The organism is Lysinibacillus parviboronicapiens (assembly GCF_003049605.2).
Lineage (GTDB): Bacteria > Bacillota > Bacilli > Bacillales_A > Planococcaceae > Lysinibacillus > Lysinibacillus parviboronicapiens.
The window spans coordinates 2,414,184-2,644,869 of the sequence record NZ_CP073713.1 but is presented as its reverse complement, the minus strand read 5'-3'; the positions used below and the strand labels follow the sequence as shown (position 1 = coordinate 2,644,869).

The window sequence follows — 230,686 nt, the reverse complement described above, 5'->3', positions numbered from 1 at the left end:
TGTATATATCAATTCCTTCGCTCGAGATAAAAAAAATTCCTCAATTCTATAAATATATAAGAACTACTGGGAATTTGAGATATTTTAAGTATCGCTGTTACGACTATGAAACAAATAATATGTGTAGATGAACAGGGCTTAGTTATAAACTATCCGAAAGTATTTAGCCGAATAAAATAATCTCAACATGAGAGAATGGAAACAGCTTTAAAATTCAGATATGGAAAATTTTGGTATAATAATCAAAAAGTCATCCCTTAAATATATTGATTGAAGTAGGTGCTGCGCCTAAGTTACCGCGTAGTGATATACAGTGTATGACAAGTGACAAATAAACAAACTAATACCCCCCAATATTATCCAATATGAGGTATTATTAAAACTAACGGTATAGGTTAGTGTAGGAATAAGGATAAAAAAAGGAGGGCACAGAATGAAATTCAAGTTTGGGGATGTTGCTATTGTTCTACCTCCTTTACACATTACGATTATCGCAATAATAATTATTTTCTTTTTAGTAAGGTGGAGCAAGCAATTAGAAACAAGACGTTTTACAATTTTCTTTTACTTTCTAATTAGCACTTCCATTACTCCAATTTTTATTCGCGGTACAAAAGAAGGTGTCTTTAAACTCTGGATACCCTTGGGATTTATAGTAGTTTTCTTTTACTTGTTTCGTAGTGAAAGAAATCATCCAGCTAAAATGAAGGCGAGTATTTTAGGTCTTTTCATAGGATTGTATTTGTTAATTTTTCAATATGTCAGGTAGATTAACTGTTGTTACACAACTCCCATAAAGAAAGTGTCTATTTCAAATAATAGTGTTAAAATACAGGGACGTTTACTTGGTGGATGTATTGATACTATTAGACATTTAATCGGTACAAGATTCGGTGAAGTTCAAAACTTTAAAGAAAATTATATTAAAGGTTTCGCCACTAATGACATTAATAATCGGAGCATATGCAGAAGTGGAATTGTATAGCGGTAAAGGGGCAATTTTACAATATTTTAAATAAGCAATTTATGTAACTATTCTCTACGAATAACAGACATACTAAGTCATATCCAAAAGGGTATGGCTTTTTGTTAATTTGTACATGTATTATATAACTGAATTATTAATTAATTACATATATTTCTACTATAATAATACAGAAAAGGAAAGTGATAATTATGGGGAATCCATTAAAACAATTAGCTAGTGATACTGTAATATAGAATCTACCGATAATTCTTCAAATATTGTTAACATCAGAATACTATGTTGAATAGAGCAATCAAATTGTTAAAGAGAGTGTAAAAATATCTTTTAAGACATAAATTATTTGGAAGTGCAGTCCCTCATTTACGACTAGTAAATTGTTAATTTATTGATGCAATAAAGTATATAATTAGATAAAGGGGGCCAAATTTTGTTACATATATCTAAAAAAATTGGAATAGTAAGTTGGGTTGTTACGATTTTATATTTTGTGATTGAACCGATTTTTATTATGACTTCAATTGCCCCATATAATATTATGCACCAAGCTATGAGTGATCTTGGTGTGACATCATGTGGGAAATACACGTATTCAATTGCTCCTCATGAAATTTGTTCTCCTTATCATTTTTGGATGAACGTATTGTTTATAGTAAATGGTATAACATTATCAGTTGGTGTGTTGTATCTTTCCCAGTACCTAAAGAAGAACTGGTTAACCAAATTGGCAACTGTATGTATTCTTATTTTTGCTTTCGGGAATATTGTATCCGGCTTTATACCAGCTGATATAAATTTATTTTGGCATTCTATAGTAGCACAAATAGGCATGATTACAGTTTTATTTGGACTGTGGATTTATGCAAAATTATTAGCTAAAGGTAAACGATGGACCTATTTTAATTTATTTGTACTTATAGCATTTCTTATCCTTATCATTCTTTTGTTTTTCTTTCCATTGCCAGCAGGTTTATTACAAAGACTTTTTTATGGCGTGATTTTCTTGTGGGGAACTGTGTTAACTATTCTCTTAAATGATTAAATCCTTAGAAATGTACTTATCAATAATGCCATGAAGAATTATTTATAAGCTATATTAACAATTTCCCGGCGCTCAAAGGGTGGGGAATTTAGAGAAAGAAATTGCATCAAAAAGAGCATCAAAATTTGATGCTCAAAAATCAGTATCCTTAGTCTTCATCGGGTTGGAGAAGAAGGGTAAACGTACGGTTAGATAGGTTTACTTTAAATGCTGAATCATACCTATTTTTTAGAACTTCGAATGAATCCTCCTCTGTTGTAAGGGTCAATGTTTGGTCATCATCCCAATCGTGTAAACAAAATTTATTTGGATTATCAATGCTAACGTATACAGAAAAAGTTTCGTGTGCTACTAGAGTCCAACCATTTGATAAAGCAGTTTTCTTTGTTTTCAAAATTAATCACCTCATTATTTAAGCTATGGCTAGTATGGGCGATTATCTAATTAAAGGCAATGGTGTAATTAACGGAATAACAACTGTCTGAAGATTATCCAATAAAAAATGTGCAGTAAGGGAGACATTGGATAAGGCTAAAAAAGACTACCCATAGACAGCCGTTAATAAATTTATCTAGTTTTTACATTACTTTTATTAGATGCTTTAGCAAATGGGATTAATATAATTCCGACTAAAAACAAAATGTTACCTGTCCAACTTATCCATAGATAAGATTGCTGATCTTTTAAAAAGTACAGTGAAGTAAAGATGATAATAATACCAATACCAATCATCAACTTTAAAGAAATCGGAATTTTTGACACTCTTATGTCCCCTTTCTATGTATTCTTAAAGTAGCTGTAGCCTTGAAGTAGCGATAACACTTTAACACACATAAAAAGGGTCACTCGGACGAAAGTGACCCTTAAAATTAAAACAGGAATGTCCGTAAGGTTAAATTAACATTACCCTATTTTAAAAAATGATGTGATAGCTGATTTTGTAAAGGAGCCCTTCAGTTAAAAGAAGAGTCCCTATATATTAGTCTGCTTCTATTCGAATGGCTTGAATATCTTGACAGTCTACAATGATCGTCGAGCCGGGTTCGGTAGTTGGATCATTAAAGAAGGCACAACAATCTTTTGGGTCAAAATTAATAAAAACAACGTCTTCTATAATCTGACCTCCACGTAAGAAGAGATCAACTTCAGTCTGAGTTTGCAAACGTCTTAATTGATTACAAACACAACCTTTACAACGATTAATAGTTTTTGTTTCCTGTTGACCACAGTGTTTACAATTACTTCTTGTATTCCTTGCATTGTTCATATTGTTTGTATTATGCATTTTAAGACCTCCTTCCTAAGTTCATGAGGTAATGTTAGCCTTACTCTAATAATTTATGATTTGAAAATGTAATTGGAATGGCACTTTAACTATTACGTAATAGTAAATTTTTGAATAGTGAATAGTTGAAAATAAAAATATCCAAATCGGACACATCAATCAAGAACGTAAAGGTAGATGCTGCACATGCCTATGTTTTCGCGTAGTGAAATACAGACAATCGAAAGACATTGGATTGAGCTGGAGTAATTTAGGAAGAAATTAAAATACTATGAATGGAAGTAGTTGCATCCACATAATGAGAAGCGAACGTAGTACGATACTACAGACAAGAAGCGATGATGCTTAATACCAGAATTTATACCCGATCATAAAAACTGTGGAAGGCCTGTACAACGAACTAGATGATGAAATGTGAACAATCGTAGAACATGTGTTATTGGGACAAGGATGGCCGCTACGAATGGGAGGATATTGCAAAATAGATTGTATATATTACGCCATAAAGTATTAAAGGACACGTAACATTCTTATTGATAAAACAGCGGAAAGAATTGACACCTTACTTAAGTGTCGGCTTTTTATGGTGCCTTGAGCGGTGGTATTAAAATCGATAACGAAACTTTTCACCTCCAATTCCGTAGAAATAATTGGAAACATATTAGGAGTTGTAGGGGAATAGAGAATGAGAGATTTTTTTTAGGAAATTATTAAAGAAGTTAAAAGGCAACTAACAAACGAACAACCATCAATTGAGAACATTTTAAATGGAACAATAATAGATTGGTTCATACCTATTTTCGATTTTATACTGTTCCCAGAAGTCTATCTTTTCTTAGCTTCTTCATTAATGTGGAAAATGATTTCTTCATTACTACTGGCAGGTATGATTATTATCATTGCTTTGTTTATAGAAAAAGTTATAGAGAAAAAGACTAGTAAAGAAAAGGTTGAAGAATTGGATGAAAAATTAGCATGGTTCATACTCGCTCCAATTCTATATTATGGGGTAAAGGGATTAGCCTATGGTTATCTTTTAGTCAAACCGATATTGTAGCTATAAGCTATCTCAAATCGAGATGGCTTTTTATTGTGCATTTTAACTACGAATTTCAGAGGGATGAACAATTGCCGGAAGCAAAAGGTATTACAGTATCGCATGATATGGAGACAGACAAGAGGCATTAAAGTTATAAGCAATCGCAAAACATGCAGGCATATTGGCTGACGAGGTGGATACCATTGATTCAATGAATGATGAAGAAGAACCAACACCTTCAAGAGCTTCAGAATAAAGACTATATAAGGTGGCGATGATTAAAAAAGCAAGTGATTTACCTGTGAATTAGAAGGGAGCGAGTAAATTTGAAATTAGCAATAGATCTATTACAAGAATCGAAAAAAACAAAATTATTTGATTTAGAAACCATTCATAGTGAAACGGATAAATGTAATAATCAGCTTACAAAATTGAACAAGAAGAAAGAAAAGCTTGAAAATGAAATATCCGAAATAGATAAAGCTATATCTAAACTCCAAGGAAATGAATAAGATGGTGTGGTTTTGAAATAAATTCACGACATTTCTATCAAAGAATTCTAGGTAAGCTTTAATCAACCTTTTTATAAAACGGAATGTTCATTCAAGAAGAAAAGAAGCCATTTTGATTATTCTTTTTTCAAAATGGCTTCTTTTTATTTGTTTGAATCCACGAGCCCCAAGGACTAATGGATGATGAAATCAACTCGTTTAAAAAGTTTATCTTTTACCGGCAAATTGTCCCAGTCTTTATACCGGTAGGACCATTAAATCCTGGGATTGTATCCACTACCATATTTGTTGCTATATCTATGACAGAAACAGTATTGTCAGCTTGATTTGTAACATATGCAAAAGTTCCATCTGGCAAGATGGTTACTTGGTCAGGCGATAATCCTACTGGGATCGTAGCAATCACGGTATTTGTGGCTGTATTTATGACAGAAACAGTATTATTACCTTTATTGACAATGTAAACAAGTGTTCCGTCAGGTGTAATGGCTGTTCCCACAGGCCCTGTTCCCACAGGGATTGTATCAACTACAGTATTGGTTGCAGTATTGATAACAGATACTGTGTTACTATTTTCGTTTGTCACGTAAGCAAATTGTCCGCTCGGTGTGAAAACAATCGATCTTGGGCGAACCCCCACAGGGATTGTAGCAACCACGGCATTTGTAGCTGTATTTATAACTGATACAGAATTTGAATTTTCGTTTGCAACATAAGCAAACGCACCATTTGGAGTAAAAGCTATTCCCTGAGGTTGGAGTCCTACTGTAATAGTAGCGGTTACCATATTTGTAGCTGTATCTATGACAGAAACGGTGTTAGTACCGTGATTTGATACATAAGCAAGTGTTCCGTTTGGTGAAATCGCTACACCAAGAGGATCAGGTCCTATCCCTACTGAAATGGTAGTAACTACAGCATTGTTTGCAGTATTAAAAACTGTTACATCATCCGAGAAGAGTGCTGGAACATAACCAAATGCTCCATTGGGTGTAATCGCTACTTCTAGAGGAGCAGTTCCTACTGGAATGGTAGCGACGATAGTATTTGTCGCTGTATCAATCACTGATACTCTATTATCAGGAGTAGCTAACTGGCCAGCGTCTGTAACATACACTAAATAATGACAAACTGGAGTTGGCGGTTCAGGTATAAATGGCTGGTTACAACGACAAGGACAACAAAAACCACAACAATGACAATGACAATTTGGGTTTGATTTAAACTTGAACTTTTTAAAAGATTTATGTTCTTTCCCCATACTGCACTCCCTTTCTATCATATTTTGATTATATGCAAACAGAATTATGTTTCTTGTACGTTTTACCTAATACTATTAAAAGGCATGAGTCCGATACAATATCGAATCAATGCCCAAATCGCTGCCTGAAATAAGCGTGTCTAACTTTTATGGGTCATCGATTGTCGGTATTAAATTCCTCTTTATCTTTAGGTTGTTAAATCTCTGGTGTTTTACTTCATGAAGGAGTAAAGTCTTTTTCTGTTGTTCCACTAAAGGGGGAGCATTTCCTGAAATATTTTAAGATTGTCATGAATCTGTTGAGAAGGATTAATTTATCGAAACTTTTATGATGGTGCTTAAGTTCAGTAATTCATTGGAAAAAGTTATCTAAATTTATACAATATGAAGTATTATTAACCTAACGGAGTAGTTTCGATTAACAAGAGGAAAAATTCCAATTATGCTAAAGTTGCAAAGCAGAGTGAGACTATTTCAATAAAATATAAAAGGGGTAAGCGGATTAATAATGAAAATTCGTATTTTAAATGAGGCTGATGCTCAGTTGTACCAAAAAGTACGATTGAGCGCATTAAAAATCAATCCAGAAGCATTTGGTTCAACATATGAGAGAGAAGTGAAATTCTCACTAGAAGCTGTTGCTGAGCGATTAGAACCAGCTAAGGATAGATTCGTTCTAGGTGCTTTTAATTATGATGGTTCGTTAGTTGGTATCGTTACTTTTATGCGGGAAAACAGCCTCAAAACCAGTCATAAAGGGAATGTTTTCGGGATGTATGTAGCACCAGAAGGTCGAGGGCAGGGTTTCGGAAAATCACTAATGATGGAACTAATAAGCAAGGCAAAAAATTGTGATGGTTTGGAACAAATTAACTTAACAGTTATATCTGAAAATAGCTCAGCAAAGAGGCTATATAAGTCCTTGGGATTCGAGGTCTATGGCGTAGAACGGAATGCTCTAAAATTTAACGGACAGTATTTTGACGAGGATTTGATGGTTTTAAATATTAAATGATAGAACTTCTTTAGACACAGCTTCTTCTTCACCACACGCAGCTAGCAATAGTGCTGACATGGCTGCTAGATAAAATAATTTCTTCAATCGTAAAACCTCCCTTGTTAATATCTTTTTAGGGAAACGAAAGGGAAAAGTACATAAAAAAAAGCCATTCAGCTGAATGACTTAAAAAATGACAAAGATTAGCAAAAAGCTAAATATAGTTAAGATGGCCATTTTGTTGAGTTATTGCGTTGTACTTTTTCTAACAAAATAAAGAAAAATCAGTTGAATTAGTACAACAATGATAAATATAATGCCCAAAATAACGAATGATACCATTCTGATTTCAGGGGTTTGAACTGCCCCTGCACCATCGACTTTTCTTACCCCAATAAATATTGCTCCAACAGCAAAAATTAATAGCCACACAATATTTATAAGCCACCATATTCCCATTTTCAACATATCCATCTTCTTTCTGTTCATAATTGTATGTGGTTCATCACTATAACTTGGGGTTGATTTCTGTTCCAGCTGGGCGCTTTCCAGGGGTGTCCAAGTGCCATTTTGGGAAACAGGATGTGAGTCACGAAGGTGGCACGCAGCAGGAACGAAGAGAAACTAGTATTTTAAAATAATTAAGCGCTAAAATCAAATATCAACCCAGACTGTTGATGATAACCTTAATAACCCAATTGATGGTTATATTTCCTTTAGTGTTTTTATTGTAGTGCTTTTTCTTTTTATTGGCAACAAACTTTAGGCGGTGCTACCTTTCAGCCTTAAGACTGATTGACTTATATTTTAAAAAATAAATGACTAATTAATTGAACAAAAAACAGACAACCGATATTAGTTATTTGTTTTAAAATAAGGCAGTAGAGCGTTCTAGCGAGAATCCTAGTAAAATTTATTTTATATAGAAGAAACAGCAAATAGTGAACGTCCTGTGCCTTTCTACAATTGGTTGAAAGAACTTGATAGCCTTCCTCAATTAATAAGTAGTAGACCTAGTTTGATAAATTGGCTGGAATGGTAGATGGGTGAAATTATGTTATGGAAAATACAATACTTTTGATAAGTTTTTTACATTCATAATTTATATTAATAAAATATTAATATTAGTATATAAATCAAAGAAATTATGTTTTCAAAAATAAAGCTGAATAGGAGGAGAATAATGAAAAAATTTTTTATTGTGCTACTAGCAGCATTTGTATTAGCAGTAATAAACCCCACAAAATCAGAAGCGACAGTGGTGTATGACGGGGCAGAAGTTGTAAAAGGGCAAACAGGAAAAATGACCTTTAATAAAGATATCTAGGTATACAAGAGAAATCCAGATGGAACGTTTGATTCGTTAGTGGTCAAGCGAAATCACTTCTTTAGAACGTATGATATTGAAAAATATGACGGTAAAACATTCTACCGATTGGACTCCTGACAACTTCCGATGTGAACTGGATGGAGTGGGTGACAGTTCTGCTTGCTTATAACTTCATTATGGTGCTGCCACCACTAATCCTTTACGTACTCTATCTACTGTTCCGAAGTTGGATGCAGAAGCCGCTTGAAAAGCTTCGTGTTAAAATTGCAAACAGTACCGGATTTGCTTTTTCGTGGGTGATGTGCATCGTTGGCCTACTATTAATCTTCAATAGCCTTGATTATTTATAATTGTCACTAATTTTAAAAAATCAGCAATCAAAATAGACAATCATCTCTAACATACATGACGGTTATTGTTGATGTAAAAACAGATTGTGTAAAAGTTCAAGGAAGCATTGATGAATTAGGAGATTTAAATATAGATCGAGAATCTTCTATTGATATGTTTAAGACCAAGCAAAGTTCTTTATCGATCACAATATCGCAAATACGGAATTGTATTTTGATGAAATAATAAAAAATCAATCTTAAACTAACAAGACGCAATATGATTGCTTTGTTGAAAGAAATTGATTCTCCTTATTTTAAGATCGTGGTTTCGTTTTATTCAATTGTTTTTGTCTATAGGCATTGAGAGAAGTTTTCAAAGATGCAAAACTCCCAATAGCTGAGTATCCATAAAACCAACCCATAAAGATTCCAGCGAGTAAATCATGTCTATGACTAATAAAAATTGACATAATAAAACCAATAATTAATGCTATCATAGGCACAAAAATAGGTTTAATATGAAAGAACTTCTTTAGGAGTTGTGTTATGAGCATAATAACAGGGATAGCAATTACTGCATCCCAAAAATTTGTATGGATCGTTGGAAAGTGTTCCATAATTACACCTCAAATTTGACATTATTAATATTAATTGTTTGCTTTATTCACTTTTTTATACGACTCAAATTAGAAAAAGAAAGTGGACCTTGTTGAGATGTCTAAGGGCACTAAGTTAGCAGGACAGTTAAATTTGAAAGATTTACAAAGCTGAGTACAGAATATAAAATTGTTATAATCTATTTGGAAGTAGGGGAAAAAATGTTTCCTATTTTAAATACTGAGCGTTTAGTGTTAAGAGAACTCACAGTTAAAGACGCCCAAGCTATTTTAGATTGCTTTTCTAATCCTGATGTATTACGTCATTATGGGCAGAAACCTTTGACAAGTTTCGCCCAAGTTAAGCAAATAATTGATAATTTTTCACAGAACTATGATGAAAAACGTGGTATTAAATGGGGAATAGAATTAAAAGGACAAGAAGGCATAATTGGTACTATTGGTTTTCAAGAGTGGTCAACTGAGCATAAAAGAGCTGACATTAGCTATGCACTTTTTCCAGAGAGTTGGGGAAAAGGGTATGCATTAGAAGCCGTTAATAGAGTCATCTCATTTGGCTTTCAAGAGATGGAATTAGTGCGGATAGGCGCAATTGTTTTTACTGAAAATGATGCTTCAAATAAGCTATTAATAAAAGCGGGCTTTGAAAAAGAAGGAATATTAAAAAATTATATGCACCAAAATAATGTTCCAAATGACACTTATATTTATTCACTAATAAAGATAAAGTCATCATAAAAGACATAGGCCAAGATAGCATAATTGCCGTCTTGGTCATATCTTTATTTACTCAATTGTTCAATTCGTATTAGCTTACTATTTTTCTTACTTTCTTTTTCTTCTCATGTAAAGCATAAAAGCAATTGGAATAATAATGAATTTAATGAAGAAACCTGTACAACCAAAATCTCCTTTCTTTTGTTTCTTGTTCATATATACAGCCCCATTCTCTTATATTATTTATAATTTATTATTAATCTATTCTTCAAATTTGAAGATTTATATCAGATACACCTAAATTAACAATTATTAATTAGAAGTCTAAACAGGGGAAGCCAACTGATTGATACGATACTTGTTTGAAAGTTGTCGAGAAACGATGCAGTCATCTATCGCTATCACAGGGCAGAACACAATGGTTCTTGTGCAATGTAAACTGAAATAGAAAAATATATATAACAGGCTGTTATGGTTCAATTTGGGGTTGTTTATTACCATAATGACGTAGTAAAAAAACGTTGACCGCAATGCTAATTGGCCAAGCCAATTGTGTCAGTAAGATTGGAATAGGTGGAAGATATGCAGAAAACTTAATGATATAACAACTCGAAAAATTTGGCGATTAACCAGAGAGGAATTCCTACAATTAGTACGCCTGCAAAGAAATAACAAAGCAATTTAATTATTATTTTAAATACATCATAAATGGCACCAGCTAAATCATCTATAAATCTCAACATTTATTATCCCTCCTATCAAATTGTAAAGAATATGGTTTACTCGTATTTTTTCATGCTTGGATATGTCTTTTGTAAGTATTACTCTGAATGAAGAATAATAAGCAATAACACTATTTACCTAATTTTAAAAATAAGTATACTACAACTGTTTGCCAAGTATGTATTTTTTCTCCCCCTTTTCAAAGTATATCTATTTAGTTCTTTATTTCCAAGTATTTGCAATAGGAATTATCAACAGTGTAACTAAACAGAGCCTTTGAATAACATGAGTTCATTGAATATGATGTGATCTAGGAAGAAAGGTAATCGCTATTTTTGTTGCGGAATTATTGTCCTAACAAAGCAGTTTAGTCGTATAATAATAATGTTAAGATTTTAAGTTCCTATCATGATTTATACTACTTTTATGTGATTGTAAGGATCGAAGTAGTTTCTTCATCATGCAACCTAATAGTTGCTTATACTTGACGAGCAACTATTAGGTTGCATATAATCAACATATGAATTGGGATAAAGACGCTATATTTAAAGCACTTGGCGACTCGACTAGGCGGCTTATATTAGATGAACTTTCCGAACGCAACGAGCTGACGCTATATGAACTTACGGCACGTCTCGTTATGAAACACAACCTGTCGATTTCGCGACAGGCAATCGCTAAGCATCTTAATACATTGGAAGATGCAGGGCTCGTAATATCAAAACGAAAGGGAAAATATCGAGTACTTCTGTTTAACAATGAACCACTTAAAAATTTGCTGAAAGGATGGGTAGATTAACTTAAGAACGAACTCATGGTGAATGTATGAGTTTTTCTCTTTGTAGCCAGGTTAGTAAAGAACCCTACATCGCAATATCAAGGAGGACAAAACATGATGAAAATTATTATTACTAGTATATTCGTTCAAGATCAAGACAAAGCATTAGAATTTTATACAAAAACGTTGGGCTTTGTAAAAAGCATGACGTACCCAGTGGAGCATATAGATGGATAACACTTGTTTCTCCTGATGAACAAGACGGTACCGAGCTGTTACTGGAACCAAATGACCACCCTGCTGCCAAAGAGTATCAACAGAAACTAATTGCTGATGGCATTCCAGTAACAATGTTTGGGGTTGCAGATATTCGCAAAGAGTACAAACGCTTAGTAGAAAAAGGCGTAAAGTTTACTATGGAGCCTACAAAAATGGGCGAAGTCACAATAGCTGTCTTCGACGATACATGCGGAAATCTGATTCAGATGATAGAGCAGTAGTCACGTTATGACGGCAGAACCTAGTTTTAACGACACTATTGGGTAGTTTAATACCGATCAATTTGGATTCAAAAATTAAACAACTTTATATTAACCCTGTCCTAATGGTAGGTCAGGGTTTTACATTTTTGAAGAATAGATTTGTGGTTTTTCTGTGGCGTAGCAGTGCAATTTCCATGTACTTACCCCATCAAAACCTAAAAAAGTGCGTCTCTATAAAAAAGAAACGCACTTACAAGATAATTTATTTACTCGTCTTTAATAACTATAAAAACACCACTAAAAATTAAAATGGTACCTAACCAAAAAGAAATCCCTATGGTCTCTCCCAACAATAGCCAGCCCAAAAAGGTCCCAACAATTGGTTGGAAGAAAAAGAACAATCCACCACTGGAAGCATTCATTAATTGTAGGCCTTTGTTCCATAATAGAAAACCACAAGCTGTTGAAATAACTCCTAAATAAAGTAATCCTCCAGAAATTGTCGGCTGCAAAATGCTGGACAAATCTAAATCATTTAACTTAGTTAGAACAAAGGGCGTCAACAATATTACAGCAATCATGGCTGAATAAGTAGTAAAAACAATTTGCGAATAATGACTAGGGACTTTTTTGACAAATACAGACATCAATGCCCATGTTAATGCTGCAATTAATAAGGAGAAACCACCTAGTTGTTGTGTTCCATCAATTTGTCCATTCCCAACAATAATGATAACGCCGGCTGTAGCTAACAGGATAGACATACATTTTTTTAACGTTATTTTTTCTTTTAAAATAAAGCGTGCAAATACTACCATAAAAGCAGGGGTTGTTGCTGTAATAATGGCACCCATTTGAGCAGTTGATAGCATCGTGCCAATTTCTTGTGTGACAATCGATATTGTGTTTCCAATGAGGCCTACAAGAAAAATAAGCAACCAGTCTTTTTTAGCTATTCTCCATGATTGCTTCATACATAGACCAATAATGGCAAGTACAATGACTGCAATTACATAACGAATCCATACGAGTTCCAATGGTGGCACAACATCAACAACTACTTTTACAACAACATACATTGCGCCCCAAATACTTGCAGCAAGTGATAAAAATAAGGCGCCTATTACTTTGTTTCTCATGTTTTCTCCTCCGTTTTTCATAGATATCTATGGCCTTAACGGAGAAAAACTCTTCTACCGTTAAGGGAGAAGAATTGCTGGTACGTCTTGTTCAAATAATGGAGAAAACATCATGAAAATCACTCCATTCTACTGTTATTTTATTTAGTATAAATGATATTTAATAGTTTGAATAGGGATAGCTCTGAAGGTTGATTGTTGAACTATATGAGGTAATTAAGCTCTACAAGAAAAAAGAAGTGTGGGCCTAGTAATTTTTTTATCTAAAGTTACTGCTTTCTTTTCAAAAAGTATTTATTTATTTATTAAAAATTCAAAAAGGAACGGCAATTTGATTTTAAAACGTAATGGGTTTAGCCTACTTTAAATCCTAAATGTCAGTTGTAGTCAAATGAGGCATGCAGAACCTATACGTTTTTTTAGCTTTATCAAAATCATATACTGTAACTTTTTCATTTTAATGTCAAACACCTAGTAGTAACGAATGTCAAACGCATAGTGTAGTAGCATATCCTATTCTTGGAAAAGCATTATTCACCTCCAATAGAAAAACACCCCCTGGTTATAATGGTCACTTCCAATTTGGGAATGACTCTTTTTATTTCTTTCACTGGAAAGGAGGGGAATTTTTATGGGAAATCAAGGCTATAGTTATGGCTGTAACAGCGGCTATGGTAATGATTCAACATTCGTTTTAATCGTTGTCCTCTTCATTCTTCTAATTATCGTTGGCGCAAGTTTCATGTATTAATGTAAATTTCTTTATCAAAGTTCATAGTCATTTTATGTGTGCTAGTCACTTTTACAACTAACGTGGCTAGCACATTATGTTGCTTCATACCTGATTACTGTCAAATAGGAGAGTATCTAACCTTGTACATGTCAAAAATAATTCGTGTTCATAAGTAATGCTGAAATTAAATCGCAAATAAGGTGCATATTTACGAAGAGAATTTTCAACAAACCAAGAAACGCTATAGCAGGTAAATAAATTGAAATCCAATCCAAGTATTGCATAAAAATAGCAATAGAAAAGAGTGATTGCTCAATTTTTTTATGTACAGAGCGTTGCTAGTTTGTAAAAGGAGCGACCAACAGATTGCCTGTAAAAGTGGTATTTTATTCACATAAACACAAGAGCACATACTAGGGGAAGTTTATAAAATTCGGTAGAAAATAATTTTAAATAGGTAAAAAATAGAGCAATCAAAAATGTTTTCCTTAAAAAGTCGGTGTCATTGTCCAGCACTTGTCCATTTGCATTATGCAAAAGACTCATAAAGGATAATTATTTCTCATATGCTCACTCGATATAGTATTATTAACTAGCATGAAGGAGAGTGAGACTATGAAATTTATTAAATTTCTACTTATATTGTTCGTTTTCATCGGTGTTATTGGTTATGGTGTGTATCATTATGGTACAAAGTTTGCATCTGATAAATTAGTGGAGACGATTTCGACAGAATTAGAGAACAACGGACAAATGGAAGAAATCAAGAACACGATTGAACGTGATCCACAATTAAAATCCTTTCTGGAAGAAGCGAAAACAGTAGATAGTAGTACATTGCCGTTTACGACAAAAGAAGAAGCCACAAAGGTAATTATTCAGAAAGTGGGAATCTCAGAGCTTAATGATATTCGAGTACAATTAGAAAATGGCTCCATAACAAAAGAGGAGGCTCTTCAAAAATTCCAAGGGAAATTGACAGAAGAGGAAATTGCAGCGTTAAAAGTCATTGTTTATAAAGAGTTATATCAATAAAACGTTGTGTGCGCCGTACAAAAAGAATATAGAACAATATTGCCAAGGACATGCTATAGCAGCATGTCCTATTTTTATTTTCTAAAGGTAAAATACATCGTAAATCCTTAATGTCAAAAAGCTTGCTGCAAAAAAAGTTCATAAATCCAGGACGAATCCTGTGCCATAAGTGGAACAGAAGACGATGTAAAGGACAGTATACATTGTTAAATATAAATTATATAGAGAAAATAAAGGGATTTATTTATGGTAATAACAATAATTTAACTTGCAAAATATATACAAATTGTATATATTGTATATGTTATTTATATACAATGTTCAGAGGGAGGTATTTACATGCAAAGTATCATTTCAAACAGTTCCAAACGCCGATTTATGAGCAAATTAAATCAATCGAATTGAGATTACGAGAGGATGCGACCGACCATAAGTCAAAAAATTATTATAAAAAATTTAAACAAACGGTTGTCGAGCTTTATTGCCTTCGAAGGTACTTTTTTGGGAACCGAACATGAACGATACTACAACATAGCAGGCCGTATTTAAGATTTCGTGCTTTTTACACCCTACTTATAATTTTGCATTTTTAAAATGCTTACACCGATTTTTATTATTTATATCTTCGCACAAGCAGTAAAAGACATCTTTTTAGCACTTTTTCTATAAATCAAATAACAAGAATGATAAACCTAGGGCACTGCCTAGTTTTCAACGAATAAAAGGTTTATAGCAAGGCTTAAAGCAAAGTAAATAAATCAATTCAAATACTCATGGGAGGAAATTAAAATATGAAATGGATACTTTTTGTACTCGCCGGATGGCTCACATTAGCAGGGGGTCTGTTCTTAGGTTCACTTTCTGGTGATGTTGCTGCACAATTGTTCGGCTTATCAAGAAATGCTCAATTATTGGTTCAGGGTCTTGTGATGAGTGGGCTAGTTGTTCCTATTATTTTATATTTGTATCAGCGTGTCTATCGAATGACGGGTATTAAACCTAAAACGCCAGTATATTCCTGGAAAAGGCTTTATCACTTTATTACTGGGGTTCTCTTGGCAATTGCACTGGCTTCATTGGGTTTCATTATCGCCAGTTTGCAAGGGTGGATAGTCATTGAAAAATGGCATACCCCCGATCAGTGGTTTGCTGCGCTACTCATAAATATAATAATTGCTTTTTTCTATGAAGCTTTGCCAGAGGAATTAGCATTGCGAGGATTGCTATATGATGTGTTACGTCATCGATTTATCGCTTGGCTCGCAGTATTACTTCAAACCATGCTATTTTTATCTGTCCCTATAGCAGTTTCCCAGATTCAAGCACTCGTTGGACTTGCTCATGGCAACGTTATTACCATGCCTTATATCATACTCATTCTATGCTTTGGCATATGTTTGCAGTTGCTCCGTCTATTGACTGGGAGTCTCTGGACGTCGATTGGTTTTCACCTTGCATACTTAGAAATTGCCAGGTTTGCCATCTGGTCATATGGAAATGGCGCTCCAAGAATTATAACCTACCACGATACAGTGCTCGGATTAGGCGGAGTATTTATCTCTATCGGTATGATTGTTATTGGGGGCATTTTTGTATCACTTGTTACACTCGGTGCGAAGCGTTTCATAGTGAAAAGTGTATAATCAGAACCAATCCACTTTCCTACATGTATTGAATCATTGTTCAACAATGGACTCGATTGTTACTTAAAAACATAAAAAGAGTCGATTCCTTACCGGGAATCAACTTTTTTATGTAAAGGTCAGCTTAGCTTATGTCTTTCACGTTACCACCTAAAGTTCTTGAAGTGCTGAACAAGCTATGTCAAAAAGTCCTGGCAAAATTAAGAAAGGTGCGTGAGAGTTGCAGGTGACAATTCTAATGGGGCCATTAAAGTGCTTTATACCATAATGGTTGATCCAAACTAAAATAGTCATGATCCGCTAAAATAAGATGATTCTTTCCAATGCATCATCAAAAGATTGTTCATCATATCTTTTCGTCCACACAATCGTAGAGACAATATTCATCAAAATTACATAGCCATCAGCAAGGAGCGTGGAAGAATGGGGTTATTATTTATTGTTATGATGGCATTAATGGTTTTAGTAGTAGTGATTATTGACTTGAATAAGAAATTGCATCAGCATGATAATTCATCTGGTCGTCGTATGAACCAATCGACGACGACTACAACAGATTTTATGTCGACAGGTGTAATTGTTTCATTACAAGATACAGATATGCAATCTTGCTCGGACACTTCAACAAATCACAGTGATACATCTTGTGCTTCATCGTTCGATTAAGCTTATACAGTCGTTTCCATTTGGAAATGACTTTTGAGTTGTTGGTAATGTATCTTGTTTATGAGCATTATGGAGCAATGGCATTTGAATAGACAATCCATACAAACGAGCTCAAAGAATTTGTACAAATGTTACTAGATGAAATGATTCATGATTCGTTCTGGAAATGGATTGCAATTAGTTTCTTAAAAATGAGGATGCCCAATGTCATCAACTGAAGATTATCAAAGTTAAGTTTAGGCAAATGCGTATGCTGCCAATCTTTACATGGCATAACCTATATGGAAATCAAAAGGGGGAAAAATTATGCAATATAATTATGGTCAATATGACCGATACGATGATGACTATGAATATGATTATGACAGTTATGGAAGACGTCGTAGAAGGAGACGACCGCGTTATCAATACCCGTATTACCCATTCTACCCATTCTATCCATTTTTCCCATTCTACCCACCATTCTATCGCCGACCATATAATCGACCATACGGCTACTAATCTAAATAAGGTACCTACTCAAAAAAAACTGGATTAATTTTTCGGTTTTTTTTCATAAACTCTGTCACAGTCAAAAGTCTCAGATCATAATATAAAGCAGCGATGAGCTGGGTGGTTTTAAATACTTGAAAAATCAGTGTGTTTTCATTGTTTCATTGGCAAGTTAATTCACTTGATAGTTAATATTAAAACTTAAATTGATATTTTTGTGAATTATAGAGGGATTCGTCTGTGTATGTCGAACTAAACGAGAGTACAAATTGAGAGCAAACCATGTGCTCTTTATAATTGTACAGTTTAACGTTGACAATTCATTTTACGAGGAGTGATGTGATATGTATATAACAACATGTTTTGTCAGTAGGTGCTTACTAATTTAGTAGAGAGTTCGTGACATTAGATTTCTCTACTACTAGAGGAGAATCTGAAATTTGATTAGTTTAAGATCGATTGATCAAAATAATTGGGAAGCTTGTATTAAACTGAAGCCTAAGCAAGAGCAGCTAGGGTTTGTTGCCTCAAATGTGTATTCAATTGCTGAAAGTAAAATTTTCCCCCACTTGATGATAAAGGCAATCTATTGTGGAGAAAAGCTTATCGGTTTTGCGATGTACGGGGTAGATATGGATGACGGAAACTATTGGATATACAGGTTGATGATTGATGAGCGATTTCAAGCACGTGGACATGGCAAGGATGCAATGAAGTTAATTATTCAAGATATCGAAAGCAGAGATGATCGCACTGATGTCATATGGCTTGGGTATCAGCAGGACAACGAGCAAGGAAGAAAATTATATGCAAGTTTGGGCTTTGAAGAAGCAGGAATGGCCCCCTGGGGAGAAATGTTAGCAAAGTATAGTTTTCGTTAACGTAACTTAATTTCGTGGGGATGTCCTAAAAGTCTGAAAATGGCTTTTAGGACATCCCATTTTTTATATAAGTTTTTGCGTTTCCACTTCAGTAATTTAAATTATTGTCAGGGGCGAAGCTAATCGACGCCAATTTTTTAATTATCTAAACAAGATAACCTTCAGTATCTTTTTATGGCTAAACAAGTTATTCGAAAAGTATCGGGACCCACACTGATCTGTCAAATGGTGGGAACTTAAGGTTTGAGTTCTACCTGCCAATTTATTCGTATGATAATTGCAAGAGTGATGAAAGCGGTAAAAAAGTGTCATCCTGCAACCTACAATAGAATATTTATAATATAGATTGTAGGTAGGGGGATCAAAGAATTTGAGGGCATTCAAGAAAAACATCGCTTCATTTGTTCGAAAACTTTATGGGAAACGAAATTGTATAGAGCCATTGTCACCAGGTTGGAAAGGTGCAGCGAGCGCATTAAGTACCGTAGCCTTTCTATTGATTTTGATTCAAGGGAGGTATTTATTAGAGCAGCGTAGTTTTTTTGAATACGCCATGGCCCTAGTCATATTTATTTTATCGGTTACACTCATAAGTGGATTTCTTACGCTGCTCTGGCATGGGTTGAAGAAAATTCCTAGTCGTTATATCTGGGTACTGCTCAGTTCGCTTGTATTTCTCTTGTTTTGCTTTATTGCCCCTTTGGACGTTGCGATCCCATTTATACTACTAATAGCGGTGGTCGTTTCTTTGTGGGGAGCTCTACTTTCTAAATGGATAAAGGGCAGCTATAAATATGCATCAAAATCTAGAAAAATTAACGTTTTCATATTTCTATTAATAATGACACTTGGCATCGGGGCAGGGAGTTATTGGCTGATTCAACCCGGGGAAGCCAACACCCCGACGGTTGTATTAAAACACCTTAAAACTTCACCACGTTATGATAATGCTTGGCTTACTAATCCAGGAGAATCGGGCAGCTATCCAGTAAAAAAGCTCACTTACGGCAGCCCAGATACTTATCGACAAGAGTTTAACACACAAAATTCTTTGACAACAAAAACAGTGGACGCGACAGATTTTGTCGAAAAGTGGTCTTCTGTTCGCACAAGAACACTCGGATTTGGGCCTGAGGCGATGCCGTTAAACGGTCAAGTGTGGTACCCAGAAGGGAAAGGAGACTTTCCGCTAGTATTGATAGTTCATGGAAATCATTTAATGACTGATTACTCGGATTCAGGTTACGATTATTTAGGGAACCTTCTTGCGAGTAGAGGCTATATCGTTGTATCTGTAGATGAAAACTTCCTTAACGTTTCGCCCTATAATGATTTATTTTTAGTCAGTTCGCTAGAGAATGAAAATCGAGCGAGAGGTTTACTGCTGCTGGAACATCTACAGACATGGAAAGAATGGAACGGTCATACAAACAATCCATTCTATCAAAAAGTGGATATGCGACAAATTGCGCTGATTGGGCATTCCAGAGGTGGAGAAGCTATTGCGATTGCAGCCGCTTATAACGAAATGGCACATCCCCCTGATAATGGAAACATTCAGTTTGACTATAACTTTTCTATCCGCTCACTCATTTCTATTGCTGGAACAGATGGACAATATTTGCCATCAGGGAAACCGCTTCCGTTAAAAAACATTAATTATTTGGCACTACATGGAGCACATGATATGGATGTGAGCACCTTCGATAGTGCTAATCAGCAATCTCGGTTATCTTACACAGATAAGGAAGATTATATGAATGCGTCCGTCTATATCTATGGAGCGAATCATGGTCAATTTAATGAAAGTTGGGGACGTGGAGATGGAGCTGGCACAGCAAATCAACTCTTTAATCTCAAACAAATTATGCCTCGTGATCAGCAAGAAACTATCGCTAAAGTATTAATCTCTGCTTTTTTGGATAGTACCTTGAAAGATAAAAAACCATACAAAGTGATATTTAAAGATTTAGGATATGCTAAAGATTGGCTTCCTGACACCATGTATATCAATAATTATAATGATTCGCAAACAACTTTTATCGCTACATTTAATGAAGATATTAATGTTAACACGACCACTGTCCCAGGCGGCAAACTGGTCGGTAAAAATTTGGAGGAATGGAAGGAAGAAAAAGTAAAATTAAAATATGACGAGGCAGATTTTAATGCTGTTCGATTAGGGTGGCATGCAAAAGACCCCTCTTCCCCAGCATTTTACACATTGACGCTTCCTGATAAAGGACTGGAGCTAGGGCAGAACACTGCTATCGTATTTTCACTTGCAGATGATAGAAAGGAAGAAAAGGAACTCAGTCAAGAAGAGCTGATCGATTTTACCGTATCTGTAGAAGACCGCAATGGCAACCAGGCCAGCTTGCCACTTCGATATATTGCCAAATTGACACCTGCCATTAGAGGGAAAGTACTGAAAAAACCGTTTTCCAATGCAGGCAATACAACAGAACCAGTGTTTCAACATTATGGATTTTCATTAAATGATTTTAAAGACGTGAATCCACAGTTTGATCCATTGAAACTAGATAAAATCCATTTCCAATTTAATTTAACCAAACAGGGAATGATACTCATGAACAATATTGGTATTAGAAATGAGAATAGTTGATGGTTGCGATGTACGATGTATAAGTGCATTTTTAAAAGCAAGTTATCAAAGGAAAAGCATATAAACATTCTTGGGGGCAACTGTGACTTTAATTTTTGTTGTACATGATACTTTGCCATCTAAAAACTGCACCTCCAATTGTTGGATGTGTCCAATAGTATTTAGAGTAATTTTTATGCTGCAAAAAACCGATTGGCATGTTGTTTTTAAGGCAAGCAAAGTGCAGGGGTTGTAGAACGAAAAAATTAAAAATCTCCCATTCTATATTTTGTAGAATGGGAGATTTTAACGTTAAGGTGTATCAAAGAACAAACCAATACCTATTAGACCAAAAATAATAATAACGAAAAGCACTAAGAATAAGATAAACATAATAACACTCGGAATAAATACTGTGAAGAATGCTTTCCAATTTGAAATTTGATGTGCCTCAGCTACTACAGCTATTGTAATAACAAACGACCAAATACCTGTTACAATTGTTATTAAAATCGTTACCCAGAAAATAATTGGCATTGTACCTGTAAATTCAGAAATCAACAATGATTCGGGTGACGTGAATAACCAGATTAAATAAAATGGTAATAGTGCAATCGAAGGAATTAATGTCAAGCTTAAAGATTTAAACATTCCTTGATATGTCGCAGTTCCTTGGAATAACTTACCGAAAAGTAATAAGACTCCTGCATATATAGCTGTAATAATAATGCCTAATAAAGGTGACACCACGATACCGAGCAATGCGATGAGCCAGATGGCCATTCCTGGATAGATATCACTATCTATTAAGCCAGAAAACATTGCCCCGATATAACCTAGTGACACTAATAAAAAAGCAAAGCCTAGGGATTTGTATTCCATCATAAAAGCAGCTGTTTGCTTAGGATGTAACCAAACAGATACGAATGGATTTAACCTAGGCGTCTGCTGTTCATGTTCATGATAATTGTTCATTTAAACTCCTCCAAAAAATAATAAGTATTTCTTATAGTGAATATACGGTTACACACAAAAAAAGTTTCATAGAAATGAAACTTTTTATGGATTTTATTGGTAGGGCCGTTCTAAACAACATGTTTTTGAGTGGCTCTGATATTTCTTTAGCAATTAAAGATTAATTTAACTAGTAACTACGGATGATTCTATAAAAATTAGATAAAGTAGAAGAAAGTTGATTCATGCATGATGGATGGTTAATTTTATAAAATTTGGAGTTTAATTTTAATTCAACCGTATGAAGAGAAAAAGCAAAATAAGTAAGGGGAGTTTTATATGCGTAAGAAAAATTTATTCGAATGATTTTGGCATTTATAGTAGAAGTTATTATTACGTATGTTGTTGCCTCATTCTTCTCCGTAAGATTTATCGAAGTAATGTTTTTCACTGGTTTAGCTTTTGCAGGGGGAATATTTTACTTTTTAAGCAGTGGTGGCGCAATGACTAGGTTCTATAATTCTCAAGCTAGTGCGCAAACAGGCATTATTCAGAAAAGAGAAAGCTTTATCTTTAAATCAGGACCGATATTTACTGCTTCAGTTATATTCTTTTTAATTGGATTAACATTCTTTATTTTACTTGTTACTGGAATAATCCCACCCAACCAAAATTGAATTTTAAATAACGCACAACCCCAAAAGTAAACATAGTTATGAAGTCAGGACTTGGCTAAATAAGTAAAAAACATCGGCAAGTCCTTTTTGCCTCAATGAAATACTATTGGAAAGACGAGACTATATCAAAATGGTAGTGATTGCTCAAAAAGCGATTCACTTACACATTTTTGCATAGTTACATCTGTATTTACTTTTTACGACTCAGACTATAATCTTTATTTAAGAATGGGGGAATCTTAATGAAAATTTTTGACACGCATTTACATATTATTAATCCAAAGTTTCCATTGTATGAAAATCAGGGCTATTTGCCGGATGCTTTTACTTGTGAAGATTATTTACATGCGGTCTCTGATTTAAATGTAGTAGGTGGGGCTATAGTTTCTGGTTCTTTTCAACAGTTTGACCAATGCTATTTAATAGATGCACTACAAAATCTTGGTGAAAATTTTTTCGGGGTAACGCAGTTACCTTATGATACGAAAGATGATGAAATTATCAAACTGAATAAACTGGGAGTAAAAGCTCTTCGTTTTAATGTAAATCGCGGAGGTTCAGAGGATATATCACGTCTGGACTATTTTGCAAGAAGAGTTCATGAATTAGTTAATTGGCACACTGAGCTCTACATTAATGGGACCGATTTACCCGCTATCATAAAAGTAGTAGAAAAACTACCGGCAGTTTCAATTGATCATCTTGGTTTATCAAAAGCTGGACTTCCAAACTTATTTAATTTAGTGGACAAAGGTGTTAGGGTAAAAGCGACGGGCTTTGGACGAATTGATTTTAACGCTGATGAAGCTATTAGGGCAATCTATGCTATTAACCCTGATGCCTTAATGTTTGGAACAGATTTACCGTCGACAAGAGCGAAAAGACCCTTCCAATATTCTGATATAGAACGAATAAAAAGTTGTTTGGGAGAAGAAGCAGCTCAAAAGGTTCTTTATAAAAATGCGCTTGATTGGTATTCGAATTCCTAAGTTACTGGACAATAGGTGCGCATCAATCTACTTGGTCAAACCCAATTCAGAATGATGTATATTAATATGGGCTCAAGAATCGTTTTAAAATTTGCACCATTAAATAAACGCTAGAAAGATGGTGTCTAACCATTTTTTTCTAGCTTTATTTTTGCTACGAAAAGGAAAACTAGCATTGACTTCATAAATTTCAGGAGGAAGAAGGTTTTTCAATGGACAAGGATATGAACTATGGTCGTGATTTTAAATATATTCCAGCTACTTCAATCGGTAGCGGTGATGGCATTGAAGTGCTCCCGGATTTGTACCAACATACTATTCAAATAGTGAATATTGTACTGTATGGTACCCCAAATACTAGCGAATTTGTGTTAGTTGATGCAGGGATGCCAAAAAGTGCTCGTGAAATAATCGCAGTCGTAGAAAAACGATTTGGAGCTAGTGGTCGCCCTAGCGCGATAATATTAACGCATGGTCATTTTGATCATATTGGGGCAATTATTGAGTTAATTGAATATTGGAAAGTCCCTGTTTACGCACATCCTTTAGAATTACCTTATTTAACAGGCAGAAAAAACTATCCAGAGCCAGATTCAATTGTAAATGGCGGATTAATAGCGAAAATCTCACCATTCTTCCCCAATGAAGCTATTAATTTAGGCAGCAACATCAAAGCACTTCCTCCGGATGGCCATGTTCCGCATATGCCTGGTTTCCGATGGATTCATACTCCTGGGCATACACTTGGACATATATCTTTGTTTAGAGACGAGGATCGGGCTTTAATTGTTGGAGATGCTTTTGTGACTGTCAAACAGGAGTCCCTTTATAAAGTATTGACACAGAAAAAGGAAATCAGTGGGCCACCACGGTATTTTACGACTGATTGGTTGGCTGCATGGGATTCCGTTAAAAAATTACAAGCACTTAAACCCACAGTAGCCATAACTGGCCATGGATTACCGATGACTGGAGAAGAACTCACAACTAACTTACAGAAATTGTCGAATAATTTCGAACAGATTGCTCTCCCTAACCATAGTAAATATATGAATTAACGTTTTAACAAAATAAATCCCTAGCAATTTACGTGGGACACCTTGATAATCACTCTGGATAATTTATACAAAATGTCGAACTAGCCAATCATTATTTACCAACAGAAATAACTGTTCATTAAAACTTGCATCAGTAAGTAAAAAATATAAAAAGGGCCACAGTTGTGGCCCAAAGTAACAATTCAGGAGGTGTAAGGCTAAATTAGCTTTACACTACTATTATTATGATATAAAAGCTGTTCTGTCTAGTTGATGGTCTCTACTTAAGTTTTAAAAATAAAATACAGCATTAACCTTTTTCGTGCAATTATTCCTTTGAACTTGAGAAATACATGTAAGTGCTGTGAATTTTAGATAAGTTTCTTATAGATATGTTACTATAACAGGTATCTATAGTTAATTTAATGCAATAGAGGGGGATGAATTTGAATACATTTACCGAGTTTCCAACATTGTCTACGCAACGTTTTATCTTACGAAAAGCCACAACAAAGGATGCTAGTGACCTTCTTGAGCTTTATTCAAATGAAGAAGTAGTGAAATATTTGCCGTTTACGCCATTTCAATCTGAAGAGGATGCTATAAATGAATTGAATTGGTATGATAAAATTTTCAAGGAACAGACAGGTTTAAGATGGGTAATCGAAGAACTTGATTCTAAGAAAGTAATTGGAACATGTGGGTTTTTAAATTTTGAAAAAGCTCATAATCGTATTGAAATCGGCTATGATTTAACGCCAAAATATTGGGGAAAGGGTGTTATGAAAGAGGCATTAACTTGTATTATCCATTTTGCTTTTAAGACGATGAACATAAATAAAATTGAAGCGAAAGTTGAACCACAAAACATATCATCTATTAAATTATTAGAAAAATTAGATTTTTATAAAGAAGGTGTATTAAGACAACATGAATTTGAGAAAGGACAATATGTTGATCTTGCTATGTTTTCTCAATTGAAAAGTGAATATCAATAAATATTAATAGTATAATTTTAAAAAATTTCCAGTTATCCTATTATTGATATTACATTGAAACTCATGAAACCTCGCAATACAAGCATTGATTTTACTAATTATTAAGTATCAGAAGAATAAACAATTTCTTGTCCATGACCAAGCTGTTTAGTTTGGCTGCACTAATTGAATATACACAGGACTTGTTTTTATGATTAGAACTCATATTAACAAGTCTTTTTTTACATAAATAAAGAAGGATTAAAAATCCTGAAGAAGTTGAGGAAAGGAAATCCAGAAAAAGGATATAAACTTTGTTGCGCCGAATAGAGTAGTTGAGTATAAATTTTTTCAATTTTTAACAACAGGGGGAATAAACTGATGGTAAATAACCGAGCAGAGAAAATGTACGATTACCATGTTTGGGCTAACCAACAATTGATTCAACACTTAAAGCAACTACCTGATAAGGTCTACACGGCGCATATAGAAAGCGTTTTCTCGTCGATTTCAGAAGTGCTAATTCACCTTTATGCAACTGACATTGTGTGGTTGGAGACGATGAAAGGGAATAGCTTTCATGACACGGTTAGAGAGGTAGAACGTCGAAAATCTGAATTAACAGCAGTCTCGATAGATAAACTTGAAATGCGTTATGACGAGCTTTCACAAGAATTTCAGCACTTTTTTACGGAGCAAAAGGATTTAGAACAAATCCTTATTACGGAACATCCACATTATGGACGTATGGAGTTCATACTTGCAGACCTTGTACACCATATTGTCAATCATGGAACCTATCATCGAGGGAATGTGACAGCGATGCTTCGTCAACAAGGTGAAGTAGGTGTACCAACAGACTATGTATTCTTCCTTATACGGAAATGAGGGGAAAATTAGTACAATGTTTCTCAACGAACGAAATTGGATATCTGTCAGAGCTAGTAAAGGTTGAATTTGAACGAATGCCAAGTCATTTTGGATATAATCGACAGTTAACCTGACAGGCTGCCGCTTGTAGCCGAGCGGTAGTGACTCAAAGCTGAGCGATACTCCGGCCCAACCGAGCGATAGTTGCTCAAAGCCGTTTTATATCTGTAGGTATCTTTTGGTGTTACAAAAAAGACTTTCAGGCCATACAAGGCTTTTATGAAAATATGTTATTGGCTGAAGATGCTGGTTTTGCTAAACGATTAAAAGAATGGGGAAAGAAAAAATGTAAAAATATGGCACAATCAAAAATGGGATGGTCATGTCGTGCAGAAGATTCGATAAACATGGGGATTGGGTATTACTTAAACGACCAAATTTTAGCCTACCTGAAAGGGAATGACCGAAAATCAGCAGATGAAGCTTATTATGAAGATCAAGGTAGATAATATCAATTAGGCGTAATATACAAATAATAGCGATAAGTAACTAATCGTTTCAGGCATTTGTCATAAAATTCACTAGTTCTATTAATGAGACCAGGTAGTCACTTAAATTGAGCCTGATCTCATTCATACCATTGAAGAAACTTCATTGCGCTAATTGTAGTGTTGACAATAATTTATCAAATTTAGCTGGACTCATCATTTCGTGTGTAATAAATTTACCGTTATAAAACAATCCAAACGTTGTCCACAGCGTCGGTGCATTTTGCGCTTGTTCTTTTGTTGTAATCTTATGGGTCTTGAAAGGGACTTTATGCAATTCTGCTACTTTTTTTAGCTCGTCTAAAATACCAATGGCAAAGGGGCATTGGGCTGTATAATAAATAACAATACCGTCTGCCATATCAGGATTCTTCATGTGCTTTTTAAATGAAGGTTCAGCTGCTGTATCATTCCACTTTAAGGACATTAATTGAAAATATGGTTCAGCTTGCTCTACTACCTTAAATCCTAGATGCTCAAAGAAACGATAATCACTTAAGTACGGTAGTTTTTTCTTCCCAGTAATGTGTACAATTCCATCCATGCCACGAGATAGAGCATCATTTTTACAATAATCTAATAATTGTTTTGCATGGCCATTATTTTTATACTTACCAGAAACCCATAAGCAATTGATATACATATAATTAGGTGCTTGGATAGGAACCCATGCTAGTTCAGCTGGTAAATATTCAATAAATACTTTTGCGCGCTCATTCAAACGGTAGAACACTAACCCCTCATCCATTCGATCCATCAACCATTGTTTCTTCTCGGCAACAGCCTCCTCATATTGTTTGGTCCCTAGAGCACAACAAATATGTTCACGTTCCATATTGTTTTTTGTGATTTGTATGTATGACATTTTCTAATCACACCTTTCACATCCATCGTAACAGAATTCCTAGTAAAACTCCTGCTAATTTCTAACTTAAGGAGCTATAGAGAGAGTATGTCCTCAAAAGTAGTTACTTGTATTTTTTACTTGTATTAGCTAATTTTTTACATTCCATGGTAAAATAAATTTAAATAATAAAGAAGTGATTTTTCAAATAATAATAAAAAATAAAAGCGTAGAGGAGATAGATATATTGAAACAAGCATTATTAGTAATCGATGCACAACAACAACTGATGGATGGCCATCAAGAAGAACCGGAAGTGTTTCAGAAAAAAAGATTAATTGACAATATAAATAGCGTGATCGATCAAGCGTTAGAAGCACGTGCAGCTGTCATTTTTGTTAGAGATAAGGATGTAGCAAATGGACAAGGCGCTGGTTTTCAAGTTCACAATGATATCAATATTCCAACTGCTACTGCAATTTTCATAGATAAAAAGGCCACTAATTCTTTTTACAAAACAGATTTGCTACAAATTTTAAAAGATAAACAAGTTACTCATATAGTTATCATGGGCTGTAAGACAGAACACTGTATCGATACAGCCGTTAGAGCAGCTACGATTTACGGTTTTGATGTAACTCTTATAGGGGATGGACATTCGACGACAGATTCTAAGATTTTGTCTGCCGAAAAAATAATCGCTCACCATAATGAAGTGCTACATGGACATTACAACGTAGACAATTTTTCGGTTGTTAGAAATGCGCAAGAACATGTATTTGAACCGAATCATCATCAATATCGTTAGTCCCTATTAAGTGGGGTTTAATGGAATAAGATTCTCCTATTTTATTGTGCGATAAACGATGGAAATTGGCATTAGCAATTATATGGAACAGCTTAATGGGCATGCTTCTGGAGAAACCAGATACATGTCTTTTTACTTGCAAATTACTTCAGGCCAAAAGAATTTTCATTATAATTTAACGTGGAGGTGGGATTGTGGGGATTGCAGAAGTATTAACGTTAATATTTATTATCTTAAAGTTAACAGAGGTAATAGCTTGGTCATGGTGGTACGTATTATTGCCTTCAATTATCTCCTTTAGTTTCTATGTTTTGTTTTTTGTAATAAAGCTAGTGATGGTGTTCGTTGCAGTGATCGCAGTTAGAAAACGTAAGATATTAGTAGATAGAGATGCCTACATGGCTGAAGAAATGTAAAGGAAAGGGTACTGATAAAGCACTGTTGTCTACATATAATTTTAATCAGAGATTTTTACTATAAGAATAGCTTTCCTATGCATCAGAATCGGAGTAGTTAAAGTACAAATAACAGAGAGGGTGTAGATATGATGAACAAACGATATGCCGTTATTTCCGATGTTCATGGCAATAACTTTGCATTAGAAGCCGTTCTATCAGATATTTCGAAACGAAAAATAAACCGTATTTTTAATTTGGGTGACAGTTTATATGGACCATTAAATCCTTCTATAACCGCTGACATATTAATGGATCACAACATTACACATATTCAAGGAAATTGTGATCGCATGTTATATGAGCGTACAGGTAACCCTTCATCAGCTATTTTAAGTGTGAAAAATAAATTATCGACAGCACATATAAATTGGTTGTCTCTGCTCCCTAAAACTTTAATCGTTGATGACCTTTTATTGTGTCATGGCACACCTGACTCTGATGAAATCTATCTTTTAGAGGACATGTCGATAGAAGGTGGCATTCTTAAGGACAGCGCTAGCATAATGGGCACTCTACAAAACAATGTACAGAACGTAATTGTCTGTGGACATAGTCACATTCCTAGAGTGGTATATTTACCAAATGATAAATTGGTAGTCAATCCTGGCAGCGTAGGTTTACCGGCATATCTAGATGAGTTACCTATCCCTCATAAAATGGTATCTGGTTCACCTCACGCAAAATACACTATTTTAGAGAAAATGGACAATGAATGGCTGGTAGAACAAATTTCTGTACCGTATGATTGGACAAGTGCAGCGAATCTTGCATTGCAAAATAATAGACAAGATTGGTTTAGGGCATTAACAAGCGGCATGTTATAAAACCACGTTTGACATCGTTCACAATTGGTGTAAAACTCAATTTTCCAAGCGATAAGCTTGTAAATCGTCTGCTTTTGTTAACATTTGCCCAAGATGATGGATTAAATGATAATGGAGTCACGTTTTAGAGCGTGGCTTTTTATTGTATAAAATTTTCTCATTTGGAATGACGTAATAAGAAAATATAAAATTAGTACCAACTAATGATATCAAGTGATAAAATACAATGGAAAGTTAAAGGAGGTTTACTATGTTAGATACTCAAAACATGAAAGATGTTATATTGCATCGCTATCCGTTTCTGTTAGTTGATAGAATTTTAGAATTAGAAGTAGGAAAGAGAGCTATTGGTATTAAAAATGTCACGATGAATGAAGAATTTTTCCAAGGTCATTTTCCTAATTATCCAATTATGCCAGGCGTGTTGATTGTAGAAGCATTGGCGCAAGTAAGTGCGATTATCATGTCAACAAAAGAAGGAAATCAAGGAAGGTTAGGTTTACTCGCAGGTATTGATAATTGCCGTTTTAAAAAACAAGTAATACCAGGGGACCAGTTGCGACTTGAAGTGGAGCTAACACGATTGAAAGGACCTATTGGAAAAGGCAAAGGGATTGCCACTGTAGATGGAGAACTAGTATGTGAGACAGAACTGATATTTGCATTTGGAAATTAATCTCCACGTATATTAAGGAAGGATCAGCAGTGCTAAATTAGCCTACTGATCCTTTTTGTATACAGATAATTTAACCTAGACTTTCATGCACATTTATTTTTTTGCAAGCTAAATCAATAGTAGATAGTAGTTCCTATCTTGTTTTACAACTGCTTAAATATTAAAATACAAAAAAAGGTATAACTAAGTACTTGTATAGAAGAAAGGGGAGGTGATATTGCATGGGTGATGTTCAAATGGTAGAGATGACTAATGAAATGCTTGAGGGCTTAGGAAGTTATTGTTTAAGAAGTAAAAAGAAATCAGCAGGCTATATTCAAAAAAATAGGTGGCTAAACGATAGATTCGAGGAAGGATTAAAATATTTCCAATTGCTAGAAAATCAAAAACAAGTAGGATTTATTGAATATACCGATGAGGAATTTTCTTCTAGGGTTGTACATGCAGATGGATATTTGGTCATCCATTGTTTGTGGGTAAGTGAAGTTGGTAAAGGGTATGGGACTCAATTAATTAATAAATGTCTAGAAGATGCAAGAAAGCTAGTAAAAAAAGGTGTTGTAGTTATTACTAATTCAACAACATCTTGGGTACCCAGTAAGGATATCTTTTTAAATAATCAGTTCGAAGTGGTTGATACGGCTCCATATGATTTTGAATTACTTGCTTATAAGTTTGATAATGGAACAGAGAACCCTTATTTCCCTCATGATTGGCAGGACAGGACTAAAAAATACTCTAACTTAACGATTCTTCGTTCTTTTCAATGCCCATATGTGGATGTCGCAACAGAAAATATAGTAGCAGGTGCATATAAATTGGGTATTGATATTGACATCATTGACATTAAAAATAGACAAGAACTAATGGCATTATCACCGACGCCATACGGTATCTTTTCGGTTATTTTTAAGGGACAACTCATTAGCTTTCACAGATTGACCGTTCATTCGGTCGTTAAAAAGATAAAAGAACTAATTTAATTACTTTGCGAGAAAAGTGAAAATAAATAATGGCACCTATGTTTACTAATATTAAAAAGAATGATAAATCATGTTAGTTAAGACGGAGGGTTCGTATGCAATCACCTGTATTGACAGGAATGGAAGGTGTATTTATACCAATTAAAGATCCACAAGTATTAGCAACGTGGTATGAAGAACAGCTTGGCTTTACACTCCTTAATATTGAAGCAGAGGCTGCGGTTATGAAGATCGCAGATGTATCCCAAACAGTAGTTTGTCTTGTGCGAAGCAAGGAACAACAGGTAATGAAATTTCCAAAGAATAACTTCGGGGTAGATAAATAGTATAACTTTCGCTCGCACAATATTGAAGAAACTTACAGGCATCTAGTTGAAAAAAATGTCAAGGTGACCGCTATTGACGGGGATGGAACCACTAAATATTTTACTTTTTATGATCCAGATGGAATTCATTTAGGTGTTTGTCAATTAGTATAAGTTTTGCTAAAGCTAGATGCTCGAAAGACGTTCTAGCAGTAGTATTACTAGAATTTCGTATGTAGAGCACTGAACAATCGGAAAAGCAATGGTTTAAATTCGGCCCATTTTTTAGATGTCGATAGTGTCCGTTGTTTTTTCTTTAAGAGTCATGCTTATAAAAACACAGCATCAGTTATTAGTGATGCATAGTATAGTAATAGCAACATTTAAGTTAGTTGGAAATACTTACGGCAAGTGACGAGATTGTTAGCGGTAAGTGAAATAGAATTGCTCGTTACAAGGCCGATTACAGTTTATTGTAATCGGTTTTATAATGAGCAATTCTACTATAGTGCATGACTTTATGACTAGAGAGGAGGAGCAAATATGGTAACGATTCGGCAAAAATTAGTGTCAGCTACTCAGGCAGCTAAAATAACGAACGGTAAAAACAATGCCAAAAAATATATTGTTGTACATGAAACTGATAATACCAGTGTAGGGGCTGATGCAGATGCCCACGCAAGACTTCAAGCAAATGGAAACAGTCGAGATGCCAGTTGGCATTGGCAAGTGGATGATAAGGAAGCGGTACAATCATTTGAGCATTATTGGGAATGCTGGGGGGCTGGAACATATATAGGTAATAATCAAGGAATTCAGATTGAAATTTGTGTGAATAGCGATGGCAATTTCAATCAGGCTGTGGAAAATGCAGCGAGTCTTATCGCAAAAATAATGAAAGATGAGAACATCTCAATCCACAACATTGTCCAGCATAATTATTTTAGTGGAAAAAACTGCCCAAGAAATATTCGAGCTGGAAAAATTTCGTGGTCCAATTTTTTGAAAATGATTACAAATGCCAGTACACAACCGCCAGAGAATCCCCCAGGTGATACGTTAAAATACCGCATTTTAACTGGCACATACAGTACACGGAAAGCTGCAGAAAGCGTCTTGGATGTAATGAAAAAACGCTTTGGTTGGGTAGCTTATATTGAGCAGGATGGTGCTAAATACCGAGTGAAAACAGGTACGTTTACAGGAATGCACGCTGCACAGAATGCAGAAATTAAAATAAAAACTACGAAATTGGCGCAAGTTACGTATATTGTTTCTGCATAATGATCACTCTTGGAAAATATTATTTGACTGCTTTAAAGAATTGAGTACAATAGTAAAGCAGTATCATTTTACTCTAAACTTAACAGTGGTGAGAGGGACCCTGTAGATTTTTAAGGGGTACTTCTTTCGTTGGCGAATTAAAATACGATAACTTTTGCAACATTTCTTAAGGAAGAACAGTCTATTAATAGGTCCTTTACTTTTTAGACAGCGTGTGAAAGGTTATTTATTTTATGAACCCGAATTTACGAAGATAGTTTGAAAGGGGGGCTGTCATGAAATTTTGGCAGTCTTTTTCTTTTCGTCTACCCTATAACCTGTTAAGATGGTAATAGTGTGACAACAAGTTAGTGTATATGAGAGTGGTGACAATCAAGATGGATGAACAGAAAAAAGATGGTTTAGAACAGCAGGAACAAACACCGCAAGTAGAAGTAAAACCAGCGGGACAATTTATTCAGATGAAGCCGTTTAAATTTATTATGCTGATGTTCTTTACAATCTTAATTACCGCAGGCTTAACGATTTTTGCGTTAACTTTCGGTGAAAAGAAAGTAGTGGAAGTAAAGGTTCCGATAGAGCGTGCGGAATTTACAAAACTATATGAAGCATTTGATATGCTAAAAAGCAAATATTACAAAGATATCGATGATGAAAAAGTGGTCGATGGTGCAATCAATGGCATGTTCGACGCGTTAGACGATCCGTATTCTGATTTTATGGTAAAAGATGAGGCTGAAAAATTCAACACAGGCCTTTCATCAAGTTTTCAAGGAATTGGAGCGGAAATTCAAGAACGTAACGGCTTTATAACGGTTGTGTCACCAATTAAAAATTCACCTGCTGAAAAGGCTGGACTATTACCGAAAGATATCATTTTAACGGTCGATGGGAAAAGCATTCAAGGATTTAGCGCTTCTGAGGCTGTAGCACTAATCCGAGGTGAAAAAGGAACTCCCGTGAAAATAACTGTAAAACGCGGTGAAAATGCAGAACCAATCCAAATGACGATTGTGCGTGATGATATTCCTGTTGAAACTGTTTACGGTGAAATGCTTGATGGGGATATTGCTCATATTCAAATAACTTCATTTAGTGAACAAACTGCAGATGAATTAGAAAAAATACTTGCTGAGTACGAAGGGAAAGGCATGAAAGGTATTGTGCTTGACTTACGACAAAACCCAGGTGGCTACTTAGATGCTGCGCTTGAAATTTCCAATTTATTCGTGGCAGAAGGAAAACCGATTGTTCAAGTGCAGGAAAAAGATGAGGAACCAGCTATTAAAAATGCCATCGGTGGCAAAAAATACAATTTACCAGTGACTGTTCTTGTTGACAGTGGTAGTGCATCGGCCTCTGAAATTTTAGCTGCAGCGTTAAGTGAATCAGTTGGAGCAAAAATTGTTGGAGAAACATCTTTCGGTAAAGGTACAGTGCAAAATGTTACACCATTAAAAGATGGCTCTAATTTAAAATTCACAACAGGCAAATGGTTAACACCAAATGGCAACTGGATTAATGAAAAAGGAATTGAACCAGATGTCAAAGTACCATACCCATCGTATGCATCACTACCATTTTTGGATGCTTCGTTTGAAATGAAAGAGGGCTTACAATCAGATTCTGTGAAAGTAGCAGAGGAAATGTTAGAAATTCTCGGCTATGATCCAGGGAAAGTTGATGGCGTATTTGATCAATATACAGAACGTGCGGTCAAGAAACTACAAGCTGCAAGCAAGCTTGAAGAAACAGGTATCTTAACTGGTGAAACAACATATGCATTAATGGATGCATTACGTACAAAAATGAAATCAGATGATCCACAACTGTTAAAAGCAAAAGAACTGCTTACTGCTGCAAAAGAGTAAACGAAAGAATTAACAAACTAACACAGTAGCTGTCGCAGAAGTCGTCTCGTACGGCCTATGTGACAGCTTTTTTTATAGGAGGTCTCAATTGTGAAAGACGTATACTTATTTAGTGGATTTTTAGGTAGCGGTAAAACATCAATGCTGACAGATGTTATTCGTCAATTAAAAGAAAAGGGCTTAAAACCTGCTGTCATTATGAATGAACTTGGCAAGTTACCATTCGACTCACAAGCTGTTGAGGATGATGTACCGCTTAAAGAAATGCTAGATGGCTGTATTTGTTGTTCTGGTGCTGAAAAAACAGAGGCCCAAATTCAATCTCTTCTATTAGATAGTGAGTTTGATGTGCTTATAATTGAAACAACTGGAGCGGCACATCCCGTAGAAGCATTAGATGCGGTCTATTCACCATTATTTGCAGAGCAGTTGAATGTGAAAGGCATTGTCACTGTTGCTGACTCGAAGTTATGGCTCGATCGGGAGACATTAACACCACAAATCCGTTCATTATTTATGGAACAAATCCGTCATGCTCATTTATTGCTTGCAAATAAAATAGACTTACTTACCGAAACACAGCAAGCACAGGTAATATATGAGTTACAAGGCTTTAATCCGCACGCTTTTATTTTACAAACAACTCATGGGCGTGTGCCATTCCAGTTACTAGAAAGTTTGACAGCAACATCACAGGTGGATAAACGCGATATTGTGAGTGCACCAATTTCATCTATCCATTTAGGCTCACGTTTAGTAGAGTTTACGGAATGTGCTTTTACACAGCAACAATTTGAAGAGTGGGTACGTCAATTGCCTGATTCCGTGTACCGTATGAAAGGCTACGTACCAGTAGAAGGGATAAAAAATCCAATGTTATTCCAATATGCCTATGGGATGGTGCAATGGCTTCCAGAATACGTTAAAATGCCGGCAAAACTTGTGATTATTGGAGAAAATGTCGGAGCTGTAAATGTAATTGGCCTAGATTATTAAATTAAGTTGTCAATATTAATTAAATTTCAGGTCCTATTTCGCCTTTATTGTTGTAAGGGATTAATAACATGTTTTGCCTAAGGAGGCGTCTTAGTTTTTTCTGAGACACCTCTTTTTTAGGCGAATCTAAAGGACAGACTTGGCACTTAAAGTGAACAAATGCAATGAAGTGACTAATTTTGCATGATAGGAGGGGGGGAGTAATTGAAGAAAGCATGCTACATATCATTATTCCTGATGCTTATATTGATGGGGCTATTAGGCTATCGTTATTACTGGGATGCAGCAATCGAACAAGATATATTGGCTGCAAATGGTTATAGAACAACGATTGGTGAAGAGTATAGAACTGTGAATTTTTTTGTAAAACCTGAGTGGGTCAAGATTCGCTCTAAAAAGCCTCAGAGTATGCATGACGTGGTCACAAGTATCGGCAACTCCAACATCGTTTTATCAGAAGTAAGGCTGCGAGAAGAGGTTCAAGATATTTATTTCACCTTTACCCTCGACAATAAACTACCTAGATTGAAAGGCTATTTCTTGACGCAAAATTTAGGGAATGCATCAAATGATATAAAAATGCCGGTACTTGAACTTCGTGGTGACCATGAACAGGTTATCGAACTTGGCCAATTTGCACAAGGGCCAGCACAATCTTTTAGTTTTGGTATAAATTTAGAAGAAATAGAGGCACTTAACAACGGATTTTCTGTAGAGCTACGTATATATTATGGCGTTCAATATGAAAAATATTAGCAAATAATTCGCTAGTTTTTGAGGTATGTCAACCCTCTTTAAAACGTAAGTATTTCATAGATTGGCGAAACTTGCTAAAATATATTTAAAAAAAACTCCTGTTTAACTGGAATCTACTCTTTTGTTGGCGAAGCTAGCAGATGTTGGTAAGAATTTTTATAGATTCATCCTTTACGATAGGTTGCAGAGAGGAGAGATTGCAAAATGAAAAAAACACTCACTGCAATTTGTGTCACATTTCTATTAGCAGCTCCAATTCAGTTGGCTTCTGCTGCATCCAATACTACAGAGGGGAATACAGTCAAACAAACAACAAACTGTACAACTTATTACTATAAATGGTCAAGTAACAATTGGCAGGTGAAAAAACCGGCACAGGCTACAACACCATCAAAACCAACACAAACAACTACTAATAATACACAAACTAATACACAAACAACACAGAAAAATAACACAACAACGGCACCATCTACTACAACACCGACAACAACAACGTCTGATGTCAATGCATTTGAACAAGAGGTAGTAAAATTAACGAATGCAGAACGTACTAAAGCTGGTTTATCCGCACTACAAACGGATACAAAATTAATGGCTGCAGCTCGTGAGAAATCACAAGATATGCAATCAAAAAACTATTTTTCACATACAAGCCCAACATTCGGTTCACCATTTGATCGCATGAAAGCATTAGGTATTACCTATAAAGGAGCAGGTGAAAACATCGCCAAAGGTCAACGTACACCACAAGAAGTTGTACAAGCTTGGATGGATTCACCAGGTCACCGTGCTAATATTTTAAATGCTAAATTTACTCATATTGGTGTAGGTTATGTGAAATCAGGTAACTATTGGACGCAACAATTTATTCAAAAATAATGATTAATAACTGCTTAGAAGTAACTTAATTTCATAAATTCACTAGTAATTGGATGTCCAATAAGTCTTGGTGGCTTATCTGGGCGTCTTTTTATGTTGACATAGATGAATTTTCGATATCTGAAATCATATTTGAGTTAGTACATATAACGTTTGAAAAAAGCCGTTTTTGCCTATACTTCCACGTATAGGAGGCGTTTTATGGATAAAGTGGAATTAATGATGAAAAGTATGCAAAAAGCCTTTTATCATTCATCTGATTTTACAATAAGACAGATAGATTGGCGAAATAGATCTTCTGCGATTTTATGCTTTTATGCCTCGCTAGTAGATGCGAAAGAAGTGCAAAAAATTCTTGATACTATTTATGCACGTTTAGATACCGACAAACCCTTTTGGAGTGAAACCTTAGTATCAACGATTGAACATTTCTCACTGCCACAAGCAGTTGAACGTATTTGTAAAGGAGAAACACTGATTGTCTTGCCTGATACAGGTGAAATGCTGTCTCTTACTATATTGAATAAGGTAAATCGAAATCCAGACGAACCAAACAATGAACATATTCTACGAGGATCACATGAAGGGTTGATTGAAAACCTTGATACAAATTTAGCTTTGTTACGGAAACGAATTAATAATCCTGCGCTCGTGGTGAAATCTTTCCGTCTCGGGAAAGAGACAAATACAAGGGCTTATTATTTATATATGGATGGAGTTATAAAACCAGAGACTTTACAGGAGTTAGAAAAACGCCTTCATGCCATTAATATTGACTATTTTTATAGTATTGGCCAATTAAACGATGTGCTAGAAGATTCGGTATTGTCGCCTTTTCCTCAAGTACTAAATACGGAGCGGCCAGATCGCGTGGTAGCCAATTTAGTAGAAGGTAAAGTTGTTGTTATGACCGATACTACGCCGACAGCTTTAATAGCACCTGTGACGTTTTTCTCCTATTACCAATCACCAGATGATTATAACGCGCGTGTATTAGTAGGTTCCTTTTACCGAATGGTCCGCTTACTGTCCTTTATTTCAGCAGTTTTTTTGCCTGCTTTTTATATTGCTGTAATTAGCTTTCACTTTGAGATATTGCCATTAGAATTGAGCAATCAAGTCAAAGGGGACGTCAATCAAATTCCGTATCGGCCCTTAATAGAAGCACTTATCTTAGAAATTATTATGGAATTAATTCGAGAGTCAAGTATTCGCCTACCGCAATCTGTCGGACAAACAATAGGAATTGTTGGGGGACTAGTCATTGGGGATGCAATTGTTAGTGCGGGACTAGTTTCAAATTTAATGGTCATTGTTGTTGCTTTAACCGCAATTTCTAGCTATGTTGTTCCTTCTATGGAGTTAAATACAACGATTCGCTTACTTCGTTTTCCATTTATGGTGTTAGCCTCTTTATTTGGTTTTTTTGGCATTGTTATTGGTGTCGTTATTTTATTAATCCACCTGATTAATTTGAGTTCATTAAAGCAGCCTTATTTTGCACCGATTATTCCTTTTCAGCCAAAAGAAGCGTATAAAGTATTTATACGTAGTCCCTATATTAAACCTACTGTTCAAGTAACATCGTTTAGTCCTCCAAAGGATGATCGAGTAAAGAATGGTGATACACCTTGAATTTTTCGCTTTCTAAAGCACAATTCTTTTTACTATTGTTTATTATTGAGACAGGTATTGTTTATATTTCTTTTCAAACACCACTGATTAGCGTAAGTCGAAATTTAGCTTGGGTATTATTTATCATTGCGGGCGTTATACATTATTTATTAATCATTTTTTATGAACGATATTATGCATATTTTTATTTAAATACATTTTTTCAATGGGTTTATAAAATTTATTGGTTTAGTATATCTGTAGTATTTATTGCGTATATGGAATACGTACTAGCATCGTGGGTTTTACCCCAAACACCTGAATGGGTAGTTGTTTTGATGATAGTTCTACTCTCCTTATATGCAAACTTAAGTCGACCTGAAACTGTTATTAATATAGGTGTTATGCTCTTGCCTATAATTTTTCTTTTTATAGTGTTCTTGATGCTAGCTGTGCCAGATCTTAAATGGGCGAATCTTTTGCCACTTGAATTTGATCATCCGCTACAAATTATCAAAGGGCTTAATCATAGCATTTATGCGTTTTTGGGCGTAGAAATGTACCTTATCTATCGACCTTTTTTACAACGAGAATTGATTTTAAAAGGGAAGCCATTATTTTTTTACCAACAGATTATTTTTGTTTTTTATATGTTATCGGTTCTTTTTACGCAACTGTTTTTCACGATTGACGAGGTAAAATTAGTGCCAGAGCCAATCATTTATATTTTAAAATCGCAAGAAGTAACTTTTGTCAAACGACTGGATATTTTTTTCGTTTATATTTGGTTATCATGGTCCATCGTGACAATCATGATTTTTGGTTTATCATTTAGGGTGGTGCATTTTGTGAAAGAAAGAAAGCGCCCTAAATTGAACATCCTTATATATCATATCTTACTAGCCATTTTCCCGCTTTTCTTTATTCACTTTAATCGAATCGAAGTTATTAAAAATTCTTTGCATTACCTTTTTTTAATCTTCACCTTTTTTTTACCGACTGTTATTATTTTTTGGAATAAATGGAGGGGGAAAAAGTGTATCGAAAAGGAATCCTAGTACTTGTAGTTGTTCTCCTTGCTGGCTGCTGGGATGAACGATTATATAAAAATTCTTCAGTTGTCACACTAGTTGGCGTAAATGGCACTATTGGCGATTATACGGGCTATTATGCATACCCAAAAACAACAGCAAATCAAAATGAAATCATGATTATTGAATCCACTGGTCTATCACCACGGGATGTACGTAACAAAACAAATTTGAAAATAGAACAGACGCTTGATTTATCAGAATTGTCGGCAATCTTAGTTTCAAATGATACAGTTAAAGCTCCACTTTATGATATATTGGATATTTATTTTCGTGATCCTCAAAATCCAATTACCATCAAGATTGCTATTACGGAAGGTGAAGTTAAACCATATATGGAGATTACAAAGAATCTAGCGGATAGTGCAGGCGGCTATTATCAACGATTTATTGAGAGCTCAGAGGAAAATACAATCTATCCAAAACTCGATTTGCAGACAGTAGGCTCGATGTTGTTTGATAATGCCATCGATATCGCTTTACCTTATATAAAGATGAATGAGGAAGAAAATAGAGCAGAAGCGGCGGGGGTTGCACTTTTTTCAGGGCAAACATTTACTGGCAAAGTATTAGACCCAAAACAGTCATTGATTATGTTGCTATTAATGAAACAAGCCAGTAAACAGGCACGGCTAACCTATATGTTTCATTTAGATGGCAACGAAATACCTGTAACTTCTGAAGTCATCCATGTGAAACGAAAATGGACAGTTAACGAACAATTAAAAACAATAAAGATGGATTATACGATTGAAATTGAAGTCGATGAATTTTCCCATGATAAACTTTATAAAGATTATATTTTGGAGGATGTCCAAACCATGATACAAAATAAAGTACAAGCTGATTTTGAAGAAGTCCTAAAGATATTACAGGAACAAAAGTCGGATACTTTAGGTATTGGGCGACATATTCGCTCCTATCATCCAAAAATGTTTAAGGAAGACTGGCACGAGCAATTTGCCACACTTTCTTTAGAACCGAAAGTCAAAGTGAAGGTAATTCGTACAGGTGTTTTACGTTAAAAAAGGAGACGCCATCGCATCTCCTCCTTTTTTATGCCGTAAATTTTCGTTGAACGAGTAGTAAACGAATTAATAACGTAATAGCGCCTGCGGACAGTCCTGCTACAAGCCCTATCCAGTAGCCGAATGGCCCAAAATCTGTATAGGTTGCAAGTGCATATCCGACAGGAAGGCCAATTACCCAATAGGATATAATGGCCATAAAAAAAGTTATTGTAACATCCTTATAACCACGCAATGCTCCCTGTACGGGTGCCTGAATAGCATCTGAGAGCTGGAAAATTGCTGCATATACTAAAAAGTGTACGGCATATTCCAAAACTTTTGCATCTGTTGTGTACATACTCGCAACTGGTTGACGTAACATGAATAGGATACACGCAGAAATAAAGCTAAATAGAATCGCAGTACCCACACAAATAAAACTATAAATTTTTGCGCTATGCATTCGCCCTGCGCCAATCTCAAATCCAACTAAAATCGTTACGCCCATTGAAATACTGAGAGGTACCATATAGAGCAAGCTCCTATAGTTTAAATGTTGTAGCTACTTAAAATCCTATTTTATTTACAAAAGCCACCTTGTATCAAAATCACATTTTTACTATTTCTCATATTTCTATGAATGTAAGAGTGATATTAACCACATACTGTATAAAATCAGAAAAGGTGAATTTTATGAATTGGCTATTAATAAAAGTTGCATTAATTGTTGCTATATCACAAATTCCATTAGAAACTAAAGCACTTGAAGAAAATTATGAATCAAATTTTATCCAAAATGAGTCAGAAGAAATTGTTGGGAATTTACCAGAAGCTAATGTTATTTTATATGCTACCCAAAAAGATGGATATTTAAAAAATTTCAACTTAAAAACAAATGAAAATGTTCAACATTTTCCAGATTGGACAAATGTATCCAATGAAGCTTATAGTCCTAAAATTTTCTATAAGGATATTAACTCTGATGGCAATAAAGACTTAATTATTGTCTTAACAACTGATTATGGGACAGGTATTTAGGAACAAAATGTACATGTACTCCATAATAATAGAGTCAATGGTGGTGAAATTTATAAAGAAATCCTTGTAGATAATCCAATAGCTATTGTTCTAAAAAATGTAAAAACTTCATTAACAAAGTCAGAGGCTACTATCAATATAAGGAAGGAAAAAACTGTTATCGAAATTGGTGAATTTGGAATTCAAAACAATCAATTATTTCCAGAAATATATGTCGGGAATATAATTGAATTTGATGTTTTAGACAATGAATTAACTGCGATTGTTGGAGCTCAAATCGCTCCAGTTGGTGGAGAAATTGGTAGTTTTCATATTAAATATATCTATAAAGATAAGATGTACCAATTAAAAAAGATTGAATTTATTTCGAATACAAACTAAAAACCATCTACACGGAAGAAAGTATGATTTCCAATAACATATTCTTCTACTACTTTAATATAAGATTGTCCACCGTTGAAGGAATAACCTTTATATCCGTTTTTACTAAAATCCTTAATTTCTACAAAATACTAAAAACCCTCTAAAAACCCTAAATTTAGAAAATGTATTTTAACTGTACTTACTTTATCATCTCAAATCATTGGCATGGATTAACGTGACCATAGTAACCTTGTAGATAGCATGACGGTGAGTATAATCTCAATGTATATCATTTAAAAATAGTATGTAGTTAAGAGAGGGGATAAAATGAATCCCGAGAGAAATTCACTGGAACAAAAACAGGCCAACCACAATTCTATATTAGAGATAGGCGATAAGCTCGTTGTAACCAAATCCCGACCCTGATTTTCTTGCAAATAACCTTTGCGAAATTGGGGTCTTTTTATATGGAACATAATTGGGAAATATCCATTTCAGCATATAGGATTAGTACACGGATTAATCCATCCGCTTTCTTTTCTAGGAAAGGAAAGGATTTGCTTGTATTGGTTTTATATCATGAAGTCTATGCTTATCGCCGGTAATCAAGTGGTTATTTATAGAGGCGTTTTCCAGAAGTTTCGCGACTTTTTGGAGGCTTTTATTTCATAGCTATTACAAGGGAATTCAGAGAATAAATAATCATTTTACCTCATGGCAAAATATGTTGTCAATAATAAATTTGTAAATTTATTAAAAAAATGTTACAATAGTTTTACAATTATTTTTTTAAAATCGTATTTCGAATTCCGCTGTCCTTTTTTGCAGATAGAATTTGGGTACGTTTTTTTAATATCCTTTTTTAAGCCGAAAAAAAATCAAAACAGTTATGTGAGCTTTAAAGGAAGTTAGTTGAATAAAATTATTAATTTACCATCTAATAGTAACCGAGTTTTTATTCCTTAAGGAGGACTAGAATAATGAATTTAATCAATAAGAAAGTTACACACAAGCGTTTTGGCATGGGTAGTATAGTTAAACATAATGATTCTAGTATTGAAATACATTTCGCATCGGAAAATAAAATGTTTGTTTTCCCTGATGTATTTGGAAAGCACCTAAAACTACATGATAAAAGTGATGCTAAGTCACTTGAAGGAATTATACAAAAAAAGGAAATTGAACGAAAAGAGGAAGAATGGAAGAAGGAAGAGGAAAAAAAACTACAACGAAAAAAACTGATACTTCGCTTGGAACACGAAAAACTTATGAAAAACCATAAACTTCATCCCGAATCACAAATGGTTTTTTGGTGTGACACAGAAGAACAGAATAGTTCTTTTTCAGAGTGGAAGGTTTTTTCAGGCGCAATAAAAAGTGGTAATAACAAGGGGAGGCCAAACAAACCAACCCGCTTGCACCCAAATAGCGCTGTCCTGTTAACAGCAGTAGATTCCGGGATGCATGAAAAAGACAGACGTATCTTAGGTGTCTATATGGTGAATGAAGATTTTATCGGTAAGCTTTGTGAAGATGGAAATATTCCTGCTCATTCAAAATACAGACTCCAACTTACGGAACAGGAATCGGATCAGCTACTTTTATGGGAATATTATGTAAATGAAAAATCCCCCGACAAAATGACATGGAATACAGGTAAATACCGTTATTTTGATAATTTATGGATGGCTCAAATTTTACTTGATATAGTTTCGTTGAAAAGTGACCCAAATGAACGAGAGCTGGCACAACAATTTTTAAAACATTTTTGTAAAATGAATCAGATAACAGCTCAAGAGTTACCAAAGCCTAATGGCGCATTAATGCGATTAAGACGTTAGCCAAAGCGAGTAAAATGGGTTTGGGTTTATGTCCACTTGAGGTAGGACGTTCCCAAAGATTAAAATACCTAGATCAACCAGAAGGTAATACGGGAACAGTCATCCTTTAACTTTAGATGTTGTGATAATTTACATTTAAACTATTATGTACTTAGTTCAAGGAGCAACAGTTGAAGACGAAAAAATAGGATCGACCTCACTGAAATAGGAATCGAGTATATATAATTAAACACAGCTGCACCACATGTGTTGCCACATACAGTCCACACATGTGGGTTGCTTAATAATGATGGTCCATAATGACTGAGATGTTGCACTATTAAATCATGCAGAATAGATTAATCCATTGACTAACAAGCCACGGAATTTCAGTAAGTATGTGAAACGACTAATTGAAGAGGATATGAAACAAGGTCCACGTAGTGAAATATGGATAGACAGAAATGAACCGGTAATACACGAGGATAAAGCATACTCCATCGAAACAAAAGATGCCGTGAGCAGCTTTATAAAAAAAGAAAACCACTTTAATCGAGTGGTTTTCGTCGTTTTAAATACCTAGTAAAATGCTTTTTCTTCGCATCAAATTCTTCTTGAGTTAAGATACCAGCATCCATGAACTCTTTTAACTTCATTAACTTTCGTACATGATGTATCTTCCTTGTATTTTATTCCCTTGACATGGTGCAGTCAGATAGGATAAAAATAAAAAACTGCTCGCTGTCTACGGCCAAGTAGTAAGTCTTATATGACTGTGCATGCTACAAATATACATTGTACCTAACAGACGGAGGAATTCCAGTATATATGCTGAAGTACGTTTAATCATAATGAACTAGTATAGCATATAGATAGTGTGATGGAGGAAAATTTAAAGGCTTCATCTATATCTTTTCGTCCGCATATAGTAAAATTAAAGACTGTAAACGAAAAGTAGCGAGAGCTACAATGGCTTTTAGGAATAGGAGAATTTACGTGAAACAACAAACAATCATTTTAACCGGTGGTGGGACAGCTGGCCATGTATCACTCAACCAAGCGATACTACCGTCTTTACTTGAACTAGGTTATGATGTCCACTATATTGGTTCAGAGCAAGGGATTGAAAAAGAATTGATAGGCGAGGCATTTCCGGATATACCTTTTTATGGGATATCGAGTGGGAAATTGCGTCGTTATTTCTCAATGAAAAATTTCACTGACCCTTTTAAAGTGCTTGCTGGAATCATGCAGGCTTTTCGTATCATTAAAAAAGTAAAACCCACGGTCATTTTTTCAAAAGGTGGCTTTGTTTCGGTACCAGTCGTGATGGCAGCTAAAGTAGCAGGTGTTCCGGTTGTTATCCATGAATCCGATGTAACGCCAGGGTTGGCAAATAAAATCGCTTTACCATTCGCTTCTCACATTTTTACTATTTTTGAAGAGACGCTTCAGCATTTGCCCCAAGAAAAGGCTACATGTACGGGTTCGATTATTCGTCAAGAGCTTTTTACCGGTAATAAGGCACAGGGGCTATCGCTTTGCGGTTTCACAACGTCCAAACCAGTACTCCTTGTTATGGGCGGAAGTCTAGGGTCGATTGTCTTAAATGATGCGCTCCGTCAAAACTTACCTGAACTTTTACAAACCTTCCAAGTAATACATCTTTGTGGTAAAGGAAATAACGATTTAGCGCTAGAGTCACTACCCGGCTATAAACAATTTGAGTATGTGACAACGGAATTACCTGATTTATTACATGCGGCAGATTTCGTCGTATCGCGTGCAGGCTCTAATTCGATTTTCGAATTTTTAGCACTTCATAAACCAATGTTGTTAATCCCGCTGTCAGCACAAAAAAGTCGTGGCGACCAAATTTTAAATGCTAAGTTATTTAAAAAACAAGGCTATGCAGAGGTATTACAAGAAGATGAATTAACAAAGGAAACGTTTATAAAATCAGTGCATACGTTAACAGCCCGTAAATCAGAAATGACGGCAACGATGGAGAAAACGCAAAGACCAAAAACGCCAAATGAGATGGCAAAATTAATTTTGCAATTTAAAAAATAAAAAAAGCTATGTGTTCTGGCAAGAGACAGAATACATAGCTTCTTTTCGTTTGAAAAATGGGATATTTTTATTACATCGCTTGTTCTTCGCCTTCTTGCAGTTGATGGGCAGTTGTCAGGTAGAACAGATCACGCGGAATTTTATATAAAGTAAATTGTGCTTCTCCACCATTTACTTGTGCTAATAATGTCGGATGACTTTCGTTAGCACTGATAACATAGGGGAGTTTTGTAGCTGCACGCTGAGATTTTGTATTTTCAACTCTTATACGGAGAAAGACCGTATGGAAATTATAATCAAAGAATAATTCATTTAAAAACAGCATTTTAGCCTTTTGGTTATAACCTTTACCTTGATAAGGGAGTCCAATCCACGTTCCGAGAAAGCCAGCACCGTCCTCTACATCATGAATGCTAATGGTGCCGATTGGTTGACCCCAATCATCAGTTATAGTCCTCGAAATAGCGAGTCCTCTCGCTTCTTCTTCAATCAGTTGTTTCGTCATAAACCAGTATTCATCAGCAGATGCGGCTTTTTGACGGACAAAAGGGAATACAGAAGGGTGTGATAATAGCTCATAAAGCTCTGTACATTCATGTAGGTCTCGATGTTTAAGCATACGAAACGCCTCCTTTACTAGGGTAGTTAAAACAATTCCGTTGAAGCATAAAGAAGTAAACTAAAATTCGTACTGGAATTAAAAACCCAAAGAACTAGACGTTATAACTATGAAATCCATAATCTCCCGCTGTCTTACTGATTTTGCGACCATACCGAAAAATGGCTAGTTTTTTTAATATAATATAACAAAGCTACTGCTTAATGCAATAATTTTGCTCGTTAAAACGAAATTTAAGTTTAATAGTTAGTCAATTCAGAAAAGTCTAAAAATTATATAATTACTTATGGGTATAAAGTCCAATGTACCAATAATATCCAAATAATTGATTAATATAACAATTCTTTAGTATTATATAATAAAATTCGTAAATTGGATATCATCAAATTTCATCCAGAAAAAGATAGAAATTTTCTAGGTGGAGAAAGTTAATCTTCTGTAAATATGTTATAATTGTAGCATTGATTTTTTTGTATAAATTAATGAATTTATTACGACTCTATAAACAACAACGACTATTTTATGGGAGGTGACAGCATGGATTATTTTTTAAGTGAAGCGCAATTTAATCAGCTATTCATCGGCAAAGATTTTGTCTTTCTCATGAAAAGAGTCCAAGATGATTATCAATATATTCACTTAAATCAAGCGGCGCAAACTCTGTTATCAAAAGAAGCCATCGGAAAAATGCTTTCTGCAATCTCCTCTAGTCGTAATTTTGCCATTATTCAAGAAAATTATCATCAAGCAATCGCCCTAAATAAACAAGTCGATTATGTGGATTATGCATATATTGAATCTGAAGTGCGGAAATATGAGACATCTGTCAGACCCATTATGTTCGGGGATGATCATTATATTTTAGCTATTACAAAAGAAATTTTATATGACCGAAATATTGAAGATAAGTTTCTATTTATGCGATCTATGTTTGATCATGCTTTCTTTACAACAGTCATTTTATCAGCTGGTGGTGTTATCTATGAAGCAAATTCTAGCTTCTTGGAGGATTTCGGGTTAGATAACGAAAAATTGAAACATCAACTTTTTATTGATTTACCAATTATCCCAAAAGATGAAATTGAAAAAATACAAAACTATTTAAAAAGAGCAGCTCTGGGTGAAAATATCGGGGAGAAGCTTATTAAGCTTCATACACTGGAAAAAAAAGAACGCATGTATTTGGTCTCGCTTTCTCCAGTTATGCAGGGAGATAATTCATTTGCAATATTTCTCATCATGCAAGATTTTACTCAATTTACTGAGCAAAAGGCGGAATTACGTGCCAAATCTCATGGACTTGAAGTTTTTAAGGCCGCTTTAAATTCCGCAACATCTATTGCCATTTTAGATATTGAGGGTACCATCGTGGAAGTAAACGATTTATTTTTAAACGCATCAGGATTTACCGCAGATGAACTTATTGGTCAACCCTATAATTTAATTGAACCGCGTCACCATACAGAAAATTTTTTACAGACTATAAACAAAACACTTGATATGGGGAAGATTTGGCGAGGTGAGTTATGCTACCGTACCAAATATCATGCCGATTACTGGGTGGAGGCAGCCATTGTACCGTTGAAAAATGAATTTGGTAAGGTCGAACAATATTTATCCATTAACTATGATATTACGGACAAGAAAAGAATGTTAACGGAATTAAAAAATATTGAACGAACATTTCGTCTTATCACTGAAAATACAAATGATTTAATTGTAATTACAAACGAAGATGGCATCATTATTTATGCTTCTCCTTCTTATAGGATATACTTAGGCTTCGAAATTGTGGAGTTACAAGGTCAGTTTTATAGTACCATTGTCGATGAGGAAAGTAAGAAGGCCTGGCAAACGTTTTTGAATAATTTTACAGGTCAAACAGATACACAGTTGGAACTTTTACTGAAAGCAAAGGATGGCACGCCTGTTTGGACCGAGGGCAATGTAACTGTAGTGCATGATCCAGAACGTGAAACGGTGTCACAAATAATGATGGTTTCACGTGAAATTTCACATCGCAAAGAGCGAGAAAATGACTTGCTTTATTTAGCTTATCATGATAGTTTAACGCAGTTACCCAATCGTCGCTATCTATTGAAGGAATTCCCTAAAATATTAGCAGATGCGCATACGAATAATGTGTGCTTAGCCATGCTGTACATTGATGGGGATGATTTTAAGGATGTTAATGATCAATATGGACATGATACAGGTGATGACTTTATCCGTAATTTTGGCAATGTATTAACCGCTTCGGTCCGTAGTCATGATTTAGTTATTCGCATTGGTGGCGATGAATTTATTGTCATTTTAACGGGACTAACGAGAGATACAGAGGCAAGGAATGCGCAGATGATGCATATTATTAACCGTATCCGTAATGAATTGAAAAATGGGTGGACAATTGATGATCATCATTTTGCACCCACTGCCTCCATAGGAATTGCATATTACCCAGATCATGCAAAAACATTGGATGCGCTGATTGACTTAGCGGACCAAGCATTATATAAAGCGAAAGAATTTGGGAAAAATAAGCTATATATAACAGAAGCATAAAAAAAGTCTGTACGAGCGAGTATTTACTTGTGGTACAGACTTTTTAATTGGTGTTATGCTAGAGTGGTGGTAATACAAATATTTTACTGTGTATCAGTTATTTTGAAATAGAAGGTGATGACATGCCTAAAAAGATATTATTAGTAGAAGATGAGAAACATATTGCACGTTTTGTAGAACTAGAGTTACAGCACGAAGGTTACAGTGTGACTGTTGCTTTTGAGGGGCGTGAAGGATTGACACTTGCTTCGTCACAAGATTTTGATGTGTTATTATTAGATGTTATGCTGCCTGGCATAAATGGAATTGAAATATGCCGTCGTGTACGCGCTCACTCTAATGTGCCGATTATTTTACTAACAGCGCGTGATGCAGTAATGGATCGAGTAGCAGGCTTAGACGCAGGTGCGGATGATTACATTGTCAAGCCATTTGCGATTGAAGAATTACTTGCAAGAATTCGGACAATTTTGCGACGTGTTACACCAGAAGAAAAAAAAGGTGTAACATTGGAATTTCGTGATATAGCAATTGATATTGCGGCTTATGAAGTATATGTGCAGGGTAAAAAGCTAGATTTAACAAAAACTGAATATGATTTGCTTAAACTACTAGTAGAGCATAAAAATAAAGTATGTACACGTGAACTGATTTTAACTTCTGTATGGGGATATGATACAGATATCGAGACCAATGTGGTGGATGTATATATTCGGCACTTACGCACAAAATTGCCAGGTGATATGAATGCCTTTATCGAAACGGTCCGTGGAGTAGGGTATGTGATGCGTGAATGAATAAATTAAAAGCATATTTTGCTAATCTATCATTGCAAAGAAAATGGATGTTCACTTCTAGTGCCGTGATTTTTTTTAGCTATGCGATTATTTGTATGGTGGTGTATATCTCGCTCCATACATGGTTACTAAATGATGAAGAAAGTAAAGTGAAGCGGACAAGCGATGATATAGTGTCTTTTTTAGAATCACAGGGGCCAAATATTACAATTCAGCAAATTCAGCAAAACACAGGGCTATTAAACTCGATTGTGGATCGAGATCAGTCCGTGAGACTGTTTAATATAGATGGTATTGAGATTTTACGCATCAATGATACTTCTCAAGCAGCACCGCTTACTGCAATGCGAGAAATCGTACAAATGACGGTTGACAAAAAAGATGTTTTTGTAGCAAATGAACCTGTTCGACTTGGCTTTTTCCAAGGTTATATTCAAGTCATTCATCCACTAACAGGCTTTGAATCATTAATGAATTATTTGCTAACAGCTATGCTTATTGCGGGTGTTGGGGCGCTGTTATTATCAGGTTCAATCGGTTTTTATCTCGCCAATTATTTAATGAAACCACTTCATGCATTAAGATCGTCAATGAAAACGGTAATGGATAAGGGTTTTAACGAACCTATACAACTGGCTTATACATCACAGGACGAAATTGGTGATTTATTGAAAATGTACAATGCGATGATGAATGAATTACAAATCTCATTTACGCAGCAACAACAATTTGTCGCCGATGCTTCTCATGAGCTACGTACGCCCATTCAAGCCATTGAAGGTCATCTTTCCTTATTGAAAAGATGGGGCAAGGATGATCCAGCAATTTTAGAAGAATCCATCGATACCTCACTTACGGAAATTGCACGTATGCGTAAGATGATTGAAGAGCTATTAGAACTTGCGCGTCGAGAGGAAAAGGACGACATGAGCGAGGCTGATGTCATTGTGGTATTAGAAGGTGTTATTTCAGAAATGGAGCTATTACATCCGCAAGCTCGAATAACGCTGTCGAACAATGACGAAATAGGTACTTTATTTATTACAGAAAATGCACTTAGTCAAATTGCTCGTAATATACTAGAGAATGCTATTCGTTATTGTGAAAAAGTTCCTGAGATCAAAATTTCGGTGTCAGCACATGACCAAGAAGCGCATTTGCAAATAGCGGATAATGGTATCGGAATAGATGAAGAAAACCTTCCATATATCTTTGATCGTTTTTATCGTGTTGATGAGGCAAGAAATCGTCAAATTGGCGGTACTGGCTTAGGTCTTAGTATTTCAAAAATGTTACTTGAGAAATATAATGCCTCTATAGAAGTCAAGAGTGAGAAAAATGTTGGAACCGTTTTCTTTGTGAAAATACCGCTGAAATATTAAGGAAAATACGCGCTTTATTCCGTAATTCTATTCTTTGAGAAAAAAATTGCTTAATTTACTGAAAAGAGTTGTATTTTTTGTGAAGAGTAGTAAGATTGAGATGGAAAAAACGTTCTTTAAATTATGGATAAGTTGTGTCAAACATCCTTTTAATGAGCGAAGAAATATTATATAATTAATTGTAATTTAATTAATGGAACTGCCGATAGGCAAAATTTGGAGGTCATTTTTCATGTCGAACAACGTTACAACTGTAAGTTCTCCATGGTCAGCTTTCTCTGGTCCTAACCTAGGATATGTGATGGAGCAATACGACTTATTCTTACAGTCTCCTGAAGAAGTAGAACCGGAGTTAGTATCATTATTCCAACAATTTGGTGCACCAGTAGTAGCAGATGGTGAAGTAGCTGTAGTAGGTAGTTCAGCCGCTCCTGCAGGCGACTATAAAAAAATATTAGCAGCTGTGAAATTAGCGGATACAATTCGTACACACGGTCATTTAGCAGCAGATATCTATCCTCTAAAAAACCGAGCACTACAAACAGCTCAAATTGAAGAAAGCGCGTTCAACTTAAGTTCAGCAGATTTAGCTGAAATTCCTGCTGCTATCTTCTTCAAAGATGTGCCAGCAGGCGTGAAAAATGGTAAGGATGCAATCGATTATTTAAAATCTGTTTATACAGATAAAGTAGCATTTGAATATGGTCACGTAATTGCTACAGAAGAACGTGATTGGATTCAAGCACAAATTGAATCTGGTTCATTAAAACAATCATTAGTTTCTGACGAGAAAAAAGCTTTATTAGATCGTTTAACACGTGTTGAAAACTTTGAAAAGTTTATTCATAAAACATTCGTTGGTCAAAAACGTTTCTCTGGTGAAGGGCTTGATACACAAATTGTCCTATTCGATGAGATTTTGAAAACAGCAGAAACAAGCAACGTTGAAAATGTGCGTATCGGTATGGCGCACCGTGGTCGTTTAAATGTACTTACACACATCTTAAATAAACCATATGATATGATGTTCTCTGACTTTGCGCATGTTTCAAACGACTTATTTTTACCAGAACATGGTCGTCTTGAAATTACAAAAGGTTGGACTGGCGACGTGAAATACCATATGGGTGCTTCGTATAACCGTGAGTCAGGTATGAATGTTAAACTTGCTTATAACCCATCTCACTTAGAAGTGGGCAATCCGGTTGTGTTAGGTTCTACACGTGCAACTCAAGATGACACTTCAAATCCAGGGCAAGCTGTTCATAACCCAGGAAAAGGATTAGGGATTCTTGTTCATGGTGATGCGGCATTCCCAGGTCAAGGGATTGTAACAGAGGTGTTAAACTATTCGAAAACAGAGGGCTTCTCTACTGGCGGAACAATTCATATCATCGCAAACAATATGATTGGGTTCACTACGGAGTTGCATGACTCTCGTTCATCTGTCTATTCTTCAGACCCAGCAAAAGGGTATGAAGTACCTGTTGTACACGTTAACGCAGACAGTCCGGAAGCAGTTGTTCAAGTGGGACGTTTTGCGGCTAGCTACCGTCAAAAATTTGGTAAAGATATTATCGTTGACTTGATTGGTTACCGTCGTCATGGACATAACGAAACGGATGATCCAACAGTAACAAATCCAGAAGTATATAAACTTGTATCTAAACACGAAACTGTACGTGCTTTATATGGTGCTCAATTAGTGGCTGAGGGTGTCGTTTCGAACGATGACGTAGCTGCACTCGATACAGCTATCTATGCTGAAATGCAAGCTGCTTATGATCATGTAAAAGAAATGGCAGATAAAGATGACCATAAGCATTTAGAAATGCCAGAAGAGTTAAAAGTGGAATTTCCACAAATCGAAACAGCCGTAGGTGCTGAACGTTTAGAAAAAATTAACGAAGAGCTTTTAGTATTTGAGCAAGACTTCCAACCACAAAATAAACTTGGCAAAATTTTAGAAAAACGTCGTGATGCTTATGCATCTGCAAAAATCGACTGGGGTCATGCTGAAACTTTAGCATATGCTACAATTATCCAAGATGGCACACCAGTTCGTTTTACTGGTCAAGACGCACAACGTGGTACATTCTCACAACGCCACTTAGTGTTACATGACAAAAACAATGGTAATGTGTTCACGCCACTTCATCATATTTCTGGTGCAAGTGCATCATTTACAGTACACAACTCACCGCTTACTGAAGCAGGGGTAGTAGGCTTTGAATATGGTTACAATTTAGAAAAAGGTAATGTATTATCAGTTTGGGAAGCACAATTTGGTGACTTTGCGAACATGGCGCAAGTGATGTTTGACAACTTCATTTCAGGGGCACGCTCTAAATGGGGTCAAAAATCAGGTTTCGTTATTCTGTTACCACACGGTTATGAAGGCCAAGGTCCTGAACACTCTTCAAGTCGTATGGAACGTTACTTACAAATGTCAGCTGAAAATAACTGGTTTGTAGCAAACTGTTCGAATGCAGGTAACTACTATCACTTATTACGTCGCCAAGCAGCGATGCTAGAAACTGAAGGAGTACGTCCGCTTGTAGTTGTATCGCCAAAATCATTACTGCGCCACCCATTGGCAGCAGCAAATGCTGAACAACTAGCAAATGGCTCATTCCAAGAAGTTATTGAGCAACCTGGCTTAGGTACAAATACTAAAGCAGTTGAACGTATTGTATTAGGTACTGGTAAGGTCATGATTGATTTAGCTGATCGCATAAAAGATGGAGAAGGCTTCGATCACGTACACATCGTACGTGTGGAACAACTTTACCCATTCCCAACTGCGCAAGTAGCTGATATTATAGCTAAGTATCCAAATGCAAAAGAGATTGCTTGGGTACAAGAAGAGCCTAAAAATCAAGGTTCTTGGAATTACGCATTAGAAACGTTATACGAACTTTCTGCAGGTAAAAAGCTTCGTTATGTAGGACGTCCTGCAATGAGCTCGACTTCAGAAGGCGATGCAGATTCTCATAAAGCAGCTCAGGCAGCAATCATTGATGAAGCAGTTGCTGAATCGGTAAAAGTTAAATAATCGCGTAATTATCACTGAAATACTGGGCTATTAGCCTTAGGCAGTAGCCCTTTTATGTGCATGCATTATGCACGTTAATCAAAGGAGGAAATGAAAGTGGCTGAAATTAAAGTCCCTGAATTAGCAGAATCGATTACAGAAGGTAGTATTGCACAGTGGGTAAAAAAAGTGGGCGACCGCGTTGAAAAAGGTGAATTCATCGTTGAACTTGAAACAGATAAAGTAAACGCTGAGATCATTTCAGAAGAAGCGGGTGTGTTAACACAAATTTTAGCTGAAGAAGGCGATACTGTACTTGTAGGTCAAGTTATCGCAGTTGTAGAAGCTGGCGAAGGTGCAGCACCTGCTCCAGCAGCTTCAGCACCTGCAGAAGCAACACCTGCAGCACCACAAGCAGCTCCTGCACCTGTAGCAGCAGCTCCAGTTGTAGAAGAAACTTCTGGTGAGCGTGTAATCGCATCTCCAGCAGCTCGTAAACTTGCGCGTGAAAAAGGCATTGACCTTGCTGCCGTATCTCCAGTAGATCCACAAGGCCGTGTCCGTGTACAAGATGTTGCAGCTCATGGTACAGCACCAGTGGCAGCTCCTGCAGCACCTAAAGCAGTGGCAGCTGTTGATGAATCACGCGTGACAGTTGAAAAAATGAGCCGTCGTCGTCAAACAATTGCTAAACGTTTACTTGAAGTAAAGCAATCAACAGCGATGCTAACTACATTTAACGAAGTAGACATGACTAACGTGATGGCATTACGTTCTCGTAAAAAAGATCAATTCTTTGAATCTACAGGCTCTAAACTTGGTTTTATGTCATTCTTCACAAAAGCAGTAGTGGCAGCACTTAAAAAATACCCATATGTCAACGCACAAATTGTTGGTGATGAAATCCACTTAAACAATTTCTATGATATTGGTGTAGCTGTATCAACTGAAGAAGGTTTAGTAGTACCAGTTGTACGCGATGCTGACCGTAAAAACTTTGCTGAAATCGAGGATTCGATTGCAGACTTAGCGAAAAAAGCACGCGACAAAAAATTAGGTTTAAGTGATTTATCTGGTGGTTCATTCACTATTACTAACGGTGGTGTATTTGGTTCATTAATGTCTACACCAATTATGAACGGTACACAAGCAGCTATCCTTGGCATGCACACGATTAAAAAACGCCCAGTGGAAGTTGATGGCGAAGTTGCCATTCGTCCAATGATGTATCTTGCGTTATCTTATGACCACCGTATTATCGATGGTAAAGATTCTGTAGGCTTCCTTAAAACTGTTAAGGAATTACTTGAAAACCCAGAAGATTTATTATTAAATTCTTAATAATTAGAGTCAACTCCTCCAAGCTATGTGCTTTGGGGGAGTTTTTTATTCATATTGAGTAATTAAATGGTTTTTTTGATGCCCATAATTTTGTATAATAGATAAATACTAGAAACTGTGTATTTAGAATTAAATCATTAGTCTGAAAAGTGATAAAACTACCTTGACGAATAGCCTATTTTTATAGTAGTATCTAAATATCAATTAAATAAACAAACCTCACGTTCCTTTGTGAGGTAGAGGCGCGATATTTATTAGTTCATTGTTGAGTTTAAGCAAGCGAAGACGCAATGGAGAAGGAAATGTCGCCGAAGTATAAAAGGAGCTCGTACTTTTATGCTGGGTCTGCAGTGAATAAGTGCAGGACTGTCCTAGTAGATATAATTCCAGTTTACTAGGTTGTGCTATCTCGGAAACATGGAAATTATAGTGAGGATTTGGGCAACTGTTAATAAAAGGTACGACCTAAGTTCTGGACTTAGGTCGTTTTTTTGTACAGTTGTTTTATTTTTTTACAGAAAAGGGGAGTTTTGTATGAAAAGAAAATGGTTGCTATTTATGTTAGCCACAATGACTGCAATTGTATTAGCTGCATGTGGTTCAGATGACAAAAAAGATAACGCGACTGACAATGCTGGGAAAGAAGAAGAAGGTGGCGAGTTCCGTGTTGGGATGGAAGCAGGCTACCCTCCGTTCAACTGGACACAGCAAGGTGATGCAAATGGCGCAGTGAAAATCGCTGATAATGCGGAATATGCAGGCGGTTATGATGTACAAATGGCGAAAAAAATGGCTGAAGGTTTAGGGAAAGAATTAGTTATTGTTAAACTTGAGTGGGACGGTCTAGTGCCAGCTTTACAATCAAATAAAATTGATGCCATTGTGGCGGGTATGTCTCCTACAAAGGAACGCAAACAAACAATAGACTTCACAGAGAACTACTATACATCAGATTTTGTTATGGTCATTAAAAAAGGTAGCCCATATGAAAATGCCAAATCCATACAAGATTTTTCTGGTACAAAAGTTACCTCTCAATTAAACACTTCTAACTACGAAGTAATCGATCAAATTAAAGATGTGAAAAAGCAGACAGCAATGGAAAACTTCTCAGCAATGCGTGTTGCATTAGAGGCTGGTAAAATCGATGGCTATGTAGCTGAACGTCCAGAAGGTATCTCAGCTGCAGCTGCAAATGAAAACTTTACATTTGTGTCATTTGAAGAAGGTTTTGATACAGATATCTCAAATACATCTATTGCGGTTGGTTTACGTAAAGGTGATGCTAATGTTGATAAAATCAATGAAATTCTAAAAGGCATTTCGGAAGATGATCGACAAAAAATTATGGAAGATGCAATTCTTCAACAACCAGCAGCACAGTAATATGGATGCACGGGCCATATATCAAGCCCGTGCAATCTATTTTAACCTTATTCAGTGAATTCTCATTGAATGGTAGTAATGTCTTGGGTAAAAGTCTCATAATTTGAAAGAAGCGATGCAAATTAAATTTAACAGACGATCAAGGCAAAGACCAAGGCATAATGGATATGAACAAGCAACAAGAAGTTGTTAGGAGGAGCATCATGAGTTTTGAATGGATTATTTCTATTATAGAAAACAACTGGCAAATGTTTTTACGGGGCGCTTATTATACGTTACTTATTTCAACGATTAGTACAATTATTGGTGCATTCATCGGATTTTTCATCGGTATAATGCATACCATTCCAACGCGTAAAAAGGGCATAAAGCATGTGATTTTAAAGCTTTTTAACTTTATATTGACATGCTACGTTGAATTTTTCCGTGGTACACCAATGATTGTACAAGCAATGGTGGTCTATTACGGATTAGATATTGCGTTTGGTATTGATATGCACTTTATTACAGCTGGTATTTTAGTAGTTTCTTTAAATACTGGTGCATACATGGCTGAAATCGTGCGCGGTGGTATTGTTTCTATTGATAGAGGACAATACGAGGCAGCTTCTGCAATTGGTATGAATCATATCCAAATTATGATACATGTCGTATTACCACAAGTTGCACGTAACATTTTGCCTGCAACAGGTAATCAATTAATTATGAATATTAAAGATACAGCTGTATTAAACGTTATTGGCGTAACAGAATTATTTTTCCAAACTAAATCTGTTGCAGGCAATAATTTCCGATATTTTGAATCATTCTTCGTTGCATGTGTACTATACTTTATCATGACTTTTACAGCATCACGTATCTTACTTTATGTTGAAAAAAGACTTGATGGTCCAGATGCATATCAAAAACAACAGAAAGAAACATTATAGGGGGACGCACAAATGGCAGTCATTCAAATTGAACATTTAAGTAAATCATTTGGACGTAACCAAGTGTTAAAAGATGTGAATTTTCAGGTAGAAAAGGGAGAGGTTGTGTGTTTAATCGGTTCCTCAGGGTCCGGCAAATCAACACTACTTCGTTGTATTAATTTATTGGAAATACCAAGTGGCGGTCAAATTATCTTCAAGGGTGAAAATATTTTAGATGAAAAACATAATATTCAAGAATATCGTACGCATTTAGGAATGGTATTCCAGCAGTTTAACTTGTTTAATAATCATGATGTTCTTAAAAATTGTACTGTTGGTCAAATAAAAGTGTTAAAACGTTCTAAAGAGGAAGCAGAGCAAACGGCTTTAAAATATCTTGAAATCGTTGGTATGGCACAATATGTTAATGCGAAACCTCGGCAGCTATCTGGTGGTCAAAAGCAACGTGTCGCGATTGCACGGGCATTGTCGATGAATCCTGAAGTCATGCTTTTTGATGAACCAACGTCAGCCCTTGATCCTGAGATGGTTGGGGAAGTATTGAAAGTCATGCGCCAACTAGCCGATGCAGGAAACACGATGCTGATTGTTACACATGAAATGGAGTTTGCAAAGGAAGTCGCAGATCGTGTCGTATTCATGGATAAAGGTGTCATTGTAGAAGAAGGCGCACCATCCAAAGTGTTAGTAAATCCTGAACACGAACGAACAAAAGAGTTCTTAAAACGCACTTTGAAATAAAGAAAAAATTAATTTCGGACGCTTTACTGGAATGCCAGTATCAACTTAGCACCCGGTTCTAATGAAAAACATAAAAATAAGTGAGCCTATAAAACAGGCTCACTTATTTTCTAGAATTCCATTCTGAATACAAAACAAAGCAAATGACAAATGCAATAGCAATGATAAAAAACCATTGCGGTACACCACCAAAACTCATGTACAAACACCTCTTATAAGAATTGTAACAGGTTTAAATGGACATGCAAACAGTCTTTGCGGACAAAATATAAACTTCTATGGTTTTTTTCTCCACAAAAGTACTAAAATCGTATAAAATAAAGTGAAACATCATCAAGGAGATATTTTTCATCTCTCCAGTGATTAGTTGTTGAACCAATGGAGTACTGATAAGTGTTTGATTTCCCAGTTAGAAACTTTACTTAAACTGATTTTAAGTGAGCCTCTAAACACTTGTTAGTACAGGGTAAAAAATTAGACGATAGCCAAGTGCTAGTAAAGAGAGGTAGAGATTATGTTACATTTAAAATGGAAAGATGCACCAACACTACGCACAGTCACTTGCAAACATACTAATGCATCAAAATACTTAGTTTCCAACGTATTAACAGTAGGGAAAGAATATGAAGTGAAAAATGAAACAGAAGAATTTTTATTCATTATCGACAATACGGGGAATATTGGCGGCTATTATAAAGATTATTTTGCATGAGCTAAAAAAGGGTGTCTCAAAGTTAATTTTGAGACACCCTTTTCCTATGAGTAAATGTATAATGTTGCTCAACTATCTTTTTAAATCAGTTACACTCTGGAGCTGCTGCCTTTCTTTTTCTGTCGCTGTGTGCAAAGCAAAGACGTCTTGTATAGCTAATTGAAGTTCGCGTTGTGTTTCTTTAAACTTTGTTACCTGTTGTTCAAAGGTAGAGTTAGTAAAGCGTTCATTTGTCCGAGCTAGTCGTTCTTCTAGTTGAGCGTAATGATTATCCATATTCATCGACAACATCATGGCTAATTGATTTTTCCAAAGTGGGATAAGTGTCACAATTGAAAATTCAATTTTTTCTGCTAGTGTTTGATTTGCTTTCTGAATCATGCGAATTTGTGGCGCTGTTTGTAGGGCTACTTGTTGTGAAACCTGTAAATCATAAATTCGTTGATCGAGACGTTCAATTTGTTCGGCAAAATCATTGAGCTGCTGGATAACAAGAGGCTGTTTATTTGTTTGTGCTTTTGCCACTTTTGCGGGCAATTCAATTTCAATGACTTGCTGCTTCTTCATTTGACCGGCTGCAATAGCAGTTGCTAATTCTTCAAAAAAGCCTTTATTATACGAATATAGTTGTTCGAGCATCTCAACATCATCAAAGAGCTGGAGCTGAGCGCGCTCCAGCTGTACGCCAATACGCTCCACTTGGATACTAATACGTTCAAATTCAGTCAACGTTTGTTTGACTGTAGGACCCGTTTTACTAAACACTTTTTTGAAGAAGGACTGTTTCTTAGGTTCTAAGGCAGTGGGATCGACACGGTCTAACGTTTGCATTAAAGAATCAAGCATTTGGCCAATCTTTGTGATGTCTTTTTGTTTTACCTGTGCAAGCATGCGATCGGCAAATTGAGAAAGGGAACGCTGTGAACCTTGCCCTAAAGATAAGACCGATTCGAAGTTAGTAAGGTCAATTTGACTAGCTGTCAGCAATGCACGACTTTGCGCAAGAGGCGATAGCGTTTCAAATGTCGCCATCGCCTCCTCTGTTGTTGCTTGTAAATAAGTATGCACAAGTGGTGAAGCACCTTGTAATGAATCTAAATGAAAAATACGATCGCTATTTGTTGTCACTTATCATCGCCCCGCCATTCTAGCTGTTCTTTCCGTCTACTAGTAGAACGATTAGCGAATTCAATCTCCATTTGAAGATGATCGATATCATTTGAAAGTGCATCCTTTAAGTCAATTTGAATCGTGTCATTCAAATCCGTTAATGTTTCTCGTGTCTTTGATAAGGTGATTTGGATTTCTTTATCCTTGACAGGCTGTTTTGAAAGCATTGTATACTTATCAGTTAATTCTACTGCTGAAGGAAGGTGCGCATAAAAGAATTGTTCAACATTATAAAACTTTCGAGGATCTGTCTTTACCATTTTGACAATATTTTTTGAAATACGTGTCATTTCGAGTAATTGTTTAAAGGCGCTAACAGAACGCACACGTAAATAATTTTGACTTAATGATTGAATATGTTTATTTGCTGTTGAGATTTGTGATTCAATATGTTTGTATTCTTCCTTTGAAATACCTGCTATTTGCATGACTTTCTTTTTTTGGTTATGTTTCAGCAACATCGTACTTGTTGCGTAAGTTCCAGCGAACAATAAACCCCCAAGGAAGAATCCTGGATTTGCCGCAATTGCTGCGATAGAAACAGTTGATAACGATAAAATTAAGCTAGCGGTATGTCTAGATAAAAACTGTCCGACACTGAGCATAGTTTCTTCCTCCTTGCTTTTCAATATGTCTATCTACTTATACGAAATATTCGACATAAAGTTTCAATGAAATAACCCTTACATAAATTTTACTTCTATTTGCTAAGTTTCTCAATGATTATACTTAATATAAAATTGAAACTTTCACCAAACAACCATGCTACCCAGTCGAGCAACCGTGACTTTTACCTGGGGGTGAGCCAAACTTATTAGCGAATAGAATCGCACGTTCTTCAAGGTGATAACTATAATTTTGACATTGCTTTTTTGACTATGCTAATGTTAACTTGAGGTGAAAAAAAATGGCATTTCAATCACAAAATATTTTCATTAATTTACCAGTGAAAGATCTAAACAAGTCCACTACCTTTTTCAAGGAGCTAGGTTTTGAGTTCAACCTACAATACACCACGGAGGACACAGCCAGTATGATTATTAATGACAACATCTTTGCGTTGTTAATGCTTGAAGAACGTTTCAAGGCGTTTACTAAGAAAGAAATGGTGGATCCTACTACTTCGGCACAAGCCATTTTTTGCTTATCAGCTGATAGTCGGGATCAAGTAAATGAGTTGGTTAATAAGGCATTGTCATCTGGGGGGAAATCTTCAAGTGATCCTCAAGATCATGGATTTATGTATGTATGGGGTTTCGAGGATGTAGACGGCCATTTATGGGAAATTGCCTATATGGATGAAAGCGCCATGAATCAGGGATAAATACTTTTGACAATTAGCTTGCTCAGATGTTATATGCTAGGGGATGATGTCTTAACAGGCATCATCTTTTTATTTACATATAGCCATTAGGGGGAAATGATACATAAAATTACTCGCTACAGCGTGTGCCTCGTGACATATCTCCCCACCATGACCACCTGTTAGTGGAACGAAGGAATGACTAAAAAGCACGAATACATATAAAATAGTCAAACCCATAAATCAGTGAAACCAACTTCCTTTTTGGCTATGAACTAAAACATATAACATGACATAATATAAAAGATGAAATATTTATTGAAAAGGATGATGTATAAAATGTCATTGATGATAGTATGAGTATTTCAGTCGCAACAACGAGTACCTTGCCTAGCGGAGGAGAACTACCTGGCGGATGGAATGATGATGCATGGGACATTGATCGGTGGGAAAATGACGGCGGTAGTAGTCTTAGTACAAGGCAAGCATCAGGCGTGACTAAAAAGTTATGATGGCAGCGGCTATTAAAGGGAAGTGCAAGATTTTATTGACTACAGAGGACATATAAGTGACATCTAGGGGCCACACTGTAACAGCAAATTCAATGACACAGGCTATGAAAGACAGAAAGCTTCACGCATCGTATTGCTAATTGATAGGTTTTATGTAATCCATATTTCGATGAGAATCTAAATATTTATATTCTATTATAAATATTGAAGAACATATGGATTGGAGAGAAATTAACAATGGAAAAAATGACTCAGGTTCCTACCACAGAAATTATTAAGCCAAAAATTCTCTACTATGGAACGCCCGTGATTTTATTAAATTCACTGAACGAGGATGAAACCGTAAATATTAGCCCACTTTCATCATCATGGTCATTAGGAGATTGCATTATATTAGGAATTGGACTTGGGGGGAAGGCGATTGAAAATTTAACACGACATCCTGAATGTGTCATTAATGTTGCATGTCCTTCCTTATGGGAAAATGTTGAAAAACTAGCTCCCTTTACAGGGAAAAATCCTGTTCCACAATACAAAAAAGAGCTTGGTTTTACATTTGAAAAAGAAAAATATGATAGTAGTGGATTAACAGCTGCTGCGTCTAAAACAGTAAAACCTACACGGATTATTGAATGTCCTATTCAAATCGAGGCAAGGGTAAAACACATTCGAATGCCTGATTATACCACTGATTTTGCCATTGTTGAGACACAAGTTATACATGTACATGCTCATAAGGATATTTTGATTAGAGAGCATCATATTGACCCCAATAAATGGAGCCCACTTATTTATAATTTTCGCCATTATTTCGGACTTGGTAATCAGTTAGGGAAAACCTTTAGATCCGAAACATAAAAACATTATCTAAAAAAAGAGCAGGTACTCAATTAAGGAACTGACCCCCAAAAGTATAGACAAATAAAAAAAGCATCTTCGATTGAATTCGGGTTTAGATACCTAAACTTCAATTAGGAGGTGTTTTTTCTATGGGAACAAGAGTGAGTTATCCATTCGAAGTAAAAATGAAGGCTATTGAGATGCGATTGGCTGGTATACCTACGAAGCAGGTTTTAATTGAATTAAATATAAGGCATAAAACACAAGTGGAAACATGGATGCGTTGGTATAGAAACGGAGAAATACACCGATTTGAACAACCTGTAGGTAAACAATATATCTTTGGTAAAGGTCCTGAATATGAGAATGAACAAACAAAATTAGTAATGGAGAACCGTTATTTAAAGCAACAAATTGAGGTTTTAAAAAAGTACGCAGAGTTGGAGAGGAAGTGGTTGGAGAAGTAGCTGTACAGTTAGTAGAGACGCTAAAAGAAACGTTGTGCGTGAAGGATATATGTGCACATTTAGGAATTGCACGATCTACCTACTATCGTTGGAAACAGGCATCTGCGGATGCAAGGTCTCGTCAGGCGATTGAACGACATATTGGAGAACTCTGTCGTGCGCATAAATTCCGATATGGTTATCGGAAAATTACTGCACTCTTACGCCAAGAAATACGCGTGAATCATAAAGTCGTGCAACGTATCATGCAAAAATATGGTTGGCAGTGTCGAGTAAAAGTAAAAAAACGGAAACAAACTGGACAACCCTACTATATCGCAGATAATTTATTGAACCGTAATTTTGAGGCAACTGCACCTTTACAAAAGCTCGTTACCGATATTACTTACTTGCCATTTGGTCAGAAACAATTGTATCTTTCAAGTATTCAAGATTTATATAATGGCGAGATTATCGCCTACTCGATTGGTGATTGCCAAGATACTGATTTTGTGTTGAATACCTTATCCCAACTAGGTACTTTACCCGATGGGTGTACACTACACAGTGACCAAGGTTCGGTGTACACGTCTTATCGATATCAACAGGCCGTAAAAGGGAAAGGCATTATCATGAGCATGTCCCGTAAAGGTACGCCCGCTGACAATGCCCCAATTGAATCATTTCATTCTGCATTAAAGTCTGAAACATTTTACTTAGACAATTTAAGGCGTACTACGACGGCAATCGTAGAACAAACTGTCAAAGACTATGTAAAGTATTATAACTATATCCGAATACAAGCGAAACTAAACAACCAGTCGCCGGTACAATATCGACAACTGGTTGGGTAAATGCTTTTTTGATCTCTGTCTTATATACAGGGGTCAGTCCCTAACTTTGAGCCTGTTCTTTTTTCTTCCTCAACTTTTTATTCATCAATGAAAACGCTCGTTCAAGTCCAACAATTTTACGCAAACTAAAAGGTAAAGATTACAATATGTCGAATTTAATTCTTATCGTAAACAATTTTTAAAAGGAGGAAAGTTATTGTGAATACGCCCATAAATAAAACACCGATTAAAAACCGAATCGGCGGTGTGTTTGTGCCAGTACGTGACCTTGAAAAAGCAAGCAACTGGTACAGTAAGATACTTGGTTTACAAGGTGGAGAAATATTTTTTGGACATCTATACACAGCACCAATGGATGGGACAGCTGGTTTACTGTTAGATACAATGCCTAAGTGGAGAAATGAAGTGGGGAATATTTCAACTTATCAAGTTCCAGCAATTCAATTTTTAACAAATGATATTCAAGCAGCTTACCAATTTATGAAAGAAAATAATGTTGAACTTGTGACCGAAATTGAGGACGATTTTTACTTCGTTTTTAAAGATCCAGACGGTAATTTATTGATGATTTGTAGGGAAACAGCTTAACGGTAAACGCTTATTACAAGATATTAAACGAAAGTACACGTCCGACAATGCTGTTGCATTTATGAATGCGTTACATGCATCCTATATGATTAAAAAATTGATTGAGGAGGATAGAAATGGGCGAAAAATTATTAAGGATAGGAGCTACTTATGTACCAGTAATACATTATCTTCGAAATGGTATGTTAACAAGTTAGGGGCAGATTTAAGCTATCAAGATGAAGATAAAGCAATTCTTAATTTTGCCAATCAAAGTATATTTCTTGTCAAATCTAAAGAAAATCAAAGCTCTAACTTCGTTGATTATTATGGCGAAGAGCGTTTCAATAACATGCGAAGTAAATGGAATCAGTGCCTTAGAAGCCATTTATAGAGATATCATCCATAAAGGGATTAAGGTTGGCGCAATAAAAATAGAGGAAACGTTGGAAGGAATTTTGTTTTCTACGATATAGATGATAATAAATTTGGTTGTGTGGAGTGAATTAAGTCCTTCTTTTAAAGATAGTTCAATTTAAACTAGCGCTAGACAAATGACCTATGATAAATGGACAAGTAAATCTAAATAAATCGGATTAGGATATAATTAGAGCAGATAAGAAGACCTTGAATCAAAGGTTAAGGGCTATTGAATTAATACCTGAAAAGCTTGATGAACCTGCTAAAATGACTTACAAAAATAAAGAAGCCAGACTATACAATGTCTGACTCCATACGGATATACCCTTTTAAATCATCATATAACTCTAAAGCAAATGAATTGGAATCTGCCTGAGGGCTAACACCCTTGTGCACAAAAATTAGGAATTCATCTATGGCTTTTTTAGAGCCTTCCACTTCTACCTCAATCTGTTCCAGTTCATTTAACTTACAATAACCTTTCAAGCCAAGCTCAATTGCTTTCTGTTTTATGAAGAAGCGGTAGCCTGTCCCGTACACATCTCCGAAAAATTTAATCAGCGCTCGTTTATTCACGCTAAAACCTCCTACTTCTTGAAGAGGGGAGAAGCCTCCCCTAGACTTACTGCATTACACGTTCTTTTTCTAAATAAGCAATTAAGTTATTTATAAAGTATAACACTCGTTCTGAAGCCTGATTTACCTCTTCTAAATGGCCTTCCGCTTTGTGAATATTACCCGCTTCATGTGCTTCTGCTGCAAGTTTTGCTGATTCATGCACGCGGGCATGATAGGTATCCAAATCACGATAATCTTGTAAGTGACCAAAACGTTCGATGGTACGTTTTGCCGTATACCATTTGCCGAGGCGGCAATCTTTATGTGAGGAAACATCATGTGGAAGTACATGTTCTAAGCCGAGGAACATATTGTAAATCCGCCATTTCCATAAAATATGGTCAGCTTTCGATAATTGTAATAGGGCGATAGAAGAGAGTTGTACATTGTTATTTGTAATAATATCGTTGCGGAAGCGGTTAATCTCTTTACCCAATAAGTGAATATCGCTAGATGTATTATGACTGTAGTCACGAATATCATCCTGTAGACTAGAAATTTCAATCATTCTTGTAGATACTTCGTCTATTGCCGCAGCCTGCTCTTGGGAAATCGCTGCAGTATTTGTAACATCAATATTAATCCCTTCAATTGCACTCACAATAGCATTTAATAATGGTAACGATTCTTTTGCCTCAACGGTTGCCTCTTTTATTATTGAGGTCGTTTCAGTGATGGATTTCGATACATCATTCGAGTAACTCTTAAGATGATGTACATTTGTCGATACTTCACTAAGTGCAGAGACGGTACCTTCAGCAAGCTTGCGGACTTCTTGTGCCACTACAGCAAAGCCTTTACCATGCTCACCAGCACGGGCAGCTTCAATAGATGCATTTAATGCCAGCAAGTTTGTTTGATCTGCAATTTGGTTAATTAAGGTTACTACATGTTCAATATCATTGACGCGTTTTTGTAATTCTGTAAAGGAGTCAACAATGGTAGTAAAAGTTTCTTCTGTTTTAAAGATTTCAGTTAAAGCATGTTCAATAGCATTTTTCCCTTTAACAGCATGATCCACAGAGTCCGTTGTTTTTTCAGAAATACGCGAAGACATACGAGCAACCTCATTGATGGAGGCTGCAATCTCTTGTGTAGCTGCCGTAGATGACTGAATTTCTTCATTTTGTTTATCTAAACTGAAGACTAAATCCTTCATATACATTATCTTAGCATTTACATCCATTAATGAAGAAATTTCTGACACTACATTTTCAATAATGCGCTCAGTTAATACTTCAAAGAGTAATTCTTGGTCAACATTGACAGCCGATTGAAAAGATTTCATGTATTCAAATGCTTTGTTTGGCTTTAAGCCAAAGTTATGTAAAATATACGTAGTAATATAGAAAGCAAATTGATTAAATACGACAATTAATTTACCAGGTTCAAATTGGTTTTTTCTGAATAAATTGAAAAATTTTACGGTTTCATCCACATATTCATCATCACGAGTTGCTAAGAAAAATTGAGTTAAGTATCGATTTATATTTTCTTCACTGATCGTTTGCTGAGAAGAAGGGGAGATTTCCCTCAAATAATTATTAAAAATACCGTTCATAGAAGGGGTGATATCTTTTAGTTTTGTATAGAGCGTTTTTAAATTCTCTTCATCCTGTGAATTGAAATGATTAAACGCTAGAGTTTTATTGAAACGGCCTGTTGCGCTTAAATTTGTACCGCGCTTTAATAATTCTTCGAGCTCTGCCTTAGGTCGAATACTTGAAAACATAAAAAAATACCTCCCAAAAGAAATAATGAATAATAAGGTAATAATAGCATATTTCAGGGTGTTTTAATAGACATTTCATGTGTGTTTGCTAAAATGAGAATATCTTATGACAACAAGGAATGGGGCAAATATGTATACAATACTTTACATGAAAGCTGATTATGAGCCTTGGTGGAAATTTGAGGGCTGGGAAGATTTTATTCAAACAATCGAAACGTTTGAGACGAAAGAGCAGTTTGAGAAAGCTCTACAGGAAACATTAAATAGCTTTAGACCAGTATATGAGCATGAGGCGAGTAAGGAAGGCAAGTACTGGGCTTTTTGGTCAGAGGAAGAAAGCTTTTATTGTGAAGCCTGTGATGATGATGCACAAGTTTACCATGGGATCATCGCAGTTGCAACTACAGAATTAAACGGAATATTGCCAATAAAATAAAAAACTTTTTTCTTTATTTGACAATATTATGAATGATGGTTATACTTAAGGTAACAATTTAATTGCTTCACCGGAAACATGGATTCACATATTACAAAAAGTGATCGCGTTAGTTCGGTACTCTTTGTAATATGTGAATTTTTTCATTTCCTGAAGAAATTACATATTGTTCACTTTTATTTTTTTGGAGGTTTTCTTAAATGAAACAAGGTACAGTAAAATGGTTTAACTCAGAAAAAGGTTTTGGATTCATCGAAGTGGAAGGCGAAAACGACGTATTCGTACACTTCTCAGCTATCCAAGGCGAAGGTTTCAAAACTCTTGACGAAGGTCAAAAAGTGGAATTCGAAGTTGTAGATGGCAACCGCGGACCACAAGCTGCTAACGTAACTAAACTTTAATTCTCAGTAATTAAAAAATACTTTCGTTAAATTAAGGCATCCTATTTACTTAGGATGCCTTTTTTTTGCATGCTTTCAACATAAAAGGGTTACTTTTTCGTTTTTTTGGTAATAGGTAAAGAGAGCAAAAGGAGGAAGATAAGATGGATACATGTCAACATATACCGAATGAGAAAAAACAGCGAGATTTTTACCATAAATTGCGGACTAAATTGGTAACATTCCTAGCATCAAAAACCGGAAGGAATAATAAATTTGCAGATTATCTCATGTTTGTGCCTGATGTTTTTCATTTATTAATAAAAACATTAATGGACCCCGCTATTGATAGCAAAAGCCGTTCATTGATTGGTGCTACTATTGCTTACTTTATATTCCCAATGGATTTTTTACCGGAGGGGATTCTTGGTTTCGGGGGTTTTTTGGATGATTTAGTATTAGCAACTTTTGTAGTCAATACAGTTATCAATAAATTGGGAGCAGAAGTCATTGAAAAGCATTGGACAGGAGATGCAAAGCTCCTTGATGTTTTACAAAAAATTGCTGAAACAAGTGATCAAATTGTTAGTAAGATACCAGTAAAATCAATGTTTACACAATATATACGACATGAAAGTAAAGATAGTAATAAATAATATTATTATGTAAACTAATTGACGATAAAGCAATTAAGATAGTTGGGAGTAATTTTTAATACGCATAACCCCGTTCTGGTTTAAGAACGGGGTTAAAATTAATCCTTGAATTTTACAAAAATTGTATGATTGTTTCGGATGAAATCACTTATATACTTTACAGTTTGTGGAGCCCTGTTGTTAAAACTGTCATACAAAGAATTAATAGCTACAGCAAGCTCCTCATTATTTCGAAGATTTTCACGTGTTACAGTAAATTGCGCCAAAGTACTAGGGTAGTTATGTTTATTAAACATAAATTCCGTATCTGTTAGAAGTTGATACATATGCTCATCTCCAAAATACGTAAGTGCACGTTTGATGGCTGACCAAATTTTAGGCTGTGCTAAATAATAGGCACTCCACCAATAGAACTCTTCCGTTGATTCTATCGCATGATCATAGTACACATGGAATACAAACAACGATTTTTGTCCAGTGTTAAGCTCATTATAAAAAAGTTCTTGAACAATTGAATGATTGTCCTTGGTCATTCTATTTTTATATTCCAAAATTAACGGTTTAAAACAGGCATTGAACAGTGCTATGTCACATAAGGAATCGAATTCCTGTTTGTTCATCTGTGCTATCATACAATAATCACTCCTTATGGATTATTATACAATAATTTAACAGTAATTAAGAAAAATACCAATCGTCATTTGTAAGTTATTCACTGATGAAGTTCTCTTGATTTTACTTTTACGTTAAACTCTAACAGACTAGTTATAAGTATTTAATAAGTGCTGTAACACTTGAACAGGTACAAACAATCCTACTCGACCAAATGACACCTGTTTCATTGTTGCAAAAATAACACCTATTACCTCACCATCTGCATTAAGGACAGGGCTACCGCTATTGCCTTTGTAAACTGGTGCTTGCATCATCATAACGGGTTCCTGCCAATCTTCTAGTAAAGTTGTTTCAAGTAACGTACCTTCATTGGCGATTCCTGTAAAGGCAAGTGGATTCCCTATGAAATACACATGCTCACCTTTTGCAAAATGAGGATTGTCAGCGAGAGGTAGTGATGGTATGTTGTCAGCACTAACTTGTAACAATGCTAAATCCACATCTGGGAAGCTTTGCAATAATTGCGCCTCCATTAGACCTTCTTCTGGAAACACCACAGACAATGTAAGGGCATCCTCAACAACATGGGCGTTTGTGACAATAAGTCCATCGGAGGAAATGGCAAAACCAGTACCTTTGCTTGTGCCGGTAGATATCTCAACAACAGCCTTTTTATATAGTTGGATATCTTCTTGTGCAGATAATTTTGTAGATACTTTGATAAAGTCGATAGCTGGAATGGAGTAAATTTGAAAAATAAGTGCAAACGTATTAAAAAATAATACAAATGCCATACTCCAAACAATCCATTTGACAATCGGCCTTTGCTTCTTTGGCTTTGTGCCTTGCAGGCGCTGTTCTCGTTCTTCAGCTAAGGCCTTTTGCTGTTCGGCAAGTACAAGTTCGATAAACTCCTCTTCCGTTAATTCTTCCTCTGGAGAAGACTTATGTAAATCATTCATATTAGGTACCTCCTTATCCCAAAATGAAAGACGTCCAAGCCGGACGCCTGTGAAGCCTCTTATTCAATTGTTTGCAGTGTCGATGTAACGACAAATGGCTCTTCGTTAGCTGTTTTCATCGTATCTTCAATACGGATGAGTCCCACACCTTTTGCGAAATATTTTTTAGTTGTGATGGTATCTGCTGTACGTGTCAGCACAATAACATCTTGATAGATGTTTGTTCCAGTATTAACAGAAGCATTAGTCGACTGGATGGTCCAACCAGCAAAGCTGTTTCCAACTTCGAAAGGTAGCTGTAACATAGGCTCTATGATGGCAAATGAAGCCGCTTCTTGAGCTGTTGGAAGTGATGGATGACTATCAACGGCTTTTTTATAGACAAGCACAATCGCAGAATCCGTTAGTCGATAGACCTTTAATATCATTACAGCGCCATTATCTTCTATTTGGGCGATATGTGTGTCATCCAAATAGATTGTTTGAAGCGAAAAGCTAGCAAATTCGTTGCCTTGACCTTCAAAATAAGCTGTAGAACCGTTTGGTGGAAAGAAAGAAGCAAGATTATGTGATTGTTGTTCAGCTGGTTTTTCACTATTAGTTGTCTCATCCATCACTGTTGGTTTTACATGTTGTTCTTGCTGTTCCGTAACTTTATCTGTCGTACAACCAACCAATAGTATTGCGACAGAGAGTACAAATAAGAGATGTCTCATAAGCAAGCCCCCTGTGCTCATTTTCTTTAAGTATACGCGAAGTCTCTTTGTTATACGAATATTATGAAAACCAGTTTTCCATAAAGGTAATGCGTTTATTTGTCGTGTCGACACGTACTCGTAAGCCAAGTGGCATAGCATGAAGTGGATGCGTATGACAACAGTCTACCTCAGCTAAAATAGGAATGAAGTTTCCATCAAGCTGTTCGAGTAACACATCATATGGCTGTCGGTCTGTCCCTAAATCATCATATTGTTCATGCTTACCTAAAATAATGGCTGAAGCTTTGTCTAAGATGCCATGCATTTTTAACATAGCAAAATTTTTCTCCACCACTGCGATTGTTTTTGATGTGTCTTCTAATAGTAAAATATCACCTTCTTCGATTTGAGGGAAGTAAGGTGTTCCGATAAAACCATACATAGTATTGACATTCCCGCCAATTAATCGTCCTTCAGCTACACCATGCTCGACAGTAATCCATGAATTCCGATGGTGCGTTTTTTCTGTTGTTTTTTCTAGCCAATTTAAGCGGTCATCTGTCCAAATAGGCGGCATTGGCATGACATAGGGGAACGTGAGCGAATCTACAAAAAGTTCTTTAAAGTATTGCTCTGTATAATGAACTAATGGTGGAAATTCGCCGAAAGTGGAAGCAACAGACGGGCCATAAAATACAGGGATACCTGTTTTAGCATAAAGCGCAAGTAGGATTGCTGTAACATCTGATAATCCGATAAGTATTTTAGGATGTTGTTGAAATGCCTCGTAATCTAGATAAGGCAGCATACTATTGGCGTTTGTCCCGCCCATTGTCGGTAGAATCATTTTGATATTGGGGTCTCGCAGCAAGGCATTCAGCTCTTCAGCGCGTTCCTTTGGTGTACCAGACGATAAAAATCACTCTTTCCAGTCAATACACCTTCTTTAAGAGTGAAACCAAGAGCATGTAAACGGGCCTTACCTCGTTCATAGCGTGCTTGTGCGATTACCGAAGCGGGCTTTGACGGTGAGTATATCCCAATTGTATCGCCCTTGTTTAATGGGGAAAACATAACATACCTCTTTCTAATTACATAAGTTTATGCCATTATACATGACTTTACAAATATAAGGGAGATTATGATAACTTTATGAAAGAGCTGTAAAAATTAACTGAAATACATTACTGTAGTAGAAAGTGAGATTTCACGTAATAATATTATGTAAACTAACGAAAAGGAGGAAACTTGCTAGAAAGTGGGGATTTTAATATGATAGAGTTAAGCCAAAAATAGGGGGGCGTTTATATGTATCGTCAAGTAGATGATTTTCTAACTGAATGGTCTAATGCATCAGTAGGGACTATTCAAGTACTAAAAGCAGTAACAGATGAAAAATTAGAGCAAAGTATTGTGGAAGGTCATAGTACACTCGGTTGGTTAGGGTGGCATTTAGCGGGTGCAATCGGTTATTTTAGCTACTTAGCTGGTCTACAAGTGCCAATGCTTCGTCAAGAAGATCCAGTACCTACAACGGCGGCTGAAATTGTTGCTGTCTATGAAAAAGCTGCAAATAGTGTGAAAGAAGAAGTAGCAAAGCTATCAAATGAAGATTTGCTAGAGGAAGTTAAAGGTTTTGATGGTCCAATTGCGCGAGGAGCATTATTGCGTACACTATTAAATCATCAGACACATCATCGTGGTCAAATGACGGTACTACTACGTCAGGCAGGTTTACAAGTACCAGGTGTAATGGGTCCGACCAAAGAAATGCAAAAGTAATCAAAATGGCAGATACGTAGAGTATCTGCCATTTTTGTACAACAGGGTACCGTTAAAATACGTGTTGTATGTAAAAAAATCATTCGCCTCGCATGCAGGAAAATTCATAAATAAAAACTCCCCCGGAAAGGTGGGGGAGAAGATAATTTGCAGTATTTATCAATGTAGACAATTCACTGGATGTGTTGAGTGACAGTTTAGCTTAAACCCTGGCTATCTTTCCATTCAAGAAACTCATCATACGTTAATAGTTTATCTAAAATTGAGCCGTCTTCACGAATTTCGATGACACGGTTGGCAATTGTTTGGATGAACTGATGGTCATGAGATGTAAAGATCATCGCGCCTTTGAAGCGGATTAAGCCTTCGTTAAGTGCTTGGATAGACTCAAGGTCAAGATGGTTCGTTGGCTCGTCAAGTAAAATAACGTTTGCAGTGGCAAGCATCATTTTTGACAGCATGCAACGAACTTTTTCGCCCCCTGATAAAACAGAAGGGGACTTTTTCACTTCTTCACCAGAGAATAACATACGACCTAAGAAGCCGCGTAGGAAGCTTTCAGTTTCATCATCAGGTGAATATTGACGTAACCATTCCACTAATGATTTCTCTGAACCTTCGAAGTATTTATCGTGATCGTTTTCAAAGTAGCTTTGAGATGTTGTCACGCCCCATTTAACTGTACCAGCATCTGCTTTTCTTTCATCCATTAGAATATCAAGAAGAGCCGTTTTCGCCATTGGGTTACCCAGTAAAATGATTTTATCCTCTTTGTTCATTGAGAAGCGAATATCTTTAAATAGTGTTTCGCCTTCATTACTTGCTGAAAGGCCATCAACCGTTAACACATCATTACCGATTTCACGACCCGTTTGGAAGTTGATGAATGGATATTTACGGCTAGATGGTTTAATGTCATCAAGTTCAATTTTATCCAACATTTTCTTACGAGAAGTAGCTTGGCTTGATTTCGAAGCGTTCGCAGAGAAACGAGCAACGAATGCTTGAAGCTCTTTAATTTTTTCTTCTTTCTTCTTGTTTTGGTCTGCCATCATTTTCTGTGCTAATTGGCTAGACTCATACCAGAAGTCATAGTTCCCAACGTATAATTGGATTTTAGAGAAATCAAGGTCCGCAATATGTGTACATACTTTGTTTAAGAAGTGACGGTCATGGGATACGACTATAACCGTATTTTCAAAGTTAATTAAAAATTCTTCTAACCATTGGATAGCTTTTAAGTCAAGGTGGTTGGTAGGCTCATCTAGTAATAGAACGTCTGGTTTACCAAATAGAGCTTGTGCTAATAAGACTTTAACCTTGTCAGAACCTTCGAGGTCAGCCATTAGCATGTAATGAAGCTCGTCGCCAATCCCTAAGCCGTTTAATAATGTTGCTGCTTCTGAGTCAGCTTCCCAACCATTGAGGTCAGCGAATTCACCCTCTAATTCCGCAGCACGCATGCCATCTTCATCAGAGAAGTCTTCTTTTGCATAGATTGCGTCTTTTTCTGCTTTTACTTCCCAAAGACGTTTATTCCCCATTACAACTGTATCTAATACATTGAATTCATCGTATTCGAAATGGTTTTGTTTAAGGACTGATAAGCGTTCGTCCTTCCCCATTGATACATTTCCTTCTTGGGCTTCAATTTCACCAGAAAGAATTTTTAGGAATGTTGATTTCCCAGCTCCGTTTGCTCCGATTAAACCGTAGCAATTCCCAGGTGTGAATTTTATATTTACGTCTTCAAATAGTTTACGATCGCCATAGCGAAGACCTACATTACTTACTTGAATCATGCAAGTTCCTCCTTTTTTCACAATGGCTCTAGTATATCATGAAATATGTTCCATAGTCTATAAACATTATTAAATCAACGTTTATCGTTATGGGGTTTCAGATATTTGGTTGAATAGGAGCGTGGGGATAATCGAGTTGGGAAAAAAAGTAAGGTTTTTAAACGTTTCTAGGGGAAAGAACAGGTAAGTAAATGAAATTGATTTATCCCTAATTTATTACCTTTTAATATTTCATTGAAAGGAAGATGCTAAATGTCTAGAAAAGTAAAAGAATTGAGAATGGATGATGTTGTTTTTAAGCCTAGCTTACAACCTAAGCAATCGGGAGATAATACCACCAAACGTAAACCTGATTCAATCCCAATAGGTCAAGCACTTGAAACAGTAAACCGACAAATGCAATTACAAGGACTAAGACATAAAACTTTGTTGACATATAACCAGACGATGCAAAAATATGTAGAGTTTTTAAATCTTAAGACAGTGGATGATATTAATAAGGAAGGATTCATGGATTGGTTAGATTCACTCAATCATCTAGATAAGACAACTCAAGCTAACAGGTTTAGGTTTGTATCAGCTATATTAACGAGATTTTATGATAATGGTTGGATTCAAGGTAATAAATTTTGGAAGGACATTAAAATTAAAGTTGATAAAAAAGTAAAAAAAGCAGCAGACGAAAGAGAATTAGAAATATTACTATCGGTGATCGATACTACCACATAGCTTGGTTGGAGAGACGTAACAGTTTTACTTCTACTTTATAGGACAGGCATACGTATTCATACTTTAACAAGTCTAAAAGAAGAACATATAGATTTTGATAAAAAATGTTAATCCTATCAGGCGATATCATGAAGAATGGGCAGATATTGAAGATTCCTTTAGAAGATGAATTATTAATGTTGCTAGAACATTTAATTAGGCAAAATCATGAGGTTAGGAAACGTTATAAAGAAAAAAATGATTATGTTTTCATTACGAAGAGTGGAAAGCCAACTTTGAATGACTATTCCCATAACAATGCTATATCAAAACGTATTAACGCTTACTCAAAAAAATATGGGCTTTCAATATCACCACACAAAATACGTAGGTTATATGCAACTAATCTTGTACGTAAAAAAGTGCCTTTAGCAATTATTTCAAAGGCACTTGGTCATAGTTCGTATGAAGTAACACAGCGATATATTGAAATGGATGTAGATGAAGTGGCAGATACTTTACGTAAATATTTGTGATTTATAATGAGTCAGTTATTTGCAGTAGCTAACTCTAAGAAAAATTCAATTTAATTATTAGGTGAGTAGCTCATGTAGTTACTCACTTTTTTAACTTGGTGTATGGTAAAGATTAAATGAAGGCAGCAACTAATTATAAGTAGGTTAGATTTTATTTGTAGTTGGAAGTTGTATACCATTTGAGGAATAAATTTATATGTTTCTATAAAAGTATAATATTATTTAAAAATAGGAGGATTAGATTATGAGAAGAATTATTATTTTGGATGTCGATTCAACAAGAGGTGATGAAATCGTATCTTCTTTGATTGGTACTAAATGGGACGTTAAATCAACATTAACTGATAAAGTAGTAATTAGCGCTTGTGGAGGATTGGTATTAGATAAAGGCGAATATGAATATACAGATATTGCATAAAATCAGCATTTTATGAATCATAGGAGGAATATAATTATGAAAGCAAATGTTCAAACAAAAGAAGCATTACAGGTGATTTCTGATACATTAAATGAAGCTCAAATTTTACTAGCGTTAGATATAGTTAGAAAGCCAAACAGGGTAGAATTAAATGTAACTACAGAAGAAAAAGAAGTTGTATTCACTTGTGCTGATCCATTAAAAATGGAAAATTTCCTAATGAAACTAAAAGATACAGCTCCTTTTCACCATGATGACATTGATGAGCTTCTTACTGAAATCGTATCTTAGAGTTTTAAGTCGAATAATAGAAAAACAAAAGAATGGAGCAATAAAGTATGAAAAATAAAGTGCCTATGGACACACAATACCTACTATATAAGGCTCAAGAACATTTGACAAATTATTACCAACAACTATATGAGGACTTTGGTAAACTTAAGGATGTTGCAAAAGTACGAGATGAAAATGGTTACTACAGTTATGTAAATGAAGATTTTGAAAAAGTAATGAAAGATTTAGAGGAAGTTAAAAGTATGGTTCATAGAGTTATGGAGAGTAAAGAACTAAATAACCTCATTAGTGAATTCTTAGAAAGTGATGATTAGATAATAGAAGTCTTTTATAAGAAATGAAAGAGAGGGCTAAAAAGCCCACCGATCACTCATAAAAAGAATGCAACAATCGTTAAGATGTCTGCTAAAATACCGATTACGAATAAAAATGCTAGAAACTTTGTCATGTCTATCACCTCTTAAATTGTTATTTACTATATTATTTGCTAAAGGTCTTTAAGATATTCCATAAAAATGAAATTTAATATATTATTATGTCGAATGATAGATTTTTATTATTTTTTAAAATATTTTAAGAAAGTAGGATGTTATGAAGAATACAAAAGAAAAAGCCTCTAAAGAGATTTTTGAATTCTTAGAATCAGATAAAAAGTATTTGCTTTTAACTGGTACTCACATGTTTAAGAAGCACGAATTATTGATTTCTATTTTAAATACAACGAGTGACAAAAAGATTTTGTTTAGAGCAAACGCAATGAACAATTTAGATACCATTTTAAAAGTAAGTCAAAATATAAAATCTGGAGTCCCTTATGGAGTTCACAATAATACATGGTGGATAGGCTACACTTAGTTGGACATTTTTTATAGAGGATAAGGAGCAATAACTAAGTCCTTTAACGAAGAAGAGCTTTATATGGAGCAATGGGCATGATAGCCTCGTTTGGCTAAGCCAGCCCTATTTTAGCTGGCTACTTGGCGCAACGAATCATGCCCATAGAGGCTCCATGTCAAGCAACTTGTGCGCCCCTTATGCTTTAAGAGAGCCATCTAACCACCTTAAAAAAAGTTGTCCAAATCTGTTGCCGTTCCACCCATGTTATACGACATGGTGCTGTAGAATCGCCAACTACAGGTGACACTTTATATCGCTATACAGTAGAGGCTATTACGGATGGTGAAACAGTAGAAGTGCAGTTACCTGACTACTTTGAACACTTGAACACAAACGTAGATGTATGGGTTAATCCAGACGAACATTTTGGTAGAGCATATGGCAAAGTAGTAGGAGATAAATTGCTCGTTACTTGTGAAAAAGCAGGTGTCTATAAAGCTTTAGTTATCGGAACTCGTAATGACGACAACGTACAAGATTGGTACATCAAGGGTGTAGAACGTGAGATAGGCGAATCGTGGCTTGGAGAAACGTATGTATTTGAGGTTGATGAAATCACAGAAGTTACTGAATTTGAGGAGGTTTTAACATAACATTAAAAGAATCAAAAATACAGTTTAAAAACCCGACTCTCGGACAACCTACTAGAGCTGTAGAAGAACATTATTACGCTAGACGAATTGTTGCTGTAGTAGATAGTGATGAACGTCAATTTAGATTCATGTCATCAGAGTTGCCATTTGTAGCTACAGAGGATGATATGGTAATAGCTATTGAAAATCAATTAATAAAAGAATAATTGTTCCATATTGTTCATTAATAACAAAATTTCTTGTTGAACTAATGGCGCAGCTTAGTTGTCCCTACGAGACGTTCAATTTTACCTGATAATTACTTATTTGCAGCTCTAATATAGAATACAAGTCTGCATTTTTTTAGGAAACAACCGAAAAGTTTACTTTACGTCATAGTTGACCAATAGTATAATTATCAAATGTTGTTAAATCAAAGGAGAATAATATGAAAAAATTTCTAGTTGCCGTTCTATCATTTATAATACTTTTTTCACTTTCTGTTAACGTATCATCAGCGGATTCAGGAACATCATTAATTAGTGAGTATAATTTTGAAAGTGATATCGAATCAACAATAGTGGATTCAACTGGGGCACATAATGGTACTGCTAATGGGACTACTTTAGTAACTGGTTGGGATGGCATAGGTACGGCACGCTCATTTAATGGGACAAGTGATTATATAGTTTTGAAGAATCCTGTGATACCTTCTGGGAAATTTAGTATAAAAGTAAAGATAAAAACTACAGATTCAAATAGTAGAATAATTGGAACAACGCCAGGAGGCTCTAACGGTATTGTTTTAGGTGTTTCAGGAGAAAAAATTGGAGTTCATATTCAAAATGATATGGGTGCAAAGAGTTATCACTCTACAAAAAAGATAAATGATAACGAATGGCATGATATTCTGATCACATGGGACGGGACAACGAATGAAAATGGGTTAAAAATGTATATAGATGATATGAGTGCCGTTGAAAGCGAACATACAGTTATTTATGCACTTTCTAGTCATAAATATAATGCTAGTATTGGTACTGATGCAGGTACTAATAGCCAATTGTTCTATAAAGGTTATTTAGATAATCTTGAAATTTATAATGATGTTATAAACCCTGTACCAATAGATCCTGTACCAATAGAACCTGAAAAAATAAATAGTAAACTATTTATAAGTATGGACTCTTTCTTCAAATTAACCCATGAGGGTGAAGTGTATTCTTGGGGAGAGAATAATTATGGTCAATTAGGTTTAGGAGATACAATTAAACGAAAAATAAATGAAAAAGAAAAAATTCAATTGCCTGAAAAAATTATAGATATTGTAGTAGGTAAAAATTTTGTTATTGCACTTGGAACTAGCGGCAAAGTCTATGGTTGGGGCGATAACGCTTCGGGTGTACTTGCTGAAACTATGGGACCAATCACGAGTCCAATTGAAATTGACTCGAATATAGATTCAATAATTGATGCAGATTAATAGATCAAAGAGCCTTTTTAAAGGTTCTTTATTTTTTTTGAATAACAGTTTCAGTAACGCTACTCATTTTGGGTAGCGTATTTTTATTAAATAAAAAGAAGGTGATGCGATGCTATCAATCACTAATTATGATGGAACATCAACAGAGGCATTGGTTAGCAGAGGAAAACCTATAGCCAGGAAAAACATTGATGGAGTCTTTGAATTAACATTGGATGCGAGTGAACATGACAATCCATTTTCATTCCACCTGATCACAGAAGAAGGCATTATTGAGGCTGGCGGTTTCAAATTCCGGATTAAACAGATGCAAAGGAAATCGAGAGGCAACGTAAAGTCTGTTCTGTCTCAGCATATCTTCTTTGATAACATTTGGCGTAGACAAGAAGATACAAACGGAGGGCATCGATCCTTCAATGAATTTGTCACTTTTGCATTGCGTAATACCGGATGGACTTTCACAAGTGATATTAATGAAGACGGTTATATCGAGTCTTTTGGTAACGATAATGTGGTGAAGTTAATCAATCAGATATGTGCTGCATTTGAATGCGAGTTTGAAATAACATCAAATAGCAACATTCATTTTAGTAAGATGCTTGGCCCAGACAACGATTTTGTATATCAATACGGGGATAATATCATTGAATTATCTAGAACTGTAAATACAGACAACTTAAGAACTCGTATTAGCGGTAAGGGGAAAGATAATTTAGTGCTACGCTACACATCTCCACAACACGAAAAATGGGGTATTCGCGATGCTGATGATATAAGTGATGAACGTTTTACTGACGAAGATAACTTACTTGATAAAGCTCGCAAATCCTTAATAGATCAACCAGAGGTATCAATCGAAGTTGATTCTATAGAACTTTTAGATAGAAAACTTGGGGAGCGTGTATGGCTGATCTATGAGCCTTGGGATTATGAGATGCAATCCCGTATTTTAGAAGTGACGCAATTCATAGATGAAACGACTGACACTTTCCACACAGTTTCCGTTATCATTGGCAATGCTTTACCTAAAACGTTAACTGATGAATTAACAGAGACACAAGAAGTTATAACTGAAGCGATTAAAGAGTATCGTTCAGCCATTATCCAGACAGACTCAAACATACGGTTAGAGGTCGAACGTATCGGTAAAAGTATTGCTGCCATTGATATCAAAGCAGACAACATTAACCTGAGTGTTAACGACCGCATTACTAACGAGGTAGCTCAACTCAACATACGAGCCAACAGTATTTCTGCCGAAGTTACAAGGGTTGACCGTAAAGCAGACAGTACTCAAACACAAGTGTCCTCTTTGGTTATAGAGGTTGGGCAAATATCAAGTCGTGTATCTAATGTAGACAATCGATTAGGCAGTACGGAAAGTACAATCGTACAACAGTCTTATCAAATTAGTCAAAAAGTTAGCACGACAGACTATAACGGAAACACAATATCTTCCTTAATAAATCAGACAGCCTCTGAAATATTCATTAAAGCCAGCAAAATTAAGTTTGTAGGTGAAATATATGCCCTTTCTGATATTAGTGGCAATTTAGGGACTATAACATCTGGGAATATTGATATATACAATGATGTTAAAATAGGAAACGATCTTTATCTTAGAGGAACTGGCGGGAATGCAATTATATTCGGTGAAGGGTCTAGGATAGTTTCTTATAATGGCAATCTTGATTTAACGACGAATAGTAACCTAAGTATCCAAGGACAAAATATATCGTTCTATGGATCGTCACTTGATTTCTCTGGCGTAGGTTCTATTTCAGGTGTAGCAAGGGGACACACGCCAGGTATTGGCATAGCATATTCTAGCGCAGCAAGGCAAATTTGGTTCCGTATAAACGGAGTAGACGTGGGTGCAGTTAAATTAACATAATAAAAGGAGAATGATAGATATGGATTACCAAGTACAACTAAACAACGGACAGGCAATAAATTTAAAGAATGCGGAGTTTGATGCTACAGCATTTACAGCAACATTAAATGATCAAAAAATAAACTTTGTAAATATTGGTGGGGCCATTATTAATAAACACATTATTGTGAGTGTATTACCAGATACGGCCACACAACCTGAAACAGAAACGCAAGCTTAGGCTTAGCGTTATTTTTATTGTCTAAATTCCCAAGCGCTTGGGATTTCGCCTTCCACGATTGTGGAGGGCTTTTATTTTACAACTAAGACCTTAGTAACGCACTGTACCGAGCAGTGCTATTTTTATTAAGTAGGTGATGAAATTGAGTGAAAGAATGAGTGAATTTCAACAAGCTGTATCTATCGCAGACCACGAGAGACGAATTGTTGAACTTGAAAAGGATATGAAAGCAGTTAAACCTATTGTTTATGATACTGCTTCAAGTGTTAAGCAAATTGAAAAATCTGTAGAGAAAATGGAGAAGAACAGTGACAAAATTAAAGGTTATTTCTTGGCCGCAGCAATAAGTGGTGTTGTCGGTATTGTTTTTATTGCATTACAAAATTCAATTTTCGGAGGGTAAACAGAATGAAAATTAACTGGAAAGTACGTCTACAACACAAACAATTTTGGGTGTCATTAATTGCATTACTTATCGTGCTCGCTAATCAAATAGCGGGCATTTTTAATGTCGATTTTACGATTTACAACGCACAAGTTACAGCCCTTTCTGAAACGGTGCTAAGCATTTTAGGATTGCTTGGTATTATTATGGACCCAACAACACAGGGGGCATCTGATAGCTCACAAGCGCTAAATTATGACAAGCCAAAGGATGATGCAAAATGACAAGCGTAACGACTACATGCCGAGACTTGGCCGAACTATTACCAGCTGCGCAAACAGCATGTCGATTGCTATTTCAGGAGTGCTTCAAGGCAGGCATTAAGAACATCTTCATTACAGAGACATATCGCTCTCAGGAACGGCAGAAATACCTCTATGCACAAGGTCGAACTAGACCAGGGCAGATTGTAACTTGGACATTAAACAGTAATCATAAATCACGTTTGGCATGGGACATTGCTGTTGGTCCTCCACAATCTTTATATGATGTGACTACATTGAATCGAGTAGGGGCTATTGCACGAAAGCTAGGCATTACATGGGGTGGTGATTGGGTAGGCAGTATTGACCGACCACATTTTGAAGTAAAAGCTAATTGGTTAATGCCTAAAGGTTACAAATTAGAAGGACAAGTAATTGTACCAAGCAACAGTAAATATAAAGTTCAATTAATTGTGGAAGACAAAAAGGAGGAAAACAAAGTGACAAATACAAATTGGAATCCAGGTTCACCAGCTATGAAAACTGAAACAGAAAACTTTATTGCACAGGCGGTTAAGGATGGTATTATTCAGGAATCGCATTTGAAGGATTTACAGAATGGTGCCATGACAAGCGATAGATTGTTAGGTTTGTATATTACGATTCAGCAAAGACGTAGTAAATAAAAACAATTAAACGGTAACCTAATTGTGTTAGATGAAAAAATTGTTGAATTTTGTAATAAAATACATGATAATTATACCTGTTGTATTATTTTTTAACAGGATTATAAACCTATTAACATTGATTTGGAGGATTACTATGAAAAAGATTTTAATGATAATATCAGCAACTATAGCTATATTATTCAGTTACTCACTTCTAGATATCGAAGGAAACAAAGCTAAAGCAGCTACTATTGGAGAACAATTAAAAGAACCTGAATCAGGTTGGCAGAGATTCGACGATAGAGAACCACTAATAAAATTTCCCGATACTGCTGGTAGATTGACATATGCAACAGCGTATAATAAAACTTACAGTACAGGGGGAACTGATCCTACAAAACTTGTTTTTCTAGGGACTAAAATCCGTTTAATCGCTGATCTTGGAGATGCCAATAGCACTCGTGCACATGTCAATTATATTAAAATTGATGGTGAAGAATATTCTTTTAATCAAGGACAGTCATCGCAAGGTTTCCAATCACAGATACTGTTATTTGAAAAAAGTAATTTGCCATATGGAAGACATACAGTAGAGATTTATTCTAAGACTACAACTTATTCTATTGATGCTATTGATATAGATGAGTCAGGGAAACTTCTTGATCCAAATGAAATAATTGTTGACTCATTAAAGTTGAATAAAGAAACTCTGGATTTAACAGTAGGTTCAAGTGAAACCTTAGTAGCAACTGTTACGCCTGATAGCGCTAAAGTAATCCAATGGACAAGTAGTGATCCAGAGATTGCTTCAGTTGATAGTAATGGAAATGTAATCGGAAAGAAAGCTGGTAAGGTGACAATTACTGCAGCAACTACTGATGGAAGCAACCTATCAGCTACAGCAGAGGTGACAGTAAAAGAAGCAGAAATTGACGTAAATAGAGCAATTTTAAGACTTACAATGTCAACTAAAGATATTCATGAGTATGATTTATCTTTATCAGAAATTGATCAGTTTATGAATTGGTTAGATGGCCGTGAAGTTGGACAAGGGAAACCGTACTATAAATTTAAGTTAAATGTAACGATTGGAAATATAGTTTCAAGAACAGAGTACATTATGTATGATAAAATTGTTAGTTTTACAGTTGATGATTATAAATAATTTAGTATTTTGCAGTTAGTCTTTTAAAAGATTTAGTTGTGATAAAGTTTATTCAAACAAATGCCCAGGTACTCAATTAATTTTGAACCTAGGCATTTTTTATTTCCATTATTTTTAATTTGACAAAACACAAACAAATGTTCTGTATTGAGGAGTGGGAAAGGTGAAAGAACAACTGAAAAATAAAGCTAATATTAAGTCAGATAAGGCAGTTGATGCGTCACATAAGGAGTCATGGAATTGGGCAATTTCACAAGAAATCGTCAAAAATGACGGTAAATCAATGAATCCTTCTGGAGTTTTAACTCGTCAACAAATGGCTACAATGCTAAAACGCTATCATGAAAAGTTTGTAAAGTAATCTATACATAGGGTGGGATATTTTTGTCTCACCTCTTATTTTTCACTTAATTTCTTGAGTCAATTCTATTAATAATATTTATTTTGGAAAAAATAACAGGTTAAATCATAGAAAATAAATATAAATTAATAGAATTACGCATATATAACATTTGAGCGTATAGAGAAGGGGAGTGCCTAAATGGGGAAAAAGAACTCAATAACAATACGTAGTATAGAAAAAGAAGTAAGCATAGGAGAAACGGTGATATATGCTGACATTGGGAAATATGAGTGTACTCTTGTAGCAGTTAATAAACCAAGTGAAGAAGCAATAATGAGATGTAGAAAAGTAGTAAATGAGGTAATGCGAAATTATCTCAATAAAAAGACTGAAAGAGAAGAAAGTGACTAGGGTGTACTTTTGGGCATGCTCTTTTTTTGTTTGTAATGGTAATTCAGTAGATAGACCACTTTTCACACGCCCATAAAAATAATATAAATTCTCAGTTGTCATTCTTTAATTCGTTTTCTCATAAATAGTATAGATTAGATATTTTTAAATCTATTAAAAAGGATGGATGAATGAATGAGTATAACTATAAAGATTCATAATACAGATATCGAAAGAGAGTTAACAGATCCAACTGAAATATGGTTTTACGAAAAATGTAAAAAGCAAGCAGAAGAAGATGGTCAAGTTTTTCGAGCGCATTTATCTAAACATGGAACAATCTACTATACATCAGGAGAATTAAATATAGATAGGGCTGCTAGGTTAATTTATGAAATTTTAAAAGAACAGGGGAAAATTTAATAAGAACTTTGTATTTATTTGAGCATATTAAAAGGTAATATCCGTCTTACCTCGAATAATGTTGTAAGAGGTGTAAGTAATGGAGGATAAGGCGTATTGGAAATGTGATTATACGTACGAAGAAAAAGGCGAAGTCAAGACAACAGAATATAAGTCGCCTAACGAATATGATAATTCAACCAATCCAAATATAATTGCTAAAATCTTAGCGAGTGAGATAAAAAATGAAACAGGTCGAACCGTTAAAAGTTTCATTAGGTTAGTGGAAATGCCAGTGGTGAGTAAAGAAATACAACAAGTTGGAGACATTAAAGTTAGAAATGGGTTAAGTCTGGGTGAAATTGTTTATGAATTTTCAACAACTGAAGAGGAATTAAAAGAAGCAGAGGAAAATAAAAGGAAATTAGAAGAAGTATTAGCAAATATGTCCCTATATTATTATAAATCGAAAAGAGATAATAAAAACCTATAAGATTCATTTAATGTAGTTTAAGGAAGGATGATGTTGATGGGGAAAATAATTACTGAAGAAGAATTTATTGAATGGAGTTTAAAATTAGCACCACCTAATTCAAAAGTACAAAGATACGAGAAAGATGGACGCACATATTTATATATTGGAGAGCCTAATTTAGATTTGTTTGCTAGATTGTATTAAAGCACATTAAATGACATTGAAAAGAGGTTATTCTTTATGGATAGCTTCTTTTTTAATTGCAGTTTTTCAATTTCGATTAAGTACTTGATGAAAAATAGGTGAGTAGTGTATAGTTTGGGATAAGAAGGTAATAGAATTTTGTTCTTACTTATTCATATACCTAAAACGTTTTAAATATAGATTTAAACTACGATTTATCTACATTTCTTCATAAAATGGTTGAAGTAAACAAAGGTTTTGGAATTTTATATTTACGTCTTCAAATAGTTTACGATCGCCATAGCGAAGACTTACATTACTTACTTGAATCATGCAAGTTCCTCCTTTTTTCACAATGGCTCTAGTATATCATGAAATATGTTCCATAGTCTATAAACATTATTAAATCAACGTTTATCGTTATTTTAGCTGTTGCCTAGCCTGCTATTCTATCCCAACTAGCTGCAATCGCTGACTGAATAAAGACACAGACGATGCTTCCATTACTTTTAAAACATGTCTGTATACTTAAAAATGCAAAGTAATTAGGGAAGTGAAGTTCTCATTGTAAATCGCACGATTATTCTTTTTGTTCAGCCGTCTCAGTAAAAATTAATAATGACAGAAGAATAAGAGGGTCATAAATAAGATTCCGCATAACGGGTGCTTTGTCGTATATCAAAAATATACTAATTACAATTTTCTGTTATTGGTATAAAGTAGTAAAGGTGGGAAATTAATAGAGTGATAGCGTTAAAGTTATGAGTTGAGAAAGGTTGAAGTTTTATATGAAAAACATTTGGTTTATATTGGTTTTAGCGGTATAAAGAAAGATGAAGGACGGTGGGGAGACATGGGAAAAGATGCGCTTATTTCAAAATTTCATAAAGAGCTAAGACAATATGCAGAGGTAGAAGGTTACATAAGAGAAGAAACGGAACATGTTGTACGTCACATATCCCAGTTTGGTGAGAAAAGCTTTATTATTTCTTCTAATGTAACGGATGGGAATGTGGAAAAAGTTATTGAACAAGAACTTACCTATTTTCGAAAACTCCATCAAGCGTTTGAATGGAAGGTATACAGTTATGACAAGCCATCTAATTTAATGGAGAGGCTTGCCCAGCAAGGCTTTACAATTGAAGATCCTGAAGCGGTCATGGTTTTAACGTTGGAAGCACAGCATGCGCTACTACTGGCGACAACACATCCCCAGTTGAAAGAAATAACGGATGAACAAGGTATTCAAGATATTGTCAAACTAGAAGATAGCATTTGGCATGTTTCACATTTAGAAATGGGCATAAGATTATGGCGTGACAAGCAAGCAATTCCTGAATCCCTTCATCTTTATGGTATTTATGAAGATAACCAGCTTGTTAGTGCGGCATGGATGTATACCGAAAACAATTCATCTTTTGTCAGTTTATGGGGCGGTTCAACATTGCCTGATTATCGAGGTAGGGGCTATTATTCGGCACTTTTAGCTGCAAGGGCAAAAAAAGCATTTGAAAAAGGTTATCGCTATCTTACTGTCGATGCTAGTCCGATGAGTAGACCGATTCTCGAAAAGTTTGGTTTTTGTTGTCTTGCTTATGCTTACGCCTGTGATTCTCCATCGCATAACAGCTAAGTATGATTGTTGGATGTTCAGTATAGTAGGAGATGTTAGTGCGTATAGATCTCTTCTACCACTTACAGAAATCGTCATACATTATATATAGCTCTTAATTTTTATAAAACGATAATGACAGTCACATCCCAGTCGGGTGTGGCTTTTTGGTTAGAGATATGTAATACATGATACCGAACCTTTTTTGAACTTGAGATAACAATCCGCTTTTAGAGAGTAGTCGACTGCTAAAGGACTGATTCTTGCAGTAAAAGGAAGCTGAGGTTTGAAATTGTTTTCATTCCTAGAATATGCTTTACTAGTAGTGAATTGGACGAGGAAAGGTTTTAATAAAGTATGAAAAACAAGCAATGGACATTTTCGATGATTTTGGTAGTTGTAAGTATTTTTTTAGTAGCTCTTAATATGCGCCCTGCGGTGACTGGTATTGGACCACTTTTCAATATATTGAAAGCATCACTTCATGTTTCGAATACTCAGATGAGTTTATTAACCTCTATTCCAGTGTTTTGTATGGGGCTCTTTGCACCACTTGCTGTGCCATTGCAAAAAAAGCTTGGAACGAAAATTGCCATTGCGCTGCTAATTATAATCGTCGCCCTAGCAAATGGCTTGCGGTTTCTTGAGGAAAATTATGTACTGCTTGTGGTCACAAGCTTTGCGGCTGGTTTTGCCATTACCATTATCGGGCCGATTGTAAACGCCTATATTAAGGAAAAATTCCCGAAGCGCTTTGCGACAGTCGTTGGCGTTTATTCTTTTGGCATTGGAACGGGTGCAACATTGAGTGCGGCGTTGACAGTATCATTTTATAATCGTTTTAATCAACATTGGACAGTTGCGCTTGGTAGTTGGGTAGTGCTTGCAGTTATAGCACTCGTTTTTTGGTTACTCGTTGTTCGAAGCAAGCAGGATCATTTGACGAGTCAAGAAGAGATGACACAAGGAGCAGCACGCAATCCTTGGAAAAATCGTCGTGCATGGACAATCTTAGTGTACTTTGGCTTACAAACATCATTATTCTTTTCGATGATGTCTTGGTTATCGCCAATGTTGCAGGATAAAGGCTTTTCACTTGTTGCCGCAAGCTCCATGTTAACATATATGTCGATTGTTCAAATGATTGGTAATATTGTTATTCCAATGCTGATGGAGAAGTGGCCAAACCGCATTACATGGCTAGTTGCATTAGGGGCACTTGGCATAATAGGCTTTATATTATTATGGGTAGGTACAGGAGCAATGTTATGGGTGGCAGTATTCATCATCGGTATTGTTTTAAGTGGCTTATTTCCAATTGGCTTATTACTACCACTTGATGAAGCACGCACTAACGAAGAAGCAAATAGTTGGTCTTCAATGGTGTTATCAGGTGGTTTTATGATGAGTTCGATCATTCCCATACTAATTGGCTATTGCTATGACGTGACAGGTAATCACGCCTTTACGTATGTTATTTTTATCGTATTAATGCTTGGTATTATTACAACAACCTTTATCTTAAAGAAAAATAATTAAAAGGCATGCTGCGAAAAAGTAGCATGCCTTTTCTTTCCAATATGGCGAATTTTGTAGGTAAATGTACATAAAAGTGTATGCCTAAATAGAGATTTAATAGGTGTTTAGATATAGTTATTTGGTGAGTGCTATAATATTAAAAAAATATTTCACTAATAATATTATTATGTAAACTTGAAACGTTTGAAATCCTTGTTTATGATAGAAAAGAGGAAAGATGCTTATATAGAAAGTTTTGGTGAACGAATGCGAAAAAAGATGCTTATACTCGGAGCGGCAAGTCTGCTTTTAACAGGCTGTGACGATCAATCGGTTGCTGAAATGTTTAAAACAGAAAAGGCACAGGTTAAAACAGAAAAGGCTGTCAGTAATTCGGAACAAAAGATTGTACCAGAGGTAAAAGTTGTTGGCGAGAACGGTACCGGTGCAGGTATTATTGTGAAAAAGGAGCCAAATATGCTCTATATTGTGACTAATGGTGCACTTGTCGCTTCAAAGCCTGCAGCTCTCGTAAAACTTAGTAATGAAAAACTGGTTGCGGCTGACGTTTACTATATGTCTACTGCCCACAACATTGCTATTTTACAAGTGAAGTACAAGGCTTCGGTCAATGTTCCAGTTGTCTACAGTGGTGAATTAAATAAGCTAGCTGTTTATGTAGACGGTTTACCACACACAATCAACAAATATAGCGATAAAATAGCAGCCTATTATGTAGATGTGGATGAAGAATTACCATTAGGTAGCCCTGTAATGGCAGCACAGAATGGCGAAATCGTGGGTATTTATTATAACCGTCAGCACAATGGCGTTTCACAACCCTACATACTGCCTTTTAAAGATATTGTACAGTTATTAGATGAATGGATTGCAGATGGGATGAAGGCTAAAGAACGTTTATCACAATCCAAGAATTTGTATCCTTATATTGAAGAAGGAGATAAAGAGGCCGTCAAACAAATGATTGAAAAATATGGTAAGAATATTTTTGCCTACAACTCTGATGAAGTGAAAATTTTTATTGATACATTTCATGAGCATTTAAAAGCTGCCGTCACAATTAATGATGCAAGCGTCATGAAAAATATAACGGGTGCAGAAGATTTACAAAGTACACTGGATAGCATGGTGGCTTATTATGCATCAAAAAATGCAAAGATCCATTTTTCAAATACGACCATTAAAAGCATTGATATGGTAGGTCAAAATATTGTTGTACGTGCCAAAACAGAGTATGTGCTAACAAATTCAGCGGGGCAGGAGGCACTTGCCAACTCCCTGATGAAATATGAGATTTTTAAAAATGAACAAGGCGAATATAAGCTGATTCGTCTTACTGCTGAGGAGTGAGGTAATAGAATGGAGCAAGCAAGACAAATGCTACAGCACCACTTTGGCTATGATTCATTTCGCATCGGACAGGCACAAATTATAGAGCAGGCCCTAAGCGGTCAGTCAAGTCTTTGCGTTATGCCAACGGGCGGTGGGAAATCCATTTGCTATCAAATTCCTGCACTTATGTTAGATGGGATTACAATTGTCATTTCACCGCTTATTTCTCTTATGCAAGATCAGGTAGAATCGTTACGCGCAGCCAATATTCCTGCTGCTTACATTAATAGTACGTTATCAGCGCAAGAAGTAGATGAGACGATGCATTTAGCGAGTGCAGGTTATTTAAAACTGCTCTATATTGCCCCGGAGCGACTAGAGAGTACTGCGTTTTTACAGGCACTGTCTCATTTCAATGTCCCATTAATTGCTGTTGATGAGGCACATTGTATATCCCAGTGGGGACATGATTTTCGACCAAGTTATCGTGCCATTCAAAAATTATTTACATTGTGGTCTCAAAAGCCAACTGTTCTAGCACTTACTGCTACGGCAACACCGGCTGTGTGTGAGGATATTCGACAATTATTAGATATTGACGAGTGTGCGACGGTCATTACTGGCTTTGCACGTGAAAACCTTTCTTTTTCAGTGTTAATTGGTGAAAATAAAGAACGTTATATTAAAAATTATATAGAAAAAAACAGGAATGAAGTTGGCATTATTTATGCGGCGACTAGGAAAGCAGTGGACGGGTTGTATGAGGTGTTATCTCGCTCTGGTGTATCTGTCGCTAAATATCATGCGGGCTTACCTGAAGACATGCGCATGTCTGAGCAAGAACGTTTTTTAAAAGACGAGGCGCGAATCATGGTCGCTACCAATGCGTTTGGTATGGGAATTGATAAAAGTAATGTACGTTTTGTCATTCATTATCAAATGCCGCGTAATATGGAGAGCTATTACCAGGAAGCTGGTCGTGCAGGTCGTGACGGTTTGCCAAGTGCTTGTATTTTGCTTTATGCTTCTGGGGACGTACAGACGCAACGTTTTTTAATCGAACAAACACAGGACGAAACACGAATTGCCCAAGAATTAGCGAAGTTACAAATTATGGTGGATTATTGTCACACAGAAGGTTGTTTGCAAAATGCCATTTTGACGTATTTTGGAGAGCTAGCAGGTGAGCCGTGTGGACGATGCGGTAATTGTAATGATGGACGTGAAGTGAAGGATGTTACAGTAGAAGCTCAAAAGGTATTAGCTTGTGTAGTGCGGATGGGGCAAAAATTTGGCAAAACGATGGTGGCACAAGTATTAATTGGTTCGAAAAATCAAAAAGTCTTGGAATTTGGTTTTACTAGGCTTTCCACATATGGCATATTAAAAGGTCATTCTTCAAAGGAAGTATCGAATTTTATTGAATTCTTAATTGCAGAGGGATTACTTGCCGTGAAGCATGGCACGTTCCCGACGATTTATGTGTCCGATGAAGGCAAAGCCGTTCTTCTTGGTGAACATCAGGTAACGCGAAAAGAAGCGGTCACTGTACGTAGACTTGCAGAGAATGATCCATTATTTGAGCATTTACGATTGTTGAGAAAAGACATTGCTGACGAGGAAAGTGTACCACCGTTTGTGGTGTTCTCTGATAAGACCTTACGTGAGTTATGTGACAAAAAGCCGACCGAGCTAGAAGGACTTCGAAATGTGAGTGGTATTGGGGAAGTGAAATTTGAGAAATATGGCAAGCGTTTCTTTGAGGCACTACAGTCGTTTACAGAAAGTAACGGATAAGTCGTAAAATTGTCGCCTCTTACACAGGGGGCGGCAATTTTTGCGTATGAACGTTATGGCATGAACTAAACTTACATGTATTAGCAAATGATAACCACGTATTTTGAGCAGACTTTGTTCACAATACGTGGTTATTTAATGCGATTTATGATCTGTCTTTGACAACATGTTCTAAGAGTTGTTTTTTTATATGTTTTAAACATCATCCTCCGTGATAACAATTTTAACAACGAGCACTGTGCAGTGTTCATAGTTAGCATTGTTTGTGGAAAGGGACCTTATAAGAAATCCGCTAGAATCTATCATGACATCTCTCGCAACAAGCGTCTTATAGTGCTTTACATATAAACTAATATGCTATTGCAGACTGCTATATTATTTCTTCCAGTGTTGTTCAATAAATGTATCACGTCCAGAGATAGTACGATCTTGTTTATAATGTTGTGGTTCTTTTTTATAATAATCCTGATGGTAATCTTCCGCTGGATAAAAGTGTTGAGCATCACGAATAATGGTTACAATAGGTTTATCAAAGCGACCACTTTTAGCAAGCTTTTCCTTCGAGGCTATTGCTATGTGCTTTTGTTCCTCCGTATATGTAAAAATTGCAGTCGCATAAGAAGCACCGCGGTCATGGAATTGACCATATGCATCGGTAGGATCAATTTGCATCCAGTAGATATCTAGTAACTGCTCATAGCTAAAAATGGCTGCATCATATTCAATTTCGACCACTTCTAAATGGCCGGATGTTCCTTTTTTTACATCTTCATAGGTCGGGTTTTCTATGTGACCACCCATATAACCAGAAGTGACTTTATGTATACCATCCCATTCAACAAATGGCTTTACCATACACCAAAAACAACCGCCAGCAAATGTAGCTTTTTCAATCATTTTACTCATCCTCTCTTTTGTGAAAATAGTATAGCATTTTTTTACTCATTACTGGTAATTTAGGTGTAGAATAACGGGTAGATAGATTTTACGAGTTAGTAGTATAAAAAATGAAACTTTACGTACTATCAATCGTTAAATTAACTATAAAAATTAGAGGAGTTAATGAGTTATGGAAGAGGAAGAGTATACAAGACGCTCGCAACGTCCCAAAAAACGCCGTTTACGGAAAGGGCGCGCCATTTTTACGTTGTTGCTACTGTTTGTCATTGTAATAGCTGTATATTCGGTTATGCAATATCGAAGCGGCTTACAATTAGCATCAGATACAAAGGTGGCACAGGAAGATTTTAGCGGCGATCAAATAAAAGGCGATATTGAAAACTATTTATTATTAGGTATTGATACTCGTGGTGAAGAAAAATCACGTACAGATACAATGATGGTATTATCTTGGAATAAGGCTACGAATGATGTGAAGCTTGTGTCGTTTATGCGGGATATTTATGCGGATATACCTGGCTATCAGTCCTATAAATTAAACACAGCCTACTATTTAGATGGCGTCCAACTTTTAAAGGAAACGATTAGCAATATGTTTGGCTTGCCCATCCATCATTATGCACTTGTCGATTTTAAAAATTTTGAATCACTCGTTGATATTTTAGCGCCAAATGGTGTTGAAATGGATGTAGAAAAGGATATGTCCGAAAAAATTGGCGTCACGCTTACACAGGGTGTGCATCATTTAAATGGTCAGGAATTACTCGGCTATGCTCGATTCCGACAAGATGCTGAAGGGGACTTCGGTCGAGTGGCACGTCAGCAGAAAGTAATTGAAGCATTGAAAAATGAAATATTAGCGCCTCAAAACATCCTCAATTTACCGAAATTCGTTGGGGCTGCACAGGGCTATATAACAACAGATTATTCATCAGCTGGTGAAATTCAGCAAGTTCTGAAAATGCTCTCTAAAGGGAAGGTATCGATTGAGAAAGCTACAGTGCCAATCGAAGGAAGCTATGAATTCCAAAACTTTAGCCACGCTGGTTCAGCCATCGTTATTGATGTTGAAAAAAACAAAGAATTTTTACGTGAATTTTTAGGTATTTCATTAGAGTGATTTTTAGCAAAAGCCAACATTATCCTGTAATATAAAGGGAGAGCAACTGGATTGGGGTGACTATATGGAAAAAGAAAGACCGAAAGAGCGGTCAAATTTGTTTTCGACGAAATTTATTCGCTTTCTAGGTGGTAAAAACTTATTATTTACATTGTTTATTTTATTATTACTTGCATGTGTTATTTTTATGTTCGATAAAGTTTCCTTCATATTTACCCCCCTTCAAGTATTATTTGAAGTGGTTATTTTACCAGGAGTACTGGCAGTCATCGGATATTATTTATTGCGTCCATTACTAGCCATTTTAGAAAACTGGCGGATTCCAAGAATTTGGGGCATCTTAATTTTATATATTGGGGTTATTGGCGTAATTACTTTACTCGTCGTACTTGTGTATCCGTTCTTGCGGGAACAATTTACGAATTTAGCCCAAGAATTCCCTGTGTATTTTATGGCACTCACGCAAAAAATTGTGGATTACTTGAATAATTCACGTATCAATGAATACTTAGATAATATTAATTTTAACTATGAGCAAGTTGTTACGAATTTCACAACTGATATGGTTGAAACGGTAAAAGACACGGCAGCCAATTTAGCGCAAGGTGTTGCTACAGGTATTACAGGCTTTTTATCAACCTTAACAGGAATCATTCTATCACTTGTAACGGTACCATTTATATTATTTTACTTATTAAAGGATGGCGAAAACCTACCGAAATTTATTATAAAGATTTGCCCGCCACGTATGCGTAAAGGTTTACATGAAGTGTTGCACGATATGGACAAGCAAATTAGTTCATACATACAGGGTCAAATTTTAGTATCTATGTGTATTGGGGCAATGGTAACGATTGGTTTCTTGATTATCGGTATGGATTACGCGTTATTACTTGGTTTCCTTGCGATGATTACCAGTGTTGTACCGTATTTAGGGCCGGTTATCGCCATTACGCCTGCAGCAATTATTGCGCTCGTGACATCGCCATTTATGCTTATTAAACTAGCGATAGTATGGACTGTTGTTCAGCTGATTGAAGGGAAATTTATTTCTCCACAAATTATGGGGAAATCATTAAGTATCCATCCAATTTCCATTATTTTCGTTTTGTTAACAGCAGGTTCGTTATTCGGCGTCCCAGGTGTCATTTTAGGGATTCCTGGATACGCAATCTTAAAAGTTTTTGTGAAGCATATGTTCAGACTGTTTAAACTGCGTTACAACCGCTATGAGGATGAGGCACAGCAAAAATATGATGTGTGAATTAAAACAGTTGCTACGACTTGTAGCAACTGTTTTTTAACAAAACAAGGCAAAAGGCCATCAGCCATTATTTTATATCTACAAAACAATAAAGTCCTTCCAACTAATATGTGCGGAAGGACTTTATTGTATTAATGGCTACTTAATAGGTCTAGTCATTTATTTGTAATTATTGCGCGCTCTATTTTCCCACCATGATAACAGTAGTATCTTTCTACATCCATGTGTTTAATGCTGTGAAGTGATTGTTGTGCAGTTTCAATATCTAAGCAAAAATGTGGGTTGGCAATTTTCAATTCATTATTTTCTACAATAGCGGCATCGCCAGTAATGACTGTTTTTAATGCGGGAATATGCAGAGAAATATGACCAGATGTATGCCCAGGCGTTGATATGACGACACATTCATTACTGAGAATACAATCGCCATTGCTTACGATTGTATCGACTTGCACATGCTTTAAACAGGTTAATTGTTTAATGAATGCTTGTCCAAATTCCTTTTGAGTATCTGGTAATACTTCTAACATCTTCTCAGCTTGTAGTAATCTTTCTGATTTAGTGGTTCCTTCAATCGCATCTTTTTCAATTGCACTCGCCATAATTTTAAGGTGAGGGTATTTGACTTTAAAATCAAACAAAGAACCGATGTGATCATCATCATAATGTGTAATGATAATATTTTTTAGATCGTTCATTTTATAACCGAGTGCAATGATTCGTTGTTCTATCATTGGCAGAAACTGTGGGTATCCAGTATCTACTAATGTTAAATCATTATTATCAATAATTAACGTAGGGTATATAAAGTGTGTTTCGTTATTGTAGTGATAAGGTAAAGCCAATTCTTCTATTTTTATCATAGTTTTTCCTCCTACCTACACGATTGTATGATTCAGTAGTCAATACTTATCATTATATACCATAGCAATTGGATAAACATTTATAATAAATTTTGCTCGTTTACAAGTAATTGAATAAATAAAGGGTCTGTTCAAAAGTTGAAAAATCGACAATTGAACAGACCCTATATCGTTAGTGGTTATTAGTGTTGCAGCTGTAGTTGTACTTGTGCTAAACGATCAACTGCTTCTTGCAGTACTTCTTTAGGTTGTACTAAAGCTAAACGTAAATAGCCTTGTCCTGCAGAGCCAAATACTGTTCCAGGCACTGTCACAACGCCTACTTGTTCAATGAGCTTGAAAGCAAGTTCTGTGCAATCCATATCGTACGGATATTTTGCCCAGACAAACATGCCACCATTAGAAGGGGCCGCATCCCATCCGAGGCCACGTAAGCCATTCATCAACGTTTTATGACGCTCAGAGAATGTTGCACGCAAGTTTGCGGTAATTTCCTCTGCGTTATCTAGTGCGACTACTGCAGCGTCTTGAATTGGTTCAAAGATACCGAAATCTAAATTAGATTTAAGTTGCTTCATAATGGCAATCATCTCTGCGTTCCCCGCGATATAAGCAATACGTGTACCAGCTAAGCTAAAGCTTTTTGAAAGAGAGTTAATTTCCATGCCAACTTCTTTTGCTCCAGGGGCTGAAAGGAAACTAATCGGACCTTCTCCTGTAAAGTAAAACTCTGAATAAGCAGCATCATGTAATACGATGACGTTATATTTTTTCGCAAAGGCAATCACTTTTGCAAAATAATCTAAAGAGGGCATTGCAGGAACTGGGTTACCAGGTAAGTTTAAAATAAGTAGCTTTGCCTTGTGCGCAATTTCTTCCGGCACAGCATCTAAATCCGGTAAAAAGTTATTTTCAGCTGTTTGTGGCATGTAATAGGGTGTTGCGCCTGCAAGATGAATTCCAGCATCGTAGGCAACATATGCTGGATTTGTTGAAAGAACGATGTCTCCTGGATCACAAAAGGCCATTGGTAAATGTACTAAACCTTCTTGAGAGCCAATTGTTTGTATGATTTCACAAGCGGGGTCTAAATCCACATTGCTACGTCTTTTGTAATAGCGACTAACTGCCTCATAAAAACGTTGGGTGCCTGTTAATGTGTAACCATATGACTCTGCTAGATTCGCTCTATATGATAATTGCTCGCGAATTTTTTCATGTGGGGGAAGGTCAGGGCTACCTAAACTTAAATCAATCATAGTCATGCCTTTTGCTTGTTGTTGTTTTGCGAAGTTTTTTAAATCTCCAAAAATAGCTGGTGTAAATAATGACATTTTTTTTGATGGTTCGATTTTCAAACGACTACACTCCTTATAGTTGTATAACAGAATAGTAGTACACATTTTATCATACTAAAGCGCATAAAGGGGAAGTTATTCTGAAAAAAGAATATATTTTTGTAATGGAGAAGATGTACGCATAGACTAGAAGAAATATTTTAAAATCTGGTGTAAACTAAAAGAAAATAAATAGTATCTATGCTTCTACGGCGGGATTATTTGAGGCCTTCAACTCATATTGCGAAAGTTAGGGGGGAGTTACATGAAAGTATGTTCGTTAAGTGGACCTAGTGGAACAGGAAAAAGTACAAGTGCCCTTGTTTTTGCTCATAAGGTAGGAATAGAGGCTATTATTGATGATGGTTTACTGATTGTAAACGGAGTCAAAGTAGCGGGCGTATCCGCAAAATTTGAGAAAAATACAATTACAGCGGTCCGACGCGCTATCTTTTCTGATGATGGACATTGTGAGGACGTAAAAAAAGCACTTGGTACATACAACGTTCAATCCATTTTACTGATTGGGACGTCAGATAAAATGACGAAAAGTATTGCCAAACGATTAGAGCTTGGTCCAATCAGTACGTATTACTACGTGGATGATGTCCGTTCCCAAAAGGAAATCCAAAAGGCACGCTTTATCCGAGAAACGCAAGGCAAACATGTTATGCCTATACCATATCGTCAAGTGGAACAAAATTTCTTTAAACGACTAGTTCAAAAGGGCAAAGAGATTTTCTCACCAAAACGAGAGAAAATTGGTGAAACAACGATCGTTCGGCCTGATTTTCAACAGCAATATATTGAAATAGAAAAGCAAGTTTATGTGCAGCTTATTACTTATAACTGTACACAACAAGAAATTGTGCAGAAGGTGGAACAAGTGCAATTTAGCCTTGGAGAGCAGGCTAAGGCTGCTATAACGCTGCAACTAAAGATGCCTATTGATTATTCATTGCGCGATCGATTGTCTCAGTTACAAGAAGCGGTGCAAACATCATTTTATCAGCATTTTGGCTATGAGCTAGATGCCATTCACCTTCATATTAAGTCAGCAGTGTTAAAGAAAAAGTAAAACCCAGGTACTCTATTTGCCAAGAGGCGAGAAGAGTACCTGGGTTTTATTTAGGTTGACGCTTGAAATGTGGCTGACGTTTTTCAACAAAGGCAGCACAGCCCTCAGAAAAATCAGCACCTACAAATGGGGTAGAACCTTGCCATAACTTTGGCACACTATCTACACACTCTTGGACAGATTGTTTGACGGCGAGTAATGATTGTGGTGACATACCAGCGACAAGTTTCCCCATACGAATCATGTACTTATTTAAGTCCTTTTCAGCGACTAAATAGTTTAAGAGCCCAAGTTTGAAAGCTTCTTCTGCTTTAAACATACGTCCTGTAAATACTAAATCCTTCGTGGTAGATGGACCAACAAGCTGGACTAAGCGTTGAGCAAATTTGTTATTGAGGGTAATTCCTAATTTACCCACAGGAATCCCTAATTTTGCTTTTTCAGAACCGATGCGGATATCACAGGCTAATGCAAGTTCTAAACCAGCGCCCATTGCAGGCCCATTGATAACGCCGATTGTTGGAATGGGCAATCGTTCAATTGTTGAGATGGTTTTTTCCATATGTACAAATGCTTCTTCCGCTTTTTCCAACGAGATAGCATTGAATTCTTTAATATCGGAACCAGCTGTGAAGTTTTCACCAGAACCTCGTAAAATGAGCACTTTATTTTTAGGATTATCCAATACTTGTAGTGCAATCTTTGCTAATTGATCCCACATATTTGCTGTTAGTGCATTTTTCGCCTGAGGACGGTGGATTGTAATAATGGCTAGTCCAGCAGTTTCCTGATAGATAATTTTAGCATCCTCTGCTTCAAGTCGTGTCGTTCTTACTTGCATAATTGAAAAGCCCCCCACATTAAGATAATAGCCTTATTATATAACACAAACGGCAATAAACATTAAATTATACGAATTTTCATGTAAATTTAGTCTGTTACACAAGAAAAGAGGCAAATTCAAGAAATTGTACTACAACAGTGGGATGTAGATTTACTATTGTAATAAAGCAAAAGATGTGAGAAACTATTTTCAGAACATGTGTTTCTTTATGACGAAAGAGGCATTTCCATGTTAGAAGCGATGACGTTCATCATGTTACAGATTATCCGACACTAAGTTTTGGAAAAATAACCATTACACACACCTCAAATTAATATAAAATAGAATAATAATTACCTGCACCAGCAAATAAGGAGGTAGCTAAATGATTGCATTAAGGGATGCTTGGGAAAGTTACTTATTGTTATTAAATTCTTTGAAGAAAAGTGCAGCAACAAAAAAGCAATATAATCTGGATGGACAGCAATTTTTAACATTTGCAAATAAGGAAAACTATCTTTTTTTGGACAACCAATTTAAAGAATTATTATTTGTATATAGTAATCATCTGAAGGAAATGTATGCGAATGTGAATACGTACAATCATAAAATTGCTACACTTCGTAGTTTTGTGGAATTTGTATTTTTACGTGAGTGGGTTGAACCATTTGATTATCAATTGGTTTTACAACCAATGAAGAGAGAGAAAGAAGCATTAAAAATACTGTCAAAAGAGCAATTAATAAAGATAGTTGATGTATGGCCAACATATTTTCAATTTGCCAAAACAAAAGAGCATGTATGGCTAGCAAGACGCAACGGCTGTATTGTACAAATGTTACTGGAGACAGGGTGCAAACCGGCAGAGCTTGTGCGCATGAAATGGACGCATTTACTTACAGATGCCTCACTAATTTATGTATCTAACAATAACGGTCGAAGAGAAATTAAACTTTCGAATATTCTAATTGAGATGTTGCAGCATTACAAAGTAGCAACCGAAGAAATTCATCAGGAGAAGGTTGGGGAATGGCTGTGGGTGAGTGAAGCGAGCCAGACAAAATCCATCACAACAAAGACTGTAGAGCGCATATTCCAAACAATTTCAAAAGAAATTGGGACGGCTGTCCGAGCAACTGATTTACGTTATACAGTGATGCAAAAGGCCTTACAAAGTGAAAAAACAATTGAAATTATTCAACAAAAAATGGGTTATGTACGAAAGTGGGTATTAACGGAAAGAGGAGAACGTTTTAAATAGTGCGTGCAGGAAATAGTATCATTATCATTCAACTAATCGCTGCACGCTATTTTACAAGTGATTCAAAGCTTTAACACTTACTTTTACAGATAATTCGTGTTTACCGCCTGTATAAACACCTTCGACAGGGCTTATATCTGAGTAATCTCGCCCAATACATAAGATGATGTGATTTTCTAGTACTTCCACATTATTTGTTGGGTCTAAACCAATCCATCCAATACCGGGAATCATTACTTCTACCCAAGCATGTGTAGCTATATCGCCGATTAGGGCAGAGTTGTCATCGACATATAAATAACCACTCACATAACGTGCGGGAATGCCCTTTGCTCGTAAAACGGCAAGCATGACATGTGTGAAATCCTGACAAACGCCTCTTTTTAAAATGAAAGCCTGACTTGCAGTTGTGGTTACATCTGTAGCATCTGCATCATATTCAAATGTTGAATATAAATACTGCATTAAATTAAGGGAAAATAGCACTGGGTTTTCGGCATGACCAATCGCATGATAAACTTCCTCTAACTGTACTTCGGTCATAAAGGTAAAGTTAGTTGACTTTAAATAGGGTAAATAATGCTCATAAAAAAGTTGAGAATGAAAAATTGTTTGCATCTCTGGTGAATATTGAATACGGTGTATAAATGGCGCTCGTTGAATACTCACAATAGATGTTGTTTGAATTTCTAGCTCTTGGTGTTGCTCTGGGATATAAAAAGTTCCGACAGTGTTTCCCCAAATGTCCAAATGCTCACGCGTGAGTGAAGAAGGTGTAATTGTGATACGATAAGAGAGTAAGCGCTGTCGTTCATCGCTCCTAGGCTTTAAGCGGATTGTGTTCAAACTTTGATCGACTTCAGACTCATATTGAAAAATATTTGTATGCTGAATTTCAAATTTCATAGTGTCCGCTTCCTTTTCATTACTGACTTGCTTGTTGAAAGGGAGCTGTATGTTGTTCCTTTCATAATTGTGCGCTGGGTTCATATAAATGATAAGTTGTTGCAAATGTATGACTAAAATCGATACATTGCCACAATCTTTCCTCCATTGAAAAAATAGCTTCTTCTAATGTGATTGTCAATACGTCTATATTAATCATTGCTACTAGTAAAGCTTTTAACGGATTGTTGACTGCTAAAAATCGAGCAGATAGATGGTCTTTTTCAATATGCATAAAGGCCTCTTCTAGTTTATTGAAACAAAACATTACTGAGCTTGGAAAATGTTCATCATGTAATAGATATTGAATGACACAAGCCAAGTTCGTTTGGCGATGCTTTCTTAAATAAGATTCTGTCGCTTTCGATAAATCTAACAGAAACGCTCCGTCCGCTTCTTGTATGGAACTTGCCATCTGTTTTTGTTGCTCTAGCATAATTAATGCCATACGAATCGTTTTTTCCGCCCGTTCCATCCATTTTCCGACTTGCATAAAATAAAACGGTAAATCCCGATCCATGGACCCTTCAATTAACCCTGTTACAGTCAAGGATGTCTTGCGCACATTTTGTAAAAAATAGTTAAGCGATATGAGTGGAAAAGGTTTTTCACGTTCAATAATTTCCTGCTGTAAATATAAATAGAAAGAGTTCTGCAATTCCCAAAGCTCGATAGGGATACTATCACGTGTTATGCGTGCATTTTCTCGAATTGCACGCAAGGTTGCAAGGAGGGCATTACTATTTTTTTCGGAAAATAATAGATATTCAATAAGTGGATTGACACGTCTGGATTCATAATACGACATAAATTCTTCTTTTGACGCACAAATATCTAATATGGCTTCCCAATGATCGATATATTCATTTTCCTTCCCAGATTGCTCCAACATATTCAACAGCTGTACTTGTAATATATGTGCGTTCGTTTCTGTTCGTTCGCTATATCTTGCCATCCAGTATAGTGCATCTGCTACTCGACTTAGCATGCTGTATTTCCTCCTTTAATATCCACGTATCTTTTGCTCCTCCACCTTGTGAAGAATTGACAACTAATGATCCTTCTTTTAAGGCAACACGTGATAAACCTCCAGGTAGTACATAAATGTCATCACCCTTCATGACGTACACACGTAAATCGACATGACAAGGATAAAATCGCCCATCCTGATAAGCAGGGGCACGTGACAATTGAATAGTTGGTTGAGCAATGTATTGATGAGGATTTTCTAAAATTTTCTGCCGGAAAAGCGCTATGTCCTCGTCACTAGCATGTGGTCCGATAAGCATATCATAACCACCAGAAGCACTGACATTTTTTACAACAAGTTCGTGTAAATGATCGAGTACCCATGCACGTTGCTCATCATCATGTAAAAGATATGTTACCACATTTTCTAAAATTGGTTCCTCTTTTAAATAGTAACGAATCATATCGGGCACATAAACATAGATGGCCTTATCATCCGCTACGCCATTTCCTACAGCATTTAAAATCGCAACATTTCCTGCCTTATAAGCAGCCATAATATTCGCTACACCTAATAAAGAATCCTCGCGAAATACTGTTGGGTCTAAAAAATCATCATCAATTCGGCGATAAATAATATCTACTTGCTCTAGCCCATAAATTGTCTTCATATACACCATGTCACCCTGTACAATCAAATCTCGCCCTTCTACAAGCGGAATATTCAGCTGCTGTGCTAAAAAGACATGATCATAATAGGCTGAATTATACATGCCTGCTGTTAATAAGACAGCTTTAGGATCAGCACTGGCATCTAGTTTACGTGGACGATGTGCAAGGAGTGCCTTTTTCATAAACGCCATCTGTCTTTCGAGTGAAAGGATTGTATGCTTTGAGAAAAATTCTGGATACACTTCCTTCATTACATGACGATTTTGGAATACATACGACATGCCTGAGGGATTACGTAAATTATCTTCTAACACACGGTACACACCATTTTCATCGCGAATTAGATCAATACCTGCTAAAAAAATATGATTATCAATCGGTATTTGTACACCTACTATTTCTTTTAAATAATATGGATTGCTTTTTACAAGCCATTTCGGAATGACACCATCTTGTATAATAATCTGTTCATGATAGACATCATGTAAAAAACAATTCAAGGCTTCGACACGTTGTTTCATACCCGCTTCAATCACTGCCCATTGCTTATTAGGAATGATAATTGGAACAAAATCGAAGGGCATTGTTCGCTCCGTTCCACCCTGTGCACCATATACAGTAAATGTAATACCTTGTCTTAGGAAGCTCGATTGGGCTTGTTGATTTTTTTCTTCTAGCTGTTCTTTTGAAAATGCGCCTAACTTACGATGGAAGGACCGGTAGTGTGGTTTGGGTTGATTTCCATCTAGCATTTCATCAAAAAACAAACCGGATTCGTACAATTTCATAGGTGAATCGCCTCCAAATTTAAGTAGTAGTGAAAACATGTTACACTAGTAAGAAATACATAAAAGGAGCTAGCAAGATGACAATTATTAATTTAATGCAAGCATATGAGCTGGACAAGCTTTCTAAACTAGGTTTAACAGACGAGGAGATAATACGCACTTTACAATCTGGAGATGTATCCGCATGGCAGGAAAAGATTCCTCAATTTGAATTTCATGAAACTAAAGCACTCTTTCAAGAAGGGAAACATTTGTTCCTTGGTGCGTTGCATGGCAATTATCGTGTGAAGTATGTAACATTGCCAGGAATTCAACGTTTACTACAACTTCGTTTTCAACTAGAAGAGGGTGAGGATTATCAATTATTAGAAACAGGCATTCAATATTTGTCCTGTAATGAGGAGATTGTGACGAAGTTACAAAATCTGCTATCAGCTAATTGGCATCTTACAAAACAAGACGATGGAACATATAGTATTTTTGTCAAACAATAACATCGAACCAAATAATTCCACCCGCGTTATGAGACGAATCGACACGTATAGTTATCCACCTATTAATTTTTCAAATCGTCTCACAGCATTTTTCCATCCTAGAGTTTAATATTCGTATAGTTGGCTATTTATGCTTAAAATCAAATTAATTTTATAAAAAACAATAAAAAGATGGTTTTCTAGAGACTTAGAAAATCATCTTTTATTATCATCAATAACAGAACATTTGTTCCGTGCGTTAAAAAAGGGCATTTTTTTTGCTATAAAGTTCCCAAATTTATATTTGGGAACGTTTTTTCATGGTAAAATGGACAATATAGAGGTGATTTTATGCAAAAAACACAGCTCCCAAAAATAATGAAGGACTTCCTTGTGTATTTAACAACTATCAAGGGAAAATCACAGCGAACAAGAAAGGAATATGAATACGATCTCACATTGTTTTTTCGTTTCCACATGGCCGCACAAAATGACATGGACCTTACAGAAATTACTAAAATAAATATTGATACTATTACAATAGAAGAAATCCGTGAAATTACATTGGAGGATCTCTATTTATTTATGGAGTATTGTGAAGTACAACGTCAAAATGCTGCTTCAGCTAGAGCGCGAAAAGTAGCGACATTAAAATCATTTTTCAAATACATTAAAGGAAAACGTCGACTTATAGAGGAGAATCCAGCAGATGAATTAGAAACACCGAAAATTGCGCGTAGGAAACCTGTTTATATGAATATGGAAGAGGCAAGTCTATTTATCGATGGCATTCAGCTAAATCGTGCTTCACCTCGAAACTACTGCATGATGATGTTTTTCTTAAATCTAGGCATTCGAGTAACAGAGCTTTGTCAATTAAATAAGGCATCGATTCAAGGTAGGTACCTAACCGTTATCGGCAAAGGCAATAAAGAGCGTACCGTTTATTTAAACGATAGCTGCATGCAGGCTCTAGCAGATTATGAGCAAAGTGGTAAGACTGCCTATAGAGGAGAAGGAGATGAGCCTCTGTTTGTTTCCCAAAAAGGAACACGCTTTACACGTCAAACTGTAGCAAAGCTTGTGAAGCAAATAAATAAACAATCTGGACTACAAAAGGAAAGACTGACACCTCATAAGTTACGCCATACATCCGCAACAATGATGTACAAGGCAGGGGCAGATATCCGAAGTCTTCAGCATATTTTGGGCCATTCAAGTGTGGCGACGACGCAAATATATACACATATTGAAGATGAAGAGCTGCAACATGTACTTGAAAACAATCCGTTTAATATTGTTCGTGAAAGCGATAGTCCTGTGTGACTATCGTTTTAATTTTGGAAAATTGCTATAAAATAATTGACGAACGCAGCAATCTGTTATATATTAAATTAAAATAATTCAAACTGTTATAAAACAGATTTGTTCTTAGGAGGATTTTAATATGTCAAAGTATCGAGATGGATATGAATTTTATTGTGAAATGTGCGAGCGTTATGGTTTGGAGCCAATCTCATTCCGCTATTATATCATCCAGCTATCACAGGAGCAGTTGTCTGCATATAACATGCAAGCGAAGCAATTAGGCATCTAATTATTATTGCGCTAAAGGATGTGGTTATTACGGAAATCGACGCGAATATTTTATGAAAAGCCCAGCCATACTGATAAATATGGACTGGGCTTTTACCATTTTTTAAAGAAATATCAGAAAATTTATTATTGACTTAGTAAAATCTCTGTTATATATTATTTATACAAAAGTAATTCTGTTATAGTACAACTTAATACGGAGTGAATGATGATGTCGCATTATCCACATGGCTATGATTATTATGTAAAGAAATGCGCGCACTTTGATTACAACAACAATTAGCATACACAACAATGCAGACGTTACATATGAAAGGGAGTTAATTAGCATGACAGACTATCGAAAAGGCTATGAGTTTTACCGACAAATGTGCGAAAAACATGGTTTGGAGCCCATTAATTTTCACTATTATATTTTAAATTTATCGCAAGAACAATTAAATGCCTATAATGAAGAGCATGCAAAAACGATGAGAGGACAAATTGAATATGAAGTGTCTTGAGTTGTAAAATGCCTTACTGCCAACCGTGCCAGTAAGGCATTTTCAATAAGTACTTCTTAAGATAAATAGACTGATTTTCACATTTTAGGTAGTGCTAAGGTAATTGTTTTGTCTGGAAATGGGCTGTTAAAGTACTTGGAAGGTCACGGATTTTTGTCTAATTTATAGAAATCTATGAAACGATAAAGATACAGATTTTTAGATTTGGGTTGAATTAACTGCTTTTCTAGGACTATAATATAATTACATAAAAAAGGGCGATATACCACAACTTTATACCTCGCTATATACATAAAGCAAAAGTACCAAACCCTTGTTATTTCAATGAACGGAGAATGAAAATGATGAATATCACGCCTGGTAGTATTAATCAAGTTAACTACAGCCTGAAAGAATTACAAGACATTTTTTCAGCAATGAACAGTTCTATCATTGTAGCGATTACAGATCGAACAGGGAAAATCACATTTGTTAATGATCATTTTTGTAAAATTTCTAAATATACGCGCGAGGAATTATTGGGCCAAGATCACCGTTTACTCAATTCAGGCTTCCATCCAAAGTCTTTTTTCAGAGAAATGTGGAAAACAATAGGAAAGGGTGATATGTGGAATGGCGAGGTATGCAACCGGGCAAAAGATGGTAGCCTTTACTGGGTAAAAACCACGATTATTCCTTTCTTAGATGATAATGACAAACCTTATCAATATATCGCTATTCGAGTTGATATCACCGCACAAAAAGACATTAAAAAGATAACGCATATTGCCTATCATGATGAATTAACAGGGTTGCCAAATCGTCGCAAATTAGAGCAACGTTTAGAAAATGAATTCCATCAATCTCGACGTACCGGGGAGAAGTTTGCGTTATTTTTCATTGATGTGAATCGTTTTAAAAACATTAATGATGGACTCGGACACATCATTGGAGACATGTTCTTAGTGGAAATGGCAAATCGTTTACGTAATATTGACCATACTTCCAATTCTTTCTATCGTCACAATAGTGATGAGTTTGTCATGATTTTAAATGATGTCAATCGAATCGAAGAGAAAGCAAAGGAAATTATCGGTGTTTTCGATGACAGCTTTATTGTCGATACGTATGAATTTTATGCAAGTATTAGTATTGGGATTAGTGTCTTCCCAGATCATGCAAACTCCATTGAAGAACTGTTGAAAAATGCGGATATAGCGATGTATGCTGCAAAATCTACACGTGGTAATCAATACCGTTTATATCGTCCGAATATGGATGAGGCGAATGATAAATGGCTATTACTCGAAACAAAACTACATCAGGCGCTTAAAAAAGATATTTTAGAACTGCATTATCAACCAAAAATCGATTTAAAAACTGATAAAGTGATTGGCATGGAAGCATTGCTCCGCTGGTACGATCCTGAATTAGGACAAATGCCACCAGATCGTTTTATTCCGTTTGCAGAAGAATGTGGACTTATTAATGATATTGGCGTGTGGGTATTAAAAAAAGCTTGTGCTCAGGCTCGTGCTTGGAATCAAACATACCACTTAAACTTACGAGTAGCAGTTAATATTTCACCAATTCATATTAGTACGTTTGGTTTTGTTGATATGGTACGTGGAGTTATTGCAGAAACACAAATAGACCCGAATACATTAGAAATTGAAATTACCGAAATGAGTATGCTAGATTACACAGAAGAATTGATTGATACTATCGAGCAATTAAGATCACTAGGCATCACAATTTCATTAGATGACTTTGGGACAGGCTATTCATCACTTAATTATTTAAAGAAATTCCCAGTGGATGTGTTAAAGATTGATCGTGCGTTTGTGCGTGATATCGTGCCAGAAAAATCAGGAATTGCGATGATTTCCGCAATGATTTCTTTAGCACATGCTTTAAATCTTCAGGTTGTAGCTGAAGGTGTGGAAGAAGAGGCGGAATTGAAAGTACTACGAGAACAGGGGTGCGAATTCGTACAAGGCTACTACTTTAGCAAACCGTTGTCAGTAGAAGAATTCACAAAATCGATCTTAATTAATGCGTAAATAATCGAATCATATTAGCTTAATATTTGCATTCACAAAAGAAGTTCTAATTGATTGTCCTGTTCATATGGACATAAAATTTAGAGCTTCTTTTCCTATATATCGGCAACTATTACTTAAAAATAGAATATAGAACAATTGTTAGGTTATAGATTGTAGTAATTATTATCTTTAAAATAAGCACAGACTTATGAAAAGTTAGAGATGAGCAATGTTGTCCATTAAAGCGAGTGCTGATTTAGACCGTATTTAATTACTTTCATACATGAAAAACAGTGAGGTTTGTGGATGTTTTAGGAACTTGACATGTCACCTTATGGTGTCCTATAATCAATATGACAACAAAAGGTGTCTTATTAAGTAACATGTAGTTTAATTGTTGATATTACAGTAAATAATAATGTAAAGGTGGGGGGGATTTTGAACGAAAACAGTCAATTGAGGGATGTTTATGATGCTGTTGCCGATCCAACAAGGCGAAAATTACTTCAATTGTTGGCAGACGTAGAAGAATTACCCCTGCATGAGCTAACGGTTCATTTTCAAATGGGTCGTACTGCAGTTTCTAAGCATTTGGCTATTCTCAAAGAAGCTAATCTCGTAATTGCACGAAGGGTTGGTAGAGAAACGAGGTATCGCTTGAATGCCACACCGTTGAAAGAAATTCAAGATTGGGTATCTTATTATGAAGGATTCTGGAAAGAAAGAATGGTTAAATTAAATCTTATATTGGAGGAAAAAAAATGAAAGCAGATGTATCTTTAGATTATCAATTTACAAGTTCAATTGAGGAGGTATGGAACGCTTTAACTGATTCAGATACTCTTGCAAAATGGATATGGAAAAATGACTTTAAACCAATCGTAGGACATAAATTTCAATTCCGTGCGGAGCCAAATGAATGGTGGGATGGAATTGTAGATTGCGAGGTACTCGAAGTGAATGAGCCTCATAGCTTATCTTACACTTGGGCAAGTGCCGGTGAAAGTACTACTGTTACATGGACGTTGAAAAAAGGTACAGATGGGACTGTCCATCTACATCTCGACCAAACAGGATTTAGTGAGGAAACGAAAGCTCGTCAGGGTGCCATAGAGGGAGCTAAATATGCTTGGACAAATATGGGTAATCAGCTTGAAAAAGTATTAGCACTGTAAACGTGATTCCTTTAACCTCGCTTTAAATAAACGATTTATTTACTATCAAGAGCGCAATTCCGTAGCAAGAATTGTGTTCTTTCATTTTTAAGAAGGGCGTTCTTCTAAAGCAAGAAAGTCGCCCTTCTTCTTATTATCTGGGATAAAAGTGCAGCTAGTATTCTTTAAACGATCTACTACAATCGGGCGCTTTTCCGGAACACGGAATGACTTAATTTAAGGATTGGAAGTGGATATCAATATGAAAATCACTCAATTAATCGCCAACAATATTAACCGTTTAGATGCCATCTTGCCGGAAGATCGATCACTAGCAATAGCTGGATTGTCTGGATCGGGTAAAACCACATTTTGTCAAACGATTGGTGAAGAATCTAAGAAACGACTTGTTTCTTTATTACCAAAGGCTGAATATCAATACTTGTTCCCAAATATCATGGAAACGAATTTTAGTGCCATTAAAATGGCAGATATGCCTTTAGTTCTTTTTTTAGGAAAATCATCCATTTCAACTAATCCACGTTCAACCATTGGCACTCATACTGGGGTTTTTAAAGACATTCGGGAAAGGCTTGCAGATGAATTTCATTTATCACCAGAAGTTTTTTCATTTAATAATGCATTAGGCTGGTGCCCTGCGTGCAAAGGACGTGGCACTACCAAAAATGTTGAATGTAAAAAGTGTGAAGGAAAACGATATAATCCGGAAGTTGAACAACATAAGTTAGAATTAAGGAATGAACGATACAGTATTTCCGCTATAAATAATTTAAGTATGGAAACAATTTATGCCCTTTCAGAAGAATTAAAAATTAGTGAAGAGAAACAACATATTCTGCAAAATATCATCAATATGAATATCGGTTACTTAACATTAAATCGAATTATGGGGACATTGTCAGGGGGAGAGTTAACAAGACTTTACTTGGCAGAATTTATGGCAACTAGTGAAAATACCGTCATTATTGTAGATGAAATTTCCGTTGGTTTGGATCACGAAACCCTTTTGAAAATTTTGGAGCAGATTAAACATTTAGGCAATAAAAATCAAATTTGGCTGATTGATCATTCTGACACTGTGCTAGACACAGCTGATGAGCATTTGTTTTTCGGGCCAGGGAGTGGAAAATACGGTGGGAAAATTGTAGAGGAATCACCGCGCCCTCAACCAATTCATTGGGAACGAAATCAAGCAATGCCAACTGCATACTATCAATTCCTTGACCTCCATTGCCGTAATATTCAAATGGCTGAAATACAGATTCCACAAAATAGACTTGTTACCTTTACAGGTGAGTCTGGATGTGGAAAATCGACGCTTGTCAATGAGTGTATCGCCAAGGATTTCTTGAAGCGCTACCCAAAAGATAAGTTGGTAATGGTAGGGCAAGACCGTAACCAATCGATTACAAGCCGTTCAACTGTGGCGACGTTTCTAGATATTAAAAAGAAACTGTCCAAATACAGTGAGGACATCGATGATATTTTTCAACGCTCGATTGAAGATATTATTGATGAATTACCAAATGAAGACATCGCGCATAAACGCTTAAGCCTATTGATTAAACTAGGCCTAGGCTATCTGACTTTAGAAAGAAAAACACAAACATTATCGACGGGTGAATTTCAATGTGTTCATTTAGTTTCTGAGCTGTTTGCTAACTCACGAAACCCACATACGCTTTTCATTTTCGATGAGCCTTCAAAAGGTTTATCTCAAAATATATTAAACCAATTCATTGATAGTGTGAGGGACATTCTAAAAGAGGCATCAATCTCAATCATCATGATTGAACACAATGCCCATATGTTAGAAAATTCTGATTATATCGTTGATTTTGGGAAAAGACAACAGGCGCCTGTGGAGCATCTTGATGTGGTGAGTCATGATGATTATTTTAGTCAACAAAATCGGACAGCGAAAGTAGCACCATTGCAAATAGCATCAACACTGGAATCAAAAAAAGGCATTCATTACTTAGAAGAAAATCATATTAGCTATTTTAAAAATGCTGAAAACGTCTATAAGGGCGGTATATTAAAAAGCTTATCATCAATGGCCCGTCTGATTTATGGTGAATACGAATCTAATACTATTGCGCCTGTCATTGCCATTGATCTTGAAAAACATTTGTATAGCCAATATAGCTTTCTCTATGAAATGGGTGGCCTGATTAACCATATTGTGGCGGCTCATCCGACCAATAAAGATACGAGAAGTTTCGATTTCTTTAGTCAAGAAAATCATTGTTCAAGTTGTTCTGGTCGTCTGGAAATTGAAAAATTTAATTTTGATATCGTGATGCAAGACAAAAACGTGTCGTTTTGGGATGGCTTATTACATCCAGACGTGATGGAGGTCTTAAAATACTATCAATATCCAAAATTACAATTCCTTTTTGATGAGTTAAAAAATGAGCTTGGTCAAGATATAAGTAAAAGCTATAATGACATGACAGAAGAAGAAAAGCATACATTCTTATATGGTTATTGGGAAAAATCATTTTATGATAAAGCAAGTAAATCTTCGAAAAAATGGGAAGGTTTTAATTTAATTATTGGGCGTTATATTGTAATTTCTAAATCACTCATTAAAGAGCAAATGAAAGAATCAAAAGAGATGGTGGTCTGTCCAATCTGTCATGGAACCGTGCTCAACCACCAGAAAAAACTTGCATTTGGTGATACGGATATTCGTGCGTTGATTCATCAACCTATTGATGAGGTCATAAAAATAGTAGGAGAATTACCAGAACTAGTAAAACTGAAAAACATTGTTGGTGGCAAGATGGTACTTACAGAGGATGTGTCTTTACTGCCTAGGGAAGCACAAGTATCATTAAAAATGTTGGAATTAGAACTTGCAAGTTTTGTTGGTTATGAAATCGTCTTACAAAATGTTTACCCATTCTGGGACAAAATTACTAGCAATCTTGACGCTATCAGCCACAAAAATCTGATAACCATCTGTGATTTTGCCAATATTAACGAAACAAGAGAAACCATTATTGATAAGTATTTTACCAATGGAAAATATAAAAAGCTGACGTATGTCTATGAAGCGTTCGGTTACAAAAAAATTGTCACTGTCATTAATAAGATAAAAGCAAGTCATCCATGTCCTTTCTGTAAAGGCAAGAAAGTCTTATCAGAAGATGGACTACATGATGGCGTCTATAAATTATCAGTACCATGTGTAAGTTGTTATGCAAGTGGCATCAATGATGAAGGGCGTAAAGAAATGGTTGAGGGCATAGACGTACAAACATGGCTAACTGGTACAGTAAGTGATGTTGTTACTGAAAGCTTACATTTAGAGGCTGTTGCAAAACTGCTAATTTTCAAGCGAATTCGTGAGTTGAATAAACAAGAAATGATGGCGATTTACCAATTCCTTGAGCAAAATAATTAAATCAAAATGATTAACACAAGCGATAGTTAAATACTGAGCTAGCTGCCAGTCAATCAGTGAAGAAAACTCATGTGCAATGAAAAATTGCATATGAGTTTTTATGCTATTGTGAAGAGGAACAATTGGAGAAGTAAAGAACAGTGGGATTGGCAGTTGACCTGATGGATTAGCGATTGATAAATGTCATGAATATGAAGGCTGTTAATGTTGTGACAGGTACGTGGAGGAATCCAAACCTAGCAAATTAAAGTTGGTTGGTTATAAACTGGAAAAGTATGTATTGCATTGTTAGAAAATACATTATAATATGATAATGATAATCATTTTCAATTAAAAGGGAGAGAGCGTTAATTGACAACCAAAAGACATCTTATTATTGGCATGCATTTAGCAGTGAGTGGTGAACAAGGTAAGAAAGGGGCGTTTATTGATGAGCATATTGCGTTTGCCCAACGTGCTGAGGCAGCAAAATTAGATTTTGTATTTAAGGCAGATTATTTAATAGCCCATCCGGAGTTAATGGTTAAAACGAAAGGAACAGCAGGGCTAGATCCTAGTTTTTTATTTGCGACAGTAGCAAGAGAAACTAAACACATTGGTTTAGTCACAACAGTTTCAACATCATTTATTCCACCTTATATTATAGCCCGGCAATTGCAATCCTTGAATTGGATTAGTGAGGGACGTTTAGGTTGGAACCTCGTAACATCCATAGATGGGGCATATAATTTCAGCAACGAGCCAATGCCCTCATCAGAAGAGCGTTATGCAAAGGCAGCTGAATGTAAGGAGGTTGTACAGCAGCTATGGCATAGTAACCCATATGAAATATTAGAGGCAGACGGTAATTTAGAGATAATTAATGAGCTTGTCAAGCCAATTAACCACGAGGGAGAGTATTTTCATGTAAAAGGCCCTTTAAATATTCCGATGCATCCGGCAGGTGATATTCCGCTATTCCAGGCAGGAGCTTCGGAAACAGGACGTCAATTTGCAGCAACAGTTTCTAACGCGATTTTCGCTGCCACGCCAGTAATGGAAGTAGGTATTGAATTACGTAATGATTTGCGCAAACGTGCTATTACAGCAGGTCGTTCGGCAGATGACATACGTTTATTACCTGGACTGTATTTCTTTATTGGTGATACATATGAGGAAGCATTAGAAATGCATCGTAAAGCACATGAGCATCTTACAACTGAACGCCGCTACACCGCCTTAGAATCTGTAATAGGCATGGACATTCGTCATTTATCTCTTGTGGAACATGTAACAGCAGCTATGTTGCCACCAGAGGATCAAAAAGTTCGAAGTAAAACGCATGCACAACTTGTGCGCCGTTATATCATTGAACATGAACCGACTGTTGAAGCATTGTTAGCACGCCCAGAAGTAATTGGCTCTGCACATCTAGTAGCCATTGGTACACCACAAGATATTGTGAATCAGATTGTCACGTTTTATGAAAAGGGAGCATTGGACGGATTTATCGCTGTGCCAGGTGGTCCTGTTAAATCTTTAGATTTATTCTTTAGCGATGTTATACCGATGTTAGTCGAACGTGGCTTATTCCGAGCTGAATACAAAGGGAACACATTGCGCTCCCACTTAGGATTAGATGTGTAATTATTGATTGCAACAGTGATACAATGGCGACAAAGGCAAGTGGTTGTGCATAAACACATTTGTCTGTATATTTTTTATTAATTAAAAAATAACTCTCCAGCATACCGAAGTCAATTGCTGTTTAATGTAGAGAATGGTCTTTTATTAAACTGTCTACTTTATAGGGTTCAGTTCATATACTGTAGATGGTTTTTTTGATTTAAACTAATCACAATTTAAATATTTAAGTAATAGCAAGAGAGATTCCTCTCCTCGTCAAAAATATGTTGCAATAACTACTATTTTACGAGAGGTACTCTCTTTTTTTAAAAATAAGGCGTGTTATTATTGTTTTTCTTTGATGGAATTTCAGAATTTAAAATATTACATAATGTTCTAATTCCCTGTTGTAATTGTTGTTCATTCATATATGAAAAGCTTAGTCGCATATGGTGATTCTCTTGCTCCACGGGGTAACAAGCTGATCCCGGTAAGAATGTTATATTATTTTTTTGGGCTTCGATCAGTAGCTGATTTGTATCTACCCAAGTTGGGAGACTAATCCATATGTTTAAACCTCCAATTGGTATTATCCATGAAATCCCTTCTGGCGCGTAGTGTGATAGTAAATCCAGTACCAAATCTCGTCTTACTTTTAAGGCCGTTCTTAATTTTTTCATATGTTCAATCATTTTTTTGGAAGTAACGAATGGTAATAATGATTTTTGTGTTAATAATGGACTTCCTAAATCAGCATTTGATTTAGCTGCTAATAGTCGATTAAATATAGAACCTGAAGCTGAAAGTATTCCAATTCTGCAACTTGGTGCTAAGGTTTTACTCAGCCCTTTTAAATAAATCACATGACCATAATAATCCATACTTTTAATAGGAGTGGGAGGTTTTTTATCAAAATAAATCTCACACCATGGGTCATCTTCTACAAAAATACATTGAATACTTTTAGCTATCTCTAATAGTTGCCTCCGTCGCTTGTGAGACATAACCGTACCTGTAGGATTATGAAATGTAGGTATTGTATAAATAATTTTTGGTTTGTATTTATCACATAAATTTTGAAGTATGTCCACTTTCATACCCTCTTTATCAATTGGAACTGTAAGTATCGTAGCGCCTCTCCCTCTAAAAATATCAATAGCTCCTGGATAAGTAGGACTTTCCATTACCACAACATCACCCGGGCCAATAAATGTACGAGCAACTAGATCTAATCCTTGTTGCGAACCATTTGTAATTAAAAGGTTGTCAGGGCTAGTAGGAACTTCAAATTGTTTTAAATATTGGGACATTGCAACCCTCAGCTTATAGTCTCCTTGGATTTCACTATATTGTGATAAAATTCTTGGATTCTCAGAAAGCATTTTATGAATTTCTTGCTCTAAATATCGATTAGGAAGAAGCCCAGGGTCAATCATCGAAGAAGAAAGTTGAATTTCACCCGGAACGTGGTGAAAGCGAGAAAACTGAGCTCTTGGAACATAATCTTGTAGCGATAACTGCCAATCGAATGGAGGTTCATCTTTTTTTTGTCTTCCTTATATCCGATTCTTCAATATTTACAAATGTTCCTTTCCCTTGTATGGATGTAACTAAATTTTCCTTTTCAAGTTCTTTATATGCCTTCACGACAGTAACAAAGCTTACTTCTAACTCCTTAGATAATTCACGGACAGAAGGTAACTGACTTCCTTGTGGTAGTAGACCTGATCGTATGTGATCAACGATTGATTGGAAAATTTGCTTAGAAAGTGAAGTCTCAGATTTTCGTTGAATTTCAATATGCATGTTTACCCTCCATTAAGTGTTATACAAGTGCATTGAGTGTTATACATGGTTTGGTTATAAAATATTGAGGATTCAAATGAAAACATTATAACACTGGGAGGGGTGTTTAGCGATGTGAAAAATTGAGGGAAGTTGAAACAGCTTGAGTAATACAAACGAATAGAAAATATCAGGAGGTTTTTCAAAATGAAATATTATGTAGTAGATGCTTTCGCTGAAAAAATATTTGAGGGTAATCCAGCTGGGGTTTGTATTATGGAAGATTGGTTATCTGAGGATATGATGCAGAAAATTGCTAGCGAGAATAACCTTTCTGAAACAGCATTTGCTGTAAAGAAAGGGCATAAAGACCATTATCATTTAAGATGGTTTACACCAGGAGGAGAAATTGATCTTTGCGGACATGCTACCTTAGCAACTGCATATGTAATCACTAACTATTATGAAAAAGAACTAGAAAAAATCAGATTTCAAACAAAGAGCGGGGAACTAGTTGTTTTAAAAAATAGTAATCTTTATGAATTGGATTTTCCGAGTATTAAAGTTGAGGAATATACACTGACAAAACAGATGGTGGAAGCACTTGGTATAAAACCTATTGAAACATATATAGGAAGAGATTTGGTATTTGTACTCGAAAAAGAAGAAGATGTGCTCAATTTATCTCCTGATTTTGCTAAATTAGCACTATTTCCAGAAGGACTTGCAGTTTTTGTGACTGCAGAAGGAAATGAAGTTGATTTTGTTTCCAGAGCTTTTTGGCCAAAATTACAGGTAAACGAAGATCCAGTTTGTGGCTCAGCACATTGTAGTTTAATTCCTTTTTGGTCAAAGCGACTTGGGAAAAACGACATGATTGCTAGACAGCTCTCTAAACGTGGTGGAACACTGTACTGTAAATACAATGAGGACAGAGTAAAAATTAGTGGTTCTGCTGTTTTATATTCAATTGCAGATCTCCAATTATATTGATAACAAAAAATGCACTGTTTTATTCGAATATTATAGGGTACGTTATGGCAGGTAGATTACTTACAAATTATGCAGTTCGTTCTGTAACCATTTTCCCAAATTGTATTAACTGTTGTTTATCTTATCTTTTTCCTACGGCTATTATTATAGTGATTTAGGGGATTTTAGGAGGGATTGGTGCGAATATCAATCAATATTGGATTATGTCGTCCATTCCGAAAGACCTGATTTTACAAATGGCTTATTCTGACTTCTGTAAACTTAGGTACCACTATTGGCGCTAGTATTGCAGGCGTTATCATCGCACAATTTGGAATAAAATATATTTTATTTGTAGGCATCCTTTCATTAGTGATTGGTTTTATGTGCATTATACTTCGAAATTCCTTGTATTAAACTGTCGTGTCAATGTAAGTTATCATGTGTTTTTTTCGGAAGACCCAGGCGTAAGCCGTGACTTTTGGCGGTGGGAAAGAAGTATTTATCAAGGACGTAATAAAGTTTGATTAAAATCATCTCACCTCTGTATATTTCTTAAAGGTGAGATGAATTTTATTGTATTCACATAGCAATAAAGATTGTGAGACATGGACTTAAACTAACATGACAAATTAGTGAAATAATAAAATTTAGCCTCCTTTTTTACAGCTACCAAGCCTCGTTAGGAGCAAAAACCTTTATTAAAACTCCGTTGTTTACATGCTTATAGAAAAATAGCCACCTCCATAGAACTAGGAGGTAGGCTTTTAATTTAACATTTTATAGTTACGCCCACTAAAAAACAGGTGTTTCAGTTAAATAAGACACTTCTTGTATTTTTATAATAATTTCTTCCCTTATCGTTGTGACCACATTTGCAACAAAATTTCGTTTTCATTATGCCTCATGATGTCCATGTTAGCTAAGATAAGCTCCTTTACAGAAAGGGTGAACCTTGAATTATAAGGGCTTTATAGTCCAATTTTAAACAACTTTATGAATATCTATTTTGAGGATGATCTTCTTACAATCAACATTAAACAACTTCCATGTATTCAACGTTTGCTTCTTTAGCAGTCATGCTGGAACAACTACTATGAATGATTATTTTTAATTATTCTTCACTCTACCTTCCTTATTGTCCAAACAATTGTATTCGATACGAATAACATATTTATAGGAGAGGAGGTGAATATAAAATGGCATCATTTGAAATTGGCTCGAGAAGTCTTTTCAATTTTCGAAACGAACGCTTTTTCCTATTAGTTGAAGATGAAATTACAGTTCCAGATAAAGGTGTGGAAATTGATCCCGTTAATATCTATGAGATTGACCAACAAACTTTCAATTTTATCAGAGATGAAGGCGATACACCTGTGGTTGTACCAGTTTTTAGACTTCCAACTGTACCACCTGGATTTGAATTAGAACGAAAATGTATTTTCACAGTGGATAATTCATATTTTGTCATCTATGATTTAGAAAATGGAACTGATACTAATGTTATATTAAGGATCAGTGCAGCATTATTTAACTCATTGAGAAATTCTGGTGTTCGTGAATGTATTCCTCAAAATTTCATTAACTAAATGTAAGGGTACAAAAACAAGCAATCAATTTTATTGGCTGCTTGTTTTTTATTTTGAGGGTATTTATGCATGTTTAACACTTCGAAGACTTTATTATTTCTTGACAAAGTAATATTATATTACAAATTTTGAGCTAATTTAAATGGATAAAAATTAAAAATTTATTAGCACTTAACATCTTTTATAATTAATCGTATGGAACCAGTGTCAATTTGTTCAAAGTAACGGTTCCAAGGAAGGCTTACATCAGAATCAGTTTAATGTAGGAGCAGAATTAAAGAATACAAAACTTAAGCTTCTAGGCCCATTTCATATCCCGCCTAATTTTAGCAAGGGGTATAATTGTTTAAGGTTAAAGATTAATTACTTTAATATCATTTTACACCAACTCAGCAAATTAGTTTTCTGTTTATTTACTTCAATTCTGTTGAATCGTTTTCAAGTTTATTTAATAGTAAACCTTAAATAAGGTGGTGTATAAGCTAAATCAGCTTTACACTTTATTCTCACAATTTGTGATGTGGTATTACGTATACTATAAATTATACAAATAGAACAAGGAGGGAAAGTAATGACTAAAAAGCAAAGGTAATAATTGTTGGTGCATCTATTGCTTATAATCTATCAAAGGAAAATCAGGATGTCACTTTAGTTGAGAGCCATTCAAAAGCAGGATGTGGTGTAACATCAAATTCCTTTGCTTGGATTAATCCATCAGGGCGTGTTCCAGATAACTTTCAACATTTGTATGACGGGTCATTAGCAGAATATCATGTATTGGAAAAAGAGATCCCAGAATTAAAGGTAGATTGGAACGGCTCCCTTTCATGGGGAATTCCTGTAAACAGCCATAAATCTTATATAGAAAAAATAACTCGCCAGCAAGTATCGGACTTGGAACCTCATTTAAAAGAATATCCAAAGGAAGCTCTATATGCTTTTAAAGAAGGCGCGGTAGACCCTAATATTCTAACGAATCTTTTAGTAAAGAAAGCGCAAGAAAATGGGGTAAATATATTGTTCGACACAAAAGTAACAAAAATTAAAAAGGAGGACGCTAAAGTTGTTGGCGTACATACATCAAAAGGATTTATAGAATCAGATGTCATTGTATTGGCAACTGGTACAGCTATACCTGAGCTTTGTAAGCCTCTTAGTCTTGATATTCCTGTTGAGTCATCACCTTCTATTATTATTCGTATGAAATCTCCAAAAAAGCTTATTCACACATTAATTTCTAATTCAAGATTTGAGGCAAGACAACTATCTGATACTACTATAATTGCTGCTGAAGATTATTTGGATGACCATGGAGAAAACGGACCAGAAGAGGTTGGAAGAAGAGCTTTTGATACCCTTCGAAATGATTTAAAAAAAGGAGAATATCTTGAGCTAGATAGTATTCAAGTAGGGAAGCGACCAATGCCTAAAGACGGCTACCCTATTGTTGGTTTTCATGATCAAATAAAAGGACTCTATTTAGCAGTTATGCATGCCGCAATCACATTATCTCCTGTTATTAGTCGATTGGTTGCGAAGGAAATCGTAGATAATGTGCCGTTAGAAGAACTAGAAGGTTGTAGACTATCTCGATTTAACCCAGTAAATGAATAATACTTTAATGTTTTTGTAAGACGGGGTTACTATAAGAAATGTAGCTAAGAGCATGTTTTGATCAATCTTTTTTCAAAACATGCTGTTAGATTTGTTTTCAAATCAGGATTAATATATGAGCAAAAGTTGTTCAAAACTATTTTTGTAATATTAACTAATGCTGTTGAAAAAGAAGTGAGTCATTTGACTGTTTTCTTATAGATTGTTGCTATTCAACAAACGGGGCAGGTAAAAAAGAATTAAAGGAGCGTGCTCCATTTATAACTTTTTATCCGCATTGCTTATAATTTTTTTATAATGGCTTTCATTCTTACTTTTAAACGTTGTTGGACACTAATTTTGTGATATGGGGCATGTACTTAATTTTTTACGCCCATATTTACTATGCTGGTTCATTCATTTATAGAGACATAACACAAGACGGATTTGAAGGATTAGGATTGACTTTATTCGTGCCACTTGAAATAATTGCAATCCTTTATAAATGGAATTACTAATTAGATTAGCGGGGGCTTTATTTCAATAAGGAGCAGAGCCCTTTTCTACTTAAACTAAAGGCGTAGTTTAGTGGAATGACAAGTAGCTACATTTAATAGACATATTCAAATTCTTATTAAGATGAATCTTGTCAAAAAAACACCCCTAACATCAGATAAAAGAGTGTACATTTAATCATTAACTGTGGAGGGTTTTGTCGCTACTACAATTGATCAAATGATAAACAATTATTTAAATGAGGTTTTTTCGCACTTGAATGAGTTCGAAAAAGAAACTGTTTCACGTTCAATTGAACTCTTAAACAAAGCTACGGCTAAATCAAGCTTTAGTTGTAAACCATCATCATAATGGGTTAAAGAAATATTAATGGGGTATAACTAAATCATAATTTTTTAGTAATATGATAAAGAGGCTAATAAAGATAAACAAATCTTGAATATGGTGAATGGTTTAACGGCTTTATAAAAAGAAATTTTCAAATTGGTAAATATCTGTTGCAATTCAAAACATAAAATCATAATATAAGAATATAGTTATATACTAATAAAATAACTTTTCTTTAACGAGGTGATTTTATTTAAAATTATATATAAGCAAATGATTATATAAAGGAGTGCAGATAAATGGAAAACACACTAATTGAAAAACAATTAAAAGCAGCAGCTGATTTGAATCGCGTTAAATTACTTGCATGTATGAAAAATGGGGAGGTATGTGTATGTGATTTTGTGGATGTTCTTGGCATATCACAACCAGCAGTTAGTCAGCATCTACGAAAATTAAAGGAGGCAGGCATTATTACGGAACGTAAAGTTGGAACTTGGAAACATTACCGTTTAGTAGAGGATCAAACGCCACTGATGAAGGGTATTTTAGAACAAATTCAGCCTTTAAACGGGTGCAACTGTGGCACAGATTGTTGCCATGTGGAGGAGAATGATAGTGAGTAATGAGTCTTTAGCGAAACAGCTTTCTTTTCTAGATCGTTACCTAACCCTTTGGATATTTGTTGCGATGGGGATAGGTGTTTTATTAAGTATCACTATGCCCAATATTGGTGAAGCATTAGAGTCCCTGTCTATTGGCACAACATCTATACCGATTGCTATAGGGTTAATTGTCATGATGTACCCGCCATTAGCGAAAGTAAAGTATGAAGAAATGTGGCGAGTGTTTAAGGATTGGAAAGTGCTTTTACTATCACTTTTTCAAAACTGGTTACTTGGACCGTTCTTAATGTTCTTTTTAGCCATCATCTTTCTGCATGATTATCCTGAATATATGGCTGGACTGATTATGATTGGTTTAGCTCGCTGTATTGCAATGGTCATTGTATGGAATGATTTAGCACGTGGAGACCGTGAATATGTAGCTGGTTTAGTTGCCTTTAACTCCATCTTTCAAATCGTGACGTATTCAATTTTTGCTTACTTTTTCTTAAATGTATTACCTGGTTGGTTTGGTTTAGAGAATTTCCATGTATCCATTTCCATGTGGGAGATTACAAAGAGCGTACTTATTTACTTAGGTATACCATTTGCCGCAGGGTTCCTCACACGATGGATAGGGATTAAAACAAAAGGAAAACAGTGGTATGAGGAAAAGTTCTTACCGAAGATTTCACCACTGACTCTAATTGCACTGCTGTTCACGATTGTGATGATGTTTGCCTTAAAAGGTGAGCAATTAGTTGAACTACCACTCGATGTAGTACGAATTGCTATTCCTTTATTTATTTACTTTGTCGTCATGTTTGCTGTTTCATTCTTCTCTTCACGTAAAGCTGGCGCATCTTATCCTGTCACAGCAGCCCTTTCTTTTACAGCTGCAAGTAACAACTTTGAGTTAGCGATTGCTGTGGCAGTTGGCGTATTTGGGCTTCATAGTGGCGTGGCATTCGCCGCTGTTATTGGTCCGCTGGTAGAAGTACCTGTTCTCATAGGACTTGTATGGGTTGCCTTACGTTGGCAGAAAAAATACTATAAAACTATTAAATTATAAGGAGTATTATGACAAATACACTTTATTTCTTATGTACAGGGAACTCATGCCGTAGTCAGATGGCTGAAGGATGGGCAAAAAAGCTACTACCCAATTGGACAGTTAAAAGTGCTGGTATTGAAGCACACGGGGTAAATCCGAATGCCATTAAAGCGATGGCGGAGGTAGGGGTGGATATTTCAAATCATACATCAAATTTAATTGATTTTGAGACATTAAACAATGCAACATTAGTTGTCACCCTATGTGGGGATGCCGCTGATAAATGCCCAATGACACCTCCTCACGTTCGTCGTGAGCATTGGGGATTTGAAGATCCAGCGAAAGCAACAGGTACAGATGAAGAAAAATGGACTGTATTCCAAAATGTACGTGATGCTATTGGTAAACGCATTGAGCAATTTGTAGCTGTGGAGCTAAAATAAATTGAAAAAGATTTATATATTGGTAGGATACTCTCCGAAACTTTGCTAACCAGAGAACTTGAATATACTGTCTGTCTAAGTATTTATTCAATCCGTTGAATGGAGGATTAAAAAATGACAGTTACTCATGCTAGCGTATTAACTAAAGATTATTTTATTGCTTATTTAAAGTTAATAATGAATAGTAGAGAATACACATTAACAGAGGCTAAAGAGTTTGCTTTTGATTTCTAAAGGAAGGGCTACGACACCTCTACATGTTTACAATTCGAAAAGGCTATAAAAGAAATTGATAAAACAATGTGTGAAATTGAAGTGTGTTAATTACACCCGCAAAGCTTAAATTAACGTCTAGCTAACTGCTAGACGTTAAAAATACATTTTATATAAGAGAATGCTTATATAAAGAATGAAAGAGGAGAAGTTAATGATGAAAACACTAAAAATAATCAAACAAAATGGATCTTGTTGTACTACTGCTAAGGATATTGAAGTACAGGAGACTGTTAATAATTCCGATAAGAATCTACCGATAGTAATAATTGGCGCAGGTCCAATTGGATTAGCTGCAGCTGCTCATTTAGTGGAACAAAAGCAAGCATTTATTTTACTAGAGGCTGGGCGCGAGATAGCACACAATATTCGTAGTTGGGGGCATGTTACATTATTTTCACCATGGCGATATAACATCAATAAAGCTGCCAAAGCTTTATTAGATGCCTCCGGTTGGGTAGAACCTAATTTAGATACGTTACCGACAGGAAATGAATTAATTGATCTATATTTAAAACCTTTGTCTGAGCTAGTACAAATAAAGCCTAACATTCAATTGAACGCAAAAGTAGTAGGGATTTCACGACAATTTAATGATAAGATGAAGACAAAAAATCGAGTAGAACAGTCCTTTAATATTTATGTTGAACAAGAGAATGATATCCGTATCATGGAGGCGAGAGCTGTTATTGATGCGACGGGTACACGGGGGAATCCAAACCCGGCAAATTCTACAGGTGTATGGCTGAAAAATGAATTAGCATTAGCCGATCACATTGAGTATGGTATTCCAGATATAAATTCGAATACTAAGAGATATGCCAATAAGAAGATTGCTGTTATTGGTGGTGGCCATTCAGCTATCAATACCTTACTGTCACTTGCGGAATTACAAAAAGAAAATCCTTTAACAAAGCTAGTATGGATTATGCGTAAAAGATCTGTAGAAGAAGCCTATGGTGGCGAAGAAAAAGATGCATTGGCAGCACGTGGCGCACTCGGTGTAAGTATTCGCGAATTAGTCGATACAGGTAAGGTTGAGGTAATAACACCTTTCTATATCTCACAGTTGAAGAAAGATGAGAATATCAAAATTGTAGGCACTTTAAACGGGGAACCAAAAGTATTAACAGGATTTGAAGAGCTTATTGTCAACGCAGGTAATCGACCAGATTTTACGATGATCAGCGAACTACGCCTTGCCATTGATGCAACAACAGAAAGTGTGCAAGCACTAGCTCCTCTAATTGACCCTAATGAGCATAGTTGCGGCACAGTAAGAGCACATGGGGAAGAAATACTAAGACAACCAGAAAAGGACTTCTATATTGTCGGTGCCAAAAGCTATGGACGCGCACCAACATTTTTAATGGCAACAGGTTATGAACAAGTCCGTTCAATAACAGCTTATTTATCAGGTGATAATGAAGCTTCGAAACGTGTGGAATTGGAATTACCTGAAACAGGTGTATGCGGTATGAATCTTGCCAATCAATCAAATTCATGTTGTTAAAAATTTGACTGTTAGCGAAAGCTAGCAGTCCTTTTAAAATACTAAGAGGGAAATGGGAGGACACACTAATTATTCGTGAAACGGAACAGAAGGATTTAAATAGATAGTAAAGTGGTGTTTTGTGTTAACATGGCATAAATCCAGTGTAAAAGTAGAAAGCTCGTAATCGTTTATTTCGTGCTATAGTATATGTTTTATAAAAAACACCAAGTTGTTATTGCATAACGCTATCCCACTTACAATTTTTCGAGCTATAGGGTGTGATGATGCTACGGCTTTTTTATGTATTAGGTAACCTAAATTTGCACACATTAATATTGAGTGTATCGCACGCACTTAATTTAGGTTGTGGCGTTGGTTGACCGCCACATCTTCCCACATTTATTTTATTATTAGGGTCACTTTCAACTCAGTGACCCTTTTTGCATCAATCAATTATAATGTAGTCAATCAAATGAAGGGGGAATTAACTTAATGATGAACTTAGATGGAAAAGTAGCAGTTGTAACAGGGGCTTCATCAGGAATTGGTTTAGCCACTACGAAGGCATTTGTTGCAAAAGGAGTTAAGGTTGTTATATCAGATATTAACGAAGAGGCAGGCATTGCACATACAGAAACTTTAAAGGCAGACGGACATGCTGTTGCATTCTTTAAAGCAAACGTCGCGCATGAAGATGAAGTGAAATCACTTGTTCAATTTGCAGTAGAGACATTTGGTAAACTTGATATTATCGTTAACAATGCTGGCATTGGAGCACTTGGTTCTACACATGAGTTGTCGTATGAAGATTATCATAAAGTAATCCAAGTCAACCAAGATAGCGTATTTTATGGAAGTAAATATGCAATTCAGCAATTTTTAAAGCAAGGCGGTGGCGTTATTGTAAATATCGCCTCTATTCTAGGTACAGTTGGGGAAGCTGGGGCATTTGCTTATAATGCTTCTAAAGGGGCTGTCAATATTTTAACAAAATCACTTGCCGCTGAATATGCTCCCAGAAATATTCGCACAAACGCAATATGCCCAGGTTATGTAGAATCAGGTATGGTCAATAAAGAGGCGCTTGGTGATTTTTATGAAGGCTTAGTAGCACGTCATCCAATTGGTCGACTCGGTCAGCCCGACGAAATCGCACATGCTTGTGTATTTGTCTGTGAGAATGAATTTATGACAGGCGCTACATTGTTAGTAGATGGCGGTTACACAGCGATATAATATAACTATGGGATGTAGAAAATGCAGGTGATTATCCGTATTTTCTACCTCCTCTTCATATTTTAGCTCCATCTCATTATTGTTAACTTTATGTCGATGCAGACTATTGAAAATGGTCCTTTTATTTTACGGCGTACATTTAAGGTGCAAGCTTCACATAGTAGCTCTTGCCAATACCTGTATAGTACAAAGTGTTATGATTGGACCTTCAAATGCAGGTGCTATAATTTCCAAGTATTAACATCTGCGTATTTGCACGTAAAGGGACATTTAATTGTCTTTATTGTATAGCTGCTTTATTCATACGACATGAAATATTAGTGGCACTTTGGATGTTACAACCCCCTCAACAACAGGTGGCCACTATTTGACGCTTACTTTTACTCTTTCTTTGCTTCAATATTGTGCGTCTTTCCTCGGATGAATCCTCATCATTTGGTATAATGAAGTATAGATTTTTTAGAACGGAGCAATTGATATGAATGGAGCGCAAAAAGCATTTTTTGAGGAAAAGGAGCGTTCACTTGGCGTTCGTCTAAATGAAGTGCAGACGCAGGCGGTGTTGCAGACGACAGGGCCGCTGTTACTATTGGCATCACCCGGTTCAGGAAAAACGACGACGATTATTATGCGTATTGGCTATATGATTGAGGTGCTTGGTGTGAATCCTTCTCGCATAAAGGCTGTCACGTTTAGTAAGGCATCGGCCGGTGATATGAAGGGACGTTTTGCAAAGTTTTTCCCGCATTTGCCTCCGGTTGATTTTTCGACGATTCATAGTTTAGCATTTCATGTTGTGCGGCAGACACTTGAACGCCAGGGCATTTCGTACGGCATCATTGAAGAATCGGACAAGCCTGGTGTTGTTTCAAAAAAACGAGTGCTTCGCGAGATATTTGAACAATTAAATGGCACAAAAATTACCGAAGATCAGTTAGACGAGCTACTGACGTACATAACGTTTATCAAAAATAAAATGCTGCCAGAACAGGAATGGGCAATTGCACAAGTAAAGGTGCCAAGAAAAGTCGAGATTTTACAACGTTATGAGGAATATAAACGCACAGGTAGTGACCGTTTGTTAATTGATTTTGACGATATGCTTTTAATGGCGAATGATATTTTTACGAAAAATCGAGAGGTGCTGGCGCAATACCAACGCCGTTGCGATTATTACTTAACGGATGAAAGTCAGGACACATCGCCCGTTCAACATGCAATCATCGCGAAGCTCGTCGCAGTCCACCAAAATTTATGTGTCGTTGCCGATGAGGATCAGGCCATTTATAGTTGGCGCGGTGCAGAGCCAGATTATTTGTTGAATTTCCGAAAAATATATCCGGAGGCGCATGTTTTACTTATGACGCAAAACTATCGTTCATCTGCAACGATTGTAGAGCCAGCCAATCTATTCATTCAGCGAAATAAAAAGCGTTTTAACAAACAAATGTTTACGGAAAATCCTGCAACAGAGCCAATCTCGTTTAAAATCCTAGAGAATTACAATTTACAGGCCAAATATTTAGTGGACCATTTGGAAAATCTGTCTAAGCGCGGCTCAACGGCTATTTTATATCGAAATAATACGTCAGCCATTCCGCTTATGGACGCGTTTGACAGAGCAGGTTTGCCTTTCTATATGAAAGATTCGACGATTCGCTTTTTCACGCATTGGGTCTTGGAGGATATTATGAACTTCATGCGTCTAGCGTACAACACAAAAAATATCACGGTATTTGAAAAAGTTTACAGAAAAATGAATGCCTATATTACACCAACGCAATTGAAGGCGCTACAAAAAGTGCCGGAAGATGGCTGTGTATTCACACAGTTGTTAGAGCATGTTGAGTTAAAGGATTATCAGCCTGAATATATTAAACGGATTCGTAAAACGTATGATAGTATTCAATTTGATAAAACGACGCCAACAGCCATGCTAGAGCATATCCGTTATGACTTTGGTTATGAGCGTACCTTAAAGAAAATGAGTGAAAAACTCGGTTTTAATTATGAAAATTTACTAGATATTGTGGATGTACTTGGTTTAATTGCTCGTTATACGCCGACGATGACCGAATTTGCGGGTCGTTTGAAGCAGCTTGAAAATTTAGCACGTTCGTCTCAGATGAAACATGAATTGAATGCGATTACACTGACAACATTACACAGTTCAAAAGGCTTGGAATTTGACCGTGTGTATTTGATTGACTTGATTGAGGGGATTTTACCTAGTGAGGTGGAACAAGAAATTGAGGAAGAAACACGACTCTTTTATGTCGGTATCACGCGTGCGATTCGCCATTTAGAATTAATTTCGTATAGTAAGCGCTTTAAAACAAGTGTGGTGCCATCGATTTTCATGAAGACGTTAAAACAAATCATTGCTCCGCAGGAATTACCAAAAAAAGCACCAAAAAGTCAATGGAAATCACTGAAGCAATACCGTAATGAACGGACGATTACAACCGAGTCAGCGTTAATCGTTGGCTCAAAAGTAAAGCATGTGATTTTTGGAGAAGGGGAAATATTAGCCATTACGAGTAGCACGATTGAATTGTCATTTGCTATGGGGAGTAAGCAGTTTCTGACGGATACATGTTTACAGCAAGGCTATTTAGAAACGATGGAAGACTAATGCAGCGTATTCGAGATTTTTTCGAATACGCTGTTCTTGTCCTTGCTAAATAATTGTTTTAGTTTACATAATATAAATCATTAGAAGCGCTAGAAGAATTATGTATAAAGGTAATGGTCAAGGGTTGTATCATAGAAGTAATTTAATGGCAATCAATAATTTTTCTTATCTGAAATAATTTAAGGGGATTTTGGGACTGAGCAAGATGAAGAGTACACTGACAAAAACAAAGATAGAAAAACTTATTTACCAATATGGTGGAGGTCGAAAAATGTTGTTGGTCGATGTTAAGCCGAAAGAAATTGCTTTATAGATTCATTCTTTATTCAAGTAGAAAACTACCTGATGCAATGTAATGTTACTAAACAATCTGAGAATAGAAATTATAAAAGGGTCACTGCGTTAAGGTGACCCTGAATGAGGGAGGATGTGACGGTCAACCAACGCCACAACCGAATAAGTGCGTGTGATACACTCAATATAATTGTGCAGGTAGAGGTTACTTATACATTAAAAACACAGCGTCGTCACACGCTATAGCAAACTAATGAACATTATTAGGAAGAATAATCAAAGATATTGTTTAGAAAGGATGGCTTATAAATGTGAAGTTTGTAATAAAGAGTTTAACAAGGATTAAGAATGGAATGTCCATATTACTTAACATGTGAGCTAATAATAATAAGTGTAATTCCCGTAAATAGGCAAATGATTCTCGTCACAGGAATTTTATCAGCTAGTCCAAATAATGCAATTGCTGTCGTAACGATTAAAACTGTTGGACCAACCAATGCAAGCATTGTATTAATATAGAATGCTTTTTCTAAATTATTCAACTTTAGCATCAACAATCCAGCACTTACTTCAATACTTCCAGACAATACACGTAAAATAACCATAGCCAGAACCGATTTTTCAATAATTGTCATCATCCTATCTTTATAGATAATTTTCGCATATTTTATAAATCCACCTTAGGATAATTATAGACTTCTGTTAGAATGAAATATTAAAATCAATATATGTATGATTCGTATCAAATATTCTTGTTATATTATGCTTTCTAGTGTTAATTTAATAAGTGATTTTCTAGATAAAAGTTCAAAGAATTTATTATTCTCTGTTTTTAAAAGGAAATAGTATAGGTGCATATAATAAAATCCGAAGAATTGAAAAATACAAACATCTCACATTTTCCAAAATATAAGGAGAACTATCCATTTTTCAATAGTGACAAAGAATACTATACACTTTACCCAAAAGGAAATTATATTTCGGAACTTGAGTATATAATAAATTCGATTAGCAATTCTTAGCTTTTTTGATCAATTTTTTTATTAAACTAACAAAAATACTTGCAATACCTATTATAGTACTGTACAGTACTAATTATGACAAGGGGAAAATTAATGAATCAAAAACGTGTGATTGAAGTAGCTGCAACATTATTTTTAGAAAAAGGGTTTGCTTATACAAGCATGGATGAATTAGTGCGTGTAAGCAAAGTTTCAAAGTCTAATGTGTATTATCACTTCTCTAATAAGGAAGAATTGTTGGAAGGGGTCGTTGATTATTGGATTGAAATGTATCAATCTGCAATTGATGGCTTACTATCTCAAAACCAATTATTAGTTGAAGATCGTATCCAACTGTTTTTAAAGCAATTATCACAAGGAGTTCAAACGAGAGAATATAAGGGGAGCTGTCCATTTATTACGCTTTATATTCAAAGCCCTACAAATGCCACAAAAGTAAAAGAAAAAATAGGTCTTTTTTTTGTAGGATTACAAACGAAAGTTTCTCTATTACTTAAACAAGGGATAGAGAATGGTGAATTTAGAAAGACCATTAATATTGACGAGGTTGCATCTCTTTTTATTACAAATCTTGAAGGAGCGCTATTTATTTCAGAAACACTGAAGGATGCAACTGTAATCATGAAAACAGCAGATCATTTTTTTAACTTGCTTCGATAAAAGAAGCATTTTTTTTACATCAAATTAGTACTGAATAGTACTAAAGGGAGGATTTATATGAGAACAGTATTTTTAACTGGTGGAACAGGTTTTATTGGAAAGCAATTAGTGAAGGAATTAGCCAAAGAGCATGTTACAATTCTTCTATTAGTGAGATCGAAAAGTAAAGCAACACGCATTTATCAAGAAAGAGGCATCTTAAAAGAGGCAGTTATACACTTTATTGAAGGTGATTTGACGAAAATAGACTTAGGTCTAAGTGCTGAAGATAAGGAGTGGGTATTGAAAACGGATGTGATTATTCACGCAGGTGGCCCCATGGATATTCAAGCGACAAGCAAAGAAGCAGCTTCCGTATTTTTGAATGGTGCCCAACATATAAGTGAATTCGCTAAAAATATTCATCAATTGAAGGGATTGCAACAATTTATTCATGTTGTAGGCTATATGAGTCCCTTTGATGATAAAAATAGCAAGATTACGATAGATGTGTTTAAAGAAGGAAACAATTTTTTGAAAATAAAAAATCCATATGAGAGAACAAAGTTTTTAGCAGATCTTTATATCCGTCAGCAGGCATCAACAGTAGGTTATCCGCTTTCAGTAATTAATCCACCAACTGTAGTTGGTAGTAGTAAAACAGGAAGTACGGAGCAAACAGGAGGCTTAGGCTTGCTTGTGATGAGTATGCGAAAAGGGCTCATGCCAGTGATTCCTGGAGGTAAGGAATATAGATTACCACTTATTGCAAACGATGAACTAGCAAAGTTTATTGTGCAGGTTTTCAGATTGGAGCAACCAACTATACAAACATATACACTTGTTGAAGATAAACAACATGATCAGAATATTTCAGAATTATTAGATGCTATGTCAGAAAGTATGAATATGACTGCACCTAAAATCTCTGCCCCATTGCCATTTATGAAAGCACTTATGAATAGTGGCGTAAGCAAAATAACCCAAATTCCTGCTGATGGGCTGAACTTTATTACAAATCGAACATTTTCAAATGGTTCAGCGAAAAAGATTATGGGAGAAGATTGGTTTAAGGAGACAAATGTAATGAAATTTCTCCCAGCCGTAATAGCTGATCTGGATTATCGCATGATGTATCAAAATGGCCAGCACAGTCATTTATTTAAACGAACATTATGTAATAATACGACCATTTACCAATCACAAGGAGAGGGTAAACCGTTTATTTTATTACATGGTTTATTAAGTGATGGAGAGGATTTATTTCCTTTAGGAAAAGAGCTTCATGAAAAAACGGGTCGACCTGTATGGATCATGGACCTTCCAGGTTTGGGACGTTCTCCTTTTAAACGAGAGAAAAACCTTTTAAATATCTATTTGAATGCAGTGAAAAAGTTATTGGAGGAAGCTACTAATGGTGCCCATCTAATTGGCCATTCATTTGGTGCGTATATTCTTTTGGAAGCATTAGTACAAAAGTACATAGATAAGAAGTATACAATTACTTTACTTCAGCCACCTGTTGCTAAAAGAAATGCTAAAGTACTTAATGTTCCTCAATTTATGAACAAATGGACATTGAAATTGGCAACTACTAATTTGATAGAGCGTTATGTATTAAGGAATGGTTTGTTTGAAAGTACGGAGAGCATCCCTGAACATTATATTAAAAAAATAAGTAACAGTTTTACTTCTCCTAGAATTTTAAATACTACGGTTCAGCTTAACAGTTTACTATTGAAAAACGATCAAAGTGATTTCAATGAAGTAACAAAGTATAATCTTCACATTATTTGGGGGGATTATGACAGAGGCTATTCTGCTCCTTCGCATCTTGGTAAGGTTGATTTTGTTCCATATGGTCATCATTTTCCTCTTAACCATCCGAGTGAAACGGCTAATTTGGTAATAAAAAATAGTAGTACTAGCAGATGAGAGTGTGGGATAAATAAAAAGTGGGTAGTAAGATCGTTGTGTCTTTGAAATAAAGTCGTACTGTTGAAAAAAAAGATTGTCTACATGAACACTGGATAATATCAGTATCCTGAGGTAGTAAAATACGAATTGGAACAAAGTATTGCTCTTTACGCATGGCATGTAATCACCTTGTGAAGAAATATACTTAAACTCCCATGAAAGAACGTAATAATCTTTCATAAAACAAACAGATTATTTTATGTTGCATGTAGTCGAGCCATTAAATCCTTAGTGCTGATTATTTATATATGATTAGCAAAATAACACAGGAAATAAGTAGTAAAATACAACCTTTACAAGAATTAAAAAGGGTAAAATTATCTGATATAAGCGATTGGAACAATACTAATTTGTTCGAATTAAAAGTATCTAATTATGAAACTTTTAAAAAAGAGATTAAATCAATAGTTATTTAATTTTGCTTCTTAATATTTAAACCTACTCAGAATATACCATAATGAGTAGGTTTACTTCTTTAATATGAATATAAGGTATATGCATATTTTATTCATCATAAAGAGATGAGTAAGTGAATAATTTATTGAATCAACTTAATTAAAACACTAAAGTCTGGACATTCTTGTCCTTTTTATTTTTTTGAAAATGCGGGTTGTCTGGACATTCTTGTCCAAAATGTATGTAGATTCTTGTCGACAGATATTATGGGTAGTTGACGAATCCAAGCCCTCCCCAAATAATTTTAGTTTACATAATAAATACCTTGGTCACAACTTTCTAGTTATCGGAAGTTTCCTATAATTTATCGTTCAAAAGGGGATTATTCGTTTTAAAAATGCTAATTATCGTTTAATGTAGATTTGTCCAATATTCATATAACGGGAATATCTGAAGAGTCGGACGTGCAAATTTGTATGTTCGACTCTTCTTAATTGAGTTACATAATATATAGAACAATTGATAAATCTGTTTTAAAATATTGGTGAAGCATTTAGATTTAAACAGAGTCCCTTTAGAAAAATGTGGATTTACAACGTTAAGGCAAATATGAATAAACAAGAGCAAGCACAACCTTATTAGGTGATGTGTATGCTCTTGTTTCAAATAGCGATAGATTGTGGCTTTGTAGCCAGACCTAGATTAAAATAAAATAATAAAAATATTTTAATTTTATGCAACTAATTACTATTCAGAATGCCCTAACGATATGTAAGGAAAGAAGAGGTGTTATAGATGGAATCTGAATTTCTAGTATAAAAAGCTCATTTTGATGAAGATTTAGATTCGGCGTTAGATGTAATTGAAAAACTATTACATTTTCCACGAATAAACTTCGTTACATCTGAATTAAGCTAAATCCGTAAAATAAATAATTCATCCCAATCAATATTCCTATCCCATTAGAGATATTTAATGAATTATATCCTTTGTTCATTGATAACACGCTGAAGTATGAACTCTCTCTCAAAAAGAGCTTCGTTGGCTATTAGAAGGACTATCGATTCAGAAGCCAAAGGCAATTGTGAAATCTGCAAAAGGTGTCTTTAAACCGGTCTATTATTAATGGTACCATTATCTATATATGAAACTGAACGGAAATGTGGTAATCGATTTGACGAATGTTAATCCGAAGTAAGAAGAGGTGGAGTCAGATTTATGCGGATACAACGATAAGGATAAACATATCCAAACCACGCTTTTTGATGCATTTTTACTTCAACTCACGTGGCAGAATAATGAAAAATTAGTTAATGTTAAAAATAAACATTTTTGTAAAGAAAAGGGGAGAAATTTATGTTTTCTAATGAAGAAAGAGAGTCTATTTATAAAGTTATTTATAATAGGAGAGATATTCGAAGTTTTTTATCAACTCCTATCCCTGAAAACATTATTCATAGAATATTAAATGCAGCTCATCATGCACCTTCAGTAGGATTTATGCAACCTTGGAACTTTATTTTGATTTCCACTGACGAAATTAAAGAAAAATTGGCTTGGGCAGCAGAAAAAGAAAGCCGAGCATTAGCTGTTCATTATGATGGGGGGAAAAAAATGAAATTCCTTGATTTAAAAATTGAGGGTTTAAAAGAAGCTCCTATAACTATTTGTGTTACATGTGACCCTACAAGAGGAGGTTCCCATGTATTAGGACGAAATTCAATTCCTGAAACAGATATATTATCAACAGCCTGTGCTATTCAAAATATGTGGTTAGCAGCTTGTGCTGAAGGACTTGCGATGGGGTGGGTAAGTTTTTATAAAAAGAATGATATTAGAGACATTTTAGAAATACCACCACACATCGATCCCATTGCTCTTATATCAATCGGTTATACTGAAAATTACCCAGAAAAGCCCATTTTAGAGTTAGCTAATTGGGAAAAAAGACGTTCTTTAGAACATCTTATTTTCGAAAATAAATGGGGACAAAACTAAAGACTTATTAATCTATCAAGGTGCGTTAATTGAATAATGTTGAATTGTATAAGCAACTCTTTCATCGGTCTTTGGCGATTCAATCCCGTGCGTAAAATCATTAGCAAGGTATCGTTCTATTAAACAATATTTGGTGAACGATTTTAAGGAAGAAATTTTTCGGTTGACCGAACGAGTTTTTTGTTTTAATGATCCTAATAAATATTGGATAAAGCGACGTACTTGGGTCTTGGTGATCTCATTTAAACAGGTTGAACAGCCATGGTCCGTTAAAAAGGTTAAGAAGATCTGTAAATCGTATTCATAACTCGTAACCGTATTTTCCGAGTAATTTTTTCAATAGCTGCATGTAGGTGCAAGTATAAAACCTCCAGATATCGTATTAAACAATAATTATTATCTGTACAAAATCATCCCATTATCGTAAAAAAGGAGAGTTATCGTTCACATGAAAATTATAAGGAACTTCAGAATTACAAGTCGAAAAGTACAGATATTATGGGTAGTGACAAATCCAAGCCCTCCTCCACGCCAAATAATTTCAGTTTACATAATATAAATTATAGGAAGTTATGTATCATTGAAAAGTATACTATTAATATTGAGATGAAACCTAAAATTAAATGATTGATCCGTGTGCTTTCCTTTAGTTTTTAAAATTGCTTTAGAATCCTAACCAAAAACACACTTAAGATAATAACCTATAAACTCGCTAAAAAACGCATGAAGTTTGCAACGTCTAGAGACCGCGATTACTCACTTCATGACGTTGCAAACTACTTTTTATTATAATCTTAAACAAATTCTTATTAACTTATTTTGTTATACGTGTACCAGCTTTTCCGTCTAAAGCAGCTACCGCTTGATCCAATGAACAAATAATTGCCTCTTTACCTAGCTTTGCAAATTCGATAGCTGCTTGCATTTTTGGTAACATACTACCAGCCGGGAATTGTCCTTCTGCAACATACTGTTCAGCTTCTGCTACAGTAATGTGGCTTAGCTTTTGCTCATTTTCTTTACCGAAATTAATATAGACATTTGGTACATCTGTTAACATCATGAAAACTTCCGCATTCACTTGTTGTGCAAGCTTTAATCCCGAACGATCTTTATCGATGACTGCTTCAATACCATGTATTTGACCACTGTCTTCACGATATACAGGTATACCGCCACCACCAGATGAAATAACAATCGTTTCATCCATTAAACGTTGAATTTCATCAATACCATGAATCACTTTTGGTTCTGGTGAAGGCACAACGCGTCTATATCCCCGACCTGCATCTTCTGCCATAGTAAAGCCTTGTCTTTCTAAACGCTGCGCTTCTTCTTCCGAGAAAAATATGCCGATTGGTTTAGTCGGATTTTTAAATGCTTTATCGTCCTTGTCCACTTCAACCATTGTTAACAATGTAACCACATTTGAAGTAATGCCTCGTTCTTTAATATGGTTTTTTAAAGCTGTTTCCATCATATAACCAATGAAACCCTGTGATTCAGCGTTACAAACATGGATTGGTAGTGGTTCGACTACATTTTTAGCAGCTTCGTTTTGAGCAATAATATTACCCACTTGCGGACCATTGCCGTGGGTAATCACGATTTTATGACCCGCTTCTTTAATTTCTACCATATGGCGTGTTGCAGATATTACGTTTTTGAATTGATTATCATATGTTGCTTCTTGTTGTGGCTGTAAAATTGCATTACCTCCTAATGCAATAACTACCCTTTTCCCCATTTCTTTCACTCCTTAGTTAAAGACAAGTAAATGCCATATAGCGTATCCATTCCAGATGAAGAGCCTACTTCTATAAGATTTTCCATACTTTCTAGAGATGGGTCGTGCTGCAATGCTGTAATCTTCGAACTAAATACACCGTCTATAGCACAAGTTAAAAAGCGCTGACTAACGATAGTTGTTAAAGGTTCTTTAATTAGAGCTCTTAGTGTTTCGAGATGTTTAAATTCGATAAAATTATTTAGAAAATGACCGTATAATATGCCGACCAGTATATCATCACCTGTTGGTGTTAAACCTTGTCCACGTCCAATAAAGTAACGAAATACCTCATCAAGATTTTGGGCTGGATCGTGTAATTTACTTATCAAAGACAATACACGTGCTCGTTCAAAATCTGATGTTTCATAGGATGTAAATGAAATGTATTGAAAATTTTCTTTTAATTTATTTATATTTGCATGTTCAAAATCCATATATAACGGTAGTATGTTTACGTTAAATACCATTTCAAAACGGTTATGAAAAAGACGATTATTGCGAAATATTAATGTATCGCCTACCTTAATATTGGTCTTTACTGTTTGTCTCGTTTGAGGATCAAGCAAGATCCCGAATGGAAATGTCCCATTTTCATCGGTACCAACAAATATTAATTCACCATTTCGATCAACAATATTCAAACCTTTTTCAAACATACTGTGCACGGTAAAGGTTTTTCCTTCATTTAATAATTGAAGTGCGATTGAACCAACCGCACTTGCTTGTAAAATCATCCCTTAAAGCCTAGCTTTTCAGCATATGCTGTGATAGCTTTCTCAAAACATTCGATTGGCGGATGTACTGTACCGGCACCAATTTGTCCGTACCCCGCAATTTTATGGGCAATACCAGTGTTGATAACTGGTGTGATCCCTGTTTCAACAACTTTCCGTGCATCGATACCTAAACATGCGCCTTTAAAGTCCCAAGTTGGGATGACAAAATTAGGGTTTTCGCTGATACAGATTTCAGTCATTTGATTACTTGTTTCAAGCGCATCATTAAATCCACCCGAACCAACAAAGCGTGTTACTGCAGGTGCTGCAATCATCGCCATACCTCCGACACCGATTGTTTCTGTAATCGCTGAATCACCGATATCTGTGTTTGCATCTTCTGCTGAGTAACCAGTGAAATATAATCCTTGCGGGGTATTAACAGGACCAGTAAACCATTCGTCTCCCATACCCGCAATACGGATACCAAAGTTTTCACCGTTTCGGCACATTGCGGTAACAACTGTACCGTGTTCGATTGTACGTGCTGCATCCATCATCGCTTTACCAGTTGCCATAGCAATATTTAAGAAAAATTGGTCTGTGTCAGCTAAGAATTGGATTACTTCTGTACGTTGATCTTTTTCAACGTCATCTAATGAAGCAATTACTGGAGATAGTTCTTTTAAAAATGCTAGTGAAGCTGCAATATTACGCTGATGGAACTCATCACCCATTGCAATAGCTTTAGCAATCAATACATTGACGTTTAAGCCTCCATCAAATGTTTTTAAGGCTTTACTTAATACTGGACCTAATACATCTTTCATCCAGTGTAAACGATTGATGACTTGCTCATTATAAGCGCCGAAGCGTAATACTGCGCCAATCCCTTCGTTCATTTGACAGTACGCTTCGTTACCACTCTCTTTGTTAATAACGACAAGGACTGGCATGTTAGGTGACGTGATGCCACCCATTGGTCCAACTGCATTTACATGGTGACATGGAATGAATTTGATCTTATCGTTTTCAAGTAATTCACGTGCACTCTTTTCGTCTTCTGCCCATCCTTCAAAAAGGATTGCGCCAACACAGGAACCTTGCATAGGATCTGTCATGTTTTCATATTTAATTGGAGGTCCAGCATGTAATAACACGTACTCTTCTAATTCAGGAATCACAGATTTAGCAGGTACAACATCCGTTAAGAATGGTGCTGCTGCTATGATCTTTTGGATAACAGCTTCGTTCGCTTCATTTATTGTTTTGTATCCCATTAGATTGTACCTCCTTCATAATAGTTTAAGAATTGAAGTACTTTCATTAACTTCTCATCGCCACCAGCAATTGGACGCCAGTTAAATTGAACACACTCAGAGCCACTGTTTTGAATAGCTTCCGTAAAGCTTTTTAGCCCAATATTGATTACACTTGGTTTCATATTAATGAAGGACATAATTTTCTCATCGACTGCCAAATTTTCTTCTGTATAATCAAATTTTTGTACATCAACGATTGGTTGTTCCACTTTTCCGCCTACAAGTTGTATAGCAGTGCGAACCATTTGATCGTTTGTCTTACAAATAATTGCGCCACTCTCTTTTAAAATCTCAATTTGTTTATCATAACCTTGGATGTCTTGTGCTGTACCTACAACCGTTGCAAGTACTGCCAGTTGACGACCATCTTGACGTGCACTATCCAAAATACGTCTGATTGTTGGTGCTAGTTCACTGGCCATATCTTCATGACCGCCGTTACCGATCACGTTATCAATCATAATGACTGCAGTTTCAGGGTCGTTCATAGATTTTTCAAGCATTTCGATACGTTTTTCAGGATCAATCATCGGATGTGGTTTACCTTTTGTATAAACATCATCACCTAAATCAATGATTTCATGAATGTCTGTTTTTAAAACATAGCTATCGCTTTTCTCTTCAGTCATTGTATCTTTGAAAGCATCTCTCACTAGCATAGCCGCTTCAGATGCTAATGTACCGCCTGAATAATAACCTTTAATACCAACTTGTGATTCTTTTAAAACAACGTTTACATCAGCTGTTGTCGGTTCAAAATTTGGTTTGTCACCATTTGATAATTGGACAGCTACAACCGCTGCTTCTTCAAGTGTATAAGCATGATAGATGTTCTCTTCTTGGTATGAAGGTTTGTCACCTAAAAATAGTGTTACAACTGGTTTATCAATATTTCTTAGTACGTTTAATACTTTGCGCTGTACTTCCTCTGCAGGTGGTTTAGAGATCACTGTAATGACTTTTACTTTCGGATCTTGGTTTAACGCTTTGATGCTATCTAACATCGTAATCGCACCAACTTCCGTCGATAAATCACGTCCCCCTGTACCAAGAGCGTTTGTAACACCTTTACCATAACGGTCAATAATTGTTGTTACTTCTTGAATCCCTGTACCTGATGCCCCAACAATACCGATATCGCCTTCGTTTACGTTATTTGTAAAAGCAAGGGGTACGCCGTGAATAAGTGCAGTACCACAGTCTGGACCCATCACTAATAACCCTTTTTCATGCGCTTTTTGTTTCAGTTTCACTTCGTCTTCTTTCGAAACATTGTCACTGAACATAAACACATGTAAACCTTCGTTCAATGCGTTTTCCGCTTCCATGGCAGCATATTGACCAGGAATTGAAATTAACGCTAAGTTCGGATTATTAGCAAGCTCCATTGCACGTTTCCAGTTGTGTGCTTCTTGACCTTTAGACGTGTCTTGTGAATCTGATTCACCTTTTAATGCTACCTCTACTTCTTCTTTCACTTCTGCTACTTTTTCTTCCTGATCTGTATCCACAACGATAACGATATCATTTGGTTTTGCTTTTTCTAATTCATCCGTGCCTAAGCCAGAAGATTTGAAAATATCTTTATTGGCCGGAGTTCCCATCATGATTGATACTTTGTTCACGCCATCAATTGCAGATAACTTATTTGATAAAAGCATTAACACGATAGAGTCCTTATAAGTGTTTTCTTTTATAATTGTGTATAACATAATGTTCCTCCATTTTATTATTCTGCAAATCTATTTTTTCCATGATAACGATCGTAATGAACGTCGTCTGACACAAGATAGTTGTAAATGTCGTCTACGATTTCAATACCTTCCTTATCATATTCCTTACTTCTTAATATACCGCGTTCACCTGGATAATAAATTTCTCCATAGCCCTCTGCCGCTGGCTGTGTTTTTAATTCATTGAGCATTGTTGTAATTTGTAGCTTGAAAGCATTCAAATCTGTGAAATAGGCAGGGTTAATGACGATATGAAGTTGACCTAAATCGCGTCCTTTAGTTAAGTCTTGATACATAGAAGACACATGTATACCATGTGGGACTCCTAGAAGACTACCTGATAAAATATCTACCATCATCATCAAGCCGTATCCTTTTGGACCTGCAATTGGCAGAAGTGCATGAACATCTCTGGCATTCGTCGTAGGTGCACCAGTAGCATCAACAGCCCATGTATCTGGAATCGATGCATTTTTACTTCTTGCATCTAAGATTTTGCCCCATGCTTGAACAGTAGTCGCCATATCAAATGTAATGATACGGTCATCAGCAGACGGTGCACTATAAGCAATTGGGTTTGTCCCAAAATATGGTTCAGTTCCGCCAAATGGCACGGCCATAGGATCTGATTGACACATACTTAAAGCAACCATATCTTGTTCTGCTGCCATTTCAACAAAGTAACCTAATGCACCACTATGCGAGATGTTCTTCATACCAATAACGGCAACACCTGATTTCTTTGCCATTTCAATGGCTTTTTCCATCGCTTGTTTTGCTATTTGGTGACCTGGGCCATTATCCCCATCAAAGACAGCTGAGCATGGCCCTGTTTGTTCAAATGTATAGTTTGGATTTGCTGTAATACCGCCTTTTGCGATTCGCTCAGAATAATATTCAACACGTACGGCCCCATGGGAGTGAATGCCTCTATGATCGGCGTATGTTAATACATCTGAAACATCATGTGCCGCTTCTTCGTTTAATCCAGCTTTTATAAACTTTTGTTTCATTAAATTAAATAGTTCTTCTTTAGATACACGCATCTTGTTAACCCCTTACATGATTAATATATTTTGTCGGATTCTAAATCATCTAGAATTTCTTTGTAGCCGAGATGCCTTTTTTCTCATTACTTGAATTTCACACTTTGTCAAATACTTCAAGTAATCCTTGTGCCATTCGGGACATTTTATCTAGGAGTTACTCCTTGCCACCAAAGTATTTTAAGTTTAATAACAAGTTAAAATATCAACCGTCATATACTGCATTCTGACTGCGCTATGTGAATGAACACTACGTTCATTCACATAGATGAGGAAGTCAGTTCATTTCTCCGCTTGTTGTTCAGGGTAAATCTGCTTTCACTAATTTATCTTTCAATAACTGTCGGAGATAAATATGCACACTTTTTATAAATCAATATCTCTGTTTGCATCTTTAGAATAAATGTATGCGAATGGTTCATCTAAACCAATTGCATAGGTTGCCTGCGGTACATAAGCGCCCATAAAGATATAATCACCTTTATCAACTGGTATCCATTCGTTGTCTAGGTTGTACATACCTCGCCCACTTAAAACGTAAGCGCCGTGCTCTTGAACGTGTGTTTCAATGTAACCATGTGAAGCACCAGGTTTGAATGCAAGAATATGAATGTTCATGTCATAACCGATTTCTTTTGGTAATAAGTCTTGAATTAATACTTCTTTCATACCTTCATATGGCTCTTGTACGATGTTGTTCACATTACCTGTCACGACTTCTGGTGTATGCCCTTTAAGGGGGTGTCCTTTAAGCGGTTGATAACGTTTTTTATATAAGAATAAGCGGCTATCTTCGCCGTTATTATGATTTTCAAAAGTCAACTGTAAGTGTGAAGGTACATATAAGTATCCACCTTCCGTTAATTCGTATTTTTCACCATCCGCATAAGCATTGATTTTGCCATACACAACGTATACAAATGATTGAATACCATCACCAGCGAAACCAGTTTTGTTTCCGCCTTGGTTTTTAACTGTTACTAAGTAATCTACGAATCTTGCACCTAAACGTGGAGACCCTAAGATTGTGACGTCACAATCTTTGAAGCCAGGTACAACATTATTAACTAGGCCATCTGGTGTAATTAACGCGTAATTGTCTTTTTTAATCACAGAACGTGTTTCTAATAAACCTTCTCTGTATCCTTGAACTTGATTTAAGTAACCCATGAGTATCTGGCTCCTTTTACATTTTTTTATTCTTTATATGCGAGTTCATAAAGTACATCGCTCAATACTGCAATCCCCTTAACAAGGTCTTCTATCTTCGTCTCTTCATTAATATTGTGGCTAATTCCGCCAATAGAGGGTACAAATATCATTGCTGTTGGAACATACTCCGCAAAGATTTGTGAGTCATGACCAGCACCTGATGGCATCACTTTATAACGATCACCAACATTATTCTTTGCTGCTTGTTCAATTATTTGAACAATTTCTTTATCCATCAATGTTGGTGCCTCATCCATCCATAAATGAATATCATAAGTCATGTCATTTGCTTCAGCGACTAACTTAATTTTGTCTTCTATTTCTGTCGCAAAATCATGTAATAATTGTTGATCAATATGACGACAATCTATTGAAAAAGTAATTTCTCCGGGAACCACATTCACTGTGTTTGGCACAGGTACGACATGACCGAACGTTAACACAAGTGGTTCTCCAATTTCTCTAGCACGTTTTGTTAAATCTGTAACAATTGCACTATAAGCAACAACTGTATCTCGACGTAATGACATCGGTGTTGTACCAGCATGGTTTGCTTCGCCTTTTAAATTGATAGTATAGCGTTTCTGGCCAACAATCCCATTTACAACACCGATCGTTTTGTTTTCTGACTCTAACACTTTACCTTGTTCAATATGCACTTCAACAAAAGCTTTGATATCCTTACGAACGACCTCTGTTTTTCGGTAATCAAAGCCTGATTGGCGCATTGCATCTTCGAATTTGATACCCTCAGCATCTTCAATTGTGTCGACATCTGATTTTTTAGCTAAGTTAAAGAAGTTTTTACTACCCCAAAATACGTAAGGGAATCTACTACCTTCTTCTTCTGCAAGTGATAATACTTCTAACGATCGTAGTGGTTGACCATATTTTTCTTTTAAATATTTCACAGCCACAAGTGCAGATAAGATACCGAATTGCCCATCTAGATGACCACCTTCAACAACTGTGTCGATATGTGATCCCGTCAAAATTGTTTCTTCTGGATATGTACTTCCAACAAGACGTCCAGATAAGTTTCCGATGTCGTCAAAGCTTGCTTCTAAGCCTTCTTCTTTGAATGTTTTTTCCAACTCACGAATTGCATCATTCCATTCTTGAGAATATAACAGACGTGTAATTCCACCTTGTTCTAAGCCACCAAAACTAGTGAATTTCTTATCTAAAGCATCAAAAGTTAATTGAATATCCATTACTCTTTCACTCCTTCCTCTAATTCATTTTTATTATAGGTTTTTGCTCACAATCGTTCATTAACATAATGAACAATTATGAAAGGTCTTTTTATGCACTATCAACAAATATAGTTTTTGTTTAGGATGCGGTAGTTAAAATTAAGAGGCAAGTCCAAAAAAGCAGTTAGCTGTCGATTACGTATAGGCTACTAAGAAGTCATACGTATGGAGCAAGTTCCAACTTTTTCAGACGACTCCAAACAGTATTAAATAGCTGAGGGAATTGAATTTATCTTTACAAAAAACAAAAACCACATAGTAAATCAATGTGAAAACTCTGATTTACTATGTGGTTTATTCATTTTAAAATCATCATAGGATAAACGATAAGCCAAATGTCATGATACATATGAGAAGGAGCAATCCTAAGCTATATCGTAATGTATATTGAAAAATTTTTGATTCGTTCCCAGTCTCATTAACAGCTGCTGCTGCAATAGCGATAGATTGCGGTGAAATCAATTTTGCCACGCTTCCGCCAGCTGTATTGGCTGCCATTAACAAAGGTGGTGAAATACCAACTTGCGTCCCAGTAACGACCTGTAAGCTACCAAATAGCGCGTTATTATTAACAACAGATCCAGTGAGAAAGACACCAATCCATCCTAATACTGGACTAACAAATGGAAAGAAGTCACCCGTTTTTGCAAGTGCAAGTCCCAGTGAAGTACTTAGTCCAGAGAAGTCAGAGAGATTTGCAAAAGCCATTACAAGAACGATAGTAAAAATCGGTAACCACAGTTCTTTAATAGTGTTACCTAGCAAATTAACGGTTTGCTTTATGTTTAATGCAGGAAATAGAATACTTGTTAAAATAATCGTTACCAGAATCGCTGTCCCTGTTGCTGAAACAAAGTTAAGATTTAAGATAGCTGACATAGGTGTTTCTTCTGTTGCTATCGGTGGTGTGCGAAAGATTTGATCATGTAATCCTGGGATTTTCAAGGCCACGTTTGTAAAATCAAGTACACCACCAGCTGCAAATAAATTTTTAAATACTGGAAGGCTCCAAATGGCTATAACACCTGTGAGTAAATAAAATGGTGACCATGCTACCATGATTTCTTTCATAGAGTGGTTTGTTAAATTCCCTGTTTCTTTTACACCAGGTTCATGGTAAATCGTTTTAGGTTGCCATTTTCTTAAGAATACAGCTAAAATTACCATAGTAGCTAAAGAAGGGATAATATTCGCAAGCTCCGGACCGATAACAGCAATCGTTAGTAATTGAAGTCCCGAAAATACTCCGCTGACGATAAAAATTGCTGGGAATATTTCTTTTATTCCTTTAAACCCATCTAGAATAAAGATGAGGATAAACGGAACGAGAAATGAAATCATAGGTAACATAAATGCCGTCATTTTAGAAAGTTCTAAAATTTCCATACCGCCTACTTGAGCACCTGTAATAACCGGAATCCCAACTGTACCGAATGCGCCTGTAGAGGCATTGGCAATTAGGCAAAGACCAGCAGCTTTAATTGGTTTAAAGCCGAGGGTCACAAGTAATGCTGCACAAATTGCGATTGGAACACCTAAACCTGCTGCTCCTTCCAAGAAGGAATTAAAGCAAAAGCCAATAAGCAATAATTGAAGACGTTGATCCTCGGTAATACTAGCGATACTACCACGTACTATTTCAAATTTTCCGGCTTTAACAGAAATCTTGTACAACCAAACAGCCATAATTACGATATAACCGATTGGCCATAGCGCTTTGCCTGTACCGAAAAGAATTGCCGCAAAAGCTTTAGTAATCGGCATTCCAAAGACTCCGACAGAAATGACAAGAGTAACTCCTAATGTTAATGCTGCTGCATAAATCCCTTTTAATTTAAAGATTGTTAAACTTAGTAGAAATAAGAGAATGGGAAGGAAGGCTATGATTCCACTCACTATTTCGTTTCCAAGTGGATCGTATTGTTGATACCACATAGTTGTCACTTCTTTCTAAGTAGTTTATTTCTATAATGTTTTCATTGAGAAATGGGGTCCTACTGCTCATTACTTAAGAGATAAATAGCCCTGCTTTTTTGTCTGCAATCCCTTTTTCTTTGTCATAGATTTCAACACCGCGAAGGAATGTTTTCACTACCTGTGCACCGATTTTACGACCCACATAAGGACTGATTTTGTGTCGGTATGCTAAGTCCTCGGCTTGTAATTCATAAGGTGCATCTTTCTTAATAAATACAAAGTCTGCATCTTTCCCTACTGTGATGCTACCTTTTGCTGCTAGATTAAATCGTCGCGCAGGGTTTGTAGCAATAATCGCTGCAAATTGTGCTAATGACATGTTACGTTTTTGTACACCTTCATCGAATAATACATCTATGTTATTTTGTACACCTGCAATCCCTCCCCAAGCTTCAAATGCATTATCCTTGTCTTTTAGGTCTGGTGTACATGGTGAATGGTCTGATGTGACGAATGAAATATCCCCGTGTAATACACGATTCCACATACCTTCCAAACGCGATTGTTCACGGATTGGCGGAGAACATTTTACAACCGGACCGATACCATCTAATTCTTCTTTATAGAAATATAGATAGTGTGTACATGTTTCGCATGTAATATCGACACCTTCTTGCTGCGCTTTTACAACTTCATCTACCCCCTCCTCACAAGCTACATGAACGATGTGCACACGACAGCCTGTTTCTTTAGCAAATAGGATTATTTTTCTAATTGGCTCCACTTCCGTAAATACAGGTCGTGAATCTACATAAGCACGTAATGATGTTTCCCCGTTTTTATAAGCTATTTCTCCTAATCTATCAGTAATTTCAGCATTTTCAGCATGAATAGATAATATTTTACCTGTCTTCGCTATTTGTTTCATACCTTCATATAGGGTATAGTCATCCACATTCATGAAGTCACCTTCTATAGAACGATCACCACATGTAGCCACAAAACATTTATATGCAACAACACCATTGCTATCTAATTCTTGAATACCGCCGTCTAAGTTAAATGGCACTAATCCGCCATAGCTTGCAACATCTACGGATAATTTCCCTTCTCCAGCTTTAAATTTTTCATTGATAGATTGACCATTAATTGTTGCAGGTACTTGGTTTAATGGCATTTCGATAATTGTTGTTACACCACCTTTTGCACAGGCTCGTGTACCTGTATCATAACCTTCCCATTCATCACGATAGCCTCCTCCTGGTTCTGTAATATGTACGTGTGCATCTACCATGCCTGGAGATACGATTAAGCCCTTTGCATCAATAATTTCTGCATCTTCACCTAAATCTTTACCGATTGCAGCAATTTTACCTTTCCTTATCCCTATTTCGACTTCTTGCTCACCATTTTCTAGAATGACCAATCCATTTTTTATAATTAAATCGAATTTCATGTGAATCATCTCCCTCTATTTTTTAAAAATATTTAATAATAAGAGTAAAATACCTGCTGTAAAGAATCCGATAAACCATGAAAAGTCCAAAATGACGTGGAACTTTGGTATAAAACCTATTAAGGAAATGGATACTCCAACGATTGTCGCAATATAAGCTTGTATATTGATTCTCACTTTTGGCCGTTCGTTGCTGTTCCTATCAAAGTATAATTCTTCGATATTGATCCTACACTTCGATATGAAGAAGAATTTTACAATCATGACACCTGCAACTGGACCAAGAATGGCACCAATTATATTTAAAAACATGAAGATACTATCACTATTCTCCATCATCTTCCACGGCATGGTGATAATACTTGCAATCGATGCAATCCATACACCCCGCCGATAATTTATATGCTTTGGAAACAACGCACTTAATTGGTAAGCCGCTGGAATAATATTACTTGTTGCATTTGTAGAGATTGTTGTCAATAGGAGTACACCTGTTGCAAAGAAGATCGTCCATATATTATCCCATTGGTTAATAATATTCAGTATATTCCACTCTTGTTGACCAAAATAAATAGACCCACCAATTAAAATTGTTACACTTGAAAATGCAAACAACATATGAGCAACAACAATACCAGAAACTTGTCCGATAATTTGTGTTCTCGTTGATTTCGCATTTTGTGTGAAGTCAGAAACACTTGCGCCAGGCGCAGCCCAAACACCAAGTAAGGAGTTAAACACTAAGATAAATGCTAAAATGGTTGGATATAAAATACTACCCTCCGTAGTCAGTTCATAGCTCATAATTTTACTGAGTCCACCACCAGCTTTAATGCCCCAGATAGCCATACCACCAAAAACAATATAAATCATCGGGTTTAAGATAGCAGTAAATCTATTTAATGTTTCACCGCCACCAATACCAATGGCAAAGTTAATTACCCAGAATAGCAAGAATGCAATTATTCCCGGAATAGTAATACCTAAAATTGTAGTACCATCCCCAATATCACTGAATCCCGGAAAAATTTTATTCATTAGAATCAATAAAGCTTGTGACCCGGCAAATGTTTGTAAACCGAACCAAGCAATGCCTGCTACAACACCACGTAATATCCCTGGTAGTTTGGCACCTATATCACCATATGTATGTCTCAAATGCATGGCAAATGGGATACCATATTTTGAGCCTGCGTAACCGTTTACAACAAGTAGCAAGGCAATTAACAATGAACTTATAACAAGTGATATCATCACTTGTAATGGTGATAATCCTAATAGTAAGAATCCACCAACAGCTGTATAATTAGGAATGTTATGCACTGCCCCCATCCACAGCGTAAAAAAGTTAAATGCAGATGAATTTCTTTGTTCAACCGACTTTGGCATGATATCCTTGTTGTAACCGCGCTTTTCAAAAAACGATGTATCTCGTTGAATACCTTGACCTTGTTCAAGCATAATGATTCTCCTTTATTATTAATAAAGGATTATACGTATAATAACCTTCAAAAATAGTATACTATCAGAGTGATAGGTTATCTTTGTAACATCATACATATTTAATTTTTATTTTAGCTTTTTCAAACAAAGATATAAGGAGTGAGTTCTTATGACAACATTAAAAGAAATAATGTCTGTACAACAATTTTCAGATTTAATATTGTTAAATGACGAAGGCGATTTAGAGAGAGAGGTAGAAATGGTCGATATTACAGAAACACCTGATATCAAAGATTTTACAGCACAACAGTCATTTATCGTAACCACTGGTATGAATTATCAACACGATCAATCTGGATTAATTGACCTCATTAGAGAATTAAATGATATACAAGTTGCTGGCATAGGTATCAAGTTATCTCGATTTTTAAAAAAATTAGATAATGAAGTCATAGAATTCGCAAATGAATTAAAATTCCCGATTATCGGAATTCCCGAAAGTTGGAATCTAGGATCAATTACTCATCATATATCATCATATATCTCGGATGAAGAAACTGAAAAATTGTATTTTGCATTAGATATCCAACAAGAATTAAATACAATGCTTATGAGAGGGTTAAGTCTGGAGATGATGATTGAACGTATGAGTAGACTCCTCAGAGTCCCTGTCATGCTAATAAATCCTTTTCATCAAATTAAATCGATGAGTCATCACTTCCACGAACACCCAGAACATGTTCAGAGAAATCTCAGTTACTTCAAAAGATGTTTAAATTCCAAGCAGATTTCACCTAATAATAGAGCATCTTTCCAAGAAGAACATATTATATTTGAGGTTCCTGCATTTAAATATTTTCCATATTATCTTATGATTTCAAATGTCAATACGCTCAGTTATCCATTTAGTTTACTCACAATAGAACAAGCCGTAAATACACTCAGTCTCGCAATTTATAAAAATAGTAAAATTAAGGAAGCAGAACAACAAGATGTGAGCAAATTTTTCGAATCACTCATGTCTGAACATCCTGATAACCTTATTTCGTTAAAGCAGCACCCTGAGTTTTTAAAAAAGCATCATATCCAACCCTCAAATTACTATCAAGTGATAATTTGTGCGATTGACAAAGAGCAGGATGTGGAAAATAATATCTATTTGAATGAGCGGTATCAAATGACTTTTGAATGGCTAACGCATAAGTTGATTGACATTGATCCCACTATCAGTATATATACGTCTTCAGGTAATCATCGATTTACGATACTTTTACAAACGAGACATCAATATTATTTAGACTACTGCAAATATCTCAATAAAGAGTATCAAAAAATTTTTAATAATTCATTATCCTTTGGGATTGGTAATGAAGTCTCTGAATTCTCACAGTTACCACTAACTTTTTTCGAAGCGAATGAAGCTTTTGATAATAAGTATGAAAATAGTGAAATTGGATTTATAGAGCTCTATAAATCCAAAAGTGTAGAAGAATTATTACAGCTCATTCCAGCTAATAAGTTAAAACCGTTTCTCACGTATACATTAGGTCCATTGGCCTATCCGAAAACGACGAAGGAAAAAGAACTTAAACATACTTTAAAAATTTATTTGGCGAACCATTGTGACCTCACAAAGACTTCGGAAGATATTTTTATTCATCGTAATACAGTAAAATATCGCATTAAAAAATGCGAAGAAATTTTAGGTCAGTCTGTTGAAGCTTCTGAAGCATCATTGGATATTAGATTGGCATTATATGCATCAGAAAAAATAACGTTTTAACTTTTCAGCAAATATTTTTTGTAACGTAAATGCAACGTCAGTTACATCAATCTCACCATCTCTATAGATGGTGAGATGAATGCTCGGACACAGTTATGCCGAGGCATAATTGATACCTATATCACACATAAAATCCCGCTAAAAAGCAGTTATATGAATGCTTTTTAGCGGGATACTTTGTTATACATGAAATGGAAAAATATTCTGTTGTCTTCCACAGTTAAAAATGCATGAAATGTGCCTAAATATATCACAAAGCAAACCATCAGTGGAAGATGAAGAACATCTCCACTGATGGAAGTCTCGCTTTATTCATTAGCTAGGGATTTAGGAGCTGCTTTATTTTCTCTTAACATAACTACAAGGAAAAATAAAATCGCTGCTACTGCAAGAAGTATTGCTGCAATATAGAATGCTAATACCTTCGAGCCAGTGATATCACCAATATAACCAGTAAGAGTTGGCGCAACAACTGATGAACTCATGCCAAAGAAGTTAAAGAAACCTAATGCTTTAGCAACTCGATTTGATGCTACTGAATCAGATACATACGTGATTAAAACTGGATCAATTGCAAGTTTGCCGAATAAGCCATATAAGATTAACGCTATATAAAGTACGGCAGGATTAGGTGAAAACACTGTTAACCCAATTGTTACCGCTGCCCCAATTAACAAGAGGAAAATTAAGCGCAGACGCATATGTGCATTTTTATCAATATATTTAGAGAATATCAAAGCACCAGGTACTGCTGCGATTGCAACTAGAGCAGCTACATATCCTACTGATCCTTGTTCAAATCCTTTTTCTGCGACAAGGAATGACGGTAACCATGTAACAATCATGTAATAACCATAACATGTTGCAAAATATACAAAATATACAACTAATTGTCTTGGTGAAAATAAATTTGCGCCTTGAGAATCTTCGTCTTGCGTTGTTTTCTTATCTTCAGATGCTTCTGTATCTGATTTTTTATCTTGTTTAATAATCAAAACAAATACAAATGTTACTGCTAATATTAAGATTGCTGCCATAATAAGCATGTAATTCCATTTGATATTAAGACTACCTACTAATACTGATGAGCCTATTAAACCAATTACCATACCTAATGCTGAACCACTGTTTATGATAGCATTAGAAAAACTTTTTTTATCTTTTGGCATATGTTTAGCCGATAAGGAGAAAGCTGCACCATAGTATGAACCAGTCGAAAGACCTGCCAATAAGGCGCCAACATACACTTGAGTGATAGTCGAGCTTGTTCCAATTATAAATGCTGCTACTGCAAAAATGATAAACGCTGGGATTAATACTCGTTTTTGACCGAATTTATCAACGAGTATCCCTGATGGAATTTGCATACCTGTATATGCAAAGAAATAAAAAGAAGCAACAAGTCCTACTTGTGTATCGCTAATATTCCCTAGCGATTCTTGAATTTGTGGATATATTGGCGTGAGTATTGTACGATAAATCCAAATAACTACCCAACCTAAAAACAGTGCAATAATTATTTTTTTGTAATAATTCGGGTCATTTTTAACTGTTTGTCCCATAGTATGACACTCCCATTTTTCGTTTTTTTTACTTATGTATTTGCTTAATTTAATTTTAGGTTATGGGTAACTAAATAACATTGTTCACTTTTAACAAAAATAGAAACAGCATTGCACATTTTAGACAAAAGCAAATACTTTAAATATTCTCTAAACCTACTAGTATTTTCGCTTACCGATCTCTGTGTAGTATTTTTGTGAGACCTCAAAGCAAGTGAGATTCAAAGATACAAAAAAATCAGCCCGACTACCCCTTAAGGTTATCGGACTGATTCAATCAATGGTTCAAATAGTGCTACACCTACAAACCCAGCATCAGCTAAATTTCATCCACTTTTTAAAGTGAAATAAAGTTTGAAGAAGTTTGAAAATCCTTAGTTAGGCAGAAAGATTCCTCCTTATAGATGTTTAATATGGTAACTTACATCTACAAGAAGAAATCTCTCTTGTTTTACTATGAAAACTAGTTAATCAACAGACGTGATAAATATCAATTATACCTGCATAAATACTTCCAGAATCGGCTTTGGCTTGTACAAAGCCGATTCTGTGACATCCGCCGAAGGCTTTAACTTCTTTCAGCGGATGTTTGCTGAAAGAAGTTAAACTTAATTATGTTTATGCGGAATAAAGCCGATTGGTGTCGGCCCCGCAATCCCTAACATAACGAAATCTTTATCAGAATTATTGGTCATTCCATGCTTTTCACCCGCACGTGCAACAACAACATCACCCGCTTTAATTTGAACCATTTCACCACATTCTGGATAAAAATCTGCTGTTCCTTCAATAACAATCCAAATATCATCAGCTTTCTCGTGTGAGTGAATTGGCAATGTTTGCCCTGGGCGCATACACCAAACAGCTCCTACAGTATTAGGTGTTTCATAGAAAATATGTTTTGTCGCTTCTTCTTCTCTAAACTCTCGAATATCTGGCCAATGGAAAATACGATTTTTTAAATCTTCTCTTGCTAATTGTTTTAATGTCATTGTATTTTCTCCTTGTTTCGAATTTCCAACTAAATGATACCTACATTGTTTAGTTATTCACATATTGTTAAATATGTGCGAGATTTGTTAGGAAAATCTCAAAATATCATCTTTTAATAATATTTTGTGGTCTATCCTCTAGGAATGCAATGGTGTTATCGAATGCAATTCTAGCGCGCAATTCCATTGCTTCATCAGTAAGGAAACCAATGTGTGGTGTTAAAATAGCATTTTTTGCGTGTAAAAGTTTGTAGTCTTCAGGAATCGGCGGTTCCATATCAAAGACATCGATACCAGCCCCTGCAATTCGCCCTTCATTTAATGCGTCCGCCAATGCGTCATTATCAACAATTGGACCTCGTGCACAGTTGATAAGAATGGCTGATTCTTTCATTAAATCTAATTTTTCTTTAGAAATTAATCCTTTTGTGCTTGGCAGTAATGGTATATGTAATGACACAATATCAGATTGTGTTAATAACTCATCTAATTCCATATACTCGATACCTAAATCTTCAGCTTCTGGATTTCTTCGGGATTGGTCTGAAGCAACTAATTTTGCGCCAAAAGCTTTAAACAAATGAGCAGTCATCATACCAATTTTACCTGTACCAATCAAACCAACTGTTTTACCTTTAATTTCACTACCTTGGAATGGTCCCGGGAAATTACTGTTACGAATTTCTCTATCACCTTGAGTGATGTGACGATACAAGTCTAACACTAAACCAATTGTTAATTCGGCAACTGCTTGATTCGCATATCCAGCTGCATTACATATCATAATATCTTGGTTTTTAGCATGAGTAATACCTACATGATCAACACCTGTAAAGGCAACATTGATTAATTTTAAATTGTCATTCTGATTAATCACATCTGTAGGGTAAGAGTTATTAGCAATCATAATAACATCTGCACCTTCACTACGGTTTGCTAATTCTACCGAATCAGTTGTTTTCTCATTGTAGTAAACAAATTCATGACCGGCCTGTTTAATTGGTTCCGCTAATTTTTCAATGATCGAATCTGAAACATTTAATGGTTCTAATAATTTAACTAACATTATATCAATTCCTTCCTACTATTTTCTAACACGTCTGTTGATTAACTAGTTACCATAGTTAAAAAATAACAAAAGAGAGATTCACACGATTTTCACACTTCTTCAAAACTACTCAGGAAGAGGTGGATAAATATCAGCTGTATTGTTTTGTATACTTTGCACAAAAATTTTATGTTTTCACTGTATGACACTCCTGTTTTTTCGTATTTATTTATGTTGTTTGCTTAATTTAATTGTAGGTTCTGAGCAATTAAATAACATTGTTCACTTTCGACAAAAAATGAAGCAACATTACCTATTTCAGACAAAAGCTAATACTTGAAATTATTTATAAAATTATGTTTCCTCTATACAGAGTACCGCCTACAATATACGAATTTTGTACGCTAAGCCCTAATTGACAGAAAAAACGCCGGTATCCTGTACGCTATGGATTACCGGCTTCGATTTTTGCTTGAATAAGTGGTAACAATGAGTTTAGGCTGGCATTTCGCTTTTGATAGAATGTGTAATCACTAAGAAAGTTGATATGTTCCCATCCTAACGGCGAAATGCGGTTTAACAAATTTTCCTGAAGCAATCCCTTTTGCTTCAGGAGTTTCATTGCTTCTGAAAGATAAACCGAAACCGTATTCTGGGGTGATACCAGCGTAGCTGTTACCAAGTGCCAACGTTTGCAAATGTTTTGTATGTCAGCAATTGAATGTTCGATTTTTCTTTCATTAATTACAGCCATAAAAAATAACTCAGAAGTCATTCAAACCTCTGAGTTATTGCTTTTTATTTAGTTAACGCCTTCATATCTGCAACGATTGTTTCCATTGGCACATCTGTCGTGCCGTCGTAATCCTTCACGACTTGACCATCTGCATTCACTAAATAAAATCTTGACATATGTACGACTTGGTCAGAATTTGGAGATTTTTTCACTAAAGAATTAAATGATTTTCTGGCAAATTGCTCAATATATTCTTGCTTATAACCAGTTAATAGCTGCCATTTACTTTTATCAGCTACTGAATAAGAATTTAAGTAATTTGTTAATGCTTCTGGCGTATCTACTTCAGGATCTACGCTAAAAGCTACTATATTATAATCCTTAATGTCCTTATCTTGAAGAGCTGTCTGAATCTCTGTCATATTAAATGTCATTGGCGGACAAACTGTCGTGCAATTTGTAAAGATAAACATCGCTAACCAAGGCTTGCCTTTTAAGTCATTCAAGCTAACTTCCTTATTGTTTTGATTTGTAAGCGAAAAATCCTCTACCTCTATATTTAGTGTTGGTTCAAATTTATAGCTGCCACAAGCTCCCAATAAGCTACTTATTACAAGTATCCCTATAAGCATGATACTTTTCTTCTTCATAAAGTTAGTCACTTCCCTCTAATTTGTCATCGCTGTTAATTGTATAAATTATAGAAACTAATTACAAGATAACGAACTTGAACTTAACGAATCTTTTATGTCTTTGGCTGATTTTTGTATGATTTTGGTAACATCTTAGGATTTATATTCCAGGGAATTAATAAGGCTTTTAAAAATTTTCAAAAAATTTTTTTGTTATTTTATTTATTTCCCAAACATCACAAAATTGTTATATAACAAGTTATTCTTTTCTTATTTTCCCTTTCTATAATTTGATAGCGAAATAACGAAATACTTAAAATTCTCTTTCGTGTTCAAATTTTCTCCTACATTCAAAATTATTATCACTAAGCTATTTTTGGAATACTATTTCAATAGTTAATCCCTTTCTCTTTTGTACGGATTATTTCTATTAAATCCTTATTATTTCTACGTTATTTCCACTCTTTGAATTTGACTAAAAATTAGAAAAACTTAAAATTTAGTATTGCATTATAGGAATCTTCCTCATAAAATAAGTGAATATAACGACGAAACAAAAAGAAATATGTCGTTTAAAACAGAAATATATAACTTTAGGGGGAATAATAATGGCTAATATTACTGAGAACAAAAACGTACAATCAGTTGACTATAATGCAATTGAAGCTATGGAATCGTTCAACAAATTCGTAAAAAAGAAAAATACCTTCCTTTTCTCTATCACTGCAGGGTTTTTATTTCTTTATATCTTACTGCCAATCCTTGCTTTCCAACCTGTACTACAACAACGAGTTGTTGGTAGTATTACGGGGGTTTGGGTTTACTCAGCAGGATTATTCATCATGACAATTGTTCTTTGTACAGTATATGTAAAAAAAGCATCTTCATTCGATAAAGCTGCAGCAGCAGTTTTAGCAGAATATCACGCGAAAGGTGGAAAATAAATGAATTTAGTATCAGTTGGTTTCTTCTTAGGCATCGTAGGCTTAACATTAGTAGTTACGTATATCGCTGCGAAGCGTACCTCTTCTGCCAGTGACTTCTATACAGCTGGTGGGGGTCTGAAGGGATGGCAAAATGGATTTGCCATTGCTGGTGATTATTTATCTGCTGCTGCTTTTCTAGGTGTTTCTGGTGCCATTGCGCTAACGGGTTTTGATGGTTTCTTCTTCTCTGTTGGTTATGTGGTAGCAAACTTAGTTCTACTATATGTAATTGCTGAACCTATGCGTAACTTAGGTCGCTATACTTTAGCGGATATGTTAACAGCTCGTTTCAATGAAAAACGAGTGCGTGGTGTTGCTGCGACAGGTACGATTATTATCGTTATTCTTTATATGATTGCACAATTAGTTGGTGCGGGTGCTTTAATCAAATTATTATTTGGTATTGAGTACTGGGTTGCGGTGTTAATTGTGGGTGTCATGATGACAACCTATGTATTATTTGGTGGTATGACTGCTACATCTTGGGTACAAATTATTAAAGCAGGACTTCTATTATTTGGTACAGGCTTATTAGCTACACTTGTACTGATGAAATTTGATTTCTCTCTAGTAAAGATGTTCGATACAATCTCTGCCGATCACGGTGATCAATTCCTTGTGCCAGGTTTAAAATACACAAGTTCAATTGACTCTGTTTCTATGATGATGGCCCTTGTATTAGGTACATCTGGTTTGCCACATATTTTAATGCGTTTCTTCACTGTAAAAGATGCAAAAACAGCGCGTGCGTCTATTTCTTGGACAACTTGGATTACAGCTATATTCTTCTCATTAACTATTTTCCTAGGCTTCGGCGCAATGCATTTTGTAGGTCTTGATAATATTATTGCTGAAAGTAAAGCTGGTAACACAGCTGCACCACTTCTTGCTGAATTCCTTGGTGGTGACGTATTAATGTCATTCATCTGTGCGGTAGCATTTGCAACGATTTTAGCGGTAGTATCTGGTTTAGTTTTAACAGGTGCATCTGCTATTTCACATGATATTTATGGTGAAATCATGAAAGACGGTAAATTAACAGAGAAACAACAAGTTTTAGCAGCTCGTACTGGCTCTATTTCTATTGCCATTGTTTCTATTATTCTTGCGTTATTCGCACAAAGCTTAAATGTATCATTTTTAGTATCTTTTGCATTCTGTATTGGTGCATCTGCCAACCTTCCAGTTATTTTGTACACAATTTATTGGAAAAAATTCAACTCTACAGGCGCCGTGACGGCAATGGTAACGGGATTAGTATCATGCTTAATATTAGGAGCAATGGGTCCAAACGTATGGAGCCCTATAGAAGGCGCTGCAATCTTTGTTGGTAACCCACTTGTGCCACTAGCGGTTCCAGCCATTATTACCATTCCTCTTGGCTTTATTGCAGGTTATTTAGGCTCTGTTCTTTCTACTAATAAAGTATCGCAAGAAGAAGCAGAACGTATCTACAAAGAAATTCGCGTAAAAGCAAATACAGGTGTTTCAGTTTCGGATATTTCTCATTAATTTGTTGCCCTTCAATCAGCTATTTTTGAGTGGGATTTTCACCTAAAAAACTCGACTTCGGTCGGGTTTTTTTCTGTTTATTATTATAAAAAATTAAGTATTTTACTTATCGAACAATACTATTTCTTTTCCAAATATCAGAAAAAACCCATTTTTCACTAGTTGAATAGTGTTTATTTTCTCTAAAAAAAACGGTTTTTTTCTCGGTTTTGAAGCGCTGATTTTTGTCAAGAAGCTAGTAATATCTAAGTTTTGTCTATTTATCTGAATATTCCAAAACCCTTTATTTTCTAGGCTTTGTCGAGTTTTTTCTGTTTAAAGTCTATTTTTTCAGAAATTTTTTTTGCATAATTTTTCTGAAATGTATTGCAATTTTGTGAACTGTCTCATAAAATGAAGATGTGAATTCACTAAAGTAGCAAAATCAAGCGTTGAAGCAGTAAAAATAAACACAAAATGGGGAATGTTTATGGCGAACAATCAAGCAAGCAAAAGCGTCGTTATCGACTATGATGCGATTGCAAATCAAGAATCGTTTAGAGCACTTGTAAGAAAAAAGAATGCATTTCTTTGGTCAATGACTGTATTCTTCTTAGCGGCTTACATGTTGCTGCCAATTCTTACTTCGTACACAACAATTTTACACCAGAAGGCATTTGGGGAAATTACTTGGGTGTGGGTTTACGCAGCAGGATTATTCATTATGACTTGGAGCTTATGTCACTTATATGTTGCGAAAGCAAATAGTTATGACAGGGAAGCAAAAGCAATTATCGCTGAATATGAAAACGGAGGTGGCCGCCTATGAGCTTTACAGCAATATTTTTCTTCGTAGCAATTGTTGGTCTTACATTAGTAATTACATGGTGGGCATCTAAACGTACTTCATCTGCAAGTGATTTCTACACTGCAGGCGGTGGTTTAACAGGCTGGCAAAATGGACTAGCTATCGCTGGTGACTACTTATCAGCAGCTTCATTCCTTGGCATAGCTGGTGCTGTTGCATTATTTGGATTTGATGGATTCTTCTTCTCTATCGGTTATTTAGTAGCTTACTTAGTGGTACTTTATATTGTCGCTGAGCCATTACGTAACCTTGGTAAATTTACTTTAGCTGACATGATCACTGCACGTTTCGACAACGCAAAGGTTCGTGGTACAGCAGCATTAAGTACAATTACAATTGTTTTATTCTACATGATTGCACAGCTAGTTGGTGCAGGCGCACTTATTCAATTACTTCTAGGAATCGACTATTGGATTGCCGTTTTAATCGTAGGTATAATGATGACTACTTACGTTTTATTCGGCGGTATGACTGCCACTTCTTGGGTACAAATTATTAAAGCGTGTCTTCTAATGTTAGGTACAGTTATTATTTCATTCTTAGTATTAAAAGAGTTTGGTTTCAGTATTTCGACAATGTTTACTGAAATGACAACTGCAACTGAAAGTGGTGCAGCATACTTAAATCCGGGTCTAAAATATACAAACGGAATTGACACAATCTCAATGTTAATTGCCTTAGTATTAGGTACTGCGGGTCTTCCACATATCTTAATGCGTTTCTTCACTGTAAAAGATGCAAAAACAGCTCGTTCATCAGTAATTTGGGCTACTTGGATTGTAGGTCTGTTCTACGTTTTAACAATCTTCTTAGGCTTCGGTGCAGCTGCATTCGTAGGTAAAGAAGAAATTATCGCAGCAAACGCTGCAGGTAACATGGCTGCTCCACTTCTTGCAGAAGCACTTGGTGGCGACATCCTATTCTCATTCGTTTGTGCGGTAGCATTTGCTACAATTTTAGCGGTAGTAGCGGGTCTGGTACTGTCAGGTGCCTCTGCCCTATCACATGATATCTATGGTCAAATTATTAAAAAAGGGAAAATTACAGAGAAAGAGCAAGTACTTGCGGCTCGTATTGGTTCAATCACTATCTCTGTTATTTCTATCTTACTTGCACTTGGAGCACAAACATTAAACGTTGCATTCTTAGTATCACTAGCATTCTGTATTGCGGGTTCTGCAAACTTACCGGTTATTATTTACACAATTTACTGGAAGAAATTCAACACTGCTGGTGCTGTTACGGCAATGTTGACAGGTTTAATTTCAGCTTTAATCCTAGTAGCAGTATCTCCTAACGTATGGAATCCGGTGGAAGGTAAAGCGATTTTTGTTGGTGAACCGTTAATTATGTTAACAAATCCAGCATTAATCTCTGTACCTCTTGGGTTCTTAGGTGGATTAATTGGAACATTACTTTCTAAAGAATCTGACGATGCGAAATACCGTGAAGTTGATGTGAAAGCGAATACAGGTATTTCTGTACAAGACGTATCACACTAATAGTATGACAATAACCTCGTAGGCTTTTAGCTTACGAGGTTTTACTTTTTCTCCCCTATTGGGTACTATTATGGTAAAGACAGTTGGAGGTAGTTACTAATGACACAATCTGGCGCTAAAAAGAAACGAATGCATATTAAACGTACGAAAGGTAAGGATGTCGAGAAAAATCGTCAGTCTGCCACGTTCAGTACACATGAACGTGTAACAAAAACGAAACGGGAATCCATCGACCGTAATTTTACAAAGTATAAAAAGCAACAGCATGTAGACGAGTAGTCGCTCTATACGCTGTTGCTTTTTTGTGTTTTTTATAGATTATAAAAGGCTGTCGTATTTTGAGTAAGCCTATAAGCCACTTCTTGAACGGATAAACCCTTTAATGTCGCAATGACCTCTATCGATTTGTGCATCATTTGCGGGGATGTCCGTTTATTTGTAAAAGGACCTTCGAATGGCAATGGTCCATCTGTTTCCACCATTATGAGCTCAAGTGGGTACTTTTTAACCAATTGTTGAATTTCCGTTTCATACGTACAATCTGGTGTAATGGAAATAACATAACCGTTATGTATCATACGTTGAATGACCTCGTCATTGCCTTTAAACCAGTGGAAATGTGCATGGGTTACGCCATGCTTCTCAAGGAGATCACAAACAATTGAGGCATCTTCATAAACGGCATGTAATACAATTGGCTTTTTAAGTTCTTTCGCTAGTACGATAAATCGTTCTAATAACGAAATATAAGGTGTATAATCGACGTCATTTTTTTGCTTTAAGTAATAAGGAAGTCCTACTTCACCGACAGCTATCATCTCTTCTGCATGAAGACGAATCCAAGTGAAAAGCGCCTCTTCTTCTTCAGCACTCAGTAAAGCTTGTTCTGGATGAAAGCCATAAGCAGCTTTAACATTAGGATAGGCACGCGACAAGCTTAATGTTTTTTGACAAGAGGCTAAGTCTGTACTAACAGCCATTACATGCTTAACCTGTGCCAGTAAGAACCCAATTTCATGTTCCTCATACTGATCTAAATGAATATGCGCATCAATCAACATAAGCATCGTCCTTTTCTTCTTTTAAATAGTTAAATAACTGTTGTTTTAACGCATAAAATTTTGCACTATGTCGAATTCCCTCTGAACGAGGTCTCTCAAACGGCACGATCATTTCCTCCTTGATAGTAGCAGGACGCTTTGTTAACACGAGTATACGATCTGCTAAAAAAAGAGCTTCTTCGATATTATGTGTGACAAACAAAATCGATTTTCGGTGTTGTTCCCAAATAGATAACAGCCATGCTTGCATTTCTAGTCTTGTAAACTCATCAAGCGCTGAGAACGGTTCATCTAAGCATAAAATAGGTTTATCACTAACGATTGCTCGAATAAATGATACACGCTGCTGCATGCCTCCAGATAGTGCATTGGGATAAGCATTTTCAAACTGTGCGAGTCCTACCTTTTCTAGCCATGCCCGTGCTTGTTCGATATGTGGTTGCTGCTGTAGTTCCTCTACAATCGTGACATTCTCTAAAATCGTTCGCCAAGGGAGTAAACAGGGCTGTTGAGGCATATAGCCGATGGTTCCTCTTTTTAGCTGTATATCTTCTTCGTCTAACAAAATTGCCCCCCCATCTAAGGCGGAAATACCTCCAATTAATTGAAAGAGGGTACTTTTTCCACTACCAGACGGGCCGATAATCGCAACAAATTCACCTTCCTTTACTTCAAAAGATAAGTTGTTAATGACTTGCAGTGAGCCAAATGATTTATGAATGCCTTGAATGTTCAGCATGTAGTCCCCTCCCTTTCACAACGAGCTTTTCGAGCACACGAATGCCACTAAATAACAATAAGCTTAATAAAACGATGGCAAAAATGGCCACGAATACACGGTCCGTACGAAAAGAAGATTGTGCAAGTGTCATATAGACACCGATGCCCTTTTTAGCACCAAGCCACTCTGCAATAACAGCGCCCATAACACTATACGTAGCCGCAATCTTTATGCCTGAGAAAATAGCTGGATAGGCATAGGGCCATTCAAGTTTCCAGAATGTTTGTGCCTTGGTTGCACCAATCATCTCAAAATAGTGTTTTAGCTCAGGTGAGGTTTGGCGAAATCCGTCCATAGCCGCAATCACAATTGGGAAAAAGCAAACCAGACAAATAATAATGAGTTTCGGCAACAAACCAAAGCCAAACCAGATAATTAATAGTGGCGCCAGTACAAGCACTGGTACATTTTGTGACACAATCAGGATGGGATAAAATAATTCCCGAATCATAGCCGAACGATGTAACAATACAGCAACACTTAACCCAAAGATTATCCCAATGGCAAGACCTAAGAGTGCCAACTGTACACTAGCAAAGACATGTGGTAAAAATGCTTTATAGGATTGAACTGCTTCTATTATAATGGCGCTCGGTGCAGGTAACAGCCACTGTGGAATTTGTGCAAATTGAACAATTAGTTCCCATATGAATAAGAGGAAGACGATAAAAATAATCGTCCTCCCTTGTTTTATTGCCTGAATCATGGACGATATTTCTCCGTCAACGTCCCCATCGTAATACCTGTTGGCTGATATAAAATTTTCACCTGTGTAATAACGTTTATTGCCCCAAGCTCAATCATCTTGCTATTCATTTCTTCTAGGATTTGAAGCAAAGTAGAGAGTTCACCTTCCATTGTCGTTTCCAATGGATGTACCTCATATTTTACTCCTGAAGCATCGATAACAGCGATCGCCGCGTCAACAAAAGGAATAACGTCCTCATATTTTTCAGTTTTCGGTATGATTTGTACACTGATTAATGAATTTGCCATTTACTTTGCCTCCTTAGTTGGTAAAAAATCGTTTGTAAATGCCTTTGCTGGGTTGAATTCACCTTCTAAAACATTATTACTTGTCATCCAATCAGCATAGTTTCTCCATACGGCTAATTTTTGTTCACCCCATTGTGCGGCATCATCTTGATACTTGTCTGCTAGCCATTCCTGACTTTTATGTACAAGCTCTTTATCTAAATCTGGTGCCGCTTCTAGTAGAATATCAGCTGCTTCTTTCGGTTGATTGATGGCATATTCATAGCCCTTTGCTGCGGCCGCAACAAATGCCTTTACCGTATCCGGGTTCTCCGCAATCATTTTTTCGTTTGTTGCAAGTACTGGTGTATAATAATCAAGCTGTTCACTATAGTCTGTTAAGTACAGCATGTTGAGCTTTTCACCACGCAGTTCCGCTTCTATCCCTGTCCAAGCATAGTATATCCAAGCAACATCAATGTCTTTCTGCATCATGGTAAAGAAATCTAAATCACCGGCATTGACCATATCTAATTTATTGACATCTGCATTCTCTGTTTGCATTAATGATTGCAATACCGCCTGTTCAAGAGGAGCCCCCCAACCGCCATACGTTTTTCCTTCAAAATCTTTTGGTGATGTAATACCATGCGCAGCAAGTGACGCAAAACCTGACGTATTATGTTGAATAACGGCTGCAATCGATACTAATGGTACATCCTGCACGCGTGCTTGTGTAATCGACTCTTGGTAGCTTACGCCAAACTCAGCCTTGCCAGATGCAACAAGCTGATCGGCTCCTGCATCGCCAGGTAATAGAATATCTACGTCTAAGCCCTGTTTTTCAAAGTAACCAAGCTTTTTAGCCACATAAAGTCCTGTGTGATTTGTATTAGGTGACCAGTCAAGTACGACTGATACTTTTTTTAATGAATTCGATTCTTGTTTGTCCTCTTGAGCGTTACAGCCGACTAATGTTAATAGTGCTGCAACAAGGATCAATAACCATTTCTTCATGCTGAATCCTCCCAGTAAGTAGTGTGAAAGTGTTCATGTTTGAATGCTGTCATCACCATTTGAAAAACGTACTCGTCCCTTTTATGTAAAAGGCGCTGACAATTTCGAAATGAAAGTAAGATGTGTATCTGCATTTTCAAGCGTGTTAATGCGACTCGTGCATGTTGCAGGATAACTCCAAGACATAAAAAAACGCCCAGGAGTCATCCCAGACGTTTGAAATCGGTATCAAAAAATAATAGTACTATATTTTTGAGTAGATGTTCCCTACGCTGGTACGAGCCAAATCAGGTTCAAAGGGTCAGCGTCTGAACGGACACAATCTCAGCTGGCAACTACCAGCCCCCCTACATTCTTAACATATGAACTTTTCGAGGACTATTATACCCATATCTCTAAGCAAATGACAAGGCTCTAATTACATAGAGATTTTATTGTTAATTAATAAATCAAAAAAAGCCCAGTTCTCGAAAAAGAACATGGGCTTGATTGTTTAGCTATTTTTCATTTTTTGCCTTTAAAACATGGGCAATTGCACCGTCAGTAGCTATATCAACTTTAAAGGAGCCATTCGAATGACGATCTGAGCGTGTTAGCCCTTTCACATCAATCACTTCTTGCACACCCTTTTCAGTTTCCACTACAATTTGCTCTTCATCCGTAGCTCGAGTAACAGAGACGATACGGTGAGGATTTGCTTTTAACTCGGTTAATACTTTTAGCCCTCGTTTTGCACGGCTGGCTATATCTACCTCAGCGACATTCATTTTCTTCACTGCCCCACGCTGTGTCACAATCACAACATATTCCGTGTCACTTGGCTTTAATATCGTTACACCTACTAAAGCTTCGCCCTCTTTCAGCGTTATGCCTTTCACCCCTCCTGTTTTCACCCCCGTTACAGGCAATTCTTCAATTGGGAAGCGAATCGCATAGGCCGTATCTGTGATTAATAATAATTCTGCCTCGTCTGTCACAAGATCCGCAAAAATCATTTCATCGCCGGATTTGACATTCATCGTTTTAATAGGCTTAGAATAACGAGTTACCGCATAATCACTTAGCGGTGAGCGCTTAATTTGTCCATCTTTGGTCGCCGTTAAAATATAGGTATTTGGCTGTTCAAATGTTTCGAAGCCATATACCGCAATAATGGATTCATCCTCATTGGTTGGCACTATACTTGAAATATGCTGGCCAAGGTCCTTCCATCGAATATCCGGTAATTCATGCACGGGTTGATAAATATAATTGCCTCGATTTGTGAAAAGTAACACATGGTGCTGCGTATTTAAATTTTCCTCATACAATAAATAATCGGAATCCTTCATGGCGAAATCTTGACCATTGGAGGCAGCATGAGAACGTGTAGATGTACGCTTAATATAGCCATCCTTCGTTACTGTTACAACTACTTCTTCACTTGGGACAAGTACATCTAATGTTATTTTAATTTCTTCAATTTCACGTTCGATTTTTGAACGACGTGGTTCAGTAAAGCGCTTTTTAATATCGAGTAACTCTTGTTTTATGACACGCACTAGTTTTGCTTCACTGTTAAGAATACCTTCAAGCTTTGCAATTAGTGCATTTAGTTCATCTTGTTCATGGCGAAGTTCTGTGATATCTGTATTCGTTAAACGATATAATTGTAAACTTACTATCGCCTCAGATTGTACTTCTGTAAAGTCAAACTTCACTTGTAAATTCGTTTTAGCGTCACGCTTATCATTGGATGATCGAATGGTCGCAATCACTTCATCTAAAATGGATAGCGCTTTAATAAGCCCTTCCACAATGTGAGAACGCTCTTTTGCTTTTTGTAAATCATAAATAGAGCGATTTGTGACAACTTCTTTTTGATGCGCTATGTATGCATCAAGCAGCAAGGGCAATGTCATCATCGTCGGACGTCGATTATGAATGGCAATCATATTAAAATTATAAGCTACTTGCAAATCCGTTGTTTTAAATAAGTAATGTAAAATACCTTGTCCTGGTATATCTTTTTTTAATTCGATGACAACGCGTAAGCCTGTACGATCAGATTCGTCACGGATTTCTGCAATGCCTTCAAGTCGTTTATCGACACGTTGTTCATCAATTTTTTTCACAAGATTCGCTTTATTGACATCATAGGGCAATTCGGTGATAACGATTTGCTCCTTGCCCCCTTTTAGTGGTTCAATGACAGCCTGAGCACGTACGATAATTTTACCACGCCCGGTTTCATACGCTTTTTTAATACCATCTACACCTTGTATGATGCCCCCAGTTGGGAAATCTGGCCCCTTGATGACTGTCATGAGTTCATCGACTGTTGATTTCGGGTTATCTAAACGCATTAAAACGCCATCTAAGACCTCGTTAAGCGCGTGCGGTGGAATATCAGTAGCATAACCAGCAGAAATCCCTGTCGAGCCATTAACAAGCAAATTTGGAAAGCGTGCAGGTAACACAGTAGGCTCCATATCCTGGTCATCGAAGTTTGGCACAAATTCTACAGTTTTTTTGCCAATATCCCGTAGCATCTCGGCCGCAATGGCAGAAAGTCTTGCTTCTGTATAACGCATCGCTGCAGGTGGATCTCCATCGACCGAACCGTTATTACCGTGCATTTCAATCAACATATGACGCGCTTTCCAATCCTGACTCATTCGAACCATTGCTTCATAGACGGAGCTATCACCATGTGGGTGGTAGTTACCGATAACGTTACCGACTGTTTTAGCCGACTTACGGAATGGTTTCTCATGTGTATTCCCTTCTGTATACATGGCGAACAGAATACGTCTTTGTACAGGTTTTAGACCGTCACGTGCATCAGGCAACGCGCGGTCTTGAATAATATATTTACTATAGCGACCAAAGCGGTCACCCATTACTTCTTCTAATGGTAAATCTTGAAACTTTTCCGTACTACTCATGCTTGGTCCTCCTCTTGTTGGATGAATTCATTGTCTAATATATTCGAATCATCCTCCATACCGAAGTTTACATTTGCTTCGATCCATTTACGACGTGGTTCTACCTTGTCGCCCATTAATGTTGTCACACGTCGCTCAGCCCGTGCTCCATCTTCGATCGTCACACGAATTAATGTACGTGTTTCTGGGTTCATTGTTGTATCCCACAGTTGGTCGGCATTCATCTCTCCAAGTCCTTTGTACCGTTGAAGAATATAGCCTTTCCCTACTTTTTTGATGGCATTTTGCAAGTCATTTTCAGTCCATGCATATGCAATCACCTCTTTTTTACCTGTACCCTTGGATACTTTATAAAGAGGTGGCAGTGCGATGAAAACTTTCCCTGCTTCGATTAGTGGTCGCATATAACGATAGAAGAACGTTAATAGCAATACTTGAATATGCGCACCATCTGTATCGGCATCGGTCATAATTACCACTTTATCGTAGGCTGAATCCTCAACGGAGAAATCTGTGCCAACACCAGCGCCAATCGCATGAATGATTGTTGAAATTTCTTCATTTTTCATAATGTCTTGGAGCTTGGCCTTTTCCGTGTTAATGACTTTACCTCGTAATGGTAAAATCGCTTGGAACGTACGATCTCGACCTTGTTTAGCCGAACCGCCAGCTGAATCACCTTCGACTAGATACAATTCGTTTTTAGCAGCATTTCGAGACTGAGCTGGCGTTAGCTTACCTGACAGAATGGTACTAGCTTTTTTATTTTTCTTGCCGTTACGCGCATCTTCTCGTGCTTTACGCGCCGCTTCACGCACTTGCTGAGCACGAATGGCTTTACGGACCAGAGAAGCAGAGAGCTCTGCATTTTCTTCAAGAACATATAAAATCTGCTCAGAAACTACAGAATCAACGGCTGAACGAGCTTCACTTGTACCAAGCTTGCCTTTTGTTTGCCCTTCAAATTGCAGTAAATGTTCAGGAATACGAACGGAGACAATCGCCGCTAATCCTTCACGAATATCGGTTCCTTCAAGGTTTTTATCCTTATCTTTAAGTAAGCCTATTTTTCGTGCATATTCGTTAAAAACGCGTGTCAATGCAGCTTTAGCACCGGTTTCATGTGTTCCGCCATCACGTGTACGGACGTTGTTCACGAACGACAAGATCGTTTCTGAATAGCCGTCATTGTATTGGAAGGCAAACTCTACTTCAATATCATCTTGGATACCTTCTACATACTTCACGGGATGGAGTACATCTTTTTCCTCATTCAAATACGCAACGAAAGCTTCAATGCCGTTCTCATAGTAGAAAACATCACTTTTACCTTCCTCGCGTTCATCGATTAATTCAATTTTTAAGCCTTTTAATAAAAACGCAGACTCACGTAAACGTTCTGCAAGTGTATCATAGTTGAATTTTGTGACTGAGAAAATTGTGTCATCTGGTAGGAAATGTACGTTTGTGCCTGTTTGTTTTGTTTGACCAATTTCTACAAGCGTTGTCACGGGATGGCCACCGTTTTCAAAACGTTGTTGATATTTTTTGCCATCTCGATGAATCGTTACTTCTAAAAAAGTTGACAAGGCATTTACAACAGATGAACCTACACCATGTAAACCACCACTCGTTTTATAGCCGCCTTGTCCAAACTTACCACCTGCATGAAGCACGGTGAAAATTATTTCTGGAGTAGGTTTCCCCATTTTATGCATACCTGTTGGCATTCCACGTCCAAAATCTCGAACACTTAAGCTTTGATCTTTGTGAATTGTGACAATGATATGAGAACCAAAGCCAGCGAGTGCTTCATCCACCGCATTATCCACGATTTCATAAACTAGGTGATGAAGTCCTCGGCCGTCTGTAGAACCGATATACATGCCGGGTCGTTTTCGTACCGCTTCTAATCCTTCTAATACTTGAATGGCGTCATCATTATAGACGCTAGGTGACTGTTTATTCGCCAAAAGATTCCCCTCCAAAAAACAAACGCATGTTCTGATTACGTTCTCTTCCTAATAATAATAGCATTTCCTGTCAATAGCTAGTAACAGGCACAAATAAATTTATTTTTTATATTTAAGCCTCGCTTGGAAATTAAAGATAGACTTCTATTCTACCAAAGGAATGTGTGATTGACAAAATTGCCATTTTACCTATATTTTAAAAAGAACAAAAGTTAATTTATATAGATTGTGACAAAATAACTTATCTTATTATACCTCAAGCCGATGATATACAACTTACGATCATCAAGAAATATTTTCCTTTTGTTATTGAATTCAAGGCTCGTGATGAAATCTCCTTCATGACATTGTAGAATAGTGAGAAAAAGTGTAAAATACTTATTACATACTATTAGTACCAAGTGATATATTAAGGATGAAAGGAGTCCACCTATGCTAAATGGACTTATTATTTTATGTGCCTATCTAATCGGCTCTATACCTTCGGGGTTATGGATTGGTAAAATTTTTTATAAAACAGATATCCGCGAGCATGGTAGCGGTAACTTAGGGGCTACAAATACCTTCCGCATTTTAGGAAAAAAAGCTGGTTTAGTCGTAACGATAATGGATGTTTTAAAAGGAACAGCAGCTGTATTATTAGTGACACTACCTGTGTTTTCTGAAGTATCAATTCACTCATTGATTCTTGGTATTGTAGCAGTTTTAGGGCATATGTTCCCTGTCTTTGCCAGTTTCCGTGGAGGAAAAGCGGTTGCAACCTCTGCAGGCGTATTGCTTGGGTATACTTGGCCATTATTTATCTTACTATTTATCACGTTCTTTTTAGCGTTAAAGTTAACGAAGATTGTGAGCCTAACTTCAATGATTGCCGCTTTAGTAGCACTTATTTATGCAATCGTCTATTATTTTGTTATGGGAGATGTTGCGTTAAGTATTTTAGTAGCGTTTTTATTTAGCTTTATTGTTTATCGTCACCGTGCAAATATTTCTCGTATTAAAAATGGTACTGAACCAAAGGTGAAATGGCTGTAACGAAGAAAGGGGTACAACATGAATATCACATTAACAGACAATGCGCTGCAATGGTTTAAACGTGAGATGGAAGTTGAAACCGGCGATACAATTCGTTTTTACGCAAGATATGGAGGATCAAGTCCATTCCATGAAGGCTTTTCCCTCGGTATGACACGTGAGGAACCAATAGAGATAGGTGTACAATCGGTAATAGAGGGTATCACCTACTACATCGAAGACAAAGATTTATGGTTCTTTAATGATCACAACTTACAGGTAGATATCGATCCAGCAATGGATGAGTTAAAGTACGCATATATAAAATAAAAAAGTGTTTCCTTTCAAAAATTGAAGGGAAACACTTTTTTCTATCTTATTGATGCTTTAATTTCCAAAGTTGTTTATCTGTTAATAAATTTGCACATCCTCTTACTAGTCAATGTTTAATGATGGAGGAGGAATAAAAATGCCTAATTTTGAGAATAACGACACCTCCCGACCAAATACAACAAAGCTGCCACTATTTACTTCTCTTTCGGATAATATTCAAGCCATAATGACAACACTTGGCAATAGCGATGACATTATTGTCCGCGAAATTACTATAGGCAAAACAGCGAAACAGTCTATCGCACTTATCTTTATAGATGGCCTATCCGATACTCTTGCTATTACTGACTTTATCATGGAAACGCTTATGCTGGAATTAGAAGATATACCTGAAGTTCAATTAGGAAAAGCCAACGAATACTTAAAGAAAAATTGTTTAACCATTTGCGATGTTAGAGATATTTCAAACTATTCAACATTGTACAGTTCCATCCTTAATGGTGAAACAATTATATTATTTGATGGGTTAGTCACAGGTCTCTCAGCAAGTACAAAAGGCGCAAAAGATCGAGCGGTTGCAGAACCTTCTACCGAATCTGTTATTAGAGGACCTAGAGAATCCTTTACTGAAACACTGCGTACGAATACAGCTTTAATTCGTCGTAAGATTAAAAGCCCGAATCTTTGGATTAAAACAAAGATTATTGGAGAAGTGACACAAACCGATGTTTCTATTATGTACATCAATGGCATTGCAAATGACAAAATTGTTGATGAGGTGCTCGCCCGCTTAGATAAAATCGATATTGATGGCATATTAGAGAGCGGTTATATCGAGGATTTTATCCAGGATTCTAAATTTTCTATGTTCCCTTTGATCTATAACTCAGAACGTCCTGATGTAATTGCCGGTGAGTTACTAGAAGGAAAAGTGGCAATTTTAGTGGATGGCACACCTTTTGTCCTCATTGTGCCCGCGTTATTTACATCGTTTTTACAATCAGCTGAAGATTATTACCAGCATTGGACGATTAGTTCACTTATACGCATGTTAAGATTTTTTGGTATTAGTCTAGCTCTAGTAGCACCTTCCCTTTATGTGGCGATTACTACCTTTCATCAAGAAATGTTACCTACGCCCATGTTGATTAGTATTGCTTCACAGCGAGAGGGTGTTCCCTTTCCTGCAGTCGTCGAGGCACTCATCATGGAAATCGCCTTTGAAGTTTTAAGAGAAGCGGGTCTTCGAATGCCTCGAACCATTGGACCAGCAGTATCCATTGTAGGCACACTCGTTATAGGACAGGCTGCTGTTGAAGCCGGAGTTGTTTCTGCCGTAATGGTTATTATTGTGGCATTAACAGCTATTTGTAGTTTTTTGTTCCCTGCTTATGGCTTGTCTAACACTGTTCGTGTCTTACGCTTCCCACTAATGATTTTTGCAGCAATGTTTGGGTTATTTGGGGTAATGTTTGGCATTATGATCATTATCCTTCACCTATGTAGTTTACGCTCATTCGGCGTTCCATATCTGAGTCCTTTTGCGCCATTAATTCTTAAAGACCAAAAAGATGCAATGGTATTGTTTCCGCGTAGTTCTTTATTATCTCGACCTCGTTTAGTAAGTAAAAATAATACTACTCGCGGACATAAATATAGTGCTTACAAAAAGAGAAATACCGATTAACCTGCAAATGAGGAAGTCAAATATGCCAAAAATAAAGACTTTATTTTTACTATGCATGCTTACTTTATTATTAAGTGGTTGCTGGAGTAAACGGGAGTTAAATGAATTAGCCATTGTCGTTGCATTAGGGGTTGACAAAGTAGACGATGAATATGAAATATCTGTTCAAGTGGTCGATCCTAGTGAGATTTCAACCAAACAACCTTCAAGTGGTCGATCACCGGTTGTGACCTACCATGCCAAAGGCAAAACTGCTTTTGAAGCGATTAGAAAAATGACAACCTTGACACCAAGAAAGGCCTATTTTGCGCATCTGCAAGTAGTCGTTTTAGGGGAACAATTAGCCGCTGATGGCATAAATGATACATTAGATTTTATCGCACGTGACCATGAGTTTAGAAACGATTTTGATGTTATTGTCTCCCATAAATCAACTGCAAAAGAAGTGTTAAATGTCCTAACACCCATCGAAAAAATACCAGCAAATAAAATGCTAAATTCTATTAAAGTCTCACAAAAGGCTTGGGGCTCTACATTATCTGTTAGTATAGATGAATTAGTGAATACGCTTAGCAGTAATACAAAAAGTGCTGTTTTAACAGCGATTGAAATAGAAGGAGATACAAAATTAGGTATAAATCAAACCAATGTCCAACGTATTAAAACGCCCGTCATCTTGAATTATATCGGTTTAGCAGTATTTAAAAAGGATAAATTAGTGGGAATTTTAACAGAAGAAGAAAGTAGAAGCTTTAATTTTTTAAATGGAAAAATTGATAGCACGGTTGAAATTATTGCTTGCCCAAAACAAGGAAAACTAACAACGGAAATTACAAATTCTACAACAAAGGTTAAAGGACAATTTAAAAATAGCACACCACAAATTAACGTTCAAATTGATGTAGAACAAAATGTTGGTGAGGTCGAATGCGATATTAATCTAACAGAAAACAAAACGATTCAGTACATTAATAACAAAACGGCAGAATTGATCAAAGATCACATTCAAAAAACACTTAACACGATTCAACAAAATTATCAGTTAGACATTTTAGGATTTGGTGAAGTCCTTCATCGGGAAGATGCGAAAAAATGGAATGAAATTCAAAATGATTGGTCAACAATATTTCCAGAGTTGGCTATCAAAGTCGACGTTCGTGTGGCTACACAAGGTTTAGGGACTATGCAAAATTCATTATTACACAAAGAAAAGGAGTAATAATCGATGTTTATAACGCTAGGCATATTAATTTGTGCTTCCCTTATTGCATATTTTGTCCTCCCACCGCTAATGAAAAAACGAGAAACGAAAACCATTATTGCATTTTCAATTTTATTTGTAATTGGAACAGCTTTAAATATTGCCCTTACTTTAAATGTGCCCTTACCGAGTCCAGCAGACTGGATTGCTTTTATTTTTAAACCCATCAGAGAGTCAATCATTCGACTGTTCCAATAAATATTACTCATTGAAAAGAGAGGGTGGTTGTTTATGGAAAAACAAATAATCAGTGCAAGGCAATTTACAATCATTACCCTTCTCTACTCAATCGGTACAGGTATATTGATTATTCCAGCGAGTATTTCAAAAGACGTAAAGCAAGATGCGTGGATCGTGGCAACGCTAGGTGTTATTTTAAGCTTATTACTCGTCAAACTTTTCATTTCTGTAGCCACTAGGACCCCTACTTTAACTTTTGTGGAGGCTAATGAAAAAATATTAGGTAAATTCATCGGTAAATTTACGGCCATTGGTTTTATCATACTTACCTTTCTTTCAGCAGGCGAATTATTATATTTCATTGGGATTTTTATGAAAACGGAAGTAATGCCTGAGACACCGAACATGTCATTCGCGCTTCTATTCAGTATCATTATTATATTTGCTACATACTTAGGGATAGAAGTCTTTGCACGTTCAGCTGAAATACTATTTCCTTTGTTCATGTTTATTTTTATTGTATTTGTTTTCTGTATCTCTCCAGAGGTTAAGATCGAAAATATTCAGCCGGTTTTAGAAGCCAGTTCCAAATCATTGGTTGCTAGTATCATTTCATTTATGAGTATTTTTTCATTTCCAATGGTTGTGCTACTAATGATTTTCCCCTCTGCTATTAATGTGCATAAATCAGCTCAAAAAGGATTTTATATTGGCACAATTATTGGTGGTGTAGTGCTGATTACGATCGTTACTTTATCTATACTTGTCCTTGGTCCAACAAATACATCACAACGTGCATATCCAAGCTACGCACTAGCTCAAAGAATATCCATAGGGAATTTTTTACAGAGAATAGAGATTGTAATGGCATTCATGTGGATTTGCTCTATTTATATTCGAACATTTATGTACTTTTATGCCTCTGTCATTGGCATTGCACAAATTCTGAAAATAAAAGATCATCGTCCGTTAATTTTACCACTCGGAATGATTATCATTGTACTTTCACAAATTGTACATCCCAATATTGTTCATTCTAATAATTACAATAAGGAAGTCTGGCCACTTTTTTCATCAGTGATCGCCATTCTACTGCCATTACTATTACTTTTTATCGCTAAATTTCGAAAAATTAAGCCACAAGAAACCGACAACCAATCGAAAAATGAAAGTCCACCATAATTGCTTTTCATGTCTCCAACAATTTATCTGCCCTCCCTAGTTCTCTATTGCAACATACTTGCGCTGCTCTCGAGATTATCGGTGACATTGTAGATTTTGATAAACCGTAATCGAGCGTCTTTTTGGGGTTAACTGCTTTTAGGATAGCTGAAAGTATTGTTTTAATAAAAATGAGCATCTTCTCAAACGTCCATAAGAAAAGAAAGCCCGAGTGCTCAGTTTTATAAATGAGCACTTGGGCCTTTTTTCAAGATTCAGTTGACATGACTCACATTAAATGTGAAATTCGATATGATCTTCTGCAAAATCCCATTCATACGGTGTTTCTTGGTAAACATAGTAATTTAGCCAGTTTGAGAATAATAAATGCGTATGTGCTCGCCATGTATTCATTGGTTCATGCGATGGATTATCATTCGGGAAGTAATTAACAGGTACCGCTATATTCAATCCTTTAGCTACATCACGACTATATTCATCAGCAAGGGTTGTGGCATCATATTCCAGATGACCTGTAATCATAATATTTTTATTATCTTTTGATTGGACGATAAAGACGCCCGCTTCTTCAGAATAGGATAGTAAGCGTAAATCTGGGTGATTGCGTACTTCATCAATCGATACGGAAGTATACCGTGAATGTGGAGCCGTAAATAAATCGCTAAATCCTCGTACTAAATCCACTGTTAAATCTGTAATCACATGCGAATATACACCTGAGCATTTTTCGGGTAGTTCAAATTTGCCGATGTCATAATGGTGGTAGAGTGCAGCCTGAGCACCCCAACAGATGTGCATCACAGAAGTCACGTTTTTCTTCGACCAATCCATTATTTCTGAAATTTCTTGCCAATAATTCACCTCTTCAAATGCCATTTTTTCAACAGGAGCACCCGTAATAATCATGCCATCAAAACGACGATGACGTATTTCTTTAAAGGTTGAGTAGAATAACTGTAAATGTGATTTACTGACATTCCTTGACTCGTGGGTTGCCGTATTTAAAAATGTTATATTTACCTGCAAAGGTGTATTACCTAATAAACGCAGTAATTGGAGCTCTGTTTTTTCTTTTTCAGGCATCAAATTAAAAATTAAAATATTTAACGGACGAATTTGTTGTGTTTTTGCGCGGTCCTCTTCCATAACGAAGATTTTTTCCTCACGTAAATGTTCTCCAGCTGGTAAGTTCTTCGGAATATTAATTGGCATGTTGCATTCCCCATTTCATTTATTTTGTTCTCTGTCTATATAAATCAAAAAATCCCCCTCATTCCATAAGAGCAAGAATGAGGAGGATATTTCATCACGTTCACTCTTATCTCTCAAAGGAAGAATCCTTTGCTGGAAGTAGCACCTTTCTAACTAAGTTAGAGGTTGCTGAAGCGTCATAGGGCCAAATCCCTCAGCTTCTCTTGATAAGATTATTTAATTAAAAAGAATTGTAACATGAACAATTAAGAATTTCAATAATACATAGAATATTTCGTTTATATGATGCTTTATTTTATTTAAAAACGTTGATAACTTATACTTACACGCAATGTGATGATTTAATTTACAGCCTTGGTAGTAGTTTTTTAGTATATTTCACGCAGATGTTTGCACAAATATATGCTGAACATATTGCCGATATGTTGCAGCAACATGTTTCGATGCTGGCTTTCAATTCGATTAGTATGCATAGCGCTTTTCGAATTTTTCGCTATGATGGTCATTCGTGTCATAACACTGCTGCTAAATATTTTCACGCTTACGTTAATTTTTTTGCTATTCTGCTCATACTACCTTTACTCAATTAAATAACATTGCTTATAGCATTTCGCTATATGTGAAATTGATAATAGCTACCACGTATGAATTATGTTAAGATATACCTTATGTAACAGAAAGGAACGTGAATATTTTGATTAAAATTGAACTACCAAAACCAGATTTAGTAATTCGTCAGCGCGAGCAAGTGTTAAAACCAGGTGATGTGCCAATTACGCCTTACCATGGATTTATCGACTTCCATAAAATTACACGTGAAAAAGGTGGCATTTTCTTTTTCTACAATGAGAAAAATGAGCTTTTATATGTAGGGAAAGCGCGTAAAATTCGTCAACGTATTAAAAAACACTTTGAAGACAATGTATCTCCTATGAAGAAATACCGCGATGAAATTTTCAAAATTGAAGTGTATGAAATTGAAGATCCTATGGAACGTGAAATTTACGAAACATATGCAATCAACACATTCCGTGCAAAGTATAACCTAGATAAAGTATTTTTTGAATAAAAAACAGGGACTTCCTCTAATGTTGAGTAAGTCCCTTTCTCTATTACAGAGGTATAGATTTTTTCCTTTAATAAGTTTATTTGCCTTTGCCTTATAAAATAAGCAACGTCGTAGTTTGAACATTTACGGCGTTGTCTACTAAATAAATAGTTTTTCATGTTTAAATTTATGTGCTGTACATAGACTTACAACAACAAAAACAATGAATGAAGCAATAATTGGAATTGTTACGGTATGCATGCCAAACACCGACGGATAAAAACGATCAATGACAATATACAAGGTCATACCAGTAATCATCGAGGCAATAGCCCCGTACTTGTTTGCCTTTTTCCAATACAGTCCAAGAACCACTGACCATATAAAGACTGCTTCCAATCCCCCGAAGGCAAATAAATTCAACCATACGAGTAAATCTGGAGGATTTAATGCAAATATAACTACAGCTAAACCAATAACCGTTGTGACAATAAAGCTAGCACGTTTAATTTCCGCATCATTTGCTGTTGGTTTGACATAGTTTAAATAAATATCCTTTACAACAGTTGAGCTGACTAGCATAAGCAAAGCATTGACCGTCGACATCGTTGCCGCCATTGGAGCTGCTAACACAATTCCTGCTAGAAACGGTGGTAATACTTTTAAAGTCAGTAGCGGCATCACCTTATCACCAATATCGATACCCGGAATTACTGGTCGCGCTAAGACACCAATTAAATGCATACCAAACATTATCGTCCCTATGGCAATAGTGCCAATAATAATGGCTAAGTGCATACTTTTTGAATCTTTATAACTCATGGCACGAACAGCAATTTGTGGGAGCCCAACCACTCCTACACCAATTAAAATCCAAAATGTTGAAACGTATAATGGCGTTAATTCTCCTTCTGCTCCAAATGGAGACACCAGTTTAGGGTTTTCAGCGATAAGTGATGACATAATATTATCTATTCCACCACCGGCGACGATTGTCCCAATAAGTAAGATGACTGTCCCTATAACCATTATTGACCCTTGTACCGTATCAGTTAAAGCCACCGCACGGAAACCACCTATGATTACATAAACTAAAACAGAAACCGCAAAAATAAAAAGCGCTGCTGTATAGTTTAAACCAGTTAGTGATTCGATTAAACGCGCACCACCTACCCACTGTGCCATCATCGCAGAAAATAAAAAGACAATGATACTAATAGCAGATAAAATAACGATGACATGGCTTTTATAGCGTTCGCGTAAAAAATCAATTAAGGTAATGGCTTGATAACGTCTAGCGATAATGGCAAATTTCTTTCCTAAGATCATCAGTACAAAATAACCCGCTGGTAATTGCGCCATCGCCAATAGTACCCAGCCAAGACCTTTATTGTATGCCACACCTGGTCCTCCAATAAAGCTACTTGCACTACCGTACGTGGCAATCATGGTCATCGCGAGGATGAAGCCCCCCATTTCACGACCGCCGAGGAAATACTCTTGCAAAAATGAATTTGATGTGCGTACATGCTTATTCGACCATATCCCGATACCAAAAATAATAACTAAAAATATGAAAAGTGGAAAAATGACTTGCCAATGCATTATTCATCCACCTCCTCATCATCAAATGAAACCTCTTTGAAAAAGAGTTTCATGACAACACAGATAAGCACAATCATAAAGATAGTTCCTGCCATACAGCTGTAGAAAAACCACGCTGGGAATCCCAAAACATATGTATAACTAGTTGGATTTCCAGCACCAAGACCGTACGCAAAGCCGTACCAAATAGCAAAATTGACAATGACGAGTGCAATGCCAATGAGCGCCTCTCGATGCGCAATTTTAAATCGTTGATCTTTCAAAATTATATCCCCCTAACCTACTCTATTTTACTGATATACACGTATTATGGGAAGCTTTGTGGAATAATAAATAGTTAGAAACCGCTATTTCCGTTCCTAACGCTCACTTTCCACAGGCACGGCTCCAAGTAATTTTTGCGTCGGGTCTTCGCAAAAATAGATTTTCCGCACGTGCTGTTCCTCCAGGAGTGTCGCGCCTGCCTCTCCAATCAACTTGTATTGCTTAATTCAACTACCTTCAAAAACGACAAAATACCCCGAGAGATGAAACTCTCGGGGTATTTATAGACAGTCTGACATATGCACAAACCTTACTGTGCTTTAGCAATAAGCATCAGCTAACTTGTTGCATTTACAAGTAATTTTATCTCTTTTATTTGTTCTATATGTCGCTGTTCATGCAAATAAATCTGTTCAATCCATTGATCAAGAGATAGGTCACCTAAAGCCGGATGCTTCACTGATTTTTCCGTTAAAATGGATGGGTCTTTTATTGTGCTAAGAAAAGTCTGCAATTTATGCCTCGATTCATGTAACACATCGATTATTTGCTGAACTTCAAATGGACCTGAGTCTGGCTCAACGATTTTTGGGGCATCAATCTTCTTCGTTCTATTCAACATTAATAACTCTATTTTTTTACGTTCTTTTTTTGCATTCTCCCCATCTCTTAAGCCCCACGCAATAGCCTTTAGAGATGCTTGTTCTACTAAAACTAAATGATGGCACACTTGTGCGATACTCCACATATTCATGTCAGGCTTACTATTAAATTGTGTATCACTTAATAAAGTAATCTCCGTTAAGAGGTTATTTCTCGTTTCGTCTAGTTGGTCATTTACTAATATATTCACAAGATTTCTCCCTTCATCACAAAGTGCGAACTTAAATTCCTATTCTGTATATATTCTCTACGATGAGGAAATATCCCTTTTTTTCCTTACCTATTCTGCTAGCATTCATTGTATAAATATACGAACTATTGATGCCAAGTAAAGCAGTTTTAATTGGCCTATCAATGACTTAAGAACGTTCAAAGTAGAATTGTAATGCTTTTTTATCAATTTTCCCAACAATTGTTTTGGGTAATTCATCGAGGAAAACAAATTTTTTAGGCATCTTATAACGCCCTAAAGATTCCCTACATAGTGCCCTTATTTCCTCTAAAATAATAGCTGTTTGATGCGTACACACAATAAACGCTGTTACGATTTCTCCCCAATAATCGTCTGGTGCACCGATAACCGCAACCTCTTTCACGAATGGGTGCCGTAATATACATTGTTCCACTTCTTGTGGGTAGACATTTTCACCACCACTAATAATCATTTCTTTACTTCTACCGACAATATAGTAATCCCCATCTTCATCCATCATGGCTAAATCACCAGTCTTTAACCAACCATCTTGAATGGTTTTCTCTGTTTCAAGCTGATTATTCCAATAAAACCTAAACATATGCTGCCCTCTAACATATAACTCGCCCACTTCGTTTGTTGCACAATTTTTTCCCATTGCATTCACAATTTTCGTATCATTGAACTGCATACTTTTACCAACGGCACCCTTTTTTCTATAGGCTACTTCGCGAGAAATATAAAAATTATTCGGCCCTGCTTCCGTTAATCCGTATCCTTCTTTGAAGTAAAGCCCTTTCTTAAAAAAGGCATCGTAGATTGGATGGGGACATGGTGCACCTCCTGATAAAAACACTTTTACTGTTGGAAAACTAGCTTCTTGAAAGTACTTCGTTGTAATCATCGCCTGATACATAGTCGGCACAAAAAGAGAGATTGTTGCTTGATATTGATTGATAGCAGTTAGCGCGTGTTCTGCTTCGAATTTATCGCCAATAACAACTGTACCACCCGCCATGAGCAAAGGAATACATAAGGCGTTTATACCACCTGTATGAAACATGGGCATATAATTTAATGTGCAATCATCTTCATTTAATCCCCAGCTAATGATCGTATTGATAGCATTCCAATTAACTGAATTGAATGATAGGACAACTCCTTTCGCTTTTCCTGTTGTGCCACCTGTGTAAATCATAAGCCAAGGGTCGTTAGTATCCATTTGCGTAACATTAGGAAAAGTAGCAGGTTCAATAGGTTGTTGAATGGGTTGCATATTTTTCCATTTCAGTGGACAGGTAAGGTCCTGATCGTAAAGAACTAAAGATGGTGCAGCATCGGTCATTATATGGTGTAATTCTTCCAGACTCATCCGCCAATTTAACGGTACATAAATGAGTCCCCTTAACCCACAAGCAAATAATATGGCAAAGAGAGATATATTATTCCGTGCAAAGATTGCTACTCGACTTCCTTGTTGCAATTTTTGGCGTTCAAAAAAGTGACTCCAAGTTGCAATTTCATTGGCTAATTGTTGATATGTCCACTGTTCATTCGTTTCTAAGTTAATTAACGCTAATCGAGTAGGACTTAAAGAGGCACGTTTTAATATCCATGCTTGCTCCACAAACATTTTGAACGCCCTCCTTTATCACATCATAATCGCGCCATCCACATGAAGCGTGTGACCATGTACATAGGATGCTTCATCAGATGCTAAAAATAAATAGGCATTTGCGATGTCCCGAGGCGTTCCTAAACGCTGTAACGGTACGATAGAGCGCATTTGTTCAAGAATTTTTTCTGGCATTTTCTTAACCATTTCGGTTTCAGTAAAGCCTGGTGCCACAGCGTTAACATTGATGCCTTTTCGCCCTAGCTCCTTTGCCCAAGTTTTTGTCATCCCGATAATAGCTGCCTTCGTTGCAGCATAGTTTGTTTGTCCAACATTTCCGTAAATCCCACTAACAGAAGACGTATTGATGATTTTTCCATGACCGGCTGCAATCATATGGGGGATGACTTCCTGTGTACAATGAAAAACACCTGACAAATTGACATCAAGCACCTGCTGAAACTGCTCTTCTGTCATCTTGATGAGCATAGCATCACGTGTAATGCCTGCATTATTGACTAAAATATCAATGCGACCAGCTTGCCCGACGACAATGGCGACTAAACTTTTAACGCTTTCCCTATCGGCGACATTCGTTTGCACAAAATAAGCCTGATTACCAAGCTTGTTTGCAGCTTGGGCACCCGCTTTTTCATCAAAATCAGCTATGAAAACGTGTGCCCCTTCTTCTATAAAACGTTCTGCAGCGGCGTATCCAATACCATTTGCAGCACCCGTTATAATGGCTACTTTATTGCTTAAGCGCATAATTCTGTCCTCCAATTTCTAAAAAAGTTTCTATTTTCGAAGTAAGTTGCAGTAAATCATCAATTAATGGCGAATGCCCACAATTTTCTAAACTTCTAAACTCTGCACATGGACCTAAATCCTGCATGATTTCATCGTTCATTTGTTTTGTAATCACGTAATCACGATCTCCCCTTAAGACGAGTGTAGGAATTTGGATATGCTGGACTTCATGTGTCCCTTTTGCTATCTCATTATCAATTGCACTTATGTTGAAAATGTTTAATGCATGGTACACCTCTGCAAGATTTTGTTGACTAAGCATATCCTCTACATAAGCCTCATACTGGACTGGTTCAGGCTGTTGATGCGTGTAAATCAGTGCATTCCAAATAGACTGCAAGCCTTCCACATTTTTCGTATCGTAGAAGCCTTGTACTAATTTCGTTTTGGACAAATCTACTAGTACCTCTTGATAAGTGGAAGCTCTCTTTAAAGCTGCTTGATTGCCTGTACCTAAATCGCTATAAAATGGATACCCTCTCGTGGAAGCCGAGGCCAGTAAAATAAGTCGCTGACAATAGCCTGGATAATTTGCGACAAACTGCATACATACAGCTCCACCTGTTGACCAGCCAATCATGCTGAAGTGTTTTAACTGAATGGCATCAACAAAGTGCTTTACATCTTCGCTAAAATCTTTGATAGAAGTGATTGGCTGACGATAAGATGAACCACCAAACCCTCGTAAATCGATGGCATAAATCGTGTATTTAGCATCTAAAGATTCCATTAATACATCCCAATGCTTAGAAGAAGTCATATTGCCATGAATCAATAATAAAACATGTGACCCGCCATCACGTTTTCGATATGAAATCCATTCCCCATTCGATAGTTGAACTTTTTGAAGCATTGCTCTTCCTCCCTATCCCCAACGAATTGTCATTGCTCCCCATACATAACCAATGCCCGCACTGACCAATGTAACAATATCTCCCTCTCGAACACGCCCTTCCTCTACTGCAAGTTGTAGTGATAGGATTTGATCGATCTGCCCTATATGACCATAATTTTGTAAGTAGATAGATTGTTCTTCCTGTAACCCGAGAGCACAAAGAATATAATCATGGGCAGACTTTTTCATATGAAGCATTGCTAAGTAGTTAATATTTTCTTCATTAAGTTCACTTTTCGCTACAGAAGACCGAATTACCTTCAAAAAATTGCTTAATGATTTTTGCTCAAGACGATCCTTCATGCCGATGGGATCTAAAACGTCTAATTGATAGAGATTATTTTCTAAGTCTTCAGGTGTCAGCGGCTTCTTAGTGCCACCTACCGGCACAACTACATCCTCTGAAAAAGAACCATCTGTCATAATATCCGCCTCTAATAAATGATTCTTTTCATAGTTTTTTTGTAAAATAATTGCCCCACCACCAGCGGCTAAATTATACATAAAGCGTGTTCTTGGATTTGTATAATCTATAAAATCGACATTGCGGTAGCCGCCTGCAAGTAGAACCGTATGAATGGAGTCATCGGATTCCATTAAACTCTTAGCTAGTTTAAGTGCCATAATGGTCGTGCCACATCTTAACTGAACATCGAATGCCCAAGCATTTACTGCGCCAAGTTCCTCTTGCATTTTTATAGAAGCCGTCCATAGAGGATATTCCTTATGCTCCTCCCCCAAATACATCACAACATCAATGGATTTTGCTTCAATGTTGGCCTTTTGTAATGCTTGTTGTGCTGCCCATATGCCCATCTGAACAGTATGATCATGTTCTCCAGGAATGGGCTTTTCGTGAATACCCATTTTTTGCCGAATAATTTCTTCGGGGATACTGGAAAGTGCTGCAATTTCAGTTGATGTCATTTTCGTTTGGGGAATATAAATCCCCGTGCTAACAATACCTACAGTCATTCAAATCGCTCCTTTTTATGTGGAAGGGCTACGGGTGACTTTTTATTTCCTTTTCGTCTTGAACGCCATTTCCAGAACAACATGCGCAAAGAACCGATGATACCTTTCGGGAAAAAGAGTACCGCTAAAATATAAAGTATCCCAAAGAAAATAATCCAACGTTCAAATATTGGGTAGTCACGTGCCAAACCTGATAGTGCATGTTGAGCATATTCAATGACTGCCGCTCCAAGTAATGGTCCTACTAATGTGCCCACGCCCCCAATAATCGTCATTAATAATGCATCAAGGGTAATATCCATCGTCATCACACTAGTATTGACGAAGCGCAGTGATAGGGAATATAAAGATCCTGCTAAGCTTGCCACGATCCCTGCAACCACAGAAGCAATCACCTTATAGTGCAAAGTGTTGAAACCTAATGATTTTGTTCGCTGTTCATTCTCACGAACAGCAATTAGAATCCGTCCTGTTGGCGAGTTTACAAAGCGATAAAGCACTATAAAAATGACCGCTAAACACGCTAAAACAAAGAAATAAAACGTGATACGGTCTTTAAAAATGTCTGGGGCTCTAAAAGTAAAACCATCATTGCCATACGTAACCGAGCGCCATTTTTCTGCAACGACTAAAAATAAGCCCGAAAAAGCTAATGTCAGCATGGCAAAAAAGTGACTTTTTAAACGTAGTGTCAGTAAACCTACGAGGAAACTTATCATCCCTGCAAAAAACATCCCTGTCACAATGGACAACAAGAACATTGTTAGTGTTGCATCCATCTGTTTCAACATGACAGCCGTCGTATAAGCGCCGATTCCAAAAAACATCGCATGTCCAAAGGACACGATACCTGTATAACCTAGTAAAATATCGTAGCTCATTGCTAAAATACCAAAGATAAAGATTTGCGTTAATAAAATAATGAGTGTCCGTGAATCATTGACGAAAGGGAGAATGACAAGGCTAGCTAGAATCAGAAAAAAACTTATCTGTTGCAACGTTATTTTCATGTCGATCTCTCCTTTCTCATCGTAAATAATCCTTGTGGACGGAAAATTAACACGATTGCCATCAATATCATGTTGACTGCAAGTGATAAAACAGGCACATAATAGGCCATAAAGCTACCAGCCAGACCAACTAAAATGGCTGCAAGTAGAGAACCTGAGAAACTCCCCATGCCCCCAATCACTACAACAATAAAGCCTAAAATAGCATATTCCATGCCCATCTCCGCATAAATGACCCCTGAATAAGGCGCCATTAACATGCCACTCAGTGCTGCAAGTGCCGCTCCAACCATGAAGACATATAAAAATATCTGCTTTATATGAATCCCAAGTGCCTGTGCCATGTCTTTATCTTGTACACCCGCTCGAACAATCAGCCCAATCTTAGTACGTTTTAACATATACTGAAAAATGCCGAAAATCACGAAACCTACTACAATGATAAATAATCGATATTTAATAATAATAACGTCGCCAATTTCCCAGCTTCCCGCTAAATAGCTTGGTGTTTTCACTGGCACACCATTTGGTCCAAAAACGACCTTAATCATTTCTTGTAGAACGAGCATTAACCCTAATGTAATTAAAATTTGCTGAATATGATTGCCATAGACTGGTGTAATGATTAACTTCTCTGTGATAAGCCCTAAAAGAGCACCTGTACCAATGGCCCCCAAAATGCCAATTAAAAAACTTTCCGTGTACATATACGTAAATATCCCTGCATAGGCGCCCCACACAAATAGCCCGCCATGCGCAAAATTCAATACGTCCATCAAACCAAAGATCAACGTCAGTCCTGCCGCAAGTAAAAAGATTAACATGCCTGTCGCCAAGCCATTAATCATTAAATTCACCATTAATTCCAATGCAAACACCTCCTTTATCCGATTCCAAGATATTTACGTTTCAGTTCTTCATTATGGACAAGATCTTCCATTTTGCCCGCATGCACCGTTCTGCCATCGTCAATTAACGTATACGTATCCCCTATACGGCTAGCCATGATAAAGTTTTGCTCTACAAGAACAATGGATGTTTGTTTCTTCATCTCTACGATGGCTTCCATCACTTTCTCTACAACAATTGGGGCTAATCCCTTTGATGGCTCATCAATTAAAATCAATTTACTATCATTTATAAAGGCCCTTGCCATTGACAACATTTGCTTCTGACCACCAGAAAGATGGCCTCCAGCCTTTTTCCAAAATTTCTTTAAATCCGGAAAAAGTTCAAGCACATAATTTTGTCGTTCTAGTGCTGACGTATCCTCTTTACGCATCGCAACTTTCATATTTTCTTCAACAGTTAAATCTGCAAAAATCCCTTGATTTTCTGGTACATAGCCAATGCCTAGTTTGGCCACTTTGTAAGTAGGATTCTTCCTTATAGATTGCGCTCGGAATTCGACCTCTCCTTTAGAGGCAGGCGTTAAGCCCATAATCGTTTTTAGGGTAGTCGTTTTACCAGCGCCATTTCGACCGAGAAGTACACTAACCTGCCCCTCGATTGCTTCAAAATTTACCCCCTGTAAAATATGATACTGACCGATATGCGTATGGACGTCATTTAACTTCAGTAAGGTGTTCATCATATAGACCTCCTAAATAAGCATTTTGTACGGTTTCATTTTGCATGATTTCATCGGGTGTTCCATCAGCAAGGAGCTGGCCATTAAATAACACCATAATGGAGTCAGACAAATCTAAAATCATATCCATCTTGTGTTCAATGAGTAGAATAGTTTTGTCACCATTATTTTTTATCGTACGAATAACCTCCAAAATGGCTGGTACCTCTTCTAAAGACATTCCAGCAGTTGGTTCATCCAGTAGAAGAATTTCAGTATCCAATGCTAGCAACATGGCGATTTCTAGCTTTCTTTTTTCACCATGAGACAACATTGTAGTGAGAGCATCTCTTTTGTTGTTGAGTAAAACGAGCGTTAAAAGTTCCTCTGCTTTTTCGGTAATCGCTTGGTAACTTTTATAATGGCGAAACAATTGATAGCGTATTTTTTCTTTTGATTGCACAGCTAAACGGACATTTTCTAATACCGTCAAATTCGGAAAAACGTTCGTAATTTGAAACGACCGTCCCAGACCCATGCGCGTTCTGGCAATTGCTGATTTTTGACAAAGTGATTGTCCTTTAAAATACACATCTCCAGCAGTCGGCTTCAACTCCCCACTGATTAAATTAAAAAAGGTGGTCTTGCCCGCACCATTTGGCCCAATTATCGATTTCAAATGTTTTTCTGGCATATTAAAATTTACATGATCGACCGCTGTATGCCCGCCGAACCGTATCGTTAGGTTTTCTGTTCTTAAAATAGGCTCCATTTTAAATCTCCTTTCAGGTACTTCTAGCTCTCTTCACCCACTCTTGCATGAAAATAGATGAAGAGAGACAGAATTGCTTGGACAATCTGTCTCATGTTAAACTAATTCATTACCGGTGGCGCTGTTTCTTCAGGGCTGAGCTCACGAATAAGCACTGGCACTGGATAATCTACACCCTCTTGTTTTTCTAAACGGATGGAATACATGGATTGGAGGGCTTGATGATCTTCTTCTCGGAATGTCATTGTGCCTTTTGGTGTTTCAAATGACATGCCCTCCATTATCGTAATTAGTTTTTTAGCATCAGCATCACCTGCTGATTTTTTTAAGGCTTCTACGATTGAAATCGCAGCTGACATACCACCTGGTGTAAATAAATCGGGCACTTCATTGAAGCGTTTTTGATGTTCGTCTACTAACCATTTATTCACATCATTTTGCGGTAACGTATGATAATAAACAGAGAATCCTTCCATGCCAATTAATGGATTCATAAATTGCAGTGCAATAATATCTGGTGCACCAGTAGAAATTTTAATGCCCTTGTCTTGAATCTTCAAATCGGCAATTTGGTTCCACGGAGAGTTTGCCCCTGCCCATACAACAAATAAATAATCAGGCTTTGCATCAATTACTTTTTGTAGGTTCGATGTAAAATCAGTGGCAGCTGGATCCGCATATTCCTCTAAGACAATTTCTGCACCTAGCTCTTCAGCAGCAGTTTTAAATGCCGTTACACCGTCCCAACCAAACGAATAATCAGGCGCAAACGTGGCAATTTTCACACCTTTACCAGCAATTGCAGCCGCTGCTGCATAGGCATCCTGCGAAGAATTGCGCCCCGTTCGGAAAATATACTCATTAAATTCTGAACCTGTAATACTATCAGCTACTGCAGGCTCCACAACCATAATTTTCTCGTATTCTTCCGCTAGTGGCAGTACCGCTAACGTATCACCAGAGCTTGAAGACCCCACCAAGAAATCTACCTTATCATCTTCTAAAAGTTTGGTAGCCTTTTGTACAGCGACCTCAGGTTTTGTTTCGGTATCTTCATAAACAATCTCGATTTTCTTACCATTTACCTCCATCGTGCCATCCGTAGCGTATTCTATGCCCAAGTCAAAGCCACGCTGTGTTTGTTTCCCATACGACTCAAGTGCACCTGTTAACGAAGCAAGTACACCGATTTTAATCGTGCCTCCTTCCTCCGTAGTCCCTGCTGTATCGTTTTCTGATGCCTTGCTATCTGCTGAATCCTCCTTCGTTCCCCCTTCATTACAAGCTACTATTATCATTGACACCATCAATAAAAGCACAAATAACCACTGCTTCTTCATCCCAAAACCCCTTTCATAATGAGCTAAATAGAAAGCGCTTTCGTAGCTATGCCCTAACTATATACAAGTACAGTTACAAATTAGTTACAAAAAATGAGTTGCCCGAAATTTGAGCAACTCATTTTTCTGTTGTGAAAGTGTAGCGAAGCCAACGACAGCAACAAAATGGGTCTTCTGGGCGTGAGGTGTAGCAAACTGTATATCGTCAGCGACCAAATAAAAAGGAAATATCAACCAAAAAATAAAAGTCTTAAAAGGCTTCATCGCAATAAAAAGAAAAACCTTCCTTTTTTGCGCGAGTGTTCCAATAAAAATTCGTTATAGTATATATAACAGTCAAAGGAAGTGACAAAATGAATGACTTTATTGAGCGCCTACAACGGCAAGATGAAAGTGCACTTCAATATGTAGTAGAGCACTATCTAGGTTATGTGAAGGCAATTACATTAAAAGTTTTAGAAAAACCCTCCGATTACATGCTGGTCGAAGAATGTGTGAATGATGTATTTCTATTAGTTTGGCAAAAAAGTAACTATTTTATAGGAGAAGAAGCAGATTTTAAGAGATGGATTGGGATGATAGCTAAATACAAAGCGATTGATATTTATCGTAAATTGCAAAAATCTCATGCTACACTGCCTATTGAAAATGTACCTTCCCTTATAGCTACAAATAATATCGAAAAACAACTAGAAAAATCCTATGAAAAGGAATTACTTCTTCTTGAAATCATGCAACTCACACAATCAGATAGAGAATTATTCTTAATGAAATATTATTTAGATTACACTAATGGTGAAATAGCCGAGATTTTACATATTTCAAAATCTGCAGTAGAGAATCGTTTGTATAGAGGAAAGAAAAAGCTTGCTAAAAATCCAAAATTAAGGGAGAGTTTGACTTGAAAAATGAAAAAGATTTCTTGCAAATTGACATAGAAGAAATTACGTCTATTGAGGTTACCAAGGAAGAAAAGCAAGTTGTGATTAGTCACATTTTACAAAAGCCAATAAAGGCATTTAGGCTACCTAAATGGGTTATAGCTGCACTGTTTGCAATTGGCGTTAGCTCAGTCGGAATTTTGAGTCTATCGACAGTAGCATCAAAATTACCAATTGTTGAACATTTCCTTTCTTACTTTTCAAAAGATGAACAACTTACACGTTTTGCTGACAACTCGAGTATTGTTGCAACAACATCAGTAAGTAATGGTATTACTATGAAAGTAGAAGATGCCCTATATGATGGGAATTTGGTTTCTCTTAGTTTTTCGTTAGAATCGAAGCAACCATTGGACAATCTACTTTTCATGGAGAATCTTCCTAAAATAGCAGGACATGAAGATGAAAGTGATGGTGGATTCAAATTAAAAAAAGTAAATGAGGATACCTATATTGGCTTTTTAACAATAACGTTGAATAACACTGCGCCGTCTCCTTCTTCTATTGAATTAACTTGGGAGCCTGGCAGTTTCCTAGATATTAATCGAAAAACGCTTGCTTCTGGAGATTGGAATTTCTCTTTTGAACTAAATAAAATTCAAGGAAATGAATTAACTGTAAATCAAACAATATCGTCAAAACCAAATCAATTAGTCATTGATTACCTTTCCTTTACAAAATATGCAACCGTGATTTACTTTAGCGGTGACCTTGATTTTGCCACTGAAATCGTAACCTTAGACATTACAGACAACCTCGGAAACCACTATGAGGATGCTCCAACTACAACAATGAAAGTAACAGATAAATATTCTACAGGAACTGTGGTAATAAACGATTTCAATTTTAGTGCCACGTCAATTTTCATTACACCAACGATTCATACAACGGACGTAAAATGGGAGAAAATCGAAAAAAAACTACTAGAAACAGTCGAAATTGACTTGAATAAATAGAAATCCCAAAAGTGAAAACAACACCTCAAGCACTATGGTGCTTGGGGTGTTGTACCTTTAATTAAGGCTAACCCATGATTAAATCATAAACGGCCATTGTCGATTCCATTGGTGTGGTGTTCAGCTCTTTTTGTAATTGTTGTACACATTTTTCATACCATTTTAATGCAAGCGAGCGGTTTTGTAATTGATAATGATTATACATTAAAAGCCGATAGCCTTCTTCCCATAATGCATCTTCTCGAATCATTTTTTCTGCATAGTGGATTGACTGCTTAAAGTTTTGTTGCCGCGTGGCATTTTGTGCTAATCTTTCGAGTACTTCAATATATAAAGTTTGCAATTTCTCTCGATCGTGTGTTAGCCAATCTACTTGCTTTTTTTCCACATATAGTGCATCTGTATAACTCGCCTCAGCAAGTTGCAACCATTCATTCGAATATTGTGGATCAAATTCTTCCATTCCTAACGCAAAATAAAAAAGAAAACGGTCTACATCGATTTGCAGAAAGCGAGTATGCTGCAATTGATACATATTATTTTTTCGATGGATAAAGAAGCTCTCCTGACGTGCATGTCGTTGCGGTTCCAGCACCTTTAATAAGGTATTTAAAACAACCTTAAAATCACGATCAAGTGTATCGACTAAACGCTCAGGCCACAACGTTTGCGCAATTTCTTCCTTTGGAATATAACGATGACGATGACAATATAAATACACGAAAAGCTCCTTTGACTTTTCGCGTTGCCATTCTTTATCCTCAATTTTCAAATGATTTCTTGTTAAATTTATACTTCCGAAAAGATTTACCTGTATGTCATCTGCTGGATAAACCAATGTGCCCTCCACTCGAAAATAGTTACGCATCGTTTGAATAGCCATGTTTTCACTCTTACAGTTATGGCTATATTGCAAAAGCTCGTAAAAAATAATTAAATTGGAAGGACCTAAAATTGTGGTCCGTTGAAAAAAGTATTCATATCCATGGGCAATACATTGACTTGCAAATTGATTAAAATAAGAGATAAAATTTTGAGCATTATTCTCTTTAAAAGCAATCACAGATTGATAGAATAAAATATGCATCTCGCCATTTTGATCGCCACAGACCTGAAATAATCGTTGTGCCTTTCTTAATAGATGCTTTGCCTTATCAAATTCATTGTTAGAAAGTATCACTTTCACTTCAACAAGTAATATAAGGGCAGTCATCCAAGCATCATGTACTTGCTCTGTTTCCTGTATGCCTAGTGTCAAATACTTTTTAGCGGATACAATGTCTCCCCCAGCATGTTTAACAATAGCAAGTCCCATATAAGGCTCTGCCTTGACACGAGAAATATTCATCATATTCATTAGCGAAATAGCTTTGTCATATGCGTGGCATGCGCCTTCATAGTCTGGAAAATCTACTAATAACAAAGCATGTGCCTTGCGAATATAGCCAACCGCTTCTACAAAAACGGACTTCTCACGTACTCCCCTTCGAATCCCCTGCTGTGCAGCGTACCATGCATCTTTTCCAAGTCCTAATAGCGCATAAACAAAGGATGCCAACAGTTCACTTTCCCTATGTGTCGAAACAAGTTGTGGTGGTATTTCCAATCGTTTCGTCAGCAAATTTTTGGCATCAAATAATTGGCCTGTTCTCAACAATATACGTACATCGACATTTGCCCGTTGTAAAACTGTTTCATTTAAAGCAACCTCTTCAATGAATCGTTTTGCTTCTTTGGCTTTCCCTAAATTCACTAGGTTTTCAGCATACTGACGTTGTAGTTCGAAGCGTTCTTGTGAACTGAGTAAGTTGTCATTCACTAACGTTAACGCTTGTTTTAAATAAGGTTCAGCTAACGCTGGTTGGATCGTATCAAGATAAATATGAGCTAATCCGGCCTGGGCTTTTATCATAAAGAGGTCATCATTGACAGACTTGGCCATGCTGGTACACATTTCATAGGCTTGTTTTGCCTTTTCATAATAAGCACGATAGCGATGACACTCCCCTTCAAAATAATATAATTTATAAAATTTCATTTTTTCATTGGCTGAAAAACGATTAATTTTTTCTAATAGCCACTCAAATTGACCTGCTTTTACTACACTATCAGCATAATTTTGCAATAGCTCCCCACAAAAATCTTGATCATTTGTTTTAAATGCATGGTGTAGAATTGCCTGAACGTTGTTGTTATTTACATAATACAAAGCCGCTTTTTTATGTAAAATCGTATATTGTGTAGTGTTTTGTTGCCATTTCATTTCTAAAAATCGGCTAAATAAAGAGTGGAAACGATATAATCCATTACTAGCTATTGGTTGGATAAATAAATGCTTATGCACTAATTGTTCTAATACTTGTACAACTTCTGTGTTGTAAAATTGAGCGATTAAGTCCTCTGAGAAAGTTGGGAAGATTGCAAAATACAGTAATGCTTCTTGCTCAAATTTAGTCATTTTTAAAAAAACTTCTTCTGATAAATAGGAAAACAGATCATTTGTATGAATGTTTAGCCAGTGATCAAGCACCTCACTATTCCTTTGCTCAGCCAATAATGAAAGACTAATCGCCCAACCTTCTGTAATTTCGATTACTTTTAAAATTTCTTCCTCTGTTAAGTGAATATCCACATATTCTTCAAAAAAAACAGTGATTTCTTCAGCAGAAAAGGCTAAGTCTGTTTCAGTAATAATGAGAGATTTCATTTGCAACTTCATTTTTCGCATGATATCCCAATTCGGTAATGCTCTAGAAGCAATAATGAAATGGATGTTGGGAGGTGAAAATTCAATTATTTTTTCCATTACATAGTTAATAGGAAATTCATGGTCCACTAAATGGTAATCATCAATGACAATTAGAAAACGCTCTTCTATCTCACATAAACAATTGACGAAAAGTTTATACCAACGATTTAATTCTTCTACTTTTGGAAAGCGTGAAAGTTGATCCCAGGTAGCAAATTGTCTTCCAAAGTGGGGAAAGACGCGTTGAATACTATGAAACAAATATCTTAGAAATGGCAGGATATTATCGTCCTCTTCTGAAACGCTATACCAAGAAAACTTAGTGATTTCCGAGTGGAGAAATTGCGTGAGAATAGTTGTTTTCCCATAGCCTGCACCACTATGGATGAATGTACATGTCAGATCCAAACTTTTTCTTAGTTTTTTCATTAGCAAGGCTCGACTAATACAATGATTTGATGGCTTTGGTGCAATACATTTCGACTGAATAATAATATCTGTTGTCATTAAATGATAACCTCCCCATTATACTGCGATTAGTAGGTTACTGAATGTTGTTCCTAGTTACATCTATTTAAACATCATATAGTTAAATTATTGACAGTTTACCATATATTATATGTGATTTGTCAGAATTCCACCTACCGCAATATTAAAGGATACATCTCCTTCTAAGAGTTTTAAGGTCCCCATGCAATGACCACGGATTATTATTTTTATGAAGTCACTTTGTGGCTATTAATCTTCTGCATGAGTAAATTTAATTCATCAGCTATCGTGTGCAGTTCATTATTATTTGATTTAAAGATTCCGTTGATGCATCCTGATCTTTTGCAACATTTGCAATAACTGAAATACGCTCTAAGGATACATGATTGGACTCTAATATACTTTTAAAGATGGTATTTGTCTCACTAGCATGACGTGCATAACTTGCGACCGCTTGGGAGGCATTAGAAATAAAAGCCATTTCGTCTTCTACTTTCTTCATAGTATTTAAAATAACATGAAATAAATCTGCGTTGATTATTATTGTGGCATTTCTTTTATGAATTTCATTCAAACCAGACTCCGTTTTTTCTGCCATTTCATGCACTTGAAAATCGATATTTTGTAATACCCTTTGGATATCTATCGTTGAAGTCTGAGAATTTGAAGCAAGTTTTCGAATTTCACCTGCTACTACAGCAAAACCTTTGCCGTGTTCACCTGCAAGAAGCTTTGTTTGCTCCGAGATATCTTCGATTTCACGTAGGGATTGGGTTATTTGTTGTGATTGGTTGGCTAATTGTACAACTAGATCATTAATGGATTCGATAGATACTGTTATTACTGTCATCTGAGAAGCTACTTCTTGGACAGATTTTTCTCCAGCAGATGCTTGTTTTAAACTATCCTTTTACTCGTTGCAACCTGGTCACCTAAATACCTATATAAAAATAACAATAAGCAGTGTCTCCACTAAAAAATGTTAAAAAATCCCGATTATCATTTATTGATAATCGGGATTTTGACCATATATTATAGAAGATCTTTACGTAATTCCGCAGCAGATTTTGCTGATAACAGACCGAAAGGAATATCAAATACTGTTTTCGCACCTTTGTCGCCTGCTTGGCTTAAACGATGTGCAGCACGTGCATAGGCAACGAGCACACTTGACGTGAAGTTCGGATTGCTGTCAAGTTTTAATGAGAATTCAAGAATTTGTTTGTCATTTGCGCCGCTGTCTCCACTGCGAATAACGAAACCACCGTGTGGCATACCTGTATGATTTTCTTTAAATTCATCTTCTGAAATAAAGTTTACTGTTGTGTTATATTCGTCGAAGTAGTTTGGCATTGTCACAATTTCTTGCTCCACTTTTGCGGCATCTGCACCTTCTTCTAGAACAACCCAGCATTCACGCGCATGTTTTTCACGTGTTGTTAACTCTGGGTTTTCACCATTACGAACACGCTCCACCGCATCTTTAATTGGTAACGTATATTGAACTGCATTTTTTACACCTGCAATACGACGGACTGCATCTGAGTGACCTTGGCTTAAGCCATCACCCCAGAATGTGTAAGTTGTACCTACAGGTAATACAGCCTCACCTAGGATACGGTTTAATGAGAACAAACCTGGATCCCAGCCCACTGAAATTACTGATATTTTACCAGATTTTTGTGCTACAGCGTCAACCGCTTCGAAAAACTCTGGAATTTTCGCATGAGTATCAAAGCTGTCAATTGTATTAAACCATTGTGCAAAGTGTGGTCCTTGCTCAGGTAAATCTGTTGCAGAGCCTCCACATAAAATCATTACATCAATGTCATGTTGGAATTTTTTAGCGTCATCAACTAAATATACGCTTGCGTTACTTGCAACGCTTACTGTTGAAGGATCACGACGTGTGAAGACAGCTACTAATTCCATATCGGGATTTTGCGAAATTGCGTATTCCACACCGCGTCCTAAATTTCCATAACCTACAATACCTACTCGAATTGCACTCATTAAAATTCCTCCTCACGTTAACGTGACTTTGTGATAACTTTCACGTTAAATCTAATTACAATAATACTTCGTGTTAGAAAAATTCACAATAGTTTGAGTACGTGTTTTTACTCATAAACTATATAAGTTTTGTATGATTTCCATACTATAAAGGCATGAATACGGTTACATAAACAAATCTTGTAGAACGAACCATTAAGTTTTCGTAAAAGCCTTGTAAATCAAGACTTTTTCATCATCGGGTCTTGTACAATAGCAATAACGACAAGGGGGCATGTTGAATGAAAAGTAATGGTCACTCACCAAGTACAGTGTTGGCACAAGGGGAACTATTGGCATTCCATAATGCACAGAAATCTGCTCAAGCTCATAATATCAACAGTAATGGTATTGCGGATGAGGCAAAGCATCAAAGATTTTCACCCGACAAACAGCTATGTATAGGGATATTACCTTTTGACGTTAATCAACAAATCCTAGATATCTCCAGTAAAAAACACAAGGTCAATGAAGTGAACTTTTATCATAGTGGCAAGGAAATTGCACGCTGGATTATTAAAAAAAGTGAATACAACAAGCCTAGTCCTGACTTCTTTATTTGAAGTCTGTGCTTATTTGTGAGTACGCGCTTAGTTCTTTCACCTCTCATTATTAATGAAGCATATTATGCTATCACATAGGGACAGGCATCAATATGTACTATAAACATTAAGAAAGAGAGCAACCTCTAATTGAACAATAAAAGGAACCCATAGATAAAAATAAGCAAGATTTCTTTTATTGTTCAAAAGATACAGCTCACTTTACTGTTAAAGGTATTGTTTCCGTTTGATTATCCCATTTTAGCATGACTGCAATCTCCGAATCCTCTCTAGCATAAGTACATCCCTTCGCTAACGTGGCTACCCCGTATTCATTTAATGGCTCATCCCCGGATGCCTTATCATAGGAATACTCAATTCTTTTCGGAATAGTTTCCTTTCCAATATATTGAATAGCACCAGCAGTTGGTTGGCAACTATTAGTTTTCTCCACTTCATAGCGTACGCTCCAATTGTCACTTTCTCCAGTAAACATAAAAGTTTCTCCTGCACAAGCCGCTAAAAGTGACAGAACTGAGGAAGTTAAACAAAATGCCAATCTTATTAACTTTCATGTAACTACACCCTTTCAATATATTTAATAGTCGAAATTTCAAAGAACTGCCGATTTACAACTGAGCGCATCCAAAATTTTTTTTCACCTCTTGTTCATCTGTGGCACAAAATAATTGGTGCATTACTGAATTTCCTGCGCCAATTGGTTAAGGCGTCGCTCATCGATAATGTGGTAGCCATGCTTTTGCTTTTCCAGTATCTTTTCTTCGCAAAATTGGGCTAGGACATATAATAAATGGCGATAAGAAACCCCTAAATATTCACAGATTTCCGTATGCTTTTCTTTATAGATGCCCTGATCAGATGATAATTGGATAAAGGCTGCTAGACGATTTTCCAATGGGTATGCCTGATTTTGCGTATATTTTGATGTCATTGTAGTTGCCTTTTCCCCTAAAAATACACATAATCTGCGTAAAAAAAGTGCATCTGCGAGTAGCTTTTCTTTGCATGCCTGTGTGGCAATTGACAGACAAATTGTTGTTGTCACCGTTTGAATCCCCTTGGTATATCTAGCCTCATTGAGTAATTCAATTTCTCCCATAAACCGTGGTGCTTCCAAATATTCAATAAGCGAAACCTTGCCGTTCTTATGCGTCATATAGAGCTTCGTTTTCCCCTCTATCATGTAATACATCGTATCTGGGTATGAACCTTCTTGAAAAATCCATTCTCCTTTGTCAAATTGGCAGACTTCTAAATATGGATAGATGTCAAAGGAGAAAAAATCATCAACCGGATATTTTTTTTTATAATATTGCCGTGCTTCACCTGTCAGTATTTGCATTTTTTATTCTCTCCTATTTAAAATATGAGATATCTCACATTATTGTAACGACTATCGTGCTATCATTCAACATAGTTAATGGAGGTACATAATTTAATGAACAATCAACGATGGCTTTCTCAAAATTTCTTTACTTTTTTCATTACATGGGGGATTTTCTTACCTTATTGGACAGGTTGGCTTGTGGATGCTAAACATCTAACGGTCTCTCAGGCAAGTGTTGTGATGGGCTGTGGTCTATTAGCAAGGGCCACTTCTAATCTTTTTTTCTTTCCAACGTTAGCAAAATATGTACACAATAAACGCCTTATTACGATTTTGGCAGTTGGTGCTTTGATGACAACATTACTTTACATACCGAGTACAAGTTTCAGCATGCTCCTTATTGTGACAATTTTATTTAGTGTATTTTATCCTGCTCTTTTACCTGCCGTTGAAAGTAGTGCGGCAACGCTCGTCCAGCATGGCAATGTTCACTATGGTAAAAGCCGCTCCTATGGTTCATTCGGTTTCGTTATAGCGGTACTAATTATCAGTATGCTAACCGGTGTCTTTGGTAAAAACGTAATCTTTTGGAGCATGATTATCGGTTTAATAGGTATGCTGTTGATGCAACAATTTGCGACACCGAAGGAATTACTTGTTGTGCCTACAAAAGAGCAGCGAGCTAAATCCCTGTCGATGAAAACATTATGGCAGATTAAAGGTTTTCCAATTGTTTTATTGATCGTGATATTGCTACAAGGGGCACATGCCTCGTATTACAGTTATGGCTATATCTATTTAGAGGATTTACAGGTTGACCCATTTTATATGGGGATGATTATTAATATTGCCGTGATTTGTGAAATCTTATATTTCATGAAGGCGGATACACTATTTACGAAATGGCGTTCTTCCTCGTTATTACTGTTAGCGGCAAGTGGGTCTTCCTTACGCTGGTTAGTTATTTATTTATTCCCAAATGTCTGGGTGTTTATTGGCTCTCAAACATTACATGCGTTATCTTTCGCGCTTGCACACTTTGCTTTTATCCGCTATTTAACGAAAAACTTGCCAAAGGAACAAATTCCGAATGCACAGGGACTCTATTCTGCATTAGCGATGGGGTTAAGTACCGCGATCCTGACGTTTTTAGGTGGCTATTTATACGAAATTTCGCCGGGACTATCTTTTGCAGCCATGCTGATTTGTACAGTTCCAGCAATCGGTATCTTGTTGCTTACTAGAAATACTTATAAATTTTAAAAGCAGGTGGGAAAGACAATTTGATATTATCCCCTTTAAGTAGACAATGTTAAAAAAACTACAGTACGCTGTAGATAACATTTTACTTAAAGGGGATTTTTGTATGCCAAGAAAAAATTGCACCTATTCGAATGAATTTAAATTACAAGTTGTTCAAGCTTATTTAGCAGGCGAAGGAAGTATGCAGGAGATTGCGACAATATACGAGATTCGAAATGTTTCACAAGTGAAAGCTTGGGTGAAGAAATTTAAAGAAGTTGGGTCCATTGAAGCTTTTAATCGGTTGCCTTCTGTCGGCTCAGGGGCAAAGGGTGTGAAGAATCCGTTAAAAGGGAAACGAATTCATTTTAAGAATATAGAAGAAGAGCGAGATTACTACAAAGCGCAGGTAGAATACTTAAAAAAGCAGTATCCAAATCTGTAAATGGAGGTGTACCGACGTATTCAGATCGGTATCAGATTATGAAATCGATGAAAGATCGTTATCCCATCACATGGTTGACAGAAATGGCGAAAGTTCAACGCTCAGGCTATTATAAATGGATAAAGAATGGGAAAATATCACGTCATAAACAAAATGATAAGGCGTTAAAACAACACATTTTAGAAATTCATCAAGCGCATAAACAATACGGCTATCCACGTGTGAAAATCGCTTTACGCGACCGTGGATTCATGGTGAACCATAAAAAAGTATATCGACTAATGTGCGAATTAGGCGTCCATTCCATCATCCGAAAGAAGTGTCGTGTGTGGAAAAATCGTGTTTCTCGTGTATTTAACAATGTCGTGGACCGTCAATTTTCAGAGCGTGCAGCGAACGAAGTATTCGTCACAGATATCACATTTTTACCGACGAAAAATGGATTTCTCTACTTATCTGCCGTGCAAGATTTATACAACAACGAAATCGTTGCTTGGAAAATCAGCAAACGAAATGATTTACAGCTTGTATTAGATACGTTAGATGAGTTGACGAGCAAACGAAATGTGTATCGAAGCATCCTTCATTCAGATCAAGGATTCCAGTACACATCCATTAAATATCATCAACACATCGAGCAACTTGGCATGATTGGCAGCCACTCCCGCAAAGGAAACTGTCACGATAATGCCTGCATTGAATCGTTCTTCTCACACTTTAAAAGCGAGTGTCTGTATCTCTTACATGAGGATTCAGATGAGGCAATTATACAGGCGGTTGAAGAATATATTTACTTTTATAACTACCAACGCTTCCAAAAACGGCTCAACCATCTGGCACCGATAGAATATCGACACCAGATGGCTGTTTAGTCTTTTTTATAGCTGTCTACTTGACAGGGGTAAGTCCAATTTGTCTTCCTTCACCCGCTTTTCTATGTTTACCTAGGATAATAAGAGAAACCAGGATATTTGACAACTGGCCACTTTTCTTTTCTTAAAGCATGTAACAATTCTGCGCCAACACATAAATTGCTCTGAACAAGCTCAGTTGGGGTTAAAGCCATCCATTGGTTTAATGAGACATCTTGAAATTTATTACTTTTAAATATTTCGAGGAACCACAATGTTTCTGTCCCTGTGTTCTCGATATAATGACCATTTGCGAATGGCACATACCCTACATCACCTGCACGATAATCAAATGTTCTAGCATTACCGTTTGCTGCAAATACTGTCATTCGCCCTTTTCCGTTTAAATAATATTGCCATTCATCATTGTTCGGGTGCCAATGCATTTCTCGCATTGCCCCAGGTTCAACCTCAACAAGAGCGGCAGCTATATTTTGTGAGATAGGAAAGTTTGAGGAATCAACAATTCTTACACTACCTCCAGGTGTTTTCATAGGAGGTTGTGCAAGCAGTTGATGTTTGAAGGTTTGAGAGACTGTGCCATACGGTGATTGAACTTTTTGCGTTTCAATGGGTCCTGGGACTTTGTCTTGATAAATATAAACCTGTTCAGTGGGAATATGATTAAATGCGTGAATAGGCACGCCGAAATTTGATGAGAGCACATCTTTAGGTGTATGGGCAAACCAATCAGATAGAGAAAACGTATTGAGATCCGAGAAATTTCCATCGTCAAATACGAGTAGAAATTCACAGCCATCCTCGAGACCTTGAATGGAGTGAGGAATTCCCGGTGGAAAATACCATAAGTCACCAGGTCCTACATCAGCAATAAAGTTGTGGCCATTTTGATTTACTGCTGTTATTCGGGCGTGACCAACTAGCATATAAGACCACTCTGCTTGTTGATGCCAATGAAGTTCTCGTATTCCACCAGGTGTCAAACTCATATTGACTCCTGCCAATGTAGTGGCGATAGGAAGTTCACGAACAGTAATTTCTCGTGACCATCCCCCCTTATTTAATGTCATATTGGTATCGGAAAATGAAAATCTAAGATTAGGAATAAGTCCTGCATCTGTTTTAGGAGGCACTAGCATATCAGGATTTTGCATATCCCTCATAATATCTCTTGGTCCTTTATCTATCCCCCCAGCTCCATCATCTCGAAAGGGCTGTGGAATATAATAGCCTTGTGGCATTTTCTCCAATTTGTCACCTCTTTTAATAAAATGAACAATCTGTTTTTAGAGCTAACACAGTCGTTGGACATTTAAGCATACTCATTTTACACTGTATGGAGTCCATACTTGAATTATTCTTTCTACAAAGTGCAGACACCTGTCATCGATTGCCCCCACATGCCTTTCATGAAAAGTGCCATTAGACATTAAACGCGACTAATCCATAGAAGAGCAATATAGTCGAGTTTGAAAGGCCTATATGCATTTGTAGTTTCTGTTTTTTTGAAGTTTCACCTGTTCTAGTCCCACAGCAATTAATTTAAGTTTATAAATTTCACAGAAAAAAGCTGTTTGACATATTGATCACGCCAATGTGTCAAACAGCTAATTATAAACATGGGATATTCTTGTCTTTATTAATTTTCTATGGAGCGAAGCTCTAGCAAATATGCCCACAACAAGGTGCTATCAAGGTTATTCCTCAAATCATTTTTCTTGATTGTATTTTTTATGCGCTTCAACTACGTATTCATGTAATATTTGTAAGCCAGCCTTTAATGCTTCATTGGTTGCATAGGCATACGATAAGCGAATATGATGGCTATCTTGTGCATCGTAGATATAACCAGGATTTATGAGGATTAGTCGATGCAATAGCCTAGTAAATAACTCTTTATCAACAATAGGTGCATGAAACTTTAGCCAAATATAAAAGCCTCCTTTTGGCTTAGCCCATTCAGCCATATCACAGAATTTTTCAGTCAAAATAGCCTCTACTAAATCAGCTCTTTGTTGTAATTGTTGGCGTAAGTTTATAATATGCTTTTCATATTTTCCAGATTGTAGCCAGTGCCGTACAATTTCCTGCGAGATTGCACTTGAACCATAATCTGTCTGCATTTTGATATCCGCTAACCGTTCGATGACGGTTGTTGGTCCTATTAACCAGCCAATACGTAGTCCAGGGCTTAGTGTTTTCGATACACTGCCAATGTAAAGTACTTGCCCACTATCATCCATTGATTTTATAGGGGGCGTTCCCTCATTGAAGAGTAATTCATGATACACGTCATCTTCAATAATGGGAATACGAGACTGTTTACATGCTTCATAAAGCTGTTTTTTTTCTTGTGTCGTCCAAACACCACCCGTTGGATTATTTAACGTAGGCACTACATAAAAAACAGCTTGTCTTTTTCTCTTCTTCTGCGCCAATGTTTGCGCAAGCTGTTCATCACGATGGATTGTTATCATTTGCATACCAACAGATTGAAACGGATGGACGGAATTTAAATAAGATGTTTTTTCCTGAAAAACGATTGAACCCTGTTCAAGCAGGCCAACTGCAATGAGCTGCAATGCTTGAAGAGCACCTGAAACAATACAAACATTTTCTGGTTGTGCATGTATTCCTCTTTTTTTCACATAGTCACAAATCGCTTCTCGAAGTCTGTAGTTGCCTTGGGGAGATGAATAACCCAAAGTTTTAGGCTGTAAGGAAAGCTCCGTTAAGGATGCTTCAATTTCAGCAGTTGGCAATAAACTTGGTGCTAACTCCCCAGTGCCTAAACGTATGATATCATCACGCTGTTCGTATTCATTGATTAATTGAATGGTATGATAATTTGGCTTATGAAGACTTGTATCAATATAAGTTTGCCAACTTGGTTGGGTTTGTGTAATCAATGCATGCCAAGAATTATACGAGACATAAATACCTGCGCCCACCTGTGCTTCCAGTATTCCAGCTGCCTTTAACTCCTCTAATGCTTGCTGAACTGTACTTCGATTGACGGCAAATTGCATGGCTAGCTGCCGCTGTGTCGGTAGCTTTGTGCCAGCAACCCAATCGCCCCTCTCAATACGTTCTGTAATCCATGTCACAATTTGTTGCTGTAATGTTAACGCTCCCTGTCTTGTGGGTCGCCAGCTCATTTCCTCACCTCTCAGATTGGTTGGGTAAAAAACCAACCAATTGGTCGTTTTCTTTTAGTTATAACACAACTAAAATGAAGAATGAAAGGAGAGATTATCTTTGGAACCATTTATACACGGCATTATTTTAGCATTTGGGCTTATTTTGCCACTAGGTGTACAAAACGTATTTGTTTTTTCACAAGGTGCTACACAGCAGCGCTTTATACGAGCTCTGCCCGCAGGCATCACCGCGGCTCTTTGCGATACATTACTTATTTTACTTGCTGTTTTTGGCTTATCCGTTATTGTGTTGCAATTTGAGTGGCTACGTATGGCCTTAATGACTGTCGGTATCATTTTTTTATTGTATATGGGCTATGCCATTTGGCAATCCAATCCAACAAAAACTAAAGACAGCGAAGCACTGCCAGTCAAAAAACAAATATTATTTGCCCTCTCTGTGTCCCTTTTAAATCCACACGCTATTTTGGACACGATCGGCGTTATTGGAACAAGTGCATTAAAATACAGTGGCACAGAGCAAATCCTGTTCACTGCTGCGTGCATTATACTTTCCTGGATGTGGCTTTTTGGCCTCACAATTGCTGGTGCATCCATAAAAAAACTCGACAGCTCTGGGAACCTTATGAATATCTTCAATAAATGCTCAGCGGTTTTTATCTGGGCTACTGCCATCTATTTATTGAGTGATTTACTGTAAATTGAATGATGATACATAAAGGATTTATTCTATCAAAAAGCTGGAAGTTGCGTGCCTATACTCGCATTGTTTTGGAGACTCGAGTGCTCAGGTCTTGACCTGAGCGTTTCTTCAGGAGACCCGAGCGCAAGCAGGCCTTTCCTGAGCATTCGTGCTTCCACTCGTTACAGCATGAAATAAATTGTAACTTTTTCGTTAAATACTTCCGTTTGAATAAATTTATCTCCTGTCCTGTTTTCGCCAAATTTTATGTCATTAAGTAATACGTTTGCTTTAAGTAATGTCTCGTGTTGTTGTATAATTTCAGCTGTTTTAGCATCTGTTGAGATGGAAATGGCTATATATTGTTCAACAGGTAATGCCCATTTTTTTCGAGTATCTTGAATGGAGCGGATTAATTCCCTTATCTGCCCTTCTTGCAATAAATCCTCTGTTAAGTGTGTGTTGAGAAGCACACGACATGATGTATCTTCTGCTAAAATATAGTGTTCTTTTACCATTGATTCGTTTACTACATGCACTGGTAATAATGTGATTTCGAGCCCTTCGATGTTCAGCGTTACTGCACCATCGCGTTGTAATGACTTTTTCTCGTCAGCGTTTAGATTCAAGACGTAATCTTTTACTTTATTGACATGCTGCCCAAAGGCTACACCTGCCGTTTTGAAATTTAGTTTGTAGTGGATTGTTTCATACGCTGAAAAATCATTTGTCCAAATACATTGTTTTATATTTAATTCATCTTTGATGATGGCTGTATATTGCGCATACCTATCCAAGTCATTGGCCACGGAAACAATAATTTCTCGCAATGGCTGCTTCACTTTTATAGCTTGACTATTACGTAGACTTCTACCGAGTTCCACGATTGATAAAACATGTTCCATTTCTTTTTCAAGCTGAAGGTTAAGCAGTGCTGTATTACATGGCGGATAGTTTTGTAAATGTACACTTTTACCACATAATCGCTTATATAAATCCTCTGCAATAAAGGGTGTAAATGGCGCTAATAGTTGACTAATAGTCGTTAGCAATTCGTACAGCGTACTATACGCTCCTCGTTTATCATCTGATAATCCGTTTGCCCAAAATCGTGCACGTGAACGACGGATATACCAATTGCTTAGTTCTTCGACAAGTTTGCCAATTTCACGTGTCGCTTGCGTAAATTGGTAGTCGTCCATGTTTGTTGTGACAAGCTGAATTGTGTGATGTAAGCGAGACAATATCCAATCATCCAGTTTTGTGCGTGTACCTGTATTTGCTGAGTCGTATTGGAAACCATCGATTTCGGCATACAGCTGATAGAATTTAAATGTATTATCGAGTGTATCCACAAGTTTTGATTTTGCGTCCATGACTATTTTCTTTGAAAAGCGCTTAGGATTCCACGCAGAGCTATCAACTAAAAATGACCATCTTAAAGCATCTGCTCCGTATTGTTCGATGAGTTCAACTGGTTCTAAAGCATTACCTTTACTTTTCGACATTTTCTGTCCATGCTCATCTAATACATGCCCTAATGACAGTACATTTTTATAAGGTGCCTTTCCTGTAAATAATGTTGAGACAGCTAATAAACTATAGAAAAATCCTCGTGTTTGGTCGATGCCTTCGATGACCACATCTGCTGGGAATTGATTTTTATGTGTTTGCTGATTACTAAATGGGTAATGATGTTGTGCAAATGGCATCGAACCACTATCAAACCAGACATCGATAACCTCTGGTGTACGTTCCATATCACCTTTGCATTTTGGGCAAGTACAGACAACGTCATCAATATATGGTTTATGCAATTCCATTTTGTCATCAAGAGTTCCCTTTGCTAAGACACTTAACGCAGCTATACTATTGGGTGCTTCTTCATGACCACAATCCTGACAAATCCATACATTTAGCGGAGTACCCCAATAGCGATTGCGGCTAATATTCCAATCCACTAAGTTTTCTAGGAAATTGCCAAATCGACCGTGTTTAATGTGCTCTGGATACCAGGTTACTTGCTCATTATTTGCTAGCAATTGATTTTTCAATGTCGACATATTGATAAACCAGCTATCAGTTGCATAGTAAAGCAATGGTGAATCACAACGCCAACAATGTGGGTAGCTATGCTCATATTTTTCTTTGTCAAACAATAACCCTTTTTCTGCCAGCATTTTAATAATAGCGACATCACAGTCTTTCACAAATTTCCCTGAAAGTTCTGGTACTTCTTGTGTATAACACCCTTTTAAATCTACAACGTTGACAAATGACAAATCATTGTGTTGAACAGTTTTATAATCCTCTTCTCCGTATGCAGGTGCAATATGCACAATCCCCGTACCACTTTGCTCTGTTACGTAATCTGCTAATACAACAACATGCCCCTTTGCGACTGCTACATAGGAAAAGGGTGAGATATACGAAGTTTCTTCAAATTCATGACCATCATGCTCACTTAACACCTCAAATGGTTCAGGCAATACTTTTTCAACAAGCGATTTAGCGAGTATATAAATTTTATCGTGTTTCTTTACACGCACATATTTTAAATGAGGGTTTAATGCCAATGCGACATTTGCTGGTAGTGTCCAAGGTGTCGTAGTCCATCCAAGAAAATACTCATCGCGATCTTTTCGCTTAAACATCGCTGTGACAGATAAATCTTTAACATCCTTATAGCCTTGGGCGACTTCATGGGAACTTAACGATGTTTGGCAACTCGGACAATACGGGGAAACACGATGCCCTTTATATAAAAGCTTGTTTTGGTGCACATGACTCAAAATATGCCAGACCGATTCAATATAATCGTTACTTAACGTTAAGTACGGATCCTCCATATTAATCCAATACCCTAGTTGTTCTGTAAAGGATCGCCATTTCTTTTCGTAAGTAAAGACGCTCCCTTTACATTCTTGAATAAATCGTTCAATGCCATAGTTCTCAATTTCTTGCTTACCGGAAATCCCAAGCTTTTTTTCGACACCTAATTCTACCGGTAAACCGTGTGTATCCCATCCGGCTTTTCGTTCAACAAGATAGCCTTGCATCGTTTTATAACGAGCCACGACATCTTTTATGGTTCTTCCAAATGCGTGACCTACGTGTGGTAAGCCATTTGCTGTTGGTGGTCCTTCATAAAACACAAAGGGTTTACTGTCTGAACGATTATCTACAGACGCTTGAAACGTTCTTTCTTGTTCCCACATTTTACGAATTCTTGCTTCTCTCTCTACAGTTGTTTCTTTCTTTTCTTCGACTTGCATGTAATTCCCTCCTATACTATTGTATAAAAGGCATACAAAAAACCCCGTCCCAAGTAAGGGACGGGGTTAACCGCGAATACCACCCTAATTCTATTGAAAAACGCTCAATAGCACTCAGCAACGTACAATCATACGTGTTCTTTTTAACGGTAGACACCCGAATTAGCCTACTAAAGTTCAGCTAATCTTCTCAGAGAGGATTTTCATGAAACATTTGCACACCGACTTCCACCAATCTGTCGGCTCTCTGTAGAACAAAATGAAACACTACTCTTTCTCATCAACGAATTTGTATGCTTTTATTGTGGTTCATCGTAACAAACTAGCATGTAATTGTCAACAATTTCAAAATAATAATTTTGTAAGGTATTTACAATTTGTATAATAACCTTTTCGATCCAAGCGTGCATCAATTACTCAATAATTTCAATTTCATCTAAATTTGCAGCAAAGTCATAGCCTTGTGAAATTGTGTCATCTTTCATAGTATATGTGATATTCACCTGCTTGCCGACAGCAATTTTATCTTTTACACCATGAAGTGGAAACCATACACCATTTTGTTTTTTTTCAATAATTTCTGTATAGGGTAAGTGACTTATCTTTTCTTCTAATGCTCCTGAAACAACTAAGAAACGATCTCCCTCCACTGCAACGATTTGGCCGAATTTATACTGTTTATTGAATGACCTCGCATCACTAGGATTACTTGACAATTGATATTTTTTCTCTAGATTTGAAATTTCCTCCTTATACTGAGAAGTAAAATAATCTATGGCGTCTTTCTTCACTGCGAAACGAGCATGAAGTTGAAATGATTCCTCATATTTTTTGAAATAATCTTTGAGCAATTCGTTATATGCAACTAATTTTATATTGTCTGGTTTCATGTATTCTTCGTAGAACTTTTCAGGAGTTATATTTATTCTTGAAAGGTCTTCAATAAATTTAGCATCCTTTGAAATACTTTCAAAGTGTTCTCTAGTTAATCTTTCTTGTTCATCTATGGCCGCTTGCCTTAGAACAATACCTTTGCTTAAAGCATAAGCATAATAAGCATCTATTTCTATCCTCGCTTGAAACGCACTATTTAGAGATTCTTCTATCCTTTCTTGAAACGCAGGATTTAGAGGTTCTTTAGTAGAGTCTACTCCTAATTTTAGACTCATAGATAATAGCTCTTCATCTAATATTTGGACATCATTTGATGAAAGTAAATTCTTTTCACTGTGTTGATTATAAACAAACACCCCAATACATACTGTTAAAATCATAGTGAGAATACTGTACTGCCGACGTCTAGAAGGTTTGGGCTTTTTACGTTGTTCAATGTGGTTTATTACATTCATCATCACCCGATTTTTACTATCTTTTAAATCTTTTAAAACCTCTACCCCATATTTACTCATGCAAAAGCACCTCCCACTCAATATGTTCTAGCTTTGGCTTTAGTAGTTCTCGTCCACGACGTAACCGTGTTTTCACTGTACTCTCAGGAATATTTAAAAGCTGAGCTATTTCAACGACAGGCATCTCCTCAAAATAAAAATAAATCAGAACCTCACGTTGTTTGAACTGCTCCCTGTCAAGTAGACAGTGGAAATAATAAAAATGCTTTACGCGGCTTGAGACCTGAATTCCAAGGGGCTCAAGCTGTTTAATTTTTCTTGATAGCGCTCTGAATTATAAAACGAAATGTATCCTAAAATTGCTTTTTTTAGCGCTTCATATGTATCATATTTATTTAAATAGTATTTTTCGCATTTGAGCGTACCCCAAAAAGCCTCGATTGGTCCGTTATCGATACAACGTCCCACTCTAGACATACTATGTACCATCTCGGCATCATCTATCATACGTTTGAAAAGTTTTGAAGTATATTGATAACCACGATCGCTATGAATAAGTGGATGCTCATCCTCTTTTAATTTTTGTATGGCTAGTGTCATCGTTTGAAAAACAAGTTTATTGTTATTCGAGTGCCCTAATACATAACTCACAATCGAATTATCGTATAAATCAATAATGGCGCTTAAATAAGCCTTTTTACCATTCTCATATTTAAATTCCGTGACATCTGTACACCATTTTTGATTCGGTTTATCTGCTTTGAACTTGCGACTGAGTATGTTTTCTGCTACATAATCTGGATTCGATTTACGATATTTTTTTCGTTTTCGACGAATCACCGATTTTAATCGACACATTTTCATCAAACGATAAATACGTTTTTTATTTACCTTCGGTAAATCTACTTTTTCACGATGACGATTGATTGTAAGTGTGATGCGACGATATCCATAAATCCCATCTACTTGTGTATAAAGGTACTGAATTGATTCTAGAAGCTGTTCATTCTCGATTTCTCGTGCTGATGACTGACGGTTCAACCACTTATAATAAGCAGCACGTGTAACATCGGCAATTTCACATAATAAAATGATTGGCAGTGCTTCCTTCGCTGCTAATTCTTGAATGGCAATATAACGGCTATGTATACGGCTTTTACTTAACGACGCCTCCTTTCGATTTCCTCTAACTTTTTTAAGAAGAGATTTTCTGCACGTAATCGTTCATTTTCACGTTCCATACGCTGGATTTCTAAACGAAACTTGTCTTCAGTGCTTAACTCTTCTTCTAACTTTGTACGCCCACGGCGATCATGCAAGCCTAATTCCCCGTATTTTTCGAATTTTTTTACCCATTGATATACTTGTTGGTAAGAAACCGCATATTGTTCAGCTGTTACTTGATAATTCTTATCGTTGGCAATACAAACTTGTGCTATTTCAATGCGCTCTTGTACTGTTGTTTTTCTACCTTTAGTCATAGTTTGGCTCATTCCTTTACCCGAATCTTTTAATTCACTATGACTAGTATACTTTTTTATCCAATTCCTTAAAACCGATCTACTAGAAAGTCTATACTTTCTTACAACCTCTCTTAATGAAAATTCGCCTGAAAGATAGTCTCGGACAGCCGCTAATTTTAATTCCTTAGCATAACGATTCTGCTGGTTTAATCGTTCAAGACCCTCTTCTCCAAAATAACGATAATCATTTTGCCAATCTTTAATCGTATCACGATGCACTTTATATAATTCGGCAACTTCATTAAGAGTAAATTGGCCAGTATGATAAAATTTTAAAATCTCTAATTTTTCTTCTTTTGAAAAACTACACGTTCTCATAAAAAAATCTCCCCATTTGATAAACAGATTTTATTTTTTAATCTGTCTACTTAATGGGGAGCATACCAGTTTTAATGGAAGTGCTAAGATGGCGTTTTCGATAATAGTTTGTTCATCCTGTTGGACAAGCATATCCCTTCTTATAACAGCTTGTTTGGCAAAAATCTTTTGTTGAACTTGTATTTTACGGTAAGTCCAACTACGTAAGTAATCCTTACTTTTGTTAATCACAAGCTTTGATAAATAGGCCTTTAACTCTCCTCGTTCCTCATAGTTTTGCTGATTGTCGTAGAATTTTATAAATACATCTTGAACGATATCTTCTGTTCCTTGTAAATCCTTTACGTAATAAAAGGCAAGTCGGATCAGTCTTTCTGTATGTTGCGCCATTACTTCTTCCAGTTCATTCATTGCAAGCAACTTCTCTCCCCCTATCTGCCCTATAAACGATGCTCACGATGTGAAGGTTTGCTTTTTCTGTCATTTATTCAAAATTTTTATCAGAAAAAGGCGCAATAACCGTTTTTTCTGCTGAAGACAGCACAATATTCGTGGAAGGCGTTCCATAAGGCATCGCTTCATCGATAAATCGCTCCAAAGTTTCCACAGAGTAGGTCGCAATTTTTACTATATAACTAATTTCACCCGCTACCCGATAACATTCAAGGACATCAGGATGTGCATTACAAAAATTAGAAAGACTTTTACAATCAATGGATTTAAATAAAATAATGGCTTGTATAGTACGATTCATTTTTTTTAAATTAACCTTAGCATTATAGCCCTCAATAGCCCCCTGCTCCTCTAGCTTTTTGACGCGTTCAATAACGGCAGGAGATGATAAATGAACCTTTGCGGCCAACTCCTTCATTGAGATTTTCGCATTTTGTTGCAATTGCTTTAATATTTCTGTATCGATTCGGTCCATTTGTATCCACCTTTTTTTATAAACTGTATTTCGAAAATTTCCTTTGATAATAAAGTAAATCCTCTAAATAACAGTATACAACTTCTGTCTTTGTACAGCTTCCTTTACTACAATTATTTATATAAAGGAGGCAAAATCACATGACAAAAATATTATTACTATTAGCAAATGGCTTTGAGGCTGTGGAGGCCAGTGTTTTTACCGATGTACTAGGTTGGAATAAATGGGAGGGAGATGGTACAACAGAGGTTGTGACAGTAGGATTGCATAACCAATTACAATGTACATGGAACTTTAACGTAGCCCCTGAGAAATTGCTTCACGAAATTACATTAGAAGATTTCGATGCACTAGCGATTCCTGGTGGTTTTGAGGAAGCAGGATTTTATGACGATGGTTTTAGTGAGGAATTTCAGGCAATTGTCCGCCATTTCGATGAACAGAAAAAACCAATCGCTACGATTTGTGTGGCTTCCCTTATTTTAGGACACAGTGGGATTTTACATAATCGTCAAGCAACCACCTATAATCATCCAACAAGTAAACGATTAGCACAACTGCAATCCTACGGAGCAATCATTGTTAATGAGCGTATTGTGCAAACGGAGCATATCATTACATCGTCTAATCCTGGCACAGCTTTTGACGTCGCTTTCACGTTACTCACAATGCTGACATCCGAGGGAAATACATTGAAAGTAAAAGATTTAATGGGTTTTAAATAATTAATTGAAATGAAGCTGCCTCAATGTAATCGTTTGAGACAGCTTCGTTATGTTAATGATGTTTTATGAGTAATTCATGTAAGTTCGAGCCAAGTTTCTTATTGCGCGCGACCAATGAAATTGTTCTCATTTTTCCAAAATTCTCAATTGGTACAGCACATAGCTGGAGATGGCCGATATTCTTAGCCATTAACTCTGGTACGATGGTAATTCCCATTCCAGCAGTAACTGCGCCATAGATAAAATCGCCAAAATTCACCTCACTCACTATGTTCGGCTGATAACCTAATGCTTGTATTTGTGCAACGATATCCTTTCTTGTATCACAAGGGGCTTGGTGAACAATGAGTGGTTCCTCAGCCAGTTCTGAAAAATCAACGATTTGTCTTGAGTTGAATCGATGATTTAAAGGAAACACCACATAGTAGGCCTCCGTAAACAAATCGTAACTCCATATAGCTTCTCCAATATAGTTCGCATCCACAAATACTGCATCCAGCCTTCCCTTTTGTAATGATTGCAACAGCTCACTGGATGTATTTTGGATCATAAGTGTCATAGGGTTATCCATTTGGTTTATCTTTTGAGGTAAATAGTAAGTTGCTAAGCTAGGTAGGCTGCCTATCGCAATAGGGTTGCTTTGACTAAATTGCTGTAATTCCTCACGAATGGCAACTAATTCAGCTATAACTGGCGTAATGCGCGTATAGAAACGTTCACCAGCTGCTGTTAATTCAATCCCCATCGATGACCTATGAAATAATTCAATCCCAAGATTATTCTCTAAATTTTGTATATGTTTGCTCAGTGCTGGTTGTGAAAGATTGTTGACTTGAGCAGCTTTAGAAAAACTTTTTTGATTAGCGGCTTCAATAAAACTACGTAACCACTCTACATGCATAAAATTCACTCCATACCCTATAACGTTTTGTTATATCCTTATAAAATAATGATTGTTCCATATTCAATAGTTTTTGGTAACCTATTAAACATGCAAGGTGTTTCGATTATAACATATTGTTATAACTAATCTTCTAGTGCAAGGATTATTGGTAGCAAGTATTAATCGACAAATATTTAGCACCTGAAAGTTTAGGAGGTTTATGTATGAAAAATGTTTTATTATTATCATTTGGCATGTTTGCTTTGGGCTTTGATGCTTATGTTATTGCTGGTCTCATTCCAGGCATTAGTGAAACCTATCACAAAAATTTATCACAAGTAGGACAAGCTGTTAGCATTTTTACGTTTTTTTACGCCATATCTGCACCTATATTTTCTTCTTTGGTTGTTGGTCAACCTATTAAAAAAATCTTAATATGGTCTATGCTAGTCTTTACCGTAGCCAATAGTATGACAGCTTTAGCTCCGACATTTTCAATTCTTCTGTTATCGAGAGCAATTGCTGGCATTGGGGCTGGTTTGTTTTCACCATTAGCGGTGGCTGCATCTACAAAGCTCGTTTGTTCTGAAAAGAAAGGGAGAGCTCTAGGGTTGACAATAGGGGGAATGAGTATGGGAACAGTGCTTGGCGTTCCTTTAGGTATTTATATTTCTGAGTTCTATCATTGGACATCAACAATTTGGCTTTTAGTTCTCATTGGTTTAATGACTGTTATTTGTATGTATATATTTCTCCCAAATTTCCCAACTTCTCCTCCTCCAGCACTCAGTGAACGATTAAAGATGTTCCTCGATAAAAGAGTAACCGTTACTGTGTGTATAACATTTTTTGCTAGTATGGCTAGCTTAGGCTTGTACACATATCTATCTCCGTTACTAAAGGAAATTGCAATCTCTAATAATTTAACACCCTATCTTTGGGCATGGGGTTGCGGTGGCATGGTTGGAAGTTTAATGATTGGTTACTTAATCGACTTTATTAAAAAGCCAAAAGCGCTAGTTACGATTATTTTACTTATGTTAACGCTATCAATTATTTGTATACCACTCATGATTAACTTAACCACTTTAAAGTATGTGCCATTCTTTGTTTGGGGAGCGATGGGCTGGGCATGTCAAGCACCACAACAACATATTTTACTATCTTATCAGCCAAGTAATGGGCGTTCAGCGGTGGCATTAAACAGTTCTGTTAATTATTTAGGTAGTGCCATAGGTGCAAGCTTAGGTGGGATTGTATTATCTTTACAGCTGGGCACAATCACATTGATTTATTTTGCCGTTATTTCTATGCTATTCTCTCTATGTTTGCAATTTTATAGCATGAGAAACAAATTTAATGTAACAGAGTTCAGTAAAATATAAAAAATCAATGTCCGCAGTAATCGGTTCAGATTGACGAACAAAAGGTATTCGGAATGGTCAACATGCGAATACCTTTTGAAATTTTATCAGAAACAATAGCCCTATTAACGACAGTAGTACGCTATGAGTAACTATGTTCTGCCAATTTTGGACTTTGCCATGTCCAATTAGCTAGCTTCTTCTTCAAATTCTTGCTTGCAAAAGTAAGCATCCGCAAATACACGTTTCAATGATGCATAGAATTGTTTCATGTCGTAAATGATTGGCTTCTTCCTCATGATGGCCTAAATAGGACGCTCCATGATTTTCCGATGATTCTTACTTGTCGTACATGAAGCCACTAACGGACAACTTGCGCATTGAAGTGAATTGGATAGGATATACTCGTTGATTGGCATCCGCCTTTCGCTACAGAGCAAAGCTTCCTGCGGAAATAGTATGAGCGGAAGGCCCTGCAGTAGCGAAGCGATGAGGAGACTGAAGCCATGCCCGCGAAAAGCGATCGCTAAAGTGGAAATCAACGGTTCACACAGAAACTTCTATATCAAAAGAAAAAAGACTGTAGGCAAAACTCAAATTTCTTTGAGTTTGTCTACAGTCTGAACCGATCTCCTAAGAGATTGGTTTTTTACTTTAATATTGATTATTCAGCAGCTTTCGCGCGAAGAACCATTTGTAGGATACCACCGTGACGGTAGTAGTCTACTTCTACTTCTGAGTCGAAACGAGCTAAAGCTTGGAAAGTTTTAACTGTGCCGTCTTCAGATTTAGCAGTAACTGTTAAGATATCACGAGGTTTTACATTATCAGTAATGTTTACAGAGATTTCTTCTTTACCAGTTAAACCTAGAGAATCAGCAGATTCACCGTTTAAGTATTGTAAAGGAAGAACACCCATCATTACTAGGTTAGAACGGTGGATACGCTCGTAAGATTGTGCGATAACAGTTTTCACGCCTAGTAGGAATGTACCTTTCGCAGCCCAGTCACGAGAAGAACCCATACCGTAGTCGTTACCAGCAAGTACTACTAAGCCAGTACCTTGCTCTTGGTATTTCATACATGCGTCATAGATGTACTCTACTTCACCTGTTGGCCAGTAAGTAGTGAAACCACCTTCTGTACCAGGAGCTACTTGGTTACGGATACGGATGTTTGCAAATGTACCACGCATCATTACTTCGTGGTTACCACGACGAGAACCATATGAGTTGAAGTCACGGATTGCAACACCGTTTTCGATTAAATATTTACCTGCAGGTGTATCTTTACCGATTGCACCAGCTGGAGAAATATGGTCAGTTGTAATTGAGTCACCAAACTTCGCCATGATACGTAGGTCATTTAAGCCTTTGATAGCTTCTGGCTCTTTCGCAAGACCTTGGAAGAATGGTGGGTTTTGGATGTAAGTTGATTTGTCATCAAATGTGTAAAGAGACTCAGTTGATGTTTCAATTGCATTCCAAGCTTCGTTTGCTGTGAATACAGTTTCGTATTCTTTTTGGAATAATTCACGGTTAACGACAGTACCTAATACAGCGTTAACTTCTTCAGTTGAAGGCCAGATATCAGCGAAGAATACTTCATTGCCATCTTTGTCTTTACCGAATGAATCTTTTTGTAGGTCGATATCCACAGTACCAGCAAGTGCATAAGCAACAACAAGTGGTGGTGAAGCTAAGTAGTTAGCTTTTACAAGTGGGTGTACACGGCCTTCGAAGTTACGGTTACCAGAAAGTACTGAAGTTACGAATAAGTCATTGTCTTTAATAGCGTCTTCGATTTCAGGAAGTAATGGACCTGAGTTACCGATACATGTTGTACAACCATAACCTACAGTGTTGAAGCCGATTTGGTCAAGGTAAGTTTGTAAACCTGAATCTTCTAGGTAACCAGTTACTACTTTTGAACCTGGTGCTAAAGAAGTTTTTACCCATTTAGGTACAGTTAGACCTTTTTCTACAGCTTTTTTCGCAACTAAACCAGCAGCGATTAACACGTATGGGTTAGATGTATTTGTACAAGAAGTGATAGCAGCGATTGCTACAGCACCTGTTGGAATTTCTACATCACCTTCAGCAAATTTAGCTACAGAAGTTTTTGCGAACTCGTCTTCTGTTAAACCGAAACCTTGCGTACCTTGTGGAGCCACTACTGCTTCTTTGTAACGAGAACGCATTTCAGAAAGTGGAATTAAGTCTTGTGGACGTTTAGGACCAGAAAGGTTTGGTTCGATTTCAGCTAAGTTTACTTCTAAAACGTCTGTGTAAACTGGCTCTAATGATGGATCAAAGAACATGTGGTTAGCTTTTAAGTAAGCTTCTACAACCGCGATGTGCTCTTCTTCACGACCAGTTAAACGCATGTAGTTAAGTGACTCTTCATCAATTGCGAAGAAACCACATGTAGCACCGTATTCAGGCGCCATGTTTGAGATTGTAGCACGGTCAGCTAGTGGTAATTTAGATACGCCAGGTCCGAAGAACTCTACGAATTTACCAACTACGCCACGTTGACGTAATACTTGAGTTACTTTTAATGCTAAGTCAGTAGCAGTTGTTCCGTTTGGAAGATCGCCTACTAATTTAACACCGATAACTTCAGGAATTGGGAAGTAAGATGGTTGGCCAAGCATACCTGCTTCAGCTTCGATACCACCAACGCCCCATCCAAGAACGCCAAGTCCGTTGATCATTGTTGTATGTGAGTCAGTACCTACTACTGAGTCTGGGAATGTTTCGAATGTGCCATCAGCATTTTCGTTTACGTGTACAACTGGAGCTAAGTACTCTAAGTTTACTTGGTGAACGATACCAGTTGCTGGTGGTACAGCACGGAAGTTATCATAAGCAGTTTGAGCCCATTTTAAGAAGTTATAACGCTCAGCGTTACGTTCGAATTCTAGGTCCATATTCGCTTGTAATGCAGATGCGTTACCATATTTGTCAACTTGTACTGAGTGGTCAATTACAAGGTCAACTGGAATAGCAGGGTTGATTTTGCTAGCGTCTCCGCCCATTTCTTTCATTGCTGAACGAAGTGAAGCAAGGTCAACTACTACTGGTACACCAGTAAAGTCTTGTAATACAACGCGTGATGGTTTGAATGGTACTTCTGCTTCTGGATCAGCGCCATTACCCCATTTTGCTAATTCGTTTACGTGTTCTTCTTTGATAACATATGCATCATATTGACGTAAAACAGATTCTAATAATACTTTGATTGAGTAAGGAAGGTTTGAAACTTTTGCAACGCCAGCTTTTTCAATCGCAGCTAAGTCAAAATAGTTATAAGTTTTACCATTAACTTCGAATGATGCGCGGCTGTTGTGTAAATTACCTTGTGCCATTTGCGGATCCCCCTAAATATCTTTTTGAAAAGGCCTATGTAAAGCATCTTTTCTCCAATACCCATGATAACTCATTTTTATTCATAAGTAAATTACATTAATATTATCTTTTTCAATAAGAAATTCTTATCACCCTACATTCAAATCCAATATGCTTTAATTTTAAGAAGCCCATAAAACAAAGGATGTGCAAAAAACAACCCATCTACACCTATGTATTTATTTTTAAGGTGAGTAAGATGGTTGTTTTATAAAAGTGTGGTCTTCTTCCTTTAATTATTGAAGGTAAATGCTAAAAACAAGCCGCTCAAAGTTTATGCTATATAATAGTAGCATATATTCAGCATCGTGGTTGAAGGCAGTTTAAAGAACTTCATTAAGAAAGTTACGTGTATTGAACACAAGGCGGGAAAAAATCTTCTTACATCTTTTAGAGTTTTTTCTTAATAAATTTTTAAAAAGTGAATAAAAACACTAACATAATGGAGAATTAATCTGCTACACCCAAACAGACTGGTTGGTATGTAAGGAGGAATACATGTAATATGGATACAAAATTATTAATGATTTAAACTGCTACCACCCTCTTTCAGCAAAAAGGCTATAAAAGTGTGGGGCTCAGTGAAATCTTAAAAGCTTGTAACGTAACAAAAGGTGCACTCTACCATCATTTCCCAAACGGTAAAGAGGAACTATTAATTACTTGTTTACATGTCTTAAACGAAAAAATCACGATGGATATCGTTATCTATTTTTAGTGGGCATCTATCCACTAAAGAAGCAACACAAGCGGTGATTAATAAGCTAATTCACAACTTAGAATCAGAAGGAACCATTACCGGCTATACATTTAGCAGTATTGTCAGTGAGATGGCCACAGTGAGTGAACCAGTTCGCGAAGCTTGTAGTGCATTATATGAATATATTCAACAAATTTATTATTTGAAACTTGAAAATGAAGGCTTTTCGCAGGAATCAGCTTCCGCCATCGCCTTGTTGATGACAGCTTCGATTGAAGGTGCGATGATGCTTTGTTTAACGCAAAAATCTTCGCAGCCTTTAAAAACAATCGGCACACTATTACCCAGTATATTAAAGACGGTTTAAATAAGGTGACAACGAAATGAACTTAAAGCAAAAAATTATTTCAAGAAATCGTCTGTCTCCTTGCGGAATGTTGATAACAATAATTAGATTGGCTAAGATTTAGTTGTGCTGGTCATCGGCATGCTGTATTTTTGACTATTGCCAACTTAGGAATCAACCATGGAATATTTATGCAAAAGAAATATTTCTAAGACAAAAATGCAGGAGGAATTTTAATAATCCTCCTGCATTTCGCTACTATTTACTAGCGTTTAATGTGTTATTCGTTACAAGTGACTTTAAAATCACACTTAATTCTTGAATATGGTCAGTCGTCGTAGTCATCCTTTCAAGCATCTTATTTTCATCCTCTACAGAATGTAAAATCGCTCCAGTTGAGGATGCATTTTGCTCAGTTATCTGATTCAACTTTTCAATCTGTTCTTCTATATGTTCAAACTGCTTTATAGCACTGCTTAGTTCATTCATGCCTCTTGTTAAATCCATATTCGTAAGTGTAAAGGAGTTTTTTAATGTAGTGAAGAAACTACTAATATCTTGTAACAGAGTTTCACCTTGTTGTAATGCTCTTTCCCCATCTTCAGAACGTTGATGTGCTTCTGTTGATTTTTCAAACAATGTACGTGTTACATGCGTAATATTCACTGTAATTGTAGCACTTTCCTCAGCCAATTTCCGCACCTCGTCCGCAACAATGGCAAATCCTTTGCCATGTTCACCAGCTCTCGCCGCTTCAATCGCCGCATTTAGAGCCAATAAATTAGTTTGTTCAGCAATATGCTGTATACCCTTCAATAGCGTATCGACAGTTTGCAAGCTGCTTTGTAGCTCATTCACCGTTTCCGCAGTGGAATTCATAGCCTGACTCATTACACTTATTTGACCCATGGCTTGCTGCATTTTTTCCCAGCCTTCCACAACCTCCTGCTGTAAATCACTCGATTTTGATACGGTTTCCTTAGAAATCGAGAATGTTTCATTGACAAAATGCACGGATTCTTTCATCGTCCCATGGATCATTTGCAAACTTGATGCCTCTTGCTGAATACTTGCAGATATATCTTCGGTAGCTAAAAGAATCTCCTTACTTGAACCCGAAATTCGATGCATCGTATGTTGAAATTGCGTGACATGCTCATCCAGTGTATGACTACTCTTCTCGATTTCATTAAAAGTTGTCTGTAGCTGATTCAAGGAGCTCCTTACTTCATTTTGTTGTACAGCAGCATGTTCGATCAGTTCATTGCCCCACTTGGCAATTAAGTAAAAGGCGATAATCACCCCATTCATAATAGCTAGGAGCGTAATAAATACGATGATATCATCGAATGGCCCTAATAGTGATGCAGAATTAAGGATATACAAAATAACAAAACTAAAGTTTGTAAGGACACCAAAAAATACAATTAATTCTTTTTTAAAATACAACGCAATAATTGCTATGGTACAAAGTAAAATATAGTGCTTGTTCAATGAAAAGCTATCAAGTAAAAATAGTGTAAAAACAACACTTGAAGGTATCATGCCAAAAATAAAGCCCTTGACATAGGTTTTAATCGGTAAATAGTAATTGCATACAGCTAGCGCAATTACCATAAGTCCAATAAATAAGTAAGTAATACCTTTTGAAAGTATCATTGGCCCACAAATAAGAATAGCCAATATCGAAATGATAGCCAAATTGACGCGGTGAACTTTCCTTGTATCGTAGCGTATCTTATTCTCCATTTATTATCCCCCTAAAAAATGAATAGACATTCAGTTTATATTTCTATTATTATATAGTATAGTAGTTACTTTTTGTAGATAAAAAATGTATTTTAGAGAATTTTTTATACTAAATCGCAGAAACGAAGGGAGATAGTTAGATGGGTGGACTACAAAAAATTGCACCAAATTTTTATTGCATTGATACACATGATTTAAATCGAGAGGAACGCACGAGTTCCTATTTGCTAATCGATGAAAAGATTACGTTAATCGAAACATCTGCAAGTCCATCTGTTCCGTACATTATGGATGGATTGAAGGAATTAAATATTGCGTTAGAAGATATTCACTATGTCATTGTTACGCATATTCATTTGGATCATGCAGGGGGCGCCGGGTTATTTTTACAAAGCTGTCCAAATGCTACGTTAGTCGTACACCCTCGAGGCGTATCGCACATGATGGATCCGAGTCGATTGATTGCGAGTGCAAAGGCTGTTTATGGCACGGAATTTGACCGCCTTTTTGACCCTATTCTACCTATCGCGTCAGACCGTATTATGGAAATTGGACATGAGGATATTCTGTCATTAGGCAAGCATCAACTAACGTTTTATCATACAGAGGGTCATGCAAAGCATCATGTTTCGATGCATTATTCTGCAACCAATGGTTTATTTGTTGGTGATACAACAGGTGTTCGATACCCAGAAATGGAGGGTGAAGCAATAGATTTAATCATTCCTTCGACCTCGCCAAATCAATATGATCCTGAAACAATGGAAAAATCTATCCAATTATATGAGAAACTAAACGTCACGGAATTATATTTTGGTCATTATGGAGCGTACAAAAATCCACTTGAAGCTTATCGTCAAGTACGCTTCTGGACACCACTGTTTTTAGCTGCGGGAGAAGAAGCTTTAGCGGCATTCAACCTTATTGAAGAACAAGTGAAGTTTTTAGATAGTCGTTTACAAGCGATGTTACATCAATATTTACAAGAACATGATATTGCAGAAAATCACCCTGTTTATCAAACAATTCCTTTTGATACAGTTGTATCTGCCATGGGTATTCTCGATTACCTAGGTAAAAAAGACGCTGCACTACAAGGATAAATTCGACACTAAAAGAGCTGTCTCAATAGAAATTTGAGACAGCTCAGATTTTAGATAAACTCATGATTTCCGCTATGGCGGACATTTTTGGGGATGGCTTTGTGGAAGAACTAACTAGTGGCCTCCTTCGTTAAACTTCTTGTCTCGTAGCTTTTTGTTCTTTTAGCGACCTTCATGACGTTTGGCAAAAATATGTCCACCACTGAACTTTTCGGGAAATTTTTTGGACGTTCATATTATGAATTTCTTAGATGATGAAGCACAGAGAGAAAATCCTGTTTCCCCCCTATCTCACGAAAATTTCTAAATGGATTTCCGCTATCTTTTATACGCGCTAAAACGGTAGGGATAGTAAATTTTTCTGGGCGTAGCTGCTGATTTACTTCGTCCCAAAATAACGGCGTTGCAACTAACCCCATGTTATTCCCTCGAGTGGAATATGGCGATATGATTGTCTTGCCTTCAGCATGTTGCACATAATCTAAGTACAATTTTTTTTGCCTATTTTTCTTCAGACGCTCAATTGTATACAACTCAGGTCGTTGCTGGCATAAAAAAACACAGACAAATTCAGTGAAAATCCTTACTTCCTCATACGAAAAAGCATTCTCTGGTAACGGAATATACAATTGCAGGCCTTTGCCTCCTGAAGTTTTAACAAAGGATTGGAGTTTAAAATAATCAAATATTTCCTTTAACTGGCGTGCAGCATGGATAGCTAGTGAAAATTCATTGACAGAAGGAGGGTCTAAGTCGAAAACGATCTCAGTTGGTTTCTCTGTATGAATTGTTTGAAAAGGAATATGAAATTCGAGTGCAAGCTGATTGCCTAACCACAAGAGCGTCTCGATATTATTGCACACCATAAAATTAATGTCGGCTATTCTTGCGTTTGTCACATAATCAGGGAGCTTATCAGGACTACTTTTTTGATAAAAACTCTCCCCTGGTGCCCCATGGGGATAACGGATTAAAGTGAGCGGACGGTCATGAAGGAACGGCAATAAATAGGAAGATATCATTTGTAAATAGTGTAAATAACCATCTTTAGTAATGCCCATTTCTGGCCAAACAGGTTTATCTGAATGGGTTATCTGAACGTTTTCTGGAATCGGTATAAGTTGACGTTGCATTTGCAACCAGTTACATGCCTGTGGATTAATCTCTAATCTAAACGCATGAAATCTTGGCTCTCTTAATTTACTACCATCAAAATCAATACATGCTATGTCAACACAGATAGACGGCTCCAATTCCCATGTCTCATGCACCTTCGTACCGTTTTTTTGAAAGAAAGTAACTAAAATTTTCCGCTCTTCATCCGTCATACCGTGTCTAAAAATAACAATCTCTTTCAAATTCACCTGTTGATAAATACTACCATGAAAATAGCCATTTCCTTTATCATATTTGTGGACAATAACAGTGACATATCGCCAATTTTTAATTTTTAACCAATCCTTGGACCGTATGTTAGAAAGCCATTTGCTTGTCTTTTTTTTGGCTATTATCCCTTCGCCATTGTATGCGGTGATCGAGTGCCAAAGCGTTTCACTATCCTCAAAATTCTCAATGGCTTGGATGAGCCGCTCATCTTGATAGTTGATATTGGTTGGTAGCTTTAAGGTAGTAAAAAGTTTCGTTAATTGTTGTTTACGTGTTTTTAAATAGCGACTTGTTTGTATCTCCCCTTGCAGTTTCAATAAATCAAATACTACATAATGAAATGGAAAACGTTTGGCATGATCAGAGATAACTTCCCTATTTTGCATTCTTCCTCTTTTTTGCACTAGTGAAAAATCACTTTTAAAATGGTTTGTTAAATATACTAATTCTCCATCTAGCACTAAAGGTAATAAAGGTTTTATTTGATCATATATACGCATACAAAATTCAATAATCTCAGGAAATAAATGATTTAGTTCATTGTCGTTCCTACTTTTCAGAATGGGCTCTTCATGTTCCCACTCTAAAACGCAGCGAAAACCGTCATATTTCGTTTCGTAAAGCCACTCTTCTCCAATAGGCGTCTCTATTGTCTCCGTCAATAGCATGGGTTTCATGTTAACAACTTCTTTCATTCTTTTCTTTCAGTTTTTGACTATTTCTTTTTTAGATACATAAAAATAATGAAAATATAACATAGTAATAAAAAACGAGGTGACGCTATGCATACAGTCTGGAAAGGCAGTGTATCATTTGGACTTGTCAATATTCCTGTTAAACTCCATGCTGCCACTGAAAATAAAGACATAAAATTACGCCAGCTCCATAAAGAATGTCATACACCGATAAGCTATAAAAAAGTATGTGAGGGCTGTAGTCAGGAAGTGAAAGAAGAAGATATTGTGAAGGCATACGAATATGCAAAAAATAAGTTTGTCGTACTAGACGACGAGGAATTAGAAAACTTACGCAAGGAAAATGAAGATAAGGCTGTTGAGATTATTGATTTCGTGAAATTGCAGGAAATAGACCCTATTTATTTTGAACGTACTTATTTTTTATCTCCTGATACAACTGGTGGTAAGGCGTATACTCTTTTACGTAAAACATTAGAGGAATCTGGAAAAATAGGCGTTGCTAAAATTACAATTCGTTCAAAAGAGCAGTTGGCTATCGTACGTGTCTATCAAGACGCTCTCGTAATGGAAATCATCCATTTCCCTGACGAAGTAAGAAGTGTCAGTGATGTCCCCAATATTCCAAGCGAACAAACCGTTGTTCAAAAAGAGCTGGATACCGCTCTCATGCTAGTAGAACAATTAACAACCATATTTGATCCAGAAAAATATACGGATGAATATCGTACAGCTCTAATGGAATTAATTGAAGAAAAGAAAGCAACGAATACAATATCAGCTAGCGATAAACGGCCATTACCCGATAATGTTACCGACTTAATGTCCGCGCTCCAAGCGTCGTTAGATAAAACAAAAAAACCGAGTACAAGAAAAAGAGCTACAAAAACAAAGAAAAATGCTTGAGGACTTATCCTAAAGCTCCCTATAACAAATAAAAATTTCGCGACACTCCTCCGGAACAGCTTATAACTTATAGAGACTATAAACTCTACGAAGTTTGCTAATAGCCCACGGAGAAGGCGCGAATTTTTTGTTTTTCTCCCACCCACTTTTTTTCAAAAATACAGAACATACATTTGTATAATTTGCTATAATTAATACAGAAAATGGGGGTATATGAAGATGCTGAAAATAAATATAAAAGAACGAATGCAGCATTATCAAGTAGCTGGATTAAGTTTTTCATTAATTGAAGAAGGTCAAATCAGTAAAACGGAGCATTTTGGATACCTTGAATCAGGATCCGATAAAAGAGTTGATGACACTATTATTTTTAATGCTTGTTCCATTAGTAAATTTTTAACAGCCCTATTAGTGATGAAATTAGTAGAACAAGGTTATTTCCATTTAGATGAGGATGTAAATAATAAACTGTTATCGTGGAAAGTACCTGAAAATCATTATACTAAGGTAAAAAAAGTGACATTACGTAATTTACTTTGCCACCAGTCAGGGATAAAAGATCCCCCTGCTAGTATTAGTGAATTGCAACCGATGCAAGCATACCCGACAATGTGCGAAATTTTGAATGGGCAAAGCTCCTTTTGTCATATGCCCATTGCTGTGAGCTACGAGCCTGAGCGTGAATTTCACTATTCTGATGCGGGTTTTTGAATCATTCAGCAATTGATCGAGGACGTAACTGGCAAGCCCTTTAGTCTAGTAATGGATGAATTCATTTTTACTCCGTTAAACATGAAAAACAGCGTATTTGCGCCAAAGCTGCATGACACGGAACAATATGCATTAGCTTGTGGCCATCATAGAAATGGTGAGGTAGTGCCAGGTAAATATCCCTTTTATCCATACCAAGCAGCATGTGGTCTATGGACGACATGCAAAGATTTAGCGAATGTAGTTCTTGAATTAATGCACGCTTTAAAAGGCGTAAGTAAAATTGGCATCTGTGCAAGCCATGTAAATGACCTGATTCAGCCACAAGGCTGTAAGGAGTGGACTGGACTCGGTGTATTTCTTGATGGTTCACAACAAGAAATTAAGATTTCTTCTCTTGGCTGGGGCATTGGATTTCAATGTATGATTGTGGCATATCCTTACAAAGAAAAAGGCTTTGTTATCATGACCAATACAGATTTAGGCATACACCAAATGGAAGGTATAATTGGTGAAATTTATAACGCCTTCATGGTATAAAAACAAGGCTGTTCCAAAAATTAAAACCCGTGTAAACTCCTGCGAATCATTTTGTGATGAATGGTGCGTAAAACGTAGTGACCGGAGCAAGTAAAGCAAGAGCAAGAGACCCCTCAACGATTGCCAAATGGAATGAAAACTAAAGTCTTCATCCTGTGACAATCTATTTGTGCAAAATTGTCGTGTCAACGAAACGTCCTCCACATAATATCTCCGTGACCACCATCTAGCTTGTATTGCAATCTGACGATTTTGTAAGATTGGCGTAACATAATTCGTTACTACTTCATTTGAAACTCCCGTATACTTTGTTGTATCAGTTAGGAGGAGAAGGAATTGCAACCAATTGATTTAAACAAAAGAATTCATACATTAGATTATTTAAGAGGATTTGCACTATTGGGCATCATTTTAGTTAATATCCCAGCACTTATGTGGATTGAACCACCATCAACATCAGCTGATTTAGCCTATAGCCATTTTTTAGCTCTTTTTGTTGAAGGCAAATTCTTTACAATCTTTTCGTTTTTATTTGGCGTAGGCTTTTATATTTTTCTATCACGTGCAGCGGCTAAAAATGAAAGAGCGAATCGATTATTTTTACGAAGAATTGCGATATTATTTTTATTTGGCATCATCCACGTATTTTTCCAACCAGGAGAAGCGTTAACAGTCTATGCTATATTTGGTTTAATTGCCTTACCGTTTTATAAAGTACGTAAAGATATCAATCTAGCTTTAGGGCTCATTATTTTAGCGTTTACTGCTTATTTTGGTATAAAAATTGCCATGCCATTCCCGTTAATTTTACTTGGATTAGCAGCAGGACAGTATCAGCTATTTGAAAAAATAGAAGCTCATAAAAGAATGATAGTTGTTTTTACAAGTATTATGTTTTTACTAAGCTTGGGTGGATGGCTTTATCAATGGAGTTATGTACCTGATGCAATAATCCCTTCTTTTGACAATATGTCAGAGGAAAAATTAAATGAGCATATAGCTAATATAGAAAATTTTACATTAATCGGGATGCAAATTAGTCCGATTGTTTCGGCATTCTATGTAGGGACTCTCGTTTTATTATTGCAATATCCCTTTGTTCAATTACTATTATCCCCATTAAGAGAATATGGTCGCATGGCTTTAACAAATTATTTAGGGCAAACTGCACTTATTTTAATAATTGGACATACATTTCATTTAATATCAAACATTCACTTAATTTCATCACTCTGGATTTGTATCGGTATTTATACTGCGCAATTGCTATTCAGTAAAATCTGGTTGAAATCCTTTAGATTTGGGCCGATAGAGTGGCTATGGCGCATTGGGACCTATGGGACAGTGCCCCCACTATTAAAAACGAAATAACAGCGCACAATGATTTTCACTTCTGTATTTTTTGAATATTCTTCTAATTTATGATAATGTTTATAATTATTAACTATTGAAGAGGTACTTATATGGCAACAATTGAAGATTTTATGTCTCTAGATATGAGAATTGGTACGGTTATCCAAGCTGAAGAACTTCCTAAGGCAAAGGTTCCTGCAATTAAAATGAAAATTGATTTTGGTGAAGTGATGGGAATCAAACAATCTTCAGCACAAATTACGAAACGATATAGTCCAGCAGATATCGTCGGCAAACAAGTAGTAGCAATTGTAAATTTCCCACCTCGTCGAGTGGCAGGTTTTAAATCCGAAGTTCTAATAATCGGTGGAGTTCCTACAGATGGCGATGTTATTTTGTTAACACCCGATCAAGAAATACCAAATGGCACTAAAATTAGTTAATACCTCAAATCGCGGAAGCCTCAATAAGATGATATGGCGTTAACACAAGGATTGTAAGTTAATGATATCCCGT

The 230,686-nt window shown here is 36.4% G+C and carries 210 protein-coding genes, 12 pseudogenes, 3 riboswitches and 1 other annotated feature (1 of these 226 running past the window's edge); of the genes and pseudogenes, 138 read left to right on the top strand and 84 right to left on the bottom strand.

Annotated elements, in window-relative coordinates; genetic code table 11:
• The 3 genes from C9J31_RS12640 to C9J31_RS12630 form a co-directional block, all read left to right on the top strand.
• Positions 1-131, top strand: the final stretch of a protein-coding gene (locus tag C9J31_RS12640) for a putative glycolipid-binding domain-containing protein (protein ID WP_107950769.1). Its footprint begins 379 nt before the window's first position; 131 of the gene's 510 nt are visible here — the last part of the coding sequence; its start codon lies off the left edge, out of view; its stop codon occupies positions 129-131.
• 302 nt (positions 132-433) lie between these two features.
• Positions 434-769, top strand: coding sequence for a hypothetical protein (locus C9J31_RS12635; protein ID WP_107950768.1), 336 nt, complete (start codon positions 434-436; stop codon positions 767-769).
• A 643-nt stretch (positions 770-1,412) separates the two neighbouring features.
• The gene (locus C9J31_RS12630; RefSeq protein WP_107950766.1) at positions 1,413-2,027 is read left to right on the top strand and encodes a DUF998 domain-containing protein; all 615 of its coding nucleotides are present in this window, start codon (positions 1,413-1,415) and stop codon (positions 2,025-2,027) included.
• Between the two features lie 148 nt (positions 2,028-2,175).
• On the opposite strand, the gene C9J31_RS12625 is transcribed toward C9J31_RS12630, so the two are convergent.
• The 3 genes from C9J31_RS12625 to C9J31_RS12615 all read right to left on the bottom strand — a co-directional run bounded on the left by C9J31_RS12625 (position 2,176) and on the right by C9J31_RS12615 (position 3,312).
• Positions 2,176-2,421 carry a hypothetical protein gene (locus tag C9J31_RS12625; RefSeq protein WP_107950764.1) on the bottom strand — a complete coding sequence of 82 codons (246 nt, stop codon included), beginning with the start codon at positions 2,419-2,421 and terminating at the stop codon, positions 2,176-2,178.
• A 173-nt stretch (positions 2,422-2,594) separates the two neighbouring features.
• A complete protein-coding gene (locus tag C9J31_RS12620) occupies positions 2,595-2,789 on the bottom strand; it encodes a hypothetical protein (protein WP_054767691.1) in 195 nt (64 codons plus the stop codon).
• A 217-nt stretch (positions 2,790-3,006) separates the two neighbouring features.
• A complete protein-coding gene (locus tag C9J31_RS12615; RefSeq protein ID WP_420798439.1) occupies positions 3,007-3,312 on the bottom strand; it encodes a hydrolase in 306 nt (101 codons plus the stop codon).
• A gap of 859 nt (positions 3,313-4,171) precedes the next feature.
• Here C9J31_RS12615 and C9J31_RS12610 point away from each other — a divergent pair.
• Positions 4,172-4,369, top strand: coding sequence for a hypothetical protein (locus C9J31_RS12610; RefSeq protein ID WP_153062538.1), 198 nt, complete (start codon positions 4,172-4,174; stop codon positions 4,367-4,369).
• A gap of 308 nt (positions 4,370-4,677) precedes the next feature.
• Complete coding sequence (locus C9J31_RS12605; RefSeq protein WP_107950760.1) at positions 4,678-4,863, top strand: hypothetical protein; 186 nt, start codon at positions 4,678-4,680, stop codon at positions 4,861-4,863.
• A gap of 214 nt (positions 4,864-5,077) precedes the next feature.
• Here the strand turns inward: C9J31_RS12605 and C9J31_RS12600 are convergent, their stop codons facing one another.
• A complete protein-coding gene (locus C9J31_RS12600) occupies positions 5,078-6,124 on the bottom strand; it encodes a beta-propeller fold lactonase family protein (RefSeq protein WP_107950758.1) in 1,047 nt (348 codons plus the stop codon).
• A gap of 508 nt (positions 6,125-6,632) precedes the next feature.
• Between C9J31_RS12600 and C9J31_RS12595 the strand changes: the two genes are divergently transcribed.
• Positions 6,633-7,139, top strand: coding sequence for a GNAT family N-acetyltransferase (locus tag C9J31_RS12595; RefSeq protein ID WP_107950756.1), 507 nt, complete (start codon positions 6,633-6,635; stop codon positions 7,137-7,139).
• A 228-nt stretch (positions 7,140-7,367) separates the two neighbouring features.
• Here C9J31_RS12595 and C9J31_RS12590 read toward each other — a convergent pair whose 3' ends face one another.
• Complete coding sequence (locus C9J31_RS12590) at positions 7,368-7,589, bottom strand: DUF3923 family protein (RefSeq protein ID WP_244854801.1); 222 nt, start codon at positions 7,587-7,589, stop codon at positions 7,368-7,370.
• A 715-nt stretch (positions 7,590-8,304) separates the two neighbouring features.
• Here C9J31_RS12590 and C9J31_RS12585 point away from each other — a divergent pair.
• Together C9J31_RS12585 and C9J31_RS23685 are read left to right on the top strand one after the other, a co-directional pair.
• On the top strand, positions 8,305-8,448 hold the full coding sequence (locus tag C9J31_RS12585; protein WP_193767134.1) for a hypothetical protein: 144 nt from the start codon (positions 8,305-8,307) through the stop codon (positions 8,446-8,448).
• Positions 8,449-8,555: 107 nt separating this feature from the next.
• Positions 8,556-8,801, top strand: a pseudogene (locus C9J31_RS23685) (GAP family protein); the annotation flags it as partial.
• 296 nt (positions 8,802-9,097) lie between these two features.
• On the opposite strand, the gene C9J31_RS12580 reads toward C9J31_RS23685, so the two are convergent.
• Complete coding sequence (locus C9J31_RS12580) at positions 9,098-9,400, bottom strand: hypothetical protein (protein WP_107950754.1); 303 nt, start codon at positions 9,398-9,400, stop codon at positions 9,098-9,100.
• Between the two features lie 201 nt (positions 9,401-9,601).
• Here C9J31_RS12580 and C9J31_RS12575 point away from each other — a divergent pair, with 201 nt between their 5' ends.
• A complete protein-coding gene (locus C9J31_RS12575) occupies positions 9,602-10,138 on the top strand; it encodes a GNAT family N-acetyltransferase (RefSeq protein WP_107950752.1) in 537 nt (178 codons plus the stop codon).
• Between the two features lie 572 nt (positions 10,139-10,710).
• Here C9J31_RS12575 and C9J31_RS12570 read toward each other — a convergent pair.
• Positions 10,711-10,860, bottom strand: a complete 150-nt coding sequence (locus C9J31_RS12570; protein WP_167395983.1) for a hypothetical protein — start codon at positions 10,858-10,860, stop codon at positions 10,711-10,713.
• Positions 10,861-11,360: 500 nt separating this feature from the next.
• Here C9J31_RS12570 and C9J31_RS12565 point away from each other — a divergent pair, with 500 nt between their 5' ends.
• Together C9J31_RS12565 and C9J31_RS12560 are read left to right on the top strand one after the other, a co-directional pair.
• Positions 11,361-11,639 (top strand): ArsR/SmtB family transcription factor, encoded by a 279-nt coding sequence (locus C9J31_RS12565; RefSeq protein ID WP_054767697.1) that lies wholly within the window; start codon positions 11,361-11,363, stop codon positions 11,637-11,639.
• Between the two features lie 96 nt (positions 11,640-11,735).
• A pseudogene (locus C9J31_RS12560) lies at positions 11,736-12,118 on the top strand (VOC family protein).
• Between the two features lie 248 nt (positions 12,119-12,366).
• On the opposite strand, the gene C9J31_RS12555 reads toward C9J31_RS12560, so the two are convergent.
• Positions 12,367-13,239, bottom strand: a complete 873-nt coding sequence (locus C9J31_RS12555) for a DMT family transporter (protein ID WP_107950750.1) — start codon at positions 13,237-13,239, stop codon at positions 12,367-12,369.
• 631 nt (positions 13,240-13,870) lie between these two features.
• On the opposite strand from C9J31_RS12555, the gene C9J31_RS12550 reads away from it, so the two are divergent.
• The 7 genes from C9J31_RS12550 (at position 13,871) to C9J31_RS12520 (ending at position 21,315) form a co-directional block, all read left to right on the top strand.
• Positions 13,871-13,990, top strand: a complete 120-nt coding sequence (locus C9J31_RS12550) for a YjcZ family sporulation protein (protein WP_107950749.1) — start codon at positions 13,871-13,873, stop codon at positions 13,988-13,990.
• Positions 13,991-14,587: 597 nt separating this feature from the next.
• Entirely contained in the window at positions 14,588-15,007 is a 420-nt protein-coding gene (locus tag C9J31_RS12545) for a hypothetical protein (protein ID WP_107950747.1), read from the top strand.
• A gap of 791 nt (positions 15,008-15,798) precedes the next feature.
• Complete coding sequence (locus tag C9J31_RS12540) at positions 15,799-16,650, top strand: CPBP family intramembrane glutamic endopeptidase (RefSeq protein WP_107950746.1); 852 nt, start codon at positions 15,799-15,801, stop codon at positions 16,648-16,650.
• Between the two features lie 423 nt (positions 16,651-17,073).
• Entirely contained in the window at positions 17,074-17,316 is a 243-nt protein-coding gene (locus tag C9J31_RS12535) for a hypothetical protein (RefSeq protein WP_107950745.1), read from the top strand.
• Between the two features lie 306 nt (positions 17,317-17,622).
• Positions 17,623-17,817 (top strand): spore coat protein, encoded by a 195-nt coding sequence (locus C9J31_RS12530; RefSeq protein ID WP_153062537.1) that lies wholly within the window; start codon positions 17,623-17,625, stop codon positions 17,815-17,817.
• 431 nt (positions 17,818-18,248) lie between these two features.
• A complete protein-coding gene (locus C9J31_RS12525) occupies positions 18,249-18,689 on the top strand; it encodes a GNAT family N-acetyltransferase (RefSeq protein ID WP_107950743.1) in 441 nt (146 codons plus the stop codon).
• A 370-nt stretch (positions 18,690-19,059) separates the two neighbouring features.
• Positions 19,060-21,315, top strand: a complete 2,256-nt coding sequence (locus C9J31_RS12520) for a poly(ethylene terephthalate) hydrolase family protein (RefSeq protein ID WP_107950742.1) — start codon at positions 19,060-19,062, stop codon at positions 21,313-21,315.
• Positions 21,316-21,606: 291 nt separating this feature from the next.
• Here the strand turns inward: C9J31_RS12520 and C9J31_RS12515 are convergent, their stop codons facing one another.
• On the bottom strand, positions 21,607-22,269 hold the full coding sequence (locus C9J31_RS12515) for a Yip1 family protein (protein WP_107925178.1): 663 nt from the start codon (positions 22,267-22,269) through the stop codon (positions 21,607-21,609).
• 341 nt (positions 22,270-22,610) lie between these two features.
• On the opposite strand from C9J31_RS12515, the gene C9J31_RS12510 reads away from it, so the two are divergent.
• From C9J31_RS12510 to C9J31_RS12485, 6 genes and pseudogenes are all read left to right on the top strand, one after another.
• The gene (locus tag C9J31_RS12510; protein WP_107950741.1) at positions 22,611-22,925 is read left to right on the top strand and encodes a hypothetical protein; all 315 of its coding nucleotides are present in this window, start codon (positions 22,611-22,613) and stop codon (positions 22,923-22,925) included.
• 242 nt (positions 22,926-23,167) lie between these two features.
• Entirely contained in the window at positions 23,168-23,914 is a 747-nt protein-coding gene (locus C9J31_RS12505; RefSeq protein WP_107950740.1) for an amidohydrolase family protein, read from the top strand.
• Between the two features lie 212 nt (positions 23,915-24,126).
• Positions 24,127-24,972, top strand: coding sequence for an MBL fold metallo-hydrolase (locus C9J31_RS12500; protein ID WP_107950739.1), 846 nt, complete (start codon positions 24,127-24,129; stop codon positions 24,970-24,972).
• A 425-nt stretch (positions 24,973-25,397) separates the two neighbouring features.
• Positions 25,398-25,949 (top strand): GNAT family N-acetyltransferase, encoded by a 552-nt coding sequence (locus tag C9J31_RS12495; RefSeq protein WP_107950738.1) that lies wholly within the window; start codon positions 25,398-25,400, stop codon positions 25,947-25,949.
• Positions 25,950-26,309: 360 nt separating this feature from the next.
• Positions 26,310-26,816 (top strand): DinB family protein, encoded by a 507-nt coding sequence (locus C9J31_RS12490; protein WP_107950737.1) that lies wholly within the window; start codon positions 26,310-26,312, stop codon positions 26,814-26,816.
• A gap of 203 nt (positions 26,817-27,019) precedes the next feature.
• Positions 27,020-27,307, top strand: a pseudogene (locus tag C9J31_RS12485) (glycosyl transferase family 2); the annotation flags it as partial.
• Positions 27,308-27,449: 142 nt separating this feature from the next.
• Here C9J31_RS12485 and C9J31_RS12480 read toward each other — a convergent pair.
• On the bottom strand, positions 27,450-28,211 hold the full coding sequence (locus tag C9J31_RS12480) for an N-acetyltransferase (RefSeq protein ID WP_107950736.1): 762 nt from the start codon (positions 28,209-28,211) through the stop codon (positions 27,450-27,452).
• 226 nt (positions 28,212-28,437) lie between these two features.
• Here C9J31_RS12480 and C9J31_RS12475 point away from each other — a divergent pair, with 226 nt between their 5' ends.
• The 14 genes and pseudogenes from C9J31_RS12475 to C9J31_RS12410 all read left to right on the top strand — a co-directional run bounded on the left by C9J31_RS12475 (position 28,438) and on the right by C9J31_RS12410 (position 41,763).
• On the top strand, positions 28,438-28,998 hold the full coding sequence (locus tag C9J31_RS12475; RefSeq protein ID WP_107950735.1) for a cysteine hydrolase family protein: 561 nt from the start codon (positions 28,438-28,440) through the stop codon (positions 28,996-28,998).
• Between the two features lie 194 nt (positions 28,999-29,192).
• Positions 29,193-29,414, top strand: coding sequence for a transmembrane Fragile-X-F protein (locus C9J31_RS12470; RefSeq protein WP_107950734.1), 222 nt, complete (start codon positions 29,193-29,195; stop codon positions 29,412-29,414).
• Positions 29,415-29,545: 131 nt separating this feature from the next.
• The gene (locus C9J31_RS12465; RefSeq protein ID WP_107950811.1) at positions 29,546-30,280 is read left to right on the top strand and encodes a metallophosphoesterase family protein; all 735 of its coding nucleotides are present in this window, start codon (positions 29,546-29,548) and stop codon (positions 30,278-30,280) included.
• A gap of 250 nt (positions 30,281-30,530) precedes the next feature.
• Positions 30,531-30,956: a 3-hydroxyacyl-ACP dehydratase FabZ gene (gene fabZ, locus C9J31_RS12460; RefSeq protein ID WP_107950733.1), complete on the top strand. Its 426-nt coding sequence runs from the start codon at positions 30,531-30,533 to the stop codon at positions 30,954-30,956.
• A gap of 221 nt (positions 30,957-31,177) precedes the next feature.
• A complete protein-coding gene (locus C9J31_RS12455; protein ID WP_107950732.1) occupies positions 31,178-31,939 on the top strand; it encodes a GNAT family N-acetyltransferase in 762 nt (253 codons plus the stop codon).
• A 95-nt stretch (positions 31,940-32,034) separates the two neighbouring features.
• Positions 32,035-32,418, top strand: a pseudogene (locus C9J31_RS12450) (VOC family protein).
• A gap of 369 nt (positions 32,419-32,787) precedes the next feature.
• On the top strand, positions 32,788-33,528 hold the full coding sequence (locus C9J31_RS12445; RefSeq protein ID WP_107950731.1) for a peptidoglycan recognition protein family protein: 741 nt from the start codon (positions 32,788-32,790) through the stop codon (positions 33,526-33,528).
• Between the two features lie 377 nt (positions 33,529-33,905).
• Positions 33,906-35,399, top strand: coding sequence for a lmo1851 family serine protease (locus tag C9J31_RS12440; RefSeq protein ID WP_107950730.1), 1,494 nt, complete (start codon positions 33,906-33,908; stop codon positions 35,397-35,399).
• Positions 35,400-35,489: 90 nt separating this feature from the next.
• Positions 35,490-36,395, top strand: a complete 906-nt coding sequence (locus C9J31_RS12435; protein WP_107950729.1) for a CobW family GTP-binding protein — start codon at positions 35,490-35,492, stop codon at positions 36,393-36,395.
• 204 nt (positions 36,396-36,599) lie between these two features.
• Entirely contained in the window at positions 36,600-37,151 is a 552-nt protein-coding gene (locus C9J31_RS12430) for a hypothetical protein (RefSeq protein ID WP_107950728.1), read from the top strand.
• A gap of 204 nt (positions 37,152-37,355) precedes the next feature.
• The gene (locus C9J31_RS12425) at positions 37,356-38,033 is read left to right on the top strand and encodes a CAP domain-containing protein (protein ID WP_107950727.1); all 678 of its coding nucleotides are present in this window, start codon (positions 37,356-37,358) and stop codon (positions 38,031-38,033) included.
• A 201-nt stretch (positions 38,034-38,234) separates the two neighbouring features.
• Positions 38,235-39,668 carry a spore germination protein gene (locus tag C9J31_RS12420; protein WP_107950726.1) on the top strand — a complete coding sequence of 478 codons (1,434 nt, stop codon included), beginning with the start codon at positions 38,235-38,237 and terminating at the stop codon, positions 39,666-39,668.
• Complete coding sequence (locus C9J31_RS12415; RefSeq protein ID WP_107950725.1) at positions 39,665-40,705, top strand: GerAB/ArcD/ProY family transporter; 1,041 nt, start codon at positions 39,665-39,667, stop codon at positions 40,703-40,705. The genes C9J31_RS12420 and C9J31_RS12415 overlap by 4 nt, the downstream gene beginning before the upstream one ends.
• The gene (locus C9J31_RS12410) at positions 40,684-41,763 is read left to right on the top strand and encodes a Ger(x)C family spore germination protein (RefSeq protein ID WP_107950724.1); all 1,080 of its coding nucleotides are present in this window, start codon (positions 40,684-40,686) and stop codon (positions 41,761-41,763) included. Before C9J31_RS12415 ends, C9J31_RS12410 begins: the two co-directional genes overlap by 22 nt.
• Before the next feature lie 31 nt (positions 41,764-41,794).
• On the opposite strand, the pseudogene C9J31_RS12405 reads toward C9J31_RS12410, so the two are convergent.
• Positions 41,795-42,301, bottom strand: a pseudogene (locus C9J31_RS12405) (MATE family efflux transporter); the annotation flags it as partial.
• A gap of 140 nt (positions 42,302-42,441) precedes the next feature.
• Between C9J31_RS12405 and C9J31_RS12400 the strand changes: the two are divergent.
• Positions 42,442-42,786 carry a hypothetical protein gene (locus C9J31_RS12400; protein ID WP_107950723.1) on the top strand — a complete coding sequence of 115 codons (345 nt, stop codon included), beginning with the start codon at positions 42,442-42,444 and terminating at the stop codon, positions 42,784-42,786.
• A 1,343-nt stretch (positions 42,787-44,129) separates the two neighbouring features.
• A complete protein-coding gene (locus C9J31_RS12395) occupies positions 44,130-44,990 on the top strand; it encodes a malate synthase (RefSeq protein ID WP_107950722.1) in 861 nt (286 codons plus the stop codon).
• Between the two features lie 527 nt (positions 44,991-45,517).
• Here the strand turns inward: C9J31_RS12395 and C9J31_RS24280 are convergent.
• Positions 45,518-45,625 (bottom strand): SHOCT domain-containing protein, encoded by a 108-nt coding sequence (locus C9J31_RS24280; RefSeq protein WP_107950721.1) that lies wholly within the window; start codon positions 45,623-45,625, stop codon positions 45,518-45,520.
• Positions 45,626-45,965: 340 nt separating this feature from the next.
• Between C9J31_RS24280 and C9J31_RS12385 the strand changes: the two genes are divergently transcribed.
• Complete coding sequence (locus C9J31_RS12385) at positions 45,966-47,042, top strand: undecaprenyldiphospho-muramoylpentapeptide beta-N-acetylglucosaminyltransferase (protein ID WP_107950720.1); 1,077 nt, start codon at positions 45,966-45,968, stop codon at positions 47,040-47,042.
• A gap of 70 nt (positions 47,043-47,112) precedes the next feature.
• On the opposite strand, the gene C9J31_RS12380 is transcribed toward C9J31_RS12385, so the two are convergent.
• Positions 47,113-47,661 (bottom strand): GNAT family N-acetyltransferase, encoded by a 549-nt coding sequence (locus tag C9J31_RS12380; protein WP_054767715.1) that lies wholly within the window; start codon positions 47,659-47,661, stop codon positions 47,113-47,115.
• Positions 47,662-48,198: 537 nt separating this feature from the next.
• Between C9J31_RS12380 and C9J31_RS12375 the strand changes: the two genes are divergently transcribed.
• The 9 genes from C9J31_RS12375 to C9J31_RS12335 all read left to right on the top strand — a co-directional run bounded on the left by C9J31_RS12375 (position 48,199) and on the right by C9J31_RS12335 (position 60,548).
• Complete coding sequence (locus tag C9J31_RS12375) at positions 48,199-50,223, top strand: diguanylate cyclase domain-containing protein (RefSeq protein ID WP_107950719.1); 2,025 nt, start codon at positions 48,199-48,201, stop codon at positions 50,221-50,223.
• Between the two features lie 122 nt (positions 50,224-50,345).
• Positions 50,346-51,020 carry a response regulator transcription factor gene (locus C9J31_RS12370; protein ID WP_107925200.1) on the top strand — a complete coding sequence of 225 codons (675 nt, stop codon included), beginning with the start codon at positions 50,346-50,348 and terminating at the stop codon, positions 51,018-51,020.
• Positions 51,017-52,402: a sensor histidine kinase gene (locus tag C9J31_RS12365; protein WP_107925201.1), complete on the top strand. Its 1,386-nt coding sequence runs from the start codon at positions 51,017-51,019 to the stop codon at positions 52,400-52,402. The genes C9J31_RS12370 and C9J31_RS12365 overlap by 4 nt, the downstream gene beginning before the upstream one ends.
• A gap of 232 nt (positions 52,403-52,634) precedes the next feature.
• Positions 52,635-55,457: a 2-oxoglutarate dehydrogenase E1 component gene (locus C9J31_RS12360; protein ID WP_107925202.1), complete on the top strand. Its 2,823-nt coding sequence runs from the start codon at positions 52,635-52,637 to the stop codon at positions 55,455-55,457.
• A 96-nt stretch (positions 55,458-55,553) separates the two neighbouring features.
• Positions 55,554-56,777, top strand: a complete 1,224-nt coding sequence (odhB, locus tag C9J31_RS12355; protein WP_107950718.1) for a 2-oxoglutarate dehydrogenase complex dihydrolipoyllysine-residue succinyltransferase — start codon at positions 55,554-55,556, stop codon at positions 56,775-56,777.
• Positions 56,778-57,006: 229 nt separating this feature from the next.
• Positions 57,007-57,192: riboswitch (Lysine riboswitch) on the top strand.
• A 119-nt stretch (positions 57,193-57,311) separates the two neighbouring features.
• On the top strand, positions 57,312-58,163 hold the full coding sequence (locus C9J31_RS12350) for a transporter substrate-binding domain-containing protein (protein ID WP_107925204.1): 852 nt from the start codon (positions 57,312-57,314) through the stop codon (positions 58,161-58,163).
• A 203-nt stretch (positions 58,164-58,366) separates the two neighbouring features.
• Entirely contained in the window at positions 58,367-59,092 is a 726-nt protein-coding gene (locus C9J31_RS12345; RefSeq protein WP_107950717.1) for an amino acid ABC transporter permease, read from the top strand.
• A gap of 12 nt (positions 59,093-59,104) precedes the next feature.
• The gene (locus C9J31_RS12340) at positions 59,105-59,836 is read left to right on the top strand and encodes an amino acid ABC transporter ATP-binding protein (protein ID WP_054767716.1); all 732 of its coding nucleotides are present in this window, start codon (positions 59,105-59,107) and stop codon (positions 59,834-59,836) included.
• A gap of 514 nt (positions 59,837-60,350) precedes the next feature.
• On the top strand, positions 60,351-60,548 hold the full coding sequence (locus C9J31_RS12335) for a DUF6501 family protein (protein WP_054767717.1): 198 nt from the start codon (positions 60,351-60,353) through the stop codon (positions 60,546-60,548).
• A 72-nt stretch (positions 60,549-60,620) separates the two neighbouring features.
• Here the strand turns inward: C9J31_RS12335 and C9J31_RS12330 are convergent, their stop codons facing one another.
• Positions 60,621-61,676: a toxic anion resistance protein gene (locus C9J31_RS12330; RefSeq protein ID WP_107925206.1), complete on the bottom strand. Its 1,056-nt coding sequence runs from the start codon at positions 61,674-61,676 to the stop codon at positions 60,621-60,623.
• Positions 61,673-62,323 carry a 5-bromo-4-chloroindolyl phosphate hydrolysis family protein gene (locus tag C9J31_RS12325; protein WP_107925207.1) on the bottom strand — a complete coding sequence of 217 codons (651 nt, stop codon included), beginning with the start codon at positions 62,321-62,323 and terminating at the stop codon, positions 61,673-61,675. Before C9J31_RS12325 ends, C9J31_RS12330 begins: the two co-directional genes overlap by 4 nt.
• Positions 62,324-62,625: 302 nt before the next feature.
• On the opposite strand from C9J31_RS12325, the gene C9J31_RS12320 reads away from it, so the two are divergent.
• The 6 genes and pseudogenes from C9J31_RS12320 (at position 62,626) to C9J31_RS23680 (ending at position 66,779) form a co-directional block, all read left to right on the top strand.
• The gene (locus C9J31_RS12320) at positions 62,626-63,042 is read left to right on the top strand and encodes a VOC family protein (RefSeq protein ID WP_107950716.1); all 417 of its coding nucleotides are present in this window, start codon (positions 62,626-62,628) and stop codon (positions 63,040-63,042) included.
• 335 nt (positions 63,043-63,377) lie between these two features.
• A complete protein-coding gene (locus C9J31_RS12315; RefSeq protein ID WP_193767132.1) occupies positions 63,378-63,533 on the top strand; it encodes a hypothetical protein in 156 nt (51 codons plus the stop codon).
• 237 nt (positions 63,534-63,770) lie between these two features.
• A complete protein-coding gene (locus C9J31_RS12310; RefSeq protein WP_107950715.1) occupies positions 63,771-64,391 on the top strand; it encodes a flavin reductase family protein in 621 nt (206 codons plus the stop codon).
• 131 nt (positions 64,392-64,522) lie between these two features.
• Positions 64,523-65,673 (top strand): IS3 family transposase gene (locus C9J31_RS12305; RefSeq protein ID WP_211634919.1). Its coding sequence is split into 2 segments (ribosomal slippage): positions 64,523-64,796 and positions 64,796-65,673, totalling 1,152 coding nucleotides; the frame shifts between segments, so codons are not numbered across the junction.
• A gap of 198 nt (positions 65,674-65,871) precedes the next feature.
• A complete protein-coding gene (locus C9J31_RS12300; RefSeq protein ID WP_107950448.1) occupies positions 65,872-66,261 on the top strand; it encodes a VOC family protein in 390 nt (129 codons plus the stop codon).
• 116 nt (positions 66,262-66,377) lie between these two features.
• Positions 66,378-66,779, top strand: a pseudogene (locus C9J31_RS23680) (VOC family protein).
• Between the two features lie 175 nt (positions 66,780-66,954).
• Here the strand turns inward: C9J31_RS23680 and C9J31_RS12295 are convergent.
• Together C9J31_RS12295 and C9J31_RS12290 are read right to left on the bottom strand one after the other, a co-directional pair.
• Positions 66,955-67,236 (bottom strand): acylphosphatase, encoded by a 282-nt coding sequence (locus C9J31_RS12295; protein WP_054767719.1) that lies wholly within the window; start codon positions 67,234-67,236, stop codon positions 66,955-66,957.
• Between the two features lie 46 nt (positions 67,237-67,282).
• Positions 67,283-69,010: a globin-coupled sensor protein gene (locus tag C9J31_RS12290; RefSeq protein WP_107950449.1), complete on the bottom strand. Its 1,728-nt coding sequence runs from the start codon at positions 69,008-69,010 to the stop codon at positions 67,283-67,285.
• A 106-nt stretch (positions 69,011-69,116) separates the two neighbouring features.
• Here C9J31_RS12290 and C9J31_RS12285 point away from each other — a divergent pair, with 106 nt between their 5' ends.
• From C9J31_RS12285 to C9J31_RS12275, 3 genes are all read left to right on the top strand, one after another.
• The gene (locus C9J31_RS12285) at positions 69,117-69,446 is read left to right on the top strand and encodes a DUF1033 family protein (protein ID WP_238602145.1); all 330 of its coding nucleotides are present in this window, start codon (positions 69,117-69,119) and stop codon (positions 69,444-69,446) included.
• 200 nt (positions 69,447-69,646) lie between these two features.
• Positions 69,647-69,847, top strand: coding sequence for a cold-shock protein (locus C9J31_RS12280; protein WP_004230088.1), 201 nt, complete (start codon positions 69,647-69,649; stop codon positions 69,845-69,847).
• Positions 69,848-69,990: 143 nt separating this feature from the next.
• On the top strand, positions 69,991-70,482 hold the full coding sequence (locus C9J31_RS12275) for a YkvA family protein (RefSeq protein ID WP_107925211.1): 492 nt from the start codon (positions 69,991-69,993) through the stop codon (positions 70,480-70,482).
• A gap of 98 nt (positions 70,483-70,580) precedes the next feature.
• Here the strand turns inward: C9J31_RS12275 and C9J31_RS12270 are convergent, their stop codons facing one another.
• From C9J31_RS12270 to C9J31_RS12255, 4 genes and pseudogenes are all read right to left on the bottom strand, one after another.
• Complete coding sequence (locus tag C9J31_RS12270) at positions 70,581-71,114, bottom strand: hypothetical protein (protein ID WP_107925212.1); 534 nt, start codon at positions 71,112-71,114, stop codon at positions 70,581-70,583.
• A 129-nt stretch (positions 71,115-71,243) separates the two neighbouring features.
• The gene (locus tag C9J31_RS12265; protein ID WP_107950450.1) at positions 71,244-72,059 is read right to left on the bottom strand and encodes a S1C family serine protease; all 816 of its coding nucleotides are present in this window, start codon (positions 72,057-72,059) and stop codon (positions 71,244-71,246) included.
• A 59-nt stretch (positions 72,060-72,118) separates the two neighbouring features.
• Entirely contained in the window at positions 72,119-72,775 is a 657-nt protein-coding gene (locus tag C9J31_RS12260; protein WP_107950451.1) for a hypothetical protein, read from the bottom strand.
• A gap of 61 nt (positions 72,776-72,836) precedes the next feature.
• A pseudogene (locus C9J31_RS12255) lies at positions 72,837-73,831 on the bottom strand (S66 family peptidase).
• A 234-nt stretch (positions 73,832-74,065) separates the two neighbouring features.
• Here C9J31_RS12255 and C9J31_RS12250 point away from each other — a divergent pair.
• Complete coding sequence (locus C9J31_RS12250; RefSeq protein ID WP_054767723.1) at positions 74,066-74,539, top strand: DinB family protein; 474 nt, start codon at positions 74,066-74,068, stop codon at positions 74,537-74,539.
• 197 nt (positions 74,540-74,736) lie between these two features.
• Here the strand turns inward: C9J31_RS12250 and C9J31_RS12245 are convergent, their stop codons facing one another.
• Positions 74,737-76,341, bottom strand: coding sequence for an ABC-F family ATP-binding cassette domain-containing protein (locus tag C9J31_RS12245; protein WP_107950452.1), 1,605 nt, complete (start codon positions 76,339-76,341; stop codon positions 74,737-74,739).
• Between the two features lie 252 nt (positions 76,342-76,593).
• Between C9J31_RS12245 and C9J31_RS12240 the strand changes: the two genes are divergently transcribed.
• The 23 genes from C9J31_RS12240 (at position 76,594) to recQ (ending at position 93,917) form a co-directional block, all read left to right on the top strand.
• Positions 76,594-77,070, top strand: coding sequence for a phage integrase SAM-like domain-containing protein (locus C9J31_RS12240; RefSeq protein ID WP_107950453.1), 477 nt, complete (start codon positions 76,594-76,596; stop codon positions 77,068-77,070).
• A gap of 128 nt (positions 77,071-77,198) precedes the next feature.
• A complete protein-coding gene (locus C9J31_RS12235) occupies positions 77,199-77,585 on the top strand; it encodes a tyrosine-type recombinase/integrase (protein ID WP_193767230.1) in 387 nt (128 codons plus the stop codon).
• A gap of 244 nt (positions 77,586-77,829) precedes the next feature.
• Positions 77,830-78,003: a response regulator gene (locus C9J31_RS12230; protein WP_107950455.1), complete on the top strand. Its 174-nt coding sequence runs from the start codon at positions 77,830-77,832 to the stop codon at positions 78,001-78,003.
• A gap of 36 nt (positions 78,004-78,039) precedes the next feature.
• Positions 78,040-78,294, top strand: a complete 255-nt coding sequence (locus C9J31_RS12225) for a hypothetical protein (protein ID WP_107950456.1) — start codon at positions 78,040-78,042, stop codon at positions 78,292-78,294.
• 47 nt (positions 78,295-78,341) lie between these two features.
• Positions 78,342-78,611: a hypothetical protein gene (locus C9J31_RS12220; protein ID WP_107950457.1), complete on the top strand. Its 270-nt coding sequence runs from the start codon at positions 78,342-78,344 to the stop codon at positions 78,609-78,611.
• A gap of 277 nt (positions 78,612-78,888) precedes the next feature.
• Entirely contained in the window at positions 78,889-79,152 is a 264-nt protein-coding gene (locus C9J31_RS12215; RefSeq protein WP_107950458.1) for a hypothetical protein, read from the top strand.
• Positions 79,153-79,490: 338 nt separating this feature from the next.
• A complete protein-coding gene (locus tag C9J31_RS12210; protein WP_107950459.1) occupies positions 79,491-79,787 on the top strand; it encodes a hypothetical protein in 297 nt (98 codons plus the stop codon).
• 427 nt (positions 79,788-80,214) lie between these two features.
• Entirely contained in the window at positions 80,215-81,249 is a 1,035-nt protein-coding gene (locus C9J31_RS12205) for a LamG-like jellyroll fold domain-containing protein (RefSeq protein WP_107950460.1), read from the top strand.
• A gap of 109 nt (positions 81,250-81,358) precedes the next feature.
• Positions 81,359-83,143: a phage tail protein gene (locus C9J31_RS12200; protein ID WP_107950461.1), complete on the top strand. Its 1,785-nt coding sequence runs from the start codon at positions 81,359-81,361 to the stop codon at positions 83,141-83,143.
• A gap of 19 nt (positions 83,144-83,162) precedes the next feature.
• Positions 83,163-83,363 (top strand): hypothetical protein, encoded by a 201-nt coding sequence (locus C9J31_RS12195; RefSeq protein ID WP_107950462.1) that lies wholly within the window; start codon positions 83,163-83,165, stop codon positions 83,361-83,363.
• 142 nt (positions 83,364-83,505) lie between these two features.
• Positions 83,506-83,766 (top strand): hypothetical protein, encoded by a 261-nt coding sequence (locus tag C9J31_RS12190; protein WP_107950463.1) that lies wholly within the window; start codon positions 83,506-83,508, stop codon positions 83,764-83,766.
• 5 nt (positions 83,767-83,771) lie between these two features.
• Positions 83,772-84,032, top strand: coding sequence for a phage holin (locus C9J31_RS12185; protein WP_107950464.1), 261 nt, complete (start codon positions 83,772-83,774; stop codon positions 84,030-84,032).
• The gene (locus C9J31_RS12180; RefSeq protein ID WP_107950465.1) at positions 84,029-84,697 is read left to right on the top strand and encodes a M15 family metallopeptidase; all 669 of its coding nucleotides are present in this window, start codon (positions 84,029-84,031) and stop codon (positions 84,695-84,697) included. The genes C9J31_RS12185 and C9J31_RS12180 overlap by 4 nt, the downstream gene beginning before the upstream one ends.
• Before the next feature lie 136 nt (positions 84,698-84,833).
• Entirely contained in the window at positions 84,834-85,844 is a 1,011-nt protein-coding gene (locus C9J31_RS12175; RefSeq protein WP_193767107.1) for an Ig-like domain-containing protein, read from the top strand.
• Positions 85,845-86,007: 163 nt separating this feature from the next.
• Positions 86,008-86,205, top strand: a complete 198-nt coding sequence (locus tag C9J31_RS12170) for a hypothetical protein (RefSeq protein WP_107950467.1) — start codon at positions 86,008-86,010, stop codon at positions 86,203-86,205.
• A gap of 180 nt (positions 86,206-86,385) precedes the next feature.
• On the top strand, positions 86,386-86,598 hold the full coding sequence (locus tag C9J31_RS12165) for a hypothetical protein (RefSeq protein WP_107950468.1): 213 nt from the start codon (positions 86,386-86,388) through the stop codon (positions 86,596-86,598).
• 174 nt (positions 86,599-86,772) lie between these two features.
• Positions 86,773-87,000, top strand: coding sequence for a hypothetical protein (locus tag C9J31_RS12160; protein WP_107950469.1), 228 nt, complete (start codon positions 86,773-86,775; stop codon positions 86,998-87,000).
• Between the two features lie 79 nt (positions 87,001-87,079).
• Positions 87,080-87,472: a hypothetical protein gene (locus C9J31_RS12155; protein WP_107950470.1), complete on the top strand. Its 393-nt coding sequence runs from the start codon at positions 87,080-87,082 to the stop codon at positions 87,470-87,472.
• Between the two features lie 36 nt (positions 87,473-87,508).
• On the top strand, positions 87,509-87,658 hold the full coding sequence (locus C9J31_RS12150) for a hypothetical protein (protein ID WP_193767108.1): 150 nt from the start codon (positions 87,509-87,511) through the stop codon (positions 87,656-87,658).
• An 832-nt stretch (positions 87,659-88,490) separates the two neighbouring features.
• Complete coding sequence (locus C9J31_RS12145) at positions 88,491-89,270, top strand: GNAT family N-acetyltransferase (protein WP_107950535.1); 780 nt, start codon at positions 88,491-88,493, stop codon at positions 89,268-89,270.
• 336 nt (positions 89,271-89,606) lie between these two features.
• Positions 89,607-90,788, top strand: a complete 1,182-nt coding sequence (locus C9J31_RS12140; protein ID WP_107950471.1) for an MFS transporter — start codon at positions 89,607-89,609, stop codon at positions 90,786-90,788.
• Positions 90,789-90,986: 198 nt separating this feature from the next.
• Positions 90,987-92,138, top strand: coding sequence for a TcaA NTF2-like domain-containing protein (locus C9J31_RS12135; RefSeq protein ID WP_107950472.1), 1,152 nt, complete (start codon positions 90,987-90,989; stop codon positions 92,136-92,138).
• A 9-nt stretch (positions 92,139-92,147) separates the two neighbouring features.
• Positions 92,148-93,917 (top strand): DNA helicase RecQ, encoded by a 1,770-nt coding sequence (gene recQ / locus C9J31_RS12130; RefSeq protein WP_107950473.1) that lies wholly within the window; start codon positions 92,148-92,150, stop codon positions 93,915-93,917.
• A 375-nt stretch (positions 93,918-94,292) separates the two neighbouring features.
• On the opposite strand, the gene msrA is transcribed toward recQ, so the two are convergent.
• Positions 94,293-94,814: a peptide-methionine (S)-S-oxide reductase MsrA gene (msrA, locus tag C9J31_RS12125; RefSeq protein WP_107925988.1), complete on the bottom strand. Its 522-nt coding sequence runs from the start codon at positions 94,812-94,814 to the stop codon at positions 94,293-94,295.
• 172 nt (positions 94,815-94,986) lie between these two features.
• Between msrA and C9J31_RS12120 the strand changes: the two genes are divergently transcribed.
• A complete protein-coding gene (locus C9J31_RS12120) occupies positions 94,987-95,937 on the top strand; it encodes an LCP family protein (protein ID WP_107950474.1) in 951 nt (316 codons plus the stop codon).
• A 64-nt stretch (positions 95,938-96,001) separates the two neighbouring features.
• On the top strand, positions 96,002-97,201 hold the full coding sequence (locus C9J31_RS12115; RefSeq protein ID WP_107925992.1) for an AI-2E family transporter: 1,200 nt from the start codon (positions 96,002-96,004) through the stop codon (positions 97,199-97,201).
• Positions 97,202-97,356: 155 nt separating this feature from the next.
• Here the strand turns inward: C9J31_RS12115 and C9J31_RS12110 are convergent, their stop codons facing one another.
• Together C9J31_RS12110 and C9J31_RS12105 are read right to left on the bottom strand one after the other, a co-directional pair.
• Positions 97,357-98,061 (bottom strand): MBL fold metallo-hydrolase, encoded by a 705-nt coding sequence (locus C9J31_RS12110; RefSeq protein ID WP_107950536.1) that lies wholly within the window; start codon positions 98,059-98,061, stop codon positions 97,357-97,359.
• A 185-nt stretch (positions 98,062-98,246) separates the two neighbouring features.
• On the bottom strand, positions 98,247-99,422 hold the full coding sequence (locus C9J31_RS12105) for an aminotransferase class I/II-fold pyridoxal phosphate-dependent enzyme (protein WP_107950475.1): 1,176 nt from the start codon (positions 99,420-99,422) through the stop codon (positions 98,247-98,249).
• Between the two features lie 244 nt (positions 99,423-99,666).
• Here C9J31_RS12105 and C9J31_RS12100 point away from each other — a divergent pair, with 244 nt between their 5' ends.
• Positions 99,667-100,479: a hypothetical protein gene (locus C9J31_RS12100; RefSeq protein WP_107925996.1), complete on the top strand. Its 813-nt coding sequence runs from the start codon at positions 99,667-99,669 to the stop codon at positions 100,477-100,479.
• Between the two features lie 46 nt (positions 100,480-100,525).
• Here C9J31_RS12100 and C9J31_RS12095 read toward each other — a convergent pair whose 3' ends face one another.
• Positions 100,526-101,320, bottom strand: a complete 795-nt coding sequence (locus tag C9J31_RS12095; RefSeq protein ID WP_107925998.1) for an enoyl-CoA hydratase/isomerase family protein — start codon at positions 101,318-101,320, stop codon at positions 100,526-100,528.
• Between the two features lie 367 nt (positions 101,321-101,687).
• On the opposite strand from C9J31_RS12095, the gene C9J31_RS12090 reads away from it, so the two are divergent.
• The gene (locus tag C9J31_RS12090; RefSeq protein ID WP_107950476.1) at positions 101,688-102,563 is read left to right on the top strand and encodes a tyrosine-type recombinase/integrase; all 876 of its coding nucleotides are present in this window, start codon (positions 101,688-101,690) and stop codon (positions 102,561-102,563) included.
• Positions 102,564-102,614: 51 nt separating this feature from the next.
• Here the strand turns inward: C9J31_RS12090 and C9J31_RS12085 are convergent, their stop codons facing one another.
• The 3 genes from C9J31_RS12085 to C9J31_RS12075 form a co-directional block, all read right to left on the bottom strand.
• On the bottom strand, positions 102,615-103,469 hold the full coding sequence (locus C9J31_RS12085; RefSeq protein WP_107950477.1) for a transglutaminase family protein: 855 nt from the start codon (positions 103,467-103,469) through the stop codon (positions 102,615-102,617).
• 61 nt (positions 103,470-103,530) lie between these two features.
• On the bottom strand, positions 103,531-104,496 hold the full coding sequence (locus tag C9J31_RS12080; RefSeq protein ID WP_107926004.1) for an alpha-E domain-containing protein: 966 nt from the start codon (positions 104,494-104,496) through the stop codon (positions 103,531-103,533).
• Entirely contained in the window at positions 104,450-105,937 is a 1,488-nt protein-coding gene (locus C9J31_RS12075) for a circularly permuted type 2 ATP-grasp protein (RefSeq protein WP_107950478.1), read from the bottom strand. Before C9J31_RS12075 ends, C9J31_RS12080 begins: the two co-directional genes overlap by 47 nt.
• Positions 105,938-106,014: 77 nt before the next feature.
• Here C9J31_RS12075 and C9J31_RS12070 point away from each other — a divergent pair, with 77 nt between their 5' ends.
• The 9 genes from C9J31_RS12070 (at position 106,015) to C9J31_RS12030 (ending at position 116,746) form a co-directional block, all read left to right on the top strand.
• On the top strand, positions 106,015-106,431 hold the full coding sequence (locus C9J31_RS12070) for a hypothetical protein (RefSeq protein ID WP_107950479.1): 417 nt from the start codon (positions 106,015-106,017) through the stop codon (positions 106,429-106,431).
• A gap of 330 nt (positions 106,432-106,761) precedes the next feature.
• Positions 106,762-107,736 (top strand): tyrosine recombinase XerC, encoded by a 975-nt coding sequence (locus tag C9J31_RS12065; RefSeq protein WP_107950480.1) that lies wholly within the window; start codon positions 106,762-106,764, stop codon positions 107,734-107,736.
• A gap of 121 nt (positions 107,737-107,857) precedes the next feature.
• Positions 107,858-108,007 carry a hypothetical protein gene (locus tag C9J31_RS12060; protein WP_054767743.1) on the top strand — a complete coding sequence of 50 codons (150 nt, stop codon included), beginning with the start codon at positions 107,858-107,860 and terminating at the stop codon, positions 108,005-108,007.
• A 328-nt stretch (positions 108,008-108,335) separates the two neighbouring features.
• Positions 108,336-108,509, top strand: a complete 174-nt coding sequence (locus C9J31_RS12055; RefSeq protein WP_107950481.1) for a transcriptional regulator — start codon at positions 108,336-108,338, stop codon at positions 108,507-108,509.
• Between the two features lie 341 nt (positions 108,510-108,850).
• Positions 108,851-110,551, top strand: coding sequence for a putative bifunctional diguanylate cyclase/phosphodiesterase (locus C9J31_RS12050; RefSeq protein ID WP_238602147.1), 1,701 nt, complete (start codon positions 108,851-108,853; stop codon positions 110,549-110,551).
• Between the two features lie 420 nt (positions 110,552-110,971).
• Positions 110,972-111,298: an ArsR/SmtB family transcription factor gene (locus tag C9J31_RS12045; protein ID WP_054767745.1), complete on the top strand. Its 327-nt coding sequence runs from the start codon at positions 110,972-110,974 to the stop codon at positions 111,296-111,298.
• Complete coding sequence (locus tag C9J31_RS12040) at positions 111,295-111,708, top strand: SRPBCC family protein (protein WP_107926012.1); 414 nt, start codon at positions 111,295-111,297, stop codon at positions 111,706-111,708. The genes C9J31_RS12045 and C9J31_RS12040 overlap by 4 nt, the downstream gene beginning before the upstream one ends.
• A 241-nt stretch (positions 111,709-111,949) precedes the next feature.
• Complete coding sequence (locus C9J31_RS12035; protein ID WP_107950483.1) at positions 111,950-115,120, top strand: ATP-binding cassette domain-containing protein; 3,171 nt, start codon at positions 111,950-111,952, stop codon at positions 115,118-115,120.
• A gap of 351 nt (positions 115,121-115,471) precedes the next feature.
• Entirely contained in the window at positions 115,472-116,746 is a 1,275-nt protein-coding gene (locus C9J31_RS12030) for an NtaA/DmoA family FMN-dependent monooxygenase (protein ID WP_193767110.1), read from the top strand.
• A 305-nt stretch (positions 116,747-117,051) separates the two neighbouring features.
• Here the strand turns inward: C9J31_RS12030 and pdxR are convergent.
• Positions 117,052-118,531 (bottom strand): annotated as a pseudogene (pdxR, locus tag C9J31_RS12025) (MocR-like pyridoxine biosynthesis transcription factor PdxR).
• Between the two features lie 186 nt (positions 118,532-118,717).
• On the opposite strand from pdxR, the gene C9J31_RS12020 reads away from it, so the two are divergent.
• From C9J31_RS12020 to C9J31_RS11975, 10 genes and pseudogenes are all read left to right on the top strand, one after another.
• On the top strand, positions 118,718-119,503 hold the full coding sequence (locus tag C9J31_RS12020; RefSeq protein ID WP_107950484.1) for a PhzF family phenazine biosynthesis protein: 786 nt from the start codon (positions 118,718-118,720) through the stop codon (positions 119,501-119,503).
• A gap of 1,178 nt (positions 119,504-120,681) precedes the next feature.
• Positions 120,682-121,071 carry a hypothetical protein gene (locus C9J31_RS12015; protein ID WP_054767747.1) on the top strand — a complete coding sequence of 130 codons (390 nt, stop codon included), beginning with the start codon at positions 120,682-120,684 and terminating at the stop codon, positions 121,069-121,071.
• Between the two features lie 591 nt (positions 121,072-121,662).
• Positions 121,663-122,685 carry an NAD(P)/FAD-dependent oxidoreductase gene (locus C9J31_RS12010; protein ID WP_107950485.1) on the top strand — a complete coding sequence of 341 codons (1,023 nt, stop codon included), beginning with the start codon at positions 121,663-121,665 and terminating at the stop codon, positions 122,683-122,685.
• Positions 122,686-123,264: 579 nt separating this feature from the next.
• Positions 123,265-123,531 (top strand): annotated as a pseudogene (locus C9J31_RS23675) (MarR family winged helix-turn-helix transcriptional regulator); the annotation flags it as partial.
• 275 nt (positions 123,532-123,806) lie between these two features.
• Positions 123,807-124,133, top strand: a complete 327-nt coding sequence (locus C9J31_RS12005; protein WP_107950486.1) for an ArsR/SmtB family transcription factor — start codon at positions 123,807-123,809, stop codon at positions 124,131-124,133.
• Positions 124,126-125,184, top strand: coding sequence for an ACR3 family arsenite efflux transporter (arsB, locus tag C9J31_RS12000; RefSeq protein WP_107950487.1), 1,059 nt, complete (start codon positions 124,126-124,128; stop codon positions 125,182-125,184). Before C9J31_RS12005 ends, arsB begins: the two co-directional genes overlap by 8 nt.
• A gap of 8 nt (positions 125,185-125,192) precedes the next feature.
• On the top strand, positions 125,193-125,609 hold the full coding sequence (gene arsC, locus C9J31_RS11995) for an arsenate reductase (thioredoxin) (RefSeq protein ID WP_107950488.1): 417 nt from the start codon (positions 125,193-125,195) through the stop codon (positions 125,607-125,609).
• A 430-nt stretch (positions 125,610-126,039) separates the two neighbouring features.
• Positions 126,040-127,395: an NAD(P)-binding domain-containing protein gene (locus tag C9J31_RS11985; protein WP_107950489.1), complete on the top strand. Its 1,356-nt coding sequence runs from the start codon at positions 126,040-126,042 to the stop codon at positions 127,393-127,395.
• Between the two features lie 477 nt (positions 127,396-127,872).
• The gene (locus C9J31_RS11980; protein WP_054768424.1) at positions 127,873-128,613 is read left to right on the top strand and encodes an SDR family NAD(P)-dependent oxidoreductase; all 741 of its coding nucleotides are present in this window, start codon (positions 127,873-127,875) and stop codon (positions 128,611-128,613) included.
• Between the two features lie 478 nt (positions 128,614-129,091).
• Positions 129,092-131,248: an ATP-dependent helicase gene (locus C9J31_RS11975; protein ID WP_107950490.1), complete on the top strand. Its 2,157-nt coding sequence runs from the start codon at positions 129,092-129,094 to the stop codon at positions 131,246-131,248.
• Positions 131,249-131,904: 656 nt separating this feature from the next.
• Here C9J31_RS11975 and C9J31_RS11970 read toward each other — a convergent pair.
• The gene (locus tag C9J31_RS11970; RefSeq protein ID WP_054611762.1) at positions 131,905-132,180 is read right to left on the bottom strand and encodes a YqhV family protein; all 276 of its coding nucleotides are present in this window, start codon (positions 132,178-132,180) and stop codon (positions 131,905-131,907) included.
• A 477-nt stretch (positions 132,181-132,657) separates the two neighbouring features.
• On the opposite strand from C9J31_RS11970, the gene C9J31_RS11965 reads away from it, so the two are divergent.
• From C9J31_RS11965 to bluB, 3 genes are all read left to right on the top strand, one after another.
• On the top strand, positions 132,658-133,224 hold the full coding sequence (locus tag C9J31_RS11965) for a TetR/AcrR family transcriptional regulator (RefSeq protein ID WP_153062532.1): 567 nt from the start codon (positions 132,658-132,660) through the stop codon (positions 133,222-133,224).
• 57 nt (positions 133,225-133,281) lie between these two features.
• Positions 133,282-135,138, top strand: a complete 1,857-nt coding sequence (locus C9J31_RS11960) for an alpha/beta fold hydrolase (RefSeq protein WP_107950492.1) — start codon at positions 133,282-133,284, stop codon at positions 135,136-135,138.
• Positions 135,139-136,932: 1,794 nt separating this feature from the next.
• A complete protein-coding gene (gene bluB / locus C9J31_RS11955; protein ID WP_036130192.1) occupies positions 136,933-137,574 on the top strand; it encodes a 5,6-dimethylbenzimidazole synthase in 642 nt (213 codons plus the stop codon).
• Positions 137,575-137,589: 15 nt separating this feature from the next.
• Here the strand turns inward: bluB and C9J31_RS24275 are convergent.
• The 11 genes and pseudogenes from C9J31_RS24275 to allW all read right to left on the bottom strand — a co-directional run.
• A pseudogene (locus tag C9J31_RS24275) lies at positions 137,590-137,898 on the bottom strand (tyrosine-type recombinase/integrase); the annotation flags it as partial.
• A gap of 490 nt (positions 137,899-138,388) precedes the next feature.
• A complete protein-coding gene (gene arcC, locus C9J31_RS11945; RefSeq protein ID WP_107950493.1) occupies positions 138,389-139,321 on the bottom strand; it encodes a carbamate kinase in 933 nt (310 codons plus the stop codon).
• A gap of 5 nt (positions 139,322-139,326) precedes the next feature.
• Entirely contained in the window at positions 139,327-140,097 is a 771-nt protein-coding gene (locus C9J31_RS11940; RefSeq protein ID WP_107950494.1) for an oxamate carbamoyltransferase subunit AllH family protein, read from the bottom strand.
• Positions 140,094-141,359: a YlbE family protein gene (locus tag C9J31_RS11935; RefSeq protein WP_107950495.1), complete on the bottom strand. Its 1,266-nt coding sequence runs from the start codon at positions 141,357-141,359 to the stop codon at positions 140,094-140,096. Before C9J31_RS11935 ends, C9J31_RS11940 begins: the two co-directional genes overlap by 4 nt.
• Positions 141,359-143,113 carry an acyl-CoA synthetase FdrA gene (locus C9J31_RS11930; RefSeq protein WP_107950496.1) on the bottom strand — a complete coding sequence of 585 codons (1,755 nt, stop codon included), beginning with the start codon at positions 143,111-143,113 and terminating at the stop codon, positions 141,359-141,361. The genes C9J31_RS11935 and C9J31_RS11930 overlap by 1 nt, the downstream gene beginning before the upstream one ends.
• A 17-nt stretch (positions 143,114-143,130) precedes the next feature.
• Positions 143,131-144,180 (bottom strand): ureidoglycolate dehydrogenase, encoded by a 1,050-nt coding sequence (gene allD, locus C9J31_RS11925; protein WP_054768416.1) that lies wholly within the window; start codon positions 144,178-144,180, stop codon positions 143,131-143,133.
• Positions 144,181-144,546: 366 nt separating this feature from the next.
• Positions 144,547-145,350 carry a (S)-ureidoglycine aminohydrolase gene (gene allE / locus C9J31_RS11920; protein ID WP_107926222.1) on the bottom strand — a complete coding sequence of 268 codons (804 nt, stop codon included), beginning with the start codon at positions 145,348-145,350 and terminating at the stop codon, positions 144,547-144,549.
• Positions 145,351-145,376: 26 nt separating this feature from the next.
• Positions 145,377-146,606: an allantoate deiminase gene (gene allC, locus C9J31_RS11915; protein WP_107950497.1), complete on the bottom strand. Its 1,230-nt coding sequence runs from the start codon at positions 146,604-146,606 to the stop codon at positions 145,377-145,379.
• A gap of 354 nt (positions 146,607-146,960) precedes the next feature.
• Positions 146,961-148,583: a lactate permease LctP family transporter gene (locus C9J31_RS11910; protein WP_107950498.1), complete on the bottom strand. Its 1,623-nt coding sequence runs from the start codon at positions 148,581-148,583 to the stop codon at positions 146,961-146,963.
• A gap of 73 nt (positions 148,584-148,656) precedes the next feature.
• The gene (gene allB, locus C9J31_RS11905; RefSeq protein ID WP_107950499.1) at positions 148,657-150,021 is read right to left on the bottom strand and encodes an allantoinase AllB; all 1,365 of its coding nucleotides are present in this window, start codon (positions 150,019-150,021) and stop codon (positions 148,657-148,659) included.
• 15 nt (positions 150,022-150,036) lie between these two features.
• Positions 150,037-151,482 (bottom strand): allantoin permease, encoded by a 1,446-nt coding sequence (gene allW / locus C9J31_RS11900; protein ID WP_107950500.1) that lies wholly within the window; start codon positions 151,480-151,482, stop codon positions 150,037-150,039.
• 151 nt (positions 151,483-151,633) lie between these two features.
• On the opposite strand from allW, the gene C9J31_RS11895 reads away from it, so the two are divergent.
• Complete coding sequence (locus C9J31_RS11895) at positions 151,634-153,247, top strand: PucR family transcriptional regulator (protein WP_107950501.1); 1,614 nt, start codon at positions 151,634-151,636, stop codon at positions 153,245-153,247.
• Positions 153,248-153,555: 308 nt separating this feature from the next.
• On the opposite strand, the gene C9J31_RS11890 is transcribed toward C9J31_RS11895, so the two are convergent.
• The 5 genes from C9J31_RS11890 to C9J31_RS11870 form a co-directional block, all read right to left on the bottom strand.
• Entirely contained in the window at positions 153,556-154,809 is a 1,254-nt protein-coding gene (locus tag C9J31_RS11890; RefSeq protein WP_107950502.1) for an MFS transporter, read from the bottom strand.
• A 608-nt stretch (positions 154,810-155,417) separates the two neighbouring features.
• The gene (locus C9J31_RS11885) at positions 155,418-155,801 is read right to left on the bottom strand and encodes a cupin domain-containing protein (protein ID WP_107926210.1); all 384 of its coding nucleotides are present in this window, start codon (positions 155,799-155,801) and stop codon (positions 155,418-155,420) included.
• Positions 155,802-155,907: 106 nt separating this feature from the next.
• The gene (locus C9J31_RS11880) at positions 155,908-156,867 is read right to left on the bottom strand and encodes a 2-hydroxyacid dehydrogenase (protein ID WP_107950503.1); all 960 of its coding nucleotides are present in this window, start codon (positions 156,865-156,867) and stop codon (positions 155,908-155,910) included.
• Between the two features lie 427 nt (positions 156,868-157,294).
• A complete protein-coding gene (locus C9J31_RS11875; RefSeq protein WP_054768418.1) occupies positions 157,295-157,603 on the bottom strand; it encodes a Tn3 family transposase in 309 nt (102 codons plus the stop codon).
• A 44-nt stretch (positions 157,604-157,647) separates the two neighbouring features.
• Positions 157,648-158,235: an SCO family protein gene (locus tag C9J31_RS11870; RefSeq protein ID WP_107950504.1), complete on the bottom strand. Its 588-nt coding sequence runs from the start codon at positions 158,233-158,235 to the stop codon at positions 157,648-157,650.
• A 590-nt stretch (positions 158,236-158,825) separates the two neighbouring features.
• Here C9J31_RS11870 and C9J31_RS11865 point away from each other — a divergent pair.
• The 5 genes from C9J31_RS11865 to C9J31_RS11845 all read left to right on the top strand — a co-directional run bounded on the left by C9J31_RS11865 (position 158,826) and on the right by C9J31_RS11845 (position 163,343).
• Positions 158,826-159,161 carry a DUF485 domain-containing protein gene (locus C9J31_RS11865; protein WP_107926889.1) on the top strand — a complete coding sequence of 112 codons (336 nt, stop codon included), beginning with the start codon at positions 158,826-158,828 and terminating at the stop codon, positions 159,159-159,161.
• A complete protein-coding gene (locus C9J31_RS11860; protein WP_107950505.1) occupies positions 159,162-160,715 on the top strand; it encodes a solute symporter family protein in 1,554 nt (517 codons plus the stop codon).
• Positions 160,716-161,184: 469 nt separating this feature from the next.
• Positions 161,185-161,523 (top strand): DUF485 domain-containing protein, encoded by a 339-nt coding sequence (locus C9J31_RS11855; protein ID WP_107926885.1) that lies wholly within the window; start codon positions 161,185-161,187, stop codon positions 161,521-161,523.
• Positions 161,520-163,064 (top strand): solute symporter family protein, encoded by a 1,545-nt coding sequence (locus tag C9J31_RS11850; protein WP_107926883.1) that lies wholly within the window; start codon positions 161,520-161,522, stop codon positions 163,062-163,064. The genes C9J31_RS11855 and C9J31_RS11850 overlap by 4 nt, the downstream gene beginning before the upstream one ends.
• Before the next feature lie 99 nt (positions 163,065-163,163).
• Entirely contained in the window at positions 163,164-163,343 is a 180-nt protein-coding gene (locus C9J31_RS11845; protein WP_054768419.1) for a hypothetical protein, read from the top strand.
• Between the two features lie 32 nt (positions 163,344-163,375).
• Here the strand turns inward: C9J31_RS11845 and C9J31_RS11840 are convergent, their stop codons facing one another.
• The 7 genes from C9J31_RS11840 to parE all read right to left on the bottom strand — a co-directional run bounded on the left by C9J31_RS11840 (position 163,376) and on the right by parE (position 171,798).
• Positions 163,376-164,125: a TatD family hydrolase gene (locus C9J31_RS11840; protein WP_107950506.1), complete on the bottom strand. Its 750-nt coding sequence runs from the start codon at positions 164,123-164,125 to the stop codon at positions 163,376-163,378.
• On the bottom strand, positions 164,115-164,864 hold the full coding sequence (locus C9J31_RS11835; protein WP_107950507.1) for an ABC transporter ATP-binding protein: 750 nt from the start codon (positions 164,862-164,864) through the stop codon (positions 164,115-164,117). Before C9J31_RS11835 ends, C9J31_RS11840 begins: the two co-directional genes overlap by 11 nt.
• Complete coding sequence (locus C9J31_RS11830) at positions 164,839-165,612, bottom strand: ABC transporter permease (RefSeq protein WP_107950508.1); 774 nt, start codon at positions 165,610-165,612, stop codon at positions 164,839-164,841. The genes C9J31_RS11835 and C9J31_RS11830 overlap by 26 nt, the downstream gene beginning before the upstream one ends.
• Positions 165,609-165,902, bottom strand: coding sequence for a thiamine-binding protein (locus tag C9J31_RS11825; RefSeq protein ID WP_054768421.1), 294 nt, complete (start codon positions 165,900-165,902; stop codon positions 165,609-165,611). Before C9J31_RS11825 ends, C9J31_RS11830 begins: the two co-directional genes overlap by 4 nt.
• Positions 165,903-166,898, bottom strand: coding sequence for an ABC transporter substrate-binding protein (locus tag C9J31_RS11820; protein ID WP_107950509.1), 996 nt, complete (start codon positions 166,896-166,898; stop codon positions 165,903-165,905). It abuts the gene before it with no gap.
• 247 nt (positions 166,899-167,145) lie between these two features.
• Positions 167,146-167,257: riboswitch (TPP riboswitch) on the bottom strand.
• 138 nt (positions 167,258-167,395) lie between these two features.
• Positions 167,396-169,825 (bottom strand): DNA topoisomerase IV subunit A, encoded by a 2,430-nt coding sequence (gene parC / locus C9J31_RS11815; RefSeq protein ID WP_107950510.1) that lies wholly within the window; start codon positions 169,823-169,825, stop codon positions 167,396-167,398.
• Complete coding sequence (gene parE, locus C9J31_RS11810) at positions 169,822-171,798, bottom strand: DNA topoisomerase IV subunit B (protein ID WP_107926870.1); 1,977 nt, start codon at positions 171,796-171,798, stop codon at positions 169,822-169,824. Before parE ends, parC begins: the two co-directional genes overlap by 4 nt.
• Positions 171,799-172,230: 432 nt before the next feature.
• On the opposite strand from parE, the gene plsY reads away from it, so the two are divergent.
• From plsY to C9J31_RS11780, 6 genes are all read left to right on the top strand, one after another.
• Positions 172,231-172,833, top strand: coding sequence for a glycerol-3-phosphate 1-O-acyltransferase PlsY (gene plsY / locus C9J31_RS11805; protein WP_107950511.1), 603 nt, complete (start codon positions 172,231-172,233; stop codon positions 172,831-172,833).
• 18 nt (positions 172,834-172,851) lie between these two features.
• A complete protein-coding gene (locus C9J31_RS11800) occupies positions 172,852-173,142 on the top strand; it encodes a HesB/YadR/YfhF family protein (protein ID WP_107950512.1) in 291 nt (96 codons plus the stop codon).
• 139 nt (positions 173,143-173,281) lie between these two features.
• Positions 173,282-174,832, top strand: coding sequence for a spore germination protein (locus C9J31_RS11795; RefSeq protein WP_054768423.1), 1,551 nt, complete (start codon positions 173,282-173,284; stop codon positions 174,830-174,832).
• Between the two features lie 22 nt (positions 174,833-174,854).
• Positions 174,855-176,051: a Ger(x)C family spore germination protein gene (locus tag C9J31_RS11790; RefSeq protein WP_107950513.1), complete on the top strand. Its 1,197-nt coding sequence runs from the start codon at positions 174,855-174,857 to the stop codon at positions 176,049-176,051.
• A gap of 6 nt (positions 176,052-176,057) precedes the next feature.
• Positions 176,058-176,291, top strand: a complete 234-nt coding sequence (locus tag C9J31_RS11785) for a hypothetical protein (protein WP_107950514.1) — start codon at positions 176,058-176,060, stop codon at positions 176,289-176,291.
• A gap of 33 nt (positions 176,292-176,324) precedes the next feature.
• Complete coding sequence (locus C9J31_RS11780; protein WP_107950515.1) at positions 176,325-177,455, top strand: GerAB/ArcD/ProY family transporter; 1,131 nt, start codon at positions 176,325-176,327, stop codon at positions 177,453-177,455.
• 273 nt (positions 177,456-177,728) lie between these two features.
• Here C9J31_RS11780 and metA read toward each other — a convergent pair whose 3' ends face one another.
• Positions 177,729-178,667 carry a homoserine O-acetyltransferase MetA gene (gene metA / locus C9J31_RS11775; protein WP_107924327.1) on the bottom strand — a complete coding sequence of 313 codons (939 nt, stop codon included), beginning with the start codon at positions 178,665-178,667 and terminating at the stop codon, positions 177,729-177,731.
• A gap of 103 nt (positions 178,668-178,770) precedes the next feature.
• A riboswitch (SAM riboswitch) is annotated at positions 178,771-178,880 on the bottom strand.
• Between the two features lie 481 nt (positions 178,881-179,361).
• Here metA and C9J31_RS11770 point away from each other — a divergent pair.
• On the top strand, positions 179,362-179,736 hold the full coding sequence (locus tag C9J31_RS11770) for a nucleotide excision repair endonuclease (RefSeq protein ID WP_107924328.1): 375 nt from the start codon (positions 179,362-179,364) through the stop codon (positions 179,734-179,736).
• A 138-nt stretch (positions 179,737-179,874) separates the two neighbouring features.
• Here the strand turns inward: C9J31_RS11770 and panF are convergent, their stop codons facing one another.
• The 12 genes from panF to C9J31_RS11710 form a co-directional block, all read right to left on the bottom strand.
• A complete protein-coding gene (gene panF / locus C9J31_RS11765; RefSeq protein WP_107950516.1) occupies positions 179,875-181,320 on the bottom strand; it encodes a sodium/pantothenate symporter in 1,446 nt (481 codons plus the stop codon).
• Positions 181,320-181,583 (bottom strand): YhdT family protein, encoded by a 264-nt coding sequence (locus C9J31_RS11760; RefSeq protein ID WP_054768095.1) that lies wholly within the window; start codon positions 181,581-181,583, stop codon positions 181,320-181,322. The genes panF and C9J31_RS11760 overlap by 1 nt, the downstream gene beginning before the upstream one ends.
• 338 nt (positions 181,584-181,921) lie before the next feature.
• Positions 181,922-182,437 carry a DinB family protein gene (locus C9J31_RS11755; protein ID WP_107950517.1) on the bottom strand — a complete coding sequence of 172 codons (516 nt, stop codon included), beginning with the start codon at positions 182,435-182,437 and terminating at the stop codon, positions 181,922-181,924.
• Between the two features lie 169 nt (positions 182,438-182,606).
• Entirely contained in the window at positions 182,607-184,073 is a 1,467-nt protein-coding gene (locus tag C9J31_RS11750) for a class I adenylate-forming enzyme family protein (protein WP_107950518.1), read from the bottom strand.
• A gap of 18 nt (positions 184,074-184,091) precedes the next feature.
• Positions 184,092-184,823, bottom strand: a complete 732-nt coding sequence (gene fabG / locus C9J31_RS11745) for a 3-oxoacyl-ACP reductase FabG (RefSeq protein WP_107950519.1) — start codon at positions 184,821-184,823, stop codon at positions 184,092-184,094.
• On the bottom strand, positions 184,807-185,718 hold the full coding sequence (gene phaZ, locus C9J31_RS11740; RefSeq protein ID WP_107950520.1) for an intracellular short-chain-length polyhydroxyalkanoate depolymerase: 912 nt from the start codon (positions 185,716-185,718) through the stop codon (positions 184,807-184,809). Before phaZ ends, fabG begins: the two co-directional genes overlap by 17 nt.
• Positions 185,719-185,730: 12 nt before the next feature.
• Complete coding sequence (locus tag C9J31_RS11735) at positions 185,731-186,735, bottom strand: 3-oxoacyl-ACP synthase (protein WP_107950521.1); 1,005 nt, start codon at positions 186,733-186,735, stop codon at positions 185,731-185,733.
• Positions 186,732-187,745 carry a branched-chain amino acid ABC transporter permease gene (locus tag C9J31_RS11730; RefSeq protein WP_193767112.1) on the bottom strand — a complete coding sequence of 338 codons (1,014 nt, stop codon included), beginning with the start codon at positions 187,743-187,745 and terminating at the stop codon, positions 186,732-186,734. Before C9J31_RS11730 ends, C9J31_RS11735 begins: the two co-directional genes overlap by 4 nt.
• Entirely contained in the window at positions 187,742-188,614 is an 873-nt protein-coding gene (locus C9J31_RS11725) for a branched-chain amino acid ABC transporter permease (RefSeq protein ID WP_107950523.1), read from the bottom strand. The genes C9J31_RS11730 and C9J31_RS11725 overlap by 4 nt, the downstream gene beginning before the upstream one ends.
• Positions 188,615-188,628: 14 nt before the next feature.
• Positions 188,629-189,336 (bottom strand): ABC transporter ATP-binding protein, encoded by a 708-nt coding sequence (locus C9J31_RS11720; protein ID WP_107950524.1) that lies wholly within the window; start codon positions 189,334-189,336, stop codon positions 188,629-188,631.
• Positions 189,311-190,087 carry an ABC transporter ATP-binding protein gene (locus tag C9J31_RS11715; protein WP_107924337.1) on the bottom strand — a complete coding sequence of 259 codons (777 nt, stop codon included), beginning with the start codon at positions 190,085-190,087 and terminating at the stop codon, positions 189,311-189,313. The genes C9J31_RS11720 and C9J31_RS11715 overlap by 26 nt, the downstream gene beginning before the upstream one ends.
• A gap of 101 nt (positions 190,088-190,188) precedes the next feature.
• Positions 190,189-191,427, bottom strand: coding sequence for a substrate-binding domain-containing protein (locus C9J31_RS11710; protein ID WP_107950525.1), 1,239 nt, complete (start codon positions 191,425-191,427; stop codon positions 190,189-190,191).
• Between the two features lie 353 nt (positions 191,428-191,780).
• Between C9J31_RS11710 and C9J31_RS11705 the strand changes: the two genes are divergently transcribed.
• Entirely contained in the window at positions 191,781-192,332 is a 552-nt protein-coding gene (locus tag C9J31_RS11705) for a sigma-70 family RNA polymerase sigma factor (RefSeq protein ID WP_107950527.1), read from the top strand.
• Entirely contained in the window at positions 192,329-193,324 is a 996-nt protein-coding gene (locus tag C9J31_RS11700; protein ID WP_193767113.1) for a DUF4179 domain-containing protein, read from the top strand. Before C9J31_RS11705 ends, C9J31_RS11700 begins: the two co-directional genes overlap by 4 nt.
• Positions 193,325-193,391: 67 nt before the next feature.
• Here C9J31_RS11700 and C9J31_RS11695 read toward each other — a convergent pair whose 3' ends face one another.
• The 3 genes and pseudogenes from C9J31_RS11695 to C9J31_RS11685 all read right to left on the bottom strand — a co-directional run bounded on the left by C9J31_RS11695 (position 193,392) and on the right by C9J31_RS11685 (position 198,575).
• Positions 193,392-196,580 (bottom strand): winged helix-turn-helix domain-containing protein, encoded by a 3,189-nt coding sequence (locus C9J31_RS11695; protein WP_107950529.1) that lies wholly within the window; start codon positions 196,578-196,580, stop codon positions 193,392-193,394.
• Between the two features lie 265 nt (positions 196,581-196,845).
• Positions 196,846-197,457 (bottom strand): annotated as a pseudogene (locus C9J31_RS11690) (methyl-accepting chemotaxis protein); the annotation flags it as partial.
• A 137-nt stretch (positions 197,458-197,594) separates the two neighbouring features.
• Positions 197,595-198,575 carry a diaminopimelate dehydrogenase gene (locus tag C9J31_RS11685; protein ID WP_107950531.1) on the bottom strand — a complete coding sequence of 327 codons (981 nt, stop codon included), beginning with the start codon at positions 198,573-198,575 and terminating at the stop codon, positions 197,595-197,597.
• 281 nt (positions 198,576-198,856) lie between these two features.
• On the opposite strand from C9J31_RS11685, the gene C9J31_RS11680 reads away from it, so the two are divergent.
• On the top strand, positions 198,857-199,177 hold the full coding sequence (locus C9J31_RS11680) for a hypothetical protein (RefSeq protein ID WP_107924345.1): 321 nt from the start codon (positions 198,857-198,859) through the stop codon (positions 199,175-199,177).
• 196 nt (positions 199,178-199,373) lie between these two features.
• On the opposite strand, the gene C9J31_RS11675 is transcribed toward C9J31_RS11680, so the two are convergent.
• Both C9J31_RS11675 and yeiL read right to left on the bottom strand, forming a co-directional pair.
• Positions 199,374-199,652, bottom strand: a complete 279-nt coding sequence (locus C9J31_RS11675; protein WP_107950532.1) for a hypothetical protein — start codon at positions 199,650-199,652, stop codon at positions 199,374-199,376.
• Between the two features lie 201 nt (positions 199,653-199,853).
• A complete protein-coding gene (gene yeiL, locus C9J31_RS11670; RefSeq protein ID WP_107950533.1) occupies positions 199,854-200,519 on the bottom strand; it encodes a transcriptional regulator YeiL in 666 nt (221 codons plus the stop codon).
• Positions 200,520-200,615: 96 nt separating this feature from the next.
• Between yeiL and C9J31_RS11665 the strand changes: the two genes are divergently transcribed.
• From C9J31_RS11665 to C9J31_RS11655, 3 genes are all read left to right on the top strand, one after another.
• Positions 200,616-201,767 (top strand): MFS transporter, encoded by a 1,152-nt coding sequence (locus tag C9J31_RS11665; RefSeq protein ID WP_107924347.1) that lies wholly within the window; start codon positions 200,616-200,618, stop codon positions 201,765-201,767.
• A 103-nt stretch (positions 201,768-201,870) separates the two neighbouring features.
• Positions 201,871-202,191 (top strand): helix-turn-helix domain-containing protein, encoded by a 321-nt coding sequence (locus tag C9J31_RS11660; RefSeq protein WP_107927154.1) that lies wholly within the window; start codon positions 201,871-201,873, stop codon positions 202,189-202,191.
• Positions 202,161-203,063: an IS3 family transposase gene (locus C9J31_RS11655; RefSeq protein WP_211634939.1), complete on the top strand. Its 903-nt coding sequence runs from the start codon at positions 202,161-202,163 to the stop codon at positions 203,061-203,063. Before C9J31_RS11660 ends, C9J31_RS11655 begins: the two co-directional genes overlap by 31 nt.
• A 68-nt stretch (positions 203,064-203,131) precedes the next feature.
• Here C9J31_RS11655 and C9J31_RS11650 read toward each other — a convergent pair whose 3' ends face one another.
• Both C9J31_RS11650 and C9J31_RS11645 read right to left on the bottom strand, forming a co-directional pair.
• Complete coding sequence (locus C9J31_RS11650; RefSeq protein ID WP_153062554.1) at positions 203,132-204,304, bottom strand: oxalate decarboxylase family bicupin; 1,173 nt, start codon at positions 204,302-204,304, stop codon at positions 203,132-203,134.
• 468 nt (positions 204,305-204,772) lie between these two features.
• Positions 204,773-206,221, bottom strand: a complete 1,449-nt coding sequence (locus C9J31_RS11645; RefSeq protein WP_107951699.1) for an aminotransferase-like domain-containing protein — start codon at positions 206,219-206,221, stop codon at positions 204,773-204,775.
• Between the two features lie 100 nt (positions 206,222-206,321).
• Between C9J31_RS11645 and C9J31_RS11640 the strand changes: the two genes are divergently transcribed.
• A complete protein-coding gene (locus C9J31_RS11640; RefSeq protein WP_107951698.1) occupies positions 206,322-206,924 on the top strand; it encodes a LysE/ArgO family amino acid transporter in 603 nt (200 codons plus the stop codon).
• Between the two features lie 164 nt (positions 206,925-207,088).
• Here C9J31_RS11640 and ileS read toward each other — a convergent pair whose 3' ends face one another.
• The 6 genes from ileS to C9J31_RS11610 all read right to left on the bottom strand — a co-directional run bounded on the left by ileS (position 207,089) and on the right by C9J31_RS11610 (position 214,299).
• Positions 207,089-210,181, bottom strand: coding sequence for an isoleucine--tRNA ligase (gene ileS / locus C9J31_RS11635; RefSeq protein WP_107951697.1), 3,093 nt, complete (start codon positions 210,179-210,181; stop codon positions 207,089-207,091).
• 53 nt (positions 210,182-210,234) lie between these two features.
• Positions 210,235-210,474: a binding site (T-box leader), on the bottom strand.
• A gap of 120 nt (positions 210,475-210,594) precedes the next feature.
• On the bottom strand, positions 210,595-211,590 hold the full coding sequence (locus C9J31_RS11630) for a hypothetical protein (protein ID WP_107951696.1): 996 nt from the start codon (positions 211,588-211,590) through the stop codon (positions 210,595-210,597).
• A complete protein-coding gene (locus tag C9J31_RS23985) occupies positions 211,583-211,819 on the bottom strand; it encodes an RNA polymerase sigma factor (RefSeq protein ID WP_274520215.1) in 237 nt (78 codons plus the stop codon). Before C9J31_RS23985 ends, C9J31_RS11630 begins: the two co-directional genes overlap by 8 nt.
• Positions 211,798-213,371, bottom strand: a protein-coding gene (locus C9J31_RS24270) for an IS3 family transposase (protein WP_420798456.1) whose coding sequence is annotated in 2 segments (ribosomal slippage) — positions 211,798-212,729 and positions 212,729-213,371 — 1,575 coding nt in all. Because the reading frame shifts where the segments join, the coding sequence is not laid out codon by codon here. The genes C9J31_RS23985 and C9J31_RS24270 overlap by 22 nt, the downstream gene beginning before the upstream one ends.
• 30 nt (positions 213,372-213,401) lie before the next feature.
• A complete protein-coding gene (locus C9J31_RS11615) occupies positions 213,402-213,782 on the bottom strand; it encodes a sigma factor (protein WP_107951588.1) in 381 nt (126 codons plus the stop codon).
• A gap of 73 nt (positions 213,783-213,855) precedes the next feature.
• Complete coding sequence (locus C9J31_RS11610; protein ID WP_107951585.1) at positions 213,856-214,299, bottom strand: Lrp/AsnC family transcriptional regulator; 444 nt, start codon at positions 214,297-214,299, stop codon at positions 213,856-213,858.
• 140 nt (positions 214,300-214,439) lie between these two features.
• Between C9J31_RS11610 and C9J31_RS11605 the strand changes: the two genes are divergently transcribed.
• Positions 214,440-215,024 (top strand): DJ-1/PfpI family protein, encoded by a 585-nt coding sequence (locus tag C9J31_RS11605; protein WP_107951584.1) that lies wholly within the window; start codon positions 214,440-214,442, stop codon positions 215,022-215,024.
• A 52-nt stretch (positions 215,025-215,076) separates the two neighbouring features.
• Here the strand turns inward: C9J31_RS11605 and C9J31_RS11600 are convergent, their stop codons facing one another.
• Positions 215,077-215,925 (bottom strand): LysR family transcriptional regulator, encoded by an 849-nt coding sequence (locus tag C9J31_RS11600; protein WP_107951583.1) that lies wholly within the window; start codon positions 215,923-215,925, stop codon positions 215,077-215,079.
• A gap of 206 nt (positions 215,926-216,131) precedes the next feature.
• Here C9J31_RS11600 and C9J31_RS11595 point away from each other — a divergent pair, with 206 nt between their 5' ends.
• Entirely contained in the window at positions 216,132-217,292 is a 1,161-nt protein-coding gene (locus tag C9J31_RS11595) for an MFS transporter (protein WP_107951582.1), read from the top strand.
• A gap of 643 nt (positions 217,293-217,935) precedes the next feature.
• On the opposite strand, the gene acnA is transcribed toward C9J31_RS11595, so the two are convergent.
• Entirely contained in the window at positions 217,936-220,641 is a 2,706-nt protein-coding gene (acnA, locus tag C9J31_RS11590; RefSeq protein WP_107924361.1) for an aconitate hydratase AcnA, read from the bottom strand.
• Between the two features lie 611 nt (positions 220,642-221,252).
• Between acnA and C9J31_RS23660 the strand changes: the two genes are divergently transcribed.
• Both C9J31_RS23660 and C9J31_RS23655 read left to right on the top strand, forming a co-directional pair.
• Positions 221,253-221,399, top strand: coding sequence for a TetR/AcrR family transcriptional regulator (locus C9J31_RS23660; protein WP_238602225.1), 147 nt, complete (start codon positions 221,253-221,255; stop codon positions 221,397-221,399).
• A 34-nt stretch (positions 221,400-221,433) separates the two neighbouring features.
• Positions 221,434-221,748 carry an LmrA/YxaF family transcription factor gene (locus C9J31_RS23655; protein WP_238602224.1) on the top strand — a complete coding sequence of 105 codons (315 nt, stop codon included), beginning with the start codon at positions 221,434-221,436 and terminating at the stop codon, positions 221,746-221,748.
• A gap of 237 nt (positions 221,749-221,985) precedes the next feature.
• Here C9J31_RS23655 and C9J31_RS11580 read toward each other — a convergent pair whose 3' ends face one another.
• Entirely contained in the window at positions 221,986-223,476 is a 1,491-nt protein-coding gene (locus C9J31_RS11580; RefSeq protein WP_107951581.1) for a methyl-accepting chemotaxis protein, read from the bottom strand.
• Positions 223,477-223,616: 140 nt separating this feature from the next.
• Between C9J31_RS11580 and C9J31_RS11575 the strand changes: the two genes are divergently transcribed.
• On the top strand, positions 223,617-224,579 hold the full coding sequence (locus C9J31_RS11575; RefSeq protein WP_107951580.1) for an MBL fold metallo-hydrolase: 963 nt from the start codon (positions 223,617-223,619) through the stop codon (positions 224,577-224,579).
• Between the two features lie 236 nt (positions 224,580-224,815).
• On the opposite strand, the gene C9J31_RS11570 is transcribed toward C9J31_RS11575, so the two are convergent.
• Positions 224,816-226,642: a DNA ligase D gene (locus C9J31_RS11570; protein WP_107951579.1), complete on the bottom strand. Its 1,827-nt coding sequence runs from the start codon at positions 226,640-226,642 to the stop codon at positions 224,816-224,818.
• Between the two features lie 105 nt (positions 226,643-226,747).
• On the opposite strand from C9J31_RS11570, the gene ku reads away from it, so the two are divergent.
• The 4 genes and pseudogenes from ku to csaA all read left to right on the top strand — a co-directional run bounded on the left by ku (position 226,748) and on the right by csaA (position 230,613).
• A complete protein-coding gene (gene ku, locus C9J31_RS11565) occupies positions 226,748-227,566 on the top strand; it encodes a non-homologous end joining protein Ku (protein WP_107924365.1) in 819 nt (272 codons plus the stop codon).
• 213 nt (positions 227,567-227,779) lie between these two features.
• Positions 227,780-228,817: pseudogene (locus C9J31_RS11560) on the top strand (serine hydrolase domain-containing protein).
• Positions 228,818-229,153: 336 nt separating this feature from the next.
• Positions 229,154-230,188: a DUF418 domain-containing protein gene (locus C9J31_RS11555; RefSeq protein ID WP_107951578.1), complete on the top strand. Its 1,035-nt coding sequence runs from the start codon at positions 229,154-229,156 to the stop codon at positions 230,186-230,188.
• A 92-nt stretch (positions 230,189-230,280) separates the two neighbouring features.
• Positions 230,281-230,613, top strand: coding sequence for a chaperone CsaA (gene csaA / locus C9J31_RS11550; protein WP_107951577.1), 333 nt, complete (start codon positions 230,281-230,283; stop codon positions 230,611-230,613).
• The last annotated feature ends 73 nt before the right edge of the window (positions 230,614-230,686 follow it).

Bases quoted from the DNA above. Each gene is read 5' to 3' on its own strand.
- C9J31_RS12310 (WP_107950715.1), top strand. From the start codon at position 63,771: ATGGAAAAAATGACTCAGGTTCCTACCACAGAAATTATTAAGCCAAAA.
- C9J31_RS12070 (WP_107950479.1), top strand. From the start codon at position 106,015: ATGACAATTATTAATTTAATGCAAGCATATGAGCTGGACAAGCTTTCT.
- fabG (WP_107950519.1), bottom strand. From the start codon at position 184,823: ATGCGCTTAAGCAATAAAGTAGCCATTATAACGGGTGCTGCAAATGGT.
- C9J31_RS12135 (WP_107950472.1), top strand. From the start codon at position 90,987: ATGATAGAAAAGAGGAAAGATGCTTATATAGAAAGTTTTGGTGAACGA.
- C9J31_RS12220 (WP_107950457.1), top strand. From the start codon at position 78,342: ATGAAAAATAAAGTGCCTATGGACACACAATACCTACTATATAAGGCT.
- recQ (WP_107950473.1), top strand. From the start codon at position 92,148: ATGGAGCAAGCAAGACAAATGCTACAGCACCACTTTGGCTATGATTCA.
- C9J31_RS12040 (WP_107926012.1), top strand. From the start codon at position 111,295: ATGAAAGCAGATGTATCTTTAGATTATCAATTTACAAGTTCAATTGAG.
- C9J31_RS12180 (WP_107950465.1), top strand. From the start codon at position 84,029: ATGACAAGCGTAACGACTACATGCCGAGACTTGGCCGAACTATTACCA.
- C9J31_RS12595 (WP_107950756.1), top strand. From the start codon at position 6,633: ATGAAAATTCGTATTTTAAATGAGGCTGATGCTCAGTTGTACCAAAAA.
- C9J31_RS12350 (WP_107925204.1), top strand. From the start codon at position 57,312: ATGAAAAGAAAATGGTTGCTATTTATGTTAGCCACAATGACTGCAATT.
- C9J31_RS12590 (WP_244854801.1), bottom strand. From the start codon at position 7,589: ATGTTGAAAATGGGAATATGGTGGCTTATAAATATTGTGTGGCTATTA.
- C9J31_RS12555 (WP_107950750.1), bottom strand. From the start codon at position 13,239: ATGAGAAACAAAGTAATAGGCGCCTTATTTTTATCACTTGCTGCAAGT.
- C9J31_RS11715 (WP_107924337.1), bottom strand. From the start codon at position 190,087: ATGGAGCCTATTTTAAGAACAGAAAACCTAACGATACGGTTCGGCGGG.
- C9J31_RS11795 (WP_054768423.1), top strand. From the start codon at position 173,282: ATGCCTAATTTTGAGAATAACGACACCTCCCGACCAAATACAACAAAG.
- C9J31_RS12345 (WP_107950717.1), top strand. From the start codon at position 58,367: ATGAGTTTTGAATGGATTATTTCTATTATAGAAAACAACTGGCAAATG.
- C9J31_RS12240 (WP_107950453.1), top strand. From the start codon at position 76,594: ATGTCTAGAAAAGTAAAAGAATTGAGAATGGATGATGTTGTTTTTAAG.
- C9J31_RS12260 (WP_107950451.1), bottom strand. From the start codon at position 72,775: ATGAGACATCTCTTATTTGTACTCTCTGTCGCAATACTATTGGTTGGT.
- C9J31_RS12365 (WP_107925201.1), top strand. From the start codon at position 51,017: ATGAATAAATTAAAAGCATATTTTGCTAATCTATCATTGCAAAGAAAA.
- arcC (WP_107950493.1), bottom strand. From the start codon at position 139,321: ATGGGGAAAAGGGTAGTTATTGCATTAGGAGGTAATGCAATTTTACAG.
- C9J31_RS12375 (WP_107950719.1), top strand. From the start codon at position 48,199: ATGGATTATTTTTTAAGTGAAGCGCAATTTAATCAGCTATTCATCGGC.
- C9J31_RS12230 (WP_107950455.1), top strand. From the start codon at position 77,830: ATGAGAAGAATTATTATTTTGGATGTCGATTCAACAAGAGGTGATGAA.
- C9J31_RS12160 (WP_107950469.1), top strand. From the start codon at position 86,773: ATGAGTATAACTATAAAGATTCATAATACAGATATCGAAAGAGAGTTA.
- C9J31_RS11730 (WP_193767112.1), bottom strand. From the start codon at position 187,745: ATGAAAATAACGTTGCAACAGATAAGTTTTTTTCTGATTCTAGCTAGC.
- C9J31_RS11800 (WP_107950512.1), top strand. From the start codon at position 172,852: ATGAATATCACATTAACAGACAATGCGCTGCAATGGTTTAAACGTGAG.
- C9J31_RS12195 (WP_107950462.1), top strand. From the start codon at position 83,163: ATGGATTACCAAGTACAACTAAACAACGGACAGGCAATAAATTTAAAG.
- C9J31_RS12205 (WP_107950460.1), top strand. From the start codon at position 80,215: ATGAAAAAATTTCTAGTTGCCGTTCTATCATTTATAATACTTTTTTCA.
- C9J31_RS12425 (WP_107950727.1), top strand. From the start codon at position 37,356: ATGAAAAAAACACTCACTGCAATTTGTGTCACATTTCTATTAGCAGCT.
- C9J31_RS12370 (WP_107925200.1), top strand. From the start codon at position 50,346: ATGCCTAAAAAGATATTATTAGTAGAAGATGAGAAACATATTGCACGT.
- yeiL (WP_107950533.1), bottom strand. From the start codon at position 200,519: ATGCAAATACTGACAGGTGAAGCACGGCAATATTATAAAAAAAAATAT.
- C9J31_RS12275 (WP_107925211.1), top strand. From the start codon at position 69,991: ATGGATACATGTCAACATATACCGAATGAGAAAAAACAGCGAGATTTT.
- C9J31_RS12570 (WP_167395983.1), bottom strand. From the start codon at position 10,860: ATGTTGAGATTTATAGATGATTTAGCTGGTGCCATTTATGATGTATTT.
- C9J31_RS11570 (WP_107951579.1), bottom strand. From the start codon at position 226,642: ATGAAACCCATGCTATTGACGGAGACAATAGAGACGCCTATTGGAGAA.
- C9J31_RS11940 (WP_107950494.1), bottom strand. From the start codon at position 140,097: ATGATTTTACAAGCAAGTGCGGTTGGTTCAATCGCACTTCAATTATTA.
- C9J31_RS11605 (WP_107951584.1), top strand. From the start codon at position 214,440: ATGACAAAAATATTATTACTATTAGCAAATGGCTTTGAGGCTGTGGAG.
- C9J31_RS11855 (WP_107926885.1), top strand. From the start codon at position 161,185: ATGGCGAACAATCAAGCAAGCAAAAGCGTCGTTATCGACTATGATGCG.
- C9J31_RS12200 (WP_107950461.1), top strand. From the start codon at position 81,359: ATGCTATCAATCACTAATTATGATGGAACATCAACAGAGGCATTGGTT.
- C9J31_RS12120 (WP_107950474.1), top strand. From the start codon at position 94,987: ATGGAAGAGGAAGAGTATACAAGACGCTCGCAACGTCCCAAAAAACGC.
- C9J31_RS12585 (WP_193767134.1), top strand. From the start codon at position 8,305: ATGAAAAAATTTTTTATTGTGCTACTAGCAGCATTTGTATTAGCAGTA.
- arsC (WP_107950488.1), top strand. From the start codon at position 125,193: ATGACAAATACACTTTATTTCTTATGTACAGGGAACTCATGCCGTAGT.
- C9J31_RS12455 (WP_107950732.1), top strand. From the start codon at position 31,178: ATGGGTGATGTTCAAATGGTAGAGATGACTAATGAAATGCTTGAGGGC.
- C9J31_RS11595 (WP_107951582.1), top strand. From the start codon at position 216,132: ATGAAAAATGTTTTATTATTATCATTTGGCATGTTTGCTTTGGGCTTT.
- C9J31_RS12185 (WP_107950464.1), top strand. From the start codon at position 83,772: ATGAAAATTAACTGGAAAGTACGTCTACAACACAAACAATTTTGGGTG.
- C9J31_RS12395 (WP_107950722.1), top strand. From the start codon at position 44,130: ATGAATTTAATCAATAAGAAAGTTACACACAAGCGTTTTGGCATGGGT.
- C9J31_RS11865 (WP_107926889.1), top strand. From the start codon at position 158,826: ATGGCTAATATTACTGAGAACAAAAACGTACAATCAGTTGACTATAAT.
- C9J31_RS12440 (WP_107950730.1), top strand. From the start codon at position 33,906: ATGGATGAACAGAAAAAAGATGGTTTAGAACAGCAGGAACAAACACCG.
- C9J31_RS11680 (WP_107924345.1), top strand. From the start codon at position 198,857: ATGAAAAGTAATGGTCACTCACCAAGTACAGTGTTGGCACAAGGGGAA.
- C9J31_RS11960 (WP_107950492.1), top strand. From the start codon at position 133,282: ATGAGAACAGTATTTTTAACTGGTGGAACAGGTTTTATTGGAAAGCAA.
- C9J31_RS11710 (WP_107950525.1), bottom strand. From the start codon at position 191,427: ATGAAGAAGCAGTGGTTATTTGTGCTTTTATTGATGGTGTCAATGATA.
- C9J31_RS12175 (WP_193767107.1), top strand. From the start codon at position 84,834: ATGAAAAAGATTTTAATGATAATATCAGCAACTATAGCTATATTATTC.
- C9J31_RS11685 (WP_107950531.1), bottom strand. From the start codon at position 198,575: ATGAGTGCAATTCGAGTAGGTATTGTAGGTTATGGAAATTTAGGACGC.
- C9J31_RS11675 (WP_107950532.1), bottom strand. From the start codon at position 199,652: ATGTTTACTGGAGAAAGTGACAATTGGAGCGTACGCTATGAAGTGGAG.
- ileS (WP_107951697.1), bottom strand. From the start codon at position 210,181: ATGCAAGTCGAAGAAAAGAAAGAAACAACTGTAGAGAGAGAAGCAAGA.
- C9J31_RS11840 (WP_107950506.1), bottom strand. From the start codon at position 164,125: ATGTTGATTGATGCGCATATTCATTTAGATCAGTATGAGGAACATGAA.
- C9J31_RS12515 (WP_107925178.1), bottom strand. From the start codon at position 22,269: ATGAACAATTATCATGAACATGAACAGCAGACGCCTAGGTTAAATCCA.
- C9J31_RS24280 (WP_107950721.1), bottom strand. From the start codon at position 45,625: ATGAAGTTAAAAGAGTTCATGGATGCTGGTATCTTAACTCAAGAAGAA.
- C9J31_RS12225 (WP_107950456.1), top strand. From the start codon at position 78,040: ATGAAAGCAAATGTTCAAACAAAAGAAGCATTACAGGTGATTTCTGAT.
- C9J31_RS12490 (WP_107950737.1), top strand. From the start codon at position 26,310: ATGGTAAATAACCGAGCAGAGAAAATGTACGATTACCATGTTTGGGCT.
- C9J31_RS11600 (WP_107951583.1), bottom strand. From the start codon at position 215,925: ATGCATGTAGAGTGGTTACGTAGTTTTATTGAAGCCGCTAATCAAAAA.
- C9J31_RS12600 (WP_107950758.1), bottom strand. From the start codon at position 6,124: ATGGGGAAAGAACATAAATCTTTTAAAAAGTTCAAGTTTAAATCAAAC.
- C9J31_RS12015 (WP_054767747.1), top strand. From the start codon at position 120,682: ATGGCATCATTTGAAATTGGCTCGAGAAGTCTTTTCAATTTTCGAAAC.
- C9J31_RS11650 (WP_153062554.1), bottom strand. From the start codon at position 204,304: ATGCCACAAGGCTATTATATTCCACAGCCCTTTCGAGATGATGGAGCT.
- C9J31_RS12155 (WP_107950470.1), top strand. From the start codon at position 87,080: ATGGAGGATAAGGCGTATTGGAAATGTGATTATACGTACGAAGAAAAA.
- C9J31_RS11875 (WP_054768418.1), bottom strand. From the start codon at position 157,603: ATGGCTGTAATTAATGAAAGAAAAATCGAACATTCAATTGCTGACATA.
- C9J31_RS12090 (WP_107950476.1), top strand. From the start codon at position 101,688: ATGATTGCATTAAGGGATGCTTGGGAAAGTTACTTATTGTTATTAAAT.
- C9J31_RS11790 (WP_107950513.1), top strand. From the start codon at position 174,855: ATGCCAAAAATAAAGACTTTATTTTTACTATGCATGCTTACTTTATTA.
- C9J31_RS12280 (WP_004230088.1), top strand. From the start codon at position 69,647: ATGAAACAAGGTACAGTAAAATGGTTTAACTCAGAAAAAGGTTTTGGA.
- C9J31_RS12245 (WP_107950452.1), bottom strand. From the start codon at position 76,341: ATGATTCAAGTAAGTAATGTAGGTCTTCGCTATGGCGATCGTAAACTA.
- C9J31_RS12500 (WP_107950739.1), top strand. From the start codon at position 24,127: ATGGACAAGGATATGAACTATGGTCGTGATTTTAAATATATTCCAGCT.
- allB (WP_107950499.1), bottom strand. From the start codon at position 150,021: ATGAAATTCGATTTAATTATAAAAAATGGATTGGTCATTCTAGAAAAT.
- C9J31_RS12320 (WP_107950716.1), top strand. From the start codon at position 62,626: ATGGCATTTCAATCACAAAATATTTTCATTAATTTACCAGTGAAAGAT.
- panF (WP_107950516.1), bottom strand. From the start codon at position 181,320: ATGCATTGGCAAGTCATTTTTCCACTTTTCATATTTTTAGTTATTATT.
- C9J31_RS12060 (WP_054767743.1), top strand. From the start codon at position 107,858: ATGTCAAAGTATCGAGATGGATATGAATTTTATTGTGAAATGTGCGAG.
- C9J31_RS11720 (WP_107950524.1), bottom strand. From the start codon at position 189,336: ATGAACACCTTACTGAAGTTAAATGACGTCCATACGCATATCGGTCAG.
- C9J31_RS12565 (WP_054767697.1), top strand. From the start codon at position 11,361: ATGAATTGGGATAAAGACGCTATATTTAAAGCACTTGGCGACTCGACT.
- C9J31_RS11930 (WP_107950496.1), bottom strand. From the start codon at position 143,113: ATGTTATACACAATTATAAAAGAAAACACTTATAAGGACTCTATCGTG.
- C9J31_RS12050 (WP_238602147.1), top strand. From the start codon at position 108,851: ATGATGAATATCACGCCTGGTAGTATTAATCAAGTTAACTACAGCCTG.
- C9J31_RS11835 (WP_107950507.1), bottom strand. From the start codon at position 164,864: ATGCTGAACATTCAAGGCATTCATAAATCATTTGGCTCACTGCAAGTC.
- C9J31_RS12150 (WP_193767108.1), top strand. From the start codon at position 87,509: ATGGGGAAAATAATTACTGAAGAAGAATTTATTGAATGGAGTTTAAAA.
- C9J31_RS12325 (WP_107925207.1), bottom strand. From the start codon at position 62,323: ATGCTCAGTGTCGGACAGTTTTTATCTAGACATACCGCTAGCTTAATT.
- C9J31_RS11580 (WP_107951581.1), bottom strand. From the start codon at position 223,476: ATGGAGAATAAGATACGCTACGATACAAGGAAAGTTCACCGCGTCAAT.
- C9J31_RS12340 (WP_054767716.1), top strand. From the start codon at position 59,105: ATGGCAGTCATTCAAATTGAACATTTAAGTAAATCATTTGGACGTAAC.
- C9J31_RS12005 (WP_107950486.1), top strand. From the start codon at position 123,807: ATGGAAAACACACTAATTGAAAAACAATTAAAAGCAGCAGCTGATTTG.
- allW (WP_107950500.1), bottom strand. From the start codon at position 151,482: ATGCTTGAACAAGGTCAAGGTATTCAACGAGATACATCGTTTTTTGAA.
- C9J31_RS12285 (WP_238602145.1), top strand. From the start codon at position 69,117: ATGACAACAAGGAATGGGGCAAATATGTATACAATACTTTACATGAAA.
- C9J31_RS11780 (WP_107950515.1), top strand. From the start codon at position 176,325: ATGGAAAAACAAATAATCAGTGCAAGGCAATTTACAATCATTACCCTT.
- ku (WP_107924365.1), top strand. From the start codon at position 226,748: ATGCATACAGTCTGGAAAGGCAGTGTATCATTTGGACTTGTCAATATT.
- C9J31_RS11660 (WP_107927154.1), top strand. From the start codon at position 201,871: ATGCCAAGAAAAAATTGCACCTATTCGAATGAATTTAAATTACAAGTT.
- C9J31_RS12335 (WP_054767717.1), top strand. From the start codon at position 60,351: ATGTTACATTTAAAATGGAAAGATGCACCAACACTACGCACAGTCACT.
- C9J31_RS11830 (WP_107950508.1), bottom strand. From the start codon at position 165,612: ATGATTCAGGCAATAAAACAAGGGAGGACGATTATTTTTATCGTCTTC.
- bluB (WP_036130192.1), top strand. From the start codon at position 136,933: ATGTTTTCTAATGAAGAAAGAGAGTCTATTTATAAAGTTATTTATAAT.
- C9J31_RS12095 (WP_107925998.1), bottom strand. From the start codon at position 101,320: ATGCAAGTAAGAACGACACGACTTGAAGCAGAGGATGCTAAAATTATC.
- C9J31_RS12540 (WP_107950746.1), top strand. From the start codon at position 15,799: ATGAAATGGATACTTTTTGTACTCGCCGGATGGCTCACATTAGCAGGG.
- C9J31_RS11820 (WP_107950509.1), bottom strand. From the start codon at position 166,898: ATGAAGAAATGGTTATTGATCCTTGTTGCAGCACTATTAACATTAGTC.
- csaA (WP_107951577.1), top strand. From the start codon at position 230,281: ATGGCAACAATTGAAGATTTTATGTCTCTAGATATGAGAATTGGTACG.
- C9J31_RS12085 (WP_107950477.1), bottom strand. From the start codon at position 103,469: ATGAAATTTGAAATTCAGCATACAAATATTTTTCAATATGAGTCTGAA.
- C9J31_RS12420 (WP_107950726.1), top strand. From the start codon at position 38,235: ATGGATAAAGTGGAATTAATGATGAAAAGTATGCAAAAAGCCTTTTAT.
- msrA (WP_107925988.1), bottom strand. From the start codon at position 94,814: ATGATTGAAAAAGCTACATTTGCTGGCGGTTGTTTTTGGTGTATGGTA.
- C9J31_RS11870 (WP_107950504.1), bottom strand. From the start codon at position 158,235: ATGAAGAAGAAAAGTATCATGCTTATAGGGATACTTGTAATAAGTAGC.
- C9J31_RS12215 (WP_107950458.1), top strand. From the start codon at position 78,889: ATGAAGAATACAAAAGAAAAAGCCTCTAAAGAGATTTTTGAATTCTTA.
- C9J31_RS11890 (WP_107950502.1), bottom strand. From the start codon at position 154,809: ATGGGACAAACAGTTAAAAATGACCCGAATTATTACAAAAAAATAATT.
- C9J31_RS11885 (WP_107926210.1), bottom strand. From the start codon at position 155,801: ATGACATTAAAACAATTAGCAAGAGAAGATTTAAAAAATCGTATTTTC.
- C9J31_RS12635 (WP_107950768.1), top strand. From the start codon at position 434: ATGAAATTCAAGTTTGGGGATGTTGCTATTGTTCTACCTCCTTTACAC.
- C9J31_RS12250 (WP_054767723.1), top strand. From the start codon at position 74,066: ATGTATCGTCAAGTAGATGATTTTCTAACTGAATGGTCTAATGCATCA.
- C9J31_RS12510 (WP_107950741.1), top strand. From the start codon at position 22,611: ATGATTTTGGCATTTATAGTAGAAGTTATTATTACGTATGTTGTTGCC.
- allC (WP_107950497.1), bottom strand. From the start codon at position 146,606: ATGGATATTCAATTAACTTTTGATGCTTTAGATAAGAAATTCACTAGT.
- phaZ (WP_107950520.1), bottom strand. From the start codon at position 185,718: ATGCTTCAAAAAGTTCAACTATCGAATGGGGAATGGATTTCATATCGA.
- C9J31_RS12265 (WP_107950450.1), bottom strand. From the start codon at position 72,059: ATGAATGATTTACATAAGTCTTCTCCAGAGGAAGAATTAACGGAAGAG.
- C9J31_RS12535 (WP_107950745.1), top strand. From the start codon at position 17,074: ATGGGGTTATTATTTATTGTTATGATGGCATTAATGGTTTTAGTAGTA.
- C9J31_RS11980 (WP_054768424.1), top strand. From the start codon at position 127,873: ATGAACTTAGATGGAAAAGTAGCAGTTGTAACAGGGGCTTCATCAGGA.
- C9J31_RS11935 (WP_107950495.1), bottom strand. From the start codon at position 141,359: ATGGGATACAAAACAATAAATGAAGCGAACGAAGCTGTTATCCAAAAG.
- C9J31_RS11630 (WP_107951696.1), bottom strand. From the start codon at position 211,590: ATGAGTAAATATGGGGTAGAGGTTTTAAAAGATTTAAAAGATAGTAAA.
- C9J31_RS11575 (WP_107951580.1), top strand. From the start codon at position 223,617: ATGGGTGGACTACAAAAAATTGCACCAAATTTTTATTGCATTGATACA.
- C9J31_RS12465 (WP_107950811.1), top strand. From the start codon at position 29,546: ATGAACAAACGATATGCCGTTATTTCCGATGTTCATGGCAATAACTTT.
- C9J31_RS11785 (WP_107950514.1), top strand. From the start codon at position 176,058: ATGTTTATAACGCTAGGCATATTAATTTGTGCTTCCCTTATTGCATAT.
- C9J31_RS12445 (WP_107950731.1), top strand. From the start codon at position 32,788: ATGGTAACGATTCGGCAAAAATTAGTGTCAGCTACTCAGGCAGCTAAA.
- C9J31_RS12100 (WP_107925996.1), top strand. From the start codon at position 99,667: ATGAAAGTATGTTCGTTAAGTGGACCTAGTGGAACAGGAAAAAGTACA.
- C9J31_RS12530 (WP_153062537.1), top strand. From the start codon at position 17,623: ATGCAATATAATTATGGTCAATATGACCGATACGATGATGACTATGAA.
- C9J31_RS11970 (WP_054611762.1), bottom strand. From the start codon at position 132,180: ATGATGACAATTATTGAAAAATCGGTTCTGGCTATGGTTATTTTACGT.
- C9J31_RS12270 (WP_107925212.1), bottom strand. From the start codon at position 71,114: ATGATAGCACAGATGAACAAACAGGAATTCGATTCCTTATGTGACATA.
- C9J31_RS12075 (WP_107950478.1), bottom strand. From the start codon at position 105,937: ATGAAATTGTACGAATCCGGTTTGTTTTTTGATGAAATGCTAGATGGA.
- C9J31_RS12055 (WP_107950481.1), top strand. From the start codon at position 108,336: ATGACAGACTATCGAAAAGGCTATGAGTTTTACCGACAAATGTGCGAA.
- C9J31_RS11615 (WP_107951588.1), bottom strand. From the start codon at position 213,782: ATGAATGAACTGGAAGAAGTAATGGCGCAACATACAGAAAGACTGATC.
- C9J31_RS12545 (WP_107950747.1), top strand. From the start codon at position 14,588: ATGAAATTTATTAAATTTCTACTTATATTGTTCGTTTTCATCGGTGTT.
- acnA (WP_107924361.1), bottom strand. From the start codon at position 220,641: ATGGCACAAGGTAATTTACACAACAGCCGCGCATCATTCGAAGTTAAT.
- C9J31_RS12115 (WP_107925992.1), top strand. From the start codon at position 96,002: ATGGAAAAAGAAAGACCGAAAGAGCGGTCAAATTTGTTTTCGACGAAA.
- C9J31_RS11880 (WP_107950503.1), bottom strand. From the start codon at position 156,867: ATGTTAGTTAAATTATTAGAACCATTAAATGTTTCAGATTCGATCATT.
- allD (WP_054768416.1), bottom strand. From the start codon at position 144,180: ATGCGTGTATCTAAAGAAGAACTATTTAATTTAATGAAACAAAAGTTT.
- metA (WP_107924327.1), bottom strand. From the start codon at position 178,667: ATGCCAATTAATATTCCGAAGAACTTACCAGCTGGAGAACATTTACGT.
- parC (WP_107950510.1), bottom strand. From the start codon at position 169,825: ATGAGTAGTACGGAAAAGTTTCAAGATTTACCATTAGAAGAAGTAATG.
- C9J31_RS12505 (WP_107950740.1), top strand. From the start codon at position 23,168: ATGAAAATTTTTGACACGCATTTACATATTATTAATCCAAAGTTTCCA.
- plsY (WP_107950511.1), top strand. From the start codon at position 172,231: ATGCTAAATGGACTTATTATTTTATGTGCCTATCTAATCGGCTCTATA.
- C9J31_RS12360 (WP_107925202.1), top strand. From the start codon at position 52,635: ATGTCGAACAACGTTACAACTGTAAGTTCTCCATGGTCAGCTTTCTCT.
- fabZ (WP_107950733.1), top strand. From the start codon at position 30,531: ATGTTAGATACTCAAAACATGAAAGATGTTATATTGCATCGCTATCCG.
- C9J31_RS11985 (WP_107950489.1), top strand. From the start codon at position 126,040: ATGAAAACACTAAAAATAATCAAACAAAATGGATCTTGTTGTACTACT.
- C9J31_RS12020 (WP_107950484.1), top strand. From the start codon at position 118,718: ATGAAATATTATGTAGTAGATGCTTTCGCTGAAAAAATATTTGAGGGT.
- C9J31_RS11895 (WP_107950501.1), top strand. From the start codon at position 151,634: ATGACAACATTAAAAGAAATAATGTCTGTACAACAATTTTCAGATTTA.
- C9J31_RS11610 (WP_107951585.1), bottom strand. From the start codon at position 214,299: ATGGACCGAATCGATACAGAAATATTAAAGCAATTGCAACAAAATGCG.
- C9J31_RS12315 (WP_193767132.1), top strand. From the start codon at position 63,378: ATGAGTATTTCAGTCGCAACAACGAGTACCTTGCCTAGCGGAGGAGAA.
- C9J31_RS12400 (WP_107950723.1), top strand. From the start codon at position 42,442: ATGAATTGGCTATTAATAAAAGTTGCATTAATTGTTGCTATATCACAA.
- C9J31_RS11850 (WP_107926883.1), top strand. From the start codon at position 161,520: ATGAGCTTTACAGCAATATTTTTCTTCGTAGCAATTGTTGGTCTTACA.
- C9J31_RS11665 (WP_107924347.1), top strand. From the start codon at position 200,616: ATGAACAATCAACGATGGCTTTCTCAAAATTTCTTTACTTTTTTCATT.
- C9J31_RS11860 (WP_107950505.1), top strand. From the start codon at position 159,162: ATGAATTTAGTATCAGTTGGTTTCTTCTTAGGCATCGTAGGCTTAACA.
- C9J31_RS12380 (WP_054767715.1), bottom strand. From the start codon at position 47,661: ATGCTTAAACATCGAGACCTACATGAATGTACAGAGCTTTATGAGCTA.
- C9J31_RS12575 (WP_107950752.1), top strand. From the start codon at position 9,602: ATGTTTCCTATTTTAAATACTGAGCGTTTAGTGTTAAGAGAACTCACA.
- C9J31_RS11975 (WP_107950490.1), top strand. From the start codon at position 129,092: ATGAATGGAGCGCAAAAAGCATTTTTTGAGGAAAAGGAGCGTTCACTT.
- C9J31_RS12615 (WP_420798439.1), bottom strand. From the start codon at position 3,312: ATGCATAATACAAACAATATGAACAATGCAAGGAATACAAGAAGTAAT.
- C9J31_RS12290 (WP_107950449.1), bottom strand. From the start codon at position 69,010: ATGTTTTCAAGTATTCGACCTAAGGCAGAGCTCGAAGAATTATTAAAG.
- C9J31_RS12550 (WP_107950749.1), top strand. From the start codon at position 13,871: ATGGGAAATCAAGGCTATAGTTATGGCTGTAACAGCGGCTATGGTAAT.
- C9J31_RS12235 (WP_193767230.1), top strand. From the start codon at position 77,199: ATGAAGAATGGGCAGATATTGAAGATTCCTTTAGAAGATGAATTATTA.
- C9J31_RS12165 (WP_107950468.1), top strand. From the start codon at position 86,386: ATGGGGAAAAAGAACTCAATAACAATACGTAGTATAGAAAAAGAAGTA.
- C9J31_RS11845 (WP_054768419.1), top strand. From the start codon at position 163,164: ATGACACAATCTGGCGCTAAAAAGAAACGAATGCATATTAAACGTACG.
- C9J31_RS11965 (WP_153062532.1), top strand. From the start codon at position 132,658: ATGAATCAAAAACGTGTGATTGAAGTAGCTGCAACATTATTTTTAGAA.
- C9J31_RS12065 (WP_107950480.1), top strand. From the start codon at position 106,762: ATGCAAAAAACACAGCTCCCAAAAATAATGAAGGACTTCCTTGTGTAT.
- C9J31_RS11645 (WP_107951699.1), bottom strand. From the start codon at position 206,221: ATGAGCTGGCGACCCACAAGACAGGGAGCGTTAACATTACAGCAACAA.
- allE (WP_107926222.1), bottom strand. From the start codon at position 145,350: ATGGGTTACTTAAATCAAGTTCAAGGATACAGAGAAGGTTTATTAGAA.
- C9J31_RS12035 (WP_107950483.1), top strand. From the start codon at position 111,950: ATGAAAATCACTCAATTAATCGCCAACAATATTAACCGTTTAGATGCC.
- C9J31_RS12580 (WP_107950754.1), bottom strand. From the start codon at position 9,400: ATGGAACACTTTCCAACGATCCATACAAATTTTTGGGATGCAGTAATT.
- C9J31_RS11735 (WP_107950521.1), bottom strand. From the start codon at position 186,735: ATGACTGTAGGTATTGTTAGCACGGGGATTTATATTCCCCAAACGAAA.
- C9J31_RS11825 (WP_054768421.1), bottom strand. From the start codon at position 165,902: ATGGCAAATTCATTAATCAGTGTACAAATCATACCGAAAACTGAAAAA.
- C9J31_RS12610 (WP_153062538.1), top strand. From the start codon at position 4,172: ATGATTTCTTCATTACTACTGGCAGGTATGATTATTATCATTGCTTTG.
- C9J31_RS11695 (WP_107950529.1), bottom strand. From the start codon at position 196,580: ATGACAACAGATATTATTATTCAGTCGAAATGTATTGCACCAAAGCCA.
- C9J31_RS12145 (WP_107950535.1), top strand. From the start codon at position 88,491: ATGGGAAAAGATGCGCTTATTTCAAAATTTCATAAAGAGCTAAGACAA.
- C9J31_RS11750 (WP_107950518.1), bottom strand. From the start codon at position 184,073: ATGTTTGTGGAGCAAGCATGGATATTAAAACGTGCCTCTTTAAGTCCT.
- C9J31_RS11705 (WP_107950527.1), top strand. From the start codon at position 191,781: ATGAATGACTTTATTGAGCGCCTACAACGGCAAGATGAAAGTGCACTT.
- C9J31_RS12080 (WP_107926004.1), bottom strand. From the start codon at position 104,496: ATGCTAAGTCGAGTAGCAGATGCACTATACTGGATGGCAAGATATAGC.
- C9J31_RS11910 (WP_107950498.1), bottom strand. From the start codon at position 148,583: ATGTGGTATCAACAATACGATCCACTTGGAAACGAAATAGTGAGTGGA.
- C9J31_RS12480 (WP_107950736.1), bottom strand. From the start codon at position 28,211: ATGTCATACATACAAATCACAAAAAACAATATGGAACGTGAACATATT.
- C9J31_RS12140 (WP_107950471.1), top strand. From the start codon at position 89,607: ATGAAAAACAAGCAATGGACATTTTCGATGATTTTGGTAGTTGTAAGT.